Origin of the sequence: Bradyrhizobium sp. CB2312 (assembly GCF_029714425.1) — a bacterium.
Lineage (GTDB): Bacteria > Pseudomonadota > Alphaproteobacteria > Rhizobiales > Xanthobacteraceae > Bradyrhizobium.
Genome location: NZ_CP121668.1, coordinates 3,964,905 through 4,186,527 on the forward strand (window position 1 = coordinate 3,964,905; position 221,623 = coordinate 4,186,527).

Annotated in this window: 237 protein-coding genes, 6 tRNA genes and 3 pseudogenes (2 of these 246 only partly in view); 133 read left to right on the forward strand and 113 right to left on the reverse strand. The window is 64.4% G+C overall.

From position 1 onward, the window contains the following. The 3 genes in view from QA642_RS19140 to QA642_RS19150 are tightly spaced (at most 10 nt apart) and all read right to left on the reverse strand, a layout consistent with a single transcriptional unit that may run on beyond the window. On the reverse strand, window positions 1-225 hold the 5' end (the start) of the coding sequence (locus QA642_RS19140) for an ATP-binding cassette domain-containing protein (protein WP_283086015.1). It extends 606 nt beyond the left edge of the window; 225 of the gene's 831 nt are visible here — the first part of the coding sequence; the start codon lies at window positions 223-225; its stop codon lies beyond the left edge, outside the window. Beyond that, on the reverse strand, window positions 222-1,547 hold the full coding sequence (livM, locus tag QA642_RS19145) for a high-affinity branched-chain amino acid ABC transporter permease LivM (RefSeq protein ID WP_283086016.1): 1,326 nt from the start codon (window positions 1,545-1,547) through the stop codon (window positions 222-224). The genes QA642_RS19140 and livM overlap by 4 nt, the downstream gene beginning before the upstream one ends. Window positions 1,548-1,557: 10 nt before the next feature. Beyond that, entirely contained in the window at window positions 1,558-2,475 is a 918-nt protein-coding gene (locus tag QA642_RS19150) for a branched-chain amino acid ABC transporter permease LivH (protein ID WP_283086017.1), read from the reverse strand. A gap of 275 nt (window positions 2,476-2,750) precedes the next feature. Between QA642_RS19150 and QA642_RS19155 the strand changes: the two genes are divergently transcribed. Both QA642_RS19155 and QA642_RS19160 read left to right on the forward strand, forming a co-directional pair. Next, window positions 2,751-2,930 carry a hypothetical protein gene (locus QA642_RS19155; protein ID WP_283086018.1) on the forward strand — a complete coding sequence of 60 codons (180 nt, stop codon included), beginning with the start codon at window positions 2,751-2,753 and terminating at the stop codon, window positions 2,928-2,930. Window positions 2,931-3,146: 216 nt separating this feature from the next. Then, on the forward strand, window positions 3,147-3,683 hold the full coding sequence (locus tag QA642_RS19160; protein WP_283086019.1) for a hypothetical protein: 537 nt from the start codon (window positions 3,147-3,149) through the stop codon (window positions 3,681-3,683). Here the strand turns inward: QA642_RS19160 and QA642_RS19165 are convergent. The 3 genes from QA642_RS19165 to QA642_RS19175 form a co-directional block, all read right to left on the reverse strand. Further along, window positions 3,645-4,037 carry a carboxymuconolactone decarboxylase family protein gene (locus tag QA642_RS19165; RefSeq protein WP_283086020.1) on the reverse strand — a complete coding sequence of 131 codons (393 nt, stop codon included), beginning with the start codon at window positions 4,035-4,037 and terminating at the stop codon, window positions 3,645-3,647. The two genes, QA642_RS19160 and QA642_RS19165, sit on opposite strands and share 39 nt — an antisense overlap. A 108-nt stretch (window positions 4,038-4,145) precedes the next feature. After that, complete coding sequence (gene pcaD / locus QA642_RS19170) at window positions 4,146-4,928, reverse strand: 3-oxoadipate enol-lactonase (protein WP_283086021.1); 783 nt, start codon at window positions 4,926-4,928, stop codon at window positions 4,146-4,148. A 98-nt stretch (window positions 4,929-5,026) separates the two neighbouring features. Beyond that, window positions 5,027-6,382: a 3-carboxy-cis,cis-muconate cycloisomerase gene (locus tag QA642_RS19175; RefSeq protein WP_283086022.1), complete on the reverse strand. Its 1,356-nt coding sequence runs from the start codon at window positions 6,380-6,382 to the stop codon at window positions 5,027-5,029. Between the two features lie 170 nt (window positions 6,383-6,552). Here QA642_RS19175 and QA642_RS19180 point away from each other — a divergent pair, with 170 nt between their 5' ends. From QA642_RS19180 to QA642_RS19215, 8 genes are all read left to right on the forward strand, one after another. Beyond that, window positions 6,553-6,999 carry a carbon monoxide dehydrogenase subunit G gene (locus QA642_RS19180; RefSeq protein ID WP_027560188.1) on the forward strand — a complete coding sequence of 149 codons (447 nt, stop codon included), beginning with the start codon at window positions 6,553-6,555 and terminating at the stop codon, window positions 6,997-6,999. 134 nt (window positions 7,000-7,133) lie between these two features. Next, complete coding sequence (locus QA642_RS19185) at window positions 7,134-7,619, forward strand: (2Fe-2S)-binding protein (protein ID WP_014494194.1); 486 nt, start codon at window positions 7,134-7,136, stop codon at window positions 7,617-7,619. Between the two features lie 29 nt (window positions 7,620-7,648). Next, window positions 7,649-8,455, forward strand: a complete 807-nt coding sequence (locus QA642_RS19190; RefSeq protein ID WP_283086023.1) for a xanthine dehydrogenase family protein subunit M — start codon at window positions 7,649-7,651, stop codon at window positions 8,453-8,455. Between the two features lie 61 nt (window positions 8,456-8,516). Further along, window positions 8,517-9,440, forward strand: a complete 924-nt coding sequence (locus QA642_RS19195) for a MoxR family ATPase (RefSeq protein WP_027560185.1) — start codon at window positions 8,517-8,519, stop codon at window positions 9,438-9,440. A 190-nt stretch (window positions 9,441-9,630) separates the two neighbouring features. Next, a complete protein-coding gene (locus QA642_RS19200) occupies window positions 9,631-10,833 on the forward strand; it encodes a VWA domain-containing protein (RefSeq protein WP_283086024.1) in 1,203 nt (400 codons plus the stop codon). Window positions 10,834-10,843: 10 nt separating this feature from the next. Next, window positions 10,844-11,167 (forward strand): XdhC family protein, encoded by a 324-nt coding sequence (locus tag QA642_RS19205; protein ID WP_008564652.1) that lies wholly within the window; start codon window positions 10,844-10,846, stop codon window positions 11,165-11,167. A gap of 2 nt (window positions 11,168-11,169) precedes the next feature. After that, on the forward strand, window positions 11,170-11,871 hold the full coding sequence (locus QA642_RS19210) for an XdhC family protein (protein ID WP_283086025.1): 702 nt from the start codon (window positions 11,170-11,172) through the stop codon (window positions 11,869-11,871). Continuing rightward, window positions 11,868-13,472: a molybdopterin-binding/glycosyltransferase family 2 protein gene (locus tag QA642_RS19215; RefSeq protein WP_283086026.1), complete on the forward strand. Its 1,605-nt coding sequence runs from the start codon at window positions 11,868-11,870 to the stop codon at window positions 13,470-13,472. Before QA642_RS19210 ends, QA642_RS19215 begins: the two co-directional genes overlap by 4 nt. A gap of 170 nt (window positions 13,473-13,642) precedes the next feature. Here the strand turns inward: QA642_RS19215 and QA642_RS19220 are convergent, their stop codons facing one another. Next, window positions 13,643-14,272, reverse strand: coding sequence for a hypothetical protein (locus QA642_RS19220; protein ID WP_283086027.1), 630 nt, complete (start codon window positions 14,270-14,272; stop codon window positions 13,643-13,645). Between the two features lie 380 nt (window positions 14,273-14,652). Then, window positions 14,653-15,138: an avidin/streptavidin family protein gene (locus QA642_RS19225; RefSeq protein WP_283086028.1), complete on the reverse strand. Its 486-nt coding sequence runs from the start codon at window positions 15,136-15,138 to the stop codon at window positions 14,653-14,655. Between the two features lie 191 nt (window positions 15,139-15,329). On the opposite strand from QA642_RS19225, the gene QA642_RS19230 reads away from it, so the two are divergent. The 3 genes from QA642_RS19230 (at window position 15,330) to adhP (ending at window position 17,356) form a co-directional block, all read left to right on the forward strand. Next, window positions 15,330-15,719 (forward strand): DUF4189 domain-containing protein, encoded by a 390-nt coding sequence (locus QA642_RS19230; protein WP_283086029.1) that lies wholly within the window; start codon window positions 15,330-15,332, stop codon window positions 15,717-15,719. A gap of 65 nt (window positions 15,720-15,784) precedes the next feature. Continuing rightward, window positions 15,785-16,195 (forward strand): DUF2000 family protein, encoded by a 411-nt coding sequence (locus QA642_RS19235; RefSeq protein WP_283086030.1) that lies wholly within the window; start codon window positions 15,785-15,787, stop codon window positions 16,193-16,195. Window positions 16,196-16,330: 135 nt separating this feature from the next. Continuing rightward, a complete protein-coding gene (gene adhP / locus QA642_RS19240; RefSeq protein WP_283086031.1) occupies window positions 16,331-17,356 on the forward strand; it encodes an alcohol dehydrogenase AdhP in 1,026 nt (341 codons plus the stop codon). A gap of 67 nt (window positions 17,357-17,423) precedes the next feature. On the opposite strand, the gene QA642_RS19245 is transcribed toward adhP, so the two are convergent. The 3 genes from QA642_RS19245 to QA642_RS19255 are packed head-to-tail and all read right to left on the reverse strand — an operon-like array spanning window position 17,424 to window position 18,643. After that, window positions 17,424-17,837: a GFA family protein gene (locus QA642_RS19245; RefSeq protein ID WP_283086032.1), complete on the reverse strand. Its 414-nt coding sequence runs from the start codon at window positions 17,835-17,837 to the stop codon at window positions 17,424-17,426. Window positions 17,838-17,849: 12 nt separating this feature from the next. Next, window positions 17,850-18,311, reverse strand: a complete 462-nt coding sequence (locus QA642_RS19250; RefSeq protein ID WP_283086033.1) for an SRPBCC domain-containing protein — start codon at window positions 18,309-18,311, stop codon at window positions 17,850-17,852. Next, window positions 18,308-18,643 carry a metalloregulator ArsR/SmtB family transcription factor gene (locus QA642_RS19255; protein WP_283086034.1) on the reverse strand — a complete coding sequence of 112 codons (336 nt, stop codon included), beginning with the start codon at window positions 18,641-18,643 and terminating at the stop codon, window positions 18,308-18,310. The genes QA642_RS19250 and QA642_RS19255 overlap by 4 nt, the downstream gene beginning before the upstream one ends. Window positions 18,644-18,750: 107 nt before the next feature. On the opposite strand from QA642_RS19255, the gene QA642_RS19260 reads away from it, so the two are divergent. The 7 genes from QA642_RS19260 to QA642_RS19290 all read left to right on the forward strand — a co-directional run bounded on the left by QA642_RS19260 (window position 18,751) and on the right by QA642_RS19290 (window position 25,202). Beyond that, complete coding sequence (locus tag QA642_RS19260) at window positions 18,751-19,440, forward strand: TetR/AcrR family transcriptional regulator (RefSeq protein WP_283086035.1); 690 nt, start codon at window positions 18,751-18,753, stop codon at window positions 19,438-19,440. Further along, on the forward strand, window positions 19,437-20,225 hold the full coding sequence (locus QA642_RS19265; RefSeq protein WP_283086036.1) for an efflux RND transporter periplasmic adaptor subunit: 789 nt from the start codon (window positions 19,437-19,439) through the stop codon (window positions 20,223-20,225). Before QA642_RS19260 ends, QA642_RS19265 begins: the two co-directional genes overlap by 4 nt. Further along, a complete protein-coding gene (locus tag QA642_RS19270) occupies window positions 20,222-21,154 on the forward strand; it encodes an ABC transporter ATP-binding protein (protein ID WP_283086037.1) in 933 nt (310 codons plus the stop codon). The genes QA642_RS19265 and QA642_RS19270 overlap by 4 nt, the downstream gene beginning before the upstream one ends. Next, a complete protein-coding gene (locus QA642_RS19275; RefSeq protein WP_283086038.1) occupies window positions 21,151-22,314 on the forward strand; it encodes an ABC transporter permease in 1,164 nt (387 codons plus the stop codon). The genes QA642_RS19270 and QA642_RS19275 overlap by 4 nt, the downstream gene beginning before the upstream one ends. Before the next feature lie 108 nt (window positions 22,315-22,422). Then, window positions 22,423-23,730 (forward strand): adenylate/guanylate cyclase domain-containing protein, encoded by a 1,308-nt coding sequence (locus QA642_RS19280; protein WP_283086925.1) that lies wholly within the window; start codon window positions 22,423-22,425, stop codon window positions 23,728-23,730. A gap of 144 nt (window positions 23,731-23,874) precedes the next feature. Next, the gene (locus QA642_RS19285; protein WP_283086039.1) at window positions 23,875-24,090 is read left to right on the forward strand and encodes a hypothetical protein; all 216 of its coding nucleotides are present in this window, start codon (window positions 23,875-23,877) and stop codon (window positions 24,088-24,090) included. A 197-nt stretch (window positions 24,091-24,287) separates the two neighbouring features. Next, the gene (locus QA642_RS19290; protein WP_283086040.1) at window positions 24,288-25,202 is read left to right on the forward strand and encodes a PhzF family phenazine biosynthesis protein; all 915 of its coding nucleotides are present in this window, start codon (window positions 24,288-24,290) and stop codon (window positions 25,200-25,202) included. A gap of 114 nt (window positions 25,203-25,316) precedes the next feature. Here the strand turns inward: QA642_RS19290 and QA642_RS19295 are convergent, their stop codons facing one another. Further along, window positions 25,317-25,778 (reverse strand): DUF488 domain-containing protein, encoded by a 462-nt coding sequence (locus tag QA642_RS19295; protein WP_283086041.1) that lies wholly within the window; start codon window positions 25,776-25,778, stop codon window positions 25,317-25,319. A gap of 166 nt (window positions 25,779-25,944) precedes the next feature. Continuing rightward, complete coding sequence (locus QA642_RS19300) at window positions 25,945-26,766, reverse strand: DUF72 domain-containing protein (RefSeq protein ID WP_283086042.1); 822 nt, start codon at window positions 26,764-26,766, stop codon at window positions 25,945-25,947. A 114-nt stretch (window positions 26,767-26,880) separates the two neighbouring features. Between QA642_RS19300 and QA642_RS19305 the strand changes: the two genes are divergently transcribed. The 4 genes from QA642_RS19305 to QA642_RS19320 all read left to right on the forward strand — a co-directional run bounded on the left by QA642_RS19305 (window position 26,881) and on the right by QA642_RS19320 (window position 30,491). Continuing rightward, window positions 26,881-27,273 (forward strand): hypothetical protein, encoded by a 393-nt coding sequence (locus QA642_RS19305; RefSeq protein ID WP_283086043.1) that lies wholly within the window; start codon window positions 26,881-26,883, stop codon window positions 27,271-27,273. Between the two features lie 131 nt (window positions 27,274-27,404). Further along, window positions 27,405-27,605: a hypothetical protein gene (locus QA642_RS19310; protein WP_283086044.1), complete on the forward strand. Its 201-nt coding sequence runs from the start codon at window positions 27,405-27,407 to the stop codon at window positions 27,603-27,605. Window positions 27,606-27,845: 240 nt separating this feature from the next. Continuing rightward, window positions 27,846-28,979 (forward strand): glycosyltransferase family 2 protein, encoded by a 1,134-nt coding sequence (locus QA642_RS19315; RefSeq protein WP_283086045.1) that lies wholly within the window; start codon window positions 27,846-27,848, stop codon window positions 28,977-28,979. Window positions 28,980-28,985: 6 nt separating this feature from the next. Continuing rightward, complete coding sequence (locus QA642_RS19320) at window positions 28,986-30,491, forward strand: glycosyltransferase family 39 protein (RefSeq protein ID WP_283086046.1); 1,506 nt, start codon at window positions 28,986-28,988, stop codon at window positions 30,489-30,491. A gap of 4 nt (window positions 30,492-30,495) precedes the next feature. On the opposite strand, the gene QA642_RS19325 is transcribed toward QA642_RS19320, so the two are convergent. Together QA642_RS19325 and QA642_RS19330 are read right to left on the reverse strand one after the other, a co-directional pair. Beyond that, complete coding sequence (locus QA642_RS19325; RefSeq protein WP_283086047.1) at window positions 30,496-31,524, reverse strand: SDR family oxidoreductase; 1,029 nt, start codon at window positions 31,522-31,524, stop codon at window positions 30,496-30,498. Between the two features lie 35 nt (window positions 31,525-31,559). Beyond that, window positions 31,560-32,750, reverse strand: coding sequence for a DegT/DnrJ/EryC1/StrS family aminotransferase (locus QA642_RS19330; RefSeq protein WP_283086048.1), 1,191 nt, complete (start codon window positions 32,748-32,750; stop codon window positions 31,560-31,562). 181 nt (window positions 32,751-32,931) lie between these two features. On the opposite strand from QA642_RS19330, the gene QA642_RS19335 reads away from it, so the two are divergent. Then, window positions 32,932-33,711: a glycosyltransferase family 25 protein gene (locus QA642_RS19335; RefSeq protein WP_283086049.1), complete on the forward strand. Its 780-nt coding sequence runs from the start codon at window positions 32,932-32,934 to the stop codon at window positions 33,709-33,711. Window positions 33,712-33,863: 152 nt separating this feature from the next. Then, window positions 33,864-34,571: a WbqC family protein gene (locus tag QA642_RS19340; protein WP_283086050.1), complete on the forward strand. Its 708-nt coding sequence runs from the start codon at window positions 33,864-33,866 to the stop codon at window positions 34,569-34,571. A 147-nt stretch (window positions 34,572-34,718) separates the two neighbouring features. Here the strand turns inward: QA642_RS19340 and QA642_RS19345 are convergent, their stop codons facing one another. The 5 genes from QA642_RS19345 to QA642_RS19365 form a co-directional block, all read right to left on the reverse strand. Beyond that, window positions 34,719-35,486, reverse strand: coding sequence for a TylF/MycF/NovP-related O-methyltransferase (locus tag QA642_RS19345; protein ID WP_283086051.1), 768 nt, complete (start codon window positions 35,484-35,486; stop codon window positions 34,719-34,721). 67 nt (window positions 35,487-35,553) lie between these two features. Continuing rightward, window positions 35,554-36,234: a metallophosphoesterase family protein gene (locus QA642_RS19350; RefSeq protein ID WP_283086052.1), complete on the reverse strand. Its 681-nt coding sequence runs from the start codon at window positions 36,232-36,234 to the stop codon at window positions 35,554-35,556. Further along, entirely contained in the window at window positions 36,212-37,189 is a 978-nt protein-coding gene (locus tag QA642_RS19355; RefSeq protein ID WP_283086053.1) for an ATP-grasp domain-containing protein, read from the reverse strand. The genes QA642_RS19350 and QA642_RS19355 overlap by 23 nt, the downstream gene beginning before the upstream one ends. Then, window positions 37,186-38,028: an NAD(P)-dependent oxidoreductase gene (locus QA642_RS19360; RefSeq protein ID WP_283086054.1), complete on the reverse strand. Its 843-nt coding sequence runs from the start codon at window positions 38,026-38,028 to the stop codon at window positions 37,186-37,188. Before QA642_RS19360 ends, QA642_RS19355 begins: the two co-directional genes overlap by 4 nt. Continuing rightward, window positions 38,025-38,768: a class I SAM-dependent methyltransferase gene (locus tag QA642_RS19365; protein ID WP_283086055.1), complete on the reverse strand. Its 744-nt coding sequence runs from the start codon at window positions 38,766-38,768 to the stop codon at window positions 38,025-38,027. Before QA642_RS19365 ends, QA642_RS19360 begins: the two co-directional genes overlap by 4 nt. Window positions 38,769-38,998: 230 nt before the next feature. On the opposite strand from QA642_RS19365, the gene QA642_RS19370 reads away from it, so the two are divergent. After that, window positions 38,999-40,327, forward strand: a complete 1,329-nt coding sequence (locus QA642_RS19370) for a glycosyltransferase (RefSeq protein ID WP_283086056.1) — start codon at window positions 38,999-39,001, stop codon at window positions 40,325-40,327. Window positions 40,328-40,435: 108 nt separating this feature from the next. Here the strand turns inward: QA642_RS19370 and QA642_RS19375 are convergent, their stop codons facing one another. Both QA642_RS19375 and QA642_RS19380 read right to left on the reverse strand, forming a co-directional pair. Beyond that, window positions 40,436-42,325 carry an adenylate/guanylate cyclase domain-containing protein gene (locus tag QA642_RS19375; RefSeq protein ID WP_283086057.1) on the reverse strand — a complete coding sequence of 630 codons (1,890 nt, stop codon included), beginning with the start codon at window positions 42,323-42,325 and terminating at the stop codon, window positions 40,436-40,438. Between the two features lie 89 nt (window positions 42,326-42,414). Beyond that, on the reverse strand, window positions 42,415-42,939 hold the full coding sequence (locus QA642_RS19380; RefSeq protein ID WP_283086058.1) for a FecR domain-containing protein: 525 nt from the start codon (window positions 42,937-42,939) through the stop codon (window positions 42,415-42,417). A 664-nt stretch (window positions 42,940-43,603) separates the two neighbouring features. Between QA642_RS19380 and QA642_RS19385 the strand changes: the two genes are divergently transcribed. Next, a complete protein-coding gene (locus QA642_RS19385) occupies window positions 43,604-44,668 on the forward strand; it encodes a tlde1 domain-containing protein (protein WP_283086059.1) in 1,065 nt (354 codons plus the stop codon). A 36-nt stretch (window positions 44,669-44,704) separates the two neighbouring features. On the opposite strand, the gene QA642_RS19390 is transcribed toward QA642_RS19385, so the two are convergent. Further along, a complete protein-coding gene (locus tag QA642_RS19390; protein WP_283086060.1) occupies window positions 44,705-45,334 on the reverse strand; it encodes a glutathione binding-like protein in 630 nt (209 codons plus the stop codon). A gap of 12 nt (window positions 45,335-45,346) precedes the next feature. Beyond that, entirely contained in the window at window positions 45,347-45,940 is a 594-nt protein-coding gene (locus tag QA642_RS19395) for a cysteine hydrolase family protein (protein WP_283086061.1), read from the reverse strand. A 129-nt stretch (window positions 45,941-46,069) separates the two neighbouring features. On the opposite strand from QA642_RS19395, the gene QA642_RS19400 reads away from it, so the two are divergent. From QA642_RS19400 to QA642_RS19430, 7 genes and pseudogenes are all read left to right on the forward strand, one after another. After that, entirely contained in the window at window positions 46,070-46,903 is an 834-nt protein-coding gene (locus tag QA642_RS19400) for a LysR family transcriptional regulator (RefSeq protein ID WP_283086062.1), read from the forward strand. A gap of 120 nt (window positions 46,904-47,023) precedes the next feature. Then, window positions 47,024-47,311, forward strand: a complete 288-nt coding sequence (locus QA642_RS19405) for a GIY-YIG nuclease family protein (protein ID WP_283086063.1) — start codon at window positions 47,024-47,026, stop codon at window positions 47,309-47,311. Window positions 47,312-47,515: 204 nt separating this feature from the next. Continuing rightward, window positions 47,516-47,587 (forward strand) — tRNA-Ser (locus tag QA642_RS19410). Between the two features lie 2 nt (window positions 47,588-47,589). Further along, window positions 47,590-47,654, forward strand: a tRNA-Ser gene (locus QA642_RS19415). A 333-nt stretch (window positions 47,655-47,987) separates the two neighbouring features. Further along, window positions 47,988-49,151: a slipin family protein gene (locus QA642_RS19420; protein ID WP_283086064.1), complete on the forward strand. Its 1,164-nt coding sequence runs from the start codon at window positions 47,988-47,990 to the stop codon at window positions 49,149-49,151. A gap of 163 nt (window positions 49,152-49,314) precedes the next feature. Then, a complete protein-coding gene (gene lepB, locus QA642_RS19425; protein ID WP_283086065.1) occupies window positions 49,315-50,058 on the forward strand; it encodes a signal peptidase I in 744 nt (247 codons plus the stop codon). A gap of 69 nt (window positions 50,059-50,127) precedes the next feature. Further along, a pseudogene (locus QA642_RS19430) lies at window positions 50,128-50,414 on the forward strand (GIY-YIG nuclease family protein). A 120-nt stretch (window positions 50,415-50,534) separates the two neighbouring features. On the opposite strand, the gene groL reads toward QA642_RS19430, so the two are convergent. Then, entirely contained in the window at window positions 50,535-52,175 is a 1,641-nt protein-coding gene (gene groL, locus QA642_RS19435) for a chaperonin GroEL (protein WP_027560140.1), read from the reverse strand. A 45-nt stretch (window positions 52,176-52,220) separates the two neighbouring features. Further along, window positions 52,221-52,535 (reverse strand): co-chaperone GroES, encoded by a 315-nt coding sequence (gene groES / locus QA642_RS19440; protein ID WP_027560139.1) that lies wholly within the window; start codon window positions 52,533-52,535, stop codon window positions 52,221-52,223. Window positions 52,536-52,934: 399 nt separating this feature from the next. Here groES and QA642_RS19445 point away from each other — a divergent pair, with 399 nt between their 5' ends. The 3 genes from QA642_RS19445 to QA642_RS19455 all read left to right on the forward strand — a co-directional run bounded on the left by QA642_RS19445 (window position 52,935) and on the right by QA642_RS19455 (window position 55,542). Further along, window positions 52,935-53,222, forward strand: a complete 288-nt coding sequence (locus tag QA642_RS19445; protein WP_283086066.1) for an usg protein — start codon at window positions 52,935-52,937, stop codon at window positions 53,220-53,222. Window positions 53,223-53,486: 264 nt separating this feature from the next. Further along, window positions 53,487-54,014, forward strand: a complete 528-nt coding sequence (locus QA642_RS19450) for a cupin domain-containing protein (protein ID WP_283086067.1) — start codon at window positions 53,487-53,489, stop codon at window positions 54,012-54,014. Window positions 54,015-54,330: 316 nt separating this feature from the next. Then, window positions 54,331-55,542 (forward strand): rhomboid family intramembrane serine protease, encoded by a 1,212-nt coding sequence (locus QA642_RS19455; protein WP_283086068.1) that lies wholly within the window; start codon window positions 54,331-54,333, stop codon window positions 55,540-55,542. A gap of 115 nt (window positions 55,543-55,657) precedes the next feature. Here QA642_RS19455 and QA642_RS19460 read toward each other — a convergent pair whose 3' ends face one another. Next, window positions 55,658-56,908, reverse strand: coding sequence for a nucleoside transporter C-terminal domain-containing protein (locus QA642_RS19460; protein WP_283086069.1), 1,251 nt, complete (start codon window positions 56,906-56,908; stop codon window positions 55,658-55,660). A 187-nt stretch (window positions 56,909-57,095) separates the two neighbouring features. Here QA642_RS19460 and QA642_RS19465 point away from each other — a divergent pair, with 187 nt between their 5' ends. Next, complete coding sequence (locus tag QA642_RS19465) at window positions 57,096-58,319, forward strand: MFS transporter (RefSeq protein WP_283086926.1); 1,224 nt, start codon at window positions 57,096-57,098, stop codon at window positions 58,317-58,319. Between the two features lie 154 nt (window positions 58,320-58,473). Here QA642_RS19465 and QA642_RS19470 read toward each other — a convergent pair whose 3' ends face one another. From QA642_RS19470 to QA642_RS19500, 7 genes are all read right to left on the reverse strand, one after another. Then, window positions 58,474-59,232, reverse strand: a complete 759-nt coding sequence (locus QA642_RS19470; RefSeq protein WP_283086070.1) for an SDR family oxidoreductase — start codon at window positions 59,230-59,232, stop codon at window positions 58,474-58,476. Between the two features lie 24 nt (window positions 59,233-59,256). Next, window positions 59,257-60,015, reverse strand: coding sequence for a peptidase (locus tag QA642_RS19475; protein ID WP_283086071.1), 759 nt, complete (start codon window positions 60,013-60,015; stop codon window positions 59,257-59,259). Between the two features lie 138 nt (window positions 60,016-60,153). Beyond that, window positions 60,154-60,561, reverse strand: coding sequence for a carboxymuconolactone decarboxylase family protein (locus tag QA642_RS19480; RefSeq protein WP_283086072.1), 408 nt, complete (start codon window positions 60,559-60,561; stop codon window positions 60,154-60,156). A 54-nt stretch (window positions 60,562-60,615) separates the two neighbouring features. Further along, complete coding sequence (locus QA642_RS19485; RefSeq protein WP_283086073.1) at window positions 60,616-61,815, reverse strand: acyl-CoA dehydrogenase family protein; 1,200 nt, start codon at window positions 61,813-61,815, stop codon at window positions 60,616-60,618. Between the two features lie 106 nt (window positions 61,816-61,921). Further along, window positions 61,922-62,770, reverse strand: coding sequence for a transglutaminase family protein (locus tag QA642_RS19490; protein ID WP_283086074.1), 849 nt, complete (start codon window positions 62,768-62,770; stop codon window positions 61,922-61,924). A 115-nt stretch (window positions 62,771-62,885) separates the two neighbouring features. Then, a complete protein-coding gene (locus tag QA642_RS19495; protein ID WP_027560128.1) occupies window positions 62,886-63,830 on the reverse strand; it encodes an alpha-E domain-containing protein in 945 nt (314 codons plus the stop codon). 5 nt (window positions 63,831-63,835) lie between these two features. After that, entirely contained in the window at window positions 63,836-65,254 is a 1,419-nt protein-coding gene (locus QA642_RS19500; protein ID WP_283086075.1) for a circularly permuted type 2 ATP-grasp protein, read from the reverse strand. Between the two features lie 82 nt (window positions 65,255-65,336). Between QA642_RS19500 and QA642_RS19505 the strand changes: the two genes are divergently transcribed. The 4 genes from QA642_RS19505 (at window position 65,337) to QA642_RS19520 (ending at window position 67,678) form a co-directional block, all read left to right on the forward strand. Further along, window positions 65,337-65,480: a hypothetical protein gene (locus tag QA642_RS19505; protein WP_283086076.1), complete on the forward strand. Its 144-nt coding sequence runs from the start codon at window positions 65,337-65,339 to the stop codon at window positions 65,478-65,480. Beyond that, window positions 65,477-66,214 (forward strand): molybdopterin-binding protein, encoded by a 738-nt coding sequence (locus QA642_RS19510; RefSeq protein WP_283086077.1) that lies wholly within the window; start codon window positions 65,477-65,479, stop codon window positions 66,212-66,214. Before QA642_RS19505 ends, QA642_RS19510 begins: the two co-directional genes overlap by 4 nt. A 125-nt stretch (window positions 66,215-66,339) precedes the next feature. After that, window positions 66,340-66,867 carry a xanthine phosphoribosyltransferase gene (gpt, locus tag QA642_RS19515; RefSeq protein ID WP_211414695.1) on the forward strand — a complete coding sequence of 176 codons (528 nt, stop codon included), beginning with the start codon at window positions 66,340-66,342 and terminating at the stop codon, window positions 66,865-66,867. Window positions 66,868-67,021: 154 nt separating this feature from the next. Continuing rightward, entirely contained in the window at window positions 67,022-67,678 is a 657-nt protein-coding gene (locus tag QA642_RS19520) for a hypothetical protein (RefSeq protein ID WP_283086078.1), read from the forward strand. 82 nt (window positions 67,679-67,760) lie between these two features. On the opposite strand, the gene QA642_RS19525 is transcribed toward QA642_RS19520, so the two are convergent. Next, a complete protein-coding gene (locus tag QA642_RS19525; protein ID WP_283086079.1) occupies window positions 67,761-67,997 on the reverse strand; it encodes a hypothetical protein in 237 nt (78 codons plus the stop codon). Beyond that, window positions 67,994-69,016: a methionine synthase gene (locus tag QA642_RS19530; protein WP_283086080.1), complete on the reverse strand. Its 1,023-nt coding sequence runs from the start codon at window positions 69,014-69,016 to the stop codon at window positions 67,994-67,996. Before QA642_RS19530 ends, QA642_RS19525 begins: the two co-directional genes overlap by 4 nt. A gap of 147 nt (window positions 69,017-69,163) precedes the next feature. Here QA642_RS19530 and QA642_RS19535 point away from each other — a divergent pair, with 147 nt between their 5' ends. The 3 genes from QA642_RS19535 to QA642_RS19545 all read left to right on the forward strand — a co-directional run bounded on the left by QA642_RS19535 (window position 69,164) and on the right by QA642_RS19545 (window position 71,590). Further along, window positions 69,164-69,865 carry a glutathione S-transferase N-terminal domain-containing protein gene (locus QA642_RS19535; protein WP_283086081.1) on the forward strand — a complete coding sequence of 234 codons (702 nt, stop codon included), beginning with the start codon at window positions 69,164-69,166 and terminating at the stop codon, window positions 69,863-69,865. A 139-nt stretch (window positions 69,866-70,004) separates the two neighbouring features. Continuing rightward, complete coding sequence (locus tag QA642_RS19540) at window positions 70,005-70,613, forward strand: 2-hydroxychromene-2-carboxylate isomerase (RefSeq protein WP_283086082.1); 609 nt, start codon at window positions 70,005-70,007, stop codon at window positions 70,611-70,613. Continuing rightward, complete coding sequence (locus QA642_RS19545) at window positions 70,613-71,590, forward strand: NADPH:quinone oxidoreductase family protein (RefSeq protein ID WP_283086083.1); 978 nt, start codon at window positions 70,613-70,615, stop codon at window positions 71,588-71,590. The genes QA642_RS19540 and QA642_RS19545 overlap by 1 nt, the downstream gene beginning before the upstream one ends. 105 nt (window positions 71,591-71,695) lie before the next feature. Here the strand turns inward: QA642_RS19545 and QA642_RS19550 are convergent, their stop codons facing one another. The 8 genes from QA642_RS19550 to QA642_RS19585 form a co-directional block, all read right to left on the reverse strand. After that, complete coding sequence (locus QA642_RS19550) at window positions 71,696-72,586, reverse strand: crotonase/enoyl-CoA hydratase family protein (protein WP_092213616.1); 891 nt, start codon at window positions 72,584-72,586, stop codon at window positions 71,696-71,698. Between the two features lie 139 nt (window positions 72,587-72,725). Next, complete coding sequence (locus QA642_RS19555) at window positions 72,726-74,144, reverse strand: amidase (RefSeq protein ID WP_283086084.1); 1,419 nt, start codon at window positions 74,142-74,144, stop codon at window positions 72,726-72,728. A gap of 2 nt (window positions 74,145-74,146) precedes the next feature. Next, on the reverse strand, window positions 74,147-75,310 hold the full coding sequence (locus tag QA642_RS19560) for a M20 aminoacylase family protein (protein ID WP_283086085.1): 1,164 nt from the start codon (window positions 75,308-75,310) through the stop codon (window positions 74,147-74,149). Window positions 75,311-75,324: 14 nt separating this feature from the next. Further along, on the reverse strand, window positions 75,325-76,830 hold the full coding sequence (locus QA642_RS19565; RefSeq protein ID WP_283086086.1) for a M81 family metallopeptidase: 1,506 nt from the start codon (window positions 76,828-76,830) through the stop codon (window positions 75,325-75,327). Between the two features lie 234 nt (window positions 76,831-77,064). Then, window positions 77,065-78,714: an ABC transporter ATP-binding protein gene (locus QA642_RS19570; RefSeq protein ID WP_283086087.1), complete on the reverse strand. Its 1,650-nt coding sequence runs from the start codon at window positions 78,712-78,714 to the stop codon at window positions 77,065-77,067. A gap of 127 nt (window positions 78,715-78,841) precedes the next feature. Further along, a complete protein-coding gene (locus tag QA642_RS19575) occupies window positions 78,842-79,729 on the reverse strand; it encodes an ABC transporter permease (protein WP_283086088.1) in 888 nt (295 codons plus the stop codon). Window positions 79,730-79,746: 17 nt separating this feature from the next. Then, entirely contained in the window at window positions 79,747-80,688 is a 942-nt protein-coding gene (locus QA642_RS19580) for an ABC transporter permease (RefSeq protein ID WP_283086089.1), read from the reverse strand. Window positions 80,689-80,898: 210 nt separating this feature from the next. Continuing rightward, the gene (locus QA642_RS19585; RefSeq protein ID WP_283086090.1) at window positions 80,899-82,029 is read right to left on the reverse strand and encodes a M20/M25/M40 family metallo-hydrolase; all 1,131 of its coding nucleotides are present in this window, start codon (window positions 82,027-82,029) and stop codon (window positions 80,899-80,901) included. A gap of 267 nt (window positions 82,030-82,296) precedes the next feature. Here QA642_RS19585 and QA642_RS19590 point away from each other — a divergent pair, with 267 nt between their 5' ends. Both QA642_RS19590 and QA642_RS19595 read left to right on the forward strand, forming a co-directional pair. Further along, window positions 82,297-83,904, forward strand: a complete 1,608-nt coding sequence (locus tag QA642_RS19590; protein WP_283086091.1) for an ABC transporter substrate-binding protein — start codon at window positions 82,297-82,299, stop codon at window positions 83,902-83,904. 147 nt (window positions 83,905-84,051) lie between these two features. Continuing rightward, a complete protein-coding gene (locus QA642_RS19595; protein WP_283086092.1) occupies window positions 84,052-85,659 on the forward strand; it encodes an ABC transporter substrate-binding protein in 1,608 nt (535 codons plus the stop codon). Between the two features lie 34 nt (window positions 85,660-85,693). Here QA642_RS19595 and QA642_RS19600 read toward each other — a convergent pair. From QA642_RS19600 to QA642_RS19610, 3 genes and pseudogenes are all read right to left on the reverse strand, one after another. Continuing rightward, window positions 85,694-85,816, reverse strand: a pseudogene (locus tag QA642_RS19600) (IS5/IS1182 family transposase); the annotation flags it as partial. Window positions 85,817-85,882: 66 nt separating this feature from the next. Continuing rightward, window positions 85,883-86,302 carry a Rid family hydrolase gene (locus QA642_RS19605; protein ID WP_283086093.1) on the reverse strand — a complete coding sequence of 140 codons (420 nt, stop codon included), beginning with the start codon at window positions 86,300-86,302 and terminating at the stop codon, window positions 85,883-85,885. Between the two features lie 36 nt (window positions 86,303-86,338). Beyond that, complete coding sequence (locus QA642_RS19610) at window positions 86,339-87,304, reverse strand: hydrolase (RefSeq protein ID WP_283086094.1); 966 nt, start codon at window positions 87,302-87,304, stop codon at window positions 86,339-86,341. A 254-nt stretch (window positions 87,305-87,558) separates the two neighbouring features. On the opposite strand from QA642_RS19610, the gene QA642_RS19615 reads away from it, so the two are divergent. Further along, window positions 87,559-89,154: a glycosyltransferase family 39 protein gene (locus QA642_RS19615; protein ID WP_283086927.1), complete on the forward strand. Its 1,596-nt coding sequence runs from the start codon at window positions 87,559-87,561 to the stop codon at window positions 89,152-89,154. A 199-nt stretch (window positions 89,155-89,353) separates the two neighbouring features. Here the strand turns inward: QA642_RS19615 and QA642_RS19620 are convergent, their stop codons facing one another. Continuing rightward, on the reverse strand, window positions 89,354-90,604 hold the full coding sequence (locus tag QA642_RS19620) for a multidrug effflux MFS transporter (RefSeq protein WP_283086095.1): 1,251 nt from the start codon (window positions 90,602-90,604) through the stop codon (window positions 89,354-89,356). A gap of 115 nt (window positions 90,605-90,719) precedes the next feature. Continuing rightward, on the reverse strand, window positions 90,720-91,307 hold the full coding sequence (locus QA642_RS19625; RefSeq protein WP_283086096.1) for a TetR/AcrR family transcriptional regulator: 588 nt from the start codon (window positions 91,305-91,307) through the stop codon (window positions 90,720-90,722). Window positions 91,308-91,394: 87 nt separating this feature from the next. Between QA642_RS19625 and QA642_RS19630 the strand changes: the two genes are divergently transcribed. Beyond that, window positions 91,395-92,174 carry a crotonase/enoyl-CoA hydratase family protein gene (locus QA642_RS19630; protein WP_283086097.1) on the forward strand — a complete coding sequence of 260 codons (780 nt, stop codon included), beginning with the start codon at window positions 91,395-91,397 and terminating at the stop codon, window positions 92,172-92,174. A 99-nt stretch (window positions 92,175-92,273) separates the two neighbouring features. Here the strand turns inward: QA642_RS19630 and QA642_RS19635 are convergent, their stop codons facing one another. The 3 genes from QA642_RS19635 to QA642_RS19645 form a co-directional block, all read right to left on the reverse strand. Further along, window positions 92,274-92,705, reverse strand: coding sequence for a hypothetical protein (locus tag QA642_RS19635; protein WP_283086098.1), 432 nt, complete (start codon window positions 92,703-92,705; stop codon window positions 92,274-92,276). A gap of 339 nt (window positions 92,706-93,044) precedes the next feature. Further along, a complete protein-coding gene (locus QA642_RS19640) occupies window positions 93,045-93,677 on the reverse strand; it encodes a hypothetical protein (RefSeq protein ID WP_283086099.1) in 633 nt (210 codons plus the stop codon). Window positions 93,678-93,696: 19 nt separating this feature from the next. After that, window positions 93,697-93,785, reverse strand: a tRNA-Leu gene (locus QA642_RS19645). 173 nt (window positions 93,786-93,958) lie between these two features. On the opposite strand from QA642_RS19645, the gene QA642_RS19650 reads away from it, so the two are divergent. Then, window positions 93,959-94,384 (forward strand): twin-arginine translocation pathway signal, encoded by a 426-nt coding sequence (locus QA642_RS19650; protein ID WP_283086100.1) that lies wholly within the window; start codon window positions 93,959-93,961, stop codon window positions 94,382-94,384. A gap of 21 nt (window positions 94,385-94,405) precedes the next feature. On the opposite strand, the gene QA642_RS19655 is transcribed toward QA642_RS19650, so the two are convergent. Both QA642_RS19655 and QA642_RS19660 read right to left on the reverse strand, forming a co-directional pair. After that, window positions 94,406-95,608, reverse strand: a complete 1,203-nt coding sequence (locus QA642_RS19655) for an FAD-dependent monooxygenase (protein ID WP_283086101.1) — start codon at window positions 95,606-95,608, stop codon at window positions 94,406-94,408. A 19-nt stretch (window positions 95,609-95,627) separates the two neighbouring features. Next, the gene (locus QA642_RS19660; RefSeq protein WP_007602543.1) at window positions 95,628-95,873 is read right to left on the reverse strand and encodes a zinc-finger domain-containing protein; all 246 of its coding nucleotides are present in this window, start codon (window positions 95,871-95,873) and stop codon (window positions 95,628-95,630) included. A 319-nt stretch (window positions 95,874-96,192) separates the two neighbouring features. Between QA642_RS19660 and QA642_RS19665 the strand changes: the two genes are divergently transcribed. Together QA642_RS19665 and QA642_RS19670 are read left to right on the forward strand one after the other, a co-directional pair. Continuing rightward, window positions 96,193-97,329 (forward strand): hypothetical protein, encoded by a 1,137-nt coding sequence (locus QA642_RS19665; RefSeq protein ID WP_283086102.1) that lies wholly within the window; start codon window positions 96,193-96,195, stop codon window positions 97,327-97,329. Between the two features lie 116 nt (window positions 97,330-97,445). Continuing rightward, window positions 97,446-98,201 carry an alpha/beta hydrolase gene (locus QA642_RS19670; protein ID WP_283086103.1) on the forward strand — a complete coding sequence of 252 codons (756 nt, stop codon included), beginning with the start codon at window positions 97,446-97,448 and terminating at the stop codon, window positions 98,199-98,201. Here QA642_RS19670 and QA642_RS19675 read toward each other — a convergent pair. Next, window positions 98,187-99,575 carry a hypothetical protein gene (locus QA642_RS19675; protein WP_283086104.1) on the reverse strand — a complete coding sequence of 463 codons (1,389 nt, stop codon included), beginning with the start codon at window positions 99,573-99,575 and terminating at the stop codon, window positions 98,187-98,189. The genes QA642_RS19670 and QA642_RS19675 overlap by 15 nt on opposite strands. A 289-nt stretch (window positions 99,576-99,864) precedes the next feature. Between QA642_RS19675 and cysE the strand changes: the two genes are divergently transcribed. Both cysE and QA642_RS19685 read left to right on the forward strand, forming a co-directional pair. Continuing rightward, the gene (gene cysE, locus QA642_RS19680) at window positions 99,865-100,689 is read left to right on the forward strand and encodes a serine O-acetyltransferase (protein ID WP_027560093.1); all 825 of its coding nucleotides are present in this window, start codon (window positions 99,865-99,867) and stop codon (window positions 100,687-100,689) included. 122 nt (window positions 100,690-100,811) lie between these two features. Further along, window positions 100,812-101,030, forward strand: coding sequence for a DUF3126 family protein (locus QA642_RS19685; protein WP_007602550.1), 219 nt, complete (start codon window positions 100,812-100,814; stop codon window positions 101,028-101,030). Window positions 101,031-101,314: 284 nt separating this feature from the next. Here QA642_RS19685 and QA642_RS19690 read toward each other — a convergent pair whose 3' ends face one another. Both QA642_RS19690 and QA642_RS19695 read right to left on the reverse strand, forming a co-directional pair. After that, window positions 101,315-101,548 carry a PaaI family thioesterase gene (locus tag QA642_RS19690; protein WP_349253877.1) on the reverse strand — a complete coding sequence of 78 codons (234 nt, stop codon included), beginning with the start codon at window positions 101,546-101,548 and terminating at the stop codon, window positions 101,315-101,317. Next, window positions 101,505-101,711 carry a hypothetical protein gene (locus QA642_RS19695; RefSeq protein ID WP_283086105.1) on the reverse strand — a complete coding sequence of 69 codons (207 nt, stop codon included), beginning with the start codon at window positions 101,709-101,711 and terminating at the stop codon, window positions 101,505-101,507. The genes QA642_RS19690 and QA642_RS19695 overlap by 44 nt, the downstream gene beginning before the upstream one ends. Window positions 101,712-101,838: 127 nt before the next feature. Here QA642_RS19695 and QA642_RS19700 point away from each other — a divergent pair, with 127 nt between their 5' ends. Further along, window positions 101,839-102,348: a GNAT family N-acetyltransferase gene (locus tag QA642_RS19700; protein ID WP_283086106.1), complete on the forward strand. Its 510-nt coding sequence runs from the start codon at window positions 101,839-101,841 to the stop codon at window positions 102,346-102,348. Window positions 102,349-102,455: 107 nt separating this feature from the next. On the opposite strand, the gene QA642_RS19705 is transcribed toward QA642_RS19700, so the two are convergent. After that, the gene (locus QA642_RS19705) at window positions 102,456-102,587 is read right to left on the reverse strand and encodes a hypothetical protein (RefSeq protein WP_283086107.1); all 132 of its coding nucleotides are present in this window, start codon (window positions 102,585-102,587) and stop codon (window positions 102,456-102,458) included. A gap of 32 nt (window positions 102,588-102,619) precedes the next feature. Continuing rightward, window positions 102,620-102,961, reverse strand: coding sequence for a cupin domain-containing protein (locus QA642_RS19710; RefSeq protein ID WP_283086108.1), 342 nt, complete (start codon window positions 102,959-102,961; stop codon window positions 102,620-102,622). Window positions 102,962-103,144: 183 nt separating this feature from the next. On the opposite strand from QA642_RS19710, the gene QA642_RS19715 reads away from it, so the two are divergent. From QA642_RS19715 to QA642_RS19725, 3 genes are all read left to right on the forward strand, one after another. Continuing rightward, complete coding sequence (locus QA642_RS19715) at window positions 103,145-104,590, forward strand: IS1182 family transposase (protein WP_283079231.1); 1,446 nt, start codon at window positions 103,145-103,147, stop codon at window positions 104,588-104,590. A gap of 703 nt (window positions 104,591-105,293) precedes the next feature. Then, the gene (locus tag QA642_RS19720) at window positions 105,294-105,482 is read left to right on the forward strand and encodes a hypothetical protein (protein WP_283086109.1); all 189 of its coding nucleotides are present in this window, start codon (window positions 105,294-105,296) and stop codon (window positions 105,480-105,482) included. A gap of 525 nt (window positions 105,483-106,007) precedes the next feature. Next, a complete protein-coding gene (locus QA642_RS19725; RefSeq protein WP_283086929.1) occupies window positions 106,008-106,100 on the forward strand; it encodes a hypothetical protein in 93 nt (30 codons plus the stop codon). Window positions 106,101-106,349: 249 nt separating this feature from the next. Here QA642_RS19725 and QA642_RS19730 read toward each other — a convergent pair whose 3' ends face one another. The 3 genes from QA642_RS19730 to QA642_RS19740 all read right to left on the reverse strand — a co-directional run bounded on the left by QA642_RS19730 (window position 106,350) and on the right by QA642_RS19740 (window position 108,233). Beyond that, a complete protein-coding gene (locus QA642_RS19730) occupies window positions 106,350-106,748 on the reverse strand; it encodes a VOC family protein (RefSeq protein WP_283086110.1) in 399 nt (132 codons plus the stop codon). A gap of 187 nt (window positions 106,749-106,935) precedes the next feature. Then, window positions 106,936-107,331 carry a PaaI family thioesterase gene (locus tag QA642_RS19735; RefSeq protein WP_283086111.1) on the reverse strand — a complete coding sequence of 132 codons (396 nt, stop codon included), beginning with the start codon at window positions 107,329-107,331 and terminating at the stop codon, window positions 106,936-106,938. Between the two features lie 194 nt (window positions 107,332-107,525). Further along, complete coding sequence (locus QA642_RS19740) at window positions 107,526-108,233, reverse strand: hypothetical protein (RefSeq protein WP_283086112.1); 708 nt, start codon at window positions 108,231-108,233, stop codon at window positions 107,526-107,528. Window positions 108,234-108,451: 218 nt separating this feature from the next. Here QA642_RS19740 and QA642_RS19745 point away from each other — a divergent pair, with 218 nt between their 5' ends. Further along, window positions 108,452-108,781 carry a hypothetical protein gene (locus QA642_RS19745; protein WP_235545387.1) on the forward strand — a complete coding sequence of 110 codons (330 nt, stop codon included), beginning with the start codon at window positions 108,452-108,454 and terminating at the stop codon, window positions 108,779-108,781. 86 nt (window positions 108,782-108,867) lie between these two features. Further along, on the forward strand, window positions 108,868-109,398 hold the full coding sequence (locus QA642_RS19750; RefSeq protein ID WP_283086113.1) for a gamma carbonic anhydrase family protein: 531 nt from the start codon (window positions 108,868-108,870) through the stop codon (window positions 109,396-109,398). Here the strand turns inward: QA642_RS19750 and QA642_RS19755 are convergent. Then, entirely contained in the window at window positions 109,395-109,610 is a 216-nt protein-coding gene (locus tag QA642_RS19755) for a hypothetical protein (RefSeq protein WP_283087171.1), read from the reverse strand. The two genes, QA642_RS19750 and QA642_RS19755, sit on opposite strands and share 4 nt — an antisense overlap. Window positions 109,611-109,706: 96 nt before the next feature. On the opposite strand from QA642_RS19755, the gene QA642_RS19760 reads away from it, so the two are divergent. Further along, complete coding sequence (locus QA642_RS19760; protein ID WP_283086114.1) at window positions 109,707-110,006, forward strand: hypothetical protein; 300 nt, start codon at window positions 109,707-109,709, stop codon at window positions 110,004-110,006. A gap of 103 nt (window positions 110,007-110,109) precedes the next feature. Beyond that, window positions 110,110-110,529 carry a hypothetical protein gene (locus QA642_RS19765; RefSeq protein ID WP_283086115.1) on the forward strand — a complete coding sequence of 140 codons (420 nt, stop codon included), beginning with the start codon at window positions 110,110-110,112 and terminating at the stop codon, window positions 110,527-110,529. 183 nt (window positions 110,530-110,712) lie between these two features. Here QA642_RS19765 and QA642_RS19770 read toward each other — a convergent pair whose 3' ends face one another. The 7 genes from QA642_RS19770 to QA642_RS19800 all read right to left on the reverse strand — a co-directional run bounded on the left by QA642_RS19770 (window position 110,713) and on the right by QA642_RS19800 (window position 116,699). Further along, window positions 110,713-111,207: a hypothetical protein gene (locus tag QA642_RS19770; RefSeq protein ID WP_283086116.1), complete on the reverse strand. Its 495-nt coding sequence runs from the start codon at window positions 111,205-111,207 to the stop codon at window positions 110,713-110,715. A 286-nt stretch (window positions 111,208-111,493) separates the two neighbouring features. After that, window positions 111,494-111,685, reverse strand: a complete 192-nt coding sequence (locus QA642_RS19775) for a hypothetical protein (RefSeq protein WP_027560085.1) — start codon at window positions 111,683-111,685, stop codon at window positions 111,494-111,496. A gap of 114 nt (window positions 111,686-111,799) precedes the next feature. After that, window positions 111,800-112,531: an aspartate/glutamate racemase family protein gene (locus QA642_RS19780; RefSeq protein ID WP_283086117.1), complete on the reverse strand. Its 732-nt coding sequence runs from the start codon at window positions 112,529-112,531 to the stop codon at window positions 111,800-111,802. Between the two features lie 11 nt (window positions 112,532-112,542). Beyond that, complete coding sequence (locus tag QA642_RS19785) at window positions 112,543-113,421, reverse strand: ABC transporter permease (protein WP_283086118.1); 879 nt, start codon at window positions 113,419-113,421, stop codon at window positions 112,543-112,545. Window positions 113,422-113,424: 3 nt separating this feature from the next. After that, complete coding sequence (locus QA642_RS19790; RefSeq protein ID WP_283086930.1) at window positions 113,425-114,384, reverse strand: ABC transporter permease; 960 nt, start codon at window positions 114,382-114,384, stop codon at window positions 113,425-113,427. Next, complete coding sequence (locus tag QA642_RS19795) at window positions 114,384-115,670, reverse strand: PotD/PotF family extracellular solute-binding protein (RefSeq protein WP_283086119.1); 1,287 nt, start codon at window positions 115,668-115,670, stop codon at window positions 114,384-114,386. Before QA642_RS19795 ends, QA642_RS19790 begins: the two co-directional genes overlap by 1 nt. 42 nt (window positions 115,671-115,712) lie before the next feature. Further along, a complete protein-coding gene (locus QA642_RS19800; protein WP_283086120.1) occupies window positions 115,713-116,699 on the reverse strand; it encodes an ABC transporter ATP-binding protein in 987 nt (328 codons plus the stop codon). Between the two features lie 256 nt (window positions 116,700-116,955). Here QA642_RS19800 and QA642_RS19805 point away from each other — a divergent pair, with 256 nt between their 5' ends. From QA642_RS19805 to QA642_RS19815, 3 genes are all read left to right on the forward strand, one after another. After that, on the forward strand, window positions 116,956-117,663 hold the full coding sequence (locus QA642_RS19805) for a GntR family transcriptional regulator (protein WP_283086121.1): 708 nt from the start codon (window positions 116,956-116,958) through the stop codon (window positions 117,661-117,663). Between the two features lie 273 nt (window positions 117,664-117,936). After that, window positions 117,937-119,229: an amidohydrolase family protein gene (locus tag QA642_RS19810; RefSeq protein ID WP_283086931.1), complete on the forward strand. Its 1,293-nt coding sequence runs from the start codon at window positions 117,937-117,939 to the stop codon at window positions 119,227-119,229. Window positions 119,230-119,679: 450 nt separating this feature from the next. Next, a complete protein-coding gene (locus QA642_RS19815) occupies window positions 119,680-121,443 on the forward strand; it encodes a CYTH and CHAD domain-containing protein (protein ID WP_283086932.1) in 1,764 nt (587 codons plus the stop codon). Window positions 121,444-121,557: 114 nt separating this feature from the next. Here the strand turns inward: QA642_RS19815 and QA642_RS19820 are convergent, their stop codons facing one another. Then, window positions 121,558-122,181, reverse strand: coding sequence for a transglutaminase-like cysteine peptidase (locus tag QA642_RS19820; RefSeq protein WP_283086122.1), 624 nt, complete (start codon window positions 122,179-122,181; stop codon window positions 121,558-121,560). A gap of 155 nt (window positions 122,182-122,336) precedes the next feature. On the opposite strand from QA642_RS19820, the gene QA642_RS19825 reads away from it, so the two are divergent. After that, entirely contained in the window at window positions 122,337-122,525 is a 189-nt protein-coding gene (locus QA642_RS19825; RefSeq protein ID WP_283086123.1) for a hypothetical protein, read from the forward strand. Here QA642_RS19825 and QA642_RS19830 read toward each other — a convergent pair. The 5 genes from QA642_RS19830 to QA642_RS19850 all read right to left on the reverse strand — a co-directional run bounded on the left by QA642_RS19830 (window position 122,512) and on the right by QA642_RS19850 (window position 127,044). After that, window positions 122,512-123,123, reverse strand: a complete 612-nt coding sequence (locus QA642_RS19830; protein WP_283086124.1) for a PilZ domain-containing protein — start codon at window positions 123,121-123,123, stop codon at window positions 122,512-122,514. The two genes, QA642_RS19825 and QA642_RS19830, sit on opposite strands and share 14 nt — an antisense overlap. A 68-nt stretch (window positions 123,124-123,191) precedes the next feature. After that, the gene (locus QA642_RS19835; RefSeq protein WP_283086125.1) at window positions 123,192-124,358 is read right to left on the reverse strand and encodes an MFS transporter; all 1,167 of its coding nucleotides are present in this window, start codon (window positions 124,356-124,358) and stop codon (window positions 123,192-123,194) included. A 53-nt stretch (window positions 124,359-124,411) separates the two neighbouring features. Then, window positions 124,412-125,608, reverse strand: a complete 1,197-nt coding sequence (locus tag QA642_RS19840; protein WP_283086126.1) for an MFS transporter — start codon at window positions 125,606-125,608, stop codon at window positions 124,412-124,414. Window positions 125,609-125,711: 103 nt separating this feature from the next. Further along, the gene (locus QA642_RS19845) at window positions 125,712-126,428 is read right to left on the reverse strand and encodes an alpha/beta hydrolase (protein ID WP_283086127.1); all 717 of its coding nucleotides are present in this window, start codon (window positions 126,426-126,428) and stop codon (window positions 125,712-125,714) included. Between the two features lie 136 nt (window positions 126,429-126,564). Beyond that, complete coding sequence (locus tag QA642_RS19850) at window positions 126,565-127,044, reverse strand: GNAT family N-acetyltransferase (RefSeq protein WP_283086128.1); 480 nt, start codon at window positions 127,042-127,044, stop codon at window positions 126,565-126,567. Between the two features lie 323 nt (window positions 127,045-127,367). Between QA642_RS19850 and QA642_RS19855 the strand changes: the two genes are divergently transcribed. The 4 genes from QA642_RS19855 to QA642_RS19870 all read left to right on the forward strand — a co-directional run bounded on the left by QA642_RS19855 (window position 127,368) and on the right by QA642_RS19870 (window position 130,450). Next, a complete protein-coding gene (locus QA642_RS19855) occupies window positions 127,368-128,006 on the forward strand; it encodes a Clp protease N-terminal domain-containing protein (RefSeq protein WP_283086129.1) in 639 nt (212 codons plus the stop codon). Window positions 128,007-128,138: 132 nt separating this feature from the next. Beyond that, the gene (locus tag QA642_RS19860) at window positions 128,139-129,290 is read left to right on the forward strand and encodes a zinc-binding dehydrogenase (protein ID WP_283086130.1); all 1,152 of its coding nucleotides are present in this window, start codon (window positions 128,139-128,141) and stop codon (window positions 129,288-129,290) included. A 126-nt stretch (window positions 129,291-129,416) separates the two neighbouring features. Further along, the gene (locus tag QA642_RS19865; protein ID WP_283086131.1) at window positions 129,417-129,839 is read left to right on the forward strand and encodes a VOC family protein; all 423 of its coding nucleotides are present in this window, start codon (window positions 129,417-129,419) and stop codon (window positions 129,837-129,839) included. A 98-nt stretch (window positions 129,840-129,937) separates the two neighbouring features. Continuing rightward, the gene (locus tag QA642_RS19870) at window positions 129,938-130,450 is read left to right on the forward strand and encodes a hypothetical protein (protein WP_283086132.1); all 513 of its coding nucleotides are present in this window, start codon (window positions 129,938-129,940) and stop codon (window positions 130,448-130,450) included. Between the two features lie 120 nt (window positions 130,451-130,570). Here the strand turns inward: QA642_RS19870 and QA642_RS19875 are convergent, their stop codons facing one another. From QA642_RS19875 to QA642_RS19885, 3 genes are all read right to left on the reverse strand, one after another. Continuing rightward, window positions 130,571-130,924: a cupin domain-containing protein gene (locus QA642_RS19875; RefSeq protein WP_283086133.1), complete on the reverse strand. Its 354-nt coding sequence runs from the start codon at window positions 130,922-130,924 to the stop codon at window positions 130,571-130,573. Window positions 130,925-130,989: 65 nt separating this feature from the next. Beyond that, complete coding sequence (locus tag QA642_RS19880) at window positions 130,990-131,730, reverse strand: metallophosphoesterase family protein (protein ID WP_283086134.1); 741 nt, start codon at window positions 131,728-131,730, stop codon at window positions 130,990-130,992. Between the two features lie 86 nt (window positions 131,731-131,816). Continuing rightward, window positions 131,817-132,329, reverse strand: a complete 513-nt coding sequence (locus QA642_RS19885; protein ID WP_283086135.1) for a hypothetical protein — start codon at window positions 132,327-132,329, stop codon at window positions 131,817-131,819. 245 nt (window positions 132,330-132,574) lie between these two features. Between QA642_RS19885 and QA642_RS19890 the strand changes: the two genes are divergently transcribed. Beyond that, window positions 132,575-134,521, forward strand: coding sequence for a DEAD/DEAH box helicase (locus tag QA642_RS19890; RefSeq protein ID WP_283086136.1), 1,947 nt, complete (start codon window positions 132,575-132,577; stop codon window positions 134,519-134,521). 75 nt (window positions 134,522-134,596) lie between these two features. Here the strand turns inward: QA642_RS19890 and QA642_RS19895 are convergent, their stop codons facing one another. After that, window positions 134,597-134,893 (reverse strand): hypothetical protein, encoded by a 297-nt coding sequence (locus QA642_RS19895; RefSeq protein ID WP_283086137.1) that lies wholly within the window; start codon window positions 134,891-134,893, stop codon window positions 134,597-134,599. Window positions 134,894-135,019: 126 nt separating this feature from the next. Further along, window positions 135,020-135,526: a GNAT family N-acetyltransferase gene (locus tag QA642_RS19900; protein ID WP_283086933.1), complete on the reverse strand. Its 507-nt coding sequence runs from the start codon at window positions 135,524-135,526 to the stop codon at window positions 135,020-135,022. 146 nt (window positions 135,527-135,672) lie between these two features. On the opposite strand from QA642_RS19900, the gene QA642_RS19905 reads away from it, so the two are divergent. Further along, complete coding sequence (locus QA642_RS19905; protein ID WP_283086138.1) at window positions 135,673-136,059, forward strand: hypothetical protein; 387 nt, start codon at window positions 135,673-135,675, stop codon at window positions 136,057-136,059. Between the two features lie 56 nt (window positions 136,060-136,115). Here the strand turns inward: QA642_RS19905 and QA642_RS19910 are convergent, their stop codons facing one another. Further along, on the reverse strand, window positions 136,116-137,249 hold the full coding sequence (locus QA642_RS19910) for a DJ-1/PfpI family protein (RefSeq protein WP_283086139.1): 1,134 nt from the start codon (window positions 137,247-137,249) through the stop codon (window positions 136,116-136,118). 424 nt (window positions 137,250-137,673) lie between these two features. Here QA642_RS19910 and QA642_RS19915 point away from each other — a divergent pair, with 424 nt between their 5' ends. After that, a complete protein-coding gene (locus tag QA642_RS19915; protein ID WP_283086140.1) occupies window positions 137,674-138,159 on the forward strand; it encodes a phasin in 486 nt (161 codons plus the stop codon). 277 nt (window positions 138,160-138,436) lie between these two features. On the opposite strand, the gene QA642_RS19925 is transcribed toward QA642_RS19915, so the two are convergent. Continuing rightward, entirely contained in the window at window positions 138,437-139,225 is a 789-nt protein-coding gene (locus QA642_RS19925; RefSeq protein ID WP_283086142.1) for a Crp/Fnr family transcriptional regulator, read from the reverse strand. Between the two features lie 214 nt (window positions 139,226-139,439). Then, complete coding sequence (locus QA642_RS19930) at window positions 139,440-139,994, reverse strand: PAS domain-containing protein (RefSeq protein ID WP_283086143.1); 555 nt, start codon at window positions 139,992-139,994, stop codon at window positions 139,440-139,442. A gap of 452 nt (window positions 139,995-140,446) precedes the next feature. On the opposite strand from QA642_RS19930, the gene QA642_RS19935 reads away from it, so the two are divergent. Beyond that, entirely contained in the window at window positions 140,447-141,265 is an 819-nt protein-coding gene (locus QA642_RS19935) for a rhomboid family intramembrane serine protease (protein ID WP_283086144.1), read from the forward strand. A 187-nt stretch (window positions 141,266-141,452) separates the two neighbouring features. Then, window positions 141,453-141,881 (forward strand): CBS domain-containing protein, encoded by a 429-nt coding sequence (locus QA642_RS19940; protein WP_283086145.1) that lies wholly within the window; start codon window positions 141,453-141,455, stop codon window positions 141,879-141,881. A gap of 116 nt (window positions 141,882-141,997) precedes the next feature. Here the strand turns inward: QA642_RS19940 and QA642_RS19945 are convergent, their stop codons facing one another. Further along, window positions 141,998-143,026: a patatin-like phospholipase family protein gene (locus QA642_RS19945; protein WP_283086146.1), complete on the reverse strand. Its 1,029-nt coding sequence runs from the start codon at window positions 143,024-143,026 to the stop codon at window positions 141,998-142,000. Between the two features lie 231 nt (window positions 143,027-143,257). On the opposite strand from QA642_RS19945, the gene QA642_RS19950 reads away from it, so the two are divergent. Next, window positions 143,258-144,328: a hypothetical protein gene (locus QA642_RS19950; protein WP_283086147.1), complete on the forward strand. Its 1,071-nt coding sequence runs from the start codon at window positions 143,258-143,260 to the stop codon at window positions 144,326-144,328. Between the two features lie 423 nt (window positions 144,329-144,751). Beyond that, window positions 144,752-144,946 carry a hypothetical protein gene (locus QA642_RS19955; RefSeq protein ID WP_283086148.1) on the forward strand — a complete coding sequence of 65 codons (195 nt, stop codon included), beginning with the start codon at window positions 144,752-144,754 and terminating at the stop codon, window positions 144,944-144,946. A gap of 57 nt (window positions 144,947-145,003) precedes the next feature. Here the strand turns inward: QA642_RS19955 and QA642_RS19960 are convergent, their stop codons facing one another. Beyond that, window positions 145,004-145,978, reverse strand: coding sequence for a zinc-dependent alcohol dehydrogenase family protein (locus QA642_RS19960; protein WP_349253878.1), 975 nt, complete (start codon window positions 145,976-145,978; stop codon window positions 145,004-145,006). Between the two features lie 123 nt (window positions 145,979-146,101). On the opposite strand from QA642_RS19960, the gene QA642_RS19965 reads away from it, so the two are divergent. Continuing rightward, window positions 146,102-146,950 (forward strand): LysR family transcriptional regulator, encoded by an 849-nt coding sequence (locus QA642_RS19965; RefSeq protein WP_283086150.1) that lies wholly within the window; start codon window positions 146,102-146,104, stop codon window positions 146,948-146,950. 403 nt (window positions 146,951-147,353) lie between these two features. Beyond that, window positions 147,354-149,813: pseudogene (locus QA642_RS19970) on the forward strand (EAL domain-containing protein). Here the strand turns inward: QA642_RS19970 and QA642_RS19975 are convergent. Next, on the reverse strand, window positions 149,799-151,070 hold the full coding sequence (locus QA642_RS19975; protein WP_283086151.1) for a serine hydrolase domain-containing protein: 1,272 nt from the start codon (window positions 151,068-151,070) through the stop codon (window positions 149,799-149,801). The pseudogene QA642_RS19970 and the gene QA642_RS19975 overlap by 15 nt on opposite strands. A gap of 66 nt (window positions 151,071-151,136) precedes the next feature. Then, window positions 151,137-151,700 (reverse strand): nitroreductase, encoded by a 564-nt coding sequence (locus tag QA642_RS19980; protein ID WP_283086152.1) that lies wholly within the window; start codon window positions 151,698-151,700, stop codon window positions 151,137-151,139. Between the two features lie 135 nt (window positions 151,701-151,835). On the opposite strand from QA642_RS19980, the gene QA642_RS19985 reads away from it, so the two are divergent. Both QA642_RS19985 and QA642_RS19990 read left to right on the forward strand, forming a co-directional pair. After that, window positions 151,836-152,138, forward strand: a complete 303-nt coding sequence (locus tag QA642_RS19985) for a type II toxin-antitoxin system HigB family toxin (protein ID WP_283086153.1) — start codon at window positions 151,836-151,838, stop codon at window positions 152,136-152,138. A 10-nt stretch (window positions 152,139-152,148) separates the two neighbouring features. Beyond that, the gene (locus QA642_RS19990) at window positions 152,149-152,520 is read left to right on the forward strand and encodes a transcriptional regulator (protein ID WP_283086934.1); all 372 of its coding nucleotides are present in this window, start codon (window positions 152,149-152,151) and stop codon (window positions 152,518-152,520) included. A gap of 6 nt (window positions 152,521-152,526) precedes the next feature. On the opposite strand, the gene thrS is transcribed toward QA642_RS19990, so the two are convergent. Then, window positions 152,527-154,569, reverse strand: a complete 2,043-nt coding sequence (thrS, locus tag QA642_RS19995) for a threonine--tRNA ligase (protein WP_283086154.1) — start codon at window positions 154,567-154,569, stop codon at window positions 152,527-152,529. A gap of 248 nt (window positions 154,570-154,817) precedes the next feature. Between thrS and QA642_RS20000 the strand changes: the two genes are divergently transcribed. The 3 genes from QA642_RS20000 to QA642_RS20010 all read left to right on the forward strand — a co-directional run bounded on the left by QA642_RS20000 (window position 154,818) and on the right by QA642_RS20010 (window position 157,891). Further along, window positions 154,818-156,125 (forward strand): hypothetical protein, encoded by a 1,308-nt coding sequence (locus tag QA642_RS20000; RefSeq protein WP_283086155.1) that lies wholly within the window; start codon window positions 154,818-154,820, stop codon window positions 156,123-156,125. Window positions 156,126-156,251: 126 nt separating this feature from the next. Beyond that, the gene (locus QA642_RS20005) at window positions 156,252-157,421 is read left to right on the forward strand and encodes an MFS transporter (RefSeq protein WP_283086156.1); all 1,170 of its coding nucleotides are present in this window, start codon (window positions 156,252-156,254) and stop codon (window positions 157,419-157,421) included. A 92-nt stretch (window positions 157,422-157,513) separates the two neighbouring features. Next, window positions 157,514-157,891, forward strand: a complete 378-nt coding sequence (locus QA642_RS20010) for a hypothetical protein (protein ID WP_027560045.1) — start codon at window positions 157,514-157,516, stop codon at window positions 157,889-157,891. A gap of 17 nt (window positions 157,892-157,908) precedes the next feature. On the opposite strand, the gene QA642_RS20015 is transcribed toward QA642_RS20010, so the two are convergent. Together QA642_RS20015 and QA642_RS20020 are read right to left on the reverse strand one after the other, a co-directional pair. Next, entirely contained in the window at window positions 157,909-158,235 is a 327-nt protein-coding gene (locus QA642_RS20015) for a GrlR family regulatory protein (RefSeq protein WP_283086157.1), read from the reverse strand. 229 nt (window positions 158,236-158,464) lie between these two features. Beyond that, window positions 158,465-159,811, reverse strand: a complete 1,347-nt coding sequence (locus QA642_RS20020) for an alpha/beta hydrolase (protein ID WP_283086158.1) — start codon at window positions 159,809-159,811, stop codon at window positions 158,465-158,467. A gap of 330 nt (window positions 159,812-160,141) precedes the next feature. On the opposite strand from QA642_RS20020, the gene QA642_RS20025 reads away from it, so the two are divergent. Together QA642_RS20025 and QA642_RS20030 are read left to right on the forward strand one after the other, a co-directional pair. After that, entirely contained in the window at window positions 160,142-161,509 is a 1,368-nt protein-coding gene (locus QA642_RS20025) for an amino acid permease (protein WP_283086159.1), read from the forward strand. 2 nt (window positions 161,510-161,511) lie between these two features. Next, window positions 161,512-162,723: a hypothetical protein gene (locus QA642_RS20030; RefSeq protein WP_283086160.1), complete on the forward strand. Its 1,212-nt coding sequence runs from the start codon at window positions 161,512-161,514 to the stop codon at window positions 162,721-162,723. A gap of 21 nt (window positions 162,724-162,744) precedes the next feature. Here the strand turns inward: QA642_RS20030 and QA642_RS20035 are convergent, their stop codons facing one another. Beyond that, window positions 162,745-163,302: a cupin domain-containing protein gene (locus QA642_RS20035; RefSeq protein ID WP_283086161.1), complete on the reverse strand. Its 558-nt coding sequence runs from the start codon at window positions 163,300-163,302 to the stop codon at window positions 162,745-162,747. A 356-nt stretch (window positions 163,303-163,658) separates the two neighbouring features. On the opposite strand from QA642_RS20035, the gene QA642_RS20040 reads away from it, so the two are divergent. Genes QA642_RS20040 through QA642_RS20050 form a run of 3 tightly spaced genes read left to right on the forward strand, consistent with a single transcriptional unit; the run spans window position 163,659 to window position 166,502 of the window. Further along, window positions 163,659-164,972, forward strand: a complete 1,314-nt coding sequence (locus QA642_RS20040; protein WP_283086162.1) for an MFS transporter — start codon at window positions 163,659-163,661, stop codon at window positions 164,970-164,972. A gap of 55 nt (window positions 164,973-165,027) precedes the next feature. Continuing rightward, window positions 165,028-165,549 carry an MOSC domain-containing protein gene (locus QA642_RS20045; protein ID WP_283086163.1) on the forward strand — a complete coding sequence of 174 codons (522 nt, stop codon included), beginning with the start codon at window positions 165,028-165,030 and terminating at the stop codon, window positions 165,547-165,549. Beyond that, a complete protein-coding gene (locus tag QA642_RS20050; RefSeq protein ID WP_283086164.1) occupies window positions 165,546-166,502 on the forward strand; it encodes a PDR/VanB family oxidoreductase in 957 nt (318 codons plus the stop codon). Before QA642_RS20045 ends, QA642_RS20050 begins: the two co-directional genes overlap by 4 nt. Before the next feature lies 1 nt (window position 166,503). On the opposite strand, the gene QA642_RS20055 is transcribed toward QA642_RS20050, so the two are convergent. After that, window positions 166,504-166,710: a hypothetical protein gene (locus tag QA642_RS20055; protein WP_283086165.1), complete on the reverse strand. Its 207-nt coding sequence runs from the start codon at window positions 166,708-166,710 to the stop codon at window positions 166,504-166,506. Between the two features lie 91 nt (window positions 166,711-166,801). Continuing rightward, a complete protein-coding gene (gene yidD, locus QA642_RS20060; RefSeq protein WP_283086166.1) occupies window positions 166,802-167,140 on the reverse strand; it encodes a membrane protein insertion efficiency factor YidD in 339 nt (112 codons plus the stop codon). A 228-nt stretch (window positions 167,141-167,368) separates the two neighbouring features. On the opposite strand from yidD, the gene QA642_RS20065 reads away from it, so the two are divergent. After that, window positions 167,369-168,277 (forward strand): hypothetical protein, encoded by a 909-nt coding sequence (locus tag QA642_RS20065; RefSeq protein ID WP_283086167.1) that lies wholly within the window; start codon window positions 167,369-167,371, stop codon window positions 168,275-168,277. A 117-nt stretch (window positions 168,278-168,394) separates the two neighbouring features. Here QA642_RS20065 and QA642_RS20070 read toward each other — a convergent pair whose 3' ends face one another. Next, a complete protein-coding gene (locus tag QA642_RS20070) occupies window positions 168,395-168,850 on the reverse strand; it encodes an iron-sulfur cluster assembly scaffold protein (RefSeq protein WP_283086168.1) in 456 nt (151 codons plus the stop codon). Window positions 168,851-169,092: 242 nt separating this feature from the next. On the opposite strand from QA642_RS20070, the gene folE reads away from it, so the two are divergent. The 4 genes from folE (at window position 169,093) to QA642_RS20090 (ending at window position 172,748) form a co-directional block, all read left to right on the forward strand. Next, window positions 169,093-169,785, forward strand: coding sequence for a GTP cyclohydrolase I FolE (gene folE / locus QA642_RS20075; protein ID WP_027560031.1), 693 nt, complete (start codon window positions 169,093-169,095; stop codon window positions 169,783-169,785). Between the two features lie 27 nt (window positions 169,786-169,812). Next, entirely contained in the window at window positions 169,813-170,235 is a 423-nt protein-coding gene (gene hisI / locus QA642_RS20080) for a phosphoribosyl-AMP cyclohydrolase (protein WP_283086169.1), read from the forward strand. Window positions 170,236-170,383: 148 nt separating this feature from the next. Beyond that, the gene (locus tag QA642_RS20085; protein ID WP_283086170.1) at window positions 170,384-171,400 is read left to right on the forward strand and encodes a lytic transglycosylase domain-containing protein; all 1,017 of its coding nucleotides are present in this window, start codon (window positions 170,384-170,386) and stop codon (window positions 171,398-171,400) included. 172 nt (window positions 171,401-171,572) lie between these two features. Further along, window positions 171,573-172,748: a DUF2336 domain-containing protein gene (locus QA642_RS20090; RefSeq protein WP_283086171.1), complete on the forward strand. Its 1,176-nt coding sequence runs from the start codon at window positions 171,573-171,575 to the stop codon at window positions 172,746-172,748. Window positions 172,749-172,962: 214 nt separating this feature from the next. Here QA642_RS20090 and QA642_RS20095 read toward each other — a convergent pair whose 3' ends face one another. Beyond that, window positions 172,963-173,541: an Hpt domain-containing protein gene (locus QA642_RS20095; RefSeq protein WP_283086172.1), complete on the reverse strand. Its 579-nt coding sequence runs from the start codon at window positions 173,539-173,541 to the stop codon at window positions 172,963-172,965. A gap of 27 nt (window positions 173,542-173,568) precedes the next feature. After that, a complete protein-coding gene (locus QA642_RS20100) occupies window positions 173,569-174,114 on the reverse strand; it encodes a response regulator (RefSeq protein WP_008549760.1) in 546 nt (181 codons plus the stop codon). Window positions 174,115-174,287: 173 nt separating this feature from the next. Between QA642_RS20100 and QA642_RS20105 the strand changes: the two genes are divergently transcribed. From QA642_RS20105 to QA642_RS20115, 3 genes are read left to right on the forward strand one after another with little or no spacing between them, the layout of a single operon-like run. Continuing rightward, window positions 174,288-174,851, forward strand: a complete 564-nt coding sequence (locus QA642_RS20105) for a DUF2975 domain-containing protein (protein WP_283086173.1) — start codon at window positions 174,288-174,290, stop codon at window positions 174,849-174,851. Between the two features lie 2 nt (window positions 174,852-174,853). Continuing rightward, on the forward strand, window positions 174,854-175,108 hold the full coding sequence (locus QA642_RS20110) for a helix-turn-helix transcriptional regulator (protein ID WP_283086174.1): 255 nt from the start codon (window positions 174,854-174,856) through the stop codon (window positions 175,106-175,108). Window positions 175,109-175,146: 38 nt separating this feature from the next. Continuing rightward, entirely contained in the window at window positions 175,147-175,728 is a 582-nt protein-coding gene (locus tag QA642_RS20115; protein WP_283086175.1) for a hypothetical protein, read from the forward strand. 7 nt (window positions 175,729-175,735) lie between these two features. Here the strand turns inward: QA642_RS20115 and QA642_RS20120 are convergent, their stop codons facing one another. Then, entirely contained in the window at window positions 175,736-176,515 is a 780-nt protein-coding gene (locus QA642_RS20120; protein WP_283086176.1) for an NAD kinase, read from the reverse strand. Window positions 176,516-176,771: 256 nt separating this feature from the next. Between QA642_RS20120 and QA642_RS20125 the strand changes: the two genes are divergently transcribed. Next, on the forward strand, window positions 176,772-178,340 hold the full coding sequence (locus QA642_RS20125) for a peptidase S10 (RefSeq protein ID WP_283086177.1): 1,569 nt from the start codon (window positions 176,772-176,774) through the stop codon (window positions 178,338-178,340). Here QA642_RS20125 and QA642_RS20130 read toward each other — a convergent pair. Beyond that, a complete protein-coding gene (locus QA642_RS20130; RefSeq protein ID WP_283086178.1) occupies window positions 178,330-179,715 on the reverse strand; it encodes a serine hydrolase domain-containing protein in 1,386 nt (461 codons plus the stop codon). The genes QA642_RS20125 and QA642_RS20130 overlap by 11 nt on opposite strands. A gap of 108 nt (window positions 179,716-179,823) precedes the next feature. Beyond that, a complete protein-coding gene (locus QA642_RS20135; RefSeq protein WP_283086179.1) occupies window positions 179,824-180,366 on the reverse strand; it encodes a tetratricopeptide repeat protein in 543 nt (180 codons plus the stop codon). 250 nt (window positions 180,367-180,616) lie between these two features. Between QA642_RS20135 and QA642_RS20140 the strand changes: the two genes are divergently transcribed. From QA642_RS20140 to QA642_RS20155, 4 genes are all read left to right on the forward strand, one after another. Further along, complete coding sequence (locus QA642_RS20140) at window positions 180,617-180,997, forward strand: hypothetical protein (protein ID WP_283086180.1); 381 nt, start codon at window positions 180,617-180,619, stop codon at window positions 180,995-180,997. 302 nt (window positions 180,998-181,299) lie between these two features. Beyond that, window positions 181,300-181,731 carry a hypothetical protein gene (locus QA642_RS20145; protein WP_283086181.1) on the forward strand — a complete coding sequence of 144 codons (432 nt, stop codon included), beginning with the start codon at window positions 181,300-181,302 and terminating at the stop codon, window positions 181,729-181,731. Window positions 181,732-182,016: 285 nt separating this feature from the next. Then, window positions 182,017-182,724 (forward strand): outer membrane protein, encoded by a 708-nt coding sequence (locus QA642_RS20150; RefSeq protein ID WP_283086182.1) that lies wholly within the window; start codon window positions 182,017-182,019, stop codon window positions 182,722-182,724. A 251-nt stretch (window positions 182,725-182,975) separates the two neighbouring features. Next, complete coding sequence (locus tag QA642_RS20155; protein ID WP_283086183.1) at window positions 182,976-183,218, forward strand: DUF6719 family protein; 243 nt, start codon at window positions 182,976-182,978, stop codon at window positions 183,216-183,218. Window positions 183,219-183,254: 36 nt separating this feature from the next. Here the strand turns inward: QA642_RS20155 and QA642_RS20160 are convergent, their stop codons facing one another. After that, window positions 183,255-183,509, reverse strand: coding sequence for a hypothetical protein (locus QA642_RS20160; RefSeq protein ID WP_283086184.1), 255 nt, complete (start codon window positions 183,507-183,509; stop codon window positions 183,255-183,257). 305 nt (window positions 183,510-183,814) lie between these two features. After that, complete coding sequence (locus tag QA642_RS20165; protein WP_283086185.1) at window positions 183,815-184,201, reverse strand: hypothetical protein; 387 nt, start codon at window positions 184,199-184,201, stop codon at window positions 183,815-183,817. Window positions 184,202-184,308: 107 nt separating this feature from the next. Between QA642_RS20165 and QA642_RS20170 the strand changes: the two genes are divergently transcribed. After that, window positions 184,309-184,479: a hypothetical protein gene (locus tag QA642_RS20170; RefSeq protein WP_283086186.1), complete on the forward strand. Its 171-nt coding sequence runs from the start codon at window positions 184,309-184,311 to the stop codon at window positions 184,477-184,479. Window positions 184,480-184,482: 3 nt separating this feature from the next. Here the strand turns inward: QA642_RS20170 and QA642_RS20175 are convergent, their stop codons facing one another. After that, on the reverse strand, window positions 184,483-184,674 hold the full coding sequence (locus QA642_RS20175) for a hypothetical protein (protein WP_283086187.1): 192 nt from the start codon (window positions 184,672-184,674) through the stop codon (window positions 184,483-184,485). Between the two features lie 247 nt (window positions 184,675-184,921). Here QA642_RS20175 and QA642_RS20180 point away from each other — a divergent pair, with 247 nt between their 5' ends. Further along, the gene (locus QA642_RS20180) at window positions 184,922-186,619 is read left to right on the forward strand and encodes a HAMP domain-containing methyl-accepting chemotaxis protein (protein WP_283086188.1); all 1,698 of its coding nucleotides are present in this window, start codon (window positions 184,922-184,924) and stop codon (window positions 186,617-186,619) included. A 219-nt stretch (window positions 186,620-186,838) separates the two neighbouring features. Here the strand turns inward: QA642_RS20180 and QA642_RS20185 are convergent, their stop codons facing one another. Next, the gene (locus tag QA642_RS20185; RefSeq protein ID WP_283086189.1) at window positions 186,839-187,600 is read right to left on the reverse strand and encodes a dienelactone hydrolase family protein; all 762 of its coding nucleotides are present in this window, start codon (window positions 187,598-187,600) and stop codon (window positions 186,839-186,841) included. Window positions 187,601-187,686: 86 nt separating this feature from the next. On the opposite strand from QA642_RS20185, the gene QA642_RS20190 reads away from it, so the two are divergent. Together QA642_RS20190 and QA642_RS20195 are read left to right on the forward strand one after the other, a co-directional pair. Continuing rightward, a complete protein-coding gene (locus tag QA642_RS20190; RefSeq protein ID WP_283086190.1) occupies window positions 187,687-188,373 on the forward strand; it encodes a class I SAM-dependent methyltransferase in 687 nt (228 codons plus the stop codon). Then, window positions 188,370-188,786, forward strand: coding sequence for a GFA family protein (locus QA642_RS20195; protein WP_283086191.1), 417 nt, complete (start codon window positions 188,370-188,372; stop codon window positions 188,784-188,786). The genes QA642_RS20190 and QA642_RS20195 overlap by 4 nt, the downstream gene beginning before the upstream one ends. Before the next feature lie 383 nt (window positions 188,787-189,169). Here the strand turns inward: QA642_RS20195 and QA642_RS20200 are convergent. Both QA642_RS20200 and QA642_RS20205 read right to left on the reverse strand, forming a co-directional pair. Further along, a tRNA-Thr gene (locus QA642_RS20200) sits at window positions 189,170-189,244 on the reverse strand. Window positions 189,245-189,412: 168 nt separating this feature from the next. Beyond that, entirely contained in the window at window positions 189,413-189,880 is a 468-nt protein-coding gene (locus QA642_RS20205) for a hypothetical protein (RefSeq protein WP_283086192.1), read from the reverse strand. A 306-nt stretch (window positions 189,881-190,186) separates the two neighbouring features. On the opposite strand from QA642_RS20205, the gene QA642_RS20210 reads away from it, so the two are divergent. Together QA642_RS20210 and QA642_RS20215 are read left to right on the forward strand one after the other, a co-directional pair. Next, window positions 190,187-190,672 (forward strand): hypothetical protein, encoded by a 486-nt coding sequence (locus QA642_RS20210; protein ID WP_283086193.1) that lies wholly within the window; start codon window positions 190,187-190,189, stop codon window positions 190,670-190,672. Window positions 190,673-190,715: 43 nt separating this feature from the next. Beyond that, window positions 190,716-191,213: a hypothetical protein gene (locus tag QA642_RS20215; protein WP_283086194.1), complete on the forward strand. Its 498-nt coding sequence runs from the start codon at window positions 190,716-190,718 to the stop codon at window positions 191,211-191,213. 200 nt (window positions 191,214-191,413) lie between these two features. On the opposite strand, the gene QA642_RS20220 is transcribed toward QA642_RS20215, so the two are convergent. Then, window positions 191,414-191,499, reverse strand: a tRNA-Tyr gene (locus QA642_RS20220). 207 nt (window positions 191,500-191,706) lie between these two features. On the opposite strand from QA642_RS20220, the gene rlmB reads away from it, so the two are divergent. After that, on the forward strand, window positions 191,707-192,534 hold the full coding sequence (gene rlmB / locus QA642_RS20225; RefSeq protein ID WP_283086195.1) for a 23S rRNA (guanosine(2251)-2'-O)-methyltransferase RlmB: 828 nt from the start codon (window positions 191,707-191,709) through the stop codon (window positions 192,532-192,534). A gap of 15 nt (window positions 192,535-192,549) precedes the next feature. On the opposite strand, the gene QA642_RS20230 is transcribed toward rlmB, so the two are convergent. Then, on the reverse strand, window positions 192,550-193,581 hold the full coding sequence (locus QA642_RS20230; RefSeq protein ID WP_283086196.1) for an LLM class flavin-dependent oxidoreductase: 1,032 nt from the start codon (window positions 193,579-193,581) through the stop codon (window positions 192,550-192,552). A gap of 145 nt (window positions 193,582-193,726) precedes the next feature. Next, window positions 193,727-194,650 carry a LysR family transcriptional regulator gene (locus QA642_RS20235; protein WP_283086197.1) on the reverse strand — a complete coding sequence of 308 codons (924 nt, stop codon included), beginning with the start codon at window positions 194,648-194,650 and terminating at the stop codon, window positions 193,727-193,729. Window positions 194,651-194,762: 112 nt separating this feature from the next. On the opposite strand from QA642_RS20235, the gene QA642_RS20240 reads away from it, so the two are divergent. From QA642_RS20240 to QA642_RS20250, 3 genes are read left to right on the forward strand one after another with little or no spacing between them, the layout of a single operon-like run. After that, entirely contained in the window at window positions 194,763-196,118 is a 1,356-nt protein-coding gene (locus QA642_RS20240; RefSeq protein WP_283086198.1) for an MFS transporter, read from the forward strand. Then, window positions 196,115-196,618, forward strand: a complete 504-nt coding sequence (locus QA642_RS20245) for a GAF domain-containing protein (protein WP_283086199.1) — start codon at window positions 196,115-196,117, stop codon at window positions 196,616-196,618. Before QA642_RS20240 ends, QA642_RS20245 begins: the two co-directional genes overlap by 4 nt. A 13-nt stretch (window positions 196,619-196,631) precedes the next feature. Next, complete coding sequence (locus QA642_RS20250; RefSeq protein WP_283086200.1) at window positions 196,632-197,879, forward strand: amidohydrolase family protein; 1,248 nt, start codon at window positions 196,632-196,634, stop codon at window positions 197,877-197,879. A gap of 60 nt (window positions 197,880-197,939) precedes the next feature. On the opposite strand, the gene QA642_RS20255 is transcribed toward QA642_RS20250, so the two are convergent. Continuing rightward, window positions 197,940-199,997, reverse strand: coding sequence for an ATP-dependent helicase (locus QA642_RS20255; protein ID WP_283086201.1), 2,058 nt, complete (start codon window positions 199,995-199,997; stop codon window positions 197,940-197,942). 128 nt (window positions 199,998-200,125) lie between these two features. Between QA642_RS20255 and QA642_RS20260 the strand changes: the two genes are divergently transcribed. Continuing rightward, entirely contained in the window at window positions 200,126-200,716 is a 591-nt protein-coding gene (locus QA642_RS20260) for a TMEM175 family protein (protein ID WP_283086202.1), read from the forward strand. 9 nt (window positions 200,717-200,725) lie between these two features. Here QA642_RS20260 and QA642_RS20265 read toward each other — a convergent pair whose 3' ends face one another. Further along, a complete protein-coding gene (locus QA642_RS20265) occupies window positions 200,726-201,106 on the reverse strand; it encodes a YciI family protein (RefSeq protein WP_283086203.1) in 381 nt (126 codons plus the stop codon). A gap of 195 nt (window positions 201,107-201,301) precedes the next feature. Here QA642_RS20265 and QA642_RS20270 point away from each other — a divergent pair, with 195 nt between their 5' ends. After that, entirely contained in the window at window positions 201,302-201,481 is a 180-nt protein-coding gene (locus QA642_RS20270; protein ID WP_283086204.1) for a hypothetical protein, read from the forward strand. An 18-nt stretch (window positions 201,482-201,499) separates the two neighbouring features. Continuing rightward, window positions 201,500-201,703 carry a hypothetical protein gene (locus QA642_RS20275; protein ID WP_283086205.1) on the forward strand — a complete coding sequence of 68 codons (204 nt, stop codon included), beginning with the start codon at window positions 201,500-201,502 and terminating at the stop codon, window positions 201,701-201,703. 11 nt (window positions 201,704-201,714) lie between these two features. Here QA642_RS20275 and QA642_RS20280 read toward each other — a convergent pair whose 3' ends face one another. Next, window positions 201,715-202,428 carry a transporter substrate-binding domain-containing protein gene (locus tag QA642_RS20280; RefSeq protein WP_283086206.1) on the reverse strand — a complete coding sequence of 238 codons (714 nt, stop codon included), beginning with the start codon at window positions 202,426-202,428 and terminating at the stop codon, window positions 201,715-201,717. Between the two features lie 330 nt (window positions 202,429-202,758). Between QA642_RS20280 and QA642_RS20285 the strand changes: the two genes are divergently transcribed. From QA642_RS20285 to QA642_RS20355, 15 genes are all read left to right on the forward strand, one after another. Then, window positions 202,759-205,170 carry an ATP-binding protein gene (locus QA642_RS20285; RefSeq protein WP_283086207.1) on the forward strand — a complete coding sequence of 804 codons (2,412 nt, stop codon included), beginning with the start codon at window positions 202,759-202,761 and terminating at the stop codon, window positions 205,168-205,170. A gap of 313 nt (window positions 205,171-205,483) precedes the next feature. Then, window positions 205,484-205,557 (forward strand) — tRNA-Gly (locus QA642_RS20290). A gap of 127 nt (window positions 205,558-205,684) precedes the next feature. Next, complete coding sequence (gmd, locus tag QA642_RS20295; RefSeq protein WP_283086208.1) at window positions 205,685-206,755, forward strand: GDP-mannose 4,6-dehydratase; 1,071 nt, start codon at window positions 205,685-205,687, stop codon at window positions 206,753-206,755. Further along, a complete protein-coding gene (locus tag QA642_RS20300; RefSeq protein WP_283086209.1) occupies window positions 206,736-207,695 on the forward strand; it encodes a GDP-L-fucose synthase in 960 nt (319 codons plus the stop codon). Before gmd ends, QA642_RS20300 begins: the two co-directional genes overlap by 20 nt. Before the next feature lie 62 nt (window positions 207,696-207,757). Beyond that, complete coding sequence (locus QA642_RS20305) at window positions 207,758-208,210, forward strand: DUF2231 domain-containing protein (RefSeq protein WP_283086210.1); 453 nt, start codon at window positions 207,758-207,760, stop codon at window positions 208,208-208,210. Beyond that, complete coding sequence (locus QA642_RS20310) at window positions 208,207-209,541, forward strand: sorbosone dehydrogenase family protein (RefSeq protein ID WP_283086211.1); 1,335 nt, start codon at window positions 208,207-208,209, stop codon at window positions 209,539-209,541. The genes QA642_RS20305 and QA642_RS20310 overlap by 4 nt, the downstream gene beginning before the upstream one ends. 30 nt (window positions 209,542-209,571) lie before the next feature. Then, complete coding sequence (locus tag QA642_RS20315; RefSeq protein WP_283086935.1) at window positions 209,572-209,775, forward strand: hypothetical protein; 204 nt, start codon at window positions 209,572-209,574, stop codon at window positions 209,773-209,775. A gap of 750 nt (window positions 209,776-210,525) precedes the next feature. Next, window positions 210,526-211,197 (forward strand): hypothetical protein, encoded by a 672-nt coding sequence (locus QA642_RS20320; protein ID WP_283086212.1) that lies wholly within the window; start codon window positions 210,526-210,528, stop codon window positions 211,195-211,197. A 280-nt stretch (window positions 211,198-211,477) separates the two neighbouring features. Beyond that, a complete protein-coding gene (locus QA642_RS20325) occupies window positions 211,478-212,866 on the forward strand; it encodes an MFS transporter (RefSeq protein ID WP_283086213.1) in 1,389 nt (462 codons plus the stop codon). A 121-nt stretch (window positions 212,867-212,987) separates the two neighbouring features. Then, complete coding sequence (locus QA642_RS20330) at window positions 212,988-213,815, forward strand: 3-keto-5-aminohexanoate cleavage protein (protein ID WP_283086214.1); 828 nt, start codon at window positions 212,988-212,990, stop codon at window positions 213,813-213,815. A 134-nt stretch (window positions 213,816-213,949) separates the two neighbouring features. Beyond that, on the forward strand, window positions 213,950-215,155 hold the full coding sequence (locus tag QA642_RS20335; protein ID WP_283086215.1) for an MFS transporter: 1,206 nt from the start codon (window positions 213,950-213,952) through the stop codon (window positions 215,153-215,155). Window positions 215,156-215,308: 153 nt separating this feature from the next. Further along, window positions 215,309-216,538, forward strand: a complete 1,230-nt coding sequence (locus QA642_RS20340; protein WP_283086216.1) for a CaiB/BaiF CoA-transferase family protein — start codon at window positions 215,309-215,311, stop codon at window positions 216,536-216,538. Window positions 216,539-216,542: 4 nt separating this feature from the next. Further along, window positions 216,543-217,418: a 3-keto-5-aminohexanoate cleavage protein gene (locus QA642_RS20345; protein ID WP_283086217.1), complete on the forward strand. Its 876-nt coding sequence runs from the start codon at window positions 216,543-216,545 to the stop codon at window positions 217,416-217,418. A 170-nt stretch (window positions 217,419-217,588) separates the two neighbouring features. Further along, window positions 217,589-217,804, forward strand: coding sequence for a hypothetical protein (locus QA642_RS20350; protein ID WP_283086218.1), 216 nt, complete (start codon window positions 217,589-217,591; stop codon window positions 217,802-217,804). 195 nt (window positions 217,805-217,999) lie between these two features. Beyond that, window positions 218,000-218,392: a RidA family protein gene (locus QA642_RS20355; RefSeq protein WP_283086219.1), complete on the forward strand. Its 393-nt coding sequence runs from the start codon at window positions 218,000-218,002 to the stop codon at window positions 218,390-218,392. A gap of 65 nt (window positions 218,393-218,457) precedes the next feature. Here the strand turns inward: QA642_RS20355 and QA642_RS20360 are convergent, their stop codons facing one another. Further along, on the reverse strand, window positions 218,458-219,120 hold the full coding sequence (locus QA642_RS20360; RefSeq protein WP_283086220.1) for a TetR/AcrR family transcriptional regulator: 663 nt from the start codon (window positions 219,118-219,120) through the stop codon (window positions 218,458-218,460). A gap of 207 nt (window positions 219,121-219,327) precedes the next feature. Between QA642_RS20360 and QA642_RS20365 the strand changes: the two genes are divergently transcribed. Both QA642_RS20365 and QA642_RS20370 read left to right on the forward strand, forming a co-directional pair. Further along, complete coding sequence (locus QA642_RS20365; protein ID WP_283086221.1) at window positions 219,328-220,563, forward strand: acyl-CoA dehydrogenase family protein; 1,236 nt, start codon at window positions 219,328-219,330, stop codon at window positions 220,561-220,563. Window positions 220,564-220,702: 139 nt separating this feature from the next. Then, a protein-coding gene (locus QA642_RS20370; RefSeq protein ID WP_283086222.1) for a phosphotransferase family protein crosses the window boundary here: on the forward strand, window positions 220,703-221,623 show its 5' portion. The gene runs 138 nt beyond the window's last position; the window shows 921 of its 1,059 coding nt (coding positions 1-921); it begins with the start codon at window positions 220,703-220,705; its stop codon lies beyond the right edge, outside the window.

A 221,623-nucleotide genomic window follows, 5' to 3' on the forward strand; every position in this document is an offset into this window, starting at 1 on the left:
CAGCGCGATCACCCGGCCGTCGTCATGGGTGAGGCGGATGGTGCCTCCGCTCGGCTTGTAGAAGCCGGTGATGCAGTTGAATACGGTGGTCTTGCCGGCGCCGTTCGGCCCGATCAAAGCGGTGATCTTCTTCCGCTCGGCGGCGAAAGAGAGGTCCTGCACGGCGACGATGCCGCCGAAGCGCATGGTGAGCCGGTCGACACTGAGGATCCTGTCGCCGCTCATCCGTGGCCTTCCTTGACCAGGTCGGAGGAAATCGCCTGCGCCTTGGTTAGATACACGGTCGGGGCGCGATGGCCGATCAGGCCGCGCGGCCGCCAGATCATGATCAGCACCATGGCCATGCCGAACACCAGCATGCGGTAGCCCTCCAGGCCCCGGAACAGCTCGAAGCCGCCGATCATGGCGAGGGCGGCGAGCGCGACGCCGAGCTGGGAGCCCATGCCGCCGAGCACGACGATGGCGAGCACCAAGGCCGATTCCTGGAAGGTGAAGGATTCAGGGCTGATGAAGCCCTGGCGCGTCGCGAAGAACGCGCCGGCAAAGCCGCCGAACATGGCCCCGGTCGCGAACGCCGTGAGCTTCGTCGTCGTCGTGTTGATGCCGAGCGCGCGACAGGCGACCTCGTCCTCGCGCAACGCTTCCCAGGCGCGCCCGATCGGCAGGCGGCGCAGGCGGATCGTGACCCAGTTGGTCAGCAGCGCGAGCGCCAGGATCAGATAGAACAGGAAGACGATGCGGTGGGTCGGGGAGTACTCGATGCCGAGTTTTGCCGCGAGCCCGTCGTCGCTGTTGTCGAGCGGAATGCCGAAGAAGGTGGGGCGCGGAATGCCGGAGACGCCGTTGGGGCCGCCGGTGAGCTCCTGCCAGTTGATGATGACGAGGCGGATGATCTCGCCGAAGGCGAGCGTCACGATGGCGAGATAGTCGCCGCGCAGCCGCAGCACGGGAAAGCCGAGCAGCACGCCCCAGAACGCGGCGAGGATGCCGGCGAGAGGCAGGCAGATCCAGAACGACCAGCCGAAATTGGTGGCGAGCAGGCCGTAGGAATAGGCGCCGACCGCGTAGAAGGCGACGTAGCCGAGATCGAGCAGGCCGGCGAGCCCAACCACGACGTTCAATCCCCAGCCCAGCATGACATAAGTGAGGACGAGGATCGCGAGGTCGAGGATGTAGCGCTGGTTATAGAAGATGACGGGCACCAACAGCGTGAAGATCAAGAGCGCGGGCGCGAGATAGCGGCCGATGAACGACATTCCGCTCTGCACGGCTGGTGGCACCAGCTTCTCGGCGCCGGTCGGGCCGATCCATTGCCGCAGCAGCTCGATCACGATCGAGCCGCCGAATACTGCGGCAACGAGGGATGCAAGCTCGCCGAAGCGCGTCCAATAGGTGAGCTGGCCGTCGGATCCGGCCTCGGTGCGGATGCCGACCATCAGCGAGAACAGCACCAGCGCGACCAGCGCGTTGAAGAAGGCTGTCTTCAGAAGGGGGAGGATGCCGGCGGAGCGACTTGCGGATGCGGTATCTTGCGAGAGGGCTGTCACGCGCGGACCGTCAGACTTTTTCGACTTCGGGACGGCCGAGCAGGCCGGTCGGCATGAAGATCAGCACGACGATCAGGATCGAGAACGCCGCGACGTCCTTGTACTCGACCGAGAAATAGGCCGACCAGAACGTCTCGATCAAGCCGATCGCAAGGCCGCCGAGCATGGCGCCCGGCAGCGAGCCGATGCCGCCGAGCACGGCTGCGGTGAACGCCTTGATGCCGGCGACGAAGCCCATGAAGAAATCGACCAGGCCGTAATAGAGCAGGTACATCAGGCCGGCGACCGCGGCGAGCGCGGCACCGATTACGAAGGTCATGGAAATGGTGCGGTCGACGTCGACGCCGAGCAGCGCCGCCATGGTCTGGTCCTGCTCGCAGGCGCGCATGTCGCGCCCGAGCCGCGTGCGCGAGACCAGCCAGGTGAAGATGGCGAGCAGCACGATGGTAGTGACGACCACCATGATCTGGATGTTGGAGAGCTGGATGACGAAGCCGTCCGGGCTCTCATGCAGGGTGTAGCCGCCGGTGATGAAGGGCGGGATCGGCTTGACGCGCGCACCTTGCGCAACTTGCGAATAATTGGTCAGCACGAACGACATGCCGATCGCCGACAGCATCGGGGCGAGGCGGAAGGAATGCCGCAGCGGCCGGTAGGCGATGCGCTCGATGGTCCAGCCATAGAGCGCCGTGATCGCCATCGCGACCAGGAGCACCACGAGCAGGATGACCGGGATCGCGGTCAGGCCGAGCGAAACCAGGATCAGGAAGGTGATGAGGGCGATGAAGCCGCCGATCATGAAGATGTCGCCATGGGCGAAATTGATCATGCCGACGATGCCGTAGACCATCGTGTAGCCGATGGCGATCAGGCCGTAGATCGAGCCGAGTACAAGGCCGTTGATGAGCTGCTGGGCGAAATAATCCATGGACTGCCGTACCAACCTGACGCGGCTCAAAGGGAGCTCTTGAGAGAGAGTTCTTGGGCCCCGGCAGCCCTTGAGCGTTCGTCTCGTTTTCTAACAGGAGGGAACTGGCCGCCGCAACAGCCGAGGCCTCGGCATAAAGGCTTGTACAGAGGTCATTTCGGCTACGGACGTCATTTCGGCGGTTCCGCAGGTGCGGGAACCGGGTTCCGCAGGGCAACCAAAATGCGGGCGGCACGTTATCTCCGCTCTGACGTCCAACAAGGGAGTTTCCCCGAATGACGAAGCAGCAGAACCAGAATCCGGGCCAGCAGAGTCAGAACCCCGGCCAGCAGCGCCCCGGTCAGCCAGGGCAGCAGCAGGGCGGCGGTCAGAAACCCGGACAGCAGCAGCAGAACGACCCGATGCGCCAGGGCGACCGCCCCGGCCAGCAGAGCGGCCAACGCAATCAGGAATAAACTTTGGGAGTCCAAGGGAGTCCACTTAGGGAGTCCAAGAGCGGAGAGTAGTAAGAGAGGTCCCGCCGAAAGGCGGGGCCTTTTTTCTTTGGCAGGCGATGCGCCGGGCCAGTTAAGGTAAATAAAGGGTTTAAATTGCCGCCACAGTCTGATGCGAGTTAGCTCCCGGCAAAGCCTTCCCAGTGAAGGCGCGTGGCAGGCGAAGCGGGAAGCGGCATGTTCAGGAATTGGCGGATCGGCTCGGTGAACGGCGCGCTGCTGGCGGCCTATTTCATTCCGGCCTGGGCCCTCGTCGCCTTCAACATCATGATCGCGCCGGTGCACGGCCTTTACGAGCGGCCGAGTGTCGCGGTCGCCCTGTTCCTCAGCGACCATCTCCAGATGGCGGGAATGGAAACGGTGCGCGCGGCTTGGCTGCTGGCGCTCGGCCGGGCGACCGTGGTGGCGTTCTTCGCGATCTATCTCGTGTTGCTGTGCATTCCGCGCACCCGCAAGAGCGGCAGCAGCGACGAGGCGCTCGGGATCGCGCTGGCGATCGGCAGCCTGATCTCGTTCGCCAGCATGGTGATGGCCTCCAAGGTCGGCGAGATGGCCGCGCTGCGGCTGCACGCCACCGAGCTCCTGCTCCTGCTCGGTGCCGCCATCGTGGTGGTGATCGAGAAGCCGGCGGCAGCGCCCAAGATGGTTCAGAAGGCCGTCGAGGCGCCTGCGCCGCTAGCTCTTGAGCAGGCCGAGCTCCTGCACAATCGCTGAGGCTTCCTTGACGGCGTGGTTCGCCGCCGGCACGCCGCAATAGATTGCCTGCTGCAACAGGATTTCCTTGATGTCGTCGGGCGTGAAGCCGCCCTCGGCGAGCGCCGCCCGCACATGCAGGCGGAACTCGTCCCATTGCCCGAGCGCGACCATGGTGCCGATCACGAGCACGCGCCGCGTGCGCTCGTCGAAATGCGGCCGCGTCCAGATCTCGCCCCAGGCGTAGCGCGTGATCAGGTCCTGGAAGTCGGTGTTGAAGGCGTTGCGGTTCGCGACCGACTTGTCGACCCAGGCATTGCCCAGCACCTTGCGGCGCACATTCATGCCGGCATCGCGGCGCTTCTGGTCGTCCATTCTATCCTCCTCTCCGTCATTGCGAGCGTAGCGAAGCAATCCAGAAATGCGTCAGCAGAGGCAGTCTGGATTGCTTCGTCGCTACGCTCCTCGCAATGACGGTTGTTGCTATCGCTGCGTCAAGAAGCCCACCACTGCGTCGGTGAACGCGTGCGGCTGCTCGACGTTGGAAATGTGGGCGGCGTCGATGATGGTCATGCTGGCGCCGGGAATGCTGGAGCGGATCAATTCGCCCGCCGAGATCGGCGTCGCCATGTCGTGGCGGCCGGCGATCACCAGTGTCGGGCTCTTGATCTTCGGCAGCAGCGCGCGCTGGTCGAGCGTCGACAGCGCCTCGCAGCAGGCGAGATAGCCTTCGACGGGGGAGGCGAGCAGCATCGATTTCATCTTAGCGGCGATCTCGGGCTCGCGTTCGCGGAAATCAGCCGTGAGCCAGCCCGCCAGCACGGCATCGGCGACCGCCGCGATGCCGCCCTTCTTCACGGCGTCGATGCGCTCCAGCCATTTGGTCGGCTGGGCATAGTAGCAGGAGGTGTTGGCGAGAATCAGCTTGCCGAAGCGCTCCGGCGCATTGGCGCCCAGCCATTGCCCGACCATGCCGCCCATCGACAGGCCGCACCAATGCACCTTCTCGATGTTAAGGTCGTCGAGGATCGCGAGCACGTCGCGGCCGAACCGCTCCATCGTGTAGGGGCCCGGCGGAACGTTGGACCTGCCGTGGCCGCGGCGGTCGTAGCGGATGACGCGGAACACCTGCGTCAGCGCCTTCATCTGCGGCTCCCACATCTGCAGCGTGCAGCCGAGCGAATTGGAGAGCATCAGGGTCGGCCCGCCGTCGCGGCCCTCGACGGAGACGTTGATCAGGCAACCGTCGGCATCGATCATGGGCATTGCATGTTCCTTGTCATGCGCGGGCTTGGCCCGCGCATCCATCCAGAAAGTGAATCTATCCTAGATGATGGATTGCCGGGTCAAGCCCGGCAATGACATCAGGAGAGATCCAACGAAGCGAGCAGGCGGTCGATCAAGGCCTGCGATGCGCCTTGATAGGCCATCGGCTCGAACAATGCCGCAATTTTTTCCGGTGAAAGATGCGTGGTGACCTGCGAATCGGCCGACAGCACCTCGCGCAGATGCTTCTTCTCGGCAACCGCGCGCTTGCTCGCGGCCTCGATCAGATGATGTGCATCGCTCTTGCCGATCTTGTCGGCGAGCGCGAAGGTGACGGCCTCGGCCATGATCAGCCCATGGGTCGCATCGAGATTGCTGCGCATGCGCGCGGCATCGACGTCGAGGCCTTCGGCGATGTCGACGATGGCGGCGAGCGCGCCGGAGGCGACCAGCATCAATTGCGGCAGTGTCGGCCATTCCGCGTGCCAGGGGCCGGCGCTGCGCTCGTGGTCCTGCACCTGGGCTGCAAAAATCGTTGCGGCGAGCTGCGGGGCCATGGTGGCAGCGCCGAGCGCGCTTGCGGCTGCGACCGGATTGCGCTTGTGCGGCATGGTCGAGGAGCCGCCGCGGCCTTCGCCGGCGGGCTCGAACGCTTCGCCGACATCGGTCTGCATCAGCAGCGAGACGTCGCGGGCGATCTTGCCGCAGCTGCCGGCGAGAATCGCAAAGCATGAAGCCGCCTCGGCGATCCGGTCGCGATGGGTGTGCCAGGGCGCTTCCGGCAGCGGCAGGCTCAATTCCTGCGCCAATCGTTCCGCAACGACGAGCCCCTTGTCGCCGAGCGCGGCGAGCGTGCCGGCGGCACCACCGAATTGCAGCGCGAGGCCCTCGCGGCGGAGCCGCCGCAGCCGGCAGCGTGCGCGGGCAAGGCTCGACGCGTATTCCGCGGCCTTCAGTCCGAACGGCATCGGCAGCGCGTGCTGCAGCCAGGTCCGCGCCACCATCGCGGTGTTGCGGTGCTTGCGCGCCAGTGCGGCAAAGCCCTTGATGGCACGGCTGAGGTCGGCGTCCAGCGCGTCGATGCCAGCGCGCAAGCCGAGCATGGTCGCGGTGTCGATGACGTCCTGGCTGGTCGCGCCCCAATGGACGTAGCGGGCGGCCTCCGCATCGACCTTGCCGACATTGGCGGTCAGCGCCTTGACCAGGGGGATCGCGAGATTGCCCGACCGCGTCGCAGCCTCGGCCAGCGCGGCCATGTCGAAGGTGTCAGCCTTGCACGCCACCTCGATCGGTCCCGCCGCAGATGCGGGAATCACGCCCGTCGCGGCCTCGGCGCGTGCCAGGGCTGCCTCGAAATCGAGCATGTACTGGAGGGTCGACCGGTCGTCGCAGATCGCGCGCATGGCCGGGCTCGACAGCATCGGCGCGAGCAGGGGGGAGAGGGATGTGCTCATATTATGCGGGACCTAACCACCATGGGTCGCCTGTGCCAATCCCAAACCATCGGCGCAAGCTTTTTGCAGTTGCGAATATGCATTGCACGTGACCGGGCGCCGCCCTTTCCTTTGCCGCCTCCGTGCGTTACTTGAGCAGCACCAGAGTGACAAGATCCGGGAGGCGCCCCATGGCCATGACGATGAACGGCGAAGTCCAGCTTGCGGCGCCGCGCGAGGCGGTCTGGGAGAAGCTCAACGATCCCGAGGTGCTCAAGGCCTGCATCCCCGGCTGCGAGGAGCTGGAGAAGACCGAGGACGGCGGCTTCCGTGCAACGGCAAAGATGAAGGTCGGGCCGGTGTCGGCGCGCTTCAAGGGCAAGGTCATGCTGAGCGATCTCGACCCGCCGAACGGCTACAAGATCTCAGGTGAAGGCGAGGGCGGCGTGGCCGGATTCGCCAAGGGCGGCGCCGCGGTCAAGCTCGCTGAGAAGGACGGCGGCACGCTGCTCTCCTACGATGTCGAGGCGCAGATCGGCGGCAAGTTGGCGCAGCTCGGCCAGCGCCTGATCAACGGCACCGCCAAGAAACTGGCCGACGAGTTTTTCGCGAATTTCGCCAAGGCGGTACAGGGCTGAAACCTATCGCCTTTCGGCATGGCGGCTTGCGTCCGGGGTGATGTTGCCCCAGGGGACAATGGCCCATATGATGGGTTGGAATAATTATAAGAAGGCTTCGACGGGACCCGTCGGGGCGCTGATAGAGAGTGCTTATGGCAAAAATCTCCCTCATCGTGAACGGCAATCCTGTGACGGCCAATGTCGATCCCCGCACGCTTCTGGTGCAGTTCCTGCGCGAGAATCTGCGCCTGACCGGCACCCATGTCGGCTGCGACACCTCACAGTGCGGCGCCTGCGTCGTGCATCTCGACGGCAAGGCCGTGAAGTCCTGCACCACGCTTGCCGTGATGGCCGACGGCCATGAGGTCAAGACGATCGAGGGGCTGGCTGCCGACGGCGCGCCGCTGCATCCGATGCAGGAGGCCTTCCGCGAGCACCATGGCCTGCAGTGCGGCTTCTGCACGCCGGGCATGATCATGACCGCGATCGACATCGTCCATCGCAAGGGCCACGAGCTCGACGACCATACGATCCGCGAGGAGCTGGAAGGCAATCTCTGCCGCTGCACCGGCTACCAGAACATCGTCGCCTCGATCTCCGCCGGCGCCAAGGCGATGGCGAAATCCGATCTCGCCTAACCCGCGCATCCCGCGATCAGGACATTCAGATGTACGAATTCAAATATCACCGCCCCGGGACCGTGCGGCAGGCCGCCAACCTCCTGGTGAAGAACGAAGACGCCAAGGTGATCGCCGGCGGCCACACGCTGATTCCCGTCATGAAGCAGCGTCTCGCCAGCCCCCCGCATCTGGTCGACCTCTCCCATATCGAGGGGCTCGACACGATCGAGATGAAGGGCCGCTCGCTGGTGATCGGCGCCACCGCCAAGCACGCGGAGGTCGCGACCTCCGCCATCGTCGGTGAAGCCATCCCGGCGCTGGCGGATCTCGCCGGCCAGATCGGCGATCCCGCCGTGCGCCACCGGGGCACGATCGGCGGCTCGCTCGCCAATAACGATCCGACCGCCGACTATCCCGCCGCGGTGCTTGCGCTCGGGGCGACCATCGTCACCAACAAGCGCCGCCTCAAGGCCGAGGAGTATTTCCAGGGCCTGTTCTCGACCGCCCTGGAAGCGGACGAGATCATCACCAAGGTGATGTTCCCGCTGCCGAAGAAGGCGGCCTACGTCAAATTCCGCAACCAGGCCTCGCGCTATGCGCTGGTCGGCGTGTTCGTGGCCCGGCGTCCGTCGGACGTGCGGGTCGCCGTCACCGGCGCCGGCTCCGAAGGTGTGTTCCGCGTCACCGCGTTCGAGGAAGCCCTGAAGAAGCGCTTCGCGTCGAAGGCGATCGAAGGCATCGAGGTGCCGGCGGACGGCCTCAACAGCGACATCCACGGCAGCGCCGAATATCGCGCGCATCTCATCGGGGTGCTGACGCGGCGTGCCCTCGACGCCGCCAACGCCAAGGCTTGAGTGAACCTCACGCCTCGGCCAAACTTGTCCCTGGTAGGGGCGTAGCGAGACTGGCTTTTTCATGAATTCAGCGGCCAATTCTTCCGGTGCTTTGCCGGCATCGGTCGATGCGATGCTCGAACTCTTGACGTCGCGCGGCTATCTCGCCGAGCGGTCGCTGGCGACGGTGACCTATCTGTCGCTGCGCATGGGCCGGCCGCTGTTCCTGGAAGGCGAGGCCGGCGTCGGCAAGACCGAGATCGCAAAGGTGCTCTCGGCGGCGCTGGGGCGGAAGCTGATCCGTCTGCAATGCTATGAGGGCCTCGACGTTTCCTCCGCGGTCTATGAGTGGAACAGCGCCGCGCAGATGATCGCGATCCGGATGGCGGAAGCCGCCGGCGATACCGATCGCGATCAGCTCTCGAGCGACATCTTCGCCGATCGCTACATGATCAAGCGGCCGCTGCTCCAGGCGCTGGAGCCTGATGTGGCCGGCCCGCCGGTGCTCTTGATCGACGAGCTCGACCGCGCCGACGAGGCGTTCGAGGCGTACCTGCTCGAAATCCTCAGCGACTTCCAGGTGACCATCCCCGAATTCGGCACCGTGAAGGCGCCGCATCCGCCGATCGTCATCATCACCTCCAACCGTACCCGCGAGATCCACGACGCGCTGAAGCGGCGCTGCCTCTATCACTGGGTCGATTATCCCGCCGCCGAGCGCGAGCTCGCCATCGTCAAGACGCGCGTGCCCGGCATCTCGGCAAAACTCTCGCAGCAAGTCGTGCGCTTCGTGCAGGCCCTGCGCAACCAGGATTTCTACAAGTCGCCTGGTGTCGCCGAGACCATCGACTGGGCCACCGCTTTGTCGGAGCTCGATGCCCGCTCGCTGACCCCGCAGGTGGTCGGCGACACGCTGGGCGCGCTGCTCAAGTACCAGGACGACATCACCCGGATGCAGGGCGATGCCTTGCAGAAGGTGCTGAAGGACGCGACGAGCGAGAATTGACGTGCTCGTCATTCCGGGGCGCGTCCGAACTCGGGTTTACCCGAGTTCGGAATCTCAGATGTCCAAGTCGGCAACAGCCGACTTGGATGGCGAACCCGGAATCCATCGGGCCGCGGAGTTGGTGGATGAATGGATTCCGGGCTCGCGACTTCGTCGCGCCCCGGAATGACGAGGGGATGGATACGAAACCATGGCCATCAACCACCTTGCGCCCGAGCAAACCGAGCAGTTCGCCGACAACATCGTCGGCTTCGCCCGCGCGCTGCGCTCTGCCGGCATGCCGGTGGGCCCAGGGGCCGTCATCGATGCGATGAGCGCGCTGCAGGTGATCGACATCGGCAACCGGTCCGACGTCTTCACCACGCTGGAGGCGATCTTCGTCAAGCGCCACGAGCATGCGCAGATCTTCAGGCAGGCCTTCAACCTGTTCTTCCGCGCCTCGGAAGAGTGGAAGCACATGCTGGATTCGGTGCCGCTGCCGGAGCAGGCCAAGAAGAAGCCGCAGGCCGGCGCCCGCCGCGTGCAGGAGGCGATGTCGCAGCCGCGCATGACCGAGACGCCGCAGCACCAGGAGCAGGACCTGCGCCTGTCGGTCTCCGACAAGGAGATCCTTCAGAAGAAGGATTTTGCGCAAATGAGCGCGGCGGAGATCAGCGAGGCGCTGCGCGCGATCGCGCGGATGCACCTGCCGCAGGCCGAGCTCCTGACGCGCCGGCACCAGCGCGATCCGCGCGGGCTGCGTCTCGACCTGCGCCGCACGCTGCGCGCGTCCTTACGCACCGGCGGCGACATCATCGACATCCATCGCTTGGGGCGGATCGAGAAGCCGGCGCCGATCGTCGCGCTGCTCGATATCTCGGGCTCGATGAGCGAGTACACCCGCCTGTTCCTGCACTTCCTCCACGCCATCACCGACGCGCGCAAGCGCGTCTCGGTGTTTCTGTTCGGCACCCGTCTCACCAACGTCACACGGGCGCTGCGCCAGCGCGACCCCGACGAGGCGCTGGCGAGCTGCTCGGCTTCGGTCGAGGACTGGGCCGGCGGCACGCGGATTTCGGCCTCGCTGCACAACTTCAACAAATTGTGGGCGCGGCGCGTGCTGAGCCAGGGCGCCATCGTGCTCCTGATCTCCGACGGGCTGGAGCGGGAGGCCGATTCCAGGCTGGCCTTCGAGATGGACCGGCTGCACCGGTCCTGCCGCCGGTTGATCTGGCTCAACCCGCTGTTGCGCTTCGGCGGCTTCGAAGCCAAGGCCCAGGGCATCAAAATGATGCTCCCGCACGTTGACGAATTCCGCCCGGTACATAATTTGAGTTCGATCCAGGAGCTGATCACGACGCTCTCCCAGCCGCTGCCGCCGCATCACCGCAGCCTGATCCGCTCCGCAGCTTGAGAGGCAACCCATGCTCGATCGCGACGAGGATATTCTGAAGGCGGCGGAGGACTGGCAGAAGGCCGGCCGTGGCGTCGCGCTGGCGACGGTCGTCGAGACCTGGGGCTCGGCCCCGCGCCCGGCAGGCTCGAGCCTCGTCATCAACGATGAGGGCACGTTCTTAGGCTCCGTCTCCGGCGGCTGCGTCGAGGGCGCCGTGGTCACCGAGGCCATGGACGTGATCGAGAGCGGCAAGCCCAAGATGCTGGAGTTCGGCGTCGCCGACGAGACCGCCTGGAACGTCGGTCTGTCCTGCGGCGGCACCATCCGCGTCTTCGTCGAGAAGGTCGGCTAGCCGTGAAGCTCGCGATCCTGCACGAACTCAACGCCGAACGCGCCGCGCGCCGGCCGGCGATTCTGGTGACGGACACCGAGAGCGGCGAGCAGCGCCTGGTCAAGGCCGCAGACTTCGCCAAGGACCCGCTGCGGGCTGAATTGGAAAAGCAGCTTCGCATGGGCAAGAGCGCCAATGTCGAGGCCGGCGGCAAGAAGCTCTTCCTCAACGTCTACGCGCCGACCGCAAAGCTCGTCATCATCGGCGCGGTCCATATCAGCCAGGCCCTGGCGCCGCTGGCGCGCTCGCTCGGCTATGACGTCACCGTCGTCGATCCGCGCACGGCCTTTGCCAGCCCGGAGCGCTTTCCCGACATTCCGCTCGTTGCCGAATGGCCCGACACGGCGCTGCCGCCGCTCAATGTCGATGCCTATACGGCGTTCGTCGCGGTGACGCACGATCCCAAGATCGACGATCCCGCGCTGCTGCACGCCTTCGAGCGCAACTGCTTCTATATCGGCGCGCTCGGCTCGCGGAAGACGCATGCCAAGCGCGGCGACCGGCTGCGGGCGCAGGGCGCCAAGGAAAGCGACATCGCGCGCATCCACGCGCCCATTGGCCTTGCGATCGGCGCGGTCTCGCCGTCCGAGATCGCGGTCGCCATCATGGCCGAGATCACGGCAGTGCTGCGTCTGCCACCAAAAGAAAAAGAAGAAGCGGCATGAAGTTCGGACCGGCGAGCCCCAGAGATGCAATCGGCGGGGTGACCGTCCATACCCTGCGCCAGGGTCCGCTGGTGCTGAAGAAGGGCACGACGATCGGGTCTGCCGAGGTCGAGGCGCTCGAGCGCGCCGGCATCCAGGATATCGTCGTGGTGCGCATGGAGCAGGGCGACGTCTCCGAGGACGTCGCGGCCGCCAGCATTGCGCTTGCCATCGGCGGCGAGGGCATCCATGTCGAGCGCGCCTTCACCGGCCGCGCAAATCTGTTCGCTGCGCAGCCGGGCGTGCTGGTGATCGACCGTGCCGCGGTCGACCGCATCAACAATATCGACGAGGCCATCACCTTTGCCACGCTCACCGCCTACAAGCCGGTGGTCGAGGGCGAGATGGTCGGCACCGTCAAGATCATCCCGTTCGGGGTCGAAGGGACCTTGCGCGATGCCGCGGTGAAGGCCGCCGGCAGGGACGTGCTGAAGATTGCGCCCTATGTCATCAAGCGCGTCGGCGTGGTCTCGACGCTGCTGCCGGGCCTCTCTTCGAAGGTGGTCGACAAGACCCTGCGCGTCACCGCCGAGCGGCTCGCGCCGGCCGGCGCCAGCATCATCGCCGAGCGGCGGGTCCAGCACGACGAACATGCGCTGTCGGTCGCGATCAAGGAATTGCTCGGGCTCGGCGCCGAGCTCGTCATTGTGTTCGGCGCGTCCGCGATCGCCGACCGTCGCGACGTCATTCCGGCGGCCGTGACCGGCATCGGCGGCGAGATCGAGCATTTCGGCATGCCGGTTGATCCCGGCAATCTCTTGCTGATCGCGCGCGCCGGCGGTGTGCCGGTGCTGGGCGCGCCGGGCTGCGCCCGCTCGCCGGTCGAGAATGGGTTTGACTGGGTGCTGATGCGGCTGCTCGCCGGCATCAAGGTGACGCGGTCCGAGCTGATGGGCATGGGCGTCGGCGGCCTCTTGATGGAGATCGTGACGCGCCCGCAGCCGCGCGCCAAGCCCGAGACCGAGGGCAATAGCCAGGTTGCGGCTATCGTGCTCGCGGCGGGCCGCTCGACCCGCATGGGCGGGCCGAACAAGCTGCTCGCCGAGCTCGATGGCAAGAAGCTGGTGCGGATCGCCACCGAGCAGGCGCTGGCATCCAAGGCATCCGAGGTGATCGTCGTCACCGGCCATCAGACCGAGCTGGTCGAGCAGGCGCTGCAGGGCTTGAAGGTGCGCTTCGTCAAGAACCCGGATTTCGCCGGCGGCATCGCGAGCTCGGTCAAGGCCGGCATCGCCGCCGTGCCGGAGACCTGCGACGGCGCAATCGTCTGTCTCGGCGACATGCCGCTGATCGATGCCGGCCTGATCGATCGCCTCATCGACAGTTTTGCCCCGGACCGTGGCAACCTGATCGTCGTGCCTGTCAGCGAAGGCCGCCGCGGCAATCCCGTGCTGTGGTCGCGCCGCTTCTTCAGGGAGTTAATGACGCTCGACGGCGATGTTGGCGCACGGCACCTGATCGCCAAGCACACAGAGGCGGTTGCCGAAGTGCCCGTGGATGGCGAGAGCGCCTTCCTCGACATCGACACGCCGCAGGCGCTGGAAGCGGCACGCCGCGGCTGACGCTGGCGTAGGATGGGCAAAGGCGCGAAGCGCCGTGCCCAACATCTCGTCGCATCGTGATCGCTGACTGGTGGTGGGCACGCTTCCGCCGTCGCTCTTCGAGCTATGGCGGACAAGTCGCTTGCCCACCCTACGGCGCTCCTGATCGCGGAGAGTGGCGTGCGTGTCTGCTACAGGCCGCCCACGACCTTGAGCACCAGGCTTGGAGCAGGTCCCGAAACATCGTGGACTAGCGTTGCCATCATGGCATCGCTTTCGCAGGTGAACGCCTGGCTGAGCGCATAGGTTCGGCCGGTCAGCGTGAAGGCCAGCTTGATGCCGCCGCAGGTGTGCTCCACGCTGGTCTTTTTCGATGAGCGGACCGATTGGAAGAGGTCGTGCAGACCAGTTCCGGCCAGCAGCGGCACTTTCTCACAGGCGTCACAGCCGCTCGGGAGCTGCTTGGTCAGTTCAGCCACATCGCTGGGGGCACTGAGAAATGTCTCGGACAGCAGGATCGTCGGCGAAAGCCGGAGCAGGCGCGTCTGCAACAGGCGGATGTCCGGATCGAGATTGAGCTCCTTGGCGCTCTTGACGTACCGGCCGATCTTGTCAACGAGAGCCGGATCCTGAACCTCTTGAAGCCTGACTTCGTTGACGGCATCTGCCGGCGCCAGCACGGCGATCATGGCGGCGTCTTTCGGCGGCTGGGTGGCGACCTGTAGCCGTGTGCTGGTTGCAATGCCGTTCTGGAATTCCTCGTTCTTGTTCGAGAACCTTTCCTTCGGCTGGGCTGCGCTCTTCCAGTCCTTGGCGATCACCGTGACCTGCGCGCCCTTCGGGATTGTCCCGTACACGCAGACGGAAGATGGTCCTCGCCCTGGGCAGAGGTAGGCGTCGCGAAAAGCTCCGCCTTGTTGCTCGGCGGAGCAAACATGTGTCGTCGACAAGATGGCGAGTATGACGAGTGACAAGGACTTCATCACGATCAGGCTTCTCCTCCCGGACCACAGCGGTCAGCCTACTTAGGCGGACGCAATGATGCCAGAGGGGCGGGGCATGCGATGTCGTCGGCAAGCCGCATGCCGTCATCAAAAGGATCGCGGCAGCGAGCGGGGTAGTCAGCCGGCTTCGTCCGCCGCAGCTCTACGACGTCGGCGGACAAGTCGCCAACCTATCCGAAGCTGATCGCGCTGCTCGTCTATTTCTTGGTGTTCGACAGCTTCTCGACGCCGGACTTCAGACTGACGCCTTCCTTCATCAGCAGGGCCTTGTCGCCGCTGTTGAACGTGAACGTGTCAGCGCCCGCGCTGATGCCGTTCCAAGCCACCGTTTCGGCCAGCGACAGATACCACAATCCCTGGAATCCCGCCGAATTGTTCAACTGCCCGGTCCAGACGGTGGTCGAGCCGCAGCCGACGAAATTCACCGAGAAGCTGATCGCGGTGCCGGTGTTGCCGTAGACAAGCCAACCGGTCACGCCTTGCGGCTTGCCCTCATCGCAGCTGTTCGCCGCGTTGTTGGTGTAGGTCCCTGCGATTGCGCCCGTGCTCTGGTTGAAGCTGGTGATGGCCAGTGTCGAGCCGTACTGGTTGGTCCAGGTCCAGTTCACGCTCTGCGCCTGCGCCGATCCGATCAGGCACGCCGATACAAGTAGTCCCAACAGCATTCCTTTGCCGTGACGCATGGTCGTTTCCTCCGGATCTCTGATTGGAGCTGATAATCTGCGACTACCTTAAATGATGCGATTGAATAATACAACTAAAAGATGTATAGAGCGGTTTGTTCGTCCGCGCGGCTTTTCAACCACCCGTTCACCAAGTGGAAACGACCGCCGCTTAGAGTCCCCTCCACCTGCCTTGGGGGGAGGGGCTTTCCATGACTTCAAATGCCGTCGCGCGCCGTTGCGCGATGTTTTTCTTTGCGCTGTCGGTTTGTGTCGCGGGCGCTCGCCACGTCACGGATGCGCACGCGGCCGGCGCCATTGCGGTCGGCAAGTGCGGCGCCTATGGCCAGGCCTATGATTACGGCGCCGAGCACGAAGCGCGCGCCGCGGCGCAGAAGCAGTGCAAGGGCGATTGCACAACGGTGACGATGAAGCGCGCCTGCGCTGCGATGTCGGTCGATATGACCAACCCCTGCGGCGCCTATGGCTACGCCGTCAAGCCGAAGATCGCCGCCTCGCTCAATGCCGCCACGCGCGAATGCTACAAATACGGCGGCAAGGAATGCGTGATCCGCGCCTGGGCCTGCGACGCCAAGGGCTGATTCCTCTTGCTGTCGTTCCGGGGCGATGCGTAGCATCGAGCCCGGAATGACAGCCGAGGAAGCATATGCAGTTCGACACCAAGATCGCCGTCGTGATCCGTACCGACCTTCAGGCCTGGCAGAAGCTCAACGTCGCGTCCTTTCTCACCAGCGGCATCGCAGCTGCGTTTCCCGAATGTATCGGCGATCCCTATGAGGACGCTTCAAGCACGAAATATCTGCCGCTGATCGGCCAGCCGATCCTGATCTACGGCGCCGACGGCCCCGCGCTGTCGCGGGCACTCGACCGCGCGCTGACGCGCAATGTGAAGCCGGCGGTCTATACCGAGGACATGTTCAAGACCACGCATGACGCCGCCAATCGTGAGGCGGTGAGGGCCGTGGCGCGCACCGATCTCAACCTCGTCGGGATCGCGATGCGCGCCGAGCGCAAGGTGATCGACAAGATCGTCGATGGCTTGAAGTTCCATAACTGACGTGACGTCCACTTAGCCTTCACGTCCCTGTCATCATGCTATCCGCGCCACATAAAGTTGCGCCGTTTGACTCCGATCAAGGGCACGCCGCGCGGCATCGCTAGTCTGCCCTTCGTATTGCAACGGAGCAGACAGATGCCGACCATGAAAGCCGCCATCGTCAAACAATTCGGCAAACCGCTGGTGATCGAGGACGTGCCGGTGCCGCAGCCCGGCCCCGGCGAGGTCCTGGTCAAGGTGAAAGCGTGCGGCGTCTGCCACACCGACCTGCACGCTGCCGCCGGCGACTGGCCGGTGAAGCCGGCACCGCCCTTCATTCCCGGCCATGAGGCCGCCGGCATCGTCGCCGCGCTCGGGCCCGGCGTGAAAAATCTGAAGATCGGCGATGCCGTCGGCGTCGCCTGGCTGCACGATGCGTGCATGGCTTGCGAATATTGCCAGACCGGCTGGGAGACGCTGTGCGAGCACCAGCACAACACCGGCTACAGCGTGAACGGCGGGTTTGCCGAATACGTCATCGCCTCGGCCGCCTTCGCCGCCAAGCTGCCGGCGACGATCGACTTCGCTGCCATCGCGCCGATCCTCTGCGCCGGCGTCACCACCTACAAGGGACTGAAGGAGACCGACGCGCGGCCCGGCGAGTGGGTCGCGATCTCAGGCGTCGGCGGGCTTGGTCATGTCGCGATCCAGTACGCCAAGGCGATGGGGTTCAAGATCGCCGCCATCGATATCGCCGAGGACAAGCTTGCGCTCGCACGCGAGTCTGGTGCGGATCTCGCGGTCAACGCGCTTGAAGCCGATGCCGTGGACAAGGTGCTGACGGCGACCGGAGGAGGGGCCCACGGCGTGCTGGTGACGGCGGTCTCGACCGCGGCGTTCGCGCAGGCGCTGAAGATGGTGCGCCGCAAGGGCACCGTCAGCCTCGTCGGCTTGCCGCCGGGCGAATTCCCGACGCCGATCTTCGACGTCGTGCTCAAGCGCATCACCGTGCGCGGCTCCATCGTCGGCACGAGGCGCGATCTCGACGAAGCCATCGCCTTCGCCGCCGACGGCAAGGTCAAGGCCGAGGTGACGAAGGTGCCGCTTGCGCAAATCAACGACGTCTTCGATCGGATGAAGGCCGGCAAGATCGACGGCCGCATGGTGCTGGATTTTGCCTAAAGCGTTTTCGAGCGAAGTGGATACCGGTTCGGGTAAAGAAAACGCGTCAAAACAGGAATCTGGCGCCTCAGCCCGGCGGCATGCCTGCGAATGTTGGCAAGTTGGGATCGAGGCGATCCCAATCATGGGCGCGCGCGGCGTAAGTCACGGCTTGCGGCTTGTAGCGGGCCGGCTCGTCGAGGCTAGCGGCGCGGATCGTGAAGATCTCGGGCATGGCGGCGAAGGTCATGTAGACCGGCAGGCCGCACTGCGGACAGAAGCCGCGCGTCTTCACATTGCCGCTGTCGCCGACCATGTCCCAGTGCTTCGCCTCGCCGGTCAGCGTGACGCCGGCGCGCGCGAAGGTCGCGTACGAGCCGTGTCCGCTGCCGCTTTCGCGCTGGCAGTCCCGGCACTGGCAGTGATTGCTGAAGAGGGGATCACCGATGATCGAATAGCGGATCGCGCCGCAGGCGCAGCCGCCGGTAAAGGGCTTTGTCATCGCGATAACTCCTCACTTCTCGCCGCTGATCTCATCGAGCTGGCGAACAACCTTCTTCCAGCCGCCGCTCATGACCGTGTAGGCCGACTCGTTCCTCGGCAGGTCGAAGCCGGCATGAACGAGCCGGATCCGCGTGCCGGCCTCGACCGGGGTGAGGGACCACGTCACGACGGTGTCGAGCGGCGCGCCGTAGCCGATGTTGCGCGCATCGCCGCCCTTCCAGGCGTAGACGAGGCGGCGGTTCACCACGACTTCGAGAACGCGGCATTGGATGACGCCATCCCAATTGCCGCCCGGGGTGGTCTGGAACGTAAAGGCCTTGCCTTCGACCGCTTCGAAGCCGGTCGGCTGCATCAGCCAGCGCGCGATCAATTGCGCATTGGTCAGCACCTTCCAGACGGTCTCCGGCGCATGAGGGAGCACCTCGTCGATGACGATGTCCTTGGTCTCGGCTTGCAACGCGGCTGCATTCACGGGTCGATCTCCTTCAAGAGGTCACGCAGGTTCTGGAAGCGCTCGCGCCAGAACACGCCGTAATAGTCCATCCAGGTGACCAGCGGCTCCAGTCCTTGCGGCGCGGCGCGGTAATAGACGTTGCGGCCCTCGGCGCGCTCGGCGACGAGGCCGGCCTGCTTGAGCGACTTCAGGTGCTGCGAGACGGCTCCCTGCGTGACGCCACTGCCGCGCGTCAGCTCGGCGACGCTGATCTCCTTGCTCTCGAACACACGCTCGAACACGGCGCGGCGGGTCGGATCGGCGAGGGCGCGCATCACGGTGGTGACGGGATTTGGGGCGGCTTCGATCATGACAGTTCAATTAGCAAATGCTAATGCATTAGTCAATGCTAATTTGTTTGCTGAATAGAGCCCGTCCCTGACTTGACTATGACTGACTAGTCAGTCATAAATTGAAGATGCCCAAGAAGTCGACCAAAGCCTCCATGCCGCCGGCAGCTCGCGCCAACGCGAACGTCCCGGTAGCGAGCGAGGAGGGACCTGCCTCGAACCGTGCCACACGCGCGGCGGAGCGGCGCGCGGCGATCGTGGAGGCCGCGATGGAGGAGTTCATCGCGCGCGGCTTCGCGGCGACGCGGCTCGACGACATTGCCAAGCGCGCCGGTGTCGCCAAGGGCACGATCTACCTGCACTTCAAGGACAAGGAATCGATGTTCGAGGAGCTGGTACGCATCGTCATCGTGCCTGTGGTGGCGCGATTGGCCGAATTGCCGCCGCCAGCGGGCTCGGTGCGCGATCTCGTCGAGGCCTTCGCCCGCAACTTCCTGAAGGAAGTGATCGGCACGAGGCGCGGCGATCTGGTGCGCCTGATCGTGGCGGAGGGGCCGCGCTTTCCCTCCGTCGCCGATTTCTACTACCGCGAGGTCGTCTCGCGCGGCATCGCCACGATGCGCACCCTGATCGAGCTCGGCATCGCTCGCGGCGAGATCCGGGAGAAGGACCTTGCGCGCTATCCGCAGATCCTGGTCGCGCCGGCGATGATCGCGGTGATCTGGCAGAGCCTGTTTGCGCGGCACGCGCCGCTCGATGCGCAGGACATGCTGCGCGTCCATCTCGATTTGATTTTTGGCGAACGGAGGACGACATGAGGTCGTCGCGGGTATTTTTGACATTTGCATTGGCCCTCGTGCTCGGAACCGGCCTCGCCGGCTGTAATGAGAAGCGCGATCCCGGCTTCCAGGGTTGGGTCGAGGCCGACATGATCTTCGTCAGCCCGGATGAGGCGGGCCGGGTGACGAAGCTGAACGTGCGCGAGGGCGACGAGGTCAAGGTTGGCGATCACCTCTATTCGGTCGATGACGATCTCCAGCTCGCCGACCTCAACCAGAACAAGGCGACGCTGGCGAATGCGCAGCAGACCTATGATCGCGCGGCCTCGCTGAGCAAGACCGGATCGGGCACGCAGGCCAATCTCGACTCCGCGGTGTCGGCCTTGCGCGTTGCCGAGGCGCGGGTGGCGACGTCGGAGACGCGGATGGCGCGGCGCAAGGGCTTTGCGCCGGTCGCCGGCACCATCCAGCAGATCTATTTTCGTGAGGGCGAGATGGTGGCGGCACAGCGACCGGTGCTGTCGATCATGCCGCCCGGTAACATGAAGCTGCGCTTCTTCGTGCCGGAGACCGAGCTGCCGAAGCTTACGATCGGCGACACGGTGCGGATCGCCTGCGACAATTGCGCCGCCGATCTCACCGCCAAGATCTACTTCATCGCGACCTCGGCGGAATACACCCCGCCCGTCATCTACAGCCTCGAGGAGCGCAACAAGCTGGTCTATCTGATCCAGGCGCGGCCCTCGCGTCCCGACGCCTTGCGCGTCGGCCAGCCGATCAACGTCTATCTCAACCCCAAGACGCCGGTGGCGGACAAGCGATGAACGGCAATAGCGACATCGCGATCGACGTCAAGGGCCTCACCAAATCGTTCGGCGGGCGTGAGGTCGTGCACGATCTGTCGATGCAGGTGAAGCGCGGCTCGATCTACGGCTTCCTCGGGCCGAACGGGTCGGGCAAGACCACGACCATCCGCATCCTCTGCGGCCTGCTGACGCCCGACAGCGGCGAGGGCACCTGCCTCGGCTACGACATCCTTAAGGACGCTGAGAAGATCAAGCGCCAGGTCGGCTACATGACGCAGCGCTTCAGCCTGTATCAGGACCTCTCGGTGCGCGAGAACCTCGAATTTGTTGCGCGGCTCTATGGCCTTGCCGATGCGCGCGGCGCCGCGCGCGACATGATCAAGCGGCTCGGGCTCTCGGGGCGCGAGGAGCAGCTCGCGGGCGAGCTCTCAGGCGGCTGGAAGCAGCGGCTGGCGCTGGGTGCATGCACGCTGCCCAATCCGAAGCTGCTACTGCTGGACGAGCCGACCGCCGGCGTCGATCCCAAGGCCCGGCGCGATTTCTGGAACGAGATCCACGCGCTCGCGGCAGAAGGGCTCACCGTGCTGGTCTCGACCCACTACATGGACGAAGCCGAGCGCTGCCACGAGATTGCCTACATCGCCTACGGCCATTTGCTGACCCATGGCACGGTCGAGGAGGTGATCGCGGGATCCGCGCTCTCGACCTACACCGTCACCGGCGAGGACCTGAACGGCCTCACGGCCGAACTCACCGGCAAGCCCGGCATCGACATGGTGGCGCCGTTCGGCACCTCGTTGCACGTCTCGGGGCGCGACGTCGCCGCGCTCGAAGCCAGCATCGCGCCCTGGCGCGAGAAAAGCGGCCTGCACTGGCACAAATCCTCGCCCTCGCTCGAAGACGTCTTCATCGAGCTGATGAGCCGCTCCAAGGACAATTTCCAATGAGCGCTGCCGATCAAGCCGCACCACGGCACGAAATCCGCGAACGCTTCGGCTTCTGGAAGCGCTCCTACGCGATGCTGATCAAGGAGTTCATCCAGCTGAGGCGCGACCGCGTCTCGTTCGCGATGATCGTGATGCTGCCGGTGATGCAGCTTCTGTTGTTCGGCTATGCCATCAACACCACGCCGCACCATCTGCCGAGCGCAGTGCTGCTCCAGGAGGATTCCGATCTTGCCCGCTCGATCCTGAAGGCGCTGGAGAACACTGCCTATTTCCGCTTCATCTACGAGGTGCACGACGTCGACGATTTCGACAATCTGCTGAAATCCGGCAAAGTGCTATTCGGGGTCGAGATCCCGCGCGGTTTCGAGCGGGCGGTGCGGCGCGGCGACAAGCCGGCGCTGCTGGTCGCGGCCGACGCCACCGACCCCGTGGCGGCCAGCTCCGCGCTCGGCTCGCTCGGCAAGGTGGTGCAGACCGCGCTCGCGCACGATCTCTACATCGGCGATCCCCCGGAGATGCCGTTCGAGATCCGAGCGCATGCCCGCTACAATCCGGCAGCGGCCTCCAGCCTCAACATCGTGCCGGGCCTCGTCGGTACCATCCTCACCATGACCATGCTGATCTTCACCGCGCTGTCGGTCACGCGCGAGGTCGAGCGCGGCACCATGGAAAGCCTGTTGTCGATGCCGATCAAGCCGGTCGAGGTGATGTTCGGCAAGATCATCCCTTACGTGCTGGTCGGCTTCGTCCAGGCCTTTCTCATCATCGGCATCGGCGTGCTCCTGTTCGGCGTGCCCGTGCTCGGCAATCTGTTCCTGCTGGCGCTGCTCTCGACGCTGTTCATCACCACCAATCTCGCGATCGGCTACACGATCTCGACCGTGGTGCAGAACCAGCTCCAGGCCATGCAGATGTCGATGATGTTCTTCCTGCCGAGCATCCTGCTGTCCGGCTTCATGTTCCCGTTCGCGGGCATGCCGGCCTGGGCGCAATATCTCGGCGAAGGCCTGCCGCTGACGCATTATTTGCGCATCGTCCGCGCCATCATGCTGAAGGGCGCGACCATGCAGAACCTGCGGTTCGACGCCCTGGCGCTGGCGGCCCTGATGCTGCTCGCCATGGTCATCGCCGTGACGCGCTTCCGCCGCACGCTGGATTGAGGCAAACTGTTCCCGATGTCATTCCGGAGCGATGCGATAGCATCGAGCCCGGAATCTCGAGATTGCGGGTTCACGCTTGCGCGCGGCCCGGAACGAGCAGGGGGAATGATGGCGAGGTTTGCGAGCAGGAAGGCGCGGCAGCATGCCGTGCTCTCGGAGGATTTCGAGCGCGAGCTGACGCGGGAGGTGCTGCGCACCGAGCTGTTGCGGGTGCGGACACTGATCATCACCGGCTGCGTTATGGTCTTGTTCCTCACCTCGACCTTCCTGATCGACCCTGCTCTCGTGAACCGAGTCTGGCGCGGGACAGAGGGCCTCGTCCGCGAATACATCCTTTTAGGAGGCTTCATCCTCTTCGAAGCCTGGGTTCACGGCCAGATCAGGCGAAACCTGAAGCTCGATCGCGACCTCCCGGTGATCAGGCGCTATGTCGGCGCCTTCATCGAAACGTCGCTGCCGACGATCATCCTGATCCTGCAGATCCGCAGCATGGGCGCTGGGCCCGCGCTCGGTTTCGTGCTGCCGCTGGTCTATTTCATCTTCGTCATTCTTTCGACGCTGCGGCTCGATTTCTGGCTGTCGACCTTCACGGGATTTGTGGCTGGAGCCCAGCTCCTGGCTGTCGCGCTGTATTACAATTCGGTGAACGACGCCGGCGAGCCCCTGATCTACTTCCACGCAGTGCGCAGCACGGTCATCCTGATCTGCGGCGTGCTTGCGGGCTCCGTCGGCGCGCAGCTCCGCCGCCAGTTTGCCGCGAGCATCGCAGCGGCCACCGCGCGCGACCGCGTGACGAACCTGTTCGGCCAGCACGTGTCCCCGCAAGTTGTGGAGCGGCTGATGGCAACGGGAACTACTGCGAGTGGTGACGTCCGCCGCGTCGCCGTGATGTTCGTGGATTTCCGCGGCTTCACCGCCGGTGCGCAGTCGCGCACGCCGCAGGAGGTGGTCGACCGGCTCGACGGCGCCTTCGCCGTGCTGGTCGACATCCTCGACCGCGAGGGTGGCATCGTGAACAAGTTTCTCGGTGACGGCTTTCTCGCCCTGTTCGGTGCGCCGCTGGAGGCCTCGGATGCCGCGCATCGCGCGGTCGCGGCCGGCCGCGAGATGCTGACCGCGATGGACCGCATCAATGCAGAGACGAGCTGGCCGCTGCGGATCGGCATCGGCATCCATTTCGGCGAGGTCGTCGCCGGCAATATCGGCTCGCCCCGGCGCAAGGAATACACTGTGATCGGCGACACCGTGAACTTCGCCTCGCGGCTGGAGGCGCTGAACAAGGAGTTCGGCTCGCAGCTGTTGATCTCCGCATCCGTGCGCGAGGCGCTCGGCGATGACGGCAAGGACGCCGTCGCGCTCGGCGAAGTCGAGGTGCGCGGCTACGAGCAGAAGGTCGCGGTGTATCAACTGGGGTAGCGCGACTTCAAATGTCAGTCGCGTTTCGTTGAAGCGGATCGCGTTCCGTTGAAGGCGCGTGATGAAATATCCTTGGTAGCCTTCGGGTCTTGCACAGTGAAAGCCGAAACATCTCGGCTTTCACTTGTCATCCGGAGAAAGCCAATGACCCGATTGTCTCTTGTTGCGACCGCTCTGATCGCTGCCGCCGTCTACCAGACCCAGGCCGCTGCGGCGCGCGACGTCGCCCCACGGCGCGCCGCGACCCAGGCGACGGCGGACTGCGTCAGGGCTCCGGCAGAAGGCTCGTATGCTTCTGCGCCCTACAGGCAGCCGCCGTGCCTGCCGAACGCGGCGTACACCTACGCGTATCCGTACTAGCGATCACGACGGACGAGGCCGGGCTGGCGGACTCTGCCAGCCCGGCCTCGCGAACGGTTGCGCCTTCGTCTACCAACGCGTCATTCGCCATTGCTCCGATTGCTCCGAATTTTGGGGCATGACGGACGATGTCGCCGGCCTGTAGACTGCCGCGCGATGCGGCCGGTCGTGGCCGCGACTTGCATGGGGAAGTGACGATGCAGCGCCGCTACATCACCGTCGACGTGTTCACCGACCGCGCCTTCGGCGGCAACCAGCTCGCCGTGGTGCTCGATGCCGGCGGGCTTTCGACCACGCAGATGCAGGCGATCGCGACCGAGTTCAACTATTCCGAGACGACCTTCGTGCTGCCGCCGCGCGACAAGGCCAATGACGCCGAGGTGCGCATCTTCACGCCGGTGCAGGAGATCGCCTTTGCCGGCCATCCCAATGTCGGCACCGCCTTCGTGCTGGCCTCGATGGCGAAAGAGCCGAAGCTGCGGCTGCTGTTCGAGGAGAAGGCCGGGCTCGTACCTGTCAAGATCGTGCGGGATCAGGGCCGGGTGATCAGGACCGAACTCACCGCGCCGCAGTCTCTGGCGCGGCATGCGCCGCTGTCTCCCGCTGAAGCGGCCAGCTGCATTTCGCTTGGCGCAGATGACATCAAGATCGACAACCACGCACCGCATGTCGTTACCGTCGGAAACGCGTTCCTGGTGATGGAGCTGCATTCGCGCGAGGCGCTCAAGCGGGCCCGGCCCGATGCTGTGGCCTACGGCAAGGTCTTGCCGCGCGACGGTGCCCGCTCGGTGTGGTTCTATACGCGCGACGTGCCGCCAGCGGAGGCGCCTTGCGAGCGGCAGGCGCGGATGTTCATGCGCGGCGCCTCCGGGCTCGTCGAGGACCCCGCCACCGGCAGCGCCACGGTCGCCGCCGCGGCGCTGTTCGCCGATCTCGATCCCGCGCGTGACGGTGAACTGAAGCTCACTGTCGGCCAGGGCTTTGACATGGGCCGGCCCAGCATCCTCCAGACGTGCGTGCGCAAGCAGGGCGGCAAGATCGTCTCCGCCCATGTCGGCGGCAGCTGCGTGCAGATGATGGAGGGGACGTTCAAGCTGGCGGGGGAGGGCTGAATCGTCATTCCGGGGCGCGACGAAGTCGCGAGCCCGGAATCCATTCTTCCACCTGCGCTGCCGCTCAATGGATTCCGGGCTCGCGCTACGCGCGCCCCGGAATGACGGCAACAGCTACACCTGCCGTCCCGCCAAATTTTTCACCGCCACGCCATCGCGCTCCTCGATGATCTCCGCGATCATCTGGCGGTGGCAGTGGGTGTGATCGCGCTCGTAGCAGAGCAGGCACACGGGACCTGCCTTCTTCACCAGCGCCGAAAGCTCGTCCATCGCTTCCTTGGCTTCGGGCGCCTTCAGGTGCCTCGAGAAGACTTTCTCCAGCACGTCATATTGGCCGCTGCGCGCGGCAAGCCGCCCTTCCTTCGGCGTGCCGAGGGCTGCGAGATGGACATAGGCGATGCCGCGTTCGTCCAAGCCGGCGGCGAGCTGCTTCTTGGAAAAGCCCGGCCGGCGCGACGACGTCACCGCGCGCACGTCGACCACGAGCTTGACGCCGGCCTGCTCCAGCTCGTCCAGCACCGCCTTGGGCGGCGTCTGCTCATAGCCGATGGTGAAGAGCTTCTTCGCCTTTGCCATGAGACACCTCAGGTCACGACACGGGAGGTCGTCATGCCCGGGCTTGTCCCGGGCATCCACGTTCTTCGTGCCGCGCAGCTAGGCGTGGATGGCCGGGACAAGCCCGGCCATGACGATGTGAAAGCTTTCGTGGCCTTAACTGAGAGTGTCATAGGCGGTAGCCCGCTCAGCTCACCCGCGCGATCAGTTCCATGGCGCCGTGCGGCGCGCGCACCTTGCCCTCGTGGATGACATAGGCGAACACGTCGCGCGGCTCCTTGTTCGGCTTGGCCTTGTCAACCTTTGGCAGGTCGTCGGGTTCACTGCCGGAGGCCCACGCCTGAAAGCGCTCGGCCCAGGCATCGAGCTGTTTCGGCGGATAGCAGGTCTTGATCTCGTCATCGCCTTTTTGCAGCCGCGCATAGACGAAGTCGCTGGCGACATCGGCGATCGCCGGATATTTGCCGTGCTCGGCGAACACAACCGGCGTCTCGAACTCGCGGATCAGCGCGATGAAATCCGGCGTGCAGAAACTGTCGTGGCGGACCTCGACGACATGGCGCAGCGCACGGCCGTCGAGCTTGCGCGGCAGCAGCTCGAGGAACTTGCCGAAGTCGGCGCCGTCGAACTTCTTCGTCGGCGCGAACTGCCAGAGTGCCGGCCCGAGCCGGTCGCCGAGCTCCAGCACGCCGGAATCGTAGAACCGTTTGATGGAGTCGCCGGCGTCAGCGAGCACGCGGCGATTGGTGGCGAAGCGCGGTCCCTTCACGGAGAATACGAATCCGTCGGGGACTTCGCTCGCCCATTTGCGAAAGCTCTCCGGCTTCTGCGAGCCGTAATAGGTGCCGTTGATCTCGATCGAGGTCAGCTTCGAGGCGGCGTAAGACAGCTCCTTCGCCTGCGTCAGCTTCTCCGGGTAGAACACGCCGCGCCAGGGCTCGAAGGTCCAACCGCCGATGCCGATGAAGATGTTGCCGGATTTTTTGGACGCGGTTTTTGCTTTGGCCACGGGAGGGATCTCGCAACGACGGGGAGGGACCTCATCTTAATCAAACCAGATGTGATTGGCCAGTTGCCGCCTCCGGTCTAAGCTTGCGAGGTGACCCGCGAAAAGGAGAACAAGATGCGGATGCTGGTGGTGGGAGCGGCGCTCGTCATGATGACATCTGCTGCCATGATATCTTCCGCCATCGCGGATGACGACGATGCCAAGAACGACGCCAAGAGCGCACAGAAGCTCGCCCAGCAGGGTCGCGACGATTACTGGCATTGTCTGGCGCGAGAATATTCGCGCGACAGCAATCAGGGCCTGTCGGAACAGGATTTTGGCCGCTCGGTTGCAGGCGCCTGTCCGTCGGAGCGTCAATACTACCGGGTGGCGCTGCTCGACTATCTCACCACGCAATATCCCAACATCGATTCCGGCGCCCATCTCGCCACCGCGAACAGGGCGGTCGAGTCGGCGCAGAAGGACATCGTGACGGCCTTCGTCAAGCGCCGAGCGCCGGCGAAGTAGGGGAATGGCAAATGGCCAATAGGGGCAGGCCTTCCTCTTTCGCTCCTCGCTATTCGCTACTCGCCCGGGGCCTTTCGGTGCAGCGCGCATCCGTGGTATCACTCGCGGCATCCGGAACAGGGAAGGTTTCCATGTCGTCTGAGTCGGTGGGGGGCATTCTGGGCGCGATCGTCGCGGCGATCGTGCTTGCGGTCGCCGTCGTCCTCGGGCCAATCGGCCAGTACGGCAAGCCGCCCAAGCCGGCGAAGGTCGAGCCTGCCCCGGCGGCACCCGCAGCCCCCGCCGCGCCCGCGCCGCGCGGGCCGGTGATCAAGGAAGTCCCCAACCAATAGGGCCGAAAATCGACCTTTCGCCCCTTGCGAAGCGGGTTTGCCGTTCCTATTTAGTTTCTAACGGCGACGTTGAGCGAAAACTCCGGCGCTGGGACGACCTTGGAATAGCTTGGGCCTGCGCCGGATGTACGCGCGGTCCGCCGTTCCGGGGTCGTTGGCATTTTAGGGCCCCTTTTGGCCCGTTCCCCAGAAAAAACCCCGGCTTGGCAGCGCAGGACGCGGCGGATATACGCTGCCGTCATGAATGAAGCGATCAGACCGGGCACCGACAGCCCGCCGCAGGCTCACGAAGGCCCGGAACTGTCGGTCATCGTCCCGACCTTCAACGAGCGCGACAACGTCACGGTGCTGTACCGACGGCTGGAGGCGACCCTCGCCAACGTCGTCTGGGAGGTCGTGTTCGTCGACGACAATTCGCCCGACGGCACCTGGGACGTCGTGCGCGCGCTGGCTCAGCGCGACAGCCGCGTGCGCTGCGTCCGGCGCATCGGCCGCCGTGGCCTGTCCGGGGCCTGCATCGAGGGTATCCTGGCCTCCAGCGCGCCCTATGTGGCCGTGATCGACGCCGACCTCCAGCACGACGAGACGCAACTGCCGAAGATGCTGTTGCTGCTCGCGAGCGACCAGGCCGATCTCGTCGTCGGCAGCCGCTACATCGAGGGCTACAAGAGCGAAGGCTTCAACAAGCAGCGTGCCGGCGCCAGCGCGCTGGCGACCGAGGTCGCAAAGAAGGTGCTGCGGGTCGAGATCGCCGATCCCATGAGTGGTTTCTTCATGGTTCGCCGCGAACGTTTCGAGGAGCTCGCGCCGAAGCTGTCGGTGCACGGCTTCAAGATCCTGCTCGACCTCGTCGCGAGCGCGAATGGCAGCTTGCGAGCCGTTGAAATTCCCTACACGTTCGGTGAGCGCCAGCACGGCGAGAGCAAGCTCGATTCCATGGTCGCGTTGGATTTTCTCGGCCTGGTGCTGGCCAAGTTCACCAACGATGCTGTCTCGCTGCGCTTCATCCTGTTCGCGATGGTCGGCGGCATCGGCCTCGTGGTGCATCTCACCACGCTGTTCATCGCCCTTGAACTGTTCAGGGCGCCGTTCGCGGAGGCGCAGGCCGCGGGCGCCATCGTCGCCATGACCAGCAACTTCGTCCTCAACAACTTCCTCACCTATCGCGACCAGCGGCTGAAGGGCTTTGCGCTGCTGCGCGGTCTGATCGCGTTCTACATCGTGTGCAGCGTCGGCCTGCTCGCCAATGTCGGTGTCGCGTTCTCGGTCTACGACCAGGAGCCGATCTGGTGGCTGGCCGGCATGGCCGGTGCACTGATGGGCGTGGTGTGGAACTACGCGATGTCCGGGCTGTTCGTCTGGCGCAAGAAATAGCGCACGATGGGCGGGGCTGACGCGCGGATCGTCCGCAACACCGCGCTGGTGATCGTCGCGCTGGTCGCCTTGCGGCTGGTCGCGGCCGCGTTCACGCCAATCACCTTCGACGAAGCCTACTACTGGATGTGGTCGAAGAGCCTCGCGGGCGGCTATTATGATCACCCGCCGATGGTCGCCTACGTCATCCGCGCCGGCACCATGATCGCCGGCGATACCGAGCTGGGCGTCCGTCTGGTGTCGATCCTGCTCGCGCTGCCGATGAGCTATGCGATCTATCGCACCGCCGCGATCCTGTTCGGCGGGGCGCGGGTGGCGGCGACCAGCGCCATCCTGCTCAACGTGACCATGATGGCGTCCGTCGGCACGCTGATCGTGACGCCGGATGCGCCGCTGCTGGTGGCCTCCAGCTTCGTGCTGTTCTTCCTCGCAAAAGTGCTGGAGACCGGGCGCGGCGTCTGGTGGCTTGCGGTCGGTGCCGCGGTCGGCGCGGCGCTGCTGTCTAAGTACACCGCGATGTTCTTTGGCGCCGCGATCCTGATCTGGCTTGCGGCGGTACCGAAGCTCCGGCGCTGGTTCCTCTCGCCCTGGCCCTATCTCGGCGGGCTCGTTGCGCTGGCGCTGTTCTCGCCGGTGATCCTCTGGAATGCCGACCATCATTGGGTCTCGTTCGCAAAGCAGCTCGGCCGCGCCAGGATCGAGGACTTCCGCCCGGTCTTCATCGCCGAGCTGATCCCGACCCAGATCGCATTCGCAACCCCGCTGGTCTTCATCCTCGGCGCGATGGGGCTGCATGCGCTGACCTGGCACCGGGCCGGCGCGCTGGCCTCGCGCGTGCTGATCGAGACGATGTTCTGGACCATCGTCGTCTATTTCGTCTGGCACTCGCTGCACGCCCGCGTCGAGGCCAACTGGTTCGCGCCGGTCTATCCGCCCTTCGTCGTTGCCGCGGCGGCCGCTGCCAATCTCGTGCAGTGGCAGCCGCGCCAGCGGCGCCTCGTCGATTTCTGCCTGCGCTGGGCCGCGCCCGCCGGCATCGTGATGTTCGCCGCGCTGATCGTGCAGGCCAACACCGGCTGGCTTTCCGGTTATCGCCGCGATGCGACCGTGCGCAGTGTCGGCGTCGGCTGGCGCGAGCTTGCTAACGAGGTCGAGGCGTTGCGCGTGCGCACCGGCGCGACCTGCGTGCTTGCGCCGGACTACGGCACGACCGGCTGGCTCGCCTTCTACCTGCCGCGCGGCACCTGCGTGGCGCAGCAGAACCAGCGCATCCGCTGGGTCAACATGGGCGAGCCCGATCCGAAGCTCCTGGCCGGCAAGCTGCTCTTTGTCGACGAGCTGCGCGAAGGCGACCATCCCGCCCTCAAGGACCTGTTCGCGCAGGTGACGCAGGTCGCGCAGTTGCAGCGCAAGCGCGGACCGCTCGTCGTCGAAACCTACGGCATCGATCTGCTCGAAGGCGCCAGGGGCGACGTGCTGGACCGCTCGCCGCCGCCTGAACTTGTGCCTTGAGCGATCACAAGATCTTGCCGTTGATCGACAATTCCTTGATTCTTTTTTCCCAGTCGATCAGGGAACGATACCATCCCAGTGTATGGGTCGTGGGATCGTCGCCACTGACCGTGCCCCGCTCCAAAGCCTGTTTTATCTCCACGATCCCTTCGTGCACGCGGGAGGACGGATCGAATTTCAGGCGTTGGGTGATCTTGGCGAAAGACAAATTATAGGTTCGCTTGTCCGTCGCATCCGGGATCGTGTGGGTGACGATGTTGGGGATGATGTCTTTGACGAAGTTCGCGAGCTGCTTGATCTGATAATTGAGATCGTCGCCGCCGACGTTGAACGTCTCACCTGACACGACCGATGCTTCGCTCTCGATGCCCATGATCAGGGCGCGGCAGACGTCGTGAACGTGGATGAACGGCCGCCACTGCTCGCCGCCGCCCATGACGTAGATCACTCGCTCCTTCCAGGCGCGCAGCGTCATGACGTTGATGGCGAGGTCGAAGCGCATGCGCGGGGCGAGGCCAAACACGGTGCTGTTGCGCAGGATGACCGTTTCGAACGTGCCGCCTTGCAGCCTGCGCAGCTCGTCCTCGACGTGAAGCTTGCTTTCGGCATACAGCGTCTGCGGACGGCAGGCGGCATGCTCGTTCAGCGAGACTTCCTGGCCGTGACCGTAGACCGATGCCGAGCTCGAATAGACATAGCGGCGAACGCCGGCCCGTTTGGCCGCGCGTGCCAGACGAACGCCACCCTGGTGGTTGATCGAGACCGTCAGTTCGGGGTCGATTTCGGCGGAGGCGTCGTTGCTCAGTCCGGCCAGATCGATGACGGCGTCCATGCCCTCGAACTGCTGGGGGTCCACGGTGCGGATGTCTTCGACGAGCATCTTGATGTTTGGGTGCGAAGCCGCCTGCGTGAAGCGATCCCGGCCGAAAAAACATCGATCAAGCGCAGTCACCGAATAACCCTTCTGGGCCAGCATCTGGCAGAGGGGAATGCCGATATATCCACCCGCTCCAGTGACGAGAACTTTCTGCATGTCTTAGACTTCCATGTTCGTGGGAAGCATCGGGGTTAGGTACGATTCTGCGACTGATGCGTCGTTCCGCCGAGCGCTGATCGGCGTGCGTACTGGATGGCGGCAACGATGAGATCGCACTCTTCACCGGTCATGTCGTTGTAGACTGGGAGCGCAATGACGTTGTAGGCGACCCTTTCCGTCACAGCCAAATTCACCTCTCTTTGCGTGTTGTAAGCCGTCAAGTGGTGGCACGGTGGGCTGTAGTACTTCCGGACGAAGACGTTGTTCTTCTCGAGCGCCGACGCCAGCGTATCCCGATCCATTCCGAATTCCCTGGCGTCAACGACGACCGGCAGGTACAGCCAGTTCGTCTGCACGCCTGCTGGCTCTTGCCCCACGAGCAAGCCGGGAATTCTGGAAAGGCCGATCCGCATGCGCTCGACAGCGTGGCGGCGCGTCGCAATGGACTGCTCGAACGTCTTGAGTTGCTCGAGACCGATGATGGCCGAAATCTCCAGCATCTTGCCGTTCAAGCCCGGCTCGTGGCAGTCGGCGCCCTCGACTTGCCCGAAGTTGCGGATTGCCTTGACGCGCGCGAGCAACTCCGTGTCGTGAGTGCAGACACACCCGCCTTCCATCGTCGCGAAAGCCTTGGTGGCGTGGAAACTGAACATCTGCGCATCTGCGCACCCGCCCACCAGCTGCCCATTGACGCGCGTGCCGAAGGAGGGAGCGCTGTCGACGAGAAATTTCAGCTTGTAGCGCTCGGCCAGGCGAGCAAGTGAGGCGTAATCGCTGGCGACCCCATACGCGTCGACCGCAAGGATGGCGACCGTCCGGTCCGTGATCCGGCGCTCCACATCATCAGGGTCGAGGCGCATGGTCATGTCATCGAGAATGTCCGCGAATACAGGCTCGGCGCCGACCCATTTGACGGCATGCGGAGTGGCGCTGAACGTGAATGCCGGCACGATCACTTCGCCGCCGGTGATTCCCGCGGCCCTCAGCATGGCCATCATCCCGATCTGGCCGTTGCAGAAAACCAGGGTCGGAACGCCGAGATACTCGCTCAGGCGCGTTTCGAATTCGACGACCCAGCGCGAATTGTTCGTGACCTGGCCGGTCTCCAGCGCTTTCTCGAAAGCGTCCAGGAACTGCTCTGTTCTTGGAAACCTTGGACGCACGATATGGAGTGGGCTCCTGGCCAGCGGCGTTAGAGAGTCAAGCGGGACTGCGGCAGTCATCTCGAGTCCTGATCATCGATACGGTCTGTGACTGGTTATCGATATAGACCGAAACTTGCGTGGAGCATTCCTGTGCAGCGGCGGTCCGCGATTGACACGCGTATTTGGGCTAGCCGTGACTGTGGCGAATCATATTTGAGTAAGCATCACCGCTATTCATTCGCCACCGGTGCTTTCGCATATGAAGAACTTCGTCATCAATCTCGATCGCTGTCCGGAAAAGTATCAACGCTTTCTGGAGCGGAACGCAGGTTGCGGAATCGCTTTCGAGCGCTTCTCTGCGACCAATGGGCTGGAGCTGACCGACCAGGAGGCGATGGCGATGCGGCTTGTCGCTCCCGGCTCGGTGTTCACCAGGGGAGCCGTTGGCGGCGCCGCTTCGCTATGGCGGATCCTGAATTGGATCGCGAAGCAGGATCAGCCAGCCCTTGTCTTTGAGGACGATTGTACCATCCGCCACGACATCAGCGCACGCTTGGCGATGCTTCTTCCGTCCCTTGAAAACTGGGATCTTCTGGTCCTCGGCTACAATACGGACTCCATACTCGATCTCGAGCTGGCGCCAGGCATGAAGTCGATGATGAGCTTCAGCCCTCAGCGCCCGGATGACCAGACCGATGCCGCTTTCCAGAGAGCGAATTCCCAGGTCGCGGCGCTCCGGCTCAATTGCTGTTTCGGTCCAGCCGGGTCGTTGATATCCCCTGCGGGAGCGAGGAAGCTCCTGGAGTTTTGTTATCCGATGGACAATCGGCCGGTCAAAGTCGAGGCACTCGGCGACCGCGTGCTGCCAACGATTGGCCTGGATGGGATGGGGAACAGCATCTATCGCTTCATCAAAGCGTATGTTTGCTTCGCGCCGCTTGTAGTGCCGCGCAATGATAACGCCACTTCGACGACCTTCACGCAAGATGCACGCGCCTGGGGCTTGGCGCAGCCGAGCCTGATGGGCGTGAGGAGCTGACGAAGGCAAATTGAGAGCCGTTCGTCACCGCCCGAGATCATGTGCCGCGACCGGCCGAGTGCTTCGCCGGTCGACTCACGCCGGTATGGGTCGATCCGTCGTGAGCGAAATTTGCGAATGAATGTCTTCACAGTAGCAGGGCGTCACACCCGATGAATCTCGCGATCATGCAGCCGTACTTTCTGCCCTACATCGGCTACTATCAGCTGATTTCGGCAGTCGATCTCTTCATCGTCTACGACAACATCAAATATGTGAAGAAGGGGTGGATCAACCGCAACCGGATGCTGCTCAACGGAACGGACGCGATGTTCTCGCTTCCGTTGAAGAAGGATTCGGATGCCCTGGACATTCGCGACAGGGAGCTGGCGGCTGACTTTGACCGTACGAAACTGCTGAACCGGTGGCGAGGGGCCTATCGGACCGCGCCGTTCTTCGAGGAGACCTTTCCGCTTCTGGAAAAGATCGTCAACTTCGAAGACACCAATCTATTCCAGTACCTCTTCAATTCGTTGCGGATGACCAGTGACCATCTGGGCCTGAAAACCACCTTCAAGATCTCGTCTGAGGTGCCCATCGACCATTCGCTCAAGTTTCAGGACAAGGTGCTGGCCTTGTGCGAGGCGGAAGGTACGAAAAGGTATATCAACGCGATCGGCGGCCTGGAACTCTACGAATCCGCTGCTTTCAGCGCGCGCGGAATCGAATTCAGGGCGCTTCGAGCCAGGCCGTTTCCCTATGAGCAGTTCGGTCAGCCCCACGTGCCATATCTTTCGATCGTGGACCTGCTGATGTTCAACTCGGTTTCGAAGCTCGGCGAGGTCATCGCCGAGAACTACGACCTGGTTGAGGGGACGTAGCCGCACTCAGCTTGCGAATTCGGTTTCCGGTCGTGAAAACGACGCCTGATCCCGCGCCGGCGGGATCAGGCGATTGTGGCACGCTTGTCTCGACGGCTGGCGGCTTCTCGCACCAGCCACGCTGCATCCCGCATCAAAACCGGCGAGTTACTCGAACACGACGTAACTCTGCTGCGGTGAGATCGTGCTGCGGCAGACGCGATACCCTTGGGTGCCCCATGCCTCGCGCAATGCCAGGGTTTCTCCGGGATTTTCGGCCAGCACCAGCTCATCAAACCCGACGACGCTGTTCTTCGCCAGATAAGGGCGAATGAGCTCGAGGCATTTTTTCGTCGGCTCGTAGAGATCGAGGTCGAAATACGCCAGCGCGATGATCGTCTCGGGATGCTTTTCCAGATACCGAGGAAGAGTTTCGGTCACATCGCCCTTGACCAGCTCGAACTTGCGAAGGTGATTACGTGGCGCGAGCTTTTCCTGCGCCGACAGGATGTCTGTAAGCACGTCCTCGTAATTCGGTGTGACGTTGAGCCCACCGACTTTCAAGCCGTCGAAATCGCCGTCTTGCGGTGCGACTGACGGGAAACCCTCGAACGTGTCGAAGCCGACGACCTTGCGGCTCATGTTGTAGGGTTCGTAGATGTGGCGCATCGTCGTGAACAGCGCCATGTTCTGCCCCCAGCGCACGCCGAACTCCATGATGACGCCATGCGTATGCAGGGCCTTCGAATAGAGATCATGCATGAAGAGGATGCGCGCCAGCGACGGGCGGTTCAGGAACAGGCCGAGGTTCGCGTGGAATTCACGCGGAGGCATCGGCGACGTCTTCATCAGTTCCTGCAGCCGGCTATAGGCAGCCACTTCGTCCATGGCGGCATAGGTGAAGTTCTGCGCATCTTGCGGATCGTTTGAGGTCATAGTCTGCGCTCATAAGCCAATTGAATGTGAAGTTTCATCGTGGTTCGGCGAACGCGCGAAGCGGAGATCAATCCGCAAGTCGCCTGAGATTTCTCGCGCCGGTTTTCAGTCCGCCGTAGTAGTAGTCATTGAAGCCTGCGGCTTCCATCAGCTCGAATACCTTCGGCATGTTGTACTCGACCCGATGCAGTTCGAAGCTCTTGCCGTCGAACGTTGCGAACGCCGCCCGTGGATCGCCGTCGCGGGGCTGTCCGACCGATCCGGGATTGCAATAGGTCTTTCCGCCGAAGTGATGGACACTTTGCACGTGGGTATGGCCGCTTACAAAAATGCTGCCGGACAGTCGCGCAAAATAGGCTTCGTCGGGCTCCTTGATGTATTCATCGATCGGGTCCGACCATCCGCCATGTACGACTTGAGCGTCCCCTACTTGCATGTGCACCCGAAACGTCCGTAGCCAGTTCAGATTCTCGGGCGTGATCACCTTGCGCTGATGGACCAGACATTCGTTGACGCTCTTGGATCGAATGCAAAAGCCCCCAAAGCCCAGATACCAGTCATGGTTGCCAAGAAGGCTTTTGATGCCGCGCCTTTTCAGCTCGTCGCAGCATTCGTTCACCTGGGAATAGTATCCGACCACGTCGCCGACGCAGAAGATCTCGGTGATGCGCATGCGGTCGAGCTCGGCGAGAACCGCCGTCAGCGCCTCGAAGTTCCCATGGATGTCAGAGATGAACGCTATTTTCATAGAAGATATGATCCTCCGTATAGCGGACGGCTCGACCGCGCTTGATGTCCGGCTGGACCGGCATCCGGTTCTCGATGGCCATGTCAACCGCCATCAGTGCTTCGTTGTATCCGAAGGCGGCGCGTATCGACGTGGACGAAGAGATCCTCGGATTGATCTCGAGCAGCTTCAGGCCGTGGTCGGTCCTGCGAAACTGGAAATTGGTCGGTCCGACGGGAGAGAACGCCTGACATAGATCCCGAACCGCTTCGGAAAACTCCGCTTCATCGACGACCTCGGCCTTTTCCGTGAACCCGTCCTTGGAGAGCTTTCGTCGAAGCGCCATGATCGTCGAATAGCTCCCACGGCCATCGCAAAACGCGGACACCGTGAATTCCTCGTCATCGCGTCCGACGATAGGCTGGGCCATCAGTGTCGGCTTCGTCGCGGGATCAATCCCGGCAAATTGCTCCGCAGTTGCGACCACCACGAGTCCCTTGGAGCCAAAGCCCCGGCGAGGTTTCAGCAGAAACGGCAGGCCGCATTTCTCTTTGAGAAAATCGAAGTCCATCTCCAGATGGCTCGGGATCGCATAGGGCAGCTTCAGTTCGAGCTGGCGCTGGTAAAACGCCCATTTGTCGGAGCATCTGGCGATAAGGTCGGGTGAATTCAGGACGACCCTGGTTCCGGTCGATTCAATCTCGGCCAGTCGGTCCGCCCATTTGTACATGTCTGCGTCGATGCCGGGGATCGCCACGTCGACGCGATGCTTGCGCAGCAGCGCGAGAAGCCAATCGAGGTAATCAGGCACATCCGTCCTGGGCACCCGTTCAAAGACGTCGCAGAATCCCGGCGCCACCGAGTCGGTATAGATCGAGGTGCCGATGAGCTTCATCGGGCTGTTCGATCGTTTCAGGGAGCGCAAGATTCCGTAGCCGACGATTCCCGCGGCACCGGAAACCAAGATCGTTCTCATGACGCCTGCCTTCGATGAGCCACTTCCATCCGCATTCCCTGCTCCATGGAGATGCGGGGAAAATAGTCGAGCAGTCGGAACAGCGTCTCGTCACAAGCAAAGCCATTGCTCGGGATGTCAGGCTTGTCTTTCAGGAAGGCGACCTTGCTCTTGCTCGCGAAGGCGGAAATGGCCGCCGCCGCAATTTGCGAGTAGGTGACATTGTCGGGGTGCACGCAAGGGTAGGTGCCTTCAATCTTCGTCGCAATGACGGCCGAGATGATCCTGGCTACGTCCTGTGCGTGAATGAAGTTCCGCAAAGGATCGTTCGAGCCAAACAGATTTATGTCTTCATGGCCCTGGGCCTTGTCCATGATGGTGTACAGGAACGGCTGATGCCTTCGAAACCCTGGTCCCACACCATAAATCTGGGAAGGCTTCAGGACCGCGACCGGCAGGTGGAATTCCCGGCCGCAAAACTGCGCGACGTCTTCTGAGTGCCTTTTTGAGAGCGAGTAGGCGCCGAAGAAGGGAGACGCGCTGTCGAGGTCCGAAAAAATGCTGGAGATGTGCACAAGGTGCTTTGCGCCTGCCTTCGAGCTGGCATGGCAGAGCTTCATCACGCCAAGCACGTTGACATCCGTAGCTTGCAGGATGTCGGTCGGTTCCTTGCTCCCGAAAGCCGCGGCCACGTTCACGACGCACTCGATCCCGTCAGGAATTTGAATGTCGCGCGAACACAAGTCCAATTCGACATCGCAGCCCTTGCGCCCCGCCGTCAGCAGCTCGTACCGTTCACGCAGAAGCGGGATGAGCGTCTGAGCCAGCGAAGAGGTCCCCCCAACGAGCAGGACCCTCATGATCGCGGCGGATCGACTGGAGTGAGCTGAGCCAGCATCCCGGAGGAAAGTTCCGGGTAGTCAATTCCGATCTCGCACATGGCCTGAATGATGCTGTCCGCGAGATTCAGCGACAGGATCTGACTGGTCGCGAGGGGCTTTAGATAGATACCTTCCAGTTTTTCGATTTTGTAACCGGCATCGCTCACCAGCCTGGTGAGTGAGCTGACCGTAAAGTAGCGCTGATGCCCGAGGAGGAGATCGTTCTCCGAGAGAGCCTCCATATCGGGCAGCATCCCCGCTAGATGTCCCACCCTCCGGTTCATGACCTCGGCGTTCGGGACCGCGACAAAAAGCTTGCCTGTAGGTGTCAGGAACTTTCTGAAGCGCTTCAAGATCAAAAGGGGGTCGTCGACATGCTCGAGGACGAACCCCATGACAATGAGGTCGAAACGTTCCTTGGTATCGAACTCCTCGAAGTAGGTTTCGATGACTTCGCTTCTGTTGTCCGGAAATTTCAGCTTGAAGTTCTGGATGACTGCGGGAGAGCCCTCAAGAACGACATGGCGCGCGCATCGGTCCGAAAAAATCTCGGTGGCAAAACCATGCCCCAATCCCAGATCCAGAACGGAACGCGGATCCTTGACGACGTGAGCAATCCGTTTCGGATACCAGGTCAGTAGAATTTCGTTGTCGAAATCGTAGATGTTCTTGCCTTGATAGGCCGCGACATGGACGTCCAGTTGATTGCTCGTGGCCAAATGACCGTCCTCTCCACCGAAGACCAGATCGAAAGACCGGACAAGGTGCGCCGGTCGCTATTTGCTGCCATATCAGCGCCCCCTTTGATTCGCCACGCGGCGGAGCGATGAGGCGAAGGCGGTGTCAAGCTTCGTGCAAGCTACAGGCGGGATAGTTGAATGGCGGCGAGCTTCCCGAAGATTCGGGAGGCGGGTTGTTGCCTGCTGACCCCTGATCCGAAAGGTTCCTGATGAATTATCACGACGGCACTCTCGCAAGGGCGGACGAGATCTCGAGACAGCCGTCGTCGCTGACGCGGGATGAGGTTTACCAGATCTGCCTTCGGCATCTGAAATCGGGCGAGCTTGAGCAAGCCGTGGCTCGTTGCCGGGAAGGGCTCGCCGCAGACGAAAACCATGCTGGGCTGCTTCACTTGATGGCCGGTGTGTCGCTGCTCAACGGAAATTACGATGCCGCCATCCACTGGGCCGGGCGTGCTCTCACGAACGAGATGAAGGCGACTTATCTCGCGACGTTCGGGACGGCCCTGCAAGGCAAGGGGATGCAGGAGCCCGCGCTCGAGGCGTTTCGGCGCGCGGTGGAGCTCGATCCCGTCGATCCCTCTATCTGGGAGAATTACGGCCACGCCTTGAACAGGGCGGGGCATATCAACCAGGCGAGTCTCTGCTTCCTGATCGGGAGGGCGTATCAGAAATTGCCGTTCCTGGCGGAGTGCCGTTCTGCTCCGCGCAGCGGCTGGAACGCCCTGACAGAGAAGTTCAACGCGCATCTTCAGAGCCGATCGGCGCCGGGAGAGACCCGCGATCCCATCCATTGCTTTTGGTCGATGGGGCCGCTCGGCGAGATGCAGCGTCTCTCGCTCCAGTCGATGATCCGCCAGGGCCATCCGGTCAAGCTCTACACCTATGACGACGTGGCCGCCGTGCAGGCGGTTGTGCCACCCGGGGTCATCGTGGCCGACGCCGGAAACGTCGTGCCGGCTTCGATCTGCCAGCACGCGGTCAAGAACAGCGAGATCCGCTATTTCAGCGACATCTTCCGCTATGCCGTTCTTCATGAGTTCGGCGGGTGGTGGCTCGACACGGACATCGTCCTCGTGAAGCCCCTGGATTTCGGCAGGGAGCACGTGTTCTCCACGCAATGGTCGGGAGTCGAGAACGGCCATGTTTGCGCCGGCGACGTGATGCGCGCGCCCAAGGGCTCGCTTCACATGGCCAATCTGTATGCCTTGTCGCAACGGCGCCTCTTCGGCGAGAAGCGCGTCGAATACGGCGCGGTGGGGCCGTTGCTGCTGAGCGAATATCTGCTTCTGTCAGATGACGAGGAACTCCAGTCGTCGATCTTGCCACCGACAACCTTCAATGCGATCGCCTGGCATGAAGTGGACCTGTTCGCCTCCGAAAGCCGGGCCGGCTTCGAGCTGTTGAGCGATCCCCGTGTGACGGGTATCCATCTATGGGGAAAAAGCTGGGCCGACAGGAGCATGCGCTTCGAGGCCGTTTCCGAGCAAAGCGTGGCCGGTTATCTCAAGAAGCTGGTTCTCGAGCCGATTGGCTGACGCAGCTGGCGGCGAAGTTCGACTAGGACAAGGGCGCGCAAGGCGCATCCGTCGGACGCGCGCAATAATCTGAAGCGCGATGACGATTCATCCTGATCTCATCGCACTTTAGTCGATCATCTCGGCCCTGGTTGCCGGCTGGCCCGGCTCGCCCTGATCGCGCCAGAACCAGACCGTCACGACGCCGGAGCGGCCGCGGATCGGGGTGAGCAGGGGGCCGGACAAAATGCCCTCGGGAGCGCCCTGGAAGTCGGCCGCGTCCAGCAGCGTATCGGTCAGCGCGAGCCGCGCGCAGTTCTGGGCGGCGACCTCCATCAGGCGGCTCGCGACATTGACGGTGTCGCCGTTCGCCGTGATGTGCTGATGGCTTTCGCCGAGACGGGAGGCGACGATCGGGCCGCAATGCGCGCCGATCTTGAAACCGAGTTGACCGCGGATTGCGGGCGGCAACGAAGCGATCCAGCGATCGACGCTGCGATAGAGCTCGATCGAACATTTCAGCGCGCGCGCCGCGTCGTCCGGCATCGCGCTTGGCAGGCCGAACAGGATCATTGCGCCGTCGCCGAGAAAGCTGGTGATCATGCCGCCACAATCGATCGCAGTCTTGTCGATCAACACATGGAATGCCTCGAGAACGTCCTGGAGCTCGTCCGGATCAATCCGTTCGGTCAATGTCGTGAAGCCGGAGAGATCGATAAAGACGGCGGCACCGTCCTGCCGGACCGGCTTCAACAGGAAATTCGGATCGCGCGCCAGCCACTCCTGCACGGCGGGTGCCTGCAGTTGCGCCAGCGACCGGCTCTTGGCCGTAAGATATTGCGTGCGGCGGCCGCCCGCCCACAGCTGCACGCCGGCAAACACCGCAACCGGGGGCACCGCGGCCGCGAGCGTGGTTGCGGCATTCAGCCAGATGCCGTGCGTGAACGCGAACAGGTTGAGCCCGGCCCAGGCGATCATCACGATAGCTGCCGCCACGATGCCGAGCGCGCTGCGCCGCCAGGCGAGCAGGCCGACCAACAGCATCGGCAGCAGGATCGCGGTGAGCGCGTCGGTGATGTGCACCTTGCGGTCGCGCACGATGCCATCGCCGGCGACGAGATGCGTGATCGCGGTCGAGACCACCTCGACGCCGGGCATCAGGGAATCGAACGGCGTCGGATAGAAGTCGCCGCCGCCAGCGACCGCGGCGCCGATCACGACGATACGGTTCTCTATCGCGGCGCGATCGAGCGTGCCGTCGAAGATGCTCTGCGCGCTGACGGTGCGGATGGTGCGGCGCGGGCCGTAATAGGTGATCGGCAGCGCGAAGTCGGTGTCGGTCGGCACCGCGCGGTCGCCGAGCATGAGATGATCCGGCGCGATCGTCAGCGGCTTGTCGAGCGCGCGCGTTGCCACGCGCAGCGGGAACGACAGCTCGACCTTGTCGCGCGTCCGGAACAGCATCGGCACCGAGAGCGGCGAGCCCGATTGTCCCGTTGCGACGTTGACGACGCCGACCTCGGCATGGTCGGCGAACGCCGGCAGCGGCAACAGGAAGCGCTCGGCCTGCGGCAGGACGGCGAGGGGACCTTCGCTGCCGGGCGCCACGGTCTCGCTGGCGGACGGGAAGATCGCCGCGGCGGCGAGCACCATGGGGCCGGTGGCGAGCGTGTTCGCCAACGTGGCATCGCCGATCGCGGCGCTGCGGTCGACCAGGAGCAAGTCGATCGCGATGACCTTCGGCTTGAACTGCACGATGGTGTCGACGACGCGGGCGAGATCGGCGCGCGGCAGCGGATAGCTGCCGCCGCGTTTGATCACGGTGTCGTCGATCGCGACGATGGTGACGAGATCGGGCGCATGCTGCACGCCGCGCACCTGGGTCCGCAGATCGGTCAGCGTTGCCTCGATCCGGTCGAGAAACTGCAAATGGCCGTTGGCGTGAGCGGCATAGATGCCCGCGCCCCACAGCGCGGTGAGAACGAGTGCCACCAGGATCTGAACGCGTCGGCTACTCATGCGATCGTTTTTGTGGTCGTTCTGCAATCTTCCAGTGTCCAAATCTCATTCGCCGGGCCGTGACTGATCCAGGCCTATCGTTTCGAATCTTATTGTCCGAGCCTCGCCATCAGCGCGTCGACGCGCGCCTGGCCCCATGTCTTGACGGTCAGCGGACCGGTTGCCTCGACGTCGACGCCTTCGCCGGGGCCCAATACGACGCCGCGCCCGCGAGTCCTGCGGCTCACGCCGACACGGCCGTCGGCGACGAACACGGAGGTCTTGGCCTCGGCGACATCGACCGCCCATTTGGTGCCGCGCACGGCGGCGATCGCCTGCGGCGTCAGCACCTTGAAGGGGTTGCCGCCGGGCTTCTTGGGCACCTCGATCAGCAGCGCCTTGCTGCTCAACTCCACGGAGTCAATATGTCCGTCGCGGTTGGCGTCCTTAAGTTCAAATCTGGCGCCATTTTCCGCAACGATGGTGATGCCGTTGTCGCAGCGCCAGAGTTGCGTGCCGGCGGCCGCTGGCGATGCGGTGCAGCCCGCATTGGCGGCAGGCTGTGCAGTCGCAGATCCAATCAACAGAAACGACCACGCCAGAGCGAAAAACCCGGCGCGCGAAAACCTTCTCATGCCAGCCTCCGTTTGCGTGCGTGGCACAGTTCAAGGCGATGTTGATACGGTACCGTATCACACGCAGAGGCTGCTGAAAAGTGCCGCTCTCGCAGCTATTTTCTCGCCGCGGTATTTTCCAGTGCGGCACGATCAACTTTCAGTCAGGGCGCCGTGTTGCGTGAGCGCTCCGTGCGCGATGTGGGATGTGCTGAGCTGCCGTTCCGCTGACTCGGCCGGGCGAGAAGGCAGCACGCACCAGCCTCGCGCAACGCTTCCCCGCTATCTTCCGGGTATTGAAGACCACGAAAAGGACTTGGTTGGTGCGTTTAGAGAGGCGGCCGGAAGAGGTCCGCTGACCGTGCCGATCCGGCCGAGGATTATGGTTAACAGTTGCGCCTAAGTCCGTAGTTCTGCGGACTTTTTTCTCGAAATGGCACAGCGTTAACGAGTTGCCCCACATCTGCCCGAACTTAATCTGCATTTAACGAAAAGTCGCCTTAATGACGCTCCGACCTCCTGCGAGATGCTGTTCCCGGATCGTGACCAGCGGCACTTCGAAGGGGGACTGAGTGACACCGTCCTGGACGCAAGGCGAATGAGTACGAGTATCGCTGCGCAGAGTAACGCGGCACGGAAGTCCAACAATCCTGGCAAGCATTCACATCGGAAGCCTTCCCGGAAAATGACCACCCAAAACGTGCTTGGCGCGGCTGTGATCGGCTGCGTCGTGCTTGCCGGCTGGACCGTCTACAACACTATCTTCGCCGCCAGCGTCTACCCGTCCGTCGGCAGCGCCGGTTACGACGAGCCCGTGATCAAGCGCGCGCCCAAGGTCGCGCTGCGCGAGGCGGGCGATGCCATCAAGGAAGCTTTTGCGCTGCTGCCCGATCGCTTGCAGGTCGCAGCCCCGATCTCGCGCGAGATGTTCAACGAGCGCTTCGCCGCGGCTGCCACGCAGGGCGTGGAGTCGAATGCGGCCAGCGCCGCGCCTGCGACCAAGGTTGCCGAGGCCCCGAAGCAGAGCGTGATCGCGAAGGTCGCCGAGGCGCTGAAGCCTGCGGCCCCGGCCAAAACCGTGGATGCCGCGAAGGGCAAGCGCGCACCGGATGCGCAGATGCAGCTGGCTTCGGCTGATCCGGCGGAGATCGTGCCGGCGCCCGAGGCCAAGCCCAAATCGTTCGCCGACCGCGCCAAGGCCGCGGTGATGTCGATCACCGGCCCGCGCCAGTCGATGGTGGACAAGCTCTGGGGCAAGCGTGAGCCGTCCGGCGGCCTGCTCGCCTATGCCTCCGCCGATGCCAGCGTGACCGCGTCCATCGCGCCGAAGGAGCAGAACCCGATGCTCGGCGGCGCGCCGCCCTATGAGCGCGACACCGCTGTCTACGACATCACCGCCAAGATGGTTTACCTGCCCGACGGCACCAAGCTCGAGGCGCATTCGGGCCTCGGCTCCAACCTCGACGATCCGCGCTCCTCGAAGGTCCGCATGCGCGGCGTGACGCCGCCGCACATCTACACGCTGAAGCCGCGCGAGGCGCTGTTCCACGGCGTGCCGGCGCTGCGCCTGACCCCGATCGGTGGCGAGAGCGCGATCTACGGCCGCGACGGCCTGCTCGCGCACACCTTCATGCTCGGGCCGAACGGCGATTCCAACGGCTGCGTGTCGTTCAAGGACTATTACGCGTTCCTCGACGCCTATCGCAACAAGGGCATCCGCAAGCTCGCGGTGCTGGCGCGAGTCGACTAAAGCCTGATCCGGACCCGAAGGGCCGCGTTAGGACGTTCAAGCCGTCATCGTCTTGCGCAGCGCCATCTCGATGGCGATCGCCTCTTTCACCGCCGGCCGCGCCTGCATGCGCGCGAGATAGGCCGACAACGACGGCCATTGCGCGATGTCGACTCCGGCGGGCCGGAGCAGCAGCAAGGCCCAGGCGAGGTGGGCATCGGCGATGGTGAAGCGGTCGCCAACGAGGAATTCGCGGTCGGCGAGATGCGCTGACGGCACCTGCAACGTCTGCACGATCCTTGCCCGCGGCTTCGCCAGCGAGCCGTCGTCCTGGTACCAGAAGGTCGGAAACAGGAACGCCTTGTGGATTTCGGAGCCGGTGAAGCTCAGCCATTCCTGCAGGCGGTAGCGGTCGGGCTCACCGGAGCGGGGCGCAAGACCCGCCTCCGGTTTCAGATCGGCGATGTATTGCAGCACCGCCGCGCTCTCGGTCAGCCGCTCGCCGTTGTCCAGCACCAGCACCGGCACCGCGCCCTTCGGCGAAATCCCGTGAAAATCGCCGTCGTCGTCAACGACCTTCTTGGTCCGGAGCTGAACCAGGTGATAGCGCGCCTCGAGGCCAGCTTCCATCAGCGCGATCCGGCTCGCAAGCGAGCATGCCAGCGGCGAGAAATAGAGTTGCAGCATCGCGTTGCTCCGTTACCTCAGCGCATCGCCGCGCGCGATGATCGCGAAGCGGTCGGATAGCTCGGCGAGCGCGACCTCGTGGATGGTCCGGGCGTTCAGCGTGCCGCCGAGGCCGTCGGGCAGGTCGCGCGTGGCGCAAGCGTCGGCGTCGATCGTGGTGCGAAAGCCGAGGTCGAGCGCGGCACGGGCGGTGGAGGAGACGCACATATGCGTCATGAAGCCGGCCAGCACGATGTTCTTCCTCTCGGTTGCGGCAAGGCGCGCCTGCAGATCAGTGCCGGCAAACGCGTTCGGCAGTTCCTTCTCGATCACCAGCTCGCCGGCACCGGGGCTCAGCTCGGCGACGATGGCGCCGCGTTCGGCGCTACGGTCGAACAGGCTGCCCGCCTTGCCGCGATGGGCGATGTGGATGATGGCGGAGCCGGCCTCGCGTGCGCGTGCCAGCAGGGCGGCTGCCTGCGCGATCGCGGGCTTGGCGTCGGGCAAAGCGAGGGGGCCCGCGAGATATTCGTTCTGGATGTCGATCAGCACCAGCGCGGCTTCGCCAAGACGTGGCGGGTTGAGGTCGGCGCCGGCGAGCTGCAGCAGGGTCTTTGCGGTCGTCATGATCTCTGAAATCTCCGGAGCGAAATGCTGACAGAAACATAGCTCCGCCAATGCCTGCCGATATGCAGGGATATTGCAGCGGGTGGCTGCGATATTGCAGGCGGCCGCGGAGCGATATAGCCTTGTGCCATGAACTGGGACGATCTTCGCATCATCGCCGCCGTCAGGGACGAAGGCACTTATGCCGGCGCGAGCGCGCGGCTGCGCATCGACGAGACCACGGTCGGGCGCAGGCTGTCGCGCATCGAGCGTGCGCTCGGCTTGCGTCTGTTCGAGGCCGCCGACGGCGTCCGCAGGCCGACGCGCAGTTGCGAGGCGGTGCTGGCGCATGTCGAGGCGATGGCCGCGCATGCCGCCGAGATCGGCCGCCTCAGCGAGAGCCTGGAAGGTCCGGTGGGGCGCCTGCGCATCGCCTCCACCAACACGGTCGCCGAGGAGGTGCTGTCGCCGCGCGCGAGCGATTTCCTGCGCGCCCATCCCGGCCTGACGCTGCAATTCCTCACCTCGAGCGAGAACGTCAAGTTCTCGCGCTGGGAGGCCGATCTCGCCATCCGCCTGCGCAAACCCGACAAGGGCGACTTCGCGATCTCGAAGCTCGGCGACATCAAGCTCTATTATTTCGAGCCCGTCGCGACCGAGGGCGAGCCGATGCTGTGCGCCTATCCGGACGAGCTCGGCGCCATTCCCGAGATGCAATTCCTGCGCACCAGGAAAGCCCGCGCGCGCTGCGTCACCGACAACGTTCGCGTCATCCGCAACCTGATCCGTGCCCATCAGGCCGCCGGCGTGCTGCCGGAGTATGTTTGCGCGGATCTGCTCGGCGATCGCCGCCTGCGCGCCACGCTGCTGCCGAAGCGGCGCGACGTCTGGCTGCTCGTGCAAAATCATCTCAAGCGCGACGCCGCGACACGCGTCACCATCGACTGGGTGAGGGCGTGCTTCCAGGACACGTCGCGGAGTTGACGTCGCTTCGCACTGTGCATCTTTTGATTGATCCGAATTTCGCTCGATCCTAACATCCGGTCGTCATTCCGGGGCGGCGCGAAGCGCCGAGCCCGGAATCCATAACCACAGGCGGATGCAATGGCGTACTACGTCTACATCCTGGCAAGTAAGAAATACGGCACGCTGTACATTGGCGTAACGAGCGACCTCGTTCGACGCGTCTACGAGCACAAGACAAAGGTCGTCCCTGGGTTCACGAAACGATACGGGGTCGACAAGCTGGTTCTGTTTGAGACTTTCGATGACCCCCTAAGTGCAATCGCTCGAGAGAAAGAGCTCAAGAAATGGCGGCGCGATTGGAAGACACGATTGATCGATGAACAGAATCCGAACTGGGATGACCTCTACAGCGGTATCTCCAATTAAGGCCTGTGGTTATGGATTCCGGGCTCGCGGCTTCGCCGCGCCCCGGAATGACAAACTGGAAAAATCTCGCACCATCCCCTTGCAACCCGAACGTGCTTCGTCTATTAGCGCGGTCCTTCGCTAGGCCATGGGTTCGGGCTCTCTGAGATCCCGACTGGCGCGGGCCGGTCTCCGGTGTCGTGTTCCGCCGAAAGAAGGAGAAACGCAGGACGTAGCTCATGGAGAGCGTCGGGGTGAAACCCGAAGGCATCGGTTCGATTCCGGTCTCTTGCACCAAGGGATAGCTCAGTTGGTAGAGCAGATGACTGCTAATCATCGTGACGCGGGTTCGAATCCCGCTCCAGCGCTCCGTTTCAGCCTGAAAAGCTGATACCTCTGACGAGGACCGGACGCGCGCTTCAGTCGCGGTCCGGCCGTTTTGCCGCAAGGCTTTCCGTCCGAACCTGACACTGTGAGACCGGCTTTGCGCCGCGGGTCGATACCGCTTGCGTTGATGCCGGGTGGCTCCGCAAGACCGCGCGACACGCGTCGCGCGATCGCGCGCGTGCGCCCGTCGTCACGCAAGCTCAAGCCCCGGCCCGCCGATGTCACGGGAAGCGTCGTCCGCGTCCTCACGTCCTTTGCAAACGAAACTGTCGTCCGGCATCCGGCCGGGCGCAAACGAAGGAGGCGTGTCATGACTTTGAACAAGAGCTGGCACTTGCTGACGCTGAACGTGACGGTGAAGGATGGCGAGCGTGCGTTGCTGACGCGCAACGGGCGGCTCGTGCGCGTGCTCGCGCCCGGCAAGCACCGCCTGTTCGATCCCTGGCACGAGCTGAAGGCCGAGGTGCTCGACGTGGTTCGCAGCGAATTCCCTGCGGATCGCTACGCGGTGCTGAAGGCCGCGCGGCCTGATCTTGCCGCCGAGCTGTTCGAGGCGGTCGAGACCAGGGCGGACGAGATCGCCATCGTCAGCCTCGACGGCCGGCCCGTGCATCTGATGACGCCCTGGCAGGTGCGCGTCTACTGGAAGGTCGCAACCCGCGTCGATGTCGAGCGCATCGACGTGTCGAGCGATGTCAGGGTTGGCGCACGGCATCTGACCATGATCGAGCGTAACCGCTCGACCGTGACGTCGGAGACGGTGGTCGAGAACCACGAGGCGGGCCTGCTCTATGTCGAGGGCCGGCTCACCGAGCGGCTCGCGCCCGGCCGGCACGCCTTCTGGACCGTCGGCCGCAAGATCGAGGTGAAGCGCCTCGACCTTCGGCCCCAGTCGGTCGAGATCACCGCGCAGGAGATGCTGACCAAGGATCGCATCGCGCTGCGGGTGACGCTGACGGCGTTCCGTAAGGTGGTCGATCCCGAGCGCACGGTTGCGACCGTGCCCGACGTGGATGCGTGGCTGTACCGCCTGGTGCAGTTCGCGATCCGCGAGGCGGTGGCGAGCCGGACGCTGGACGAGGTGCTGTCTGCGAAGGCGGCGCTGGATGCGGAGCTACGCGACTATGTGCGTGCACGCGTCGCAGAGTCCGGTGTCGAAGTCACCGAGCTCGGCGTCAAGGACGTGATCCTGCCCGGCGAGATCCGGGAGCTGGTGAACAAGGTGGTGGAGGCGGAGCGGGTCGCCAAGGCGAACCTGATCCGCCGGCAGGAGGAGACGGCGGCAACGCGGTCGCTTCTGAACACCGCCCGCCTGATGGAGGAGAACCCCCTGCTGCTTCGGCTCAAGGAGCTGGAGTCGCTGGAGCGGCTGGTCGAGAAGGTCGGCCGCATCGACCTCCACGCCGGAAGCGGCGAGGGCCTCGATGCCCTCCTGACCCGGCTCGTGCGCCTGAAGGCGCCCGAGAGCGCGTGACAATCGAGAAGGGCCGCCCACGGGCGGCCCTTCACATCTCCGTCGTCAACGCCGGCGATGAACGCGCGAGCGCGCCGCTGCGACCAAGATACCGAGCGGGGATTGCGTGCGCGCGAAGGTTGCGTAAGCTCGCAACGTCGGCAGTCTCGACCAGGAAGGGCGCATGACCACTCTCGAGCAAACCATCCGACCCTCGGCCAAATCCGGGGAATGGAAGGCGATCGTCGTCCTGATCCTGCTGATCCCGGTGCTGTGGTCGCCGCCGTTCCTGTTTCGCTTCTTCCTGTACCAGCCGTTCAACATCCCCTCGGGCTCGATGATGCCGACGCTGGTGGTCGGCGACTACGTCTTCGCCGCGAAATATGCCTATGGTTATGGCCGCTATTCCTTCCCGTTTGCGCCGTCATGGATCTCGGGCCGTTTCCGCGCCGCCGACCCTGATTATGGTGATGTCGTCGTGTTCCGCACGCCGAAGGACACCTCGGTCGACTACGTCAAGCGCGTGATCGGCTTGCCCGGCGACCGCATCCAGATGCGGGGAGGGCAACTCTTTCTCAATGACCGTGCGGTGACGCGCGTCGCCCTGAAGGAGACTGTCGCCGGCTCGGCCTGCGGGACCGACGATACCGCAAAAGTCAGGCGCTGGCGCGAGACACTGCCGAACGGCGCGAGCTACATCACCTATGACTGCATCGACAACGGCTATCTCGACAACACCAACGTCTTCACGGTGCCGCCGGGCCATTTCTTCGTGCTCGGTGATAACAGAGACAACTCCACCGACAGCCGCATGGCAGCGATGGGCTTCATCCCCTTGGACAATCTCGTCGGCAAGGTGACGCGGATCTTCTGGTCGCTCGACCAAAACGGCGAGCCGCACATGGAGCGGCTCGGCAAGGTGTGGTGAGGCTTCCTGTCATTCCGGGGCGCGCCCTCTTGGGCGCGAGCCCGGAATCCATAACCACAGGCGGATATTGTGGCGTACTATGTCTACATCCTCGCAAGCAAGAAGCACGGCACGCTCTACATCGGCATGACCAGTGATCTCGTGCGCCGTGTGTACGAGCATAAGACGAAGGTCGTCCCCGGCTTCACGACGAAGTACGGCGTCGACAAGCTCGTCTTGTTCGAGATCTACGACGATGCCGCCACGGCCATCGCCCGCGAGAAGGAGCTCAAGAAGTGCGGCGCGACTGGAAGACGCGGCTGATCGAGGAACAGAATCCGAACTGGGATGATCTCTATCCGGGGATCGCCAACTAGCGTTCGTGGTTATGGATTCCGGGCTCGCGCCTAAGTGGGCGCGCCCCGGAATGACGAGGAGAGAAAACAAAAACCCCGGCATCGCTGCCGGGGTTTCGTAGTCCTTGAGGTCGTTGGACCTTAGAAGTCCATGCCGCCCATGCCGCCGCCCGGGGGCATCGCCGGACCGGCGCCGCCCTTCTTGGGCAGCTCGGCGACCATGGCTTCCGTGGTGATCAGGAGCGCGGCAACCGAGGCAGCGTTCTGGATCGCGGTACGGACCACCTTGGTCGGGTCGATGATGCCCTTCTTGACGAGGTCGGCGTATTCGCCGGTCTGGGAGTCGAAGCCGTAATTGTAGGCCTTGTTCTCCAGGATCTTGCCGACGATCACCGAGCCGTCTTCACCGGCGTTGATCGCGATCTGGCGAGCGGGAGCCGACAGCGCCTTGCGCACGATCTCGACGCCGGTCTTCTGGTCGTCGTTCTTGGTGCGCAGGCCCTTGAGCTGCTCGGAAGCACGGAGCAGGGCGACGCCGCCGCCCGGAACGATGCCTTCCTCGACAGCCGCACGGGTCGCATGCATCGCGTCATCAACGCGATCCTTGCGCTCCTTCACCTCGACCTCGGTCGCGCCGCCGACGCGGATCACCGCGACGCCGCCCGCGAGCTTGGCAAGACGCTCCTGGAGCTTCTCACGGTCGTAGTCCGAGGTGGTCTCCTCGATCTGCGCCTTGATCTGGGCCACGCGCGCCTCGATGTCGGCCTTCTTGCCGGCGCCGTTGACGATCGTGGTGTTCTCCTTGTCGATCATCACCTTCTTGGCGCGACCGAGCATGTTGAGCGTCACGTTCTCGAGCTTGATGCCGAGATCTTCCGAGATCGCCTGGCCGCCAGTCAGGATCGCGATGTCCTGCAGCATGGCCTTGCGGCGATCGCCGAAGCCCGGAGCCTTGACGGCCGCGACCTTCAGGCCGCCACGGAGGCGGTTCACGACCAGGGTCGCGAGCGCTTCACCCTCGACGTCCTCGGCGACGATGACCAGCGGCTTGCCGGTCTGCACCACGGCCTCGAGCAGCGGCAGCAGCTCGTTCAGCGAGGAGAGCTTCTTCTCGTTGATGAGGATGTAGGCGTCGTCCATCTCAACGCGCATCTTGTCGGCGTTGGTGACGAAGTAGGGCGAGATGTAGCCGCGGTCGAACTGCATGCCCTCGACGACGTCGAGTTCGGTCTCGAGCGACTTGGCTTCCTCGACGGTGATGACGCCCTCGTTGCCGACCTTCTTCATGGCGTCGGAGAGGAACTTGCCGATCTCCTGGTCGCCGTTGGCCGAGATGGTGCCGACCTGGGCGATCTCCTCGTTGGAGGTGACCTTCTTGGAGTTCTTCTGGAGGTCCGCAACGACGGCTTCGACCGCGAGGTCGATACCGCGCTTGAGGTCCATCGGGTTCATGCCGGCGGCAACGGACTTGGCGCCTTCCTTCACGATCGCCTGGGCGAGCACGGTGGCGGTGGTGGTGCCGTCGCCGGCCGCGTCAGCGGACTTGGAGGCGACTTCGCGCACCATCTGGGCGCCCATGTTCTCGAACTTGTCGTCGAGCTCGATCTCCTTGGCGACGGTGACGCCGTCCTTGGTGATGCGGGGAGCGCCGAACGACTTGTCGAGCACGACGTTGCGGCCCTTCGGACCGAGCGTGACCTTCACCGCGTTGGCGAGGACGTCGACGCCGCGCAGCATCTTGTCGCGCGCTTCAACCGAGAATTTGACTTCTTTGGCTGCCATCTGGAATTTTCCTTGAGGATGTTGACTGGTGGGAGAGAGGGGCTGTTAGGCCGCCTTCTTCTTGGAAGCGGGGACGTCGAGGACGCCCATGATGTCGCTTTCCTTCATGATCAGCAGGTCTTCGCCGTCGATCTTGACTTCGGTGCCGGACCACTTGCCGAACAGCACGCGGTCGCCGACCTTCAGGTCGATCGGGATCAGCTTGCCGGCTTCGTCGCGGCCACCGGGGCCAACGGCAACGACTTCGCCCTGGGAGGGCTTTTCCTTGGCAGTGTCGGGAATGATGATGCCGCCAGCGGTCTTCTCTTCTGCGTCGATGCGCTTGACCACGACGCGGTCGTGAAGCGGACGGAATTTCATGCAGTCCTCCTAAACATTTGCACGAGTTGAGGATTTTGAGATTGTTAGCAATCGTTGCCCGCGAGTGCTAGCACGGGCGAGGCTGAAATAGGACAGGAATTTTGCGGGGGCAAGGGCTTCTAGCAGAAAAATCAGCACTCGAAAGCGCGGATTGCCAGAAATTCTTTACCATCGTTAACCGGCTTAGTGGCCTCTTGGAGGCTCCTTGGCGGACCGTATTAGCACGGGGCCGCATCTGCTGCTAACGCTTTGAATTTCAACAGCTTGTTAAACTTTTGGGCTTGAGATGGATTGTCAGTTTGCGTCACATTTCTCTCATGTGAGCGCATCGTTTCCGGGTGGCTCCCGGGGCACCGATCAAGCCACTCCCCGAATGCGCTCCTGCAAAGGAGGTTTGGCATGGGACTGCGCGTTGGGGGCGTTTCCGAGGATTTCCGGAAACAGATGCTGGGTTACGGGCTGACGACGGCACAAATTCTCTACCGGATGCCGGATCACCCGTCGCTACTCCAGACCTATGTCTGGCAGAACTACGACATGTTTCCGAAATTCCCGGCCCTGACCGACTTCCTGGCCTTCTGGCAGGAGAAGCTCGACGGCCCGCTGCATTCGGTCACGGTCGCCCATTCCAAGCTGATCAAGCCCGCCGAGCTGCGCCCCGTGGACGGCGTGTTCCGGCTGCATTGAGGCGAGCACCGGTCTCGTAGGGTGGGCAAGGGCGCGTAAGCGCCGTGCCCACCATCTCTCTCCGATCGCAACTGACATTGGTGGGCACGCTCCGCTTTGCCCACCCTACGGCATCTCGTTCTGTGCTCGCGTGTAGGATGGGTAGAGCGAAGCGAAACCCATCGCCTTGGCCGCCGTGAGATGATGGGTTTCGCAAGAGCTCTACCCATCCTACGGACCTTCGTTCTGTGCTAGCCTCTCGCTATAACAACAGGGAGGCGGCCCATGGCCAAGAAGGTGAAATCGCGCAGCGCAACGCAAGCCGCGGTGAAGAAGCGGAGCGGCACCAAAGCCGCGGCGCGATCCACAGCCCGCAAGGCAGTGAAGGTGAAAGCGCGCCCGGCCGCTCCGAAAAAGCCTGCTCGTCCCAAGCAGCGCATCGCCATCAGCCACCACCGCGAGGAAGATTTTAAAGCCGACGGCCTGCGCGCCTACGCCAAATACCGCGACCTCGGCATTGCAGATGCGACCCACGGTCTCGCGCAGGCGCATGTGATCCGCCTGCAAGGCCCCTGCAATCCGGATGAAGTCTCGAAACTGCACTTCCACGACGTCGAATTCCAGATGGTCTACGTGCTCAAGGGCTGGGTGAAGACCTACATGGACGGGCAGGGCGAGACCCTGATGAAGGAAGGCAGCGCCTGGACCCAGCCGCCGAAGATCAAGCACATGATCCTGGATTATTCGGACGACGTGGAGCTGCTGGAGGTGATTTTGCCAGCAGAATTCAAGACCGTGGAGCTGAAGGCGTAGGCACCCTCTCTCAGCCGTCATTCCGGGGCGCGCGAAGCGCGAGCCCGGAATCCATCGGGCGGCGTAACGCGAGGTGAAATGGATTCCGGGCTCGCCGCTTTCGCGGCGCCCCGGAATGACGAGCAGAGAGAGTCTAGCTCAACACCCCCATCAGACACGTCGTCAGCGTCCCCGACACGATCTCTAAAAAGCGACCGATCCGCGAAACCGGGAAGTTACCCATCGGGTGGTTTCAGCCGCCCCGCGGGCGGGCGCTAACCAGTCGAAAATATTCCTCGCGTCAACTCAGGGCTGTGAACATGCAGGACATGCTTTCATGGCGACCAACACCTTTGGCCGACGCGGCGTCGTGGCGCCACCACCAAGTGGACCGTTTCAACGCGCATCGCTTCAACCCCTGGCCGCGCCGATCGCTCCTCAGCCCTTGCCCAGTGAGGGGACGCTCTTTGCCGATAACAAGCTGCTGGCCGACATCCCCTTCCTCACCATTGGCCTGATTTTCGGTCTGCTGCTGGTCTTCGCCCTGCAACGCAGTCTGGCCATCGACGTTGCGCGGGACGGCTCGGTCGATGTCCGCTCGCTGATCGCTTATGGCGCGACCAGCTACGATCTGGTTGTTGGAAGGGGAGAGTGGTGGCGAATTGGCCTCGCGCCGCTTCTGCACGGCAGCGATTGGCACCTCATCGGCAACTGCATTGCGCTGTTCATCGTCGGCGTCAGGCTGGAGCCTCTGATCGGCCGTGGCTGGTTTGCGCTGATCTTTGTTGCCAGTGCACTGGTCGGCGAGGCCGGGTCGCTCCTCGGCAATGCGCCCGGCCAGCCAGGCGTCGGTGCGTCCGGCGCCATTACCGGCCTCATCGCCGCGCTGTTCGTCTCGAGCTTCGATCCCGAAGCGGACGCCGATCAGACGATATCGAGACTGAAGACGTCGCTCTTCTTCGGGGTTCCCGCGCTGCTGCCGCTTGCCTTCGGCGCCTCCGGCAATGTCGACTATTTTGCCCATGCAGGTGGTGCGCTGGCCGGCGGCGCGCTTGCCGTCATGCCGTGGCTCCTGTTCTGTTCCTATGACAGCCTGCCGCGGAGCGCGAGCATGACGTTGCTCGCAGGATGCGTCGGATCTCTGATCTGCGCCGGCTTCGCTGCCGCTCATTATGCGTCCTACATGGCCGAGGCCAGGCAGTATGTCCGGATTTCGGAATACCCGGACAAGGGTGCCAAGGTGGCTGACCGGTCCTTCGATCTGGTCACGCGCTACCCGAAAGACCCACGGGCTCATTTTTTCCGTGCGGTCTACTTCCTGGAGCAGGAGAATCTCAGTGCCGCCGAAGCGGAAGTGCGGGCCGCCATGTCGCTCGCGGCCTCGGACGTTGCGGGCGGGCCGGTGCGCTCCGGAGCGCAGGGCTTGATGGCGGTGTTGCTGTTGGTGCAGGGACGGACCAGCGAGGCGAAAGCCATGGCGGCCGAGCCGTGCGGCGCCAAGATGGCCGACGTGCGTCGCATCCTGCAGAAGCACAAATTGTGCGGTTGAGGCGTAGACTCTCTCCGCCGTCATTGCGAGGAGCTCTTGCGACGAAGCAATCCAGACTGCTTCCGCGGATGCATTCTGGATTGCTTCGCTTCGCTCGCAATGACCGCGGAGATATCTACGCCAACACCCCCACCACCGCGCCCATCAGACACGTCGTCAGCGTCCCCGAGACGATCGACTTCAGCCCCAGCGCGTTGATCTCCTCGCGCCGATCCGGCGCCATCACGCCGAGCCCGCCGATCATGATGCCGAGGCTGGCGAAATTGGCGAAGCCGCACATTGCGTAGAGCATGATCAGACGCGAGCGCGGATCGAGCGCATCGGGCGGCAGTTTCGACAGATCGACATAGGCGATCAATTCGTTGAGCACGGTTTTGGTGCCCATCAGGCTGCCGGCGGTGATCGCCTGGTCCCAGGGCAGCCCCATCAGCCAGCACACCGGCGCCATCACGAGGCCCAGCAGGCGCTGCAACGAGATCGCGGCGCCGCCGATATCAGGCAGCAATCCGAGCGCGGCGTTGACGAGATGGACCAGCGCCACCAGCACCAGCAGCATCGCGACGATGTTGAGCAGCAGCTCGAGGCCGGCGGTGGTGCCCTTCACGATTGCATCCATCGTGCTGGCGACGTCCATGTCAGGATCCTCCAGCGCGCCGCCGGTGCGCCTGTCAGTCGTCTCGGGCACCATGATCAGGCTGACGAGGATCGCGGCGGGCGCGCCCAGCACCGAGGCGATGACGAAATGCGCGGCCGCGTCGGGAATCAGCGGCGCCAGCAGCGTCGCATAGAGCACCAGCACCGTCCCGGCGATGCCGGCCATGCCGCCGGTCATCACCAGAAACAATTCGCTGCGCGTCATCTGCGCCAGGTATGGCCGCACGAACAGCGGCGCCTCGACCATGCCGAGGAAGATGTTGGCGGCGGTCGACAGGCCTACCGCACCGCCGACGCCGAGCGTGCGTTCGAGCAGCCAGGCCATGCCGCGCACGATTGGCGGCAGCACCCGCCAATAGAACAGCAGCGTCGTCAGCGCGCTCATCACCAGCACGATCGGCAGCGCCTGGAAGGCGAGGATGAAATCGGCGCCCGGCACCTTGAGGTCAAAGGGCAGGGTGCCGCCGCCGACATAGCCGAACACGAAGGCGGAGCCGGCGCGCGAGGCCGCCGAGATCGCGCCGACCGCATCGTTGATGGCGCCGAAAGCGTGCGCGACGACGGGCAGCTTCAACAGCACGAGCGCGGTGACGAAGGTCACGACGAGGCCGATCGCGGCCTGCCGCAGCGAGACGGCGCGGCGATTCTCCGCCAGCGCATAGGCGAGCAGCAGCAATGCGAAAATGCCGAGTGCCGATTGCAGCCGCAGCATGATGTCCCCAAACCCTCAATGATTATGGCCGCGCCTGCGTTGCAAACGCAATGCCGGATGGTCCTGGCGGCCACCCGCTGTTGACAAGAATGTTCCCGTCAGCCACGCGGGGCATCGTCATTATCTGCCGCGGATGGTCCAGAAGGTGAGCCAAAAGGCAAGTGAAGCGCTTAGCGAAGCGCAGCCGGTGACGGCCAGTCCGCCGGTGACGGCCGGCCAGCTCCTCACCCACCGCGCCTTCCTGTTCTTCCTGCTCTCGCGCAGCCTGTCGAGATTCTCCAGCCAGATCGCGGCGGTCGCGATCGGCTGGCAGATCTACGATCTCACCGGCTCGGCATTCGATCTCGGCATGGTCGGGCTCGTGCAGTTCCTCCCCACGGCCCTCCTGGTGTTCGTCGCCGGCCACGCCGCCGACCGTTTCGAGCGCAAGCGCGTGGTCCAGCTCTGTCAGTTGGTGGAAGCCGCGACCGCGCTCTATCTTGCTGTCATCACCTACCTCGGCGCGGTCGGCGAGGTGCAGATCTTCGTTGCGACCTTCGTGCTCGGCATCGCCGGCGCCTTCGAAAGCCCGACCACGGCGGCACTGCTGCCGCTGATCGCGCCGCAGGGCTCGCTCCAGCGTGCCACCGCGGTCTCCAGCGGCGCGGCGCAAGTCGCGACCATCACGGGCCCTGCGCTCGGCGGCTTTGCCTACGCGATCGCGCCGCATCTTGCCTACGCCGTGATGGTGCTGTTCTGGATTCTCGGGATGATCCTGACCGGCTTCATCCGGCCGCGTCCGCAGGCCATCGCCAGGGACATGGACGCCGCCGACAATATCTTTGCCGGCGTCCGTTTCATCCGCAGCAACCCCGCGATCCTCGGCACCATCTCGCTCGATCTGTTCGCCGTGCTGTTCGGCGGCGTCACCGCGCTGCTGCCGATCTATGCCCGCGATATCCTCCAGACCGGCCCGTTGGGGCTCGGCGTGCTGCGCGCCGCGCCCGCGGTCGGCGCGCTGCTGATGACCGTGGTGCTGGCGCGTCACGCCATCTCGCGGCATGTAGGCCTGCGCATGTTCCAGGCCGTGATCGTGTTCGGCCTCGCCACCATCGTGTTCGCGCTGTCGTCCTGGATGTGGCTGTCGGTGCTCTCGCTCGCCGTTCTCGGCGCCGCCGACACGATCAGCGTCGTGATCCGCTTCTCGTTGGTGCAACTCGCCACCCCCGACGAGATGCGTGGCCGCGTCGGCGCGGTGAATTTTCTCTTCATCAACGCCTCGAACCAGCTCGGCCAGTTCGAGAGCGGGCTGACAGCTGCGTTGTTCGGCGCCATGCCGGCGGCGGTGCTCGGCGGCGTCTGCACCGTCGCAGTGGCGCTGCTCTGGATGAAGCTGTTTCCCAGTCTCCGCCAGGTGGAGAGCTTGGAGTAGCGGAAGGTCTCGTGTCCCGGACGCGGTGCAGCGCGTAAGCGGTGCGCCGCAGAGCCGGGACCCATGTTGCCGCGGGCGATGTCGGAGAGAGGTGGGCCCCGGCTCAGCAGCGCGTCATTGCATGCCGCGCTGCGTCCGGGGCACGAGAGATCGACTAGCCGCGCCCCACGAACGGCATCTTCGTCGCCATCACCGTCATGGTCAGCACGTTGGCATCGAGCGGCAGGCCGGCCATGTAGGCGACGGCATCGCCGACCGCTTTCGCGTCCATGCGCGGTTCGTGCTTGGTGGTGCCGTCGGGCTGAAGCACGCCGGGGCCGTTGACCATGCGGTCGGTCATCGGCGTTGCGGCATTGCCGATGTCGACCTGGCCGACCGCGATGTCATACATGCGGCCGTCGAGGTTCGAGGCCTTGGTCAGGCCGGTGATGGCGTGCTTGGTCGAGGTGTAGGCCGCCGAGAACGGCCGCGGCGCATGCGCCGAGATCGAGCCGTTGTTGATGATGCGGCCGCCGCGCGGGTTCTGGTCCTTCATGATGCGGAAGGCGTGCTGGGTGCACAGGAACGGGCCGGTGAGGTTGGTGTTCACCACCGCCTGCCACTGCTCGAGGCTGAGATCCTCGAAGTTCACCGCCGGCGCGCCCATGCCGGCATTGTTGAACAGCACGTCGAGACGGCCATAGGTCGCCTTCACCTTGTCGAACAGCGCTGCAATCGAGTCCGGCTTGGTCATGTCGGCGGTGACGCACAGGCTCTTGCCCGCGGGGCCGAGCTTTGCGGTCTCCTCGAGCATGTCGAGGCGGCGGCCGGCGAGCACCACGGTGAAGCCGGTGTTCATCAGCGCCAGCGACGCGGCGCGTCCGACGCCGGTGCCGGCGCCCGTCACCAATGCGATCTTTTTCGCTTCACTCATCGTTTCCTGCCTTTTCTCTTGCTGTCAGGTTTTGGAGTCTTTGTCGTTCTTGTAGGGCGGCCGCGGGATGTTCTGATGCGCCGCGCGCAAGGCCGCCGACCAGCGCGAGCGCAGATCGTGGAAATAGGGCTCACCCGCCTCGATGCGGTGGTTGAGATCGGCATCATAGGCGTCCGAGCGCACCACCAGGACGTCGATGGGAAGGCCGACGCCGAGATTGGAGCGCATGGTCGAGTCCATCGAGATCAGGCCGGTCTTCAGCGCTTCATAGAGCTCGACGTCGTAATGCATGGCGCGGTCGAGCACCGGCTTGCCGTATTTGTGCTCACCGATCTGCAAGTAGGGCGTGTCGGTGGTGCACTCGATGAAATTGCCGGCGGTGTAGACCATGAACAGGCGCATCCGCGCGCCCTTGATCTGCCCGCCGAACAGGAAGGAGACGTCGAAGGAGACATCCTCGGACTTCAGCGCCGGACCTTCGGTGGCATGCACCGCGCGGATCGCCCGGCCGATACGCTGGGCGGCCTGGAACATGGTCGGCGCGTTCATCAGCGTCTCGACCTCGCCCGTGTTGGGGTCCTCCAGGCCCTCGGTCAGGGTGGACAGCACCGACTGGCTGATGGCGAGGTTGCCGGCACTGGCGATCGCCATGATGCGGTCGCCGGGCTTGGAGAAGATGTGCAGCTTGCGGAAGGTCGAGACGTTGTCGAGGCCGGCATTGGTGCGGGTATCGGCGATCATCACCAGACCGTCCCGAACCAGGATTCCGCAGCAATAGGTCATTTCCAGTCCCCGAACGCGTTTGCGCGGAATTACTAACCAATTTCGGGGAGGCATGAAACCCCCGATTCCCGGGGGATAGGCCGTCATTCCGGGCGCGCGTCAGCGCGAGCCCGGAATGACAGCAGCTAGCTCTGTCGCTCAGTCCGCTGCATCCACCAGAAACGCCGCATCGACGGGGACGCCGAGCGCCGTGACCAGCCGGTTCGTCTCGGCGGCCATGCCGACGATGGCGAGCAGCTCGCCATATTCGGCTTCGGTCATGCCCTTGGCCCGGGCGGCGGCGGTGTGGGAATGGATGCAATAGCTGCAGCCATGCGCGATCGACACCGCGACATAAAGCATCTCCTTGACCTTGGGATCGAGCGCGCCCGGACCCATCACCTCCTTGAGGCTCTCCCAGGTCCGCCGCAGCGTCTTCGGATCATGCGCCAGCGCGCGCCAGAAATTGTTGACGAAGTCCGATTTCCGCACCTTGCGGATATCGTCGAAAACGGCGCGCGCCTCGCTGGAGAGCTCATCGTCCGAAAGCAGCTTCACGGTCGCCATGGAATACCTCGCGGGGTCAGGTCTGATCCCGCGAGTGTAGCACGGCTCACGCGGTCAGCCGGCATGCGCAGCCGAACGCCGCAAGGCCAGCTTTCCGATGTCGACATACTGTCTCTGCTGCGCGTGAGCGTGCTGAGCCGCGACATGAAGATCGCGCAGGCGCCGCTGCAACGGCGAAGTGTCGTAGATCGCGCTGCTTCCGGCCAGCGCAAAAGAGGCATCCGCGATGCGGACGCAGGTCGTGGCGAGCCAGGTCGCGGATTGGGCCCCCTCGATCACGAGGTCTTCGTCGTTCAGCGTTCCCGACTGCGCGTGACGCCAGTGGCTGGCGGCCTGGGCCTCTTGAAACGCCCGTGCGGCCGCGAGGTCGGCGGAAATCCGGCCGAGCTCGTATTGGAAGGTCTCGGATTCCCGCATCGGCACGGTCGCATGCAATTGCTGCTTCCCGGTACCGGCGAGCGCGAGCAGTTCATCGACGGTACCCTCCGCCACGCCCACCGCGAATGCGCTGTGCACCAGGGGCAGCCATTGCATCAGCGCCTGATAGAGCGGACCCGGCTGCTGCGGGCCTGCACCAAGATCGATGAAATCGGCCTCGGGAACCAGCGTCTCCTTCAGCGTGACGTGATGGCTGGCGGTGCCCTTCAGTCCCGCCGCGTGCCAGGTGTCCTCGATCTCCCAGTCGCGCGCCGGCAGCGCCACGACGCGAACCTGCGGCTTGCCCTGCTCACCCGGGACCGGTTTGCCATTCTCGGTGACAATGCAGAACCCGCCGATCCAGTCGGCATGGGTGCAACCGCTGACAAACGGCCAGCGGCCCTTGACGCGATAGCCGCCGTCCACGCGCTCTGCCGTTCCACCTGGTTGGGACGAGCCGCAGATCGCCGTATCGGGTCCGTCCTGATAGATGCGCTTGTACAGTTCCGGGCGTGACGCGGCGACGAACAGGCTGCTGGCTCCGGCCACGACCGAGATCCAGCCGACCGAGCCGTCGAGACGGCTAAGTGCCCTGATGACCTCCATTCCGGCCGGAAAATCCAGCTCCAGCCCGCCATGGCTTCGCGGCACGAACATGCGAAAGACACCGATCGACTTCAGCCGCTCCACGATATCAGGCGAGACGCGGCGCGCGGCTTCCATCTCCGCGGCGCGAGCCTTGATCGACGGCGCCAGTTTCTGGATGCCCGCAAGCATGTCCTTGTGGGGATCGCGCAGTTGCACGGAATGTGTCTTGGTCTTTTCTTGAAGCCGCATCTGTCTCAACCTCTGTTGCGGAAACGGATCGCAACGGAGGTTGAACAGAGAGCGCTACGGCGCGGTTTCAGCGCGAGGATCGTCGATTACAGCTGTAACGCTGCGCCTAGCCCTGCCGCTGGGACTGCGATTGCGACTGCCCGCCGCGCCCGGCCTGATCGACCTTGACCGCAACCGTCAGCGTCTCGGAGCCGCCGCCGTAACGGGTGCCGCGCACGGGTGCTGCGCCGAGATAATCGAGCCCGATGGCGACGCGGACATGGGCGTCGGTGGCGCAGATGCTGTTGGCGGGATCGAAGCCGACCCAGCCGAGGTCAGGCACGTAGGCCTCCGCCCAGGCATGGCCGGCGTCCTGGTGCACGGTGCCGTCGGCCCGCAGGAAATGGCCGGAGACGAAGCGCGCCGGCACGCCGCCGGTGCGCGCGCAGGCGATGAAGATGTGCGCGTAGTCCTGGCAGACGCCGCGCTTGAGCGTGAAGGCTTCGGCCGCCGAGGTGCCGCTGTTGGTCGGATCCTCGTCGAAGGTCATGTGCTCGCTGATCTGCGTCATCAGCGTGTGCAGGAAGCCGAGCGTGTCGCTCTCGGCCTCGCTGCGCAGCTGGCGCGCCACCGCCGTCATCGCCGGATTGACGGAGGTGAGGTCGGTCGTACGCAAAAACATTCCGGCCGGAAAACGCTCGTCGGCGCCGCGCAGCACGCCGCCGGTGTCATGGGTTTCGATCAGGCCCTCGGCTGTGATCCTGATGTCGCCGACGGGTCCGCAGGACAGCACGTGGGTGACGTTGCCGAACGCGTCCTCATGGGTGTCGAGCTTGGTGTCGGTGGAGACGTCGATCTGCCACTCCGCCACATATTGCCCGTCATGGCTGCCGGGCGTCATGCGCAGGATCTGGATCACGCTGGTCGCCGCCGGCTCGTAGCGATAGGTCGTTGTGTGCTGGATTCGCAGGCGCATGGTGTTTGATTCCGTCATTCCGGGGCGGTCCGTTAGGACCGAACCCGGAATCTCGAGATTCCGGGTTCGCGCTGCGCGCGCCCCGGAATGACGATGAGTGAGAGTCCCTGTTCGACTAGATCAAATACTGCTTCGTGATGATTTCGCCCAGCCTGGAATTATCAGCGATGAATTCCTGAATGAATTCATGCACGCCGTGCTGGAAAATGTCGTTCATGTTGCTGTGTTCCAGCCGGTTGCGGATGCCGCGGGCGTGGCGCTGGGCCGGGCCCTGGCGGCCATAGGCGACGCCGATCTGGTCGAGGTTGCGCACGAGATTGCCGTAGCAGCTCGCGAGCGAGCGCGGCAGCGTGTCGTTGAGGATGAGCAGGTCCGCGATCAGCCAGGGCTTCAGCGTCTCGCGATAGACCCAGTGATAGGCCGTCAGCGCTGAGACCGAGCGCAGGATCGAGCTCCACTGGTAGAAGTCGAGCGGGCCGCCGACATGCTCCTCCTCGGGCAGCAGCACGTGATACTTCACGTCGAGGATGCGCGCGGTGTTGTCGGCGCGCTCCAGATGCACGCCCATCCGCGAGAACCAATAGGCGTCGTTGCGCAGCATGGTCCGGTAGGCCGAGCCGTCGAAGCGCAGCGAGGTCTCCTGCACGAAGCGCAGGAACTTTGCGAGGTCCTCGCGCGTCGAGGTGCCCTTGCTCCAGACCGCCTGCAGCTCGATCCAGGCCGAGTTGATGGTGTCCCACATCTCGCTGGTCAGCGCGGTGCGCACCGAGCGCGAGTTCAGCCGTGCCGCCTCGATGCAGTTCCGGATCGAGGACGGGTTGTCCGCGGAGAACGAGAGATAGTCGACGACGTTGTGCTCGTTGGCTTCCTCGTAGGTCTGGTAGAAGCTGGCGGCGACGCCGGCGGTAAGCAGCGCGGAGTCCCATTCATTGGTCTTGCCGATATAGGCGGCCGGCAAGGCTGTGACGCGCAAGGTCGCATCGATCGTGCGCGCGAGATACTCGGCCCGTTCGACGTAGCGGGCGAGCCAGTAGAGGTTTTCGGCGGTACGCGACAGCATTCTCTCTACTCGTCCAGAATCCAGGTGTCTTTGGTGCCGCCGCCCTGGCTCGAATTCACCACGAGCGAACCTTCCTTCAGCGCAACGCGCGTCAGCCCGCCCGGCACGATCGTGGTGCGCTTGCTGCCGGTGAGCACGAACGGTCTGAGGTCGACGTGGCGCGGCGCAAGGCCGGCGGCCGTGCAAGTCGGGCAGGTCGAGAGCGCCAGCGTCGGCTGGGCGATAAAGCCTTCCGGCTCGCGCTTGAGCTTTTCGCGGAAGGCCTCGATCGTCGCTTTCGTCGCGGCGGGGCCGATCAGCATGCCGTAGCCGCCGGAGCCGTGCACCTCCTTCACGACCAGTTCGCCGAGATTGTCCAGCACGTAAGCCAGATCCTTCGGCTCGCGGCAGCGCCATGTCGGCACGTTCTTCAGGATCGGCTCCTCGCCGAGATAGAATTTCACGATGTCAGGCATGTAGGAGTAGATCGCCTTGTCGTCGGCGATGCCGGTGCCGACGGCGTTGGCGAGCGTGATGTTGCCGGCCGCATAGGCCGACATCAGGCCGGGCACGCCGAGCACCGAGTCGGGGCGGAAGGTGAGGGGATCGAGGAAGTCGTCGTCGACGCGGCGATAGATCACGTCGACCCGCTTCAGCCCTTCCGTGGTCCGCATGAACACTTCGTTGTTCTTGACGATGAGGTCGCGGCCCTCGACGAGCTCGATGCCGAGCTTGTCGGCCAGGAACGAGTGCTCGTAATAGGCGGAATTGTAGACGCCCGGCGTGAGCAGCGCGACGGTCGGTTCGCCGGAGGCGCTTTGCGGCGCGACCGAGCGCAACGCCGCGAGCAGCTCGTCCGGATAGCGTTCGACCGGCGCCACCTTGTGGCGGGCGAACAGATCCGGAAACAGCCGCATCATGATCTCGCGGTTTTCCAGCATGTAGGACACGCCCGACGGCGTGCGCGCATTGTCCTCCAGCACGATGAAGTCCTCGGCGTCGACCCGGACGATGTCGATGCCGGCAATGTGCACGTAGACGTCGTGCGGCACCTGCTGGCCATTCATCTCGGGGCGGAAGACCGGGTTCTGGAAGATCAGATCGTCGGGCACGACCTCCGCACGCAGGATGTCGCGGCCGTGATAGATGTCGCGCAGGAACATGTTGAGCGCGCGCACGCGCTGCTTGAGGCCCTTCTCCAGCAGCGCCCATTCCTTGCCGGACATGATCCTGGGGATCACGTCGAACGGGATCAGTCGCTCGGTGGACTCGGCCTCGCCATAGACCGCGAAGGTGATGCCGATCCGGCGAAACAGGAGCTCGGCCTCCTGGCGGCGATATTCGAGCGCCTCGGGAGGCGTCTCCTTGAGCCAGCGTGCCAGCTCCTGATAGGCGGGGCGAAGGTCCCCGCCGGGAATATTCATTTCGTCAAACGCGACTGCCATAGATCCCGACTGTTCTCCGTGGCCATGCGGCAAGAGTGCATGACTTTCATGCGGTAGCAAGGGCCGGGCCAGCGCGATAAGCATGGACTGGCAGGATTTGCCGGGGATGACTGGCGGCTTGCCTGAAAAAATGGCTGAGGACTGCTTATTTCGGCAGCAAAACCGCGTGACTTCAACGCGTTACCTCGGCAAAGTCGAGACGACAGGTGAGGGACTGAAGGCATGAGCGAGATCGTCACGGCGGGCATTCTGGTCATCGGGGATGAAATCCTGTCCGGCCGGACCAAGGACAAGAATATCGGCTTCATCGCCGAATACCTGACCAATATCGGCATCGACCTGAAGGAAGTCCGGGTCGTCTCCGACGACGAGGCCGACATCATCGCCGCGTTGGATGCACTGCGGCATCGCTACACCTATGTCTTCACGACGGGCGGTATCGGGCCGACCCATGACGACATCACCGCCGACAGCGTCGCCAAGGCGTTCGGCGTCGGCATCGACCATCACCCGGAGGTGGTCGCCCGTTTCCGCGAGCGCTGGAGCGAGCAGGACCTCAACGAGGCCCGTCTGCGCATGGCCCGCATTCCCGATGGCGCCGAGCTGATCCAGAGCGCGACCATCCTCGCGCCCGGCTTCAAGATCGGCAATGTCATCGTCATGGCCGGCGTGCCCTCGATCATGCAGGCGATGATGGACATCGTCTCGCCCAAGCTGAAATCCGGCGTGCGGATGCTGTCCGAATCGGTGCGCGCCAATGCGCGCGAGGGCGACATCGGCAGCCCGCTGCGGGCGATCGCCGAGGCCCATCCCGACACCATCATCGGCAGCTATCCCTTCATGGACGAGGAGCAGAAGCCGAACACCAATCTGGTGGTGCGCTCGCGCGATGCGGATAAGCTCGCAGCGGCAATGTCCGCGGTGAAGGACATGCTGGCGGGATTGAACATCACCCGCTAAAGCGCCGCGCCCGGCGCTTTAGCGTTTTATTCGAGCATGATCTTACCGGAAAACCGCTGCACACTTTTCCGGATCATGCTTTTAGCGGCCGGCTTGCCGGACGTTTGATGAAGCAGGAGACGACAATGGCTGGTGAAGCACCGGAACTGAATGCGCAGGAAAAGGCCGGCAAGGCCTTCCCGGTGTCGTGGGACCAGTTCCACCGGGATTGCCGGGCGCTGACCTGGCGCCTCAACGAGGTCGGCCCGTTCCACGCGGTGATCGCGATCACCCGCGGCGGCCTGGTGCCCGCCGCGATCGTGGCCCGTGAGCTCGGCGTGCGCGTGATCGATACGGTCTGCATCGCCAGCTACGACCACAACAAGCAGGGCGAGCTTCAGGTGCTCAAGGGCATTTCCGAGGCGGCCATGAAGCTCGGCAACGGCACGGGCAAGGGGCTCTTGATCGTCGACGACCTCGTCGACACCGGCAAGACTGGCCGCCTGGTGCGCGAGATGCTGCCTGATGCGCATTTCGCCACGGTCTATGCCAAGCCGATGGGACGTCCGCTGGTCGACACCTTCATCACCGAAGTGTCGCAGGACACGTGGATATTCTTCCCGTGGGACACGGCGCTCTCGTACCATCCACCGCTGCGTGACGGGGCGGCGTAGTTTTTCTTCGCCTCTCCCCGCGTGCGGGGAGAGGCCGCGCCGTAGGCGCGGGTGAGGGGGACTCTCCGCGAGTCCAGCTCTCACCGAGTTTGCAGAGGCTCCCCCTCATCCCGACCTTCTCCCCGCACGCGGGGAGAAGGAGAAGAGCCGCACCATGCCCCTGCAAAACCGCGTCACCCCCACCGGCGACATCATCGCCACCCCGCATCGCGGCATGTTCACCGGCAATCGCGGCATCATCCATGATCCCGCGACCAAGACGCTTCTGAAGAAGCGCTGGTCGACGCCGGCCTGGCTCACTTGCGCCTGTGAATTCCGCGGCCGCCGCCGCGAGGTGATGGCGCAGCGAAGCTGGACCGAGCTGTTCTTCCTTGACGAGGCCACCGCGCTCGCCGCCGGCCATCGCCCCTGCTTCTACTGCCGCCGTGACGAGGCCAATCAGTTTCGGACCGCATGGGAGCAGGGCAACCGCGTGCATGACGTCCGCATGCACGACATCGACACGGTGCTGCATCACGAGCGGCTCGACCAGGGCAGGAAGCGCCTGCACGCGCTGCTGGTGCCGCTCGACCAGCTCCCTGACGGCGCGATGGTGCAGCAGGGCGATGAGAGTTTTCTGGTCGTGCAGGGCAGGGCGTTGTTGTGGTCGCCTGCGGGTTATGTTGCCGATGTGCGCGAGCTTGAAGGCGCGCAATTGCTGACGCCGCCTTCGACGCTGCGCGCCATGAATGCCGGCTATCAGGCAACGCTCCATCCCAGCGCACTCTGCGCTCCCTCCCCCCTTGCGGGGGAGGGCGGGGGAGAGGGGTAGCCACGGGCGAGAGCGGAGCTTGTGGCCACCCCTCTCCCTAACCCTCCCCCGCAAGGGCGGAGGGGACGCACCGAACGCGTAGCTACTTCAGCGGCCGTCCCTGTTCGTCGACCGTCGTGCGCGCGTCGCGCAGAGCCCATTCGCGGATGATCTGGCGGCAGCGGGTGAGTTCGGCTTCGCTGACGCTGCCGGCCTGCTTCTCCGCGCGCTCGATCATGGCTTTGCAGTTGAAGAGCACCGAGCGGTCCTCCGCGCAAGCAAGCAGAGTGGTCGCCGCAAAGGCTGCGGCGACGAGCACCGTCCGAACGTCCACCATCATCCGAGCTTCTCGCGCGCCAGCGCGGCGCCGGCGCCAAGCGCCATCAGCTTGGCTTCGGCGATCTCGCGCCGCATCGGCGCCATGCCGCAATTGGTGGTGGCGATGATGTTGCTCTTCGGCACGAACTTCGAGACGGCGTCGATCACCTGCACGACGTCCTCGGCCGTCTCGACCGTGTCGCTGGCGACGTCGATCACGCCCGCCTGCACGATCTTGTTCTTGAGGAGCGCGAGCAGGTCGAGCGGCACCTTCGAATTGCGGCACTCGATCGCGACCTGCTGGATCGGGCTCGCGTCGATCGCGGGGAAGATCTGCTCATACTGCCGCCATTGCGTCCCGAGCGTTTCCTTCCAGTCGGTGTTGGCCTTGATGCCGTAGCCGTAGCAGATGTGCACGGCGGTGGTGCAGGTCAGGCCCTGCGCGGCGCGCTCCAGCGCCTTGATGCCCCAGTCGTTGACCTCGTCCATGTAGACGTTGAAGGCGGGCTCGTCGAACTGCACGAGATCGACGCCGTCGGCCTGCAAGGCCTTGGCCTCTTCGTTCAGGAGCTCGGCGAAGGCAAATGCCATCTTGACGCGGTCGCCATAGTAACGGTCGGCGATGGTGTCGATGATGGTCATCGGGCCGGGCAGGGTGAATTTCAGCTTCTTCTTCGTGTGCGTGCGCGCCACTTGCGCCTCAAAGGCGTGGACGCGGCCCTTGAGCCGGAGCGGCGCGACCACCTGCGGCACCATCGCCTTGTAGCGGTCCTTGCGGATGCCCATCTCGACCTTGTGGGCGAAATCGATGCCCTCGATCTTCTCCAGAAAACCGTGCACGAAATGCTGCCGGGCCTGCTCGCCCTCAGTGACGATGTCGATGCCGGCGTCTTCCTGGATCTTCAGCCAGATCAGCGTCGCGTCGCGCTTGGCGCGGAGCAGCTCGTCGCCTTGGGACTTCCAGGGCGCCCAGAGCATGTTGGGCTCGGCGAGCCATTCGGGCTTCGGCAAGGAGCCGGCGATCGTGGTTGGAAACAGCATGGCGGCCCTCCCGGCAGGTTGAGTTGCGCCCCTTCCTGCCATGTCCTAACGTCGAGGTACAGAACAACGAAAGTCGCTCTCTATTCCAGCGGCGGCGCCAGGGAAGGCCGAAGGGAAAGGCCCAAAGGGAAGGCCAGAGGACAGGTCATGATCGACCTCTATTACGCGCCGACGCCGAACGGCTGGAAAATCTCGATCATGCTGGAGGAACTCGGGCTTCCCTACACGGTGAAGCCCGTCAATATCCGCGCCGGCGAGCAGTTCAACCCCGAGTTTCTCGCGATCTCCCCGAACAACCGCATTCCCGCGATTGTCGATCATGACCCGGCCGATGGTGGTGCGCCGTTCTCGGCATTCGAGACCGGCGCAATCCTGATTTATCTGGCGGAGAAGTCCGGCCGTTTCTTGCCCACCGACCTGCGCGGCCGCTCCACCACCATCCAATGGGTGATGTGGCAGATGGGAGGGCTCGGGCCGATGCTCGGCCAGCACGGCCATTTCGCGCTCTATGCCGCCGAGAAGATTCCCTATGCGATCGAGCGCTACCGCGATGAGGCGGCGCGGCTCTATGGCGTGCTCGACCGGCAGCTCGGCAAGACCCTCGCTTATGTCGCCGGCGACTATTCCATCGCCGACATCGCCTGCTTCCCCTGGACCATGACCCACAAGGCGCAGGGCTTTACCCTCGACGACTATTCGAACGTGAAACGCTGGTACGCCGAGGTGCGGGCAAGGCCGCAGGTGCAGGCGGGACTTGCGATCGGAAAATTCGTGAAAGAGCCGTTCGACGAGGAATCACGCAAGATCATGTTCGGCCAGCGTGCGAAGGAAGTGCTGGGAAGGAAGTAGCCACAGCTGCCTCCTCGTCATTGCGAGCGAAGCGAAGCAATCCAGACTGGTTCTGTGGAAAGAGTCTGGATTGCTTCGTCGCTCCGCTCCTCGCAATGACGGGGGAGAGATCGAGACAAACACGACACAAGGAAACCCCATGATCGAATTCTTCTTCGACTGCTCCAGCCCCTGGACTTATCTCGCCTTCCACAACATCCAGCCGCTGGCAAAGGAGGTCGGCGCCGAGATCGCCTGGCGGCCGATCCTGGTCGGTGGCATCTTCAACACGGTCAATCCGAGCGTCTACGCCCAGCGCGAAAAGCCGGTGCCGCTGAAGGCGCGCTACATGAAGAAGGACCTCTCGGACTGGGCGCGCTCGGCCGGCCTGTCGATCAAGATGCCGCCGACGGTATTTCCGGTGAACAGCGTCAAGGCCATGCGCGGCTGCATCTGGCTCGGCAAAGAGACGGTGCCGTTCGCGACCGCCGTTTTCGAGACCTATTGGGGCGACGACAAGGACATCTCGCAGGACGCGGTGCTGGCCGAGATCTGCAAGAAAGTCGGCATCGACGAGCAGAAGTTCTTCGCGGGCATTTCCGAGCAGGGCATCAAGGACCAGCTCAAGGCCAACACCGAGGAGGTCGTCGCGCGCGGCGGCTTCGGCTCGCCGACGATTTTTGTCAACAAGACGGATATGTATTTCGGCAATGATCGCCTGCCGTTGATCCGCGAGGCGCTGCTGCGCAGCAAGGCGAGCGCGGCCTGATGGTGCGCGCTGTCGTCTGCCGCGCGCTCGGCGCGCCCGAGACCTTGCGGCTCGAGGAGTTTCCGTCGCGCGCCCTGAAGCCGGGCGAGGTCCGTGTCGCGATCCGCGCGGCTGGCTTGAATTTCCCTGATGTACTGATGGCGGCCGGCGAATATCAGCTCAAGCCGGAGTTGCCGTTCACGCCGGGCATGGAGGCCGCCGGCGACGTCACCGAGGTCGGCGCGGAGGCGAGGGGCATTGCCGTCGGCGACAAGGTCATCGTGAAGATGCGCCACGGAGCCTTCACCGATGAAGCCGTGGTGACGCCGTCGCAGCTCACGCCGATGCCGTCCACCTTCGACTATGCCGAGGCCGCGACCTATCTCGCCGGCCACGGCACCGCCTATCACGCGCTGATCGATCGCGGCCGGGTCGAGCCCGGCGAGGTGCTGCTGGTGCATGGCGCCGGCGGCGGCGTCGGCCTTGCCGCGGTCGAGATCGGCAAGATGCTGGGCGCAACCGTGATCGCAACCGCCTCCAGCGACGAGAAGCTCGCGATCGCGAAATCACGCGGCGCCGACCATCTCATCCGCTATGACCGCGAGCCGTTCCGCGATGCGGTCAAGCGCATCACCGACGGCCGCGGCGCGGACGTCGTGTTCGATCCCGTCGGCGGCGAGGTCTTTGAGAACTCGATGCGCTGCATCGCGTGGGGGGCGCGGCTGCTCGTGATTGGCTTTACGGGCGGCATCGGCTCGGCCAAGACCAATCTGTTGCTGATCAAGGGCGCCAGCGTGTTAGGGGTGCGCGCAGGCGAAGCGGTACGGAAAAATCCCGCGCTGGGCGAAGTGCGCCTGAAGGCACTCTTGCGGTGGGCGGAAGAGGGCAAGCTGCGCCCCAACGTCTCGCACCGCCTGCCGCTGGAGGACTACGCGAAGGCGATGCGATTGCTGATCGACCGCCAGGCGATCGGGCGCGTGGCGCTCACAATGCGGTGACGGTGCCGTAGGGTGGGCAAAGCGAAGCGTGCCCACGATTTAGTTTTGGTTACTGACAGATGGTGGGCACGGCGCAAGAGCGCCTTTGCCCACCCTACGAGAGCGTTATTTATACTCCCGCTCCGTCCACCACGGGAAATAGTCCGGCATATCGCTGGACACCTTGTTCTTGAACTGCGCGGGCCGCTTTTCCAGGAACGACACCACACCTTCCTTCACATCGTCCGAGCGGCCGCGGGTGTAGATGCCGCGGCTGTCGACCTTGTGGGCCTCCATCGGATCGTCTGCGCCCATCATGCGCCACATCATCTGGCGGATCAGCGCCACCGATACCGGGGCGGTCTTGGCGGCGAACTCCTTGGCGAGCGCGCGGGCGGTCGGCAGGAGATCATCGGGAGCCACGACCTTGCTGACGAGGCGGCCCGCAAGCGCTTCCTGCGCCGGGAAGACGCGGCCTGAATAGCACCATTCCAACGCCTGCGAGATGCCGACGATGCGCGGCAGGAACCAGCTTGATGCCGCCTCCGGCACGATGCCGCGCTGGGAGAACACGAAGCCGAACCGCGCGGCTTCGGATGCAATGCGGATGTCCATCGCGAGCTGCATCGTGACGCCGATGCCGACCGCAGGTCCGTTCACCGCAGCGATGACGGGCTTCAGGCATTTGAAGATGCGCAAGGTCACCTGGCCGCCGCCGTCGCGCACCTGCGGATCGCTGTAATCGACCTTGCCGTCGGCGAAGCGCTTCACCGGTCCGCGCCGCGCGTCGCGATCGAACGTGTCGGCGCCCGACGACAGATCGGCGCCCGCGCAAAAGCCGCGGCCGGCACCGGTGACGATGATGGCGCGGACATTGTCGTCCTTGTCGGCGGCGTCGAACGCGTCGATCAGCTCGGCTTGCATCTGCGCGTTGAAGGCGTTGAGCTTGTCGGGCCGGTTCAGCGTGATGGTGAGGATCTGCTCGGCGACCTCGTATTTGATCGTCTCATACGCCATGGGTGGTTTCCTTCCCTTGTCTTAAATGCGATCTCGATGAGACGAGACGCACGGTCGCTGTTGTCCGTCTTGCGCGGACTGGGCATGCGAGCAGTACAAGAACGTGGATGGCCGGGACAAGCCCGGCCATGACGGAGCGCTATTTCGCCGGCGGTTTCGGCCAGGGCCTCTGCGCCCCGCGCAGGCCTTCGAACGCCTTGGCCATGCCGAGCACGCCGATATCGTCGAAGCGGCGGCCGACGATCTGCACGCCGATGGGAAAACCCTTGGCGTCGAAGCCGCCGTTGATGGAGATAGCGGGATTCTCCGACATATTCCACGGCACGGTATAGGCGATGTGCTCGAACGGCTTCATGGGATCGTTGATCGGCGAGGCCCATTCCGCCGGAAAGTTCACGTTCGGCGCGGTCGGAGAGATCACATAGTCGAGCTCGCAGAACAGTTTTGACGCCGCAGCGCGGATCGCCATGGTCTGGTTGAAGCCGCGGATGACGTCGACGCCCGACAATTTCGCGCCGGACTCGCCCCATTTGAAGATGTAGGGCAGCACCTTTGCCTGTTCGGTCGGCGTCAGCTTCGATAGATCGTCCCACATCCGCGCGCGCCAGAAATTGTCGAGCCCGTCGAGCATCTCGCGGGTGAGGATGCCGTCGACCTCGGTCACGACCGCGCCCACGGACTCGAACGCCTTCGCGGCCTTTACCGCGACCTCGCGCACCGGCTTCTCCAGCGCCATGCCGCATCCGGGATCGAGCATCAGGCCGATGCGCAGCTTGCGCGGCGACTTCTCCGGCCCTTTCCAGTTCAAAGGCTCGGCGGGCAGGCTCATGCCGTCGCGCCGGTCGGGCTTTGCGATCACGCTCATCATCAGCGCGCAATCGTCGACGGTGCGGGTCATGGGACCGGCGACACGGCCGACATAGGTGGGATCGATCGGCACGCGGCCAAAGCTCGGCTTCAACCCGACGAGGCCGCACCAGCCCGCGGGCAGGCGCACCGAGCCGCCGATATCGGTGCCGAGATGCAAGGGACCATAGCCGGCCGCAGCAGCCGCGCCGGCGCCCGCGCTGGAGCCGCCGGGATTCTTGGAGAGGTCCCAGGGGTTGCGCGCCAGCGCATGGAAAGAGGAGAGCCCCGATGACAGCATGCCGTAATCGGGCATGGTGGTTTTTGCGAAGATCACCGCGCCTGCCTCGCGCAGCCGCGCGGCGGGCGGGGCGTCCTTCTCGGCCGGCACCAGCTTGACGCTGGCCGCGCCGAGCGGGACGGGCACACCCTTGGTCGCGATGTTGTCTTTCACCGTGACCGGCACGCCGTCGAGCGGCCCGGAAGGTTCGCCGCCGGTCCAGCGCGCGGTCGAGGCCTTGGCGGCCTCGCGCGCGCTGTCGGAATCGAATGCATAGAGCGCCTTCAGGTGCGGCTCCCACGCAGCGACATGCGCGAGCACGTCCTCCAGCACCTCGCTCGGCGAGAACTGTTTTGCGCGATAGCCCGCGATCAGGTCGACCGCGGACAGATCGTGCAGCGAGGTGACGGCTTCGTCGACGCTCTTGTGCATTGCTAGCTCACCGGCATGCGCGTTTCGATGATCCGGGCGAACATGCTGGCGCCGATCGGCAGGATCTTGTCGTCGAGCACGAAGCCGGGATTGTGCACCGGCACCGAGCCGTCATGGCCGACCCAGAAATAGGCGCCGGGAATGGTCTGCAGCATGTCGGCGAAATCCTCGCTGCCCATCTTCGGCTGCGCGCGCGTGATCACGTTGGTGGGATTCACCACGGTGCGCGCGACTTCCTCGACCACCTTGGACTGCTCGACCTGGTTGACCAGCACACCGAAGGTGTCGCGGATGTCGGCCTCGATCTCGCACTGATACGCTGCCGCGATGCCGGCGCAGATCGTGCGGATGCGTTGGCTGATCAGGGCGCGGACTTCATTCGAGAACGTGCGGATGGTGCCGCAAAGATGTGCTTCGCCGGGAATGACGTTGTAGGCAGAACCTGCATGGATCTGGGTGATCGATACCACCGCAGCCTGAAGCGGTTCGACGTTGCGGCTGACGACCGTCTGGATTGCCTGCGCCAGCGTGGTGGCGATGATCACCGCGTCCTTGGAGCGCTCGGGCATGGCGCCATGCGCGCCATAGCCGGTGATGCGGAGGTCGAAGAAATCGGCGCCGGCCATCGCCGGGCCGGGCAGGATCGCGATCTCGCCATGGTTGAGGTCGGGCGCGTTGTGCAGGCCGTAGAGCTCGTCGCACGGAAACTTCTCGAACAGCCCGTCCTTGATCATCGCACGGGCTCCGCCGAGGCCTTCCTCGGCCGGCTGGAAGATCAGGTGCACGGTGCCGTCGAAATTCCTGGTCTCGGCGAGATAGCGCGCGGTGCCGAGCAGAATGGTGGTGTGGCCGTCATGGCCGCAGCCATGGAAGCGGCCGGGGATCTTCGAGCTCCATTTCAGATTGGTGTTCTCTTCCATCGGCAGCGCGTCCATGTCGGCGCGCAGGCCGATGCGCTTGCTGCCCGAGCCCTTGCCCTTGATGACGCCGATCACGCCGGTGCCGCCGAGACCGCGATGCACCTCGACGCCCCAGCTCTTCAGCTTGTCGGCGACGATGCCGGAGGTGCGCACTTCCTCGAAGCCGATCTCGGGATGGGCGTGGAGGTCGCGCCTGATGGCAGTGAGTTCGTCGGCGTAGCCGTCGATGCGCTCGATCGTGGGCATGGGTTCCTGTCCGGTTAGCGTGAAGGGGGAGTGAAAACGGGGCCGTTCGGCTTGATGCGGATGCCCGGACGCAGGCGCGTCCAGGGCAGCGACGCGGTGTCGGCCGGCATCGCGCCGGGCGCGGCGCAGATCATCAGCTTTTCCGCGATCGGCTCGAAGTCGGCGCGGAAATGCACCGAGCTCTTGTTGACTAGGATCTTCTCCTGCGTCGGCTCGATGCCGACATAGCGGTACATTGCCTGGTCTGCGAGCTGGGCCTTGTGCGAGGAGACGACGACGCGGACGTCGCCGATGCGCAGGCACGCCGAGGGGCCCATCTCCATCTCACGGCCGCCATAATAGGGGCCAGGCGCGATGAAGCGGCCGTCGGAGAGTTGTTCGACCACGAAGGTCTCGCGATAGGGCTCGTCGCCGGGAATGCCGGACTTGCCGCCGAGCGCCAGAGTCACGGTGGCGCCGACGCCGGCCGCATGCGCGGCCCTGGCCGATTCCGGATCGTAGATCGCGCCGGTCGCGGCGCTGGCCTTGTTGCGCACCAGCGCGCGCAGCATGCCCGTCGTGTCGGAATCGCCGCCGGCGCCAGGATTGTCCTGGGTGTCCGCGATGATGATCGGCTTGCTCGCGGTCCTCGAGAGTTCCATGGCGTGGCGGACGCCGTCGTCGGGCGACCAGATCTTGCCGTCGAAATCGTCCTCATGGCCTTCGATCAGCTTGACGATGGCATCGGCCGCGCGATCGGCGTCCGCTTGCGTCCTGCCATAGGCGAACACGCTCGGGCCGCAGTGGCGGAAATCGGCCGCCGGAAAGCCCGGCGCGAAGGAGAGGGTGGGAACCGCATCGCTCTCGACGGCGGCGAGCTTCTCGTAGATGCCCTTGGTGGGCTGGTCGTTGGTGCACTGCCAGCTGATCGGGATCAGGAACGGCAATTGCCGGAACGCCTTGGCAAAACGCTGCTTCGTCTTCAGCAGCAGCGCGAGATGGCGCGCGGCGGCGCGGCCGGTGTCGGCCATGTCGACATGGGGGTAGGTGCGGTAGGCGATCAGCGCGTCCGCATGCTCCATCATCTCGGGCGTGACGTTGGCGTGCAGGTCGAGGCTCGCGACCAGCGGAACATCCTTGCCGATGATGCGGCGCACGCGCGCCAAGATTTCGCCTTCGCCGTCGTCGAGATGCTCGGTCACCATGGCGCCGTGCAGGTCGAGATAGACCGCGTCGATCGGCCCGGCGGCTTTGATGCCGTCGACCATGACCTTCACGATGCGCTCGAAGGCGTCCCTGGTGACATGCGCCGAAGGGCTCGCGCCGCAGGCGATGGTCGGGATGAGTTCCCAGCCACTGGCCTCGGTGCTGTCGGCGAAACCGGCGAGCCCGACATTGATGCGCCGCATCACCTTCAGCACGTCGGCACCTTCAGTCATCGCCGGCCAGCCGCCGCCATGCTGGAAGTCCGCAAACGTCGCCTTGGTCGGGGCGAAGGTGTTGGTCTCGTGCAGGAAGCCGCCGACGGCGATGCGTGTCATCAATTCAGGTCCAGTCGATCAAGAAGGCGCGACGTTAGCCTCGGCCTTGCGAGGAGAGCAAGGTGGGAAGCACTCGCGCCGTGCATAGGGTCAAGCTGTTTTGGGAATGCTGCTCCGCCGTCATTCCGGGGCGCGCCACTTGGCGCGAGCCCGGAATCCATCGGGCGACAAACTCTTCCGCGCGATGGATTCCGGGCTCATCGCTTCGCGATGCCCCGGAATGACGCGGAGAGATTACGCGCTCGCCGCCACGCCCTCCGCCGCCGGTCGGAAGTTCGCAAAATCCCAGTTGCGGCCCGGTGCCGCATCCAGCAGCGCCCTGGTGTAGGCCTCCCTCGGATGCGTCAGCACTTCGGCGGCGGGGCCCTGTTCGACGACGCGGCCGTGCTGCATCACCACGACCTCGTCGCAGATTTGCGCGGCGACGCGCAGGTCGTGGGTGATGAACAGGATGGCGATGCCGAGCCGCTTCTGGATCTCGTCGAGCAGTTCCAGCACCTGGGCCTGCACCGAGACGTCGAGCGCGGAGACCGCCTCGTCCGCGACCAGCACGTCAGGATCGAGCGCGAGCGCGCGCGCAATGGCGATGCGCTGGCGCTGGCCGCCGGAGAACTGGTGCGGATAGCGCGACACCGCGTCGGGAGGCAGGCCGACCAGCTCGAGCAATTCGCGCGCCCGCTTCATCGCATCAGCGTGCGAGATGCCGTAATTGATCGGGCCTTCGGCGATGCTCTCGCCGACGGTGACGCGCGGGTTGAGCGAGCGGTAGGGATCCTGGAATACGATCTGGATCTTCTGCCGGTGCGGCTGGAGCAGGCGGCGCGAGATGTCCGAGATCTCGCGGCCGGCAAGCCGCACGCCGCCGGAGGTCGGATCGATCAGGCGCACGATGCAGCGCGCCACCGTCGACTTGCCGGAGCCGCTCTCGCCGACGATGCCGAGGGTGCGGCCCTTGCGCAGCGTCAGCGTCACCTTGTCGGCGGCGACGACCTCGCGGCCTTTGCCGAAGAAGGCGCGCTCCTTGTAGATCTTGCTGAGGTCATTGGTCTCGAGCACGACGGGCTCGCGGCTCTCCTCGCGCGGCCACCGCGGCACCAGGCTCGGCACCGACGCCAGCAGATTGCGGGTGTAGTCCATCGAGGGATTGCGCAACACGGTCTCGAGCGGGCCGGTCTCGACCAGCCGTCCCTGCCGCATCACCGCGACGCGGTCGGCGATCTCGGCGACCACGCCCATGTCATGGGTGATGAACAGCACGGCGGTGCCGTGATCACGCTGGAGGTCGCGGATCAACGTCAAAATCTGCTTCTGCGTGGTGACGTCGAGCGCGGTGGTCGGCTCGTCCGCGATCAGCAGTTTCGGCTCGAGCACCAGCGCCATCGCGATCATGATGCGCTGGCGCTGGCCGCCGGAGAGGCGATGCGGGTAGGAGGCGAAGATGCGCTCGACCTGGGGCAGGCGCACCTGCTCCATCATGTCGAGGATGCGTTTCTTGCGTGCTTTCGCATCGAGATCGGTGTGGGCGCGCAGCACCTCGTCGATCTGGCGGCCGACCGGCACCACCGGATTGAGCGCGGTCATCGGCTCCTGGAAGATCATCGCCATCTGCGTCGCGCGCAGCTGGCGCAGGCGGCGGTCGGTCGCGGTGAGCAGCTCCTCGCCGACCAGCTTGATACTGCCGGAGGTCGGCACCAGCGTGCCCTTCGGCAACAGGCCCATCGTGGTGAGCGAGGTCACCGACTTGCCCGAGCCGCTTTCGCCGACGAGGCACAGCGTCTCGCGCTCGCGCACCTGGATCGAGATGCCGTCGATGATCTTCGCGCCGCCGGGCTTCTTGCCGACGGAGACGACGAGGTTGTTGATGTCGAGAACGGGATTGGTCATCAGGTCACTCCGTCGTCATTGCGAGAAGCGAAGCGACGAAGCAATCCAGAATCTTTCCGCGGAGGCAGACTGGATTGCTTCGCTTCGCTCGCAATGACGGAACAAGGGGATGGGCCGGCGAAACAAATCACTTCCCCTCCCGCTGCTTCATGCGGGGATCGAGAGCGTCGCGGGCGGCGTCGCCGATCAGGTTGATGCTGAGGATGGCGATCGAGAGCAAAAGGCCCGGCCAGAAGATCAGCGACGGCTTGATCTGGAAGTACTGGCGGCCCTCGGCCATGATGTTGCCCCAGGTCGGCGTCTCCGGCGAGATGCCGGCGCCGAGGAAGGACAGGATGGCCTCGGTCAGGATCGCGGAGGCGCAGACATAGGTGCCCTGGACGATCAGCGGCGCGATCGTGTTCGGCATCAGATGCCGCCACATGATCTTCGGCAGGGACGAGCCGACCGAGATCGCAGCTTCCACATAGGGCTCCTCGCGCGCCGACAGCACGACCGAGCGCACCAGGCGCGCCACGCGCGGAATTTCAGGGATGGTGATCGCGACCAGCACGGTCCAGATGCTGGCGCCGGACAGCGACACCACGGCGATCGCGAGCAGGATGCTCGGCATCGCCATCAGGCCGTCCATGATGCGCATCATGACCGCGTCGACCAGCTTGAAGAAGCCGGAGACGAGACCGATGATGAGGCCAATGGCGATCGACAGGATCGCCGAGCCGATGCCGATCAGCAGCGACACGCGGCCGCCATAGACGACGCGCGACAGCAGGTCACGGCCGTAGGCGTCAGTGCCGAGCAGGTACTGCGCCGAGGACGGCTTCAGCCGCTGCGAGGGCGCAAGCTGGATCGGGTCGTGCGGCGCGATCAGCGGCGCCAGGATCGAGATCAGCACGATCAGGGCGAGCAGCACCGTGGCCACCGCGATGATCGGCGTCGAGGTGAGGAATCCGAATCGCGGCCGCAGCGGCGAGGTGATCGGAATGGAGGACCGGGGAAGGCTATCGACAGACATTGTTGTTATCCTTAGCCCTAGTACCGGATCCGGGGATCGAGCAGCGTGTAGGCAACGTCGATCAGGAGGTTGACGACGACATAGATCAGCGACGTCAAAAGGATCATCGCCTGGATCACCGGATAGTCGCGCGCCAGCACCGCATCGACGGTGAGGCGGCCGATGCCGGGGATGTTGAAGACGCTCTCGGTGACGACGACGCCGGAGATCAGCAGCGCAAAGCCGGTGCCGATCACGGTGATCACGGGCACGGCGGCGTTGCGCAGCGCGTGCCGCATCATGACCGCGACCTCGTTGATGCCCTTCGCGCGCGCCGTGCGGACGTAGTCCTCGCCGAGCACGTCGAGCATGGCGGCGCGCGTCATGCGCGCGATCAGCGCGATGTAGATGAAGGAGAGGGCGCAGGTCGGCAGGATGATGCGCTCGAAGAACGGACCGAAGCCGTTCGAGATGCTCTTGAAGCCCTGTACCGGCACCCAGCGGAGGTCGATGGCGAAGACCTCGATCAGGATGTAGCCGACCACGAACACCGGCACCGAGAAGCCGAGCACCGACAGGCCCATCACGAAACGGTCGATCCAGGTGCCGTGCTTCCACGCCGCGATCACGCCCAGGGGCACGGCGACGATGACGGCGAGGATGATGGTGCACAGCGCGATCGAGATCGACGGCTCGACGCGCTGGCCGATCATCTTCATCACCGGCAGGTTGGAGATCAGCGATGTGCCGAGGTCGCCGTGCAAGAGCTTGTTCACCCAGGTGATGAACTGCACGATCAGCGGCTCGTTGAGGCCGAGCGAGGCGCGGATGCGCTCCAGCCGTTCCGGCGTCGCGTTGTCGCCGGCGAGAATCGCGGCGGGATCGCCGGGGGTGAGGCGCAGCAGGAGGAAGACGAACAGCGCCACGACGCCCATCACGGGCACGGCGGCGAAAATTCGGCGAACGAGATATCCCAGCAAGTTGGATCCGTCAGATTAGAGACAAATTGTGGCAGGGCCTTCGGCAGGTTGCCATCAGCCTAACATTTCAGCAATTCCCGTGCCATCCGGGCCCGGTTCCTAGGTGGTCGTCATGCCCGGGCTTGACCCGGGCATCCACGTCTTTCTTCGCGTCCGTTCGCAAAGGCGTGGATGGCCGGGTCAAGCCCGGCCATGACGGGGCGCGGTGCATCACTCCAGCGTCGCCAGCAGGCCCGCCATCAGCCGGCCGCGCTCGACCAGGCTTTCGACCTCGATATACTCTTCCAGCGTGTGGCCGTTGCCGCCACGCACGCCCAGGCCGTCGAGCGTCGGAATCCCCATGGCGCCGGTGAAGTTGCCGTCGGAGCCGCCGCCGGCGCTGGCATGCGGCAACTCGGCGCCGAGCGACTTGGCGACGCCGCGCGCCTTTTCATAGAGCGCCATGGTGCCGGCATCCGGTTCCCACACCGGACGCGTCACGCCGCGCGTGACCTTGAAGGCGACGTCGTTGGTGGTGCCAGACAGCGCCAGCATCCGCTCGACGCCGCGATCGAGATCGGCCTGGCGCTTGGCCATGGAGAGTGCTTCGCCGGTCGCGGTCGTGGCAACGCAATTGACCCATTGCCCGCCATGCACGACGCCGACCGAGAAGGTGCAATCCTCCGTCGTCATCGCGTCGATGGCGAGAATTTGCCGGGCCATCTCGCGGATCGCCGAGCGTCCCGCCGACAATGTCGCGCCGGCGTGGCTCGGCCGGCCCGTCGCCTCGAGATTGAATCGTGCGATGGCGTAACGTCCGGTGGTGACGCCGTTGTCGGCGCGGCCGGGCTCGGGCACCAGCACATATTTGTTGCGCGCGGCTTCCGCCTCGATGATGTCGCGCGTCGAGGGCGTGCCGACTTCCTCGTCCGGCGTGAACAGCACGGTGATCGGCAGCGGCGTGGTGAAGGCGGCGCGCGCCAGCTGCCGGATCGCTTCCAGCGAGAGGTAGTTGCCGCCCTTCATGTCGTAGATGCCGGGGCCGTAGCACTTGTTGCCCTCGCGCCGCCATTTCAGCTTCTCGATGGTGCCGACCGGGTGGACGGTATCCATGTGGCCGGCGATCAGGATGCCGGGTTCGCCCTGCTTCGGGTGCGGGAAGCGCGCGCGGACGACGCCGCCGAAGCCCTGGCGGCCGGCGATGCGTTCGATCGTCGCACCCATGATCGCCATATCCCGCGCTGCGATATCGAGCATGCGGTTGACCGCATCTGCGTCCCATGTCGGGCTTTCGCATTCCACCCAGGTGCGCAGGCCCGCGAGCATGGCCTCGGAATCGAAGGGAAGATTGGCTGGATTCATCTCAATGTCTCTCAGGCTTCGAAAGTGGAACGCGCATTGCATCGGTGCAGCGGGACGAACGAAGAGAGTTGTAGAGCCAAATCGATCCTTGTGGAGCCCGTGCGCGCGCCGCCAGGGCTTGCAGTGAAACCGGATTGACGGGCTCAAGACTGTCTGCAAGTCTCGAAAAGATAAAGGCATTGCATGAGGTTGGTTCGCCCAAAGAACGGACCGGATGCTCAACCAATAACCTGCCTTTGAACAGTTTCACGTCAGGAGAAACTTTCCATGTTCCACTTCATGCGCCGGAGGCCTCGCGCGTTTGCCTCCAAACTTGCGCTGTCGGTCGTCGCGCTTTCGGTCGGCCTGGCTTCGCCGGTGCTTGCGGCCGACAAGACCATCACGGCCGTGATGCATTCGGACCTGCGCATCATCGATCCGATCTTCACCACAGCCTACATCACGCGCGACCATGGCTACATGGTCTACGACACGCTGGTGGCCACCGATTCGAATTTCAAGGTCCAGCCGCAGATGGCGGACTGGAAGGTCTCCGACGACAAGCTCACCTACACCTTCACCCTGCGCGACGGCCTGAAGTGGCATGACGGCGCGCCGGTGACGGCGGAAGACTGCGTCGCCTCGCTCAAGCGCTGGGCTGCGGTCGACGGCATGGGCCAGAAGCTGATGGACTTCACCGCGAGCCTCGAGGCGACCGATGCCAAGACCATCACGCTGAAGCTGAAGGAGCCCTATGGCCTCGTGCTGGACTCCATCGGAAAGCCTTCCTCGCGCGTCGCCTTCATGATGCCGAAGCGTCTTGCCGAGACGCCGCCGGACAAGCAGATCCCCGAGCAGATCGGCTCCGGCCCCTTCAAGTTCGTGCAGTCGGAATTCCAGCCGGGCGTGAAGGCGGTCTACGTCAAGAATACCGACTACGTGCCGCGCAAGGAGCCGTCGAGCTGGACCTCCGGCGGCAAGGTGGTGAAGGTCGACCGCGTCGAGTGGATCACCATGCCGGACTCGCAGACGGCCGTGAACGCGTTGCAGTCGGGCGACATCGATTTCGTGGAAAATCTGCCCTACGACATGCTGCCGGTGCTGGAAGCGAACAAGGAGCTCATGATCGACGTCTCCAACAAGTTCGGGTACCAGACGCTCGGGCGCATGAACTTCCTCTATCCGCCGTTCGACAACGTCAAGGTGCGCCGCGCCGCCTTCCTGGCGATGAACCAGAAGGACGTGCTCGACGCGCTGATTGGCAACGCCAAATATCAGAAAGTCTGCGGCGCGTTCTTCGTCTGCGACACGCCGCTCGCGACCGACGTCGGAGCCGAGACCCTGATCAAGGGCAACGGCATGGCGGAAGCCAAGAAGGCGCTCGCCGAATCCGGCTATGACGGCACGCCGGTGGTGATCATGGGCCCCGGCGACGTCACCACGCTGAAGGCGCAGCCGATCGTGGCGGCCCAGCTCCTGCGCGAAGCCGGCTTCAAGGTCGACTTCCAGGCGACCGACTGGCAGACCGTGGTGAGCCGCCGCGCCAGCCAGAAGCCGCCGAAGGAGGGCGGCTGGAACATGTTCTTCACCAACTGGGTTGCGGCCGACGTCTCCAACCCGATCGCCAATCTCTCGATCGGCGGTCAGGGCAAGAAGGGCTGGTTCGGCTGGGCGGAAAACGCCAAGATCGAGCAGCTCAAGGATGCCTTCGTCCGCGCGGCTTCGCTCGACGATCAGAAGAAGATCGCGACCGAGATCCAGAAGGAGGCCTATGACCAGGTGATCTACATTCCGCTCGGTCAGTATCTTCTGCCGAGCGGCTGGCGCAAGTCGCTCACCGGCGTCCTCGACGGCCCGGCAACCCCGGTGTTCTGGAACATCGACAAGTCCGAGTGAGGCGAGGGCACGCCCCGCATCCTTCGTACCGATCGTCACGCGGCGCCGCTGTCACCGGCGGCGCCGCTCGCCAGGAGATTTCCAGGCGAACTTCCCAAGGAGAACTTGCCAAGAGAGCCCTCAAGAAAACTTGCCGGGAGAACTTCAGTGTTCCAACTCATGCGCCGGTGGCGTCGGACGTTCGCCTCCATACTTGCGATTTCAGTCGTGGCGCTTTCGGCACTAGCCTCGCCAGCTCTTGCCGCAGGCAAGACCATCACCGCCGTGATGCATTCGGATCTGCGCGTCCTCGATCCGATTTTCACCAGCGCCTATATCTCGCGTGATCATGGCTACATGATCTACGACACGCTGATCGCGACGGATGCGAACTTCAAGATCCAGCCGCAGATGGCGGACTGGAAGATCTCCGACGACAAGCTGACCTACACCTTCACGCTGCGCGATGGCCTGAAGTGGCATGACGGCACGCCGGTCACCGCGGAAGATTGCGTTGCTTCGCTGAAGCGCTGGGCCGTTGTCGATAGCATGGGGCAGCAGATGATGCTGTTCACCGCGAGCATCGAGGCGACCGATGCCAAGACCATCACGCTGAAGCTGAAGGAGCCGTACGCGCTCGTGCTGGAAGCGATCGGCAAGCCGTCCTCGCGGGTGGCTTTCATGATGCCAAAGCGCCTCGCCGAGACGCCGGCGGACAAGCAGATCTCCGAGCAGATCGGCTCCGGCCCCTTCAAGTTCGTGCAGTCGGAATTCCAGCCCGGGGTGAAGTCGGTCTACGTCAAGAACACCGATTACGTGCCGCGCAAGGAGCCGGCGAGCTGGACCGCCGGCGGCAAGGTCGCGAAGGTCGATCGCGTCGAATGGATTACGATGCCGGACCCGCAGACAGCGTTGAACGCGCTGCAGTCGGGCGACATCGATTTCATGGAAAATCCCGCGATCGAAATGTTGCCCACCATCGAAGCCGACAAGGAGCTCAAGCTCGAGATCCTGAACAAGTTCGGCTTCCAGACGGGCGCTCGGATGAACTTCCTTCATCCGCCATTCGATAACGTCAAGGTCCGTCGCGCAGCACTCCTGGCCGTCAACCAGAAGGACGTGCTCGATGCGCTGATCGGCAATCCCAAGTACTACAAGGCTTGCGCGGCGGTCTTCATCTGCGACACGCCGTTCGCGACGGACCTTGGCGGCGAGACGCTTGCCAAGGGCGGCGACATGGCTGCGGCCAGGAAGGCGCTCGCCGAGTCCGGTTACGATGGGACGCCCGTCGTGCTCATGGCGCCGGGCGACGTGCTGACACTGAAGGCCCAACCGATCGTGGTGGCCCAGCAACTGCGCGAAGCCGGCTTCACGGTCGATTTACAGGCCACCGACTGGCAGACGGTGGTGAGCCGGCGCGCCAGCCAGAAGCCCCCGAAAGAGGGCGGCTGGAACATGTTCATCACCAACTGGGTCAGCGCCGACGTGTCGAACCCGATCTCCAACATTGCTGTCGGCGGGCAGGGCAAGAAGGGCGGCTGGTTCGGCTGGGCGGAGGATGCCAGGGTGGAGCAGCTCAAGGACGCCTTCGTTCGCGCGGCCTCGCTCGACGATCAGAAGAAGATCGCGACCGAGATCCAGAAGGAGACCTATGACCAAGTGCTCTACGTCCCGCTGGGCCAGTTTCAGGCGCCGAGCGCGTGGCGCAAGTCGCTCTCCGGTGTGATCGACGGTCCAGCAACGCCGGTGTTCTGGAATATCGACAAGTCCGAGTAGGACTTGGGCCGACAAGGCGCAGCCGTGGCCTGATCGAGGCAAGCTGAACGAAAGCGAGGTCGTTCGCTGCCAGCTTGTCGTAGCGTGTTGCAACCCGACGGCAGAGACAAGGACTGAAGCAGATCTGGTCGTTGCGATTCCTTTTCGGCGGGATGTTGGCCCATGCGCTCTTTTTCATGGCCAGTCCCCTGATCCAGTCGGCGATCCTAGCCACGATCGGCAATCAGGCGTTTCGCGCCAGGAAAACTGCAGAAGGCTCCACCTCGATGAGGAACTCATCCTTGGCCAGGTTTGGCACTCCGATCCAGGTTGTGCACGGTGGATTATCGCCGAACGCCGCTTTGAGGGCACCGCTAATTGCTTTGCCTTCGTGTAGGTGACTCTGCTTGATGTAGAGCCGCAACGCACCGACCTGATCGAGCTTCGCACCAACCGATGCAAGCGCAACGCTAAGATTCTCTAGGCTCTTGCTGAGTTGACGGCCGATGTCGCCAGCGCCAACGACGTTCTGTTCTGCGTCCCAAGCAACCTGGCCGGACACATGCACAACGTCGCCAAACGGTGTGGGGACAGTAGCAACCTGCGCGAAACCGTAGCGCAAGCTATCGAAGATTCCGACAGGAACATGCACCGATCGGCTCATGAAGGCTCCCTTGGCGTTTGCTTGGCTTTTGTCGCATCACAGATGCTGCCGAAAGAATTGTACGACGCTTGCATTGAAGTCCCGGTGAAAGGCTGCTCGATCGAAGCCCGCCGGGTCTGTGCAGAAGCGCGGCAGCTCGGCGGCAAGCTCTGGCGAACACGGCGGGTGGAACGCGAAGTGGCCGGATGGCACGATATGAACCGCGGGTTGGCCAGGCAAAGCATTCAGGACGCGCGCAACGCCTTCCGGATCAACGCCTCGATCTTTGGCTCCCGATTCGGATCGCCAGACCTGCAATGGAATGTCGATTGATGACAACGTACTCCTTGTAAATGCGAAAGTCGGTGCAGGATCGGCAATGACGGCAGCCTTGATCCGAGTGTCTCGCGGCAGAGTCTTTGGGACATCGCCGCTCCGTACTTGCTCGCAGAAGCCAGAGTTGTTGGTGCAGGAAGACGCAGTCCTCTGGAAATCGAGACCGGCTCCTGCAAGCACCAACCCTGTGAACCCGCCCTTCGAAAAGCCGAAGAGGCCAATTTTGGACGAGTCGATTGCGTCGCGGTCTTTCCAGGACTTCAGCATAAAATCGATCAGGTGAACCATATCGGCCGGCCGGGAGGCCCAATTCGACAGACTCTCGCTCTGCGAGACATCGTTGCCGTTGTCCCCTGGATGACTGATGGCCGCGACGACAAAGCCGGCATCAGCCAACGCCTCTGCAGTGTCATGATGGAGGCCGAACCAGCCGCCTTGACCATGGGAGAAGACCACCAGAGGCAGCTTCGTGCCAGTCACGGGGCAATCCTTTGCTCCCTGTATCGTGTCGATGAACTTTAGCGTGAGTTTTCCGAGCGGCAGGGATTGCGGCTCTGCGGCGCACGGATACCAAACGGCGCCGGCCAGATTCGGATCAGAATCAAGAAGCTGGATGCCAGCCCCCCGCGCGGGACATTCCAAACAACAAAGCATCAGGTAACAAGCCAGCCATGTCTTGCGTCCCAAGGATGCCCCCTAGCTGCCAGATGTAGTTAACCGACGGCTCACCACAGGATTGTGTCGAAATCCGTTTTGTCCCGGACATCACGCGGCGTTGCTGTCATCAGCGGCGCCGCTTTGTTTTGTCAGCTTCGTGTCAGCTTTTAACCCTTCCAGTTTCTAATCATTGCTATTTGTTTCTGTCCTGAAATAGATGTGCGCAGCTTGCACACCACTTTCCTTCATAGCTTCCCGTGCCGATCGATTTTGCATTCCAGGCGATGGCCGAACGGTCGGATCGCGCGCCGGCGCCATGGCGCCGGCCATTCCTGCGTTGGCTCGACGCCGTCGAGACGGGCTGGGCCGTGCCGCTTCTCATTGCGTGCTTCGTTGCGATCTGGACGCTCTATCTCGCCATCGCCTATGCCGGAGGTGGCCTGCATCCCGACACGCTCGAGGCCTGGACGCTGGGCCGGAATTTCGAGTGGGGCTATCACAAGCATCCACCGCTGATGGGCTGGGTTGCCGCGAGCTGGACCTCGGTCTTTCCGCCGAGCGACTGGTCGCTGCAATTGATGTCGATGGTCAATGCGGGGGTGGCGTTGTTCTGCGTCGATCTGGTCGCGCGGCAGTTCGTGACCGGGCACAAGCGCATCCTGGTGCTGCTGCTGTTGATGCTGACGCCGGCCTATCAATTCCACGCACAGCGCTTCAACGCCAATTCGGTGCTGCTCGCGATCTGGCCGCTCGCGACCTGGTGCTTCCTGCGCGCGTTCGAGACGCGTACGGCGCCGTGGGCGTTTGCTGCGGGATTCACGACGGCGCTGGCGATGGTCGGCAAGTATTATTCGATCTTCCTGGTTGCGAGTTTCGCGTTTGCCGCGCTGGCTCATCCGGCGCGGCGCGCTTATTTCACCTCGGCTTCGCCCTGGATATCGGCCGCGACCGGGCTCGCCGTGCTGTCGCCGCACATCTATTGGCTCGCGACGACGGGCGCCTCGACCTTCACCTATGCGCTGGCCCACGCCAACGGCAATGCCGCGAGCTCGCTCATCGAGGTGAAAAACTTCGTGCTGGGACTGGCAGCGGCCATGGGCGTGTCCGCCGTGCTCTGGGTGTTGATCGCAGGGACACGGCTCAAACGGTTTCCGGCCGACTTCGCGGCCATGAGTCCGGCCCTGCGGCTTCTGTTCTATGTCGCGATCGGCACGATCGTGCTGCCGGTGCTGACGTCGCTCGCGATGAGAACGGATCTGCCCTCGCTATGGGCGCTGCAGGGATTGTTCCTGTTCGTCGTGCTGATCGTTTGCGGTGCGCGCTATCCGATCGAGCGCTTCTACACCGTCAATGTCACGGTGTTCGTCATCGGCGTTGCGCTCGCCGCCGTTCTGGTCGCCGCGCCGATCCACGCCGTCTATCGCAACAATCACGGCTACGAAGAGGGGCGGAATTTCTATGCGCCGGCGGCAAACGAGCTGACGCGGCAATGGTGCGAGCTGACCGGCGAACCGTTGAGCGCGGTGAGCGGCGACGATTCGCTGTCCTTTGCCACCGCGTTCTACAGCCCCGACCATCCCCGTTATGCGCGGCCGTTCGAGTATCAGTACAAATGGGGGCTTCCGCGCAAGACGACACTCGACCGCGGCTGGGCCGCGCTGTGCTTCAGCGACCAGGACAGTTGCGGCAAGTGGCTGGAATCGGTGTCCGGCCGAGCCGGGCACTTCGTCAAGCGCGAGTTCACCGTGCAGGCCACGCTGTGGGGAAGGCCCGGCGTCACGCGGGATGTCGTGGCGCTGATGGTGCCGCCGCGCGACAACAGTGCAGCGCCTGCGAGCACGGCCGACGAGTTCGGTGCCAGCAGGCGTGCCGCGCCTTAAGCTTCAGCAGTGGCTGTCGCGCACCTGCTCGAGGCCCTCGCTCGCAAAGGGGGGAGTGAATGCCGCTTGATCGGCGTTCGGCACTGATTGCTTCGTTGCCTGACGATCCCTGTCGGTACGGTCTTCGCGATGTTCCAGTTCCATTGAGGCAGCCTTTCGAAATTGCTGCAGTACAACATCGACGCGGCCGGGAAGTTCCTCAACCGACGGGACGGTGATGCGGCCGAAACAGCCGTCCCTTTTCCACCACCAGCACGATCGCGAGCGCGGCCAGCGTCGACAGGAAGAAGCCGATCGAGAACGGCAGCAGCGTGCCGTCAAAGCTCTGGCCGATCGCCATGCCGACCACGATGCCGATCAGTGTCGTGATCGAGCCGTAGAGCGAAGAGGCGGTGCCGGCGATGTGTCCCTGCGGCTCCATCGCCAGGGCGGTGAAGTTGGCCACCATCATGCCGAACGAGAACATCATCAGCGCCGAGAGCACCATGAACAGGGAAAGCGGCAGCACGCCGAGACTTTCCGTCAGCAGCATGATTCCGGCCACCGCGGCATAGAGGCTCAGCGCGCCATGCGAGATCACGCGCATGCCGAGCCGTCCGACCAGCTGCGCATTGAGGAAGCCGGCCACCGCCGTGCCGGCCGCGATCGCGGCGAAGGCGAGCGGGAAGTAATCGCCGAGGTGATAGACGCCGGTGAACACCTGCTGCGCGCAGAACACATAGGCGAACAGCGCGCCGATGACGCTGCCGGCGGCGGTCGCATAGCCGATGGTCTGGCGATTGGTGACGGTCTGCCGGAACGCCGAGAGCACGTCGGCCGGCGCCAGCGACCTGCGCTCCGACTCGGGGAGGGTTTCGGGGAGCCGCAGCACGCACCATGCGAGCGCGAGCAGGCCGTAGAGCATCAGCACGACGAAGATGCCGCGCCATGCCGTCACCAGCAGCACCGCCTGTCCGAACGAGGGCGCGATCACGGGCACCGCGATGAACACCATCATGGCGAGCGACATCACGCTCGCCATGCGGCGGCCGACATAGCAGTCGCGCACGATCGAGGTCGCGATCACGCGCGTGGCCGAGGTGCCGAGCCCTTGCAGCGCGCGCGCCAGCAGCAGCGTCTCGAACGACGGCGCGGCGACCGCCAGCACGCTCGCGACCGCATAGACCGCCATGCCGCCGAGCAGCACCGGGCGGCGGCCGAAGCGGTCCGACAACGGGCCCATCACGAACTGGCCCGCGCCGAAGCCGATCAGGAAGGTCGACAGCACCAGCTGGAGATGGTTGGCGACGGGAATCTTGAAGGCAGCCCCGATATTGGGCAGCGCCGGCAGCATCATGTCCATCGCAAGCGGATTCAGCGCCATGATGGACGCGATCACGATGACGAATTCGGGAAAACCCATGGGACGGTGTCCGGAGGACACCCAATCGTCGGCATTGACGTCGGACAAGCAGCTCACCTCTGAAAATCAGGGGCTTTTTGAGCGGTTATGCTGCGTCGCACAACCCATGTTTCGGGATGGCAGGCCGGCGGAACCGCGGCGGACACGACTTGGTGAAGCGGCTCTAGGCGTGACCCGTCTTCCGGGCCGCCTCGACCAGGCCGAGCGCCAGCGCGCCGGCCGTCTCTACATAAGCGAGATCGCGATGGATCAGCATCACGGTCGTGGCGCCGTCGAGCAGGATCAGGAGCTGGCGTGCGAGCGCGGCCGCGCCGGGAACGCCATGCTGCGTCAGCTCCGCCTCTAGCCAGGCTTCGAAGCGCTTCTTGTGCGCGGCGCCGGCCTTGACGGCCGGATGGGCCGGCGTGTTGGCGAGCTCGGCGATGGTGCGCAGGAAGCCGCAGCCGCGCCAGCGCGGGGTGTCGACGGAGCGCCCGAGCTTGACGAAGAGGCCTCGGACCTTTTCGGCCACGGTGCCGTCGGTCTCGGCGAACCAGCGCTTGTAGAGCTCCAGCGTCGGCTGGTCCCTGGCGGCGATGGTCTCGGCGACGAGCTCGTCCTTGCTGGTGAAGTGATAGTAGAGCGTCTTCTTGGTGACGCCGGCCTTCTCGGCGACGGCGTCCATGCTCACCGCCCTGATGCCCTCGCCATAGAACAGGCGCGTCGCCGCGACGACGATCTGCTCGCGTGTGCTGTCACCCTTCTCGGACATCAGCAATGTATACTGCCTAGTGAGTATACACGACAAGGCCGCTGTGGCTGACTTCCGGACCCAATTCGACCTGGAAGGAGCGGCCACTTGTCCGACTTGATACTCTGCGAAACGCGCGGCGCCGTCGCGTTGCTGACGTTGAACCGTCCGAGCAAGCTCAATGCGCTGAGCTACGCGCTGATCGACCGCCTGATGGCGATCCTCGACCGCATCGAGGACGATGCCGCTATCCGCGCTGTCGTCCTGACCGGCGCAGGCGAGCGCGCCTTCTCGGCCGGCGCCGACATCGCCGAGTTCTCGGAGAGCGTCAGGTGCGGCCCTGACGCTGCGGCAAAAGCCTTCGTGCGGCGCGGGCAGGGCATGACGGCGCGCATGGAGGCGTTTCCGAAGCCGATCATCGCCGCCGTCAACGGCATCGCCTTCGGCGGCGGTTGCGAGATTACCGAAGCGGTGCATCTGGCGATCGCCAGCGAACGGGCGAGCTTTGCCAAACCCGAGATCGCCATCGGCATCACGCCGACCTTTGGCGGCACGCAGCGCCTGCCGCGGCTCGCAGGCCGCAAGCGCGCGCTGGAATATCTTTTGACCGGCGATTCCTTTTCACCGCAGCGAGCCCTGGAGATGGGATTGGTCAACCGCATCGTGCCGCATGAGCAGCTCCTCGACGCAGCCTTCGCGCTGGCCGACCGCATCACGCGGCACTCGCACCTCGCGGTCGCCCGTATCATCACGGCCGCGACGCGGGGTCTCAACAGCTCGATCTCGGAAGGCCTCGCCATCGAGAGCGAGCAGTTCGCGCGCATGGCGGCGACGCAGGACACCCGCGAAGCGCTCGATGGCTGGCTCGCCGCCCGCGGCTCGCGCTAGAGCGCGTTTGCGCGGAGATCATGCTCAAACAATAACCTAAAGCGCGATGGTGATTCATCTTCATGCCATCGCGCTAGACGCAGTCTGGAAACCAGGGATTCACCATAACAGCGGCAACAGACCCTTAGGGAGATGAATCCGCAACGCATCCTGTCCAATGTGGCCTGACCGGACGCCGGTCAGGCGCCGAGGGAACGCGAGCCACAGGCAGGATTGGACGTGTCTGACGTTACCGGGACAGCACGATGGGTAGGGCCGGCGGGCATGGCCGGGAAGCGCAACGTCTGGCACGACTGCGTGGTTGCGCTGGTGGCGCTGCTGGTGCTCGGCAATCTCGTCAGCGATCTCACGCTCGATGTGAACTTCGGCTGGGACGTGCGCGTCAATTGCGCGGCGGTCGATGCCCATGTCGATGGGCTCGATCCCTACTTCGTGAAAAATCTGAAGGGTACGAAATTCTCTTATCCTTATCTGCCGGTGACGCTCGAGGCGTTCCGTCCGCTGTGCGCGGGCGGCTTTCTCGTCGGCCATCACCGCGGCGTGTTTCTCCTGCTCGCCATGCTCTGCGGCCTGCTGCTACCGGGGCTCGGCCGCGACCGCGGCGGCTTTCGCGATATCGGGTTGAGGGTGCTCTGGGCGCTCGGCGCCTTCGTCGGCTTCGAGTGGGTCTTGGCGTCGGGCAACTTTACCATCATGAGCGGCACGCTGAGCGCGGGCGCGCTGGCCCTGCTGCTGCGTCGTTTCCCTTTGCCGGACGCGGACGATGATCGAAGCTTCGGCCTGCGCATCGTCGGCGCTGCTCTGCTCGGCCTCGTTGCCTCGTTCAAGCTGGTGTACAGTCCGGTGCTGGCCGCGCTGTATTTCCTGCCGCTACCGCGCCGGCAGAAGATCGGCTTGATCGCGGCCGCGGCCGCAGGCCTGGCGCTGCCGGTCCTGCTCTCGATGGTCCTCTATCCCGATCTGTTTCCGAGCTGGCTGCTCGCGATCAGGGGGCAGATTCCCGACCAGCATACGGTCTACGTGATGGACACCACGCCGTCGCTGCTGCTGCTGGCGCAGGGCGCGCTCGATCAATTCGGGCTCGGCGGCAGCAAGCCGATCGTGTTCGCGGCTTACGCGCTCGTGGCGTTCGCGCTGGTGCTTGCGCCGTTGGCTCTTGTGGTGCTGCGCCTGGCGAATGGACGAGCAAGTCGGGAAGGCGCTTTCCTGGCACGACTGGATCGCTGGCTGATCGACCATCCGCGCGAGGCCCTGCGCATCACTGTGCTGGCGATGTACGGGCTCTATCTCTGCGCGCCGCGCCTGAAGGAATATGCCTTCTTCGAGCTCGCGCTCTACGGTGCCATCCTCATCGTCGATCTCCCGGCCGCAGCCCTCGCCGCCGTCCTGGCCATCGGCGTCGCCGTTCCAATGCTCGCCTCGCTCGCGGGAATGTCGATCGAAAACAGCTTCGTGCAGATCGCGGTCGCGCTGGCGTGCTTCTGGATCATGCTGCGGGCCCAATCGGCGCCATCAGCTCCAGTGGTGCGGGCAGCCGGGGTCGAACCGGCACAGCGCTTGCGCACCGAGGGATTTTAAGTCCCTTGCGTCTACCAATTCCGCCATGCCCGCTTGATCCAACGAGATCAAACACTTAAGTCCACCCCCGGCGGTCTGGAATTGGCGCTTGCGCAGCCGGAGGGGCGGTTCTTCCTTAAGCGAGCCGCGCGCACAAGGCAAAGCCTCAATCCGGACATCTGTTGCTGCTTTAGGCATTCTCAATCCACGGGGACTATTCATCCGGCATGGCTGCTTCGTTTTCCCACCGCCCGCGCTGCTGCGGCGCGCTTCTTGTGCTGCTCGCGGCGGGCGCCGCGCTGTCCGGCTGCGCCAGCATGAGCGAGACGGTCGCGCCGGCCTTTGCCGATCCCGGCAAGTACGAATTGTACGATTGCAAGCAGCTCGAGACCGAGCGGAAGGCGCTGGCGGCCCGCACCGCCGATCTGCAGAGGCTGATGAACAAGGCGGAGACGGGGGCCGGAGGCGCCGTCGTGTCCGAGCTCGCCTATCGCAACGACTATATCGCGGTGCGCGGCTCGACGCAGCTCGCCGACGACGCCTGGCGCCGCAACCGGTGTCGGGAGACGCCGCCGAATGCGCCGCCGCAGGCCTCGACGCCGCAGCCGCCGGTCATCAAGCCCGCCCCGAAACCCGGCAGCGCCGCTCGCTGAGCCGGCGTAACCGAACCCGCATCACGGCCGCCAGAAGTAGATCCAGTCCTGCCGCGCCAGCATGCGCTCCGGGCCGAGCGCGCGGATCGCGACATCGCGCGCGAGCGCGAGCGGCCCGCCCAGATGGTAGATGCGGCCCTGCTGCCGCGCGGTCCGCTGCACCCGCCGCACGCGCGCCTCGCGCGCGCGGCCATATTGCTTCAGCGCCGCCGTGATGCCGGCTGCGCTCTCGGCGGCTTCGGGACTGAGATGGCGCGCCAGCACGGCGGCATCCTCGATCGCCATGCCGGCGCCTTGCGCTGCGAACGGCAGCATCGCATGCACGGCATCGCCGAGCAGCGCGACCGGGCCCTTGCTCCAGGGGCAGCCGTCGGGCACGCCGAACAGCGCCCATTTGCGCCAGCTATCGACCGCGGCGAGCATCATCCGCGCCGGCGGCGGCCAGCGCGGCGCGGCGAAGGCGTCCATCACCTCAAGGGGATCGCCGGGCGTGCTCCAGCCCGGCCTGTTCCAGGTGCCCGGCAGCACTGCGACCACGTTGATCTGGCGCCCGCCCGCGATCGGATAGGCGACGAGATGGGCATTTCGGCCCATCCAGAGCTGCACCCGGCGGGCGGTGTAGTCCTTCGGCAACTGCGTGGCGTCCAAGGTGCCGCGCCAGGCGATCAGGCCGGAGAAGCGCGGCTGCACCTCGGGAAACAGATGCTGGCGTACCGTCGACCAGATGCCGTCGGCGCCGATCAGCGCGCTGGCGAGATCGCTGCGGCGGATCGTGCCGCTGCGATGGACCACGGTCAGCCCCTTGGCGTGCGGCGCGACGTCCTCGAAGGTCGCCCCCAATTTCAGGTCGATGTCGGGATGATCTGAGACAGCGCCGGCCAGCGCCGATTGCAGGTCGGCACGGTGCACCACCCAATAGGGGGCGCCGGCGCGCGCCGACGCCGCTTCGCCGAGCGGCATGCGCAAGAGCTCGCCGCCGGCGCGCGCGCTCATGATCGAGACCGCCTCCGGCGTCACGGCGCGCAGCTTGAGGCGCTCGGCGAGGCCGAGCTCGACCAGCACGCGGCTGGCATTGGGGGAGAGTTGCAGGCCGGCGCCGACTTCCTCGAGCCGCTCGGTCTTTTCCAGCACGACGATGCGGAAGCCGCGGGCCGCGAGCGCCAGCGCGGCCGTCAATCCACCGATGCCGGCACCGGCGATGACAATCGTTCGGGAGAGCGCCACCCCTGACCGATGGGAACGGTCAGGCCACCTTGTCCTTCAAGACGCATTCCGGCGGGCGGGCTTCGCCCGCCTTCAGGTCCGCCGCGAAGCGGTACAGCGTCGAGCAGTAGGGGCAGATGATCTCGTTGTCGTTGCCGAGGTCCAGGAAGACGTGCGGGTGGTCGAACGGAGGATTAGCGCCCACGCACATGAACTCTTGCGAGCCGATCTCGATGACGGGAACACCGGCATCGTTATGGAAGTGCGGGACGACATGGTCGGACATCGTAGTTCATCCTGGAGTGGCAACGGCGGCAGATACAATCAAGAACTGACGCGGCATCTTTAAGGCGCCGCGGACCATAATGGTGGGTGCTGATGATTGCTAGTCCAGCGGAACCAAAAGGTTCGCAATGCCCCATGCTCATTTGCTCATGCAAATTCGACACAATCTTGCGGCCTGAGAGAAGCCCTTCTTTCGTCGGGGACGTTGTGTCGCAATTTTGGCATACTATGTCTGGGGACGAGCGCGATTTGCGACGAAAGACGAACCATCAGGCGCAAGACGATTTCAAGACGATTTCAGGACCGTCCAGGCTTTCCGCATGAAGTGGCTGCGAATCACCACAGCGTTGACCGGGATCGCGGCATGCAGCTTCATGCTGGTGCAGGTAACGCCGCATGCCCGTGAGGCCGGCGCGATTCTCTCCGCCCAGGACGATCCGGCCGCGCTTTCAGAGCTCAAGCTCGATGCGCTGCTCCGGCAGAACGACCATCTGGTTCAGGACAATATCGAGGCCGCGCTCGCCGCCGGCGATGCCGATCTCGCCGACAGTTTCGTTGCGCTCGCGCGTGACCGCAACCTCGCACTGCCCGACGACCTCATCAATCGCGTCAGCGATGCGGTCAAGGCCGAGAACTCCACCTCGCATTTCGCCAAACGGTTTGCCACCGGCCTCATCACCGGCAACGCCGACGATGTCGCAAGCCTGTCCGGAACCGTCGCCGGCGATCTGTTCGTGATCGGCGACATCAGGGATGTCGTGCGCGAGGGCAAGCATCTGGCGATGGGCGAGGACACCGATCGTCTTGTGCTGGGCCTGGCGACCGCGGGCCTTGCGGTGACGGCCGTGACCTATGTCTCCGTTGGCGGTGCTGCGCCGGTTCGCGCCGGGCTGACGCTGGTGAAGGATGCCCGCAAGGTCGGGCGGCTCGGCGAGGGCCTCGCCGCATGGGCGGGCCGGTCCGCGCGCGAGGTGGTCGATGCGCCGATGCTCCAGAACGCCGTCGCCAAGGGTTCGGTGTTCCGCCCCGGCGAGACCGTCAGCGCGATCAAGGCCGCATTCCGGGCCGAGAAGGCTGGCGCGCTGGTTCGGCTCGGCAAGGACGTCACGCGCGTTGCCGAAAAGACCGGCGCGCGCGGCGCCATGGATAGCCTGCGGATCGCCGAGGGTCCGAAGGATGTCGCGCGCGCGGCGCGGCTTGCGGAAGCGCAGGGCGGCAAGACCCGCGCGATCATCAAGCTGTTCGGGCGCGGAGCGCTGCTGCTGGTCGGCGGCGCGTTCAATCTGGCGCTCTGGCTGCTCAGTGCGGCACTGACGCTGTTCGGCCTCCTGTCCTCGATCAAGGCGACCACCGAGCGCCTTACGCAGGCCTGGTGCGATCGCAGACGGGCGCGGCGCCTCCGCCGTGCCCAGATTGCAGCCCAGGCTGCTCTGGCGAACACGGCCGTCACGGCCTGAAGCGCAACGCGCTTCAGGCTATTCTTTGAGCATGATCTTGCCGGAATACCGCTGCACATTTTTCCGGATCATGCTCTAAGATCACCCATTCCCCCTCAAGACTTGCGGAACTGATGATGCCGAGCTTTCACAACGGCGCCGTTGAAATTGCCTATCTCGACGAAGGCGAGGGCGATCCGATCATCCTGGTGCACGGCTTTGCCTCCAGCAAGAACGTGAACTGGGTCTATCCGACCTGGGTGTCGGAGCTGCGCAAGAACGGCCGCCGTGTGATCGCGCTCGACAATCGCGGCCATGGCGAGAGCGCAAAGCTCTACGATCCCGCGCAATACTCGATCCCCACCATGGCCGGCGACGTGCTCGCGCTGATGGACCATCTCGCCATCCCGCAGGCCGACATCATGGGCTATTCGATGGGCGGACGGATGACGGCCTGGCTCGCCCTCAACGAGCCGCAGCGCCTGCGCTCGGCGATCCTCGGCGGCATCGGCATCGGCGGCCTGATCGAAGGCACCGGGCCCGGCGAGAACGTCGCCAAGGCGCTGGAGGCGCCATCGCTCGACGACGTCAGCGATCCCGTCGGCCGCACCTTTCGTGCATTCGCAGACCAAACCCGTTCCGACCGCCGTGCGCTCGCCGCCTGCCTGCGTGGCACGCGAGATATCATGACGAAGGACGAAGCTGCGCGCATCGACGTGCCCGTGCTGATCGCGGTCGGCTCGACCGACGATGTCGCGGGCTCGGCCAGCGCGCTAGGCGCCATCATTCCCGGTTCGGAAGTGCTCGATATTCCGGGCCGCGACCACATGCGCGCAGTCGGCGACAAGGTCTACAAGACCGGCGTACTCGACTTCCTCTCACGCCGCGGCTGACACCTCGTTCGCCGACTCGTCCTCGTCAAAGCGACGCGCCAGCGCCATCAACACGACGAAGGTCGCGACCCACACCATGCGCGCGCCGTAACGATCGTGCGGTCCTGAGATCACGCCGCAGATGAAGGCGTTGCCGAGCAGGGCCAGCGTCACGCCAGCCGCCAGCAGCGTCAGATCGTCGAGCCTTCTGTTGGCCAGTGCATGTCCGAGCAGCGCGAGCAGTCCGAGCATCGAGACCAGCGCGACGGGGACGTGTAGCCAGTTGACATAGTCGAAATCGAGGCCCCAATTTTGCTGGCGCGCCGCGCGCATCGGCGCGACCTGTGCCGGGATGTAGCGCTCGATGATGCCGTAGGTGTGCGGGATCCAGACACTGGCGCCTTCGCCGGTCGCCACGTGCAGCAATTGCTGGCCCATCGCGCGCAGCGCCGCGCCGGCCTGCCAGGCCGGATAATCGGCGAGCGAATGCACGACGATATAGCCCATCTCGTCGTTCATGCCTTCGAAGCGGCCGAGCGTGTTGAACATGCTCTTGCCCCACAGGAATTCGTCGGCGGTCGCCGGCAGCTCGTTGCGATAGGGACAGAGCTTGTAGCGCTCGCGCGGGCAGTGGTCGTTCAGGTAGCGCGCGACGATGCCGTCCTGCATCATGCGGCCGAAGGCGACGCCATAGCCGCCGGGCGTCCACGCCCATTGGCCCGACAGCGCGTGGTTCGCCGAGACCAGCATCACACCGCCCGCGATGATCGTCAGGCTCGCTTGCGCCAGTCCGGCGATTTGTAGGCGTCGCCCCAGCAGCGGCCGCGCCATCCAGCCGGCGGCGCAGAGCCCGAGCAGCACGCCGAGCGTGGCGCTGTGGGTCGCGGCGGCAAAGGCGGTGAAGACGAACAGCGAGATCTTTTCGAGCAGCGACGTGCGCTCGCCGCCGACGATCAGCAGGAACAGCGACAGCACCGAGAGCCCTGCAAAGATGTCGGTGAGCAGCATGCTGGCGAGCCAGGGCAGGGCGGTCGACAGGATCAGGAGCAGGCTGATCGCAACGAAGCGGAAGGTCTGCATCAGGCCGAGCACGCGCAGGGTGAGCTGCAACAGCCACAGCGTCGCCAGCGACTGGACCGCGAGGTTGTTCCAGAAACCAAGATTCTCGCCGTAATGCAGGTAAAGGCCGAACACAGTGGAGCGGCTGGGGACAAGATAGCCCTCGTACCAGCGCGCCAGATAGCCGCCGGTATCCCATTGCAATAGCGGATAGCCGTTCCACAACGCGGGCGCGATCAGGAGGAGGGGCAAGACAGGGGGCAAGGCCACCGCCGCCAGCCGCAGCCAAAACGAGCCCGCGGCGCGCGCGCGCAATTGATCGGTGGTGATGCTCAAGATTGCTCCGTCGTCCCCCGGGGACCATGCCCGCAATAACCGTCGAGACGGAATTCACCAATAGTTTGACCCCGGCCGGCTTGAATTTGGCCAAACCCTGACCATTTTGAGCCGACCTTGCCGCTTGGGGGCGTCCAAAGAAACCGTTGTGTTTCAAGGCGTTGGCATGCCCCCGCGGGGCAAGGCGCTGTTCACTCTGAGGCAAGCCCGTCAGGACTTTGTCGCCTACACTGTGCTATAGAGAAACAAAACCAGCCCGTTCGAAAGAGCAGATCCCAGAGAGAAAATCATGGCAGTGCATCAGGTCAATCCGGGAGGAAAGCTCGCATCGCTCGATCCGATCTGGGACCGGATCCGGGGCGAGGCGGAGGACATCGTCCATCGCGAGCCCGAGCTTGCAACCTTCATCTATTCGACGGTGCTGCATCACAGCCGCCTCGAGGATTCGGTGATCCATCGTCTCGCCGACCGGCTCGATCACTCCGCGCTGTCGGGCGATCTGGTGCGCCAGACTTATGACGAGGCACTGCGCGACGATCCCGATCTCGGCAACGCCTTCCGCGCCGATCTCGTCGCCGTCTATGACCGCGATCCCGCCACCGCGCGCTTCATCGATCCCTTGCTCTACTTCAAGGGTTTTCACGCGATCCAGACCCATCGTCTCGCACACTGGCTCTACCTGAAGGGCCGCAAGGATTTTGCGTATTACCTCCAGAGTCGCGCCTCCGCGGTGTTCCAGACTGACATCAATCCGGCCGCGCGCATCGGCCGCGGCATCTTCCTCGACCACGCCACCGGCTTCGTCTGCGGCGAGACCGCTGTCATCGAGGACGACGTCTCGATCCTGCACGGCGTCACGCTCGGCGGCACCGGCAAGGAGAACGAGGACCGTCATCCGAAGATCCGTCACGGCGTGTTGATCGGCGCCGGCGCAAAGATCCTCGGCAACATCGAGATCGGCCATTGCGCGCGCATCGCCGCCGGCTCGGTCGTGGTCAAGCCCGTGCCGCACAACGTCACGGTCGCGGGCGTGCCCGCCAAGATCGTCGGCGAGGCCGGCTGCGCCGAGCCGTCGCGCACCATGGATCAGATGATCAACGCGATGGGACTTTGAGCCCGCAAGCAGGCGCCGGCTTTTCCGGCGCTTGTCGTCCCCAAATTCTTTGGCAATTCATGCTGGCGGTTCGTCGCGTCTCGTCCTAAAACCCGCCGACCAATTTCGATCGGAGACTTGCCGTGGACGTCAAAGAAGTCAGAAAGCTGGACGCGTATCTGAAGCGCGTATTCGGCAATCCCAAGATCCGCGTCGTACCGCGGCCGAAGAAGGATGATTCCGCCGAGGTCTATATCGGCGAGGAATTCATCGGCGTGCTCTTCGTCGACGACGAGGACGACGATCGCTCGTTCCAGTTCCAGATGGCGATCCTCGAGGACGATCTCGTCGATCAGGAATAGTTTTTCAACGCGGTGATCGCGAGCGGAGCTGAGTCTTCGCCGTGCTCGCAATGAGCCGTGCGGCGACAGCGCGGCGTCCTCTCGTGTCCCGGCTCTGCACTGCAACGCCCTTAGCGTTGCAGTGCAGAGCCGGGACCCAGAAGCCATACGGCGCATATCCGCAACATTGGCCCCGGCTCAGCAGCGCACCGTCGAAGAGACGCTGCGCTGCGTCCGGGGCACGCATCGGAGATCGAGGCGCGTTCTCCCCACATGAGGAACGTTAGCTCCGCAATCCCGTAACTCTATCTCTTCGCGAGAATGCGCAGCCGCGCCGTGGCGTCGGCGACGATGATGCCCTCGGCATCGACGAGCTCGGCGTGTACGACCATGTCGCGCTCCGTCCGTTCGACAACGCGCGCGCGTGCGATGATCGGACCGACCGATGCAGGCTTGTGAAAGCGCGTGTCGAGACCCCTGGTGACTACGGTCAGGTCAGCCGGGAGCCGCAGCCAGCGCGCAAATCCCGGTCGCGGAATCCAGCATCGCCGCCAGGAATCCGCCCTGAACGGTCCCGTGCCTGTTGGTGAACGCGAGCTGCGCCTGAAAGCGGATCAACGCTTGCCCGGCCTCGTCGAAGCCGACCCATTCGCGTCCGAGCAATTGGGCGCCGGGTGGCAGATTGGGTGTCGCGTCGCTCACATCGATCTTCCCCGGCGTTTTCCTTAAAGAAGAGGGTACCAAGCAGCCGATCCGGTGCAAGGTCTGGCAGCGCTGATGCTCATCGGCAACAATCTGTGAGTAGGGTGCGTGATCGCGCGTATGTAGAGTGACAACGCTCCCAGATCATTGGTCCGATATGCACGCAGACTCTCTCGAGATTGCCCGCCTCACCGAAGAGTCGGGTCTGTCGAAGACAATCGCCGCGCTTCAGTTTGCGTTTTGGGGCCCGCTGACAGGGTATGGCTCGGCCGCCGACTATGAGCAGTTTCTTTGCCATGCGGCTCGTTCGCACCATCTGCCGGAAATTCTGGTCGCCCGGTGCGGCACGACCTTTGTTGGCTCGGTCAATCTGCTCGCCAGCGAGATGACGATACGTCCTGCACTTTCGCCGTGGATGGCGCAGCTGTTCGTGCCCGACAGCGCGCGGAGTCAAGGTGTCGGAAACGCGCTCATTGAAGCTGCCGTGGCAAAGGCTGCGGCGCTGGGCCATCGACGGATATATCTCTACACCTCGGGGACATTGCCGGGCTACTATGCTTCCCGCCGCTGGCAGCCGGTCGAGGAGGTCGAATATCTCGGCAAGAGGCGCGTCATCATGGCTTATGATCTGGCTTGATAGCAAAAAAATGCACTCAAGCTGTCCTGCTGGCGTGAGCCGTACGCCCGTGGCCCTTGCGTTCGACCAATTCAACGCCGATCTCTTGAGTTGCGCACGGTTCTCCGTCACGCGCCCACCGCTGCGAGCATGTCGGGGATCGTGACGAATTTCTCCCGCTGCTTGCCGAGCAGCGCTCCCCTGCGTTTCTCGGCGGCGTCGATCGTGCCCCAATCCGGATAGCTCACGATGCGTGCCACGCGGCCGGTGCTGATCCGATTGTGATAAGCGCTCACTCGAAATGGACGGCGAGCCAGACCGTTGGCTGTTGCGGCTCCGTCCACTCGACGCGATGGCGTTTCCTTGCGGGGATGAAGACGTAATCCCCCACGCCCAGCGATCGCGCGGCAAGCTCATGTTCGAACTGCAATGTGGCGCGCCCTTTCAGCACGATCACCCACTCGTTCCACGCCTGATCATACCAGAAGCCCGGCGGACTAGTTTGCCCCTGCGATATAATGCGCTCGATCTTCAAGCCAGGCCGCGCGAGGATTTCGCTGAACGCCTCTTCCCCTATGTTGGCGGCCGAAACATCCGCCACATCCGTGAATAGATTGCCTGGCTGGATTGTCATCGATATTCCCACGCGTTTCCAGAGCCGAATTACCTACAAGCCCACGTAGCGCCCCATTCAGGTCCGTTCAACGGCGCATAGCGGACTGGATTTGCTCACGTTGAGTTCTTCGCATTTTGACCCTGGCTGTGTGAAAAGTCACGAGTCGGCTAGGATTCTTCCGTTTCCTGATGGGGGATACGGATGGGACGCTTCGTTGAAGGCGCGGACAGATCCCAGCTGACGCTCTTGCCGGAATGTCTGGAGGATTGGGTAGGCGAGGACAACGCGGTCCACGTGATCGATGTGTTCGTCGAGGCGCTCGACCTGCATGGAATGGGGTTTGAGCGTGTGATCGCCAAGGAGACGGGCCGGCCCTCCTATCATCCGGCAGTCCTTCTGAAGCTTTACATCTACGGTTATCTCAATCGGCTGCAATCCAGTCGCCGCCTGGAACGTGAGACGTGCCGCAATGTCGAGGTAATGTGGCTGATTGGGCGCCTGGCTCCCGATCACAAGACGATCGCCGATTTCCGGAAGGATAACGGCGCGGCGATCCGGAAGGTTTGCGCGAAGTTCGTTGCACTATGCCGGCAAATGGGCCTGTTGCAGACCGCAAGCGTCGCAATCGACGGCAGCAAGTTCAAGGCGGTGAACAACCGCGACCGCAACTTCACGCATGCCAAGATGGCAAGGCGGATGGCGCAGATCGAGGAAAGCGTCGGTCGATATCTGCGTCAACTCGATAGCGCCGATCGGCAGGAGCCATCGGAAGCGATCAGCATCAAGACGACGAGGATCAAGGAAAAGATCGCTCGGCTGAAGCAGGAGATGAGCCGCCTGGAAGTGCTTGATGCGCAGATGCGCAACACGCCGGATCAACAGATATCGCTGACCGATCCGGATGCCCGTTCGATGGCCACCAGCGGACGCGGATCGGGTGTCGTCGGCTACAACGTCCAGGTCGCGGTGGACACCGAACACCATCTGATTGTGACGCACGAGGTCATAAACGTCGGCAACGACCGTGGGCAGCTTGCTCGGATGTCGAAGCAGGCCAAAGAAGTGCTCGCAGTGGACAAACTCGATGCGGTCGCCGATCGTGGCTACTTCGACGGAGAGGAGATATTGGCCTGCGAAGAGGCTGGCGTTGCAGTCACCTTGCCCAAGCCCATGACGTCGAACGCCAAGGCGGAGGGCCGGTTCGGCAAACAGGACTTCGCCTACCTGCCTGATGAGGATGTCTACCGCTGCCCATCGGGCCAGCTGCTGCCCTATCACTTCACCAACATCGAGCATGGAATGACGCTGCGCCGTTACTGGTCGACGGCGGCATGCCAAGGCTGCGCGATCAAGAGCCAATGTACGCCGTCCAAGGAGCGCCGGATCACGCGCTGGGAGCATGAGCATGTGGTCGAGGAGGTCCAGCGACGGCTCGATTCCAATCCTGACGCCATGCGGACGCGACGTGAGACAGTCGAGCATCCCTTCGGCACGATCAAAGCCCGTATGGGTGCGACCCACTTCCTGATGAAGCGCCTACGGAATGTCGCCGCTGAGATGGCGCTGCATGTTCTCGCCTATAACCTCACACGGGTGATGAACATCGTCGGCAAACCGCGCCTGATTGCAGCCATCCGCGCCGCCTGAAGGCCGGAAAGCGCGTCCAAAACCGCAATACCCCGTCGCGATACCCACTTTGGCCGGTCATTGGACGATCCGATGCGTCAGCACCGGCCGCCTGCAATGATTGGCGACCACGCCGCGTCCGACCTATCCGTTTGCACACAACCAAGACCCGAAGCGGACGTGTTGGCTCACCAAAGCGGTTTAATGCGGATGCCATCCGTGGCTCCCCACTGGAACATTGACTGCCCATGGCTCATATTCGGCACCATGGGTTTTCTGAGATTTTCGTTTAAGTCTAGGCGGCGCGCCATTGCCTATTACGCGGTGGCCATACCTATGATGATTTTGTTCATCTACGGTGCAAGCCGGTTTGGAGAGGGGCCTATACGTGAGTGCGCGACCGGCAACTGTCTCCCGCACGATTGTCGTAGCGCCTATTGTTCAACACGCGGCTATCCCCATACTGCCGATGAATATCGGGCGTTCAAAGACTGGGAGACGACCATCTTTGTTGTCTGGCCGATTGGCATGATTGCGTTGGCCCTTCTGAGATGGACAGATAAACGAAGGCAATGATTTCCATTCGCAAGTAGCTCCTGCTGGTTGTCTATTCGTATCAATCCTGAGAAGTCGCCTGTTGGCCCATCGGCGAAGTTGCGCCGCGCCCAGCGCCCGGCGGATCGCGATCCTCTGGGATTCGACATACGAGCAGCATAAGGTCGCTATGCCGTCGATCGAGGCGGCGGCGCAGAAGCTGGCGGTCACATTGCAACTCGTGCCCGCCAGAACGGCCGAGGAGTTTGATACCGCGTTCGCTAGCGCTGCCGTTCCCGCTCTATCTCGTATCTTTGCCCTTGCTGTTGAATACGCTGCTGCTCTTGATGCCGCAGGTATTCAAGGTATTGATTCCTGATCAGTTGCTTCTGTGAGTCCGATACAAAAGGATTGGAAGGGTCTAAGGAACGTTCAACCTGCTCACGGTAGGCGTTCTCGTCGCGGTAAGCGAGTCCGGACCAGGATTGCTGGCGGATAGTCCTGTTCCAATCCGAAGATTGGGCATGAATAGGCGATAGTGTGATCAGGACAAAGACTAGGGCTATCGTAACACGATTCATTACTAATCCTCTTCTCTGCTTTCACTACCAGTGCCCCACCCGCAACCACAGGCAATAGTGACGTATCTACTATTCCGCGATGGATAGGGCGCACGCCGAAGCCGTGGTGGCGCTTGGCCCGTCGCTTGCTTACAGCCATCGGGCGCGTTTGGGCGACCTTGCGCGCGAGCACCGTCTGCCGAGCGTGCTTCTTAGCGATGCAGGCGGTCTCTTGAGTTACATGCCTAACATCAAAGCCATTTTCGGCCAATGCGCCGGTTACGTCGACAAGAATCCTCAAGGGCGCCAAGGCTTCCGATCTGCCCGTCCAGGAGCCGACCAAAATTGATCTGATTGTCAATCTAAACATCGCCAAGACGCTGGGTATCACAATCCCGCCATCGATCCTCGCCCGCGCCGACGAGGTGATCGAGTGAACCTTGTATTTCCGGTTATGGCCCTTAGCGTCGAACCTCAATCCTCATCTTGGCGTCAGCTCTTTGGCGTAGACCGGACCTAGTCATGGTCCCAGCTGATCGACGAGAATGACCCCGAACAGACATTGCATGCGTGCGCCCATTTGATCGAACGCGTAGAAGTGCGGCTAGTCTCGGGGACTGCAATTGACGGGCGCCAATGGCGGGCGTGATCGACCGATACGCAGCTAAATTATCTCGACTTGTCGCTTACCGAGATCCAAACCGCTGTTTGGCAGCGTCGGTAACGGGAGTATACAGGCTAACCAGCGTGCCCTCGGGGTCACGGAATTGAACTGCGCGATTGCCCCACGGCAAATTCTTCGGTTCGTGAACGACTTCGACTTGGCCCTTCAATCGTTCAAACTCGGCATCAACGTCCGTCACTTGAAATTCGATGATTGCCGTACGGTTGGCGGCGGGTTCGGCGCTTCCTTCCTTGAAGAGAGCGACAGTCTCCGCGCTTCCGACGGCGACTGCGGCTGTTGGAGTCACGATCTCGGCGAAGACGGGTGCGAGCCAATCGGCCGTCTTGCCTGTTACCTCTTCGTAGAATCCGACCACGGCTTTGATGTCGCGGGCGATCAGACGTATTGAGGCGAAGTTCATGAACCCAGTTCCTTCTGAATGTTTCAGCGCTTCCGTCGAGCAGTATCGCCCCACTGCTGACAGCATGCTGTCAGCAGCCTCCTGCTTCACGGCAGTGACGTTTTTACCCGCGGCCTTCGGAGGAGCCTTTCGTCCGGCAGCGCGGTCGCTGTGCCTTTGCCACTGGTTGCGCCTGCGGCTTCGAGATCTACTTCTTTGCGAGAATGCGCAGCTGCGCAGTGGCGTCGGCGACGATGATGCCCTCGGCATCGACGAGCTCGGCGTGTACGACCATGTCGCGCTCCGTCCGTTCGGTAACGCGCGCGCGTGCGATGATCGGACCGACCGATGCGGGCTTCAGGAAGCGCGTATCGAGACTTCTTGTGACGACGGTCAGTTCGGATGTGAGCGCCGCCAGCGCGCAAATCCCGGTGGCGGAGTCCAGCATCGCAGCAAGAAAGCCGCCCTGGATCGTTCCGTGCCTGTTGGTGAAATCGAGCTGCGCCTGGAAGCGGATCAGTGCGTGCCCGCTCTCGTCAAAGCCAAGCCATTCGCGTCCGAGCAGCTGGGCACCGGGCGGGAGAGGTGTTGCCGCGTCATTCACGTCGATCGCCCCATGATGACATCATGCCACTGTTTTGCCCGACGGGTCAAGTTCTTCTTCGAAAAATACGAATTCATGAAAATACGAAGCCATGACAGGCGCTTGGCTACTGTGCATGGGGTTGTTTTCAATTTTTTGTCGGGAGGCTCCCGGCTCGTCCCAAGCCGATCCCGCGGCGGGCAGGGAAGTCGCGCTCAGCCCTTCGGCCCGCGCAGCTGCGTCGTCAGCTTCTCCATCGCCTCTGCCACCTCGCGCCATTGCGACAGCCAGCTGCGCGGAAAGCGGAAGGTGAGGTCGGCGCCGCCGACGCGGCGCTCGGAGAGGCACATGCCGGGGGTCGCCGCATCGCGGGTGCAACGCGCGGTCAGCGCGGGGTTTGTCGCGGAATAGAAATCCTCGCTGCCGTAAGGTGTGTCGGCGCGGAACATCCGCATCGTCAGACCATCCTCGGGCTGGGTGGTGGCCTGGTCGAGATAGCGCGGATAGATCGTGGTTGTTCGCTGCTCGGGCGAGAGCGCATCGTGGTGGGCTGCGATCGACAGGAAGATGCGGTCGATCGATTGTACCGCGGCTTCCACCGTGTCGGCGGTAACGTGCTTCGGCGCGCCGGGCGGTTCCAGCGAGGGATAGAGGAAGTCGAGATCGATGCGCTCCTGCGGCCCGGTGTGCCGCTGGATCTTCATCCGGATCGCCGCCGCCGGCAGGTTGAACAGCGTGCCGCCGACGCTGACCGGCAGCTTGTCCGGCGCACTCGCGCCGCCCGTGCCCCAGGTCGGCCACAGCAGGTAGGCCACCAGCGCGACCGCGCCCGCCGCAGCAATGCCGCCGAGCACGATCGGGACGACATGCGCCAGGGTGCGCGTCCGGGGAGACCTGAGGGGAGCTGCCGAAAACATCGTCATGGGTTGCGCGAGCCGGAGGTCGGCCGCTGGCCGACGAATCAGCGGCGAATATGCCATGCGGCAGCGATTTCGCGCAGCGTCCCCCGCCTGCGGGGAACGGGAAGGGCCCTGCGCGGGCCGGCCGGCGGCGTTAACCTTCCCTTAAGGATAATGTAGCGTTAACCAGCACTTTTTGTCACAGGAAGGCTCCTCGCGTTGCGTAAGGGCGGACTGTTCCGATGACACCTGAAGCTCTCAATACCTTCTTCTCGATCTGCATCGGTTTCGCGCTCGCGGGCGCCCTCGTGAACGGATATCAGGCCGCGACGCAGCGGCCTGCCGGATTCGGCCTGTTGCAGGCCGGCGTCGCGCCGAAGACCTTCGCGGCGGTACCGTTCCTGGTGTTCGCGGCGCCCTTCATCATCATGCGCAACACGCTGCGCGGCATGCGGCTGGAAAGCCGCCGCCTCGAGTTCGTGATGATGGCGACCCTCATCGCCGCCTTCTGGAGCATGATGAGCGGCACCTTCTTCCTGATGACGCTGCGCGCGGCCGGCGTGCTGGCCTGACACTTCGCAGGGCTGCGTGGCGCGGCGGCCCTTTGCCTCCGCGTCGCCGTTTGGCTATGGCTTGGTCAACGCGACAGGAGACCTTCATGGCGATCTACGAGCTCGATGGGCAGGCGCCCGATCTTCCGGCTGACGGCAACTATTTCATCGCGGAGACCGCGACCGTGATCGGCCGCGTGCGCCTGAAGCCGGGTGCCAGCGTCTGGTTCGGCGCGGTGCTGCGCGGCGACAATGAGTGGATCGAGATCGGCGAGGGCGCCAACGTGCAAGACGGCTCGACCTGCCACACCGATCTCGGCTTTCCGCTTGTCATCGGCCGGAACTGCACCGTCGGCCACAACGTCATCCTGCACGGCTGCACGATCGAGGAGGGCGCACTGATCGGCATGGGCTCGATCGTGATGAACGGCGCGAAGGTCGGCCGCAACAGCATCGTCGGCGCCGGCTCGGTCATCACCGAGGGCAAGGAATTTCCCGAACGCTCGCTGATCATCGGCTCGCCCGCGCGCGTGATCCGCACGCTCGACGACGCCCAGGTCCAGAAGATGGGAAGTGCGGCAAAGTTCTACGTCGCCAACGGCCCGCGCTTCAAGAAGGGCCTGAAGCGGATCGGCTAGCTGCCTTCGGACTCGCGGGCTTCCCTGGCGCTCGCGACTTTCTCGTGTCCCGCCGACCACAGCGCATGCTCGTCGCTGCCATCTGAATAGGGGTTGGCTTCAGGCGGAATGTTTTCGCGCGCGGCGCGTTCGCCTTCTGCAAAAGGGTCGCGATCGGTCATCGTGACGTTGCCTTCCCATTGGTCCGAGGTCGCGGCGATCAGCTCGCGCATGAGCGCGCCTGTCTCCCGGTTCAAGCCGATGGGACCGTCATTTGTTCCGGAACCGGTCTTTGCCGGGGCGGTTGGTCAACCAAAGGAGCGTGTCCGATGGCCAGATCGCCAACCGTTTCAATGAAGACCTTGATCGTGATCCTCAGTCTCGCGGCGATGCCGGCTGCATCGTTCGCGCAAGCAACCGGCGGCACGGGTTCTGCCGGATCGACCGGCGGCGTCGCCAATTCGCCAGCCCCGCCGCCCGGGACAAATAGTTTGGGGACGGCTCAATCATCCGGCCCGGGCTCGGGAGCCACCACCGGCACCGGCAGCGGTGGATCGACCGATGCCGCCGTGAACGCTGAGAACCGCATGCTCGACAAGAAGCTCAAGAGTATCTGTCGCGGCTGCTGACGCTCGCGCGGAAGTGAGACAGTGTGGCTGTCGGGAATGCCCAAGTGACGGTAGCTTGATCCTGCTTTGAAGCGTGGAGCGTGTCCACGCGGAGGATCGAGTGATGTTACGCAAGATGATCATGGCGGCGCTGGCCGTCGCGGCAGTCGGGCTGTCGGCGCCGCAGGCAGCTCGAGCTGCGGGCGGTTTCGGACATGGCGGCGGCTTTCACGGCGGTGGCGGCTGGCACGGCGGTGGCGGCTGGCACGGTGGCGGTGGCTGGCATGGTGCTGGCGGCTGGGGCCGTGGCGGCCACTGGCATGGCGGCGGCTTCTGGCCCGGCGTTGCCATCGGGGCGGGAATTGCCGGCGCCGGCCTTTACGGCGGCTACTATGGCTACGGTTACGGATACCCCTATGACGGCGACCCCTCCTATTATGGGACCGGCTACGACGACGGTGGTTATGGTGGCTGCTACGTCGCGCGCAAGCGCGTGATGACGCCCGCGGGATGGCGATACCGAAGCGTCGACGTCTGCGAATAGCCGGGCGGCCGGCCGAACCCATAAAAAACAAGGCCGTTGACGCAGTATACCGTCAACGACCTTGCCAGCCCCGGATATTGAAATCGGCTCACGCCATCCGGTGACGGCAAGCATGGCGCGGAATCATACGGGGGAATGTGATCCAGTTCACAAGTGCCGAAAATAAAGTCGGGCCGTGGCTGCTCAGCCGCGCGAGCGCTTGCGCGCGCTGACATGCACGCGGTGCCGTGCCGGTTTCCGCCGAGTAACCGAGGGCGTTTCCCCCTCTGTCGCCCGCGCGCTGGCGTAGGACTGCCGCAGGCCGTCGATCGACTCGTTCAGTGTTGCGACCTGTTCGGAGAGGCGCTTGGTGTCGGCCTGCTGCGCCGCCATCAGCCGCTTCATGGTCTGGAGCTGGTCCTGCACGACCTGGAGCTGGTCGATCGATTCCTGCTGGGTGGCTTCCAGCCCCCTGGTCTTCTCGACGAGCTGCTCGGACGCCTGGGCCGTGCGGGCCTGGAGCTGCCGCGAGGCCACCACCCGGTCCGTCTCCGGTGCAGCGCCGGTATAGGCGCGCCAGATCGCCATCGAGGTCACGCCGGCGACGAGCAGGAGGAGGGCGGCGGCGGTCAGCGCGATAGGCTGGGCGCCGAGACGAAGGAGGGGGTTGGAGGATGTGTCCTTTGCGAGATCGATCATCGCTGACAAAACCCAAATTGAAACTTGGTGAGTGGCGAAGACCGGCAACCCAAGAACGCAGAACAAGCGGCGGCCGGGGATGTCCCGAAAACGTTACGTTTCCGCAAGGAATGGGACCAAAAAGAGGCCGTGAGCCGGAAAACGTAATTGTTCCAAGCCCGGCGGCTTCCCGGGACCGGGATCGGTGTGCCCAAAAAAAGCCCGCCCACGCCGAATTCGGCATGAGCGGGGTATCGAATTACGATGAGCCGTCCGAGGACGGCCCTGTGTTCATGCAACGAATCCGCTAGGGACGGGCGGCCTTCATCGAAGGCTGGATCGTCATGCGGTAGGCGATGAACGCGCTGCCATCGAAGGTCTCCACGACCTCGTCACAGGCGGGACAGCGGTACTCGCCCTTGTTGGCCGGCGGTGTCGACAGCTCCAATCGCCGAAAGCCGGCCCCGCACGCGGAACACGTCACGTCATTCTTTTTCATATAGGCCCCGTAGAACTACTGGTGCGGCTTCCTAGCACGGGGTTGGCGCGAAAACACCGCGCTCTATGACAGAAACATAAAAGTTGATCGGGATTGCCGGTCGCGGGTTGAGGCTCACGGCTGGAACGGCGCGAACGGGCCGGAATAGGTCTTCGATCGCGGCGCGGCGTAGGGCCCGAGCCGCGACGTCTTCAGCCCGAGCCGCACCAATCCTTCCGCCAGCGTGACCGCCGCGGCGACGCCGTCGATCACGGGCAGGCCATGCGCGGCGGCGAGTTCAGCGGCGAGGTCGGCCATGCCGGCACAGCCGAGCACGATGGCCTCGGCACGATCGGCGCGGATCGCGGCGGTGATCTCCGCGGAGATTTTTCCAAGCGCATCAGTGTTGCGCTCCTCGAGCGCGAGCACCGGCACCTCGGCGGCGCGGACGCGAGCGCAGCGCTCGGCGAGGCCGTATTTCCGCAAGTTGTGCTCGATCGGCACGATGGAGACACCGAGCGTCGTCACCACGGCAAAGCGCGCCGCGATCAGGCTCGCCATGTGGAAGCCGGCCTCGCCGATGCCGATCACTGGCGTCATCGCCGCGGCGCGTGCGGCATCTAAGCCGGTGTCGTCGAAGCAGGCGATGATGTGCGCATCGGCGCCATCGCGGTCGGCCTCGCGGATGCAGCCGAGCATGCCGGGCACCGCAAAGGCCTCGTCGTAAAAGCCTTCGATCGAGACCGGGCCCATGTTGGGCTGGCGCGCGTCGATCACGGTGCCGGGCAGCGCAACGCCGCGCGCGGCAGCAGCGATCTTCGCCGTCATCGAGGCGGTGGTGTTGGGATTGACGATGTGCAGCCGCATCGCGATCCTTCTCAGACAAGTCCCTTGCCGGCGTCCGAGCCCTTGGCCGCCTGCCGCTTGTTGAGCATGTGGATGGTGCCGAGCGCAAGCGTGATCACCGCGAACGACACCGCCGAGATCACGGTGCCGAGCGCGTAGATGTCGGGCTTGGTCACGGTGGTGGTGAGGCCCTGCAGATCGAGCGGCAGCGTGTTCACCGGGCCGATCGCCTGGCTGGAGCGGGCGAGTTCGTCCCAGGACAGCGTGAAGCCGAACAGGCCGATGCCGATCACCGACGGCAGGATGATCGGCAGCACGACGTAGCGGAAGGTCTGCCACGGCGTCGCGCCGAGATCGCGCGCGGCTTCCTCGAGGCGCGGGTCGAAGCGGTTGAAGATCGCGAACATGATGAGCAGGCCGAATGGCAGCGTCCAGGTCAGGTGCGCGCCCAGGCCCGAGGTAAGCAGGCCCATCGAGGTTTCGAAATTCTCGTTCCAATGCGCCTTGATCAGATCGTCGATGATGCGGAATTCCAGCGAGATGCCGAGTGAGGTGATGATCGAGGGCACGATGAGGCTTGCGATCGCCGAGTAGAACAGGATGCTCTGTGCCTTGAATTTCCTGCGGAACGCCGTGCCGGCGGCGACCGAGAGCACGACGGTGACGGCCATCACCACGAGGCCGAGCAGCAGCGAGCGGCGGAAGGCGGCGCCGAGATCGACGATGCCGGTCCCCTCGAACAGCTTTGCCAGCCAGAAGGTGGAGACGCCGTTCATCGGAAAGGTGAGTCCGCCCTGCGGCCCCTGGAACGACAGCACGTAGATCGCGATCATCGGGCCGTAGAGGAACAGCACATAGGCCGCGAAGAAGATCGCGAGCACGTAGAAGCTGCGCGGGCGTCCTTCCTTCATGCTCTAGAGCTCCTTCCTGATGTCGACGATGCGCGACATCATGGTGATGATCAGGAAAGTGATGGCGAGCAGGATCACGGCGTTCGCCGCGGCCGCCGGGAATTGCAGTGCGTTCAGCCGCGTCTCGATGATCTTGCCGGCTGCCGCGATCTGCTGGCCGCCCATCACGCCGATGGTGATGAAGTCGCCCATCACGATGGTGATGACGAAGATCGAGCCGATCACGATGCCGGGTTTTGCCAGTGGAATGATGACGTTGACCAGCGTCTGTAATCCGGTGGCGCCGGCATCATAGGCGGCCTCGATCAGCGACTTGTCGATGCGGATCATCGAATTGAAGATCGGCACCACCATGAAAAAGGTGAAGAGGTGCACCAAGGCCAGCACCACGGAGAATTCGGAGAACAGCAGCCATTCCACGGGCTGGTTGACCAGGCCGGTCTTCATCAGGCCGGAGTTGACGAGGCCGTTGCGTCCGAGCAGCGGGATCCAGGCGATCATGCGGATCACGTTGGAGGTCCAGAACGGGATCGTGCAGAGCAGCGACAATCCCATCTGCCAGGTCTTGGACTTGACGTGGAAGGCGAGGAAGTAGGCGACCCAGAATCCGATGAAGAGCGTGATCGCCCACACCAGGAAGCACAGCTTGAGCGTCTTCAGATAGGTCTTGCCGATGGTGCAGAGATCGGGGAGCTGCGCGATGCAGCCTTCGAACGTATCGGTGTAGCCGCGGACGGAGAAAGCCGGCAGGAGCTGGTATTCGTTGTAGTCCCAGAACGAGACGATGACGACGAAGACGAGCGGAATGAGGAAGAAGGCTAGAAACACCAGCATCATCGGCCCGGCCTGGAGCCAGGAGATGAAGGAGGGCGACAGGCGCGTCGGCTTCGCGGCGCGCGCTGTGCCCGACCCCGGGATCAAGCCCGGGGATGCCTGTTGCAGGACTTCTTCCGACATGTCCATCACGCCGCGATGAACTCGTTCCACTTGCGGACCATGTAGTCGTTCTCGTCCATCACCGCGTTCCAGCACGCGACCGCGCCCATGCGGTCCTCGTAGGAGCCGCCGTCGCGCACCGCGCCGGCCTTCTCGAGCAGCGAGCCGTCGGGCGCCTTGATGTCCTTCTCGGCCGGCTTGCCTTCCATCCAGTACGCCCACTCATAGGGCTCCATGTGGGCCTTCGCGGTGGAGAGCACGGCGGAGTAGTAGCCCTGGCGGTTGAGATAGGCGCCGGCATAGCCGGACAGGAACCAGTTCACGAACTCATAGGCCCAGTCGAGCTTCGCGCCCGACACGCCCTTCGACACGCAGAAGCCCGAAGCCCAGGAGCGATAGCCTTCCTTCAACGGCTGGAAGGTGCAGGCGATCCCCATCGAGCGCACCTTCGTCACCGCCGGCGACCACATCGATTGAATGACGGTCTCACCCGACGCCATCAGGTTGACGCTCTCGTTGAAATCCTTCCAGAACGCGCGGAACTGGCCGGCCTTCTTGGCCTCGGTCATCACCTTCATGGTGAGATCGATCTCTTCCTTGGTCATGTTGCCCTTGTCGGCATATTTGTATTTGCCGCTGGCTTCCACGACCATCGCGGCATCCATGATGCCGATCGAGGGGATGTTGAGGATCGAGGCCTTGCCCTTGAACTCGGGATTGAGCAGCTCGGACCACGAGCTGATCGGCCGCTTGATCAAATCGGGACGGATGCCGAGCGTGTCGGCGTTGTAGACGGTCGGGATCAGCGTGACGAATTCGGTCGCCGAGGTCGCGAACTTCTTGGAGTCCTTGCCTTCGAGATAGAGCACCTTCCAGGGCGCGGTGCCCTGGCCGCCGATCTTCTTGCCGCCGGGCGTCTCGCCCTTGGTGAAGACCGGGGTGATGTTGTCGAATTCCTTGATCTTCTTTGCGTCGAGCGCAAGGATGTTGCCCGACGGCACGATCTTCTTCAGCGAGAAATATTCAGTATCCAGCACGTCGAAGGAGTTCGGCTGGGTCATCACGCGCTTGGTGACGTCGTCGGTGGTCGCGGTGATGTATTCGATCTTGATGCCGGTGTCCTTCAGGCACTGCTTGGAGATGTCGTCGCCCTCGTTCACGGCGGTGCCGAGATAGCGCAGCACCTTCGGCTCGGCCGAGTGCACATAGGGAAAGCCGGTGATCACGCCGGAGCCGGCGGCAAGGCCGGCGAGACCGGCGGTGCCCTTGAGCAGCGAGCGGCGGCTAAAACCCTTCTTGGTCGTCTCGGTCATGTCAATCACTCCTCTGTTGCGCATTCCACTGATCGATCGGCGCTATTGCAGGCGCTGCGCCTTGGCGGGATCCCAGGTGGCCAGCACGCGATCGCCCGGACGGAACGGGTGAACGTCGAAGGTGGCTTCCGGAACGTGGGAGAACAGGGCGGTGCCGTCGTCGAGCGTAAGCGAGACGGCGATGTAGGAGCCCTGGTACTCGGTCTGGGTCAGCAGCGCCGGCGCGCCGAACGCGCCGTCGGCAAACGGCATGATGCCGAGCTGATCGGCGCGCACGGCGATGAGGTTGCCGGCGTCGCTGAGGACGTTGTGGCCGCCGATGAAGCGCGCCACGAATTCGGTGCGGGGATGATGGAAGATGTCGCGGGCCGAACCCTGCTGCTCGATCCTGCCGTGGTTCATCACCACGATGTGGTCGGCGAGCGCCATCGCCTCTTCCTGGCCGTGGGTGACCTGGATGAAGCTGATGCCGAGCTCGCGCTGGAGGCGCTTGAGTTCGCCGCGCATCTTGACCCGCAGGAACGGGTCGAGCGCTGACAGCGGCTCGTCGAGCAGCAGGATCTGCGGCTCGGTGATCAGCGCGCGGGCGAGAGCGACGCGCTGCTGCTGGCCGCCGGAGAGCTGCGCCGGCAGCCGGCCGGCATAGGGGCTCATGGCCACGAGCTCGAGGAGCTCGCCGGCGCGCTTGTGCCGTGTCGCGCGATCGACGCCGCGCATTTTCAGGGCAAACGCCACGTTGTCGAGCACGGTCAGGTGCGGAAACAGCGCGTAGGACTGGAACATCATCGCCGTGCCGCGCTTGGCCGGCTCCAGATCGGTGACGTTCTGTGAGCCCAGAATGATGTCGCCTTCGCTGACCGCCTCATGGCCCGCGATCATGCGCAAGGTCGAGGTCTTGCCGCAGCCGGAGGGGCCGAGCAGGCAGCAATAGGTGCCCGCCGGGATCTTCAGGTTGACGTTGTCGACCGCCAGCGTCGTGTCATAGCGCTTGGTGACGGCGACGAGTTCGAGAGCGGCGGGAGTGGCCATGGCGTGTCCAAGGGGAGGGGCGATGCTGGGCCTCTCTCCGCAAGGTCCGTGCCAACAGGTTTCGGTCCGCCGATTCCCAGAAACAGTGCTGCGGAGTCAGATCGTTAGATCGAATCCGGAGCATCCGAGCTGCCCGGCGCGCGCGCAGACACCTGCACACAAAACGGGCGCAGATTGTATAAAGTTTCGCCTGTGATTGGATACAGCTCGTCGACTAACATTCGGCCCGATATTCGCCGATCGAGCCTTCAAACCCATGGCCGCCAAGACCCGCCAAAAATCCGATGCGCCAGACGCGAGCGATCGCGTCAGCCGGATCAGGGAAGGCGTGACCGCCGCGATCCTCGAGCACCGACTGCTGCCAGGCACGAAGCTCGGCGAGGACGAGATCGGCGAGATCTACGGCGCGAGCCGCACGCTGGTGCGCACCGCGCTGCAACAGCTCGCACATGAGGGCATCGTCAACATCGAGAAGAACCGCGGCGCCTTCGTCGCGCGCCCGACGCCGGCGGATGCCCGCGAAGTGTTCGAGGCGCGCCGCCTGATCGAAACCACCATCGTCGATCACGCCATCGGTGTGGCATCGCCGGCCTGGCTCGACCGCCTTCAGCAACATCTCACGGAAGAGCGCCAGGCCGAGCTGCGCGGCGACGCGCGCGCGTCCGTCCGCCTCTCCGGCGAGTTTCACCGGCTCATTGCCGAGATGAGCGGCCACAGCATCTATCTCGGCTTCCTCAAGGAGCTGATTGCGCGCTCATCGCTCATCATCCTGCTTTATCGCCGCCACGACACGCCGGCCTGCGGCACCGATCATCACGCCGGCATCGTCGCTGCGATCCGCAAGCGCGACCGGGAGGCCGCGCGGGCGCAGATGCTGTCGCATCTGCGAGAGATCGAGGCCGAGCTGTTCCTGAAGGATCCCGCCGCCGACGAGCTGCGGCTCGCGGACGTGCTGGGCGCGTGAGTGGCGCGCGAAGTCTGACGTCACCCGCCACCCGTTTGATTCAATTGCGGTTGACCGCGCCGATCCCCCATCAACGGAGATGGCAGGGCTGCATCCTGCCGCCCGGGTAGTAAGTTGACGGAAGATAAACGTCGGGGTCAACTGGCGACCAGACGTCGCGTGCCTGCCATCACCCCTCGCGTAGCCCTAGACCTCAGTGGAAAGCTGGATATGTCGGGTTTGAGGATGTCGGCCAAAGTTTTCGCATTCGCTGCATGGCTTGCCGGCACTGCCATGGGGCTCGGCGGCCCCTCGTCAGCAGCGGCCGAGGACTCCGCGGTGCTGTTCCGCAATGTCCGGATCTTTGACGGTAAGGCCAGCGCGCTTTCGGTGCCATCCAGCGTTCTCGTCAGGAACGGAGCCATCGAGAAGATTTCGACGGGAGACGTTTCGGGCGCCGCACAAATCATCGACGGCGGTGGGCGCGTGCTGATGCCGGGGCTGATCGACGCGCATTGGCACGCGATGCTGGTGCGTCCGACGCCGATGGCCGCGCTCGCGGGCGACATTGGCTACAACAATCTGGTTGCCGCGAGCGAAGCGACGGCGACGCTGATGCGCGGCTTCACCACCATTCGCGACATGGGCGGGCCGAGCTTCGGCCTCAAGCAGGCCATCGACGAGGATCTCGTCGCAGGTCCGCGCATCTATCCGTCCGGCGCCATCATTACCATCACCGGCGGTCACGGCGACTTTCGCCAGCTGTCCGATCTACCGCGCACGATCGGCGGCATGCTCAGTCGCATGGAGCAGATCGGCGGCAGCATGGTCGCCGATAGTCCCGATGAGGTGCGTGTGAGGGCGCGCGAGCAGCTGATGCAGGGCGCTTCCCAGGTCAAGCTCACCGCGGGCGGCGGCGTCGCGTCGCCATTCAGCCCGCTCGACGTCTCCACCTTCACCGAGCCCGAACTGCGCGCGGCGGTCGAAGCCGCCGACAATTGGGGCACTTACGTGGCGACGCACGCCTACACGTCGGTCGCGATCCAGCGCTCGATCGCGGCCGGCGTAAAATGCATCGAGCACGGTCATCTCATGGACGAGGCGAGCGCGAAGCTGATCGCGGAGAAGGGCATCTGGCTCAGCACGCAGCCGTTCCTGGATATCTCCGGCGCCGCCGCGCTCGGGCCTTCGGAACAGGACAAGATGCGGCAGGTGGTTGCCGGCACAGACCGGGTCTACGCGCTGGCGAAGAAGTACAAGATCAAGACCGCGTTCGGCACCGATGTCCTGTTCTCGCAGGCGCTGGCGGAGAAGCAGGGCGCGATGCTCGCTGCGCTGACGCGCTGGTACACGCCCGCCGAAGCGCTGGCCATGGCGACGTCGGCGAACGCAGAGCTGCTGAGCCTGTCGGGCCTGCGCAATCCCTATCCCGGCAAGCTCGGCGTGGTGGAGGAGGGGGCGCTTGCCGACCTCCTGCTCGTCGACGGCAATCCCCTCGACAACATCGCCCTCGTCGAAGATCCCGCGAAGAATTTCGTCGTGATCATGAAGGGCGGCAGGATCTACAAGAACAGTCTTGCACATTGACGCGCATGGCGCGTCGCGCGGCTTTGCGACATTGGAACGCTTCTAGTTGCGATCGTCAGATGCCGGCTTCTTGCGCGGCGAGGCGGGTGCAATCTCCGGGATCGCAGGCGGCCTTGCAGGACTTGTCACAATTTCGGGCCGGTCATCGGATGCGTGGCTTCTAAGCGTCTCCAGAACCAGGAAGAATTTCTCGGCTAGCATTGAGTCAAGCTCGCTGACGCGTTCATCTCGCTTTCGAGAACGACGAGATTCGCTGTCAATTCGATCACTTACTGCACGCTTCAGCAATTTAATTCGCAACGCCAAACCGAATTATCACAGTCCGCGCCTGATTTCTGCGCCCGCAGGGGCGTGTGGACGATGATGCATTGCGACGTAACGTTACTATTCCTCGCGGGCCCGACCGGCTATATGCTGGCCGCCTGTCATCGAACTGTCATGTCACCGGAAATGCTAAAATCAGACGCTACGCCGGCTCGCAAAACCACGAGCGCGCCGGACGGGAATCCTGTCCCAAAGGACAACAAGAGAACGCAAGTCGCCGCCGGCTTCCTCAGGCAAATTGATCCGGCCAAGCCCGGTCCGGAACCTGCGATCGTCGAGGGCGCCGTGAGTGATCAGACGCCGTCGCAGGATGCGACGCCCGCGCCGGAGCCCGCCCAGTCGACTGTCGCCGTGCGCTCCGCAGGCGAGATCGAGCTCAAGCTTCTTGTCGATGCCGAGCGCATGGCGCATTTCAATGCCGCGCCGATCATCGCGAGTAACGCGCGCAACAAGGGGACGCGCAAGCATCTCAAGTCGGTCTACTACGACACGCCCGAGCGCGCGCTTCGGAAGAGCGGCCTCAGCCTGCGCGTGCGCCAGAACGGCGCGCGCTTCGTACAGACCGTGAAAACCGACGCCGCGGACGATCCGCTGCGCCGTGGCGAGTGGGAGGCGAGCGTGCCGACACTCGCGCCTGATCTCGCGCTGGCAATGCCTTTCATTCCGGAGAAGCTCCGGGAGCAGCTCGAGACGCAACCGCTCGAAGCCGTCTTCACCGCCGACATCCATCGTCATGCGCGAATGATCGACCTGCCGTCCGGCACGGTCGAGATCGCCTTCGACCAGGGCGAGCTGATCGCCGGCGAGCGGTCGCTGCCGGTGAGCGAGATCGAGCTCGAACTGAAGAGCGGCAGCGCCAGCACGATCTACGAGATCGCGCTGCGTCTTGCCGAGCACGGCGCGGTGAAGCCGTCGATCCGCAGCAAGTCGGCGCGCGGCTTCGATCTTGCCGCCGACAAGTCGCCATCAGCGCGCCGGCCGCGCAAGCTTCAGCTCGATCCGTCGGTCACGCTCGACGAAGCCTTCGAGACCATCCTGCGCTCGTGCTTCCTCCACCTGCTGCAATCGCTGCCGGCGGCCGAGGACGGCCGCAATCCGGAAGGGGTGCATCAGCTGCGCGTCTCGCTGCGGCGGCTTCGCTCGGCGCTCGATCTGATGCGATCGGTCGGCGCGCTCAGCAATCTCGATGCGCTGCGATCTGAAACCAAATGGCTGGCGCAGGACCTGTCGGCTGCGCGCGACTGGGACGTGTTCCAGCTCGACACCTTGCCGACGATCGCCTCTGCCTGTCCTGCGGTCGCCGGCTTCGATACGCTCGGCCGGGCCGCGGCCAGGCGCCAGTCGGAAGCTTATCGCAAGGCGCATCGTGCGCTCGGCGATCGCCGCTGCGCGCTGTTCCTGATTGGCCTCGGCGGCTGGATCGAGACGCGGGGCTGGCGCAACGACGTCGCCGCCGAAGATCTCGGCCAACTCGCCGAGCCCGCGGTCAATTTCGCGCAGCGCATTCTGTCGGAGCAGCACGCCAAGGTGCTCAAGCGCGGCCGTCGCTTCAAGTCGCTGTCGGCCGAGCAGGTGCACCGGGTGCGGCTCGCGGCCAAGCGGCTGCGCTATCTCAGCGAGTTCCTGCTGCCGCTGTTTGCCGATCGCAAATCCGCAAGACGCTACGCGCGCCGGCTCGCCGGCTTGCAGGAGGAGCTCGGCGCCTTCAACGACATGGCGGTCACGGCCTCGCTGCTCGACGGGCTCGGTGGCGAGTCCCCCGACAGCGCCATTGCGGCCGCTGCGATTGCCGGCTGGCAGGCGCGCGCCTCGGTCGGCGTGCAGCCAGCCCTGCAAAGCACGTGGCGCGATTTCACCGCGGCGCGTGTGCCGTGGGCGTCGCAGAACTGATCGGCATCCAAAAAAGTTGCGGCCAGGCTTTGGGGAAGCCTGGCCGCGCGCGAACCGGTCTGGGACGGGGAGGGGTGGGGATGTGACCGGGTCGCGTAACTCGTTGTCTCGTTCCTAATCTCGTGCGCTGGCGGTGGAGACCGCCGGCTTGGTGTCGCCGAGCGAGACCCAGACGTTGGGATCGCCCTGCGACTGGCGCTTGACGAAGCGGTAGCCGGTCTCCGTCCAGGCCACGACGTTCTCGTTCTGATTGTCGAGAACGAACTCGCCCTTGTCGGTCTTCACCGTCAGCACCGCGTGTCCTTCGCCCTTCTTGTCGCGCACGACGGTGATGAGCAGGGCCTCACGCGGCCATCCGGCATCCATCAGCATCTTGCGCTTCAACAGCACGTAGTCTTCACAGTCGCCGTAGCCGTCGGTCGGCAGCGACCATCGCTCGATCACGCCCCAGTGCTCCTGGTCGGTCAAAGGCTTGACGGTCTCGTTGACCCAGCGATTGACCTTGACGAGGTCGCGCCATGCCGTCTGCGACATCACGATGTCGCGCGGCTGCGTCGGCCCGCCCTGGCACTGCGCGGCATTGTCCGCACAGAACTCGACCCAGCCGATCGGCGCACGCGTGGTGTCGCCGAGGCTCGCGTAGAGCAGACGGCCTTCGCCGGCCTGCGCTGCCGCGCCGATCCCGAAGAGCATGGCGGCGATCGCCAGCCCTTTCCCCTGTCCCCTGAAGTCGAACATCGTGGCCCCCGTTTCTTGTTGGGACCACATTTCGCATGGAGCTTTTGAGTTGCCGCTAAGTCGACCAAGTCAAGTCGAGACGAATGAAAGTAAAACTGGCGGCGAATTCGATCTATACTTGAATCGATTTTGAATAGAATTTGAGAATACTGCAATTGATTCAAATTTTAGGGATTAACGCGGAAACGCTGACGGAACTGCCGTTTCCGCGCGCCAGCGCGCCGGCGTTAACCCGCGCAAGGCCGGTCACGACGCATGAAAAAGGCGGCGTCCGCATCGCGGAGGCCGCCTCTTGGGCTGGAAAAACAGTGGTTTTGGTGCGGTTGCGCTTTACCGCGCGGTAACGCTCTCTTCGAGTGTCTCGGCTGGCTGCTCGTGCATGAACTCCAGCGCGAAGCCGTCTTCGAGGTTGCGGACTACGCGGCCCTGGACGCGGCCGAGGAAAACCGTCGATTTCAGCGGCGGCCGGTTCTCCGCGGCAATCGCCGCACCGGACAGAGAAAGGTCGATGATGCGGCAGGTCATCTTGGTGCCGTCCTCGAGCGTCAGCACCGCGATCGGGTTGCGCGGCACGATGCGGTCGTGGCGGCGATCCTCGGGCAAATTGAGGATGTCGCGGTTGGCGAGCCAGGTCAGCTGCGCCGCGAGCTTGTCGCGCTTGCGCGGCGTCGCCCCGATCGTCATGGCAAAGCCATTGTCGATGATCCGGGCGATCTTGCCCTCGACGCGGCCGATATGGTCGAGATAGGCGACCACGCGGTCGCCGACATTGCCGATGCCCGGCGCGAGCAGCGCCAGGCCGCCCGGCGACATGTTGATCACCTGGCAGGGGAATTCGCGGCGGTCCGGCAGCATGTAGCGGCCGAGCAGGTGAACCTTCACCCGCTGGAAACGCCGACGTTCCTCGGCGGCCGGAAGAAATTTTTTGTTCGCCAACGCCATTTTCACAACCCGACCCCCCGCCTGGCGGAGTCCGAGACGACCCTAAGGTGCATAGGGTTAATGCCGCGTTAGGATTGGGCGCGGCGATGACGGACAGAAACGATGCGCTCGAAAAGCCACATCAAAGGCGGACAGGCCAGCACCGCCATTGCGCCGAGGTCGAGCGCGACCGCGGCGGTGCCGGCCGATTTGGCGAGCCGCCCAGCAATGGCCGGTCCCAGCATCATCGCGGCATAGAAGAGAGTGTAGAACACGCCCATCCCGATCGCCCTGGTCTCCGGGGCGAGCACGCGGGCGGCGAGGCTCATGATCGGGCCGGCCGGATGACCGCCGATCAGGCCAATCAGGACGAGGATGGTGATGACGGCGTCCGACCTCGGCAACCAGGCCAGCAGCAGGGCCACAGTGAGGCTGGCCGCGATCGCCAACATAAAGGGTCGCTTGAAGCGATCGGCGAGATAGCCGCCCGCCGGCACCGAGATCACCGACAGCCACATCACGACGCTGATCGCCGAGCCTGCGGAGGCGATGCTCCAGCCGCGCTCGGCGAGCAGGGACGGGCCGAACGAGAAGATCATGGCGAAGCCGACATTATAGAGGCCCCAGATCGCGCCCGCGACGATCACCGCCAGCAGCGCGAGGGGATCGAGCCGGCCCGAGCCCGCCGGGCCGGCTGTTGCTGCGGGCGGCGGCTGATAGAGCATGGTCAAGAGAATGCCGATCGCAGTGAGGGCGCCGGCGGCGAGGAACACCGCGCCCGCGCCATGGGCGGTGCCGAGCGCCGGCAATACCAGCAGCGAGATCCCAATGCCGGCCGGCCAGGAATTGACGAAGATCGCCATCGCGGTCGCGATCTCCTTACCCGCGAACCAGTCGGCGGCCATTTTGGTGAGTTGCACTGTCAGCAGCACGCCGCCGGCGCCGGAGGCGAGCCGGCCTGTCATCTGCCAGCCCCAGATGTCGGTTGAGGCCATGACGAGGCTGCCCGCGGTCATCAGCAGGAGCGCGGCGATCGTGGTGGGTTTGTCGCCAAATCTCCGGCCAATCGCGCCGCCCGGCAGCGCCAGCACCACACCGGGCGTGAAGTAGAGCCCGATCAGGATGCCGATGTCGGCGATGCCGACGCCAAAGCTCTGTTGCAGCAGCGGCGCGACCGCGGCCACGCTTTGGAATTGGAACGCAATGGTGAGGCGAACCAGGAACAGGATCGCAAGAATGCCCCAGCGATTGCGCAACGGCTCATCTCCCCATGCCCCTCAGCCGAGGGTGCGGTGGGAAGGGGCGGGAGTCAACCGGCCGTCTTCCGCGTCGCGCGCCCATAGAGCAGGCACAGCAGCACCAGTAGCACCGCCGCCGAAAGCCCGAGCGACCAGTGAATGCCGATCGCAGCACCGAACACGCCGACGGTGATGCCGCTGAAGGCCCGCATGCCGAGGCCGGCCATGTTGTAGAGGCCGACGACGCGGCCGCGGATGTCGTGCGGCGCGTTCAGCTGCACCAGCGCCTGCGCCATGGTGTTGAACGACAATTCGAAGAAGCCGGCAAAGAACAGCAGCACGATCGCCACCGGATAGATCCTTACCGCGGCGAAGCCGAGCAACGCGACGCTCCAGAGCATTGCGAGCGTGATCGCGGTGCGCGGCGTGCCCTTCAGCCGTCCCCACGATTCCAGCGCGATGCCGGCGAGCAGCGCGCCAGCGGCGTCCGCCGCGAGCAGCACGCTGTAGGAGACGCCAGGATCGCCATGGCCGAGATCGCCGGCAAAGCCGGGCATCTGGGCGTGATAGGCATTGCCGATCATGAAGGAGGTGAGGCCGGCAAGCCACGTCATCGCCGTCAGCATCGGCTGGGTGCCGATGGCGCGGATGGTGAGCAGGATGTCGGCGAAGCCGCGTACGGCGAAGCGCCGGACCGCCACGCTGCCGTCGCGCACCGGCGCCCAGAACAGCCACAGCAGCATCGGCAGGTAGAACAGCGTGTTGAAGATGATGCCGTGCGAGGTGCCGAGCGTCAGCATGATGATTCCGCCGACGGCAGGCCCGACCAGGATGCCGAGATAGCGCGCCATCGCGTTCAGCCGCACGGCGCTCGGCAGATCGGCGGGGCCGACGAGGTCGTAGAGCAGCAGCTGGTTCGGTGTTTGCCAAAGGACGCCGGCGCAGCCATGGATCACCAGCAGCAGCATCGCGTGCCACATCTGGATCGTATCGGTGATGAAGAAGAAGCCCCAGCCGGCGGAGGCCGCGATGAACAGCAGCATGCCGCACTGGATGATGCGTCGCGGATCGAACCGGTCGGCGAGCCCGCCGACAGCGACCGAGAACAGCAGGAACGGCAGCCAGTGCGACAGCACCGCAAAACCGCCCAGCGTCGGCGAGTGGAATTTCTGGAACACCACCCAATAGCTGATCACATGCTCGATATTGTCGGCCATCATCGCCAGCACGTAGGCGATGAACTGGAGCCGGTACGGCACGGACTTCATCGCCGCGAACGATCCGGACGCGGCCACGGGATTTTGGGGCAGGGGGTTCAAGCGGGCACCTGGGTGGGGACTGGTCGGGCCTTACACGTTCGCTGGCTGGTGCTCAAGACAATTGGGTGTGCGGCACATCCACCGTCTCCAGAAACGACCTGACCACCGCCGCAAACGCATCCGGCCTGTCATACGGCAGGCCATGGCCTGCGTTCGCGATCACCTCACAGCGAAGGCGTGGATTGAGCTCCTGCAGCTCCCGCGCCGTCTCGACGGAGACAACGCCATTGTCTCCGATGACAAGCAGGCTCGGGGCCGCAATGGCTTTGACCAACTCGCGATAATCCGGGTTCGGCGGCGTGAGCACCTCGAAGGCACGCGTCTCGGTCCGCAGCCGCGCGTCGATGATCAGATCGAGCAATTCGCCCGACCGGTGCGGTTGCCGCTGCCGCGGTTCGGCCAGCACCTCGTCCTTGTCCCGACCGAGCAGTCGCCGATGCTGCTCGGCAACGTCGCTGTCATGGACTTCGCGCTGGCGCTCGGGACTGAGGAACGTCGGGTCGGCAAGAACAAGGCCGCGAATGGCTGCGCCCATTCTGCTCGCAACGACAGCCGCCGTCATGCCGCCCATGGAATGGCCGAGCAGCAGCGGCGCTTCGAGCCCGAGCGTCTCGATGAGACCAATGACATCGTTGGCAAGGTCGCGGTACAGGTATCCGAACCGCGGCGCGCTCGACGCGCCGTGGCCCCGCGCGTCCGGCATGATGAGGTCGTAGCGATCCTGGAGCGCGCGGGCCAGTAGCGTCCAGCAGGCGCCGCTTCCGGTCAATCCATGCAACGCAATCAGGGTAGGCTTATCGCCGCCGGTTCGCAGATAATGGATGTCGATGCCATTTGCTGCGCAGGCACTGTTAGTCCAGCTTGTCATTCAAACCGACTGTCAAAGAATCGATCCCGACATCATCTTACCCCAGCGCCTTCACATAGACCGCATAGGGCACGCCCAGAATATCCGGTGCCTCGCCGGTCTTCACGAATCCCATACGCAGATACATCGACAGTGCGACCGTCATGATCGGTGTCGTGTGCAGGGCGATGACCTGAGCCTGGTCGCGCTCGGCGCGGCGCAGGCACTCTTCCGTCAATTGGCGCCCGACGCCCTTGCCGCGCGCTAAGGGATCGACCACCAGCATGCGGATGACCGGCCACCGCGGATCGAAGAACGCAGGCTTCGTCGCTTTCGGACCGATATAGGCGACTGCACCGACGATGCGTCCGGCATCTTCGGCGACGATGATCTCGCCGGTCTGGGCAAGCCTCGGCATCTTCGCGACATTGGCGTTAAACAGCGGCCAATCGGAAAAGTGCGGCTCGAATTCCGCGAAGGCGGCGAGCGCGACGCGCACGACCTTGTCCGCATCCGCTGGCTGATAGTCACGTAGCATCGGCGTTGCCTTCGGTTGTAGCCCGGATGGAGCGAAGCGCAATCCGGGACCACCGATTCCGTATCCGCTGCTCCGCGTAGGCGATGAGCCAACTCATCGTAGCCCAGCACGTGCGTGTAGACTATTTGCAATTTCCACGGCGTATCACTCTTGACACTTGGCGGACGGCGCGCCACGTTTCGCTCTGGTAGATACGACCTGCCGCTTGCGCCCTTCGGGGAATGGTGAACGTATCGCACGCATCGTCTTGGCCCCTTTGCCGAACAACGGGCCAGCAACGCAAGCACTGGCTTTTCCGAATTGTTCAAGCAAAGGAGTAAGCCATGCGCGACTTCCGCGATGCCAAAGCTATGGCGCAAACGCTGCGCGCCTCTCTTGTCTCCAAAGGCCTCAAGATTTCGGTTGCCGAAAGCCTCGAACTGACTGCCGAGCTGGTTGGCTTGGCTGACTGGAATACGCTTGCGGCCGCCATTCGACGCGGATCGCCTGGGTCCCGTGCGGCCTCGTCTCGGCAACCGCGTGCAAGCGTCAAATGGCCGGCGGGATTTACCCACGAACTCGACCTGACCCTGAAAAGGGCTCTGGCCTACGCCGAAGCGCGAAAGCACGAGTTCGCCACGCTAGAGCATCTCTTGCTTGCGTTGCTGGATGATCCGGATGCCTTGGAGGTGATGAATGCCAACCAGATTGACCTTCAAGCCCTGAGGCGAGCCACGACCTCATACATCGATGACAAGCTGAGCACCTGGGTGATGATCAGCGACGAGCGCGACACAACGCCGACGATTGCGTTTCGACGCGTCGTGCATCGTGCGACCGTGCGCAGCCTGCAACGCGAAACGAGTGGGCTGGACGTGATGGCGACGATGTTCGGCGAGAACGCGAGTCCGGCGGTTTGGCTCCTAAGCGAGCATGGAATGACCGGCGAGCGTCTTGAGAGTGCGCTTCCTCGCGCTAGTTGAGACGACGGTGAACGTTCCCGTCCCTGCGGAGCCGCGATGCGGGCTACGGTATTTCCAACGTCGCACGGCTGTCATAGGCTGATCGCAGACCCGCACCATCAATCATAACAAGCGGGCAGCGAGGAAACCGCCATGGACCAGATTCGCGTCTGCACCCACGCAGGCCCCGGCAGCGAGCCCGTCATCAAAACCGTGCCTTGGCCGAAGGTCGGGAAGAAGGCCGCGCTGATCAAGGTCGGCGCCTGCGGGGTCTGTGGCACCGATCTGCATATCCTCAAGGGTCACTGGCCGAAGCCGCTGCCCTGGCCGTTCACGCTCGGCCACGAGCTCGGCGGAGTCATCGTCGAGTGCGGCGATGAGTTCAGCGAGGACTTCATGAGCAAGCCGCTCAAGGTCGGATCAAAGGTGATGATCCCGCCGCTGATGCCCTGCGGCCATTGCTACTACTGCATTCACTACCCGCAGACGGCCAACAAATGCCTGACGCCGGTCTATTACGGCCGCTATCTCGGCTTCGACAAGGCACCGCACATGTGGGGCGGCTGGGCCGAATATGTCTATGTCGATCTCGACATGCTGCCGGGCACCAAGATCTACAAGCTGCCCGACGACATGTCGCTGCGGCTCGGCGCGTTGTCCGAGCCGCTGACCTCCTGCATCCGCGCCTTCAATCGTGCCACGCGCGCCGGCGGCTTTTCCTGGGGCGACACGGTGGTGATCCAGGGCTCGGGCCCGATCGGCATTCTGGCGGTCGCGGCCGCAAAGGAGATGGGGGCAGGGCGCGTCATCTGCGTCGGTGCGCCGGAGGAGCCGCGGCTCAAGCTCGCGCGCGAGTTCGGCGCGGAGGCGACCGTGAACATCGAGGAGATCAAAACGCCCGAGGCGCGCATCGCGCGTGTGCGCGAGATCGTCGGCGGCTTCGGCGCCGATCTGGTGATGGACTGCTCGGGCCATCCGACCGCCGGCCCCGAAGGCATCGAGATGCTGCGCGACGGCGGCACCTATGTCGAGATGGGCCAGTTCACCGACGCAGGCTCGATCGATACGTCCTGGCACCGCATCTGCACCAAGGACCTCAACGTGCTGGGATCCTGGGGCTTCACCGGCAACGATCTGCCGCTCGGCGTCGACATGCTCTATCGCACCGCGGGCAAATATCCCTGGCTGAAGATGCAGACGATCTATCCGTTCACGGAAGAAGGCGTCGCGCAGGCGGTGAAGGACGCGATGGCGATGAAGACGGTAAAGTCGACCATCGTGCCGTGGCCGGAGCTGGTGGAATAGGAACTGTAGCCCGGATCGAGCGCTGCGTAATCGGGGGCGCCGGTCCCGCATTCCGCGGAGCCTGTCGTCGGGCGGCGCTTTGCACCGACCCGTTGGCTTCGCGCGGGCTACGAGTCAGAGTTTGGAATGAAGAACGAGATGACAACCGAATCAACTCCCCGCTCTCCCTTCCGCGCCATCCGCGCGATCGACTACACCGTCATCTTCGTGCGCGACATGGCGGCGATGCGGCGCTTCTACGAGGATGTCCTGGCATTATCCCTGCTGCGCGAGCTCTCGCCGAACTGGATCGAGTACGGCCTCGGGAGCAACACGCTGGCCCTGGCACGACCGGGGCGGACCGCGGCCGATGCGCCGGTGCCGGCTGGGACGGCCTCGCTGCAACTGGCCTTCAAGGTGTCCGCGGCCGAGGTCGATCAATGCGCTGACGAGCTCGTGCGTCAGGGCGTGGTGTTGCTGTCGCCGCCCACGGATCAATCCTTCGGACATCGCACGCTGTTCTTCCGCGATCCCGATGGTAATCTGCTGGAAATCTATGCGGAGATCTGAGCGGGAGCCCTAAAAGTTCCATCCGATCTCCCCGAGTTATCCACGCCGAGGTGAAACTTAGGCCCAAGTTCCGGCTTTCACTTCGCGGGAGAGGTCTAGTGAAGCGTATCCTGAAACCCGTCACTTACATCCTGGCCGCCATCTACTTTCTGGTGGATGCGGTCTTCATCGCCGTGGCGAGGCCAATCGCGCGCTGGATCGGGCGGCATTTCGAATTCAGGCGGTTACGCGCCTGGATCAAATCGCTGCCGCCTTATCCGTCGCTGGCCTTGTTTTCCGTGCCGGTGATCATCCTGGAACCGATCAAGCCGGTGGCGGCTTACCTCGCGGCAACCGGTCAGATCGTGAGTGGCGCTGTGACTTTCATCATCGGCGAGCTGCTCAAGCTCGTGCTGGTCGAGCGCCTGTTCCATCTCACCCGTGACAAGCTGATGCGGATTCCGGCGTTCGCCTGGGCGTATGGCAAGGTCGCCGAGGTGAGGGCATGGCTGCGGGCGACCGAGGCCTGGCGGATGATCCGTGCCTTGAGCCGCGCGGCAAAAGACTATGTCGTGCGGGCACGGGCACGGCTGGTCGGCAGCTTCAACAGATTGGTGACCTCCAAGGATTAGGGCGGCGACGGACGGTGCTCTAAAGCATGATCCGGAAAAGTGCGCAGCGGTTTTCCGAAAAGATCATGCTCAAACAACAACCTAAAGCGCGATGACGATTCATCCTAATCTCATCGTGCTTTAGGCGCGCTTGCGCGCGGCGGCGGTTGCCTTGTCGCCCGTGTTCGGCGTACCGGTCGGCTCGATCAGCATCAGGTGAACCTCCTCGCGCGCCACCGGGCGATGCTCGACACCTTTTGGCACGACGTAGAGTTCGCCCGGTCCGAGCGTCACGGTGCGATCGCGCAATTCGATGTCCAGCTTGCCTTTCAGGACGAGAAAGAAATCGTCGGTGTCGTCATGCTTGTGCCAGGTGAACTCGCCCTTCACCTTCACCACCATCACATCGCAATCGTTGAAGGTCGTAACCGTGCGCGGCGACCAGAAATCCTCGAAGGTCGCGAGCCTGTTGGCAAGCGATATGCTGTCGGCCATGTTTCACCCCAGATGCGTTCTCGTGAGCAGGATTTGGGATCGAATGGCCGGCGCGGCAAGGCTGGCTATTTGACATATCCGGACAACATGGCGTGCGCCCAATCCGGACGGCCGTTGGCGAGCGCCTGCGCGGACGCGGCTTCCCAGTCGTATTCCAGGGCTAGCAGTTCGACTTGCCAGCCTCTCGTTCGCTTCGTGAGGATCGCGTAGCGGGCGTGAGGCGAGCGGTGCTCCAGGTTTGCGGCAAAGGGAATGTCCGCGAACACCGGGCAACCAACACTGCCGGGATTGAGAACCAGACAGTCGCCCGGCCCTTGAACAGCCGCCTGGCGGTGACTGTGACCACAAAGGACCACGCGCGCCGTCGGCTCGCTCGAAAGGCGCGCGGTCAGCACGTCGCGACGTGCTGGCACGAAGCGGCCGTCCTCGAGCGCTTCTTCCAACAGACACGTCATATCGTCGGTGGGCGTGCCGTGGCAGGCCAGGATCCCGTCGTCTAGTCGTATTTGGGAGGGGAGGCTGTGCAGTGCGCGACGCTGCTCCGCAGTCAATGCGTTGCGCGCAAACAAACCTGCCGGCGAGAGCTTGTTGTCTGGAAACTCCTCGATCCAGCGATCGTGGTTTCCGCGCACGGTCGGCAACGATAGCGACTGGAGAGCTTCGAAAGTTTCCTTTGGCCACAAGGGGCTGGTGACGCAATCGCCGAGGTTGATCGTACGGTCGGCGCCGCGCGCTTTGATGTCGGCCAGCACCGCTTTCAACGCGGCAAGATTGCCGTGGATATCGGAAATGACTGCCAATCGCATCGTGGTGCTCCCATGCCGTGTTGCCTGAATTTGACTGCGCCAGGTCACCGGACTTATCTAGCATCGGCTGATAGGACATTCACTAATTAGCCATGGCTGATCTGACTCTCCTTCACCACCGTCACGCCCACGACCTTCGTACCCTCCAGCTCGCGCACGATGCGATCATCCGGTCCGACGATGCCGAGATCGAACTCGCGCTCCGGCGTGACCAGGATCATGCGCTGGCCGATGATCACGACCACCGTCATGTCGTTGCGCTCGCCTTCCACCGTCCAGGCGTGGATCTCGCTGGCGTAGGGCTCCCTGCGCCAGGCGTTCGGAGAGCCTGGGTCGCAGCGGATTTCGATGCCGTCGTCGGACGTGGTCAGGACCAGTTTTGAACGGCTCGGCTTCCAGCGCTCGTCGAGGAGGTCGTTGACGAGCCAGAGGCAGCTGAAGCTCGCGCATTCGGCCGGGCGTTCGGCGTAGATCGCGCAGCCCTGGCCGGGTTTGCAGTGCCGGCACCAGCTTCCTGCCGATTTGGCCAGCGCCTCGATGGCCATGACCTTGCAGCAAAGCGTGCAATCGCCGCAGGCGCGTTTGATGGAAGGCGTCACGCGGTCGTTCCCTTGGGAGCCGGTTGGCTTCAGGTTAATCAAGGTGGCGGCAAAAATCCGCTGCAACCTTCAGGCGCGGCTCTTGTCGCAAAGCCATGCATCAGAGGCATGGTGATTTCCCGGCGCTTGGCGTAAAGAGCCCTCAATCACATCGCCAGCGTGCGGCCGGGCCGATTGCCGCGCACGCCAGCTCAGGTCTGCCGGTTCACCATTCCGCGCCTGAATCAACCAAGGTTTCCTATCCCGTGTCTCTTCCGGCCCTGACCCCGCCGCTCGCCCGAGCTTTGGCCGAGCGGAACTATGATTCACTGACCCCCGTCCAGCTCGCGGTGCTCGCCCACGAAGCCGCTGGCCGCGACCTGCTGGTCTCGGCCCAGACGGGCTCCGGCAAGACGGTCGCCTATGGATTGGCGATCGCCAAAAATCTCCTCGACGATGCCGAGCAGTTCGCACCCGCGGCCGCACCGCTCGCTTTGATCGTGGCGCCGACCCGCGAGCTCGCGCTTCAGGTCCAGCGCGAGCTGGCCTGGCTTTATGGACATGCGGGCGGGCGCGTCGTCTCCTGCGTCGGCGGCATGGATCCGCGCCGCGAGCAGCGCGAGCTGGCCGCCGGCGCGCACATTGTCGTCGGCACGCCCGGCCGTCTCTGCGATCATTTGCGCCGCGGCCGCCTCGACATCTCCGAACTCGCCGCGGTCGTGCTCGACGAGGCCGACGAGATGCTCAATCTCGGCTTCCGCGAGGACATGGAGTTCATCCTCGAGACCACGCCGGAGACGCGCCGGACGCTGCTGTTCTCGGCGACCTTTCCGCGCGGCATCGTCGCGCTGGCGCGGCAATATCAGCGCGACGCATTCCGGATCGAGGTCGCCGGTGACGAGGGCGGTCACGCCGACATCGAGTACCGCGCGATCCGGATCGCGCCCGGCGATGTCGAGCACGCCGTCGTCAACGTGCTGCGCTTCTTCGAGGCGCCGAGCGCGCTGGTGTTTTGCAGCACGCGCGATGCGGTCAGGCATTTGCAGGCGGCGCTGCTGGAACGCGGCTTCGCCGTGGTCGCTCTGTCGGGCGAACTGACGCAGAACGAGCGCACGCTGGCGCTGCAGTCGCTGCGGGACGGCCGCGCCCGCGTCTGCGTTGCGACCGACGTTGCCGCCCGCGGCATCGATCTACCGAGTCTCGACCTCGTCATCCATGCCGACCTGCCGAATGATGCCGAGGTCATGCAGCATCGCTCGGGTCGCACCGGGCGCGCCGGGCGAAAAGGGACCAGCGTCCTGCTGGTGCCGCCGGCAAGGCGGCGGCGCGCGGACCTGCTGCTCAATCTTGCAGGTGTCGACGCGGCCTGGGGCACCGCGCCGCAAGCGGACGAGATCCGCAAGCTCGATCACGAGCGCATGAAGGACGTGCTGTTCACCGAGGAGACCACCGCCGACGATCTGGCACTGGCACAGGCGCTCTTGGCCGAGCGGTCGGCCGAGGATATCGCAGCGGCACTGGCGCGGCTATATCGCGCGCGGCTGCCGTCGCCCGAGGACATCATCGATCCCGGCGAGCGGAGCGGCAGGCCACGCGACGAGCGCGGTCGCGAGAGGTTTGAAGGAGGGGATGATCGTCCCGCCAAGCCGCGATCGAAGTCCGGCAAATCGTCGTCGAAACACGGCATGGCGGAGGCCAGCGTCTGGTTCCGTGCCGCGATCGGGCGGCGCAAGAATGCGGAGGCGCGCTGGCTCTTGCCGATGATCTGCCGCCGCGGCGGCATCGACAAGCGCGACATCGGCGCGATCAAGATCATGGACACCACCACCGAGTTCGAGATCTCGGAGCGGGTCGCAGACGCCTTCGCCGCGAAGATCAAGCGCCCGGACAAGGAAGACAGCATCCGCATCGAGCCGATGGCGGATGCGCCGCAGCGGCAGGCGCCTTCGGAGGAGCGGTCACACGCGCCGCGGCGCGAGAGGGACGACGGCGATCATCGTGAACGTCAGGGCGATCGCCCGCGCGATGCACGTGAGTTCAAGCCGCGCGGCAAGGTGCTCGGCGAGCGCGGGCCGCGATTCGACGATGCGCCTTCGTTCGGAAAGAAAAAGAAGCACAAGAACAAGCCTGGCCACGCAGAGCCGTCGGTCACGCCGTGGCCCGTGAAGGGCGCGCCGGGCAAGAAGGCGAAGAAGAAGAAACGCCGCGGCTGATCGGACACCGTTCAGCGTGAAACAGCGATGCCGCCGGATCGCCCCGGCGACATCATCTGAAAAGTCGTTGGGAGCTCAACGGCCGCCACCGCCACCACCACCTCCGCCGCCACCACCTCCGCCGCCGGCATCACGCAGCGAGGTGTTGTAACGCGGATCGGTCTGCCGCATGTAGATGGGCGAGATGTCGTTGGTGATGCGAACCACGCGGCGTCCGCCCTGCTGCGGTGCTTCGATGAAGCCCGTGCAGCCTTCGAAGAAGGCGGTGTCGCAGCCATAGGTCCGGTACTGCGCTGCGTTGGCACTGGTCGCGCTGAATGCGGCCGTTGCAGCGAACGCAATCAAGGCAACTTTCGACAATGTGAGTGTCATGGACATTCTCCAGTCTCGGTTCGGCGAGACCGGAACGGTCCGCACACAGCTTCGACGGACGCTGATCGAAGTCGGTTCGGGAGCGGGGCTTCACGCCCGCGTGAGCCGGGCTGGCGGGGAGGGACGTTACGTCGCAGTGAGGTCGCGCAGCATGTAGATCGCAGCCCCGCCATAGGAGGCGAGCTTGGCGCGCAATTGCTCATCCGTGGTGACGGGCCGAAAGCCGAGCCGTTCCCACAGCGGCCGCGTGGCATAGACCGAGACCAGCGCGAGCGTCGTGAGGCCTGAGGCGCGCGCCAGCGTCTCGACCGTCGTGACATAGCCGCGCGCTGCGCCGCCGCGAAAGTCGGGCAACACGGCGACGTCGTGCACGTAGAGACAGTCGGCATCCTCAGGCAATGTTTGCAGGAAGCCGTCGAGCGGCGGAATGTGGTGCTGCGTCCAGGGGTGGGCGAGTCCATAGCCGGCGATCGCATCGTCCGCGATGAGCACGCGGCAGCCGTCGGGATAGAGCCGCATCTTCTCCGCGAGCACTTCGGGGCGCTCGGGCAGATCAGGATGGATGCGCGCCGCGATCATGCTGATCGCGGGCAGGTCCGATGCGCGGGCGGGACGCCAATGCGGCTTGTTCATCTCGGTCCGTCGTTCCATCTCGATCATCCCAATTTATTCCTCCGCGACGATGCGCGCAGCGAAAAATATCCTTGCAGCGCCCTCAGGAATAGGTGGCGCCGCGCGGCGTCCTACCTATGCAAACCAATTGCATGACAGGAGATCCCATGACGTCCTCGATCCGCTTCGCACTCGCGCTTGCAGCCTCGCTCGCAATCATCCCAGCTGCCTTCGCCGCGCCGCCGACCAGGACGGGCAAGACCGACAAGGGCACCGTGCTCACCGATGCCAAGGGCATGACGCTCTACACCTTCGACAAGGATATGGACGGCAAGTCGGCCTGCAACGGTCCCTGTGCGACGAACTGGCCGGTGCTGAAGGCCGAGGCCAGCGATGCCGCCGGCGATGGCTACACCATCATCACGCGCGACGACGGCTCGAAGCAGTGGGCTTACAAGGGCAAGCCGCTCTACACCTTCGCCAAGGACACCAAGCCCGGCGACATCAGCGGCGACGGTTTTCTGAACGGCGCCTGGCATCTGGCGATGCCCTGACCAATCGCGCGCTCGGTGCCTCACTTTGCGAGCGCACCGGGCCGCGTGCGGCTCGGTTATCTCGGATATTCGAGCTGCATCGCTACGAAATCGGCTGTGCGCGGCCCGTAGCGTGCGTCGATGGCAAGCAATGTCTGGTCTAGCGCCTGCACCGGCGGCAATCCGGCTGCGGCCGGCGGGGTGTGCGTCGCCGGCCAGTCGGCCGCGATCCTGTCGGGCAGGATGCCGAGGCCGCTGCGGCTCGTCTGCGCCTGATCCGTGGCGGCGAAGGTGAGGGCGCGCGAGCGATAGGTCCGCGACCACGCATCGGCGATCAGCGCGAGCGATACCTCGTCGATGCCTGGTGTCAGCGCGATCCCGAGCTGCTCCCGGCCCCAGAGTGCGAGCGTGTTTGCGATCGCGGTCAGCGCGAAGGGGCGCGTGAACTGGAACGCGTCACTGCGGTGGCGCGCATCCCATGCCGCAAGACCGATGTCGCGGGCGACCGCTTCGGCCCTGGCGCGGCCGGCGATGGCCTCGATCAGCGTGAGAGCCATCGGCATGGATGCCGTGATGCCGGTCGTCGTCGCAACGCCGCGGTGGACGACCAGCCTGCGGTCGGCTGCATAGCGGATCGCGGAATGCTTCTTCAGGTCCCGCACGGAATACCAGTGCGTCGTGGCTCGCTTGCCGTCGAGCAGCCCGGTATTGGCAACGACCATGGCGCCGACGCAGACGGCGATGACCGTTGCGCCCTTGCCGGCCTGGCTCCGGATCCACCGCAAGGCGGCCGCGTCGTCTTCCAGCGTCATCGCCGGCACGATGACATAGTCGGCGCCGTCGGGATGGTCGGCGTCGAACGCCGCGATCGTCGCGTGCGGCTGCACCTTCAGCGCGGGATAGAGAGTCACGGGACCCGGCCGCGTCGCCAGCGTCACGACATCGGCGACATCGGCGCGCGCGAGGATGCCGTAGGGCATCAGATAATCGGTCGTCTCGCTCTTGTCGTTGATGCCGATGATGGCGATGAGGGGACGCCTTCGCTTCGGCGGCTTCAGCGCGGCGAGCGTCGCCCCGGACTCCTCGCTCGATATTGCGGGTGCGGCTCCCCGTGCCGGCGCGCCGGGCAGCAACAGCAACCAGGTTCCGCCGATCGCCGCGAGCGCCGCCAGCCCTCCGAGGGCGCTCCATGCCACAATGCGCCAAATCATGATGTCACCCGATCGCGGCTGCGTCATATGGTGCGGAAGCTATCCGCCCGGGACGGCATCGGGAATGACGCAAATCCGGCAAAAAAGGTCATGCCGCAAGCGCGATCGTTTGCCTCATGACAAGAATTGCTGCGCCTGATCTCAAGTTGGCGCACGCGATCGCAACAACTTCAAAGATGTAAGACGCAATCTGCGCCGCTTTGGGCGCACGAATTGAATAAATTCATGCGGAGAGTCTGAAAGCGAACCGAACCTGCGACTTTCGTCTGGCATAGTTGGCTTCGTAAAGGGGGCGGGGGCGGTTATCCGCAGCAATCCACCGCATTGAAAGCAGGAGTACTGGTGTCCCGGTGCGGCATGCACCGCGACCCCATCGGGGAGTCTTCAATCCATTATCTAGTTTCGCTTGAAAGGATGAAAGCCCGTGAGTGATGCCAATGTGAAAGTCGACACGAAAGCCGCGCCGCAAGAGGTGGGGGCCAACGGAAGCGCAAAGCTCCGGTTCGACGTACCGTTCTTCAACATGCAGACGATCTTCGGCGGTCTCGCCGATGAGGGCGCCACGCGGGCCCAGGCAAACTTTGCGCAGATGAGGGCGACTTCGCAGGAGATCACCACGGCTGTCTGCGATGCCTGTTCGACCAATGCCAAGCGTGCCTCTGACTACGGCATCAAGCTCATCGAAATATCCCACATCAATACCAGCTCCACGCTGGACTTCTTTTCCCAGCTTGCCGATGCGAGGTCGTTTGCCGATCTCGTAGACCTCTCCACGGCCCACAGCCGCAAGACCTTAGAAGCAACGTCGGTCCAGAACCGCGAACTCTGGGACCTCGCCCAAAAGGTCGCGACCGAAACGGCCGAGCCGATCAAGCAGAGCTTCAACCGGGTCCTGCGTAGGCCTGCTTGAATCGACGTGGTTGGCCGCGCGGATCGGCTGGACGAGCGTCTTCGCAAGAAAAGACGCCGTCCAGCCGATTGCGGCCCCCTCATTGCCGAGGTGATGCCAAGCTGGAGGAAATCAGGATGGGTATGTTGATGATCAAGTGCCCGGAAACGGGAAACGCCATTCCGACGGGCATCGAGATAGATGGCGAAAAGTTTCGGTGCAGTGCGGTGTTCTTTTCACGCACCTATTGCAGGATGTGCGCGGCGACGCACGAATGGTTCGCCAGAGAGGCCTGGGTCTACGAGTCGGTCTTGGCGAACGGGAAGTCCGGGGGTGGGCAGCCATTGCGCTCCGGGGCCGCGTGAAGGAGCCTCAGCGCATCCTGCGAAACGATCCGACCTATTCTGCGGCTCATCACCTTGTAGCACTCGCAGGCGATCATCTCGAGTCGATCCCTGTCGATCTCGAGCTGACCGCGCCGGCTGGATTTGATCGCCCTTGACGTACGAAGCGCGCTCACCACGTGCGTGACCGTAGTGCGCCGGACGCCGAGCAATTCCGACAGCGTCTCCTGCGTCAAGGGCAGGATGTCACCGCCATCCGTCCGGTCATGAATGTGGAGCAGCCAGCGGGCGAGACGCGCTTCGACGGAGTGGAGCGCGTTGCAGGCAGCGACGTGCTGGAACTGCGTCATCAATGCCCGGCTGAGAATCTGAACCGCAGTCGCGAGGGCGGTGCTGCGCTCGAGCGCGGTGTGAAACCGCACGGGCGAGATCTGCAGCGCCGTCCCGGCCACGCGGACGATTGCGGTCATGGGTGATCGGGTCGGGCCGAGCGCCGTCATGAGTCCGACCGCACCGTCGTTGCCGATCACGGCCGTTGCCGCCGTCTGTCCGTTCGGCAGCTCCATGATGAAGGCGATCGCGCCGCTGCAAGGGAAGTAGATGTGCTCGATCTTGTCGCCCGATCGCACCAGGACTGCGTCGTGCTCGAGTGGTACTTTTCGCAAATGAGGGGCAAGCAAAGCGAAATCGGCCGGCGGTAGCGCAGCTAACAATCGATTACCAACTCTGGTCGCGTGCTCCATCACGGGAATCGTCCCTCGACGGAGGCCCGGCAGACGCATCTTCACCAACCGAGCCGCGTTGTTGCTTGCCACGGCAATGGCCAAACGCATCCTGAAAGCTAAGGTTCCCGTGATGGATTGGCAAGCTCGCACGCGGTCGCGTCTGCGCGCGATCAGACTTTCCAGGATCGGCCGCGGACTGGGCGAAGCTACGCGTCAGACGCGAAGGCTGCTCCTAGCGCAGCCCCTCATACACCATCAGCCCGCGGGCGATCTGCAATTTGCGGATGGCGCGCGGCAGCAATTTCTCGGGCTGGTGCAGATAGCGCCAGGAGGTGAGGGTGAAGGGGCCGAGCGCACCGCATTCGTCGTCGAACGGCGCGAGCACGCCGGTGACGCTCACCGGCGTGTGCGGACGGGCGTTGAACGGCAGCAGCAGCAGCTCGAGATGGGCCTTGCTGCCGTCCTCGCGCGCGGCGGTGACGCCGGCGATCGCACCCAGCGTCTCGTCGGCGACCACGGTCGCGATCTCCTCGATCTCGCCGCGGCTCGCCTCGCCAAACAGCGCCGCGAAGCTCGCGTCCTTGAGGTCCGCACCCGCGAGCGCGCAGACCCGCGTGCCGGCGACGCGGAAGGGGAAGCCAAGCTTGGGCTCGCAGGACAGCACGAAGATATCGCCGAGCAGGCCGCGGACGGCGGCCGGATCGATGTCGGCCCGGTCAGGGGCCCGCGCAGCGCCGCGCTTCTTGTCCCAATACGCGAAGAATGCGCGGCTTGACGGATGTTTCATGACTGAACGCTTGCCCCGGGGCGCAACCTCGCGGGACAGACCTGTCCCGCTTCAGTGCACCCGCGATCCCTTTCGTTGTTGTGCAGGAGGGGATTTGCAGCGTCCATGCCGGAGCGGCGTTTTCGCCGCTCTTCAGCCGGCCTTTGCGGCGTTAACGTTAAGTTAACTATGCACTTTGCGCCGCCTGCTTGCCTGCTATGGTGACCGCGGTCGCAAGCCTCGCCGCTTTCATCCAGGTTCTCGGCGAGGCCTGTACACGGGCGTCAAACAGTTTGGCCACGGGCCGGGGAGGGGTGGGGATACACCTTCATTCCTCCGGCATCGGAAGGTCGACACGGACAGGCAGGGCTTTCCCAGGGCCCTGCCTTTTCCTTTTGTGCACTTGCGCAAGGCCGGCAAAGGCGACTATCTCCACACGTAACGCTCCGATCGCGCCTGAAAGCGAAGCTGCCTTGGATTCCCCGCCAAATTCTCCGCAAGACTCTCAGCCGGCCGCGCCGGACGCCGCTGGGGAAGGTTCGCGCGAGCCGATCCTCACGCTGCCGGTGGCGCTGACCGCGTATATCCTTCTGCTCGCGGTGATCCATCTGCGGGTGCTGCTGCCGCCGGAGCTCGAGAACTGGACCATCGACGTCTTCGGCTTCATCCCCAAGCGCTACGATGCCTCGCTGCTGAACCTGCAAATTCCGGGCGGGGCCGGCGCCAAGGTCTGGACCTTCGTCACCTATTCGCTGCTGCACGCCAATCTGACTCATCTCGGCTTCAACGTGTTGTGGCTGCTGCCGTTCGGCAGCGCGCTGGCGCGGCGCTTCGGCGCGGTCAGGTTCTTCGTGTTCATGGCGGTGACGGCGGCGGCCGGCGCGCTCGCCCATCTCGTCACCCATGAGCATGCGGTGGCACCGATGATCGGCGCCTCGGCCTCGGTGTCCGGCGCGATGGCCGCCGCCATCCGCTTCGCCTTCGTCCGCGGCAGCTTCCTGTCGTTCAGCCGATCGGACGCCGATACCGCCGCGAAGGTTCCAGCGCTGCCGCTGTCGCGCGCGCTGCGCGACGGGCGGGTGGTCGGCTTCCTCGCGGTGTGGTTCGGCGTCAACATCATCTTTGGCGTCGGCGCGATCGGCGTCGATGCCGAAACCACGAGCGTCGCCTGGCAGGCGCATATCGGCGGCTTCTTCGCCGGCCTGCTCTTGTTCGCGCTGTTCGATCCCGTACCGCGCGTGCGAAGCGATGCTGCAGATGCGTCATCACAGGACGTTTCAGACCGCATTTGAAGCGGCGCTTGCGGCGCGGCCCGAATTCATCCATCATTTGCGCGAAGAATGTTCCGAAGCGACAAGCCCATAGCGGCAACGCTTCGACAAGCGCGCGAGCGTGAAACCCGCGCCAAAACTGTTAGTTGAAGACTCGCGAACAAGTCCGGACCGCGCAAGCGGAGGGCTCCGATTCAGGGAGGCAGCAATGACGGTACGTTCCATTCTCAACACCAAGGGCCACCAGATCATGAGCGTCGAGCCCGACGCCAAGCTGTCGGTCGCGGTTAAGCTGCTCGGCGAGAAGAAGATCGGCGCAGTGCTGGTGATGAACCAGAACCGGCTCGAGGGCATCCTGTCCGAGCGCGACATCGTCCGCGTGCTCGGCGAGCGCGGTGCCGGCGTGCTGGAGGCGCCGGTCTCGGAGGTCATGACCCGCAAGGTCGTGACCTGCAAGGAGACCGACACAGTCGCCGAGCTCATGGAGACGATGACGACGGGCAAGTTCCGCCATCTGCCGGTGCTCGACAATGGCAAGGTGGTCGGCCTGATCTCGATCGGCGACATCGTCAAGCGCCGCGTCCAGGAATACGAGAACGAGCAGGAAGCCCTGCGCGACTACATCAAGACGGCCTGATCTGAGCCTGATCCGGACTCAAAGGGCCGCGTTAGCGCAAAGCGCGCCGCGGTTTTCCGGAAGGATCATGCTCGACAAGAAGATGAAGCGCGATGAAGATTCGTTCTCATCGCGCCTCACTCGCCCGCTTTGGGTGCGTTGCCTGCGGGCGCCGGCGCCAGCACCTCGATCGCCTCCTGGATCGACTCCAGCGCGCGCTCGGCGGCGCGCGTGCCGTGCGCGATCAGATCCTCGGCGCGGTGGAAGTCGAACCAGCCGAACTGGCCGACCCGCGGCGTGATCAGCATGTCGGGCGGATCGCCGGCGAGGCGCGCGCGGGTGATGCGGTCCTGCATGATGTTGAAGGCATCGACCATCACCGAGGAAATGCCGGGCCGTCCGCCGCCGCCGAAGAACTCCCGCTTCATGGTCTTTTCGGGCGAGAAGAAACGCGGAAAGCGCCGCTTGGTGGCCGGCTCCTCGGCAACGGGCGCGACCGGCTCCGGCATCGCGCCGTGCGCATAGATCGTCGTGGAATGGGTGAAGATGTCGCTGGAAAGATTTGCGGCGATGACGATTTCGGCGCCGAGCGCGCGGGCGGCCGAGACCGGCACCGGATTGACCAGCGCGCCGTCGACCAGCCAGCGGTCGCCGATCAGCACGGGCGAGAAGATGCCCGGTAGCGCATAGGAGGCGCGCATCGCCTCGACCACGCGGCCGCGCGTCAGCCAGATCTCGTGGCCGGTACGGACCTCGGTCGCGACGGTCGCGAACTTGATGGGCAGGTCCTCGATCAGGGTCTGGCCGATCGCCTCCTCGAGCCGGGTCGCCAGCTTCTCGCCGCCGATCAGGCCGGAGCCGTTGAGGCGGATGTCGAGATAGCCGAGGATGGTGCGCACGCCTTGCAGGCTGCGCCCCCAGTCTTCCAGCGTATCGAGCTGTCCGGCCGCATAGGCGCCGCCGACCACGGCACCGATCGAGGTGCCGACCACGACATCGGGCACGATGCCGTTGGCGATCAGGGTCCTCAGGATTCCGATATGGGCAAAGCCGCGCGCCGCGCCGCCGCCGAGGGCAACGCCGACGATCGGCCGGCGGATGCTACCGAGGCCGATCTTCTCGCCATTGGAGCCGTTCGCGCCACGGCCCTTCAAGATCTCAAGCACCGAAACTCTCCTACCCGGGCCAGCCCCCACACCAGAGTAGGCGCCGTCTATCCGCTCCGCCAGAACGAGGGCCAAGCATGGTTTACACCGTTCGGGAAGCAGGGGGCAGCAGTGTGGCGAGGGCCGGCTGCCTTTGGTCTAATCACGCCGCCGTCAGCCGGGTTCCAAAACCGTATTTCCCAGGCTTTCCGAGGCTTGAATTTGCCGCGTTTTCGGTGAAAAGCAGGTGACATGACACGCGGGGGTGACGGCATCATCGGATGGCGGCGCAGCGGCAGGCTGCTGCCGACGCTGATCCTTGCCACATGCCTGCTCACTTTGGGCCAAAACGCCGCGCAGGCGCAGCTTTTCTCCGATCGTCCGCCTCCGGTACCGCCGGCGTCGGTGCCGGACCCCGGTAACGCCATCCAGCTGGCGCCCTCCGGACAGGCCGCCGGCCCTCCGAGCCTGCCGCCGACCCTGACCCAGCCGGTGACGCCGAGCATGCCGCCGCCCGCGGTCGCGACCGTGCCGCCGGCTGCGCCGCTCAACGCCGCCGTGCCCGGCCAGGGCGTGCTGTCGCTGACCGCAAGATACGGCAAGGACTCGGCCGCGATCACCAGCGGCCTGGTCTGGCGCGTCTTTGCCGACCGTCCCGACGAGAACGGCACCTTCAAGCTGATCAAGGAAGATCGCAACGCCACGCCCAACATCGTACTGCCGCCCGGCAATTACGTCGTGCACGTCGCCTTCGGCCTCGTCAGTGCGGTGCGTACCGTCAGCCTGAAGGCCGAGACCGATCGCGAATCCTTCGTGCTGCCTGCCGGGGGCCTGCGCATCGAAGGCCGCGTCGGCACCAGCCGCATTCCGCAGAACCAGATCTCGTTCGCGATCTACAAGGGTAGCCAGTTCGAATCGGGCGAGCGCGCCTCGCTGGTGCCGAACGTCGCCGCCGGCGACGTCGTGCTGCTGCCGGAGGGCACCTACTACATCATCTCCAATTATGGCGACGCCAATTCGGTGGTGCGCTCGGACATCCGCGTCCAGGCCGGCAAGCTCACCGACGTCACCATCACCCACCGCGCCGCCGTCATCACGCTAAAGCTCGTCAGCGACCGGGGCGGCGAGGCGCTCGCCAACACCGCCTGGTCGGTGCTGACCCCCGGCGGCGACGTCATCAAGGAATCGATCGGCGCCTTCCCCCGCGTCGTGCTCTCCGAAGGCGAATACCGCGCCATCGCCAAGAACGAGGGCAAGGTCTACGAGCGCGGCTTCAACGTCGTGAACGGTGTTGACGGCGAAGTGGAAGTCGTGGCGCGCTGAGGCGCTTTTGCGGCGATGCCGCATGGTCCGTATGCGATCAGCCGTTAGGCTTCGGATCCGGCACAATACTTCTCACTTGGTGCATCAATGCCCTATCTCCCGTTACCTTCTGCGCTTGCGTGCACAAGTGAGCAGAAGCAGATCGTAGCTGCTTGCTTGTGTTCGGCGCTGTATATCGCTGTCAGCGCTACCAAGCTGCGGCTCGGGGGCTAAGAAAACACCGCTGCCAAAGGCTTATTCCAGACGCGTCGCGACTTCGTTACGGCCAGCGCAAGTGCCGGTGGAAGATGCGTATTTCCGATAATCAAATTTATTCTCTTTCCATCCTGCTGCGTGATATGTCGGGCATCCGTCCATTGGGGGAGGCCGGCGCTGGTTCATGAACCTGCGTACCGGCAGGAGCAGGGGACCAAGCCCGTCGGCATGTTCGAAGTGATCCTCACCAGGCGCAAACGGTTCGGTTGGCGGTGGCAGGTGTGCGACCAGTCCGGCAAGATATTTGCCGACGGGTTCGAGCGCAGCCGGCCGGCCGCCAAATATCATGGCGAGCGCGCATTGTTCTTCCTGCTGTCGCAAGCCCATTTGCGCAATCGCTCCGCGGCGTCCAGCGAGGATTAGCGACGCGCCGTTCCGTAGGCCGGACGCATGCGGGCTACGAGACCTCAGGGCAAGGTCTCAAATGTCCACGACCAGCTTGCCCTTCGTCGCGTGATCCCGGATCAGCGCATAGGCGTCGCCAACGCGCTCCAGCGTGAAATGCCTGGGATCGACCAGCGGCACGAGCTTGCCGACTTCAACCAGGCGCGTCGCCTCCGCCATGATCTCTCCGTGATGCGTGCGGCCCTCGCCTGACAGCAGCGGGAGCAGCGTGAATACGCCGGAATAGGTGCCGGCGCGGAACGACAGCGGCGCCAGCGCATGCGTGCCCCAGCCGAGCGCGCTGACGACATGGCCGAAGCGGCGCACGGCTTCGAAGGAGGCATCGAGCACCTTGCCGCCGACGGTGTCGTAGACGATGTCGAAGCCGCGGCCGCCGGTATGCTCTGCAACGTAGGCCTCGATCGCGGCCTCGCGGTCGATGAAGACCGCGCCAAAGCCCTCGATGGTGGCGCGCTGCGACGGCGAGCCCGTCGCATACACGTCTGCTCCGAATGCGCGAGCGATCTGGATCGCGACATGGCCGACGCCGCCTGCGCCGCCGTGGATCAACACCTTCTGGCCGGCCTTCAGCGCCGCGCGGTCGATCAGGCCTTCCCACGCCGTGATGAAGATCAGGGGCAGGGCGGCCGCTTCGCGCATGCTCAGATTGGCCGGCTTCAATGCCAGCAAATCGGCATCGACGGCGGCGAATTCGGCGAGCGAGCCCTGCACGCCGCCGACGCCTCCGGTCATGCCGTAGACTTCGTCGCCCGGCTTGAACCGCGAGACCTGGCGCCCGGTCTGTTCGACGACGCCCGCAAGATCAAGTCCGAGGATCGCAGGGATCGGATGGCGCGCATGTGTCGCCGCGCCGGAATGGATCTTGGTGTCGAGCGGATTGACCCCGCTCCCGCGCACTCGCACCAGCACCTCGCGCGGGCCAATGGCGGGCGTGGAGATGGTTGAGAGGCGCAAGGGAGCGTTATGGGTCTCCAGCACGGCCGCGCGCATCGTCGAATGTCTCGTCATGATCGTCTTGCTCCGTTGTCGACCTCCAATATGCCCATGAATTTTTGCATGGAAAGGAACAAGGATGTACGATGATCGTGCGTTTTTGTATGAGGGGTTTGTTGGATGGATTGGAGCGACCTGCGCATTTTCCTTGCGATTGCGCGCGAAGGCACGCTTGGAGCAGCCGCGCGAAAGATAGGCCAGACCCAGCCGACGATGGGGCGGCGGCTGCGCGCGCTCGAAACGGCTTTGGGGCAGGTGCTGTTTCAGCGCACCGCCGAGGGGTTTGTTCTCACCGACGAAGGCACGGCCGTGCTGCGCCACGCCGAGCGGATCGAGGAAGAGGCGCTCGCGCTGGAGCGGCACGCCTCCGGCGCGGAGACGCAGCTCGACGGCATGCTGCGTCTGTCGTCGTCGGACTGGTTCGGCACGGTGATGCTGTCGCCGGTGATCGCCGCCTTCGGCAAGCGCCATCCCAAGGTGATCGTCGAGCTTCTGACCGATGCGCGTCTCTACAGCCTGCCGCGACGCGAGGCCGATCTCGTCTTCCGCATCAAGCCGTTCAGCGAGCCCGAGGTGATCTCGCGAAAGCTGCTGCACATTCCCTACGCGCTCTACGGCAAGAAGGGCAGCAAGCCGCCGCGCGGGGGTGACGGCAGCGGCGTCCGAATCGTGACCATGAATACCGAATTCGCCGACATGCCCGACGCCGTCTGGCTGAAGCGGACATTGCCGAAGGCGGACGTCGCCGCGCGCAGCAACAACAGGCAGGCGCAGGCCGAACTCTGTGCCGGCGGCGGCGGGCTCGCCGTGCTGCCGCGCCCGCTCGGCGACCGCGATCGGAGGCTCGTCGCGCTCGATATCGGTACGAGCCCGCCCGGCCGCGACACGTATGTCGGCTACCACCGCGACCTGCGGCGGCTGGCGCGTTTGCGCGCGCTGCTGGATGTGGTGATCGAACGGCTGGCATGACGGTCCGTAGGGTGGGCAAAGGCGCGCACTTTGCGGGCCGTGTCCACCATTTCTCAGCGATCACATCTGGCATTGGTGGGCACGCTTCGCTTTGCCCACCCTACGCATCAATCACTTGTGCTGCCCGTCGGGCAAAACAGCGGAGCCATCGGTCAACCCGCGCAAGCGTGATGGGTTTCGCTTCGCGCTACCCATCCTGCGAGCCGCCAGTCCGCATTCCGTCATTGCGAGAATGATGCACGCGGGGCATTTCAAACGCCCGTCATAGTCTCTAACGCCCACTAACCAACACCTGACTTAAAACTGTCATAATCACTAAACTGGAACCCGCATCTGCGTCCTTTTTACACGCCATTAAGCCCGGCTGCATTGGATGCGCGGGGAATGTGCGTTGGGGACTGCAATGAGTGCCGCGAAGAAAGCGTCGGGGAAACCGGCCACCGAAATGTTCGACGACATCCCGGTGCTTCAACGCAAATGGCGTGCCGCGTTGAAGCCGGGGACCGGCTGCCGCGCTATGAGGACGTGATGCTCGGCAGCCTCGGACGGCTCGCCGACCATATCGCGCTGCTGAAGAACGATGGTGCGCTCGAGCTGTCGCGCAGCGGACGCTACGTACAGAAATGGCTTGGCGAGGAGCGCTGGGACATCCCTGTCGCCGAGCTCTCGCCCGATTGCGCCACGGCGCTGTCGGAAGCGGTGGCGAGCGCGCTTGCGAACGGCCGGCCTTACCAGGCGAGCGCGCATTGCGTGCGCGACGGCATGGTTCGGACCTACGACGTGCTGGCGCTGCCGACCGCCTCGCGCTGGCGCGACGCTGGTCGGCGCCTATGTCAACGAGCGTGGCGCGCAATACAATCTCCTCGACGCGATCTTCTCCTCGACCGACGATGCGGTGGTCTCGCTGGCGACGCTGCGCGATGCCGAAGGCAAGCCGTTCGATCTCCAGGTCGTGCACCACAACAAGAGCGCCGGCGCGCTGCTGAAAGCCGCGACCGGAAGCCTGTTGTGGCGGCGGATCGGCGAAGGCAGCACGCTGCTGGCCGCGCCCGAAGTCATGGAGTTCCTGCTCAAGGCTGTCTCGGGCGGCCGCGGCGAGCAGCTCGAGATCGAGAGCGAGGGGCGATACCTCCGCCTCAGCGCCACCGCCTTCGCCGACGTGGTCTCGCTGACGATCTCCGACGTCACCGCCATGAAACGGCGCGACGCCTCGTTCCGCCTGCTGTTCGACAACAACCCGATGCCGATGTGGGTGTTCGACGCCGACACCAAGCAGTTCCTCGGCGTCAACGACGCCGCGGTCCAGCACTACGGCTACAGCCGCGCCACCTTCCTGCGCATGAAGCTGCACGAGATCTGGCCGCAGGACGAGTGGGAGAGCCATGCCGAGGCGCTCGAACGCGTCGGCGACACCTATCACTCCTCGCGCAACTGGCGGCACTTGCGCGCCGACGGCAGCGAGATCGAGGTGCTCACCTTCGGCCGCCGCGTCGCCTTCGACGACCGCGACGGCTATCTCGTCGCAGTGGTCGACATTACGGAGCGGCGCAAGGCCGAGGCGCGGATCGCCCACATGGCGCACCATGACGGGCTCACCGATCTGCCCAATCGCGAATACTTCCAGGAGCGCCTGAAGCAGGCGCTCGACCAGGCCGGCGGCAAGCGCGTTGGCGTGCTCTATATCGATCTCGACCTGTTCAAGAACATCAACGATTCCTTCGGGCATCCGTCCGGCGACCGGCTGCTGAAGGAGGTTGCCGAACGTCTCACCACCGCCGTCCGCGGCGCCAACCTCGCGGCGCGGCTCGGCGGCGACGAGTTCGCCGTGATCCTGGCCGCAGACGTCTCGCCGAATGAGGCGAGCGCCTGCGCGACCTTGCTGATCGACATGCTGCGCGCGCCCTATGAGATCGACGGCTAGGAGATGGTGATCGGCGCCAGCATCGGCATCGCGCTGTCGCCCGGCGACGGCTCGACGTCTGAAGAGTTGATGCGCAACGCCGACATGGCGCTGTACCGGGCGAAGTCCGACGGCGGCGGCGTGCACCATTTCTTCGAGCGCGAGATGGACCTTCACGCGCAGAAGCGCCGCGACATGGAGCTCGACCTGCGCCGCGCCTTCGCCAATGGCGAGTTCGAGCTGCACTATCAGCCGCTGGTGTCGATCGCCTCCGACCGCATCTCCGGCTTCGAATCGCTGTTGCGCTGGCGTCATCCCGACAAGGGCATGGTCTCGCCGGCGGAGTTCATTCCCGTTGCGGAAGATATCGGGCTGATCACGCAGTTGGGGGAGTGGGTGCTGCGCGAAGCCTGCGCCGAAGCCGTGAAATGGCCGAGTGACGTCAAGGTCGCGGTCAATCTCTCGCCCGCGCAATTCCGCAGCCGCAATCTGGTTCAGGTCGTGATCTCGGCGCTGGCACAGTCCGGCCTGTCGCCGAAGCGGCTCGAGCTCGAGATCACCGAGTCGATCTTCCTCGCCGAGACCGATGCCAATCTCGCGATCCTGCATCAGCTGCGCGAGCTCGGCGTCGGCATCTCCATGGATGATTTCGGCACCGGCTATTCCAGCCTCAGCTATCTCCGCAGCTTCCCGTTCGACAAGATCAAGATCGACCGCTCCTTCGTCAAGGATCTGGCGCAGCGGCCCGATTGCGGCGCGATCGTGCGCGCGATCTCGGGCCTCGGCCGCAGCCTCAACATCACGACGACCGCGGAAGGCGTCGAGACCGAGGATCAGCTCGACTGGCTCCGTGCGGAGGGCTGCAACGAGGTGCAGGGCTTCCTGTTCAGTGCGGCGCGGCCTGCCGCGGAGATCGCAAAGCTGCTCGCAGATTTCGGCCAGCGCGCCTCACGGGCGGCGTAGCCCCTCCGGATAGCAGTCGTAGACCAGCGCCTTGAACGCGGGCGTGATGCGGCTGCGCTCGTTCTGCGTCTGCTGCATCATGAGGTACACCATGTCGAGCTTGGGATCGACGCCGAAATAGGTGCCGCTGCCTGAGTCCCATTTCAGCTCCCCAAGGGAGCCCGGCGGCGGCGGCTTCGCGTTGCCGGGATCGGTGCGCACGGCAAGGCCGTAGCCATAGCCGAAGCCGTCGCCCGGAAAATAGAAATAGTCGCGTCCGACGCCGGAGCCGGGCCCGATGTGATCGGTCGTCATCGCCTTGAAGGCCGCAGGGCTCAGATAACGCTTGCCCTCGAACTCGCCGCCGTTGAGCAGCATCTGCGCAAAGCGCTGATAGTCGGTGATGGTCGACAGCAGCCCGCCGCCGCCGGACTGCCATTCGGGATGGTCGAGACGGTCACGCTCGCCGGCGAGCAGGATGAAATCGTTCGGCAGCGGCCGCGCCATGCGCGCCAATTCGCCTTCCGTCGCCAGCGCGAATTTGGTGCTGGTCATGCCGAGCGGATCGAGGATGCGCTGCTTGAGGAACTCATACAGAGTCTGGCCCGAGATGATCTCGAGGACGGCGCCGAGCACGTCGGTGGAATGGCCGTAGCGCCACAGCGTGCCCGGCTGGCGCGCCAGCGGCAGCCTGGCGATGCGGTCGGCGAATTCCCTGTTGTTGAATTGACCCTCGAAGATGTTGGCGGCCTTGTAGGCCTGCTCGACCCATTTGCCGCCGATATAGTCGTAGCTGATCCCAGAGGTGTGCCGCAGCAGATCCTCGATGTTGACGGGACGGACCGGCGGCACCAGATCGAGCTTCAGCTTGCCGTCCGGCTCAGTGACCTCGATGCCCACCTTGGTATCGGCAAAGAGGGGCACGTATTTCGACACGGGGTCGGTGAGGGCGAGCTTGCCCTCGTCGATCAGCATCATCGCGCCGAGGCACGTGATCGGCTTGGTCATGGAGTGGATGGCGAAGATCGTGTCCGACGTCATCGCCAGGCCGGTCCTGGTGTCGCGCACGCCGAAGGTCTTGAGGTACACCGGCTTGCCGTGCTGCTGCACCAGGATCACGGCGCCCGGTAGCCGGCCGCTCGTGACCTCGTTGTCGAAATACGCGGTGATGCGGTCGAGCCCCTCGGGCGAGGGAGCGGGGATGTCAGCGGCGGCGCGGCCTCGCGCCATCGTGCCGGCCAGCAGCGCGGCCCCGACCAGAAATTCACGGCGTCTCATCCGGGCTTCCTCCCTCGCGGGAGGGATCAAAGCCGCAAGACGTCGAAGCCGTCAACAAGCCTTCGATTAAAATCGCGTCACGATTTCGGAAAGGAACGGTCGCGGACGATCCTCGCTCGGCCTGGTCGGCTTGCCGATATGGATGAAGCCGGCGAGCTTCTCGTCCGGCTTGAGGCCGAGTCCGTCCAGCACGTCGCGGTCGAACGAGAACCAGCCGGTCAGCCAGCAGGCGCCGTAGCCGAGCGCGGTCGCGGCCGTGACGATGTTCATGGCACTGGCACCCGCCGACAATTCCTGCTCGAACGCCGGCACCTTCGGATGCGGCCTGGTGAAGCTGACGATGCCGATCACCAGCGGCGCGTCCGTCAGGCGATTGCGCTCGGTCTCGACGTCGGCCGCCGGCGCGCCGGGATTCTTCCGCGCGAAGACCTTGGCAATCACCTCGCCGGCGCGCTGTCGCGCATCGCCCTCGAAGACGATGAAGCGCCAGGGTGCGAGCTTGCCATGATCGGGCACGCGTGCGCCGATGGTGAGGATGGTTTCGAGCTCGGCCGCCGAAGGGCCGGGCCCGGTCATCTCGCGCGGCTTGACCGAGCGGCGGGTCTTCAGGAGTTCGATGGCATCGGGCACGGGGCGTCCTCATGGCTTGCTGTTCTCGCCGGAGATAGGCCTGGCAGAAGACGAATGGAAGAGATTTTAGAGGGATTATGAGGTCTGCATCAGAAAGTTATGGTCCCAGGTTGGGACTATGATAAGATGAGTTGAATGAGGATCATAGCGCTCAGCACGATCAAGGCTTTTCTCGATCGGGCTGGCGAGGTCTCCGATGCCCGCGAGCCCCTGATGGCTTGGTTTCGGCAGGTGAAGCAGGCCGATTGGGCCAAGCCCGCGGATGTCAAGAGAGACATCCGAACCGCCAGCATCCTCAGGGATGGCCGCGTCGTCTTCAACGTCGCCGTCAACAAATATCGCGTCGTGGTCTGGATCAACTACCCATACCGCGTAGTCCATATCCGCTTTGTCGGAACGCATCGGCAGTACGACGCAATCGATGCGCAAACCATTTAGAAGGCCTATGATGGAAATCGCGCCAATCAAGTCCAACCGGGACTATCGCCGCGTCCTCAAGGAGATCGAGACGTTGATGAGTGCGCGCCGGAATTCGCCCGAGGGCGATCGGCTGGATGTGCTCGTGACGCTGGTCGAGGCGTGGGAGCGCAAGCACTATCGGCTCGATCTTCCGGATCCGGTCGAGGCGATCAAGTACCATATGGAACAGAGCGGCCTGCAGCCGAAAGACCTGATTCCCTTTATCGGGAGCCGAAACCGGGTTCACGAAGTGCTCAACCGGCGGCGTGACTTGACGCTCAGCATGATCCGACGGTTGCATGAGGGGCTCGGTATTCCTGCCGAGTCCCTCATCAAAGTCGGGCAAGATAGAGCCGCTTGAACGCCGTCAGACGGCGCTGCGAGCCCGCCGGACGTCCGGCGGGGTCGCCTCGTCGACCAGCGCGGCGATAGCCTCGGCCGTCGTCATCACCTTCTGGCCGTCGCTGCCGAGCCGGCGGACCGAGACCGAATGCGTCTCGGCCTCCTTCTTGCCGACCACGAGCAGCGCCGGGATCTTGGCCAGCGAGTGCTCGCGGACCTTGTAGTTGATCTTCTCGTTGCGCAGGTCGATCTCGACGCGCAGCCCTGCGCGTCGCGCCTGTTCCAGCACCTGCTTGGCGTATTCGTCGCCTTCCGAGGTGATGGTCGTGACCACCGCCTGCACCGGCGAGAGCCAGAGCGGGAAGTTGCCGGCAAAGTGCTCGATCAGGATGCCGATATAGCGTTCCATCGAACCGCAGATCGCGCGGTGCACCATCACCGGCGGCTTCTTGCTGCCGTCATGGTCGATGTAGAACGCGCCGAACCGTTCCGGCAGGTTGAAGTCGACCTGCGTGGTGCCGCACTGCCAGTCGCGGCCGATGGCGTCGCGCAGCACATATTCGAACTTCGGCCCGTAGAAGGCGCCTTCGCCCGGATTGATCTCGGTTTTGATGTGGTTGTTCTGCGTCTGGATTTCGCGCAGCACTGTCGCCATCACGCGCTCGGCGTGATCCCACATCGCATCGGTGCCGACGCGCTTTTCCGGCCGCGTCGACAGCTTCACCGTCAAATCGCCGGTGAAGCCGAAGTCGGCGTAAGTCGACAGGATGAGATCGTTGATCTTCAGACACTCGTCCGCAAGCTGGTCCTCGGTGCAGAAGATGTGGGCGTCGTCCTGGGTGAAGCCGCGCACGCGCATCAAGCCGTGCATGGCGCCCGACGGCTCATAACGATGCACCACGCCGAACTCGGCGAGGCGCAGCGGCAGGTCGCGGTAGCTCTTCAGGCCGTGCTTGAAGATCTGCACGTGGCCGGGGCAGTTCATCGGCTTGAGCGCAAACCAGCGCTTGTCCTCGGCCTCGTCGCCGGCCGATTGGGCCGCGAACATGTTCTCGCGATACCAGCCCCAATGGCCCGACGTCTCCCACAGCACCTTGTCGAGGATCTGCGGTGCGTTGACCTCGTTGTAATCGCCAGAGAGGCGGCGGCGCATATAGGCGATCAGCTGCTGGAAGATGGTCCAGCCCTTCGGGTGCCAGAACACGACGCCCGGACCTTCCTCCTGGAAATGGAAGAGGTCGAGCTCGCGGCCGAGCTTGCGATGGTCGCGCTTCTCGGCTTCCTCGATCTGCTTGAGATAAGCGTCGAGGTCCTCCTGCTTGGCGAAGGCCGTGCCGTAGATGCGGGTCAGCATCGGATTGTTGCTGTCGCCGCGCCAATAGGCGCCGGCCACCTTCATCAGCTTGAAGGCATTGCCGACCTTGCCGGTCGAGGTCATGTGCGGGCCGCGGCACAGGTCGAACCAGTCGCCCTGGTAGTAGATCTTGATCGGCTCGTTGCCGGGAATGGCGTCGACCAGCTCGACCTTGAAGGCCTCGCCCTTGTCGCCGAACACCTGTTTTGTCTTTTCGCGATCCCAAACCTCTTTCGTGAAAGGTTTGTCGCGCGCGATGATCTCGCGCATCTTCTTCTCGATCGCGGCAAAGTCTTCCGGCGTGAACGGCTCGTTGCGGAAGAAGTCGTAATAGAAGCCGTTCTCGATCACGGGGCCGATGGTGACCTGGGTGCCCGGCCACAGCGTCTGCACGGCCTCTGCCAGCACGTGGGCGCAGTCGTGGCGGATCAGTTCGAGCGCGCGCGGGTCGTCGCGATTGACGAGCTCGATCTTGGCGTCGGCCTCGATGGGGTCGTTGAGATCGGCGAGCACGCCGTCGAGCGCCATCGCCACCGTACGCTTGGCCAGCGACGGCGAGATGCCCTTGGCGATCTCGAGGCCGGTGATGTTCTTCTCGAACTGGCGCTGAGCGCCGTCGGGGAAGGTGAGGGTGACCTTGGCGGCGGGAGACACAGGCTTCAGATTCGACAGGCTGTACTGGAATCCGGACTCGGATTTGGGCTGGTCGGACATTGCTTTTCTCCTGAGGCTCACTCCTGCGAACGAGCGCAGGTAAGCGGAAAGCAGCGTATAGCAGGCGATTCGGGCGGCGCAATCGCGGATTTCCGGGAAATTCGTGGCGGCCAGCGGGGCGATTCAGACGGTGAGGCTGTTTTTTTCCGGCGCGGTCATGCATCGGTCGCACGGCGCGGTGTAGGCTCAGGCTTTCAACGCCTTTGATTTTGCGATGGCGGCGCGGCCGTCGTCGCCACGGTTGTGCCATGAAATTCAGGGTCGGGCTGTGCTGTGCGCTCGCGTTTTCGTCGCTCCTGTTCGCGCATTCGGCGGCAGCTGCGCCGCCGGCAGCATCCGCCGAAAAGCCCATGGATCAGCTCGCGATCTATGCGGCGAAGGGGCCGCCGGACTCCTGCGGGCCTGGCTGCGATCATTGGATCGCGATCGAGGGCAAGATCGACGAAGGCTCGGCAGCGCGGGTCGAGCGCTTCTTCCGCGAACGAAAGGATACCCAGCGGCCGATCTACTTCAATTCCCCCGGCGGCGCGATGCGCGATGGGCTCGCGATCGGGCGCCTGCTTCGCGCCCGCAAAGCGGTCGGGCGCGTGGGGCGGACGATTGTCGATGCCTGTCCGGGGACCCAGACGGACGATGCCTGCAGCTTGATCAAGACCAATCGCGAAGAGGTCGTCGCGAGCATCACGAGCCGTGGCGCGGTGTGCGGCTCTGCCTGCACTTTCCTGCTGTTCGGCGCGCTGACGCGCGAGGTTGCGCCGGACGCGGTGGTGGCCGTTCACGGCGCAAGGATCGGCATGCAATTCCGGGTGAACGTGACCGAAGTGCGCCGCGAGGAGGCCATCGCCAAGGCCCACGCCGAAGCGGACCGACTGACGTTCGCCTATGTCGAGGAAATGGGCATCAGTCGCGACGTGATGACGCTCGCTGACAGCGTCAGCCCGGACAATATGCGCGTCCTGACACGGCAGGAATTGTACAACTTCCGGATCGACACCAGAAACGTCGTCGAGACGCCGTGGGCCATCGAGAAGGCGCCGAGCCCGGCCGTGCAGAAGATCGCCCAGGTCAAGACGGAGAGCGGCTTCCAGAAATTCGAATGGCGCTTCATGTGCGGCGGCAAGGCGCAGACCCGGCTCATGGTTACCAATGAGCTCGCCAAGGATGCCAGCGGCACCAGGGTCATGACAATGGTTGCCGGAGCGGCGAAGCCGCCGCAATTTGCAAGACTCCCGGTCCGCGTCGGCCCCTACGAGATCTGGACGGCTATCATCACGGCCGATGCGATGAAGGATCTGGTTGCCGTCCCGCGGCTGGGGGCCAGCCAAAACGCGTTGCTGCCGGACGGCAAGTCAACTTCGACTTTCTTCGAGATCGAGACCCGGGGCCTCGAGCCGGCGTCCACCCAATTGGCGGCGGCAGGCCAGACCGCGCAAGCCAAGATCGTTCCGCCCAAATTGCCCTCGTCGGCACCGCTATTGCCGTCGTCGCCTCCATCGGTGAAGTGGACGGCATCGCCGAATTGGCCCACACCGTCACCCCTGACGGCCCAGGGATAGGGGTAGTGGGTGTCCGTCGAGATGCTCCGCCTCAGCCGGCCCCGCTGAAGTGAATGACCGGTGATGGGGCGCAATCAGGCGTCCCGACCCTTTCATTTCGCGTTGCGGCGCTCTACATGCGTTTGCATGGAAAATGCCCCCGCCGCCCGGCGCTTTGCGCCGACCGCCCTGATGCTCGGCAATCTCGTCACCGGCTGCTCGGTGCTGGCGCCAGCGGGCATGTTGCCGGAATTGGCGAGTGGGCTCGACGTCACCATCCATGCGGCCGGGCTCCTGATCACCTTCGGCGCGATCACGCTGTGCATCGGCTCGCCGCTGACGGCGTGGCTGACCAGCCGGATCGAGCGGCGGACGCTGCTCACCACGACGCTCGCCGTGCTCGCCTTTGGCAATCTCGCCTCGGCCTTTGCGCCGGACTACGTCAGCCTTCTGGTGATCCGTCTCGTCATGCTCGCGGTCGGCGCGCTCTACACGCCGCAGGCAGCCGGCACCGCGGCGATCATCGTGCCGGTCGAGCGGCGTGGCAGCACCATCGCCTATATCTTTCTCGGCTGGTCGCTCGCGGCCGCCGTCGGCCTGCCGCTGATCACCTTCATCGCCAGCCGCTATGGCTGGCGCGCGGCCTATGGCGGGATCGGCGTGCTCGGCTGCGTCAGCTTCGTGCTGTTGCTGCTGCGCCTGCCGGGCGGCTTGAAGGGCGTGCCGGTCGACCTGAAGACCTGGCGTGCGGTCGGCCGCAACAAGGCGATCCTGCTGCTGCTTGCGATCACCATGCTGCAAATGTCTGGGCAGTTCGTGGTGTTCACCTTCATGGGGCCGCTGCTGAAGAAGCTGACCGAGGCAAGCCCCGATGCCATCGGCATGGTGTTCGCCATCTATGGCGTCTGCGGTTTCCTCGGCGTCGTGATTGCAACCCGCATCGTCGACACCTGGGGGCCTTACCGAACCTCGCTGCTGTTCACCTGCCTGCTGCTTGCGGGCATCACGGGCTGGGCGCTCGGCGCGGGGAGCCTCGTGCTGATGGCGGTCGCGGTGGCGATCTGGGGCCTCGGCTTTGCCTCGACCAATTCGATGCAGCAGGTGCGGCTGGTCGCGGCTGCACCACCGCTGGCATCGGCGACCGTCGCGCTCAACACCTCCGTCCTCTATATCGGCCAGGCGGTCGGCTCCGCCACCGGCGGACTGCTGTTCGCCCGCGAGCTGCTGCATGCGCTCGGCTTCGTCGCTGTCGGTTTCGTCGTGCTGGCGCTGATCCTGGTGGTCCTGACCCGGCCGGCGGCGGCCGCCGCGGCCTGAATTCCAGCGTTTTCCTGTGCGCAAGGTGCTTGGCAAACCGCGCGCCGGAGCGCTAGAAGGCCGGTCATGGGGACCAAAGAGAGTTGACTGAGATGAGGATGATTCTGGCGGTTGCCGCGGTGCTCTATTCAGCCTCCGCGTTTGCGCAGACCGACAAGCCACCCATGGTGGGGGATAAGCCGCTGGTGCAGGTCAAGCCCAAAGGGACCAAGACGGCGGCCGCCACGGCCGCGCCGGCGCCGAAGGGCAAGCCGCAATCGGTCGCGGCGCGGCTCCAGGCCTGCCTCGACATCGACGATGGCACCAAGGACCGCCTCAACTGCTACGACGCGGTGATCCCGCCGGCGCCGAAGCCGAAGCCGGCGAAGGCCAAGGGCTACGCCGATTGCCGTTTCTTCAAGGAAGAGGACGAGCGGCTGGCCTGCTTCAACGGTTTTGCCGAGAGCATTCCGAAGCTGCCCAAGAACTGAGTCCGCAAGCCGGACGGCTAATCGCTGATGCGGCTCAAGACGGCCCTGAAGGCAACGCCCGGCACTTGCAGCGCGGTGCCTTCGAACTCCGCCGTGCTGCCGTCTTCGCGGCCGGCGAGCGTCAGGGTGATCCGGTCGATGCCGAACAGCGGCTTGAAGGCCGGGTCGTCGTTGTAGCGCTGGGTCGCGATCTTGACCTTGATGCTGTCGCCTTCGCCCGTATAGGTGCCGATGAAGGCGAAGGCGGAATTGCCGCCACGCATCTTGCCCTCCATCACATAGACGACGCCGCAGCCGGTTCCGTGAACGGTGTGGAAATCGACCTTGTACAATCCCTGACGCACGGCCCGTCCTCGCAATATTCCCATCGCAATCTCGCCGGCAAATTATGGTCGTTGCCAGCGGAAACAATCCGGTGCCGTCCGGGGATCTCGGCCATCAACATCACATTTTGATCAGCACCTGAGACAATTCCAGGCAGCGCAGCCAAATGCCGGTTGGCGCAATATCTCCAAATTCCTATGTTGACGTCGTTTTCTTGACGCGAACCGGTATCCGCTTTGTTTGAAAGCGCTAGCGGCTCGGTGCAGGATTGGTGGAGGCCACGCGCGTGAGCGCGAGCGCCGGCGTCGCCGACATCTTCACCAGCACGTCCTTGAGCGGATCGCGCGTCCAGGCGCGCGTCACATAGTCACGATGTGTGATGCCCTCGCCGGTCTCCACGAACACCACGCTGCCGGGACGCAAGGGGCCGTCCATGTCCTCGGAGACGCTGATGCCCTTCTGCCTGAGCATGCTCATCAGCTCGCGGTCGCGCCGTGCGGTGTAGTGGGTGTAGGAGCTGACGAAGAAGCCGGAGCGATGGCTCTCGATCCAGGAGGCGAACTTGTCCATCTCGCCATAGACGGCATCGAGCAGCACCACGCCGCGAACGCGGTCGCTGATGCCGCCGACCTCGAGGCTCCAGGCGGTCGGCAGAAAGCCGCCGCTATAGCCGACGATCACGATCGGCATGTTGGCGAAGGCCCGCGCGCTGTCGGGATCGCCGGTGAGGCGGGCGAGATGGCCCGCCGATTCCTCCATGAAGCGCTTGAGGCCGCCGGCCTGCCAGAACTTGCCGGCGCTGGAATCGGCGGCATCGACCGCCATCTGCGGAGCGAGCAGCACGGCATTGGCACCGGAATCGGTGATCTGCTGCGGCACCAGCTGCCGGTCGCGGACGTCGCGCTCGAGCGTTGCGCCATTGCCGTGGAAGAACACCACGATGACGCCCGGCTTGCGCACGTCGAAATGCTCGGGCACGTGCACCAGCACGCGGCTGTCGCTGTAGGTCTCATCCTGCCAGTAGACGCGCCCCGAATAGCTGCGGTGGCCGCGGCGGTCGCCCTTGGAGATGTTGAGGAACGGCGCATCGGAGGCGGGGTTGTTGCCGAAATAAGGGAACGCCGACGACTTCATGCTGACGAGCGTCGTCAGGTCGTCGCGCGCGGGGCGCTTGAAGGGGACCTGAGGCTCGAGCGAGGCGACCTTGTAGGAAGCCCGCTCCGGCTGCGGCGGCTGCTGCACCGCGCGCTTGGGCGAGAAGTCCGACATCTGCCGTTGCAGAAAACTCTCGCTCGCCGAGGGGAAGCGCTCCGTGAACTGCGGGGCAGGGAAGCGATCTTCGAAGGTGTCGCCGCTCGCAACTTGCAGATTGGAGGCTTGCGGACCGGTCTTGGCGACGACCTGATTGACCTGAACATTGGCCTGCGAGTTCGCCGCGAGCGCTGCCGGATTGGGGGCCCTGCCGCATTGAACCAGCGTGAGCAAGAGCGGCACCAAAGCTGAGACCAGGCCGATCCGGAGCGCACGACCGTGCCGACCGGAATTCGTCCGATCGGCACGCGTGTCAGCTCTCACGTTCGGAACGGCCCCGACCATCCACCCATGACCCCAAGTCACTTCAAGTCAAGTCAATCGGCAAGCTTAAGGCAATTGAGCCGACCGGCGTTTAGGTGACGTTAAGCGTCCGGAGAAACTCCCCACATCCGGAACGCTCAAAAGGACCATGCAATCGTGTCCTGATTGTGGGGGAGGGAAGCTGGATTTCCCGGTGTTTAGACGGGTTTATCGCCCAGGACCGCGCATAAGAGGTGCCGAATTACCTATTTTGTTTGCCTCATTTAACCCTTGTTAACCCTGCTTGAATTGACTGGACCAATCTGCGCGCTGCCTCCCAGGAGGCGCGACGCCTGAGGCTTAAGGACCCCGATGACGGCATCAGATGCGGGTACTGCGCCCTGGACTGGCCGGCTGACCGGAAGCGGGTCGGGGGTCTCCGCTCTGGTCGCAACAGCCATCGTCGTTGCCGACATGATCGGGGTCGGCGTCTTCACGAGCCTCGGCTTCCAGGTCAAGGACATCCCTTCGGGCTTCTCGATCCTGCTGCTGTGGACCGTCGGCGGCATCGTCGCGCTGTGCGGCGTATTCTCCTACAGTGAGCTCGGGGCGATGTTTCCGCGCTCGAGCGGCGAGTACAATTTCCTCGGCCGCGCCTATCATCCCGCCTTCGGTTTTCTCGCCGGCTGGGTCTCGGCGACAGTTGGCTTTGCGGCGCCCGTCGCCCTGGCGGCGATGGCGTTCGGCGAATACGCCAAATCGGTCATCCCCGATCTGCCGCCGATCCCGCTCGCCATCGGCGTGGTATGGCTGGTCTCGCTCGTGCAACTGACCGGCGTCAGGCACTCCTCGACCTTCCAGCTGATCTCGACCATTTTGAAGGTCGTGCTGATCGTTGCCTTCCTCGTTGCCGGCTTCATCATCGGCGTGCCGCAGCAGATTGCCTTCACGCCTCAGCCGGGCGATCTCGCGCATATCGTCAGCGCCCCCTTCGCGATCGGGCTCGTGTTCGTGATGTACTCGTTCTCGGGCTGGAATGCCGCGACCTACATCATCGGCGAGATGAACACGCCGCAGCAGAGTCTGCCGCGCGCGCTGCTCGCGGGCACGCTGATCGTGCTGGTGCTGTATGTCGCGCTCAACGCCGTGTTCCTCTACTCGACGCCGGTCAGTGCGCTCGCCGGTCAGCTCGACGTTGCCAGCGTCGCCGGCCGCGCCATCTTCGGCCATCTCGGCGGCCGCATCGTCGGAGCCATGATCTGCGTCGGCCTGATCTCCTCGATCAGCGCGATGATGTGGATCGGCCCGCGGGTGATGATGACGATGGGGGAAGACATTCCGGCGCTGCGCGTGTTCTCGAAGCGATCGGTCAGCGGTGCGCCGGCCTATGCCATCCTGTTTCAGCTCGCGGTCGCGACCCTCTTGCTGTTCACGCGCAGCTTCGAGGCGGTGCTCGACTTCATCCAGTTCGCGCTGTTGTTCTGCTCGTTCTTCACGGTCGCCGGCGTCATCAAGCTGCGCATCACCAATCCCGAGCTGCCGCGGCCCTATCGCGCCTGGGGATACCCGTTCACGCCGCTCGTTTTCCTGCTCGTGACCGGGTTCATGATGTATTACCTGTTGACCGAGCGGCCCATTCAGTCGCTCGCCGGGATGCTCGTCATGGTCTCTGGCCTGTTGATCTATGCTGTTTTCCGCAGGCGGCCGGCCGCCGCTGGCACGTCACACAATCGCGAATAGACATGTTTCGACCCATGAGACTTGCGGCCGTCGCTCTTGCCCTCCTGGCTGCGGCCTTCTCGTCGGCGCGTGCGGCCGAGGTCACCTTCGACGACACCGCTCGCTTCCTTGCGGGCATGCAGCCTTCGGCGGATTCGCCGCTGGTGCCGCTCACGAGGGACCCGGGCTGGCAACGCCACGCAAAATTCTTCGACGGCGCCTTCGCCCAGCTCGAGCAGCGGCAGCTCTCGAAGATCCGGAGCTGGGCCGACGTCAATCTGGCCGCGCCCCGGCCGACCATGTTCTATTTGTTCAGCGGCCCGGATTTTCTCTATGCCAACGCCTTCTATTCCAAGGCGAGCACCTATGTGCTCGGCGCGCTGGAGCCGGTCGGCGCCGTGCCCGATTTGACGCGGCTGCCGCGCGGTTCGGTCGGTGCCGCCCTCTACAATGTCGAGCGCTCACTCGGCTCGATCCTGAGCTTCTCCTTCTTCATCACTAAGCATATGAAGGTCGACCTGCACACCAACCAGGTGAGCGGCACCTTGCCGATCCTCTATGTCTTCCTCGCGCGCTCCGGCAAGACCATCCGCAACGTCGAGATGGTCGCGCTCGACGACAAGGGCGGGATACACGTCGGCAACGACAATCCGGGACGGAACGCGACGCGCGGCGTCCGCATCACCTTTGCCGGCCCCGATGGGGAAGCGCGCACGCTGTATTATTTCTCCGCCGATCTCTCCAACGCGAGCGCGCGGGCGGCGGGCTTCCTGAAGTTCTGCGAGACGCTCGGGCCCGGCAACAGCCTGCTCAAGAGCGCGTCCTATCTGCTGCACTCCGGTAATTTCACCGTCGCGCGCGACTGGCTGCTGGCCAACAGCGCGACCATCATCCAGGACGATTCCGGCATTCCGCTTGCGAACTACAGCGCGCGGCAATGGCGGTTCTTCCCGTTCGGCCGCTATCTCGGACCGATCGACGAATTTCCCGGCCGCTACCAGGAGCGCTACGCCGAGTTGTTCACGCGGGCCCAGCCGATCGACTTCGGCGTCGGCTATCGCTGGCGCACGAATGAATCGAACCTCCTGCTGTCGGTGAAGGTGCCGGGCAGCGAGACCTTGCCGGCCGCGGAGACCACCTCGTTCGTCGAGCCGCCGCCGAGACCACCGCGCGCGAAGCGGCCGCGTCCGCCCGAGCCGATCCCGCCGCCCGGGCGTTTCTTCTGGTTCCGCTAGGCTGTTTGCTGAAATCAGGCGTCAGGGCGCCTGGGCCACGACGACCAGCACTTCCGCTTTCTGTCGGCCGAGGCTCCTGACCTCGTGCGGGGTCTCGCCTGAAAAATACAGGCAATCGCCCTTGCCGAGCGTCAGCTCCTCGCCATCGAGCTTGATGGCGATCTTGCCGTTGATGACGAACAGCAGCTCCTCGCCGGCATGCGAGGCGCGCGTTGCCGCCTTGTGCGGCGGGCTCAGCAGGAACGGCTCCATCATCTTGCGGGTGCGGCCGGTCGCCAGCGGCACGACACCAAACGTGTCTTGAAACAGCGGGACGTTGCCGCCTTCGCGGCGGAACAGCGTGTAGCGCGGCGCGGGCTCGGCGTTCGGATCGAAGAAGTTCGCGACATTGACTTCGAGCGCAGCGGCCATCCGCAGCAGCGCGGCGAGGGAAGGGATCTTCAGGTTGCGCTCGACCAGGGAGATGTAGCCGCGCGTGAGATCGCTCTGCTTGGCAAGCTGGTCCAGCGTCAGGCCCTTGGCAATCCGCGCCTGGCGGATATTGGCCCCGACCGCTGTCGCTTTGCTGACGTCAAGCACGCATGAATCTCCCGAACTGCTGGGGCTTCTTTTGCAACAGATGCCGCCCGACTGCCAGCCCGACGGCGAGGATCGGCCGGTCCGGCTGCCTGCAAGCGTATTCCAATGGAAAACTATGGCGCGGAAATTTCGGGCAAGACCGCGGATAATGTGAGCAGGCTTGCTGGTATATTGCAAAAATCAGCCGAAAATTGGTGCAATTCATGCCCTTTGCCGCGATCGACGGCAGTTGCCGCGTTCCGTGGCGTTGATTTCCAACAGTAAACATGATCGATTTTTACCGTCCTGGCTGCCGATGGGCTCCACGGACCGAACCAACTGCTTTTCCCAGGCGCCGGTACCTTTTGGAGAGATCGATGACCGTAGCAGACGACGTAACCCTGAACGTAGCGCCGGACGAGGCGGCGAGCTTGCGACGGATCGTGTGGTCGAGCGTGATCGGCACTGCGGTCGAATGGTACGACTTCCTCATCTACGGCACGGCGACCGCGCTGGTGTTCAACAAGGTCTTCTTCGCCGCCGGCAATCCCACGCTCGCCACCATCGCCGCCTTCGGCACCTACGCGGTCGGCTTTCTGGCGCGGCCGCTGGGAGCGGCGATCTTCGGCCATTACGGCGACCGGGTCGGCCGCAAGGCGATGCTCGCGATCACCATCATGGTGATGGGTATCGGCACCTTCCTGATCGGCCTGCTGCCGACCTACCAGCAGATCGGCATCGCCGCGCCGCTGCTGCTGATCGGCCTGCGTTTCCTCCAGGGCATCGGCCTCGGCGGCGAGTGGGGCGGGGCCGTGCTGATGGTGGTCGAAAATTGTCCGACACATCGTCGCGGACTGCTCGGCAGCATGGTGCAGGTCGGCAATCCCATCGGCAATCTGGCCGCGATCGGCATGTTCGCGCTGGTGGCGAGCCTGCCGGAAAGCGACTTCATGACTTACGGCTGGCGCATTCCGTTCCTGATCTCGATCCTTCTGGTCGGCGTCGGCCTCTACATCCGTCTCAACATGGAGGAGACGGCCGCCTTCCGTCAGGTCCAGGCCAAGAAGGAAGTCGCAAGCATGCCGCTGGTCGAGATCTTCAGGCATCACCGCAGGCCGTTCTTCACCGCAGTCGGTCTGAAGATCTCCGAGATCGCCTATGCCAGCATCGGCGGCGTGTTCGTGATGTCGTACGCGACGGCCAATCTGGGGCTGCCGCGCGCGGTGGTCCTGAACGGTGCGTTCGCCGCATCGCTGGTTGCGCTGTTTGCCATTCCGCTGTTCGGTTGGCTGTCGGACCTCGTCGGCCGCAAGACGATGTTCTATGCGAGCTGCGTGTTCTCGGCGCTGTTTGCCTTCCCGCTGTTCTGGTTGCTCGACACCCGCGATCCCGCCATCGTCGTCTGCACCATCGTGGTCGCGATCACCTTCGGTCAAATGGTCATGTTCGGCATCGGTGCGCCCTGGTATTCCGAGTTGTTTTCCGCACGGCTGCGCTACAGCGGCGCCTCGCTCGGCTTCCAGGTCGGTGCGGCCCTGAGCGGCGGGTTGACGCCGCTGATTGCGGCGTCTCTGATGGCCTGGAGCGGGGGCGCAACCTGGCCGGTCTCGCTCTTGCTCGTTGCCTGCGCCGCCATCACCGCGACCGCAACCAGTTTCGCGCCGGAGATGGCGAACAAGGAACTGACCTGATCCCGCGGCGCGCCGCTGCCGGCGGCGCGCCATCGTTCACCCAAGGGGAATTGTCATGCTCGATACCGTCAGCGCCGGCTCGGCGCAGAACGCAACACAGCTCGGCTGGACCGGCGTGGTGCGTTTCCTCCATTTCACCCCGCGTGCATTCCTGCCGATGCGCGCAGTGGAGCAAATCAATCTCGTCGCCGGCCGGGGCATTGAAGGGGATCGCTATATGATCGGCAACGAAGAGGGATTTTACTCGCACAAGCCGGAAGAGGGCCGGCAGGTCACCCTGTTCGAGCTGGAGACGCTGGTCGCGCTCAAGCGCGACGCCGGCATCGAGCTCGGACCGGAGGAACACCGGCGCAACGTCACGGTCGAGGGCGTGCCGTTGAACCATCTGGTCGGCCGCCGCTTCTGGCTGGGCGAGACCTTGCTGGAGGCGACGCGACTGTCGGTGCCGTGCCGGCACATCGAGGAGATCACCGGCAAGGCGATTTTCGATCCCCTGATCAACCGCTCGGGCCTCAACTGCAAGATCCTGCAAGGCGGCGTCGTCCGGGTCGGCGATACCGTGCGGAACGCGGCATGAAGGCGCGTCCGATCACGACGGTCAAGACGGTCGTCACCGGCATCGAGGAGGCGGGGGCGGGCATAAAACTGTTCACGCTGACCGATCCCGACCGCTGGGAGCTGCCGCCGTTCAAGCCTGGCGCGCATATCGATCTGCATCTGCCGAATGGACTCGTCCGCACTTATTCATTGTGCAACGAGCCTGCCGACAACACGCGCTATGTCATCGCGGTCAAGCGCGAAGCGGACGGGCGTGGCGGCTCGCGGGCCCTGCACGACGAGATCGGGCCTGGCGCCGTCATCGGAGTCTCGCTGCCGCGCGGCGGACTGGAGCCCGAGGCGCGCATCGCGCGCTATGTGTTCGTCTCCGGCGGTATCGGCGTGACGCCGTTCCTGTCGATGGCACGGCATCTCGAACATACCGGACAGGCCGACTTCACGCTTCATCTGATCGTGCGCGACGAGGTGCCGTTGGCCGGGCATCTCGGCGCGCTGATCGAAGAGGGGCGTGTCGTCGTGCATCGAACGTCTCGGACCGGGCGTCCTGATCTCGCGGCGCTCGTCGGAGAGGGTGGGGCGGACACGCTGGTCGCCTGTTGCGGCCCGGAGGGCATGACCGATGATTTCGAGCGGCTAACGGCAGCGTGGCCCGCGGCCAACGTTCATGTCGAGCGCTTCGTCGCGCCGCCCCCTGTGATCGATCCGGATGCAAAGCCCTTTACGCTGTTGCTGGCGCGCTCCGGCATGGAGATCGAGGTCCGCGCCGGCCAGACCATGCTGGCCGCGTTGCAGGAAGGCGGCGTCGATGTCGCCACCTCCTGCTGCGGTGGCATCTGCGGCGCCTGCAAGGTCGGCTGGATCGAGGGGCGCCCCGTGCACCGCGACCGCGTCCTGTCGCCTTACGAGCGCGAGCGCTATCTCATGGTTTGCGTCGCCGGATCGGAGGCCGATCGGCTGGTGCTGGATCTCTGAGCTACCAGTGCACGCTCTGGCTCGGCACGATGAAGGCCGTGGAGCTTGGCGGCGTGGCGAAACTCGTCGCCAGGTACCAGCCGGAGCCGGCTGCGAGCACCAGCAGGGCAATGATGGCGAGCATGTCGAGGGTTCTGGGATCGTGATGCTGTCCGCCGGGACCATGATTGGGACCAGGCCTGACGTGATGGCTGATTTTCCAGCGCATTGTTGTTTCCTCCCGTAGGAGCATCACAACAACGCGAGGGGAAGTCTGAGGTTCCACTCAGGGCAGCGATACGCAAAGCGGGCGCTGCGCTTTATGGGGCGTTGACGCCGCGCCAGCGGCCGTAGCGCCAGGGCAGATACCAGCGCGCGCCCTGCGGTGCCGTCAGCGGCACGTTGTCGATGCCCGACGTGCCGAACGGATTGCAGCGGAGCAGGCGCGCCAGCGTCATCCAGCCGCCGGCCCAGAGCCCGAACCGCTCAATCGCTTCGTCGCCGTAGACGGAGCAGGTCGGCAGGTGTCGGCAATTGTAGCCGACCAGCGGCGAGAGAGTGTGGCGGTAGAGCCAGATCAGCGCACGGCCGAATCGGCGCGGGAGCCGGAGTGCGCCCTCGACGGGATTGGAACAATGCTCACAGGCTGAATGCTTCATGTGCGCTTTGCCGCGAAGTTGAGCGAGGTGTTGCACGGTTCCGGAGCAGGGAACAACAAGCTGTTGTTTGCACGCCATATTTTCCGTGCTTTTTGGGAGCAGTGCAGCAAGTACCTATGGACGATCTGTATTCCCCCGGATACCATTTTTATGACGTCCATGTGTAGACTCATGGAACGCAAAACGGGGCTTGCCTGAATCGCTTTGGGGCTTGGGGAAGGGACCAGTTTGAAACTTCTGACGTCGCTCAATGTTCGCGGATGGTTGCTGGTGGGAACCGCCGTCTGTGGGGTCGCGATGGCGGGTGCCATCGCAACATTCGGATCGTCCGCCCGGGCGGGTAGCGCGCTTGAAGAGCGCAAGCTGCCGATGAAGTTCAATTGGGTCGCCTGCGAGCCCAACTGCCGTGGCTGGGTCAGCGCGGTGGGGATCATCACTTCCGATACCCCCAAGGATTTCGAGGAGTTTGCGCGCGGACGCCAGCTCGGCGGCGCCACCGTTGTGCTCGATTCCAGCGGCGGCTCCGTCAACGACGCGATCACCCTCGGCCGGCGCTTCCGCAATCTCGGCCTTCTGACCACGGTCGGGATCAGCCTTCAGAACCGCGGCGGTCCATCGGCCCGTTCGGCGGTCGCGCCTGAAGCCTATTGCGAATCCATGTGCGTGTTCCTGCTGCTGGCCGGCAAGAAGCGCTACGTGCCCGATGCGGCCCATGTCCGGGTTCACCAGATCTGGATGGGCGACCGGGCCGACGATGCCAAGGCGGCGAGCTACAGCGCGCAGGACCTGATGATCGTGGAACGCGACATCGGCCGGCTCGCCAAATACACCTTCGACATGGGCGGCGCTGGCGATCTGCTCTCGCTCGCGCTCAGCGTGCCGCCCTGGGAAGATCTGCACGAGCTCGACGCAGGCGAGCTCAAGCTCACCAATCTCGTGACGACCGATCTCGTGGCGGACGTGCTGCCGCACGTGGATGTCACGGCGCCGGCAATGGCGGAGCTGGCTCCGAAGACGCAGGCGAGGTTTGGTGCGGAGCCGGAGCAGGCACCGCAGGCCGCCAAGTCGACCAAGACGGCGGAAGCCCTGGTGCCGACCGGCAGCGCGGTCACGCCGGCTGCGGCGGCGCAGAAGTAAGCTCTTAAATCCCGGCGGTCATTCCGGAGCGCGCGTAGCGCGAACCCGGAATCTCGATCGGCAATCTCTGGATACCGGGTTCGTGGCCTTGCGACGCCCCGGAATAACGGGGAAGAATCAGCCCTGGGCCGCGGCCGGCTGCGTGGCCTTCGCCTCGATCTGGCCGATGGCATCGACCACGGCGTCGAAGGTCAGCAGCGTCGAGGCATGCCGCGCCTTGTAGTCGCGGACCGGCTCGAGGAACTTGATCTCTTCCCATTTGCCTTCAGGAGGTGCGCCATTCTCCTTCAGCATCTTGCGAACGGTTTCGCGTAACGCACGGAGTTCGCTCGCAGTAGAGCCGACGACGTGACTTGCCATGATGGATGAAGAGGCCTGGCCCAGCGCGCAGGCCTTCACGTCGTGCGCGAAGTCAGTGACGGTGTCGCCCTCCATCTTGAGATCGACCTTCACGGTCGAGCCGCACAGCTTGGAGTGGGCGGTGGCGGTGGCATCGGCGTCGGACAACCGCCCGAGGCGCGGAATATTCCCGGCCAGCTCGATGATCCGCTTGTTATAGATGTCGTTCAGCATGTGATGGAGTCCAGCACTTACCTACCGGATCGGCCTTGGCGGCCGCCGCCCAGGGTCCTATATAGGGACGGAACTGGCGGAAAAACAGTCCAGCGGTGCGGTGGGGATGATCCAGGTCTGCGCTGCCAGCGTGATGACGCAGGAGCCTTTTTCGTCAAAATTGTTCTCTTCAGGCGTCCGGCGGCTTGCCGCCCCGTCTGCCGGTGACACTCCGGCCGTTGAGGCCGTCGAACGGAGAAGATATGGACGCGACGATCAAATCCATCCGCCCCAACAAGCCCGCTGACCGGCAGCCCGAGAGCCGCCCGGCCGAGCTGGACCCTGCCGAATTCCTCGCAGTTGCCGTCCGCGCCGATCAGCCGCGCCCCGCGCGCGCCGAAGCGGAAGCCGCGGTGAAGACGCTGCTCGCCTATATCGGCGAGAACACCGAGCGCGAGGGCCTCTTGGACACGCCGCGCCGCGTGGTCGAGGCCTTCGACGAGCTCTATCAGGGCTACCACCAATGCCCGGCCGAGGTGCTCGACCGCACCTTCGGCGAGACCGCCGGCTATGACGACTTCGTGCTGGTGCGCGACATCGAGTTCACCTCGCAGTGCGAGCATCACATGATGCCGTTCTACGGCAAGGCGCATATCGCCTACACGCCGGTGGAGCGCGTCGTCGGCCTGTCCAAGCTTGCCCGCCTCACCGACATCTTCGCCCGCCGGCTCCAGACCCAGGAGCATCTGACAGCGCAGATCGCGGCGGCGATCGACGAGATCCTGAAACCGCGCGGCGTTGCGGTGCTGATCGAGGCCGAGCATACCTGCATGTCGGTGCGCGGCGTCGCCAAGCATGGCGCCTCCACCTTCACCAGCCGCTTCACCGGCATGTTCCGCGACAATCCGGCGGAGCAGGCCCGTTTCCTGTCCCTGGTGCGAGGCCTGCAGCGCTGACCTCGCGAATAACTGGCGAGAGCTGCTGTGTCCGCTCACTCCCATGAGATCGAGGAAGGCCTCGCCTTCCTCCCCAGATTCGACGCAGCCGGCCTCGTGACCGTCGTCGCGACCGACGTCGCCACCGGCGACGTGCTCATGGTCGCCCACATGAACGACGAGGCGCTGCGCAAGACCATCGCGACCGGCGAGGCCTGGTACTTCAGTCGCTCGCGCAATGCCTTGTGGCGAAAAGGTGAGACCTCAGGTCAGACCCAGCGCGTCGTCGAGATGCGCACCGATTGCGACCAGGACGCGGTGTGGATCAAGGTCGAGCAGGTGGGCGCGGCTTGCCACACCGGGCGGCGGTCGTGCTTCTACCGCAAGGTCGAAGGCGAGGGCGGAGGAGCGAAGCTGGTCTTCGTCGACGCGGACAGGCTGTTCGATCCGAACGACGTCTACAAGAAATGATCTCAGTCATTCCGGGTTCGCGCTTCACGCGCCCCGGAATGACCGAGGTAGCCCAATTAACCCCGCATTAACCATACCTGTCCCACGGTGAGACGACAGGGCGCCGAATTGCCGGCGCCGCTCAACGCCGCGGGGCGGGCACTTCATCATGTCGGTCGACAATTCCAGTGCCACGCAGACGGTCGCTCTCGACCCGACGCGGGCGCGCGTCGCCGGCGCGATCAAGGATGTCTCCAACCGGACTGGCGTCAACTTCCAGTACATGCTGACCACCGCCAAGATGGAATCGGATTTCGATCCGACGGCGGGCGCCACCACATCGTCGGCGCACGGGCTCTACCAGTTCATCGACCAGACCTGGCTCGGCACCGTGAAGGAGGCGGGCGCCCAGCTCGGCTATGGCAATTACGCCGACGCCATCACCAGGACCTCATCCGGCAGCTACACCGTCGACGATCCCTTCATGAAGCGGTCGATCATGAAGCTGCGCGACGATCCGGAAGCCGCATCCAGCATGGCGGCGGCGCTGACGCAGTCGAACAGCTTCAAGCTCACCGGTCTGCTCGGCCGCAGGCCGAGCGACAGCGAACTCTACATGGCGCATTTCATGGGCGTCGGCGGAGCGGCAAAACTGATCGCCAATGCCGAAGACAATCCGCAGGCCGTCGGCGCGCGGCTGTTTCCCAATGCGGCTTCCGCCAACCGGTCGATCTTCTACGCCAGGGATGGCCGCGCCCGCAGCGTCTCTGAAGTCTATTCCGTGCTCGACGCGCGCTACGCCAGCGCGGCGAATTCGAAGCTCACCCGCAGCGCGATGGCGATGTATGGCGACACGCCGTCGACGCAGGTCGCGAGCGCCAATGGCATACAGCCGACCGCGCCCGTCATCGACAACGCCGCTTATCTCCAGACTTTTCCGGATGCACGCGGTGTCACGCCGGTGAGTACGACATCGTCGACGACCGTTGCAGACAACACCCCGGTCACCCCCGCATTCCGCTCGATCTATCAGCCCGGCGACATCACGCAGCCGGTCTCGACCACGGTGCAGACATTGTGGGGCAATAACGCCTCGCTCACCTCGCTCGCTTCCGTGACGCCTGACGTGCGTCCGCCGCAACCGCTCGATCTCTTCAGCGATCGCAGCGGCACGTTCTCGAGCTAGTCAGCGCACCTCTACGTGCTGCGCAGCGTGCGGCGACCGCCTTTGTTCCCTTAACAAAACGTCAATGAAACCAGCCAGTTATGGTGAACGCTTTGTTAAGCGTCGTGGTTTATTTTGTGTTGCAGGTGACGAGCCGTCACCATTTTTGTTTGTTGTGTAAGCCGGAAGCAGCATGATCGTTCGGCAGTTCATCAATTGGATCAGGACCGCGCCCGCTGGCGAGCGGGCCGAGGCAACACGGGCATTGGCCCGGGCCTGGCTGATCTCAGACCTTTCGACAGACGACCGCATCGCCGCCGAAGGCGCGCTGCTGATGCAGCTCGACGATCCCTCGCCGCTGGTGCGGCAGGCGATGGCCGAGGCGTTTGCACGCAGCCTCGATGCGCCGGCCGCGATCGTGCGGGCGCTGTCGGCGGACCAGCCGACCGTCGCGCTGCCCGTGCTCGAACATTCGCCGCTGCTGATCGATGCCGATCTCGTCGACATCGTCGCGACCGGCAATGACGAGGTGCAGTGCGCGGTCGCCCGCCGCATCGCGCTGCCGGTGTCGGTCTGCGCCGCCATCGCCGAAGTCGGCTGCGCAGCGTCGGCGCTCGAGCTGATCGAAAATCCCCATGCCGAGCTTGCGCCATTCTCGTGGAATCGCATCGTCGAGCGTCACGGCCATCTCGCCGCGATCCGCGAGGCGATGCTGGTGCTGGAGGAGCTGCCAGCGTCAACGCGTGCCGCGCTGGTGGCAAAGCTTTCCGAGACCCTGGCGCAATTCGTCGTCGCGCGGAATTGGCTGAGCGCCGACCGCGCCGAGCGCGTGACGATCGAGGCGCGCGACCGCTCCACCATGAACATCGCGGCGCGCTCGCGCGGCGAGGACATGCAGGGTCTGGTGCATCACCTCCGCGTCACCGGCCAGCTGACCGCCGGTCTCATTCTGCGCGCGCTGCTGTCGAGCAATCTCGATTTGTTCGATGCGGCGCTGGCCGAGCTCGCCGATCTGCCGCTGGCGCGCGTCTCCGCGCTGCTGCACGACCGCGGCGGCAACAGCCTGCATGCGCTGCTCCGCCGCGCCGGCTTGCCCGAGGCGACGTTCGCCGCGTTCCAGGTGGCCCTCGATGCCTGCCACGAGCAGGGCTTTGTCGACAGCGACGACGGCGCGGCGCGGCTGCGCCGGCGCATGGTCGAGCGGGTGCTGACCCATTGCGAGACCGACCGCGGCGCCGCCGAGCCGCTGATGGTCCTGCTCCGCCGCTTCGCGACGGAGTCGGCGCGCGAGGAGGCGCGGCTGTTCTGCGACGAGATCGTCGCGGACGATGCGATCGATCCGGTGTACGACGATTTGATCGCGGCGTAGCGAGGTGCCGTAGGGTGGGCAAAGGCGCGCAGCGCCGTGCCCACCATTCATCAATGATAGCGACAGATGGTGGGCACGCTTCGCTTTGCCCACCCTACGATACTGATCGTACGGATGGAGCTCCTCGTCATTGCGAGCGCAGCGAAGCAATCCAGACTGTCCCCGTGGCGGGATTCTGGATTGCTTCGCTGCGCTCGCAATGACGAGGAGAGGGCTACTCTACCGGCACGATGCTCGGCGCGAGGATCGCCTCGAGATGCTCGGGGCGGTCGCGGTTGACCTGGGCGAGATAGTCGTCGGCGACCTTGCGCAGGCGGCGGCTGAGCTCGGCGGAGACGCTGATGCTGTCGAGCTGGGTGTTCTCGTGCACGATGGCGAGGATCGCGTTGATGTGGTGGGTGAACAGCTCGGCCGGCACCTTTTCCAGATCTGGCGCGTGCTCGATGACGCGGCACAGGCTCTCGGCGATTCCCGCCGCGGCGGGATAGCCGAACGTCGCGGCATCGCCCTTGATGTCGTGCGCAGCGCGGAACAGCTCCTCGCGGCGCTCCTTGGTGAAGCCGTCATGTCGGATGGCCACGTAGGCGGCCGACAGCCGGTTCACCTCGGTCGTCATCCAGTCCTTGAACTCGCTGGAGAGACCTGCGAGCGCCTGCTCGGCGCGGCCGACCGGATCGTCCATGTCCTTGTCTTCGACGCGGCGCAGAACTTTTCGCAGCGGATTGGGCTGCGTGATGATCTGATGCGTGGCGAAGGCCGTGACCTCGATGTCTTTTGCGCTGTTCTTCGCCATGATGCCGGCCTTGCGTGAGACGTTGCGCTAGATGGATGAGCGGGCCTTGTCGAGCAGCGAGGGCTGCTGCAGCACCTCGTGCTTTTCGCCGACGCGGCGCTCGGGGCCCATATAGGCGGAGTTGGTGTTGCGGCGCCGGTCCGGACCGAAATAGGTCTTGGTCTTGATGAAGGGCCGGGGATTGGCGACGACGTTCAGGATGCGCTGATAGAGACCTTTCGCCGAGATCGGCTTGGCCAAAAATTCGGTGACGCCGGCATCGCGCGCGACGGTGACGCGGCGCTTCTCGGAGTGGCCGGTCAGCATGATGATCGGCGCGTAAGGATTGCCCTTGGATTCCGGCTGCCGGATCATCTGCGCGAGCTCGAGCCCGTCGAAGATCGGCATCGCCCAGTCGGTGATGACGATATCGGGCACGTAATGACTGTACATTTCCAGCGCCGTGGCGCCGTCCTCGGCCTCGTAGACTTCGCGCGCGCCGAACGAATGCAGCAGCGTCCGCAGGATGCGGCGCATGTGCGGATTGTCGTCGCAGACGAGGAAGCGCAGTTTGTTGAAATCGATGCGGAACATGACGCCCGGGCTAAAGCGGTCAACCTTCGTTAACCATATCGCGCCGGGGGTTAATGAACGGTTGCGGTTGCATCTTGCGGCCCAGCGGAAGAGAAGTCGATGCGATATCGTAATTCTGCCATTTTTTATCGTAAAACAATAAAAACGTTCGCTTGAGCTTGGAGCATTGTCCAATGAGCGTGATCGCCTTTCCTTATCCTGTGCCGGCCGAGCCGCGATTGCGGCGGATCGGACGGATCGTCGCCGTCGGCGCGCTCGTCTGCGTCGCGGGAGCGGTGATTGCGGTGCCGCTGCTCTGGTCGAGCGACGAGGTGCTTCGACGCTGGATCGCGACCCAATCCCCGCTGGGGGCGCAGCCCTTCACGCTCAATCCCGGCACGCGCTTCGCCGGCGCGCTGATCAGCCTGACCGGCCTTGCGCCTGTGATCTACGCCTTGTTGCAACTCTCGATGCTGTTCTCCCGTTTCGCGCGCGGCGACGTGTTCGTGACCAGCAACGCCTGGCGCATCCGCCGGATGGGCCTCGCGTTGATCGCCAATGCGCTGATCTCGCCACTGGTGCAAATGCTCACGACGGTCAATCTGGCGCGGGCCAACCAGCCGGGCCAGATCGTGGTCTTGTTCGGCATCGACCAGTCGCATGTGCTGTCGGTGCTGAGCGGCCTTGCGCTCATCGCATTCGCAAGCGTGATGGGCGAAGCTGTTCGCCTCTGGCACGAGAACAGCGAGATCATCTGACCATGCCGATCGTCGTCAATCTCGACGTGATGCTCGCCAGGCGCAAGATCAGGTCGCGTGAGCTTGCGGCCCGCATCGAGCTCACGGAGGCCAATGTCTCCCTTTTGAAATCGGGCAAGGTGCGCGGCATCCGCTTCGACACGCTGGAACGGATCTGTGCCGTGCTCGACTGCCAGCCCGGCGATATCCTGGAATACGTCCCCGACAATGCGGACGACGCGCTGGAGCCTCGCGCGGCCGGCCGGAAATCGGCCTAGCCGGATCCCGTTTCAAGGTTAGCCTGGAGAAGCCTGCGATGAACCGCCGGTTGCGCGTTCTTGCGAGCGCGGCTGCGCTCATGCTCGGCGGATGCGGCTCGGTGCCGCTGACGTCGATCCCGCCGCTCGCCCGCATTGATGCGAGCACGACTGATCTGTCGATGCTGCGCGTCGCCGTGCAATTGCCCGACGCGCTGCGGCCGCGTTCGGGCGGGGTCAAGCTCGACGTCGTCACCAAGCTGGCGGGTGAAGCGGAGGCCAAGACGAGCTTTGCCATGATGGAGCTGAGCGCGCGCGAGCGGGGCGGTCTGCCGGCCCCGCCGCAGAACGCCTCCATCTACGCCTACCGCTTGTCGCCGGAAGATGCCGCACGCTTCGAGGCGTTGCGCGCCTCGATGGTCGAGCAGGGGAAGAACGGCAAGCGCGGATCGATGGGGCTCGGCGTCGCAGCTAAAGAATTCTGTCGCGCGAACGCGGGCCTGCCGGCCTCGCTGCTCGTGACGATCTATCTGATGACATCGGAGACGAAGAGCTTCGTTCCGGTCGTCAGGGATTTTGATCTGCTGAGCGATCCCGCCATGGCGGGAGGCCTGGACGCGATTCAGCCCTGCGGCCAGTGAGCTGGACTCAGTAGCCGAACTGCTCGCGCAAGATGCGCTCTTCCAGGCTGTGGCCGGGATCGAACAGCATGCGCATCGAGATGGACTTGTCCGAGAGCACCTCGACGCGGCGGACCCTGCGTACCTCCTCATGGTCGGCGACGGCTGCGACCGGGCGCTTGTCGTCTTCCAGCACCTCGATCACGACGTAGGCGCTGTTGGGCAGCAGGGCGCCGCGCCAGCGCCGCGGCCGGAAGGCACTGATAGGTGTCAGGGCAAGGAGCGCCGCGTTGATCGGCAGGATCGGGCCCTGCGCCGACAGATTGTAGGCAGTCGAACCTGCCGGCGTTGCCACGATGATGCCATCGGCGATCAGCTCGGGCATGCGCTCGCGCTCGTCGATCAGGATGCGCAGGCGCGCGGCCTGGTAGGTCTGCCGGAACAGGTAGACCTCGTTGATGGCGTGATGCAGGTGCACGCGATCGTTGGCATCCGTGGCGCGCATCAGGAGCGGGTTGATCTCGGACTCATGCGCCGCCGCGAGCCTCGTGCGCAGATCATGCGTCGAATACTCGTTCATCAGGAAGCCGACCGTGCCGCGGTGCATGCCGTAGATCGGCTTTCCCGTGCGCATGTTCCGGTGCAGCGTCTGGAGCATCAGTCCGTCGCCGCCGAGCGCGACCACGACGTCGGCATCCTTAGGATCGCAATTGCCATAGTCCTTGGTGAGCTGGTTGAAGGCGCTCTGCGCCTCGTTGCTCGGGCTCGCGACGAAGGCGATCCGGTCGTATCGCATGGGCTTGGTCATGGCTTCCGGCAAGGCCGCTGGCTGGAGAAAGTTCCGCCGGGCTCGTCTATACGACCTGGGCCCGCATTGTCGAGGAGGACCGCTCGTCAAGGCAAACGGACGATTGTCCATCTCGATTTATAGGACAGAACCGGCTTGATTTGAGCCCGGCCAGCCTCCTCGGGCGCCGGCGGAGCGGCGGTCCCCCAAACCGTCGCATTTGCTCGCTAGCCTTCGGATGTGCACCGGCTCTCATAGCCGGGCAAGGAGAACGCTCATGGTTACGACCTTGCGGACCCCGCGCCGCGCGATCCTGGTGCTGGCGGTGTCGATCTTCGCGGTCGCGGGCGTTGCGCGTGCGGACGATCCGCCGCAGCCGCGCGCGGAGACGGCCGCGCCGGCCGGTCAGAAGGGCGGACGCGGCAGCGGCCCGCAAGGCGCGTCACAGACTTCGTCGTCGCCGGCCGAACTGCACCGTCTCCCACCGGACTCCACCACGCAGCAGACGCTCGATCTGCCCGGTCGTACCCTCAGCTTCGCCGCGACCGCCGGTTCGATCCGCGTGTTCGACGGCAAGGGCGAGCCGCTGGCCGACATCGCTTACACCTCCTACGAGCTCGACGGTGCCGACCGCGGCACACGTCCGGTCACCTTCCTGTTCAACGGCGGACCCGGCGCATCCTCGGCCTGGCTCCAGTTCGGTGCGGCCGGGCCGTGGCGCCTGCCGCTCCACGGCGAAGCTCTTTCACCGTCGGCCTCGCCCGAAGTGAAGCCGAACGCGGACACCTGGCTCGACTTCACCGATCTCGTCTTCATCGACCCCGTCAGCACCGGCTACAGCCGCTTCGTCGCCAGCGGCGAAGACGCGCGAAAATCGTTCTACTCGGTCGACGGCGACGCCAATGCGATCGCGCTGGTGATCCGCCGCTGGCTGGAGAAGCACGACCGGCTGACCTCGCCGAAATATGTCGCGGGCGAAAGCTACGGCGGCATCCGGGGGCCAAAGGTCGTGCGCCAGTTGCAGCTCCAGCACGGCGTCGGTGTCAGGGGATTGATCCTGGTGTCGCCGCTGCTGGACTTCCGCGAGTTCACCGGCACCAGCCTCCTGCAATATGTCGCGGCCTTGCCGAGCTACGTGGCGGTCGCGCGCGAGGCCAAAGGACCGGTCACGCGCACCGATCTCGCCGACGTCGAGACTTATGCGCGCGGCGAATTCCTGGCCGACCTCGTCAAGGGCGAGGCGGACAGGGAGGCCACCAACCGGCTCGCCGACAAGGTCGCCGAGCTCACCGGCATCGACCAGGCGGTGAGCCGCAGGCTTTCCGGCCGCTTCGACGTCGGCGAATTCCGCCGCGAGTTGGACCGCAAGAACGGCAAGGTGACCGGACGCTATGACGGCTCCGTGCGCGGCCTCGATCCCTATCCGGATTCGAGCAACTCGCGCTTCGGCGATCCCTCGGGTGACTCGCTCCAGGCGCCCCTGACGAGCGCGGCGGTCGACGTGCTGACACGCAAGCTGAACTGGCGGCCCGATGGCTCCTACGAGGTCCTGAACGGCGCCGTCGAGGGCCAGTGGGACTTCGGCCGGGGCATCAACCCGCCGCAGTCGGTGTCGGAGCTGCGCCAGATCCTTGCCACGGACACGCGGCTGAACGTGCTGGTCGGACACGGCCTGTTCGATCTCGCCACGCCCTATTTCGGAACCAGGCGGGTGCTCGACCAGCTCCCGGCCTTCGCGAGCCAGCGCGTCAAGTTCGTCGTCTACCCCGGCGGCCACATGTTCTATTCGCGCGACGGCTCGCGGCAGGCGTTCCGCAGCGAGGTCGAGGCGCTGATCAGGGAGTAGGCCGCCGCTTGCGCGGCTTGTATCTCCGCTCAATCTCCTTCGCCACGACGCCCGCAGGCTTCACGTTGGCACCCGCGATCCAGATGTCGCTCACCTTGCCGCGCTTGTCGCGGACGCGGCGCACCGGCTCGCCGTGGCTGGAATAGCCGGCGGCCCAGGCGAGCTTGCCGGTGTCGCGGCCGGTGACCTCGATCTCGGCGGCGTCCATGAACGGATTGTTGAATTGCGGATTGGCGATCAGCACGCGGTTGCCCGCGGGCACGAAGTCGCTCGCGCCCCAGACTGTCCACCAGCGGCCGGTCCAGTCGCGCACGCCCCGGTCGGGTGCACCGCGGCTCCTGAACACGCGCAGGATCTGCATCGCGCCATCCATCCAGAACGGCGCCGCGCCGTCGATGGAGTTGCTGAGGATGCTGATGGCGAGCTCGCATGCGGGGATCGAGCAGGTCCGCGAGATGTAGCCCTGGAAACCGCCGCCATGACCGAACCAGTCCCAGCCGTCGGTCCTGCCGGCGTTGACGCCGAGGCCGTAGTAGGCCTCAAAACTTTGCGGAACGCGCCAATGCTGCCGCGTCATCTCGCGGCGGCTGGCAACCGACAGCACGCTCTTTTTGGCATTGGGTGCGAGCTGCGCGAAGAAGCGGGCGGTGTCGGCGGCGGTGGCGACGAAGCCCGCGGCCGATGCCATCGCATGCGCGGGATTGTCGCCCGGGATCACGCAGCGCTCGCCGAACGGCAGCTTTCGCGTATGGCCGCGCGCGAACGCAGCGCCCCTGGGCGGCGGCGCGTCCGGCTCGGTCTCGCGCAGGCCCGCGGGCGCGATGATCTCGCGCTTGATCCAGGTGGAGTAGGGCTCCTTCGTCACGGCTTCGATCACGAGGCCCATCAGGCCAAAGCCGTGATTGGAATATTTGAAGCGCGTGCCGGGCTCGATCGCGGTCGGCAGCTTCAATTCCGCGAGCAGCTCTTTCGCGTCAAGATAGGGGCGGCTGTCGATGAACTGGCCGGAATCGGCGCCGTCGCGCGTCAGCCCCGCGCTGTGCGAGAGCACCTGTGCAATGGTCGTCTCGGCGACGCGCGGATTGAGGCCGCCGACATATTGGCCGACCGGATCGTCGAGCCGGAGCCTCTTCTGCTCGCGCAGCTTCATGATGCCGGCCGAGGTAAAGCTCTTCGAATGCGAGGCGATGCGGAAGCGGTGGCGCGGGGTGAGTTTTTCGCCGGTGTCGAGATTGGCAAGGCCGAACGCATGCTCGGCGACGATTTCGCCGCGGTGGGCGAATGCGACGATGACGCCTGGCTGCTGGAATGTCGTCTGCTGAAATTCGATCCAGGAGCTGATGTAGTCGATCGCGGATCGCAGCCACGTGTCCATTGCGCACCAATTTGCGGGGGAGGATTGGTGCGCAAGGCTAGCCGAGAAAGCGGAACGGGCACAACCGAAAGGTTGTGCCCGTTCGCGAGGTTGCAGGATGCGCTGTCTTTAGTAGACGAGCGTCGCGCCAGTCGGCTTGTCGAGCGCTGCGGCCAGCGAGCGATATTCGGAGCTGTCGGTGCCGGCGAGCGAGGCAATCTTGTTCAGATGATACTGCGCCTGCTCGCGGTTGCCCTGCTCGAGCTGCCAGAGGCCGTAATACTGCCAGGTGCGGACGTGGTTCGGATCATCCTTCAGCGCGATCTCGTAATAGACCTTCGACGACTGGTAGTCGCCGAGCTTGCGATAGGAGTAGCCGATCAGGTTCGCAACGTCGGCGACGTCGTCCCGCTTGAGCGACTTCAGCTGGCTGATCGCGCCGGTGTAGTCGTGGTTGTCGTAGATCGTGGTGTAGGCGGTGCGATAGGCCGCGAGGAATTTGGGATCGCTGATGGAGGAGCTCTTCTTCTTGCCCTTCTTGGACGAGGAGTCCGACTTCGGCGGCGAGGAGGGCTCGTCACTGCCCGCGGCATAGGCGCTGGACAGCACCGGCGCCGCCGCCAGTGTCATGGCGACTAGTCCCGGCACAAGAAGCATTGAGAGTTTGCGCATCTAAGTTCTCCCGTATGGAACGTGGCGATCCTACACGATTGCCCGAAGACCGGAACACCCATCGGGCAGAAACATTCCCGCTTCGCACGATCTATTCTCCCCATGGCAGATGACAAACTTGTCATCCAGATGAACGGAAGCCTGCAACCGGCTTCAGACTGGGTTCAGTGCGTGGCGCCTAGGCTCCCACCTACGATCGAAGGGTCGGCGAGAGGGCGCCGCCTCAAGATCCTTCCAAGAGGAGACCACCATGCTGAAGACCATTTCCGCAGCCTTGCTCGCAGCTTCCGTGATCGCAGCCCCGGCCTTCGCGGCCGAGGCCGGCAAGACCACCACGACCGCCCCAGTGATCAAGGCGGACCAGAGCCAGACCAAGACGTCGACGACAGCCGCGAAACCGGACGCCGGCGTCAAGGCCGACAGCAAGGCCCCCGACGTCAAGGCGGATGCCAAGGTCGATACCAAGGCCGACACCAAGTCGAAGGCGATGAATGCCAACGCGGCCGTGACGCCCGACGAGCACAAGACCGTGCGCACCCATCGCCATCACCACAAGCACCTGTCGGCGAAGAAGTCGCAGAAGGCGCAGCCCGACCTCACCAAGCCGGTGACGACCGAGAAGCGCAGCTAACGACTGATCCCGCGCGGCGGCATCCCTGGCATTGCCCTGTCGCCGCGCGCGGAATTCAGGCCCGGCCCGTTCGTCATGCCCCGCGCGCAAGCACGGGTGCTGACGGCGGGCCGGTGCGCTGTATTCGCCGGATCGCCAAGCAAATTCCCTTTGCGCAACCTTGGAGCTAGAGCGTTTTCGAGCGAAGTGGACGCCGGTTCGCGAGAAGAAAACGCGTCAAAACAAGAATCTGGAGCTTCGGTTCTGATTCAACCAGAACCGAAAATGCTCTAGAACATCGTCCGAGTCTGACTGGCCGGAGAATGTGGTCCTTGGGGCGATTGACGAAACGTGCGGCGATCCTCGTGCTGGCGCTGGCGCTCGCGGCCTGTTTCGGCAGCGAGGGTGACCGTCCAACCTTGATGGGCGGGGCCCAGGCCGGAGGGCCGCAGCCGTTTCCCGACAATTTCCGTAGTGACACGCTCGCCTTGATGCGCACCTATCTCAACAACCCGGTCGGTGTGCGAGAGGCCGGCATGGCCGAGCCGGTGCAGCGTGAGGTCGGCGGCCGGCAGTTCTATATCAGCTGCCTGCATTTCACCCCGCGCGAGAGTGACGGCAGCTACAAGGCCATGCGCGAGCGCGCCGTGATCTTCGTCAACGGCCGCGCGGATCGCGTCGTCGACCGGACCAGCGAGCTCTGCGCCGGCGCGGTTTACGCACCCTTTCCGGAACTGGAAAAGATGACGCGATAGCGCAAAGCCCGCCTTCATCGCTGCGTGCTAGAGCGGAGGCAGCCGGAGCCGCTGGATCACATTTTGGCGAGCTTTGAACGGGGTGGTTTCGCCTTGCGACAAATCGTTACGGCGGGGCTCGCGCTGACGACAAAATCTGTCGCCGCCAGCAGACGTGACGGAACAAAATCGCGTTGTTGCCACCCCGTCACAGGAGCAAACGATCAACGTTCCGGCATCGTCGCGAAGCAACCCAATTCACGCCACGTTGTTTCCAGACTGTCGTATGAAAGAACGGGGATGACTATGAAAGCGATTTTGCTGGGTGCAGTGGCCCTGCTTGCGCTGGCCGCGCCGGCAGCTGCGGCCGACATGCAGCCGCGCACCTATACCAAGGCGCCGGTCTATACGCCGCCGCAGGTGATCTACAACTGGACCGGTTTCTACATCGGCGGCCATGTCGGCGGCGCGTTCGCCGGCGACAGCAGCTTTCAGTCCAGCGACGCCCGCTTCCTGGGCGGCGTGCAGGGCGGCTTCGACTACCAGTTCGCGCCCAATTGGGTGGTGGGTGTCGAGGCCCAGTACTCCTGGCTGCCGACCAACAACAACGGCGTGACGTTCCCGCTGGGCACGCAGGTGACGTCCAACACCGACCAGCTCGGCTCGGTGACCGGCCGCATCGGCTACACCTGGGGCCCGACGCTGCTCTACGCCAAGGGCGGTTACGCCTGGCGCAATGGCGGCCTCGGCGTCAACGTCGCCGGCGTGCCGCAGACCTTCACCGCGACCGGCAACAACAAGGACGGCTACACCGTCGGCGCCGGCCTCGAATACATGTTCGCCCCGAACTGGTCGGCCAAGGCTGAGTACCAGTACTACAATTTCGGCAGCACGACCTTCACTTCCGGCCCGGCCGACATCGTCGGTGTTCGCGGCCGGGAGGACGAGCATACCGTCAAGGTCGGCGTGAACTATCGCTTCGGCTGGGGCGGTCCGGCGGGCTCGCGCTACTGAGCCCAGCCACCCATCCAGGATCTGACAAAGGCCGGCCTCGCGCCGGCCTTTCGTTCGCCGGCCCCGTCGGCCGGCCCGCTGTTTGCTTTGCGTGAACCATCTGGCGCGTCATTTGCAAGCAAACATTCCGGCGCGCGCTTTCTCACGCGCGTCATGGGACTGGCGTAAAGCAAAAATAATTTTTGCCGCTTACGGAACTCGCGCTCCGGGGCGCGTTATATGAAAATTACCGGGCTGGTGGGACGACGGACATGCGTATCTTGGTGTCGGCAGTGGTGCTCTCGTGCTTCACCTGCCTGCCGTGCTCTGCACAGACAATCCTCAAATCCGAGCCTCTGATGCTGGCACCCTATGAGGTGGCCTTCGTCAAGGACGCGACCTGCCCGTCGGGCAAGGTGCTGAAGGTGACAGGTGCGATCCGCGGGCTGCATCGGCGCAAGGCCTGCGTGGCCCTGGCAGGCGAGCAGGCATCGCTGGCAACCGCGACCCCCTGATCTCTTCTTGAGATCTTCTGGGCTTCCGGCCAGATCCTAGGAATTCAGTTCAAGCTCCATGCGGGAGTCCCGCTCGGCCTCAGCCTTGTTCCTGGCGGGGTCCTCGCCTTGGGCTGCCCGACACGGCTTGATCTCGTAGTCGTTGTCGAGCACCCGGCGCGGCCCGTCTCGCTCGTCGTCGGTCGTGATATCCACGACCAGGCCGCTCCGGTGCGCGATCTTCCAGACGTCGGACTCATCAGGATAGGCTTTGCTGATCTGGGCGTCGTTGCAGAACAGGGCGTAGGGCATTCTTTCCGCTCCGGGAAAGCCCGTTAACGGTTGCGCCGGGGGAGGGGTTCCGGCCGGCCGGGACGATCACGGCGCCGTGATCAGGGCGGCCAAGCCTTGAGTCGTAAACGAGTCCTGAATCCCCAAAAAAAGAATCCCTGGGACTCTCCAGCCGGAATCAGCGGATGTTTTGGTCATGACGAGCGACCTCAAAACCTGCTGCGGGCACATGCTGCTGCCGTTGACGCTGGCACTGTTCGGCGCCTGCGCAGCCAATCTCTGGCTGGTTTGGTCCTGGCTCTAAGGTCCCAATCGCGGAGCCGGCCTCACTCTTCGGCCGGCGGACGGGTGGAGCCGTCGCGAATGGCGGCGCGCAATTTGGTCAGGGTCGCCGCACAATATTCCTCGCGCTCGCGTTCGAACCGTTCCTGATGTTTGCGGAAATTCGCGATCCGGGCCTGCATCTCGGTGCGGAAATCGCCGCCCATGCGCGGTGGCGGGACCTGCAGGATCCGAGGCGGCTCCGGCGGAGGAGATGCGGCCGGCGGCTCGGCTTCGTCCGCAACCGCCTGGATGGTCGCGATCTCCGGAGGCATCTCGAAAGCAACAGGCGGACGCTCCGGCGGATGGAATTCATCCTTCTTGCCGGTTACGGATTGGACGAAGGCCAGTGTCTGCGCGATCAGTGCGTCGCGCTCCCTGATCCACTTCATGGGCCACCCACCCTTGCTGCGGCTATTCCACCAAAGCTCAAGGGACGAATCAAGAAGGTATCCCACAAGGGATTGCATATTTTTCCCGCACGCCCGACAGTGCGGGAATGGATGCCGGGAAAGAAAAAGAAAAGTTGGACGAAGTGGAAGGATTGAGGCTGGTCCGCGCCTTCCTCTCGCTGCCGCCCCACAAGCGGGCGGAGGTGATCGCGTTCGTCGAGGAACTGGCCCATCTTCATCCTCAACCCGGCGAAGGCGACGGCGCGCCGGCGAGGTGAGTGCTATCGCTCGCGCGGATTGACGTTGGGCACGAAGGGCGCACCGATCACCCGGACTGTCCCCGGCGTTGCGGTATCGATCGGCCCTCTGTCAGCGATCTGCCGCTCCGGCGGCGGTCCGAAGACCGGCCCCAGCAGCGCAAGCGTGCCGGCTATCAGGGCGCAACAAAGCGTCACGGTCCCCAGCAGAAGCAAGTTTCGATTTTCTTCCCGGATCCGCATGGGCCGAAAACGATCGGCGCGCGCAATTCGTTCCGGGGGCTGGGTTGTCCGAGATGCCGACAAAATGCGCCCAAGCTTACGCGGAGCTTACGGATGGGCGGCAGAAGGTTACTTTTCCGTATGACTATTCGGGCCATTTGCATCAATTCTTAACCATGCCGAGTTTCCAATGCACGTTGCTGGGCTTACGCCCCGACCGGAACATCATTGGACGGCTGAGATGAGCTTTTTGAACAATCTGAAGATCGTGTGGAAGGTCGCGCTGATCGTGGCCGTGATGGGTTGCGCGATGGTGGTGGTCGCTGGCTTTGGCGCACGCGAACTTTCGGCGACCGTGGACGGGTTCGCCGAGCTTTCCGCCACACAATCCTCGGCGCTCAATCTGACCCGGGCCCAGCGCCGCGCCGAGACCTACCATGCGGCGCTCTATGCGGTCTTCACCGAGGCGACCGAAACGGGCAACGCCGCCCGCCTCAAGACCGCGACCCAGAACCGCAATGAAATCGGCCAGTACCTCGACGCCGCCGTGCAGGACGACCCCGCTCGCGCCAGCCAGGTCAGGAGCATCGGCGACCAGCTGAAGGCCGCGTTCACGAGCTGCGATCCGGTGCTCCAGGCCGGCGCGCAGGCAGGCAGCATCGAGGAGAATGCCAAGGCCGCCGATCGCGCGCACAAGGAGTGCGACCCGGTGCTGGACGCGGCCCTTGCACGCATCGTCACGTTCGTCACCGAGACCGCGCAGGCGACGAGCAAGCGCAAGGAATCCATCACCCGCGACGCAAGGTCCGCGACCTTGACCGTGATCGGTGTCAGCGCCGGCGGCCTGGTCCTCGGCATCGCGATCGCGCTGTTCATCGGCTTCAATGCGATGTCGCGGCCGATCGCCCGCCTCAAGCTCGCCATGGAAGGCCTCGCCCGCAACGACCTCAAGACCGAAGTGCCCGAGAAGGACCGCCACGACGAGATCGGCGAGATGGCCAAGACGGTCGAAGTGTTCAAGACCAACGGGATCGAGGTCGAGCGTCTCAAGGCGGCGCAGGCCGAAGCCGAGAAGCAGGCCGCCGAGCAGCGCCGCCGCGACATGATCAACCTTGCCGACGGCTTCGAGCGGGCGGTCGGCGAGATCATCGAGACGGTCGGATCGGCATCCACCGAGCTCGAGGCATCGTCCTCGACGTTGGCCACCACCGCGCATCGCGCGCAGGAGCTGACCTCGGTCGTCGTCGCCGCGTCGGGCGAAGCCACCGGCAACGTGCAATCGGTCGCGACCGCGACGGAAGAGCTGTCATCGTCGGTCAACGAGATCAGCCGCCAGGTGCAGGAATCCGCGCGGATGGCGGGTGAAGCCGTCACCCAGGCCCGCACCACAACCGAGCGCGTCAGCGAGCTGTCGGTCGCGGCGACGCGGATCGGCGACGTCGTCGAGCTGATCAACACCATCGCTGGCCAGACCAACCTGCTGGCGCTGAACGCCACGATCGAGGCGGCGCGCGCCGGCGAGGCCGGCCGCGGCTTCGCGGTCGTCGCCTCCGAGGTCAAGACGCTGGCCGAGCAGACCGCGAAGGCGACCGGCGAGATCAGCGAGCAGATTTCCGGCATCCAGACCGCGACGCAGGAATCGGTGAACGCGATCCGCGACATCTCCGCGACGATCGAGCGGCTGTCGGAAGTGTCCTCGACCATCGCAGCCGCCGTCGAGGAGCAGGGCGCCGCGACCCAGGAGATCTCCCGCAACGTCCAGCAGGCCGCCCACGGCACCCAGCAGGTCTCCTCGAACATCACCGACGTGCAGCGCGGCGCGGCCGAGACCGGCTCGGCCTCCTCGCAGGTGCTCTCGACCGCAAAGATGCTGGCGACCGACAGCAACCGCCTCAAGGACGAAGTCGGAAAATTCCTGCGCACGGTGCGCGCGGCGTAAGCTTAGCCCGGCGGCGTTAGCGCGCCGCGCTGACAGTGCTTATTGCGGCAGCAGCAATGTAAGCACGATCACGAACAGCATGGCCGTCATGATGACGGCCGTGGCCGCTCCGGCGACAATTCTGGCGTTCTGTTTCGCGGTGCTGGGACGCATGGCGCCGGATGCTAGCGCATGTTGAACTGAGCTCCAATCCGTGATCGGCAGCAGGCCACGACGCGGTCAGGCGGCGAGCCTGCTGTGGAAGAAACGAGTGACGCGACCGATCGCGTCAAAAGTCGCCGGGTCGGTATCAGAAAAATCAAAGCCGTGGCCTTTATCAGGATAGGGCACGAATTCGGCTTCCGCGCCGACGGATCTCGCCAGCTCGATCAGCTTCTTGCCGTTTGCGATCGGCACGTTCCGGTCGGCTTCACCGTGCAGCTCGATCATGGGCGGCAAATGCCTGACCTTGCGGGTCATCGCGTCGGGCAAGCCGGCATAGAGTACGGCGAGCGCGGTGACGCGCTCGTCACGGGCAGCGGTATTGGCGGCAATGAAGCCACCGAGTGAAAAGCCTAGCAGGCCGACATGTCCGGAGCTGTCGGGGCGGCCGAGAATGGTCGTGATGGTGGCGGAGACCGTGTCTGACCAGCCGTCGAAGCGCCCCGTGTCATAGGCCTTGCGGCTCTCTTGCGTGCTCGTCTTGAGATCGAGCGCGGCCGTGTCGGTGGTGGTCATGTAGCGGAGGAGATAGGCGTCGATGCCTCCCGCCGACAGCGCATCCGCATAGCGCTCATAGGCGCGTCGTCTCAGCTCGATGCCGCGCGAGCCGTGCAGCAAGATGACCGCGGGGCGCTTTCCGGTGAGCTCCGCCGCATAGCGCAAGACGGGCAGGCTCTCGTTGCCGGCCGCGACGCTGAACTGCTCGTTTGGCGCGCAGCGCGCCGTGGCGGGCAACAGCAGGGCGGCGAGACCGGCCATAGCCATTCGTCGGGTGATCATCGGCAGGCTCGCTTCAAGGAGATTTCAGGCGCGACACATCGGCTGTATAGTGGGCTTGCGACGGAAGTTTGACTCGTGCAGGTCCGATGATCGCCAAGCGTCCACCCGTGCTGGCCCATGAGCGGTTCGTCGCCGACCGCGACAATTTCGCGGGCCTCGATCTCGCCGCGCGGTTAGAGCGGATCGAACGGACCAACCTGTGGGGCGCGGCCACGTCAGTGTCGGGCCTCGGCTCGGAGGACCGCGCCACCGCCGCGATCCGGGACGCGCTTCCGCCATTGTTGCAACGGCTCGGTGTGTGCTCGCTGCTCGATGCGCCCTGCGGCGATGCGGGCTGGATCGGCCGCATGAAGCTGAACGTGGGCTACACCGGCATCGATATCGTGCCGTCGCTGATCGCGGCCAACGGCGAGCGTGCGGCCCGCGGCGAGCTTCCCGGTCGCTTTCAAGTCGCCGACATCACCCGCGATGCGCTGCCGCCCGCCGACCTGATCCTGTGCCGCGACTGCCTGGTGCATTTGAGTTTCGCCAACATCGCTCGCGCTGTGGCGAACTTCCGCGCGAGCGGCGCGCGCTTCCTGCTTCTCACGACGTTTCCCGAATGGGACGACAATCGCGATTGCGAGGATGGCGACTGGCGCGCGCTGAACATGGCGAAGGCGCCGTTCAACTGGCCCGCGCCGCGCGAGTTGATCAACGAGCGCTGCGGGGAGGGCGGGGGCGACTGGCGCGACAAGAGCCTTGGGCTGTGGCGGATGGAGGATGTCCGATGATCGATGCCAGGTGCTGTTGCGGCGCTGTTTCACTTTCGCGTCCAGGACCGACCAAGCTGGTCGCGGCCTGTCATTGCATCGACTGCCAGCGGCGAACCGGAGCACCGTTCGGTGTCGCTGCGTTCTACCCGATCGAGGCCGTCACGATCTCCGGCGCACCGAAGGAATACGTTCGCGCCGCCGCAAGCGGGGGTGCGGTCCGCTTCTATTTTTGCTCCGATTGCGGCTCGACGGTCTGTTGGAAGCCTGACAATCTGCCGACGACGATTGGCGTTGCCGTCGGCGCCATCGCCGATCCGGATTTTCCGGCGCCCGTCAGATCGGTGTTCGAGCAATCGAAACATGCCTGGGTCGAGATCGCCGGCGCGGGTATCGAGCATTTCGAACAGAGCAGCGCGAAGAGTTCGGGCTGAGGCGCAGGCATGGCGACGATGATTTCATGCGAGCCGTCACTCGCACCGCGGTGTTCGCTCAGGGACGCTGCCTTGCGTTAGACGGCGTTCCTGTCGTCTGTATCGGTTCACCGGGCGCGCGGTCCAGCGGCGGATGAGGCCTGGCGAGTCCTACCGTGCCGGGAGGTGCGTCGTTGCTGGCGGTACGGGTATTGACGCGCTCCAACGTGACTGTCGATGCAACCACAAGGGCGATGGCCAAGGCGATGGCGGCTAGTGCCAAGGCTGTCCGATCATTCGGGTCCATCGCTAGACCTCCGCAAGACGGCTCTATGGTGCGAGGATAACGCCGGACTGATGATTTGGTTCTTACGTCAGGCCGCGACGCGGTGTCGGCCAACCAATGGTGCCGGCTGAGGGGATTGAACCCCCGACCTTCGGTTTACAAAACCGCTGCTCTACCGCTGAGCTAAGCCGGCCACTGGCAAGGAACCGCGCGGACTACTCGCTCGCGCCGACGCATCCGTATGTGCGCGGTCGCAATACCAGACTTGTCCCGGAAGTGCCAGAACCCGCAGGCAGCGTTTTGCCGGCGTGAAACAGGCGGCCCTTGGGGCCGCCTGAATCGGTTCGCCGGATTGCGGGGCTTATTGGCAGATGTGCCGGCGGCCGTCCTCGCCCTTCACCCAGGTGCCGGGCCGGCAAACGATGCCATTGCGGGCCGCGTAGGTATCCCAGTTGCCGTACCAGCCCATTTCGCTGCGGCCGTAGCCGCCGGAATTGTCATAGGCGTAGGAATTGTCCCATCCGCGGAACGGTGCCGACGCAATGGCTGCCGCGGTGCCCACGGCGGCCCCGGCAACTGCGCCCGCGGTGTCCACTGGCCAGAAGCCCGATCGCGTTCCGTCATTCGGATTCACTTGCTGCCGGGCCATGTGTCGACGCCGATAGGCGCGGTCAGTGGTGGAATTGGCGGGGCCCAGATTCTGGCAATTGGGATCCTGGAATAGCCCCGTGCAGCGGCCCGAATTGTCGACTGTCGCTTGGGCGAAGGCCGGTGTTGCCAGCGTGGACGCGACGATCGCGGCCAAGCCAAGAAGCTTCAGGCTCGTCATGGCATTTTCTCCATGTTGTTGTGACCTGTGCTAAGTGCGACCTCCGGCAGTGGTTCCGCGCATTCTCGCGTGCAGTGTCACATCGACGTGAGCCCGCCCAGGATGGTAATCTGTGCCGCGCAACCCTGCGCGGCCTGAGCACGTGTGGCGAGCTTGCGCCACGTTAACGCTTCGCTAGCGCGTTTTTCGGCATTTGAGCTGCTGTCGATCCCTAGGCGTTAGGCTTACCGGAATTTGGTGAGCTGGCCTTAACCCTCTCTGGGCCGCGATCGGATAGGTTGTGCTTCGGATAACCGGGACCTCCTCATGCGCGCCATGGCGCTCGCCGCCTTTCTGATCGGACTGCCCGCGACGGCGTTTGCCGGCGGCGGCTTCGACATCGTCGTGCCCTGCCGTCCCGGTGTGCCGATCATCATCAACAACATCGACGCGTCCTACAGCGTCGTCGAAGGTGTCTGGGGCCTCGGCAAGAACGTCCAGGTGCAGCCGACGATCTATGGCGGGCGCTATATCGCCGAGCGGCAGCCCGACGACGTCGGCCACTATTATCCGACGCTGGGCCTTCGGCCGGGCTATGGCCGGCTCGAGGTCGAGCCGCCCGCGAACCGCAAACTGCCAAAACCCGCCGAGAGCTATCACCAGAGCTGGGGCGCATCGTCCGCACCGCTGCCGGCGCAGATGGATCCGCCCGTCGATCCGCCGCCGGTGATCTACGCGCCCGAATTCAACGACCATCCGCGGCCTCATCGGCCGCGGCCCCGTGCAACCATTCCCGGCAGGCCGCCGGGTTAAGAAACGTCAAAATCCAAAAGACGGAATTCAACAGGAGAGAGTAATGCGTCAAATGATTTCGGGACTGGTCGCGGCGGCTGCCGTGATGTTCGTCGCGACCGCGCCCGCCGCGGCCTGCGGCTTCACCACCTGCGCGCCGATCGCACCGATCTATTCCGGCTGCAACACCGGCTGCGGTGGTTATGGATACGGTGGTGGTTATGGATACGGCTATGGCGCCTATGAGCGCCTCGCCGAGCCGACCACGCAGTATTATTACGTCAACCAGGGCCCGACCTATACCGGCCCGGGCGCCTTCGCGCCGTATCCGACCTATCGTGAGGACGCGGTCGTTGCGCCCGCCAATTACGGCTATGGCTATGGCTATCGCGCCGCCGCCTATCCCTATCACCGCCCGTACTACCGTCCGTATCGCTACGGCTACGGCCCCCGCTACGGCTACCTGCCGCGCACGCATTACGGCTACGCTCCGCGCTATGGCTACGCCCACCATTACGCGCCGTATTACGGCGGTCACCGCGTGCTACGCCGCTACTACTGATCTCTGATCCGTTGAACCAACGAAGCGCCCGTTCGCATGATGCGGACGGGCGTTTTGCTTTTCTGATGTGCGCGTGATCGCGATCGGAATCGGTTTTGGCCGTCAGTCCGCCTACGCCTATCGGCTACGGCGTGCGCTCGCTTCGCTTATGATGTGCTGGGATGGCTTGCCTAGCCGAAGCTCGCGAAGCGAGTGAAGGCTGGTGGGGGAGGCAGGACTCGAACCTGCGAAGCCATGAGGCGGCTGATTTACAGTCAGCTCCCTTTGCCACTCGGGACACTCCCCCGCTCGACGGCAGCACAATCGGGCCGGACCTTGCCGGCGGACCGAAGACGGCCATGGAACGTGAAGGCCGCGACAGCCCGGATGGGGGCGCGACCGGGCGCGTTTATGGGCGAAGCGGTGGGGCAAAGTCAACCGAGGCGAACAGCTAAAATCGCCTCCATTCGCACCCAAATTGCCATATTCCGGGACCCGTGACACAAGCGAGCCCATGAAGGATCGAAAATTTGCACCGAAAGGCCCGCGCGGCGGGGCTAAGCCCTTCAACCGGCCCGGAAAATCGGCCCGCGGCCCGTCCTGGCGCGACCGCGACTCGCACGCCGACGGGCCCGTCATCCTGTATGGCTGGCACACCGTCACCATGGCGCTGGCTAATCCGGCGCGGCGGATCCGCAAGCTGACGCTGACCGAGAACGCCGCCCGGCGGCTCGCGGAAGAGAACATCGAGACCCGTGTTGCGCCTGAGATCGTCCGGCCCCAGGAGATCGACCGTCTGCTGTCGCCGGACGCCGTGCATCAGGGCCTGCTCGCGGAAGCCGATCCGCTGCCTTCGCCTGATATCGAGACCCTGAAGCAGGAAGGCGTGGTGCTGGTGCTCGACCAGATCACCGATCCGCACAATGTGGGCGCCATCCTGCGCTCGGCCGCGGCCTTCGCGGTCAAGGCGATCGTCACCACCGCGCGCCACAGTCCGGAGGCGACAGGCGTGCTGGCGAAAGCCGCCTCGGGCGCGCTGGAGCTGGTTCCGATGGTGACGGTGCAAAACCTCGCCCGTGCGCTCACTGCGCTGAACGAACGCGGCTTCCAGACTGTCGGCCTCGACAGCGAGGGCACCGAGAACCTTTCGGACGTCGCGCTGCGCGAGCCGCTTGCGCTGGTGCTGGGCGCCGAAGGCAAGGGCCTCAGGCAATTGACCCGCGAGACCTGCAGCGTCGTGGCGCGGCTCGACATGCCCGGCGAGATCAAGAGCCTCAACGTCTCGAATGCCGCCGTGCTCTCGCTCTATGTCGGCGCAAGCCGGCTCGGGCTGATGAAGTAGCGGCTGCCTCGACCGCTACGCCATCATCTCCCGCACCAGCGGCACCACCTTCCGCCCGTAGAGATCGATGCTCTTCATCAGCTTCTCGTGCGGCAGGGGGCCGGCCGAATATTTCAGCTGGAACCGCGAAATACGAAGCGCCTTCGCGGTCTTCGCGATCTTGCGCGCCACCGTCTCCGGTGAGCCGACATAGAGCGAGCCGTGCTCGGCCTCGCTGACGAACTCGTCGCGCCCCATCGGCGGCCAGCCGCGCTCCTTGCCGATGCGGTCGCGCATGGCCTTGTAATCGGGCCACAGCTCCTCGCGCGCCTGCTCATCGGTTTCGGCCACGTAGCCGGGCGAGTGCACCCCGATCGGCTGTACGGGCCGGCCGAACTCCTTGAAGGCGCGGTGATAGAGATCGACATAGGGCGCAAAGCGCTCGGGATCGCCGCCGATGATCGCGAGCATCAAGGGCAGGTCGTAATGCGCGGCGCGCACCACCGATTGCGGGCTGCCACCGACGCCGATCCAGGTCTTCAGCCGGCCGTTCTCGACCGGCGGATAGACCAGCTGATCCTTCAGAGGCGGACGCAGCTTGCCTTGCCAGGTCACCGGCTGCTGCGACAGCAGCGCGGCGAACAGATCGAGCTTCTCCTCGAACAGCTCCTCGTATTTGCGCAAGTCGAAGCCGAACAGCGGGAAGGATTCGGTGAACGAGCCGCGGCCGAGGATCACCTCGGCGCGCCCGTTCGAGAGCGCGTCCAGCGTCGCAAAGCGCTGGAACACGCGGATCGGATCGTCCGAGCTCAGCACCGTCACGGCCGAACCGAGATGGATGCGCTTCGTGCGCGCGGCGGCCGCCGCGAGCACGGTCTCGGGCGACGAGATCGCGAAATCGGCGCGGTGATGCTCGCCGAGCCCGATGAAGTCGAGGCCGAGCTCGTCGGCCAGCACGGCTTCGTCGACGACGTTGCGGATCACCTGCGCGTGCGGAAGCATGGCGCCCGAGGCGTCCTTGGTGACGTCACCAAAGGTATCCAGTCCGAATTCAAGCGGTGCGGTCATAGGTGAGATCTCTGCGGGGGGCTTGCTGTCACGGTGGGGCGTCGTTTTGCGGTGGAGCTAGGCCGCATGGGGCGGCGCAACAATGCTGCTCTGAGAAACCCACCGTTTCCGCTTTGTCACCGGTTTCGGGCTTGTATCCGCGTGCTCAGTCGGACTCGGCGAACATCTCGACCAGGGTCTCGCGCAGCCAGCGCTGGGCCGGTACCGTATCGTTGCGTTGGTGCCAGAACAGGCTGACAACGCGAGGCGGCGCTTCCAGGGGAAGCGGCATGGCGTGCAGAAGCGGCGCGTGCCTTGATTGCGAGCGCAGGTCGCTCGGGAGCACGGCGATCAGATCGGACTGGCGCACGACCTCGTAGGCGGCGCTGTAGTGATTGACGGTCGCGACCAGGTTGCGCGACAGCCCGCGCGAAGCCAGGAAGAGGTCGTAGGACGGCATGGTCTTGCCCGCGAGGCTCACGTCGACATGGCCCGCGTTCAGGAAGGTCCGCGTGCCCAGCCGTTTCTGGGCGGCGAGCGGATGGCCGCGCCGCATGAAGCAGGCATACTCGACCGTCCACAGCGAGCGCGAGCGAATGGCGGCCGGTTGCTGCGCCTCGTTGACATAGACGCTGAGCACGCAATCGACCCTGTTGTCCTCGAGCTGGTCGGCAATCTCGACGACGGTATTGGGCACGGTGTGGACGCGCGATTTCGGCGCAACCTTGCCGAGATGGCCGAGCAGGTTCGGCATCACCAGCGAGGAGACGTAGTCCGACATCGACAGGCTGAATTCGGTCTGCGCACGTGCGGGATCGAACACCTGCTCGTCGAGCGCGCCGCGCACGCTTTCCAGCGCCTCGCCGATCGGCTCCCACAGCACCACGGCGCGCTGGGTCGGGCGGATGCCGGTGCCGGCTCGCACGAACAGGGGATCGCCGAGCGCGTCGCGCAGCCGCGCCAGCGCGTTGCTGACCGCGGGCTGGGTCATCCGCAGCGCATTCGCCGCGCGCGTGACGCTGCCCTCGGTCATCAGCGCCTCGAAGACTTTCAGGAGGTTGAGGTCGAGCGCGCGGAACGACAAAGACATTCACCATGGTGATATATCAGATCATGATTATAAATTATGACGATAATGTCACTTTGTCTATGGTTCCCTCCCGAGCGGCGCGCCGGGCCCGTGACATCAGAGGGGGACTTTCATGTCGATGATATCGGCGCGCATTGAGCGCCTTCCGTTCGCACGCTTCCACACGCATCTGCTGCTGATGGGCGGGCTCGGCTACATGTTCGACGCGATGGACGCGGCGGTGCTGGCCTTCATCCTGCCGGTGCTGCGCACGGCGTGGAATTTGTCGAGCGTTCAGATCGGCGTGCTCGGCAGCAGCACCTATATCGGCTTCCTGTTCGGCGCGTTGCTGGCGGGCACGCTGGGCGACTTGATCGGCCGCCGCGCGGTAATGATGTCTGCGCTGGCGCTGTATTGCGCGGCATCGATCGTCAGCGCGATGGTCGACACATGGCCTTCCTTCTTCGCCGCGCGCGTCGTCGCCGGCATGGGCACCGGCGCGGAGAGCGCGATCATCGCGCCTTATCTCGCGGAGTTCGTGGCGCGGCGTTACCGCGGCAGCTTCACCGGCGCTCTGGCCGGATTCTTCTCCTTCGGCTTCGTCGCCGCGGCGTTGCTCGGCTACTTCATCGTGCCCGCCTCCGACAACGGCTGGCGCATCGTGCTGGTGATCACGGCGGTGCCGGTCGTCATGCTGCTGTGGTGGCGCCGGGCGCTGCCGGAATCGCCGCGCTGGCTCGAGAGCCGGGGCAGGGGCAAGGAAGCCGAAGCCTTGCTCGACAGGATCGAGGCGGGCTTTGCGCGCGAGGGGCATGTCCTGCCGCAGCCGGTCGTCGAAGCAACAGTGCCGGCCGCCGGCGGGACGCTGCTCGCCAATTTCGCCGCGCTGCTCGCTGGCCGGCAGGCGCGCATCACCATCATGACCTGGATCATGTGGCTTGCGATTACCTTCAGCTACTATTCCTTCTTCGTCTGGATTCCCGGCCTGCTGGTCCAGAACGGCATGAGCATCACCAAGAGCTTTGCCTATTCGATCGCGATCTATTGCGCGCAGATCCCCGGCTATTTCAGCGCCGCGTATTTCAACGAGCGCATTGGCCGGCAGGCGACGATTGCGTCCTACATGCTGCTCGGCGGCGTCAGTGCGCTGGGGCTCGCCTTCGCGCAGAGCGACCAGCAGATCATGGCGGCGGGAATCTTCCTGTCTCTGTTCATGAACGGCACCTATGCGGGCGTCTATGCCTACACCGCCGAGGTGTTCCCGACGCCGGTCAGGACCACGGGCGCAGGCCTTGCGTCGGCGATCGGCCGTATCGGCGCGATCGTCTCGCCGATTCTGGTCGGCTATCTCTACCCGAGCTTCGGCTTTGCCGGCGTGTTCGGCGTTACCACCACCGTGCTGCTGCTCGGGGCCGTCACCGTCGTGCTGATGGGCGTGCCGACCCGCGGCCGTTCGCTGGAAGAGATTGCCGCGGGTGAAGTGGCATGACGCCGACGAAATCCAAGGCCGATCCGCTCCTCTGCGCCGTCGCGGCGGCGCAGAGCAGGGCGGACCAGCCGGATGCGCTGTTCGCGGCGCTGGACCAGGCCGTGAAGTCGGCGATCGGGCACAAGCTGTTCACGATCCTGACCTATGATGGCAACAGCGGCGATGCGGCGCGGATCTATTCCAATCTCCCCGGGCCTTACCCGACGGGCGGGCGCAAGCGCCTCGCGCCGGGGCCTTGGACCGAGGCCGTGCTCGACCGCGGCGAGGCCTATATCGGCCGCACCCGGGATGATCTGCGCGCCGTCTTCCCTGATCACGAGCTGATCGCTTCGCTCGGTTGCGAGAGTGTGCTCAACATGCCCGTGCGCTGGCGCGGGCGCACGCTCGGCTCGCTGAATCTGCTTCACGAGGCGGGGTGGTACGGCGAAGATGATGTCGCCGCGTGCCTTCCCTTTGCCCAGCTCACCCTGCCGGCGCTGCTCGCGCCGGCCCACCTCTGACAGGACGGTCGCGATGCCAAGCATCCTCTTCAAGAACGCCGCACTGCTTGATCCGCTTCAGCCGGAATTGCTGGAGGGGCACCATGTGCTGGTCGAGGACAACCTGATCAAAGAGATCGCCGACCGGCCGATCCAGGCCAGCGCCGACCGCACCATCGATCTGAAGGGCAAGACGCTGATGCCGGGCCTGATCGACCTGCATGTGCACGCGATCGCGGTCGAGCTCAACCTGGCGCAACAGGTGCACATGCCGAACGTGCTGGTGACGTTGCGCTCGACGCTGCTGCTGCGCGGGATGCTGCGGCGTGGCTTCACCACCGTGCGCGATGCCGGCGGCGCCGGCCACGCGCTGAAGCAGGCGATCGACACCGGCCTGACCGATGGCCCGCGCCTGTTCGTCTCCGGCCGCGCGCTCAGCCAGACCGGCGGCCACGGCGATATGCGGGCGCGTTCGGACTATCTCGCGAGCGACGCACCCTGTCCATGCTGCGTACGTGTCGGCGCGCTGGCGCGCGTTGCTGACGGCGTCGACGGCGTGCGCAAGGCTGCGCGCGAAGAACTGCAGATGGGGGCCGACCAGATCAAGATCATGGCCTCCGGCGGCGTGGCGTCGCCGACCGATCCGGTTGGTGCCTTCGGCTACTCCGAGGACGAGATCCGCGCCATCGTCGAGGAAGCGCGCGGGCGCCAGACCTATGTGCTTGCCCATGCCTACACCGCTGCCGCCATCGAGCGCGCGGTTCGCTGCGGTGTGCGCACCATCGAGCATGGCAATCTGGTCGATGCGCCGACCGCGCGGCTGATGGCCGAGAAGGGCGCCTATGTGGTGCCGACGCTCGTCACCTATGAGGCGCTGGCCAATGAAGGCGCTCAATACGGCCTGCCGCCGGAGAGCGTGGCCAAGATCGCCGACGTCCGCGACGCCGGCCTGCGCTCGCTTGCGATCTATCGCGACGCCGGCGTGAAGATGGGGTTCGGCAGCGATCTGCTCGGACCGTCCCAGCGCCTGCAGAGCGACGAGTTTCGCATTCGTGCCGAGATCCTCGGCCCGCGCGCCGTCATTGCCAGCGCGACATTGATCGGCGCCGAAGTGCTCGGCATGGAAGGCAAGCTCGGCCGGATTGCGCCCGAAGCCATCGCGGACCTGCTGGTGGTCGACGGCAATCCGCTGCGCGATGTCGCCTGCCTGCTTGGCCAGGGCGAGCACATCCCAATGGTGATGAAGGCCGGCAAGGTCCAGTTCGACAGGCTCAACGCCTAAAGCGTTTTCAAGCGAAGTGGATACCGGTTCGCGTAAAGAAAACGCGTCAAAAAAGCGTAGCTACCGCCACATGCCCCGCATCTTCGCCCCGATGTCGATCTTCGGGCCCTGCGCCGCGCTGCGGGCCGCGCCTGCGGCGGCCTTCGGCCAGGCGGTGCGCTCGAACAGATAGACCAGGGATTCCGGGATGAAGCGGGTGCGCGAGGCGTAGACGTGGCGGTCGCCCTTGGCTTGCTGGCCGTGGGTGAAGAAGCGCTGCGGCACCACGAGGTGCAGATCGTCCTTGGCACGCGTCATCGCGACATAGAGCAGGCGGCGCTCCTCCTCAATCTCGGCGCTGGTCCCGGCGCCGAGGTCCGAGGGCATGCAGCCGTCGACGACGTTGAGCACGAACACCGACTTCCACTCCTGGCCCTTGGCGGAGTGGATGGTCGAGAGGATCAGATAGTCTTCGTCGCGCAAGGGAGGCCCGGACTTGTCGCTGGTCACATCCGGCGGATCGAGCGTGAGCTCGGTCAAGAATTTCTCGCGCGAGGAATAGCCGCTCGCGATCTGCTCGAGCTGCATCAGGTCGGCGCGGCGCGTCTCGGAATCCTCGTGGATGCGGTCGAGATGCGGCTCGTACCAGAGCCGCACGCGCTCGAGGTCGGCCGGCCATTCCGAATAGCGCAGATTCTGGGTCGCGCGGACGAAGTCGGTCCAGTCCGCGCCCGTGCGCGGCGGTACCGGAAGCTGGCTGAGCGTGTGCAGCGGGTCGGTACTTTCGGCCATCTGGTCGAGCACGCGCTGCGCGGTCGCAGGCCCGATGCCCGGCAAGAGGTGCAGGATGCGGAAGCCTGCGACGCGGTCACGCGGATTCTCGGCAAAGCGCAGCAAGGCCAGCACGTCCTTGACGTGTGCGGCGTCGAGGAATTTCAGTCCGCCGAATTTCACAAACGGGATGTTGCGGCGAGTGAGCTCGATTTCCAGCGGGCCCGAATGCGAGGACGTCCGGAACAGCACCGCCTGGTGCTTGAGCAGCGCGCCTTGCTCGCGGTTGGCCAGCACCTGTTCGACGATGTAGCGGGCCTGGTCGGCCTCGCCATGCACGGTGACGAGCTGCGGCTTCTGCCCGGCGCTACGGTCAGTCCAGAGATTCTTGGTGAAGCGCTCCCGCGCCAGTCCAATGACGCCGTTGGCCGCCGCCAGCACGGCTTGCGTCGAGCGGTAATTGCGGTCGAGCGTGATCATCTCCGCGCGCGGCGAGAAGCTCTGGGGAAACTCCAGGATGTTGCGCACGGTCGCGGCGCGGAACGAGTAGATCGACTGCGCGTCGTCGCCGACCACGGTGAGCCCGCACCCGTCAGGCTTGAGCGCCAGCAGGATCGAGGATTGCAGGCGGTTGGTGTCCTGATATTCGTCGACCAGCACGTGATCGAAGCGGCCGCCGATCTCCTCGGCGATCAGCGCATCGCTCATCATCTGCGACCAGTAGAGCAGGAGATCGTCGTAATCGAGCACGTGCTGGGCCTGCTTGGCCTCGATGTAAGCGGCGAACAGGCCTTTCAGCTCCGCGGCCCAGCCGGCGCACCAGGGATAATGTTGCCCGAGCACCTTCTCGATCTCCATCTCGGCATTGACGCAGCGCGAATAGATCGACAGGCAGGTGCCCTTGGCCGGAAAGCGGCTCTCGGTTTTCGACAGGCCGCGCTCGTGCCGCACCAGATTCATCAGGTCGGCGGAATCCTCGCGGTCGTGGATGGTGAAGGCGGGATCGACGCCGATCCGCTCGGCATATTCGCGCAAGAGCCGCGCGCCGATGCCATGGAATGTGCCGGCCCAGGTCAGCGCATCGCGCATGATGGCGGCGTTGTTCTCGCCCAGCACCTTGCGCGCGATGCGCTCGACCCGGCCGGCCATCTCGGCCGCGGCGCGGCGCGAGAACGTCATCAGGAGGATGCGGCGCGGATCGGCGCCCGCGACGATCAGATGTGCGACGCGGTGCGCCAGCGTGTTGGTCTTGCCGGAGCCCGCGCCGGCGATGACGAGCAGGGGAGCGCCGACAGTCGCGCCATCGGCCACGCCATGCTCGACGGCGCGGCGCTGCTCCGCATTGAGCGTGTCCAGATATGTCGCCACGAATCGCCCCGGTGAAAGGCAACAGGGTCGGCGATCCCAGCGCGAATCGCAATGCGGCTGGACGGAACCGGTGTTAAGACCTAGGGACAACACGGCCCAAGGTTCCAGCCCGAAAAGCGCGCACCGGCATGACCGAGCTCAAGCCCGACCAGTTCGAGATGCGGCGGCTGGAATCGCTCAGCAATACCATCTTCGGCGTCGCCATGACGCTGCTCGCCTATGACCTGCCCAGGGCCGCGGTGTTCACCAGCGCGCCCGGCTGGAGCGATCTCGCCCAGGTCTATTCCGGCAAGCTCGCGGGCTTTGCGCTGAGCTTCATCATCGCCGGCCTGTTCTGGATCAGCCACCACCGCCGGCTGGCGCGCCAGGCGGTCGGCAGCCGCGGCGCGGTGATCCTTAATCTGTTCTTCCTGCTTTCGATCGTGCTGCTGCCGGTGACCAACGGCCTCTACATCAATTACGCCATGAGCAGCGCGGTGGCGGTGCTCTATGGCCTGCATTTGACCGTGATCGCCGGCCTCAATGCCTGGCTGTGGTGGACGATCCTGGGCGGCTGGCGGCGTGAGACCATGGCCTCGCGGTTTCCGCTGCTGGTGTTCATTCCGGGCACCATCGTTGCGGCGTTCGCGCCGCATATCGCGCCCTTCCTGTGGTTCGTCGCTTTCGGCGGGCTGCTGATCCGGCGCTTCTATGCCGCGCCGGCGGGCCAGGAGCCCTAACTTCCCGGATCAGTCGGGCGTCGCGCCGAACCCGTCGGCCGGGACGTAAAGCATGACGGGGCGGATTTCGTAGACCGCGGTCGGATTGACCTCACGCAGCTTCCGCGCCGCCGCGATGGCCTCGTCATCCCCGGCGCAGTTGACGAGGTGGAAGCCCAGGAGCTGCTCCTTGGTCTCGGCAAACGGACCGTCCAGCACCATGCCGGCGCCGGGGCCGCGCAAGGTGCGGGCCTTTCGGGTCTCGTCGAGGCGCGCGGCCGGACCAAGCAGTCCGCTGGCCCTCATGGGCTCCTGCACCGCGATGACCTTGGCCACGACCGCGGCGTCCTGCTCCGGCGTCCAGGACTGGATCTCGTCTTCCACATGGTAGGCCAGGATGGCGTAAAGCATCGTCACCTCGTTGATTTCCGCTGCGCGCGTCCAAAGGACGTACCACCACAGCCTGTGCCGACAATAGCAATGCGGAAAATATTGCGTCAGGGCCTAGCGACGAAACCGTCCCGAAACCCGATTGCCGCTCGGACGTGTGAACGCCGCCCGGAACCCGCGCGACTGATGGCCACCAAGAACACTTCGGAGGCGGCCATGTCGACCATCAAGATCATCTGCGACGCGCGTCGGGCGGGGAAGTCCGAGCCAGCCGACCTGCACGACCAGAGCGGTCACCATCGCTACTACGGAAGCTCGGCCGAGAATGGTGGCGAGCACATTGTCGAGAGCCGGCGCGGCAAGCGCCCGCGCGCGCTGAATGTCTGTGGCTTTTGACGCAACCAGTCGTTGCGGATGAGCGTCCTGCAAATTTCGATCGCTGCGCTGCCGTTCCTGTTCTCGCTGGCGAGCCGGAACGGCAACGCGATCGCGCCATGCCTGGTCACGAGCATCTTCACCGTGCTCCTCGGCGAAGAGCCTCACCGGGCGGTCGTGGCCTGGTGTGTCGGCGTGCTGATTGCCGCCGTTGCCTTTCGCGAGCGGCTTCGCGCGACTTGAGCCTGCGCCGGTTACGGTGCGCTCAGGACCTGCTTGACGAGCGTCTCCCGCAGATTTGCCAGTTCGCCGCTCGCCTCCATCTGCGCGATCACCTTGCCGACCTCAGGCACCAGAGCGCGATGGCGTTCGTGCAAATAGTGAAAGATGTGGATGCGCTCGAGCGGAGGCGAGAGCGGGTAGATCCTGGCCTGCAGGTTGAGCTTCCTCACGGCGACGAGCCCGCTGAAGAGGTCGGTGACCATCACGTCGAAGCGGTCCGCATCGAGCATCTTGACCATGCTCTCCAGGCTGGTCGTCGCCGTGACGCGGGCCATGCCGCGCGTGCCGGCCTCCGACGAGCCGACGCCGCGGACGATGCCAATGCTGTAGTCTTGAATTGAATTCCAGCCGGCCACATCGAAATGCAGTTTCGTCGTGAACACCGCGGGCTCGATGTAGTTGATCGCCGGCGTGACCTGGACCAGCGTCGGATAGTCGCGGGAGAGCGTCCCGATCCGCTGGATCTCGCCGTCCACCTCTCCGGCGCTCGACAGTGCGAGCGCCCGCTTGCCGGGAACGTCCTCAAATTCGAGCTTGATGTTCAGCTTGGCGTAGACAGCCCGCAGCATCTCGCCGCCGACATATTGATCGGGGATGTCGGCGATGCGCGCCAGCCGGATCAGGTCTTGCGCCTGCGATGGAGCGGCTGCGAGCAAAGACAGCCAGGCGACGGCAATCCGCCACATCACGCTTCTCCTTTGTCGAACCTTACTACCGCTGGATTCGGAGGCCCGCGCGATCTACCCGGGGTGGCGCCTGCGCGACGGCCGCACCTACTGACGCTCGCCCGCGATATGAGGCGATTCCGGACTTTCAGCGATGTCATTCTAGCACGCGAGGTGATAGCTTGCGCCAGAGTCCTGCTGCTGGGCGCAAGATATGACCCCGCCGACCTCAAGCCGCCCATGGGCCGACAGGATTGCCAAGCCTCGCGTGAAGAGAATCTGGACTGTCGAATTGCTCGTGGCCGCCACTCGCTGGCCGGAGCAGGTGCCGCCATTCCCGGGACATGGTGCATGGGTGACTCAGGCGATGGGGACTCCAAGCGCAGCCGCGCCGTTGCCCCGGCGGCCGCGAAGCAGGATTTGGGCGGGATCGGCGTTGCGCTTGCGCCGGCGATGATCGGAGCGTTGCTGTCGCGGGTCTTCAACTGGTCACGCAGCGGCGTCGGGCCGCGCCTGCTGGCTGCCGTGCTGCTGTTTAGCTCCATCGTCACGCTGATGCTGACCGCGCTGCAGCTCTATCTCGACTACGAGCGCGAGGTCGGCGTCATCGAGACGCGGCTCGACGAGATCGGCCGCAGCACCACCGGCAGCCTCGGCGAGAGCCTGTGGAATCTCGACCAGAACCAGCTCAGGCTCCAGCTCGACGGTATCCTGCGGCTGCCCGACATCCGCGCCGCCGAAGTGCGCGAGATCGCCGATCGCCCCAATCCGATCCGTGTTGCGGTCGGCGAGCCGAACACCCGTTCGATCGTGACGCGTGACTATCCCCTGACCACCATCGTGCGGGGGACCGCGCGCGCGATCGGCGTGCTTCACGTCGAAGCGACGCTGAGCGAGGTGTATCAGCAATTGCTGCACCGTGCCTTGGTCATTCTGGCGAGCCAGGCGGCGAAGACGTTTCTCGTCTCGCTGTTCATCATCTACATGTTCCATCTGCTGGTGACGCGGCACCTGGTCGCCATCGCCGACTTCGTCAGCAAGTACAATCTGGCGCGGCCGCCGCCGCCTTTGCAGCTGGAGCGCCGTCCGCCCTACGATCCCGACGAGCTGGACAAGGTGGTCGTCGCCTTCAATGTCATGTGTGCCAATCTCGAGTACGCCTATGGCGAGCTGCGCGAGGCCAACGCCAATCTCGAACGTGACCTGAAGATCCGCCGCAGCGCCGAAGAAGATGCGCGCGCGAGCGAGCAGCGCTTCCGCGACTATGCCGAGACCGCGTCCGACTGGTTCTGGGAAACCGGACCGGATCATCGGTTCACCTACATATCGGAGCGGGCCGGCGCCTTCGGCATGGACCACAAGGCGCTGATCGGCAAGCGCCGCACCGATGCCGCTTTCGACCACGACGCCGAGCCGGAGAAATGGCGCGCGCACGTGGCGACATTGGACCGTCACGAGCCGTTCCGGAAGTTCGAATATCGCGGTCGTGATGCGAGCGGACGCCTGCGCCATTTCAGCGTCAACGGCCAGCCGGTGTTCGGGTCAGATGGACGCTTCATGGGCTATCGCGGCTCCGCCACCGACCTCACCGCGCAACACGAGACCGAGGAGCGGCTGCGCCAATCCCAGAAGATGGACGCGATCGGCCAGCTCACCGGCGGCGTCGCACATGACTTCAACAACGTGCTCACGGTCATCACCGGCACCATCGAGCTCATCCAGGAGGGGCTCGCGGACAGGCCTCAGTTCGCCGCCATCGCGCAGCTCATCGACGATGCCGCCACACGCGGCGCCGAGATCACCTCGCAGCTTCTGACCTTCGCGCGCCGCCAGCCGCTCGAGCCGCGAGAAATCGACGTCAACGCCCTTGTTTTGGAGACCGCGAAGCTGCTGAAGCCGATCCTGGGCGAGCATGTCGAGATCGTGACGCGGCTCGCGGACGACGTCTGGTCGGCGATGGCCGATCCGTCGCAGCTTTCGTCCGCTATCGTCAATCTCGCCGTCAACGCGCGTGACGCAATGCCGGGTGGCGGCAGGCTGACGCTGGAGACCGAGAACCGGGAGCTCGACGGCACGGAAGGTGCCGGCGAGGGCGATGTCGTCCGCGGCGCCTTCGTGATGGTCGCAGTAAGCGACACCGGTCACGGCATCCCGGCCGACATCCGTGAGCGCGTGTTCGAGCCGTTCTTCACCACCAAGGGCGCCGGCCGCGGCACCGGCCTCGGACTCAGCATGGTCTACGGCTTCGCTCGCCAGACTGGCGGCACCGTCGCGATCGAGAGCGAGGAGGGACGCGGCACCGTGATGCGGTTGTTCCTGCCGCGATCGAAGGGCGAAGCGCCGGACAGGACGGCGCCGGTTCTGGCGCCCGCCACAGCGCGCGGGCAAGAGACCATCCTCGTGGTCGAGGACGATCCGCTGGTGCAGGGCTATGTCATCGCCCAGCTCGGCAGCCTCGGCTATCGCACGCTCGCCGCCGGCGACGGCGCAGCCGCGCTCGCGCTGGTCGACCAGGGTGCCAAATTCGATCTCCTGTTCACCGACATCATCATGCCCGGCGGCATGAACGGGCACGAATTGGCCGAAGCCGTCCGGCTTCGCCGGCCAGGGGTGAGGGTGCTCTACACCTCCGGCTATACCGACGACACCATCGTCCACGAAGGGCATCTCGATGCCGGCGTGGCGCTGCTGAGCAAGCCATACCGGAAGTCGGAGCTGTCGCAGAAGATTCGCGAGGTGCTTGGGGGCGAGCCGCCAGCCTGAGGCGCGCCGGCAGACGAAAAAGGCGCGGCGGGAAAGTCCCGTCGCGCCCGATTTCTTGCTCGCTGGTCCAGGGCTGAGAGCGCCCCGATGCCAAGCCTTGGAGCTTAGCGGGCGATCCCAGCGAGGTGACAGCGCTTGAGATAAGACACTGGATCACCTCCTTTCGTTGGTTTCGGGAGCCTCAATATAGGGTGAAACCGCCTCGTCGTTAAGAGGTGGGGCGAAGGACCGGGAACAAGGGCGTTCGCAGGGCGGGAAAGCCCGGTCAGGGCCAGTTGAGACCGCCGCCGGGCCGTGTTAGGGGATCGGCAACGCGGGTGTAGCTCAATGGTAGAGCAGCAGCCTTCCAAGCTGAATACGAGGGTTCGATTCCCTTCACCCGCTCCAAATTCCCCTTTGGTCCCATACGAGTTGACGCTGACGGCCGTTCTGTCCAAGAAGGGCGTCAAATCGACGGATGCCACGTACGCGCGGACCGCCCGTGTCGGGTGGCTGCCGGGAGCTTAAGGGCCATATGACTGAGCGGATCGCTCTCATCACCGGTGTGACCGGCCAGGACGGCGCCTATCTCGCCGAATATCTGCTGTCGCTCGGCTATGTCGTGCACGGCATCAAGCGCCGGTCGTCCTCGTTCAACACCGCGCGCGTCGATCACCTCTACCAGGACCCGCATGTCGGCAACGTGCCGTTCCTGATGCACTATGGCGACATGACGGATTCGACCAATCTGATCCGCCTGATGCAGCAGATCCGCCCCACGGAGATCTACAATCTCGCCGCCCAGAGCCACGTCGCCGTCAGCTTCGAGAGCCCGGAATATACCGCCAATGCCGACGCCATCGGCGTGCTGCGCCTCCTGGAGGCGATCCGCATCCTCGGCATGGAGAAGCAGACACGGTTCTACCAGGCCTCGACCTCCGAGCTCTACGGCCTCGTGCAGGAGATCCCGCAGAAGGAGACCACGCCGTTCTATCCGCGCTCGCCTTATGGCGTCGCCAAGCTCTACGGCTACTGGATCACGGTGAACTACCGCGAAGCCTACGGCATGTTCGCCAGCAACGGCATCCTGTTCAACCACGAGAGCCCGATCCGCGGCGAGACCTTCGTCACCCGCAAGATCAGCCGCGCCGTCGCCCGCATCGAAGTCGGCCTCGAGGACACGCTCTATCTCGGCAATCTCGAAGCCAAGCGCGACTGGGGGCATGCGAAGGACTACGTCGAAGGCATGCACATGATCCTCCAGGCCGACAAGCCTGACGATTTCGTGCTCGCCACCGGCGAGACGCGCTCGGTGCGCGAAATGGTCGAGCTGGCCTTTGCGCAGGTCGGCCGCCGCATCGCGTGGCGCGGGCAGGGCGTCGACGAGACCGGCGTCGATGAGGCGACCGGCAAGACCGTGGTGAAGATCGACCCCACCTATTTCCGTCCGACCGAGGTCGATCTCCTGGTCGGTGACGCCAGCAAGGCGCGCCAGGTGCTCGGCTGGAAGCCGAAACGGACGTTTGCGCAGCTCGTCGAGGAGATGGTGGCGAGCGATCTGGCGGAGGCAAAACGGGACGCCGGCCGTGGCAAGCACAGCGTTTGAGCTGAAAGATAAAAGCGTCTACGTCGCCGGCCATCGCGGCATGGTCGGAGCCGCGCTGGTGCGCCGGCTCGAACGGGAGGACGTCAAGCTCGTCACGGTGGATCGCCGCGAGGTCGATCTCTGCAATCAGGCCGCCGTGTTCGACTGGTTCGCGCGCGTGCGGCCGCAGGTGATCTTCCTTGCCGCCGCAAAGGTCGGCGGCATCGTCGCCAACAACACGCTGCGCGCCGAATTCATCTACGACAACATCGCGATCGCGGCCAATGTGATCCATGCCGCGCACCAGAACGGTGCCGAGAAGCTGATGTTTCTGGGCTCGTCCTGCATCTACCCGAAGCTGGCGGCGCAGCCGCTGCGCGAGGATTCCGTGCTGACCGGCCCGCTGGAGCCGACCAACGAGCCCTATGCGATCGCCAAGATCGCCGGCATCAAGATGGTGGAGGCCTATCGCAGCCAGTATGGCAGCGACTTCATCAGCGTGATGCCGACCAATCTCTACGGCCCCGGCGACAACTATCATCCCGAGATGAGCCACGTGGTCGCCGCCCTGATCCGCCGCTTCCACGAGGCAAAAGTTTCCGGCGCGACGAATGTCGTGGTCTGGGGCACCGGCACGCCGCGGCGCGAGTTCCTCTATGTCGACGACATGGCGGATGCCTGCGTGCACCTGATGAAGACCTATTCCGGGCCTGAGCTGATCAATATCGGCACCGGCGAAGACATCGCCATCGCCGAATTCGCGCGCGTCGTGGCCGAGATCGTCGGCTACCGCGGCGAGATCAGTTACGACACCTCGCGTCCCGACGGCACCCCGCGCAAGCTGCTCGACGTCAGCCGTCTCAATGGGCTCGGCTGGCGCGCGAGAACCTCGCTTCACGATGGCTTGAGGCGCGCCTATGCGGCCTATCTGGCTGACGCGCATGTGACTGCGCAGCCCTAGGAACCTTCACTGCAAGCACGAGTTGGCCGGTCGGGCAGGGCGAAAGCCACACGAGGCCAACCGTGCAAGAAGCTGTGCGCGTGCGCTCCACTGCGCAAATCGCGGGCCATCCGATTCATCCGATGCTGGTGCCCATCCCGATCGCGTGCTTCATCGGCGCGCTCTTGACCGACATCGCCTATGTCGTCAGCGCCGAGATCATGTGGGCGGATTTCTCCGCCTGGCTTCTGCTGTTCGGCGTCGTCTTCGGCGTGCTGGCGGCGATCGCGGGCCTGACCGACTTCCTCGGCAACCGCCTGGTGCGGGCGCAGCCGCCGGCGTGGCCGCATCTGATCGGCAACGCGGTGGCGCTGATCCTGGCGATTTTCAACCTGCTGATCCACACGCGTGATGCCTGGACCTCGGTGTGGCCGACCGGGCTCATTCTGTCCGCGATCACCGTGCTGATCCTGCCGGTCACCGGCTGGCTTGGCTGGGCCATGGTGTACCGCCACCGCGTAGGAGTTGCGCGATGAAATCCTCAATGGCCCGCGCGCTTGTGTGCTCGTCGCTGCTGTGTCTTGCCGGCTGCGATGACGGCAGCGGCGATCCCAAGGCCCAAATCGGCGCCAATCCAAAACTGCCCGACATCCAGCAATATTGGCTGCCGCCGATGCACATCGCGCGCATCGTCGGCTGGAAGAAGGACGAGACGCCGACGGTTGCCCAGGGGCTCCAGGCCAAGGCCTTTGCCACGGGTCTCCAGCATCCCCGCTTCCTCTACGTTCTTCCCAATGGGGACGTGCTGGTGGTGGAATCCAAGGCGCCGAAATCCGCTCCGATCAAGCGGCCCAAGGAAATCGTGATCGGCTATGTCGAGTCCTGGGCGACGTCGGGCGGCGATACTGGACCGAGCAATCGCATCACGCTGTTGCGCGACACCAACGGCGACGGTGTTCCGGATACGCAGAGCGTCTTCCTCGATCATCTCAATTCGCCCTTCGGCGTCGCGCTGGTTGGCAACGATCTCTATGTCGCCAACACCGACGCGATCGTCAGATATCCCTATACGGAAGGCGACACCAAGATCACCGCGCCGGGCACGGTGTTGACGCCGCTGCCGGGCGGGCCGATCGACCACCACTGGACCAAGAGCCTGGTCGCGAGCCCCGATGGCTCGAAGCTCTATGCCGGGGTCGGCTCCAACAGCAACATCACCGAGAACGGCATGGAGGCCGAACACAATCGCGCCGCCATCCTCGAGGTCGACCGCGTCAGCGGTCGCTGGCGCATCTTTGCGAGCGGCCTGCGCAATCCCAATGGCCTCAGCTTCGAGCCGCAGACCGGCGCGCTGTGGACGGTGGTGAACGAGCGCGACGAACTCGGTCCCGATCTCGTGCCCGATTACATGACCTCGGTGAAGGACGGCGGCTTCTACGGCTGGCCCTACAGCTATTACGGCCAGCATATCGATCCCCGCGTCAAGCCCGAGCGGCCCGATCTCGTCGCCAAGGCGATCGTGCCCGATTACGCGCTGAGCTCGCATGTCGCACCGCTCGGAATGGCCTTCTACACCGGCACCAGCCTGCCGAGCGCCTATCGGGGCGGTGCCTTCGTCGGCGAGCACGGCAGCTGGAACCGGCAGAATCTGAACGGCTACAAGGTCGTATTCGTGCCGTTCGCGGACGGCAAGCCGAGCGGCCCCGCGCAGGACGTCGTGACCGGCTTCCTCGACAACGACAACCACGCGCGCGGCCGCCCCGTCGGCGTCGCCATCGACAAATCAGGCGCGCTGCTGGTCGCCGACGACAGCGGCAACACGGTGTGGCGCGTGACCGCCGCGCACCCGCAGCTCACGCAACGGTAGCCACGGATGAGAGAGCTGGAGGAGGAGATCATGGGCCTTGCTCAATACGCGATTGTCCCAGTGCAGGACGAATGGGGCGTGCTGCACGATGGCGACGTCAAGAGCAGATATGCCACCAAGGAAGCCGCGTTCGAGTCGGCGATCGCGGCAGCGTCCCTGGCGCTGCGTGAGGGCCACGAAGTCCATGTCAGCGTGCCCGGCCGCGACGCCGGGGAGAACGCGCTGGGAAGCTAGCTTCATCGTCGCGTGACCTGAACAAGGTCAGGATCTGACGACCGCCGCCGCTGCAATCGACCATCCGCGCTGACGCGTGCCGGAACGATTGTTTGAACGATCGATGAATCCAGCGGTCGCATCCACTCTATGGCTGGCCTATCGCGGCTCCGCGAGCGACCGGGCAAGTACGCCGCCGGCGCTAGCATGCTCCAAATCTCATTCGCAGTCGTACAATCTCGATATTCTGGTTGACGTGTAAGCATCCAGTGGTTGTATTGGGCCCTCAGAGCTCGGAGCATGAATTTGCGGGAGAGGGAAGCCAACCTGTCGCTCGCGCGGCCGCATGCGTGATGACGGCCTGTCCGGCTGGACCAGGGGCGAGTGAGGTGAGGTGATGGTGATCGCGTCAACCTGGGACACCGAGAGAGCCGATTATCGCGCCATCGTCAACGAATGGCACGTGGTCCGCCGGAGCGAGGAGGTCGCCGAAGGCGCCATCGTGCCGGCGTGCCTGCTCGGCGAGGATATCATCCTGTGGCGCCATGACGGCGAGGTTCACGCCTGGAAGGACTATTGCCGTCATCGCGGTGCGCGCTTGTCGCTCGGCTGGGTGAAGGACGGTTGCGTGTCTGCCCCTACCATGGCTGGGAATACGGCACCGATGGAGCCTGCCGCCGTTACCCGGCTCATCCGACGACCCGGCCGACGAGCCGAGCCGCGGCATTCCGCCATCACGCGGTCGAGCGATATGGATACATTTGGGTCTGTATGGGCAATCCAGTCGCCGCTGTTCCTCCGTTTCCCGTTTGGGAGGATGCGACCTATCGCAAGGTCCAGGCCGGGCCGTACTACTACAACGCAAATGCGCTTCGTGCCGTGGAGAACTTCCTAGACCCGGCGCACTTTCCGTTCGTGCACGCCAACCTCAATGGCAACCCCGATGATCCCGACGAACTCGTGGATTACGATGTCGTGTTGACGGATGAAGGTTTGCGCACGAGCGAGATCACCTTGTTTCAGCCCTACGGCGATCATCGCGGCATTCCCATCACGGCGGGCTATCATTACTACTGCTTCCGCCCCACGACGGCCTATTTCAACAAGAAGACCGGCGAGGTTGAGCGCTTCTGCACGTTCATGGCCGTCACGCCGATCGATCTGGAAAATTGCGCGCTGCATCTGACCGCCGCCATCAACTATGGCTTTGATGTCGGCGTCGAGCAGATCGTGGCGCGCCTGGACAAGGTGTACGAGCAGGATCGCGTGATCGTCGAGTCGCAACGCCCGAAGACTTTGCCGCTTCATCCCAAGGACGAGATACATCTGAGAAGCGACCTTCTCGGCGTGGAGTATCGCCGCTGGCTTCGTGCTTTGGCGGGTGACGGACCCATGCCGGATCGCGCGCAAGAGGCGGCGGCCGAGGGCGCGGTCGCAGACTGAGTGACCGGGCGAAGCGCAGTACGACTGATATTGAAGAAGGCGCTTTGAGAGCGGTGGGCTTCGCACGTTCGATCGCATAAAATAACATCATGTTAGGTTTATCGAATAACTGGGTAATTGTGTTAGCCCGGCGAAAGCCTATTGTCGCAATCAATCAGAGACCCCATCGGCAGTGACGAGCGCTCGCGAAGCTTTCGCAGAGCGGGCGGAGAGTGCTGCCCAATTTCTCCAAGAAGCCCGGCAACGGGACGTCAAAAAAACCCAGTGGAGGAACTTTGAGATGACCGCGACCCGTCAGACGAGTCAGTCCAGGAAGGCCGCTGCCAGCGGCTGGATCGGTTCGGCTCTCGAATATTATGACTTCTTCATCTACGCCACCGCCGCCTCGCTGATCTTCCCGCAAATCTTCTTCCCGTCGGAGAATCCGACCGTCGCCATCGTCGCATCGCTGGCGACCTACGGCGTCGGCTATGTGGCCCGGCCGATCGGCGCCTTCGTGCTCGGACATTGGGGCGACACCCATGGCCGCAAGACCGTGCTCATCGTCTGCATGTTCCTGATGGGCATCTCGACCATGGCGGTGGGGGTTCTACCGACCTATCAACAGGTCGGCATTTTGGCGCCGATCCTGCTCGTCATCCTCCGCCTCGTGCAGGGCTTTGCCGTGGCCGGTGAAATCTCCGGCGCCAGCTCGATGATCCTGGAGCACGCGCCGTTCGGACGGCGCGGCTTCTATGCGAGCTTCGCGCTTCAGGGCGTGCAGGCTGGACAGATCCTTGCGGCGGCGGTGTTCCTGCCGCTGGCGGCCTATATGCCGACCGAAGCCTTCAACAGCTGGGGCTGGCGAATTCCGTTCCTGCTCAGCTTCTTCGTCATCGTCGCCGGCTACATCATTCGCCGCGAAGTCGACGAAACCCCTGCCTTTGCCCGCGAGGGCGAGCGGGGAGAAACGCCGCGGTCGCCCATTGTTCAGGCCATCAAGCTGAGCTGGCGCGACATGCTCAGGGTCATCTGCATGGCGCTGATGAATGTCATCCCCGTTGTTGCCACCATCTTCGGTGCGGCCTATGCGGTGCAGCCGGCCTATGGCATCGGTTTTGCCAAGGACGTCTATCTGTGGATCCCGGTCCTCGGAAACATGCTGGCCATATTCGTCATTCCCTTCGTCGGCAATCTCTCCGACAAGGTCGGCCGCAAGCCTCCGATCATCGTCGGCGCGCTTCTCTCCGGCCTGCTCGCGTTCGGCTATCTCTACGCCATCAGCATCAAGAACGTGCCGCTCGCGATCCTGCTGTCGCTGTTGATGTGGGGCGTCGTCTATCAGGGCTACAACGCGATCTTCCCGAGCTTCTACCCGGAGCTGTTTCCGACGCGCACCCGTGTGTCGGCAATGGCGATCTCGCAGAACATCGGCACGACCATCACCGCGTTGCTCCCGGCGCTGTTTGCGACCGTGGCGCCTCCCGGCTCGGCCAACATTCCCTTGACGGTCGGGGCGATCGCCTTCGGCATCACGGTGATCGCGGCGCTGGCGGCCGTCACGGCACGGGAAACCTACCGGATCAGCATCGACGATCTCGGCAATCCCAAGGCCGTGCCGATGCCGCGGGACGATTATGAGCGGCAGCGCGCGGAGGCGGCGAGCGGTGCGGCCGCAATTCCGACCTGACGGGAGCGCAAGGAAGCCATGCCGCTGCAATCGGTGATGTTTGCAGCGGCAGGCTTAACGCGTTACGTGATTGTCTGGTCGAACCTTCCGCGCGCGAGCGCGATCATCATGAGGTCAAGGGATGAACCCTGTCGTCGTTGCTGTCGCCATCACCGGCTCCGTTCCGCGCAAGAAGGACAATCCGGCGGTGCCGATTCTGCCGTCCGAACAGATCGAGTCGACCCATCAGGCCTTTGAGGCCGGCGCCACGCTCGCCCATATCCATGTTCGCAACGATGACGAGACGCCGTCCTCGGATCCCGAGCGCTTTGCCCTGGTGCAGGAGGGCATCAGGATACATTGTCCGAGGATGATCGTTCAGTTCTCGACCGGTGGACGCGGCCGCGATCCCTCGGCGCGCGGATCGTCGCTCTATCTCAAGCCGGACATGGCCTCGCTCTCCACGGGCTCGGTGAACTTTCCGACCATCGTCTACGAGAACAGCGCCGCGCTCGTCGAGACACTCGCGACCAGCATGAAGTCAAATGGCATCCGGCCGGAAATCGAGATCTTCGATCTGTCGCATCTGCATGGCGCCCGTCGCCTGATCGAGGCGGGGCTGATGGACGCACGTCCGCATGTGCAGTTCGTGATGGGCGTCAAGAATGCGATGCCGGCCGACGAGCATGTCCTCGACATCCTGATGGGAGAATTGAGGCGGCTGATTCCGCAAGCGACCTGGACCGCCGCCGGGATCGGACGCCACCAGGCCGAGGTCATGGGCTGGGCGCTCGCACGAGGCGCCGACGCAGTTCGCACCGGGCTCGAGGACAATATCAGGGTCGACAAGACGCGCCTTGCCGCCAGCAACGCCGAGCTCGTGACCATCGCCTGCGAGGCTGTCGCGCGCCATGGCCGGCGCGTTGCGACCGCGGCCGAGGCGCGATCCCTGCTCGGGCTCGCGGGGTAGGGGCTGCTGCCTCCTGCTGACATGCTCCCGGCTGCCTTCTGCCATTCGGCGGATGGCGTTCCCCCGCGCCGAGTCGCCGGGTAAGACGGGCGTCACAGGCGTGATCGGCGCCTGCCGGGCAGGCGACCTTTGGAATGCGGTTCTTGAAATCTGACAGCAGGCTCATCGGGGTCCTGCTGGTCCTGGCGATCACCCAACTCATCGGATGGGGTACGATCGGCCTTCCCGCCATCGTCGGACGCGATCTCGCGGCTGACCTCGGCATGAGCCTGCCGGCGGTGTTCGGCGGCACCTCCGTTCTCTATGTCACGATGGGCCTGTGCGCCCCCTGGCTCGCCAAGGCGTTCGCGCGGCATGGCGCGCGCAAGGTCATGATGGTCGGGACGGTCCTCACCGTGCCCGGATTCGTGCTGCTGTCCTTCGCGCGCGAGCCGGTGCTCTACTTCGCCGCCTGGACCATCTTCGGCGTCGCCGGCAGCGCCACGCTCTCGACCGGCGCCTATATCATGCTGAACGAGATCGCCGGGCGGCAGGCCAAGAGCGCGATCGGCGCGCTCATGCTGGTGACGGGCCTCTCTAGCAGCATCTTCTGGCCGGCCACGTCGTACCTCAGCGGCCATCTCGGCTGGCGCGGGACCTGTCTCGTCTATGCCGCCATGCTGCTCCTCGTGTCGCTGCCGCTCTTTGCGTTCGCGGCGCCGCGCCGGACCGTCGCGAAGGACGAGGGTGCTGCGCCGGCGAAGCGCGCGGAGGCGCCGCGGATTGCGCGGAGCACGTTCGGCCTCGTCGTCTCTGCGATCGCCCTCAATGCGTTCGTCAATTTCGGTCTCGGCGCAGTGTTCATCGAGTTGCTGCGGGCGGAGGGACTGGCGCCGGCGCAGGCGATCGCGTTCGGCTCCATGCTCGGCGTGATCCAGGTCAGCGCCCGCGGGCTCGACTTCCTCGGCGGCGGGCGCTGGGACGGCATCACGACCGGGCTCGTCGCCGGCACGGCGCTGCCCGTGGCGATGTTGCTCTTGATGCTGAGCGAGGGCGCGACCTGGGCGGTCGCGGTCTTCATCCTGCTCTATGGTGCCGGCAGCGGTGCCATGGCGGTGGCGCGGGCGACCATCCCACTGGTGTTCTACGACCAGGCGGAATTCGCCAAGGCGATGTCGATGATCGCGCTGCCGCTCAATCTGGCCTCGGCGATCTCGCCGCCGCTGCTCGCCGGCCTGCTCACCCAGTTCGGCAGCCGCGGCGCGCTCGGTCTCACCTTCGTGTTCTCCTGCGCCACGGTGCTGATCCTGGTCCTGCTCGGACGCCGGAGGCCGCAAGTGGCAGCGGCGGCCGCGGCCTGACGGGATATTCGCGGCGCGGAAATTCGCCGCCGCCGGGGCGGGGATGGCCGTATGCCTGGAGCGCAGTGCTCGGGGAGCGAAAATGGTGTATCCGCAGGGGGCGCGGCTTGGCTCGAGCCGCCGCGCCAACACCAGTTCCCGGAGGAAACTTACATGTCGGCCTTGCCGCTCTCAGGCATCAAGATCCTTGACCTCACCCGCGTGCTTGCCGGCCCCCTGTCGGCCCAGATGCTGGGCGATCTCGGCGCGGAGGTGATCAAGATCGAGCGGCCGGGCACCGGCGACGACGCCCGCGCGTTCGGCCCGCCCTATCTCACCGATCCCGAGGGCAAGGCGAACAACAACAATTCCTTCTACCTTTGCGCCAACCGCAACAAGAAGTCGGTCACCGTCAACATCGCCAAGCCCGAGGGGCAGGCGATCATCCGGGAGCTTGCCAAGGATGCCGACGTCTTCATGGAGAACTACAAGGTCGGCGATCTCAAGCGCTACGGCCTCGACTACGAGACCATCAAGGCGATCAACCCAAAAATCATCTACTGCTCGGTGACCGGCTTCGGCCAGACCGGCCCTTACGCGCCGCGCGCCGGCTACGACGCCATCCTCCAGGCGATGGGCGGCCTGATGAGCGTCACCGGCCATATCGACGGCGAGCCGGGCGAGGGCCCGATGAAGGTCGGCCCGTCGATCGTCGACTACATGACCGGCATGAACACCTCGATCGGAATCCTCTCGGCGCTCTATCATCGCGACGTCAATGGCGGGCAGGGGCAGCACATCGACGTCTGCCTGTTCGACACCGTGATCGCCTCGCTCTCGCACTGGCTGCAGATCTACCTCGTCAACGGCAAGATGCCGCCGCGCCGCGGCACCTGGGGCAATGGCGGCATGCCGGCCGGCGTGTTCCGCTGCACCGACGGCGAGCTGATGCTGGTGGTCGGAAATGACGGCCAGTTCCGGAAGACCTGTGCCGTGCTCGGCGAGCCGGAGCTGGCGAACGACAAGCGCTTCATCAAGAACAACGACCGCGTCGTGCACGGCAAGGAGATCATGGCGATCTTCGCCGGCCTGTTCCTGAAAAAGCCGGTGGCCTACTGGCTGGAGAAGCTGGAGGAGGCCGGCGTGCCGTCAGGTCCGATCAACAATTTCGAGCAGGTGTTCTCCGATCCGCACGTGCAGTCGCGCGGCATGCGGGTCAAGGTCGACCATCCGTTCGAGCCCGATCTGTCGCTGATCCGCAACGCGCTGACCCTCTCGGAGACCCCGATCGAGACCTACCGCGCCCCGCCGCTGCTCGGCGAGCACACCCAGGAAATTCTCGGTGGCAAGCTCGGCTATGATGCGGGGAAGATCGAGGAGCTTAAGAAGCAGGGGATTATCTGATTTCATGGCCGGCAAAACCATCATCACCTGCGCCATCACCGGCAACCTGACGAAGCCCGAGCAGTCGCCGTACCTGCCGATCACGCCCGAGCAGATCGCGACGTCCGCGCTGGAAGCGGCTGAGGCCGGCGCCGCCATCGCCCACATCCATGTGCGCGATCCCGCGACGGGGCGGCCGTCGATGGAGATCGATCTCTACCGCGATGTCGTGGATCGCATCCGCGCCCGCAACGAGAGCCTGGTCATCAATCTCACCACCGGCCCAGGCGGGCGTTTCGTGCCCTCGATCGAAGACCCCCGCGTCGCCGGGCCCGGCACCACGCTGCTTGCGCCCGAAAAGCGCGTCGAGCATGTCGAGCTCATCAAGCCCGACATCTGCACGCTCGATCTCAACACCATGAATTCCGGCGGCGAGGTCGTGATCAACACGCCGCGCAACGTCCGCATCATGGCCGAGCGGATGACGGCGGCGGGCGTGCTGCCGGAGATCGAGCTGTTCGATTCCGGCGACTGTCATCTGGCGCGCGACATGCTCGCCGACGGCTCGCTGAAAGGGCCGGGCCTGTTCTCGCTCGTGCTCGGCGTCAAATACGGCTTCTCCGCGACGCCGGAGACCATGTTCTACGCGCGCAGCCTGCTGCCGCCGGGCGCGATCTGGTCCGGCTTCGGCATTGGCCGCGCCGAGTTCCCGATGGTCGCGCAGGCCTATTTGCTCGGCGGGCACGCCCGCGTCGGCATGGAGGACAACCTTTATATGTCCAAGGGCGTGCTGGCCAAGAGCAATGCCGAGCTGGTCGCGCACGCCGCCGGTATTCTAAAAAGCCTCGGCGCGAGCGTTGCGACCGCGCATGACGCGCGCGCGATGCTGGGGCTGGCGTAGCACGACGTCGGCGCCGGATTACTGAGCATGGATTGGTGACCTCAGTGTGGCGCTGGCCGGGTCTTGCGTGGAGCTTGCGCGCAATCCCCAGATAAACCCGGTCCGTAGTCGCGCAGGCTTCCGCTTCGCGCGCGAGTCTGATCTCTTTCCGTAAGTCGGGAGGGAAGCGCATGTCTTATACGATCGGGTTCCAGGCCAAGGACCAGAACGCAATTCTGGCGACCGAGGCGGCCACCGCCAATCAGGCCGTCGCCATCATCGCCGCGTTGCGGCAGAGCGCCGACGAGATCAAGTTCATCCGCTCGCCGCAGGAAGGCGAGATGGGCATCGAGATGCTGCTGCTGCTCGCCAAGGAAGAGGCCGAGGAGATGCCGCAGCGGGGCTGAGGCATGATCCGGACCCGGAGGGCCGCGTTAGCGCAAAGTGCGCAGCGGTTTCCCGGAAAGATCATGCTCAAACAGTAAACTAAAGCGCGATCTAATCGCGCTTTAGCCCCGCCGCCATACTTCGATCAGAAGCGAAACATGCTGGCTGCGGAATGATGTAGAAGGCACCAGTGTTGCTCGAACCGAAGGTGGCCCATGAAACGCGAAACGCTCCGCGTCGAACCGATCTCGTCTTATCTCGATCGCTGGAAGGCGCCGACCTCGCCGGTGACGCGTGCCGGCAACATGATCTTCGTCGCAGGCCTGCCGCCGTTCGATCCCGAGACGGGCGAGCTTGCGGAGATGCCGATCGAGCGGCAGAGCGAGATCATCATGGAGCAGATGAAGCTGTGCCTCGAGACGGCCGGCGCCTCGCTCGACAACGTCATGAAGTGCAACGTCTACTGCACCTCGACCAGGCACTTCGCCGCGTTCAACACGGTCTATGCGCGCTATTTCCCCAATGATCCGCCGGCGCGGATCTTCGTCTGCACGCCGGAATGGTTCGGCCCCTTCGACGTCGAGATCGACTGCATCGCGATGATGTGAGGATCAAAGCGTTTTCGAGCGAAGTGGATGCCGGTTCGCGTGAAGAAAACGTGTCAAACAAGAGTCTAACGCGCAGCGACCCTTGACGGCGCCTTCGCCTCCGTCCGCCCCGCCGTCAGCGCCATCGTCGCGACGCTGACGACGCGCGCGACCACGTCCTCGACGTCGTCGAGATCGCATTTGCCTTCCGACAGCTTCGTCAAGCGCTCGCTCTCGCGGATGGTGTGATGCGCCATCGCGAGCGCGAAGTTCAGGCCCCAATAGATCTCGACCTCGCTGCGGTCGGGCAGGGATCTGCGCATCGCGCCGGCGAATTTGCGCAAATGGTCGATCTCGCGGTTCTTGATGCGGCGGATCGGCGGCACGGATTCGATCGAGGCGCGGATCATGAAGCGTGCCGCGGTCGAGCGCTCGTTCTCGGGGCCGAGGCAGCCACGCAAGGTCGGGCCGACCAGCGCATGCAGGATCACCTCGATCGGCGCGCGGCCGCCGCCTTGCTCTTCCGCCGCTTTCAATTCGCGCAAACGCTCGCGGTTGGTCGCGATCGAGCGCGTGACAAATAATTCCGCGATCAGCTCGTCCTTCGAGCCGAAATGATAATTCACCGCGGCGAGGTTGACCCCGGCTTCCGCGACGATGTCGCGCAGCGTGACGTCGCCAAAACCGCGATCGGCATAGAGCCGTTCGGCGGCGGCGAGAATGGCGGACCTGGTGTGATCGCTGGCCATGGCTTGCCCCCAGGGAGGGAGTTGCAATTCAAACAGTTGTATGAAACTATCGTTTGAAGGCCGGGAAAAGTCAATCCGCAATCGGGACTCGTTCGCAACTCGCGGGCCGGTTCCGCAAAACGCCCGCAAGTCGCGCTTGCGGGCGGTGCGCGGCGGGAGGACAGTCCGGCGCAAAACGACCAGTGAGAGAGAAACGAGGAGCGTCCCATGGATTTCGATCTGTCGCCGAAGCAGAAGGAATGGCTCGACCGCGTGCGGTCCTTCATGGCCAAGCACGTGCGCCCGGCGGTGCCGATCTATGACGAACAGGATCGTAGCGGCGAGCGCTGGAAGGTCATCCCGATCCTCGAGGAGCTCAAGAAGAAGGCCAAGGCCGAAGGCCTCTGGAACATGTTCATGCCGCCGTCCGAGCATGAGGACGACGAATTCCGCGGCGCGGGATTGACCAATCTCGAATATGCGCTGCTGTCGGAGGAGATGGGCCGCATCACCTGGGCCTCCGAAGTGTTCAACTGTTCGGCGCCCGACACCGGCAACATGGAAGTGTTCATCCGCTACGCCACCAAGGAACAGAAGCGCAAATGGCTGCGCCCGCTGATGGACGGTGAGATCCGCTCGGCGTTCCTGATGACGGAACCGGCGGTCGCCTCGTCGGACGCGACCAACATCGAGACCCGCATCGAGAAGGACGGCGATCACTACGTCATCAACGGCCGCAAATGGTGGTCGTCGGGTGTCGGCGATCCCCGTTGCAAGATCGCGATCCTGATGGGCAAGACGGATCCGTCGGCCGCCAAGCATCAGCAGCAGTCGCAGATCCTGGTTCCGCTCGATACGCCTGGCATCAAGGTCGAGAAGATGCTGCCGGTGTTCGGCTTCGATGACGCGCCGCACGGTCATGCTCAGGTGCTGCTGCAGAACGTGCGGGTTCCGAAGGAGAACATTCTGCTCGGTGAAGGCCGCGGCTTCGAGATCGCGCAGGGCCGCCTCGGCCCCGGCCGCATCCATCATTGCATGCGCACGATCGGCAAGGCCGAGGAGGCGCTGGAGAAGATGGTGAAGCGGCTCGCCTCGCGCACCGCGTTCGGCAAGAGGATCATCGAGCACAGTGTGTGGGAGCAGCGCATCGGCGAGGCCCGCACCGACATCGAGATGAACCGCCTGTTGTGCCTCAAGGCCGCCGACATGATGGACAAGGTCGGCAACAAGACCGCCCAGCTCGAGATCGCCATGATCAAGGTCGCAGGTCCCAACATGGCCTTGAAGATCATCGATCAGGCGATCCAGGCCTTTGGCGGCGCCGGCGTGTCCGACGAGGCTGGCCTTGCCAAGGACTATGCCCACATTCGTACGCTCCGTCTCGCCGACGGTCCGGACGAGGTGCACAACCGCGCCATTGCCAGACTTGAACTTCGGAAGTATGCAAACTCTCCTAAACACTAAGAACGGCGTAGAGCGCGAACAACGCTCTCCTCACCGTCATTCCGGGGCGCCTCGCAGAGGCGAACCCGGAATCTCGAGATTCCGGGTTCGCGCTTTGCGCGCCCCGGAATGACGATCAAGAAGAAGAGGGAGCGTCACCGTGGCTGACGGCGTCAGGAAAGACGAGGAGTTCTCGGGCACCAAGCCGGTCGAGGAGCGGCATCGTTTCGACGAGCTGCGTCTCGAGGCGTGGATGCGCGAGAACGTCGAGGGTTTTGAAAGCCCGCTGGTCGTGCTCCAGTTCAAGGGCGGCCAGTCCAATCCGACCTATCGTCTCAACACGCCGAACCGTTCCTACGTGATGCGCAGAAAGCCGTTCGGCAAATTGCTGCCGTCGGCGCACGCGGTCGATCGCGAATATCGCGTCATCGCGGCCCTTGGAAAGCAGGGCTTTCCGGTCGCGCACGCCTACGCGCTGTGCCAAGACGACGGCGTGATCGGTGCTGCCTTCTACATCATGTCGATGGAGGAGGGCCGGGTGTTCTGGGATCCGACGCTGCCGAGCCAGGATGCCGATGCGCGGCGCAAGATCTTCACCAGCAAGATCGAGACGCTGGCCAAGCTCCACATGTTCGACCCCGTCGCGATCGGCCTCGGCGACTTCGGCAAGCCCGGCAACTATTTTGCGCGGCAGATCGACCGCTGGACCAAGCAATATCGCGCCTCGGAAACGCAGCTTATTCCCGAGTTCGAGAAGGTCGCCGAATGGCTGCCCAAGACCGTGCCGGAGCAGGCGCGCGTCTCGATCGTCCACGGCGACTATCGCCTCGACAACATGATTTTCCACGCGACGGAACCGCGCGTGCAGGCCGTGCTGGATTGGGAGCTGTCGACGCTCGGCGATCCCATGGCCGATTTCACCTATCTGCTCATGCAGTGGGTCATGCCGGGTTTGCAGGGCGTCGATCTCAAGGCGCTCAACATCCCGAGCGTGGACGAGGCGGCGCAGATCTACTGCAACGTCACCAGGATGAGCGTGCCTGATCTCAACTGGTATTTTTCCTACAATCTCTTCCGCCTC

Coding starts and splice junctions, on each gene's coding strand:
- QA642_RS19150 (WP_283086017.1), bottom strand. CDS start 2,475: ATGGATTATTTCGCCCAGCAGCTCATCAACGGCCTTGTACTCGGCTCG.
- QA642_RS19155 (WP_283086018.1), top strand. CDS start 2,751: ATGACGAAGCAGCAGAACCAGAATCCGGGCCAGCAGAGTCAGAACCCC.
- QA642_RS19160 (WP_283086019.1), top strand. CDS start 3,147: ATGTTCAGGAATTGGCGGATCGGCTCGGTGAACGGCGCGCTGCTGGCG.
- QA642_RS19165 (WP_283086020.1), bottom strand. CDS start 4,037: ATGGACGACCAGAAGCGCCGCGATGCCGGCATGAATGTGCGCCGCAAG.
- pcaD (WP_283086021.1), bottom strand. CDS start 4,928: ATGCCCATGATCGATGCCGACGGTTGCCTGATCAACGTCTCCGTCGAG.
- QA642_RS19175 (WP_283086022.1), bottom strand. CDS start 6,382: ATGAGCACATCCCTCTCCCCCCTGCTCGCGCCGATGCTGTCGAGCCCG.
- QA642_RS19180 (WP_027560188.1), top strand. CDS start 6,553: ATGGCCATGACGATGAACGGCGAAGTCCAGCTTGCGGCGCCGCGCGAG.
- QA642_RS19185 (WP_014494194.1), top strand. CDS start 7,134: ATGGCAAAAATCTCCCTCATCGTGAACGGCAATCCTGTGACGGCCAAT.
- QA642_RS19190 (WP_283086023.1), top strand. CDS start 7,649: ATGTACGAATTCAAATATCACCGCCCCGGGACCGTGCGGCAGGCCGCC.
- QA642_RS19195 (WP_027560185.1), top strand. CDS start 8,517: ATGAATTCAGCGGCCAATTCTTCCGGTGCTTTGCCGGCATCGGTCGAT.
- QA642_RS19200 (WP_283086024.1), top strand. CDS start 9,631: ATGGCCATCAACCACCTTGCGCCCGAGCAAACCGAGCAGTTCGCCGAC.
- QA642_RS19205 (WP_008564652.1), top strand. CDS start 10,844: ATGCTCGATCGCGACGAGGATATTCTGAAGGCGGCGGAGGACTGGCAG.
- QA642_RS19215 (WP_283086026.1), top strand. CDS start 11,868: ATGAAGTTCGGACCGGCGAGCCCCAGAGATGCAATCGGCGGGGTGACC.
- QA642_RS19225 (WP_283086028.1), bottom strand. CDS start 15,138: ATGCGTCACGGCAAAGGAATGCTGTTGGGACTACTTGTATCGGCGTGC.
- QA642_RS19230 (WP_283086029.1), top strand. CDS start 15,330: ATGACTTCAAATGCCGTCGCGCGCCGTTGCGCGATGTTTTTCTTTGCG.
- QA642_RS19235 (WP_283086030.1), top strand. CDS start 15,785: ATGCAGTTCGACACCAAGATCGCCGTCGTGATCCGTACCGACCTTCAG.
- adhP (WP_283086031.1), top strand. CDS start 16,331: ATGCCGACCATGAAAGCCGCCATCGTCAAACAATTCGGCAAACCGCTG.
- QA642_RS19245 (WP_283086032.1), bottom strand. CDS start 17,837: ATGACAAAGCCCTTTACCGGCGGCTGCGCCTGCGGCGCGATCCGCTAT.
- QA642_RS19255 (WP_283086034.1), bottom strand. CDS start 18,643: ATGATCGAAGCCGCCCCAAATCCCGTCACCACCGTGATGCGCGCCCTC.
- QA642_RS19260 (WP_283086035.1), top strand. CDS start 18,751: ATGCCCAAGAAGTCGACCAAAGCCTCCATGCCGCCGGCAGCTCGCGCC.
- QA642_RS19265 (WP_283086036.1), top strand. CDS start 19,437: ATGAGGTCGTCGCGGGTATTTTTGACATTTGCATTGGCCCTCGTGCTC.
- QA642_RS19270 (WP_283086037.1), top strand. CDS start 20,222: ATGAACGGCAATAGCGACATCGCGATCGACGTCAAGGGCCTCACCAAA.
- QA642_RS19275 (WP_283086038.1), top strand. CDS start 21,151: ATGAGCGCTGCCGATCAAGCCGCACCACGGCACGAAATCCGCGAACGC.
- QA642_RS19280 (WP_283086925.1), top strand. CDS start 22,423: ATGGCGAGGTTTGCGAGCAGGAAGGCGCGGCAGCATGCCGTGCTCTCG.
- QA642_RS19285 (WP_283086039.1), top strand. CDS start 23,875: ATGACCCGATTGTCTCTTGTTGCGACCGCTCTGATCGCTGCCGCCGTC.
- QA642_RS19290 (WP_283086040.1), top strand. CDS start 24,288: ATGCAGCGCCGCTACATCACCGTCGACGTGTTCACCGACCGCGCCTTC.
- QA642_RS19295 (WP_283086041.1), bottom strand. CDS start 25,778: ATGGCAAAGGCGAAGAAGCTCTTCACCATCGGCTATGAGCAGACGCCG.
- QA642_RS19305 (WP_283086043.1), top strand. CDS start 26,881: ATGCGGATGCTGGTGGTGGGAGCGGCGCTCGTCATGATGACATCTGCT.
- QA642_RS19310 (WP_283086044.1), top strand. CDS start 27,405: ATGTCGTCTGAGTCGGTGGGGGGCATTCTGGGCGCGATCGTCGCGGCG.
- QA642_RS19315 (WP_283086045.1), top strand. CDS start 27,846: ATGAATGAAGCGATCAGACCGGGCACCGACAGCCCGCCGCAGGCTCAC.
- QA642_RS19320 (WP_283086046.1), top strand. CDS start 28,986: ATGGGCGGGGCTGACGCGCGGATCGTCCGCAACACCGCGCTGGTGATC.
- QA642_RS19325 (WP_283086047.1), bottom strand. CDS start 31,524: ATGCAGAAAGTTCTCGTCACTGGAGCGGGTGGATATATCGGCATTCCC.
- QA642_RS19330 (WP_283086048.1), bottom strand. CDS start 32,750: ATGACTGCCGCAGTCCCGCTTGACTCTCTAACGCCGCTGGCCAGGAGC.
- QA642_RS19335 (WP_283086049.1), top strand. CDS start 32,932: ATGAAGAACTTCGTCATCAATCTCGATCGCTGTCCGGAAAAGTATCAA.
- QA642_RS19340 (WP_283086050.1), top strand. CDS start 33,864: ATGAATCTCGCGATCATGCAGCCGTACTTTCTGCCCTACATCGGCTAC.
- QA642_RS19345 (WP_283086051.1), bottom strand. CDS start 35,486: ATGACCTCAAACGATCCGCAAGATGCGCAGAACTTCACCTATGCCGCC.
- QA642_RS19350 (WP_283086052.1), bottom strand. CDS start 36,234: ATGAAAATAGCGTTCATCTCTGACATCCATGGGAACTTCGAGGCGCTG.
- QA642_RS19355 (WP_283086053.1), bottom strand. CDS start 37,189: ATGAGAACGATCTTGGTTTCCGGTGCCGCGGGAATCGTCGGCTACGGA.
- QA642_RS19360 (WP_283086054.1), bottom strand. CDS start 38,028: ATGAGGGTCCTGCTCGTTGGGGGGACCTCTTCGCTGGCTCAGACGCTC.
- QA642_RS19370 (WP_283086056.1), top strand. CDS start 38,999: ATGAATTATCACGACGGCACTCTCGCAAGGGCGGACGAGATCTCGAGA.
- QA642_RS19375 (WP_283086057.1), bottom strand. CDS start 42,325: ATGAGTAGCCGACGCGTTCAGATCCTGGTGGCACTCGTTCTCACCGCG.
- QA642_RS19380 (WP_283086058.1), bottom strand. CDS start 42,939: ATGAGAAGGTTTTCGCGCGCCGGGTTTTTCGCTCTGGCGTGGTCGTTT.
- QA642_RS19385 (WP_283086059.1), top strand. CDS start 43,604: ATGACCACCCAAAACGTGCTTGGCGCGGCTGTGATCGGCTGCGTCGTG.
- QA642_RS19390 (WP_283086060.1), bottom strand. CDS start 45,334: ATGCTGCAACTCTATTTCTCGCCGCTGGCATGCTCGCTTGCGAGCCGG.
- QA642_RS19395 (WP_283086061.1), bottom strand. CDS start 45,940: ATGACGACCGCAAAGACCCTGCTGCAGCTCGCCGGCGCCGACCTCAAC.
- QA642_RS19400 (WP_283086062.1), top strand. CDS start 46,070: ATGAACTGGGACGATCTTCGCATCATCGCCGCCGTCAGGGACGAAGGC.
- QA642_RS19405 (WP_283086063.1), top strand. CDS start 47,024: ATGGCGTACTACGTCTACATCCTGGCAAGTAAGAAATACGGCACGCTG.
- QA642_RS19420 (WP_283086064.1), top strand. CDS start 47,988: ATGACTTTGAACAAGAGCTGGCACTTGCTGACGCTGAACGTGACGGTG.
- lepB (WP_283086065.1), top strand. CDS start 49,315: ATGACCACTCTCGAGCAAACCATCCGACCCTCGGCCAAATCCGGGGAA.
- groL (WP_027560140.1), bottom strand. CDS start 52,175: ATGGCAGCCAAAGAAGTCAAATTCTCGGTTGAAGCGCGCGACAAGATG.
- groES (WP_027560139.1), bottom strand. CDS start 52,535: ATGAAATTCCGTCCGCTTCACGACCGCGTCGTGGTCAAGCGCATCGAC.
- QA642_RS19445 (WP_283086066.1), top strand. CDS start 52,935: ATGGGACTGCGCGTTGGGGGCGTTTCCGAGGATTTCCGGAAACAGATG.
- QA642_RS19450 (WP_283086067.1), top strand. CDS start 53,487: ATGGCCAAGAAGGTGAAATCGCGCAGCGCAACGCAAGCCGCGGTGAAG.
- QA642_RS19455 (WP_283086068.1), top strand. CDS start 54,331: ATGGCGACCAACACCTTTGGCCGACGCGGCGTCGTGGCGCCACCACCA.
- QA642_RS19460 (WP_283086069.1), bottom strand. CDS start 56,908: ATGCTGCGGCTGCAATCGGCACTCGGCATTTTCGCATTGCTGCTGCTC.
- QA642_RS19470 (WP_283086070.1), bottom strand. CDS start 59,232: ATGAGTGAAGCGAAAAAGATCGCATTGGTGACGGGCGCCGGCACCGGC.
- QA642_RS19475 (WP_283086071.1), bottom strand. CDS start 60,015: ATGACCTATTGCTGCGGAATCCTGGTTCGGGACGGTCTGGTGATGATC.
- QA642_RS19480 (WP_283086072.1), bottom strand. CDS start 60,561: ATGGCGACCGTGAAGCTGCTTTCGGACGATGAGCTCTCCAGCGAGGCG.
- QA642_RS19485 (WP_283086073.1), bottom strand. CDS start 61,815: ATGCGGCTTCAAGAAAAGACCAAGACACATTCCGTGCAACTGCGCGAT.
- QA642_RS19490 (WP_283086074.1), bottom strand. CDS start 62,770: ATGCGCCTGCGAATCCAGCACACAACGACCTATCGCTACGAGCCGGCG.
- QA642_RS19495 (WP_027560128.1), bottom strand. CDS start 63,830: ATGCTGTCGCGTACCGCCGAAAACCTCTACTGGCTCGCCCGCTACGTC.
- QA642_RS19500 (WP_283086075.1), bottom strand. CDS start 65,254: ATGGCAGTCGCGTTTGACGAAATGAATATTCCCGGCGGGGACCTTCGC.
- QA642_RS19505 (WP_283086076.1), top strand. CDS start 65,337: ATGGACTGGCAGGATTTGCCGGGGATGACTGGCGGCTTGCCTGAAAAA.
- QA642_RS19510 (WP_283086077.1), top strand. CDS start 65,477: ATGAGCGAGATCGTCACGGCGGGCATTCTGGTCATCGGGGATGAAATC.
- gpt (WP_211414695.1), top strand. CDS start 66,340: ATGGCTGGTGAAGCACCGGAACTGAATGCGCAGGAAAAGGCCGGCAAG.
- QA642_RS19520 (WP_283086078.1), top strand. CDS start 67,022: ATGCCCCTGCAAAACCGCGTCACCCCCACCGGCGACATCATCGCCACC.
- QA642_RS19525 (WP_283086079.1), bottom strand. CDS start 67,997: ATGATGGTGGACGTTCGGACGGTGCTCGTCGCCGCAGCCTTTGCGGCG.
- QA642_RS19530 (WP_283086080.1), bottom strand. CDS start 69,016: ATGCTGTTTCCAACCACGATCGCCGGCTCCTTGCCGAAGCCCGAATGG.
- QA642_RS19535 (WP_283086081.1), top strand. CDS start 69,164: ATGATCGACCTCTATTACGCGCCGACGCCGAACGGCTGGAAAATCTCG.
- QA642_RS19540 (WP_283086082.1), top strand. CDS start 70,005: ATGATCGAATTCTTCTTCGACTGCTCCAGCCCCTGGACTTATCTCGCC.
- QA642_RS19545 (WP_283086083.1), top strand. CDS start 70,613: ATGGTGCGCGCTGTCGTCTGCCGCGCGCTCGGCGCGCCCGAGACCTTG.
- QA642_RS19550 (WP_092213616.1), bottom strand. CDS start 72,586: ATGGCGTATGAGACGATCAAATACGAGGTCGCCGAGCAGATCCTCACC.
- QA642_RS19555 (WP_283086084.1), bottom strand. CDS start 74,144: ATGCACAAGAGCGTCGACGAAGCCGTCACCTCGCTGCACGATCTGTCC.
- QA642_RS19560 (WP_283086085.1), bottom strand. CDS start 75,310: ATGCCCACGATCGAGCGCATCGACGGCTACGCCGACGAACTCACTGCC.
- QA642_RS19565 (WP_283086086.1), bottom strand. CDS start 76,830: ATGACACGCATCGCCGTCGGCGGCTTCCTGCACGAGACCAACACCTTC.
- QA642_RS19570 (WP_283086087.1), bottom strand. CDS start 78,714: ATGACCAATCCCGTTCTCGACATCAACAACCTCGTCGTCTCCGTCGGC.
- QA642_RS19575 (WP_283086088.1), bottom strand. CDS start 79,729: ATGTCTGTCGATAGCCTTCCCCGGTCCTCCATTCCGATCACCTCGCCG.
- QA642_RS19585 (WP_283086090.1), bottom strand. CDS start 82,029: ATGAATCCAGCCAATCTTCCCTTCGATTCCGAGGCCATGCTCGCGGGC.
- QA642_RS19590 (WP_283086091.1), top strand. CDS start 82,297: ATGTTCCACTTCATGCGCCGGAGGCCTCGCGCGTTTGCCTCCAAACTT.
- QA642_RS19605 (WP_283086093.1), bottom strand. CDS start 86,302: ATGAGCCGATCGGTGCATGTTCCTGTCGGAATCTTCGATAGCTTGCGC.
- QA642_RS19615 (WP_283086927.1), top strand. CDS start 87,559: ATGGCCGAACGGTCGGATCGCGCGCCGGCGCCATGGCGCCGGCCATTC.
- QA642_RS19625 (WP_283086096.1), bottom strand. CDS start 91,307: ATGTCCGAGAAGGGTGACAGCACACGCGAGCAGATCGTCGTCGCGGCG.
- QA642_RS19635 (WP_283086098.1), bottom strand. CDS start 92,705: ATGGCCGACGAGAAAGCCGCCCGCGCACAGCGGACGGAACGCCTCGAG.
- QA642_RS19650 (WP_283086100.1), top strand. CDS start 93,959: ATGGCTGCTTCGTTTTCCCACCGCCCGCGCTGCTGCGGCGCGCTTCTT.
- QA642_RS19660 (WP_007602543.1), bottom strand. CDS start 95,873: ATGTCCGACCATGTCGTCCCGCACTTCCATAACGATGCCGGTGTTCCC.
- QA642_RS19665 (WP_283086102.1), top strand. CDS start 96,193: ATGAAGTGGCTGCGAATCACCACAGCGTTGACCGGGATCGCGGCATGC.
- QA642_RS19670 (WP_283086103.1), top strand. CDS start 97,446: ATGCCGAGCTTTCACAACGGCGCCGTTGAAATTGCCTATCTCGACGAA.
- cysE (WP_027560093.1), top strand. CDS start 99,865: ATGGCAGTGCATCAGGTCAATCCGGGAGGAAAGCTCGCATCGCTCGAT.
- QA642_RS19710 (WP_283086108.1), bottom strand. CDS start 102,961: ATGACAATCCAGCCAGGCAATCTATTCACGGATGTGGCGGATGTTTCG.
- QA642_RS19715 (WP_283079231.1), top strand. CDS start 103,145: ATGGGACGCTTCGTTGAAGGCGCGGACAGATCCCAGCTGACGCTCTTG.
- QA642_RS19720 (WP_283086109.1), top strand. CDS start 105,294: ATGCCGTCGATCGAGGCGGCGGCGCAGAAGCTGGCGGTCACATTGCAA.
- QA642_RS19730 (WP_283086110.1), bottom strand. CDS start 106,748: ATGAACTTCGCCTCAATACGTCTGATCGCCCGCGACATCAAAGCCGTG.
- QA642_RS19740 (WP_283086112.1), bottom strand. CDS start 108,233: ATGACGATGTTTTCGGCAGCTCCCCTCAGGTCTCCCCGGACGCGCACC.
- QA642_RS19745 (WP_235545387.1), top strand. CDS start 108,452: ATGACACCTGAAGCTCTCAATACCTTCTTCTCGATCTGCATCGGTTTC.
- QA642_RS19750 (WP_283086113.1), top strand. CDS start 108,868: ATGGCGATCTACGAGCTCGATGGGCAGGCGCCCGATCTTCCGGCTGAC.
- QA642_RS19755 (WP_283087171.1), bottom strand. CDS start 109,610: ATGCGCGAGCTGATCGCCGCGACCTCGGACCAATGGGAAGGCAACGTC.
- QA642_RS19760 (WP_283086114.1), top strand. CDS start 109,707: ATGGCCAGATCGCCAACCGTTTCAATGAAGACCTTGATCGTGATCCTC.
- QA642_RS19765 (WP_283086115.1), top strand. CDS start 110,110: ATGTTACGCAAGATGATCATGGCGGCGCTGGCCGTCGCGGCAGTCGGG.
- QA642_RS19770 (WP_283086116.1), bottom strand. CDS start 111,207: ATGATCGATCTCGCAAAGGACACATCCTCCAACCCCCTCCTTCGTCTC.
- QA642_RS19775 (WP_027560085.1), bottom strand. CDS start 111,685: ATGAAAAAGAATGACGTGACGTGTTCCGCGTGCGGGGCCGGCTTTCGG.
- QA642_RS19780 (WP_283086117.1), bottom strand. CDS start 112,531: ATGCGGCTGCACATCGTCAATCCCAACACCACCGCCTCGATGACGGCG.
- QA642_RS19785 (WP_283086118.1), bottom strand. CDS start 113,421: ATGAAGGAAGGACGCCCGCGCAGCTTCTACGTGCTCGCGATCTTCTTC.
- QA642_RS19790 (WP_283086930.1), bottom strand. CDS start 114,384: ATGGACATGTCGGAAGAAGTCCTGCAACAGGCATCCCCGGGCTTGATC.
- QA642_RS19795 (WP_283086119.1), bottom strand. CDS start 115,670: ATGACCGAGACGACCAAGAAGGGTTTTAGCCGCCGCTCGCTGCTCAAG.
- QA642_RS19800 (WP_283086120.1), bottom strand. CDS start 116,699: ATGGCCACTCCCGCCGCTCTCGAACTCGTCGCCGTCACCAAGCGCTAT.
- QA642_RS19805 (WP_283086121.1), top strand. CDS start 116,956: ATGGCCGCCAAGACCCGCCAAAAATCCGATGCGCCAGACGCGAGCGAT.
- QA642_RS19810 (WP_283086931.1), top strand. CDS start 117,937: ATGGGGCTCGGCGGCCCCTCGTCAGCAGCGGCCGAGGACTCCGCGGTG.
- QA642_RS19815 (WP_283086932.1), top strand. CDS start 119,680: ATGCTAAAATCAGACGCTACGCCGGCTCGCAAAACCACGAGCGCGCCG.
- QA642_RS19820 (WP_283086122.1), bottom strand. CDS start 122,181: ATGTTCGACTTCAGGGGACAGGGGAAAGGGCTGGCGATCGCCGCCATG.
- QA642_RS19830 (WP_283086124.1), bottom strand. CDS start 123,123: ATGGCGTTGGCGAACAAAAAATTTCTTCCGGCCGCCGAGGAACGTCGG.
- QA642_RS19840 (WP_283086126.1), bottom strand. CDS start 125,608: ATGAAGTCCGTGCCGTACCGGCTCCAGTTCATCGCCTACGTGCTGGCG.
- QA642_RS19850 (WP_283086128.1), bottom strand. CDS start 127,044: ATGCTACGTGACTATCAGCCAGCGGATGCGGACAAGGTCGTGCGCGTC.
- QA642_RS19855 (WP_283086129.1), top strand. CDS start 127,368: ATGCGCGACTTCCGCGATGCCAAAGCTATGGCGCAAACGCTGCGCGCC.
- QA642_RS19860 (WP_283086130.1), top strand. CDS start 128,139: ATGGACCAGATTCGCGTCTGCACCCACGCAGGCCCCGGCAGCGAGCCC.
- QA642_RS19865 (WP_283086131.1), top strand. CDS start 129,417: ATGAAGAACGAGATGACAACCGAATCAACTCCCCGCTCTCCCTTCCGC.
- QA642_RS19875 (WP_283086133.1), bottom strand. CDS start 130,924: ATGGCCGACAGCATATCGCTTGCCAACAGGCTCGCGACCTTCGAGGAT.
- QA642_RS19880 (WP_283086134.1), bottom strand. CDS start 131,730: ATGCGATTGGCAGTCATTTCCGATATCCACGGCAATCTTGCCGCGTTG.
- QA642_RS19895 (WP_283086137.1), bottom strand. CDS start 134,893: ATGACACTCACATTGTCGAAAGTTGCCTTGATTGCGTTCGCTGCAACG.
- QA642_RS19900 (WP_283086933.1), bottom strand. CDS start 135,526: ATGAACAAGCCGCATTGGCGTCCCGCCCGCGCATCGGACCTGCCCGCG.
- QA642_RS19905 (WP_283086138.1), top strand. CDS start 135,673: ATGACGTCCTCGATCCGCTTCGCACTCGCGCTTGCAGCCTCGCTCGCA.
- QA642_RS19910 (WP_283086139.1), bottom strand. CDS start 137,249: ATGATTTGGCGCATTGTGGCATGGAGCGCCCTCGGAGGGCTGGCGGCG.
- QA642_RS19925 (WP_283086142.1), bottom strand. CDS start 139,225: ATGGAGCACGCGACCAGAGTTGGTAATCGATTGTTAGCTGCGCTACCG.
- QA642_RS19930 (WP_283086143.1), bottom strand. CDS start 139,994: ATGAAACATCCGTCAAGCCGCGCATTCTTCGCGTATTGGGACAAGAAG.
- QA642_RS19940 (WP_283086145.1), top strand. CDS start 141,453: ATGACGGTACGTTCCATTCTCAACACCAAGGGCCACCAGATCATGAGC.
- QA642_RS19950 (WP_283086147.1), top strand. CDS start 143,258: ATGACACGCGGGGGTGACGGCATCATCGGATGGCGGCGCAGCGGCAGG.
- QA642_RS19955 (WP_283086148.1), top strand. CDS start 144,752: ATGTTCGAAGTGATCCTCACCAGGCGCAAACGGTTCGGTTGGCGGTGG.
- QA642_RS19960 (WP_349253878.1), bottom strand. CDS start 145,978: ATGCGCGCGGCCGTGCTGGAGACCCATAACGCTCCCTTGCGCCTCTCA.
- QA642_RS19965 (WP_283086150.1), top strand. CDS start 146,102: ATGGATTGGAGCGACCTGCGCATTTTCCTTGCGATTGCGCGCGAAGGC.
- QA642_RS19975 (WP_283086151.1), bottom strand. CDS start 151,070: ATGAGACGCCGTGAATTTCTGGTCGGGGCCGCGCTGCTGGCCGGCACG.
- QA642_RS19985 (WP_283086153.1), top strand. CDS start 151,836: ATGAGGATCATAGCGCTCAGCACGATCAAGGCTTTTCTCGATCGGGCT.
- QA642_RS19990 (WP_283086934.1), top strand. CDS start 152,149: ATGGAAATCGCGCCAATCAAGTCCAACCGGGACTATCGCCGCGTCCTC.
- thrS (WP_283086154.1), bottom strand. CDS start 154,569: ATGTCCGACCAGCCCAAATCCGAGTCCGGATTCCAGTACAGCCTGTCG.
- QA642_RS20000 (WP_283086155.1), top strand. CDS start 154,818: ATGAAATTCAGGGTCGGGCTGTGCTGTGCGCTCGCGTTTTCGTCGCTC.
- QA642_RS20005 (WP_283086156.1), top strand. CDS start 156,252: ATGGAAAATGCCCCCGCCGCCCGGCGCTTTGCGCCGACCGCCCTGATG.
- QA642_RS20010 (WP_027560045.1), top strand. CDS start 157,514: ATGAGGATGATTCTGGCGGTTGCCGCGGTGCTCTATTCAGCCTCCGCG.
- QA642_RS20020 (WP_283086158.1), bottom strand. CDS start 159,811: ATGGTCGGGGCCGTTCCGAACGTGAGAGCTGACACGCGTGCCGATCGG.
- QA642_RS20025 (WP_283086159.1), top strand. CDS start 160,142: ATGACGGCATCAGATGCGGGTACTGCGCCCTGGACTGGCCGGCTGACC.
- QA642_RS20030 (WP_283086160.1), top strand. CDS start 161,512: ATGTTTCGACCCATGAGACTTGCGGCCGTCGCTCTTGCCCTCCTGGCT.
- QA642_RS20040 (WP_283086162.1), top strand. CDS start 163,659: ATGACCGTAGCAGACGACGTAACCCTGAACGTAGCGCCGGACGAGGCG.
- QA642_RS20045 (WP_283086163.1), top strand. CDS start 165,028: ATGCTCGATACCGTCAGCGCCGGCTCGGCGCAGAACGCAACACAGCTC.
- QA642_RS20050 (WP_283086164.1), top strand. CDS start 165,546: ATGAAGGCGCGTCCGATCACGACGGTCAAGACGGTCGTCACCGGCATC.
- QA642_RS20055 (WP_283086165.1), bottom strand. CDS start 166,710: ATGCGCTGGAAAATCAGCCATCACGTCAGGCCTGGTCCCAATCATGGT.
- yidD (WP_283086166.1), bottom strand. CDS start 167,140: ATGAAGCATTCAGCCTGTGAGCATTGTTCCAATCCCGTCGAGGGCGCA.
- QA642_RS20070 (WP_283086168.1), bottom strand. CDS start 168,850: ATGCTGAACGACATCTATAACAAGCGGATCATCGAGCTGGCCGGGAAT.
- folE (WP_027560031.1), top strand. CDS start 169,093: ATGGACGCGACGATCAAATCCATCCGCCCCAACAAGCCCGCTGACCGG.
- QA642_RS20085 (WP_283086170.1), top strand. CDS start 170,384: ATGTCGGTCGACAATTCCAGTGCCACGCAGACGGTCGCTCTCGACCCG.
- QA642_RS20090 (WP_283086171.1), top strand. CDS start 171,573: ATGATCGTTCGGCAGTTCATCAATTGGATCAGGACCGCGCCCGCTGGC.
- QA642_RS20095 (WP_283086172.1), bottom strand. CDS start 173,541: ATGGCGAAGAACAGCGCAAAAGACATCGAGGTCACGGCCTTCGCCACG.
- QA642_RS20100 (WP_008549760.1), bottom strand. CDS start 174,114: ATGTTCCGCATCGATTTCAACAAACTGCGCTTCCTCGTCTGCGACGAC.
- QA642_RS20105 (WP_283086173.1), top strand. CDS start 174,288: ATGAGCGTGATCGCCTTTCCTTATCCTGTGCCGGCCGAGCCGCGATTG.
- QA642_RS20110 (WP_283086174.1), top strand. CDS start 174,854: ATGCCGATCGTCGTCAATCTCGACGTGATGCTCGCCAGGCGCAAGATC.
- QA642_RS20115 (WP_283086175.1), top strand. CDS start 175,147: ATGAACCGCCGGTTGCGCGTTCTTGCGAGCGCGGCTGCGCTCATGCTC.
- QA642_RS20120 (WP_283086176.1), bottom strand. CDS start 176,515: ATGACCAAGCCCATGCGATACGACCGGATCGCCTTCGTCGCGAGCCCG.
- QA642_RS20125 (WP_283086177.1), top strand. CDS start 176,772: ATGGTTACGACCTTGCGGACCCCGCGCCGCGCGATCCTGGTGCTGGCG.
- QA642_RS20130 (WP_283086178.1), bottom strand. CDS start 179,715: ATGGACACGTGGCTGCGATCCGCGATCGACTACATCAGCTCCTGGATC.
- QA642_RS20135 (WP_283086179.1), bottom strand. CDS start 180,366: ATGCGCAAACTCTCAATGCTTCTTGTGCCGGGACTAGTCGCCATGACA.
- QA642_RS20140 (WP_283086180.1), top strand. CDS start 180,617: ATGCTGAAGACCATTTCCGCAGCCTTGCTCGCAGCTTCCGTGATCGCA.
- QA642_RS20145 (WP_283086181.1), top strand. CDS start 181,300: ATGTGGTCCTTGGGGCGATTGACGAAACGTGCGGCGATCCTCGTGCTG.
- QA642_RS20150 (WP_283086182.1), top strand. CDS start 182,017: ATGAAAGCGATTTTGCTGGGTGCAGTGGCCCTGCTTGCGCTGGCCGCG.
- QA642_RS20155 (WP_283086183.1), top strand. CDS start 182,976: ATGCGTATCTTGGTGTCGGCAGTGGTGCTCTCGTGCTTCACCTGCCTG.
- QA642_RS20160 (WP_283086184.1), bottom strand. CDS start 183,509: ATGCCCTACGCCCTGTTCTGCAACGACGCCCAGATCAGCAAAGCCTAT.
- QA642_RS20165 (WP_283086185.1), bottom strand. CDS start 184,201: ATGAAGTGGATCAGGGAGCGCGACGCACTGATCGCGCAGACACTGGCC.
- QA642_RS20170 (WP_283086186.1), top strand. CDS start 184,309: ATGGATGCCGGGAAAGAAAAAGAAAAGTTGGACGAAGTGGAAGGATTG.
- QA642_RS20180 (WP_283086188.1), top strand. CDS start 184,922: ATGAGCTTTTTGAACAATCTGAAGATCGTGTGGAAGGTCGCGCTGATC.
- QA642_RS20185 (WP_283086189.1), bottom strand. CDS start 187,600: ATGATCACCCGACGAATGGCTATGGCCGGTCTCGCCGCCCTGCTGTTG.
- QA642_RS20190 (WP_283086190.1), top strand. CDS start 187,687: ATGATCGCCAAGCGTCCACCCGTGCTGGCCCATGAGCGGTTCGTCGCC.
- QA642_RS20195 (WP_283086191.1), top strand. CDS start 188,370: ATGATCGATGCCAGGTGCTGTTGCGGCGCTGTTTCACTTTCGCGTCCA.
- QA642_RS20205 (WP_283086192.1), bottom strand. CDS start 189,880: ATGACGAGCCTGAAGCTTCTTGGCTTGGCCGCGATCGTCGCGTCCACG.
- QA642_RS20210 (WP_283086193.1), top strand. CDS start 190,187: ATGCGCGCCATGGCGCTCGCCGCCTTTCTGATCGGACTGCCCGCGACG.
- QA642_RS20215 (WP_283086194.1), top strand. CDS start 190,716: ATGCGTCAAATGATTTCGGGACTGGTCGCGGCGGCTGCCGTGATGTTC.
- rlmB (WP_283086195.1), top strand. CDS start 191,707: ATGAAGGATCGAAAATTTGCACCGAAAGGCCCGCGCGGCGGGGCTAAG.
- QA642_RS20230 (WP_283086196.1), bottom strand. CDS start 193,581: ATGACCGCACCGCTTGAATTCGGACTGGATACCTTTGGTGACGTCACC.
- QA642_RS20235 (WP_283086197.1), bottom strand. CDS start 194,650: ATGTCTTTGTCGTTCCGCGCGCTCGACCTCAACCTCCTGAAAGTCTTC.
- QA642_RS20240 (WP_283086198.1), top strand. CDS start 194,763: ATGTCGATGATATCGGCGCGCATTGAGCGCCTTCCGTTCGCACGCTTC.
- QA642_RS20245 (WP_283086199.1), top strand. CDS start 196,115: ATGACGCCGACGAAATCCAAGGCCGATCCGCTCCTCTGCGCCGTCGCG.
- QA642_RS20250 (WP_283086200.1), top strand. CDS start 196,632: ATGCCAAGCATCCTCTTCAAGAACGCCGCACTGCTTGATCCGCTTCAG.
- QA642_RS20260 (WP_283086202.1), top strand. CDS start 200,126: ATGACCGAGCTCAAGCCCGACCAGTTCGAGATGCGGCGGCTGGAATCG.
- QA642_RS20265 (WP_283086203.1), bottom strand. CDS start 201,106: ATGCTTTACGCCATCCTGGCCTACCATGTGGAAGACGAGATCCAGTCC.
- QA642_RS20270 (WP_283086204.1), top strand. CDS start 201,302: ATGTCGACCATCAAGATCATCTGCGACGCGCGTCGGGCGGGGAAGTCC.
- QA642_RS20275 (WP_283086205.1), top strand. CDS start 201,500: ATGAGCGTCCTGCAAATTTCGATCGCTGCGCTGCCGTTCCTGTTCTCG.
- QA642_RS20280 (WP_283086206.1), bottom strand. CDS start 202,428: ATGTGGCGGATTGCCGTCGCCTGGCTGTCTTTGCTCGCAGCCGCTCCA.
- QA642_RS20285 (WP_283086207.1), top strand. CDS start 202,759: ATGGGTGACTCAGGCGATGGGGACTCCAAGCGCAGCCGCGCCGTTGCC.
- gmd (WP_283086208.1), top strand. CDS start 205,685: ATGACTGAGCGGATCGCTCTCATCACCGGTGTGACCGGCCAGGACGGC.
- QA642_RS20310 (WP_283086211.1), top strand. CDS start 208,207: ATGAAATCCTCAATGGCCCGCGCGCTTGTGTGCTCGTCGCTGCTGTGT.
- QA642_RS20315 (WP_283086935.1), top strand. CDS start 209,572: ATGGGCCTTGCTCAATACGCGATTGTCCCAGTGCAGGACGAATGGGGC.
- QA642_RS20320 (WP_283086212.1), top strand. CDS start 210,526: ATGGGCAATCCAGTCGCCGCTGTTCCTCCGTTTCCCGTTTGGGAGGAT.
- QA642_RS20325 (WP_283086213.1), top strand. CDS start 211,478: ATGACCGCGACCCGTCAGACGAGTCAGTCCAGGAAGGCCGCTGCCAGC.
- QA642_RS20330 (WP_283086214.1), top strand. CDS start 212,988: ATGAACCCTGTCGTCGTTGCTGTCGCCATCACCGGCTCCGTTCCGCGC.
- QA642_RS20335 (WP_283086215.1), top strand. CDS start 213,950: ATGCGGTTCTTGAAATCTGACAGCAGGCTCATCGGGGTCCTGCTGGTC.
- QA642_RS20340 (WP_283086216.1), top strand. CDS start 215,309: ATGTCGGCCTTGCCGCTCTCAGGCATCAAGATCCTTGACCTCACCCGC.
- QA642_RS20345 (WP_283086217.1), top strand. CDS start 216,543: ATGGCCGGCAAAACCATCATCACCTGCGCCATCACCGGCAACCTGACG.
- QA642_RS20350 (WP_283086218.1), top strand. CDS start 217,589: ATGTCTTATACGATCGGGTTCCAGGCCAAGGACCAGAACGCAATTCTG.
- QA642_RS20355 (WP_283086219.1), top strand. CDS start 218,000: ATGAAACGCGAAACGCTCCGCGTCGAACCGATCTCGTCTTATCTCGAT.
- QA642_RS20360 (WP_283086220.1), bottom strand. CDS start 219,120: ATGGCCAGCGATCACACCAGGTCCGCCATTCTCGCCGCCGCCGAACGG.
- QA642_RS20365 (WP_283086221.1), top strand. CDS start 219,328: ATGGATTTCGATCTGTCGCCGAAGCAGAAGGAATGGCTCGACCGCGTG.